The organism is Pseudomonas sp. PDM26 (genome assembly GCF_019219185.1).
Classification (GTDB): domain Bacteria; phylum Pseudomonadota; class Gammaproteobacteria; order Pseudomonadales; family Pseudomonadaceae; genus Aquipseudomonas.
Map to the genome: position 1 here is coordinate 115,344 of NZ_JAHUWC010000009.1, position 196,816 is coordinate 312,159.

190 protein-coding genes, 5 tRNA genes, 6 pseudogenes and 2 riboswitches (1 of these 203 running past the window's edge) are annotated in these 196,816 nt (G+C 58.7%); of the genes and pseudogenes, 85 read left to right on the forward strand and 116 right to left on the reverse strand.

What is annotated here, in order from left to right; translation table 11 throughout:
* From KW849_RS18410 to KW849_RS18420, 3 genes are all read left to right on the forward strand, one after another.
* Nucleotides 1-330 carry the 3' end of a LysR family transcriptional regulator gene (locus tag KW849_RS18410; protein ID WP_218430715.1) on the forward strand. Its footprint begins 543 nt before the window's first position, so 330 of the gene's 873 nt are visible here — the last part of the coding sequence; its start codon lies off the left edge, out of view; the stop codon is at nucleotides 328-330.
* 112 nt (nucleotides 331-442) lie between these two features.
* The gene (locus KW849_RS18415; protein ID WP_218430716.1) at nucleotides 443-1,975 is read left to right on the forward strand and encodes an EAL domain-containing protein; all 1,533 of its coding nucleotides are present in this window, start codon (nucleotides 443-445) and stop codon (nucleotides 1,973-1,975) included.
* A gap of 233 nt (nucleotides 1,976-2,208) precedes the next feature.
* On the forward strand, nucleotides 2,209-2,574 hold the full coding sequence (locus KW849_RS18420; protein WP_218430717.1) for a histone-like nucleoid-structuring protein, MvaT/MvaU family: 366 nt from the start codon (nucleotides 2,209-2,211) through the stop codon (nucleotides 2,572-2,574).
* Nucleotides 2,575-2,737: 163 nt separating this feature from the next.
* Here KW849_RS18420 and KW849_RS18425 read toward each other — a convergent pair whose 3' ends face one another.
* Nucleotides 2,738-3,256 carry a DUF4946 domain-containing protein gene (locus tag KW849_RS18425; protein WP_218430718.1) on the reverse strand — a complete coding sequence of 173 codons (519 nt, stop codon included), beginning with the start codon at nucleotides 3,254-3,256 and terminating at the stop codon, nucleotides 2,738-2,740.
* A 144-nt stretch (nucleotides 3,257-3,400) separates the two neighbouring features.
* Between KW849_RS18425 and gloA the strand changes: the two genes are divergently transcribed.
* Entirely contained in the window at nucleotides 3,401-3,922 is a 522-nt protein-coding gene (gloA, locus tag KW849_RS18430) for a lactoylglutathione lyase (RefSeq protein ID WP_218430719.1), read from the forward strand.
* 162 nt (nucleotides 3,923-4,084) lie between these two features.
* On the opposite strand, the gene ahpF is transcribed toward gloA, so the two are convergent.
* From ahpF to KW849_RS18445, 3 genes are all read right to left on the reverse strand, one after another.
* The gene (gene ahpF / locus KW849_RS18435) at nucleotides 4,085-5,647 is read right to left on the reverse strand and encodes an alkyl hydroperoxide reductase subunit F (RefSeq protein WP_218430720.1); all 1,563 of its coding nucleotides are present in this window, start codon (nucleotides 5,645-5,647) and stop codon (nucleotides 4,085-4,087) included.
* A 140-nt stretch (nucleotides 5,648-5,787) separates the two neighbouring features.
* Complete coding sequence (gene ahpC, locus KW849_RS18440; protein WP_007975937.1) at nucleotides 5,788-6,351, reverse strand: alkyl hydroperoxide reductase subunit C; 564 nt, start codon at nucleotides 6,349-6,351, stop codon at nucleotides 5,788-5,790.
* Nucleotides 6,352-6,490: 139 nt separating this feature from the next.
* Nucleotides 6,491-7,429, reverse strand: a complete 939-nt coding sequence (locus KW849_RS18445) for a site-specific integrase (protein WP_218430721.1) — start codon at nucleotides 7,427-7,429, stop codon at nucleotides 6,491-6,493.
* 47 nt (nucleotides 7,430-7,476) lie between these two features.
* On the opposite strand from KW849_RS18445, the pseudogene KW849_RS31395 reads away from it, so the two are divergent.
* Together KW849_RS31395 and KW849_RS18450 are read left to right on the forward strand one after the other, a co-directional pair.
* Nucleotides 7,477-7,560 (forward strand): annotated as a pseudogene (locus tag KW849_RS31395) (outer membrane lipoprotein carrier protein LolA); the annotation flags it as partial.
* Nucleotides 7,561-7,720: 160 nt separating this feature from the next.
* Nucleotides 7,721-8,731 (forward strand): DNA-binding protein, encoded by a 1,011-nt coding sequence (locus KW849_RS18450; RefSeq protein ID WP_218430722.1) that lies wholly within the window; start codon nucleotides 7,721-7,723, stop codon nucleotides 8,729-8,731.
* Here KW849_RS18450 and gorA read toward each other — a convergent pair.
* The 3 genes from gorA to galU form a co-directional block, all read right to left on the reverse strand.
* Complete coding sequence (gene gorA, locus KW849_RS18455) at nucleotides 8,728-10,086, reverse strand: glutathione-disulfide reductase (RefSeq protein WP_218430723.1); 1,359 nt, start codon at nucleotides 10,084-10,086, stop codon at nucleotides 8,728-8,730. The genes KW849_RS18450 and gorA overlap by 4 nt on opposite strands.
* 107 nt (nucleotides 10,087-10,193) lie before the next feature.
* Nucleotides 10,194-11,708, reverse strand: a complete 1,515-nt coding sequence (locus KW849_RS18460; RefSeq protein WP_218430724.1) for an MFS transporter — start codon at nucleotides 11,706-11,708, stop codon at nucleotides 10,194-10,196.
* Nucleotides 11,709-12,046: 338 nt separating this feature from the next.
* Nucleotides 12,047-12,886, reverse strand: a complete 840-nt coding sequence (gene galU, locus KW849_RS18465; RefSeq protein WP_093220174.1) for a UTP--glucose-1-phosphate uridylyltransferase GalU — start codon at nucleotides 12,884-12,886, stop codon at nucleotides 12,047-12,049.
* Nucleotides 12,887-13,158: 272 nt separating this feature from the next.
* Here galU and KW849_RS18470 point away from each other — a divergent pair, with 272 nt between their 5' ends.
* Nucleotides 13,159-13,347 carry a hypothetical protein gene (locus tag KW849_RS18470; RefSeq protein ID WP_218430725.1) on the forward strand — a complete coding sequence of 63 codons (189 nt, stop codon included), beginning with the start codon at nucleotides 13,159-13,161 and terminating at the stop codon, nucleotides 13,345-13,347.
* A 137-nt stretch (nucleotides 13,348-13,484) separates the two neighbouring features.
* Nucleotides 13,485-13,766: a hypothetical protein gene (locus tag KW849_RS18475; protein WP_218430726.1), complete on the forward strand. Its 282-nt coding sequence runs from the start codon at nucleotides 13,485-13,487 to the stop codon at nucleotides 13,764-13,766.
* An 11-nt stretch (nucleotides 13,767-13,777) separates the two neighbouring features.
* Here the strand turns inward: KW849_RS18475 and KW849_RS18480 are convergent, their stop codons facing one another.
* Together KW849_RS18480 and KW849_RS18485 are read right to left on the reverse strand one after the other, a co-directional pair.
* A complete protein-coding gene (locus KW849_RS18480) occupies nucleotides 13,778-14,008 on the reverse strand; it encodes a hypothetical protein (RefSeq protein ID WP_108217429.1) in 231 nt (76 codons plus the stop codon).
* Nucleotides 14,009-14,080: 72 nt separating this feature from the next.
* Entirely contained in the window at nucleotides 14,081-14,437 is a 357-nt protein-coding gene (locus KW849_RS18485; protein ID WP_218430727.1) for a hypothetical protein, read from the reverse strand.
* A gap of 201 nt (nucleotides 14,438-14,638) precedes the next feature.
* On the opposite strand from KW849_RS18485, the gene KW849_RS18490 reads away from it, so the two are divergent.
* From KW849_RS18490 to ada, 5 genes are all read left to right on the forward strand, one after another.
* The gene (locus KW849_RS18490; protein WP_108217427.1) at nucleotides 14,639-14,941 is read left to right on the forward strand and encodes a DUF1883 domain-containing protein; all 303 of its coding nucleotides are present in this window, start codon (nucleotides 14,639-14,641) and stop codon (nucleotides 14,939-14,941) included.
* 37 nt (nucleotides 14,942-14,978) lie between these two features.
* Complete coding sequence (locus KW849_RS18495) at nucleotides 14,979-15,146, forward strand: hypothetical protein (RefSeq protein ID WP_191624874.1); 168 nt, start codon at nucleotides 14,979-14,981, stop codon at nucleotides 15,144-15,146.
* Between the two features lie 117 nt (nucleotides 15,147-15,263).
* Complete coding sequence (locus KW849_RS18500) at nucleotides 15,264-15,968, forward strand: 2OG-Fe(II) oxygenase (protein WP_218430728.1); 705 nt, start codon at nucleotides 15,264-15,266, stop codon at nucleotides 15,966-15,968.
* Nucleotides 15,958-16,638: a DNA oxidative demethylase AlkB gene (gene alkB / locus KW849_RS18505; RefSeq protein WP_218430729.1), complete on the forward strand. Its 681-nt coding sequence runs from the start codon at nucleotides 15,958-15,960 to the stop codon at nucleotides 16,636-16,638. Before KW849_RS18500 ends, alkB begins: the two co-directional genes overlap by 11 nt.
* A gap of 87 nt (nucleotides 16,639-16,725) precedes the next feature.
* Nucleotides 16,726-17,790 carry a bifunctional DNA-binding transcriptional regulator/O6-methylguanine-DNA methyltransferase Ada gene (gene ada, locus KW849_RS18510; RefSeq protein WP_218430730.1) on the forward strand — a complete coding sequence of 355 codons (1,065 nt, stop codon included), beginning with the start codon at nucleotides 16,726-16,728 and terminating at the stop codon, nucleotides 17,788-17,790.
* On the opposite strand, the gene KW849_RS18515 is transcribed toward ada, so the two are convergent.
* Nucleotides 17,791-18,774 (reverse strand): MDR family oxidoreductase, encoded by a 984-nt coding sequence (locus tag KW849_RS18515; protein WP_218430731.1) that lies wholly within the window; start codon nucleotides 18,772-18,774, stop codon nucleotides 17,791-17,793.
* A 268-nt stretch (nucleotides 18,775-19,042) separates the two neighbouring features.
* On the opposite strand from KW849_RS18515, the gene KW849_RS18520 reads away from it, so the two are divergent.
* The 6 genes from KW849_RS18520 (at nucleotide 19,043) to KW849_RS18545 (ending at nucleotide 23,641) form a co-directional block, all read left to right on the forward strand.
* Nucleotides 19,043-20,110 (forward strand): nitronate monooxygenase family protein, encoded by a 1,068-nt coding sequence (locus KW849_RS18520; RefSeq protein WP_218430732.1) that lies wholly within the window; start codon nucleotides 19,043-19,045, stop codon nucleotides 20,108-20,110.
* A gap of 122 nt (nucleotides 20,111-20,232) precedes the next feature.
* The gene (gene modA / locus KW849_RS18525) at nucleotides 20,233-21,000 is read left to right on the forward strand and encodes a molybdate ABC transporter substrate-binding protein (RefSeq protein WP_256357277.1); all 768 of its coding nucleotides are present in this window, start codon (nucleotides 20,233-20,235) and stop codon (nucleotides 20,998-21,000) included.
* A complete protein-coding gene (gene modB, locus KW849_RS18530) occupies nucleotides 21,001-21,681 on the forward strand; it encodes a molybdate ABC transporter permease subunit (RefSeq protein ID WP_108217419.1) in 681 nt (226 codons plus the stop codon).
* Nucleotides 21,682-21,684: 3 nt separating this feature from the next.
* Complete coding sequence (modC, locus tag KW849_RS18535) at nucleotides 21,685-22,764, forward strand: molybdenum ABC transporter ATP-binding protein (RefSeq protein ID WP_218430733.1); 1,080 nt, start codon at nucleotides 21,685-21,687, stop codon at nucleotides 22,762-22,764.
* 101 nt (nucleotides 22,765-22,865) lie between these two features.
* Entirely contained in the window at nucleotides 22,866-23,087 is a 222-nt protein-coding gene (locus KW849_RS18540; RefSeq protein WP_218430734.1) for a hypothetical protein, read from the forward strand.
* 323 nt (nucleotides 23,088-23,410) lie between these two features.
* The gene (locus KW849_RS18545; RefSeq protein WP_056724476.1) at nucleotides 23,411-23,641 is read left to right on the forward strand and encodes a hypothetical protein; all 231 of its coding nucleotides are present in this window, start codon (nucleotides 23,411-23,413) and stop codon (nucleotides 23,639-23,641) included.
* 164 nt (nucleotides 23,642-23,805) lie between these two features.
* On the opposite strand, the gene KW849_RS18550 is transcribed toward KW849_RS18545, so the two are convergent.
* Nucleotides 23,806-24,456 carry a TetR/AcrR family transcriptional regulator gene (locus KW849_RS18550; RefSeq protein WP_218430735.1) on the reverse strand — a complete coding sequence of 217 codons (651 nt, stop codon included), beginning with the start codon at nucleotides 24,454-24,456 and terminating at the stop codon, nucleotides 23,806-23,808.
* A 177-nt stretch (nucleotides 24,457-24,633) separates the two neighbouring features.
* Between KW849_RS18550 and KW849_RS18555 the strand changes: the two genes are divergently transcribed.
* Both KW849_RS18555 and KW849_RS18560 read left to right on the forward strand, forming a co-directional pair.
* Nucleotides 24,634-25,476, forward strand: coding sequence for an NAD(P)H-binding protein (locus KW849_RS18555; protein WP_218430736.1), 843 nt, complete (start codon nucleotides 24,634-24,636; stop codon nucleotides 25,474-25,476).
* Nucleotides 25,477-25,568: 92 nt separating this feature from the next.
* Complete coding sequence (locus KW849_RS18560) at nucleotides 25,569-25,763, forward strand: hypothetical protein (RefSeq protein WP_218430737.1); 195 nt, start codon at nucleotides 25,569-25,571, stop codon at nucleotides 25,761-25,763.
* Nucleotides 25,764-25,891: 128 nt separating this feature from the next.
* Here KW849_RS18560 and KW849_RS18565 read toward each other — a convergent pair whose 3' ends face one another.
* On the reverse strand, nucleotides 25,892-26,497 hold the full coding sequence (locus KW849_RS18565; RefSeq protein ID WP_218430738.1) for a hypothetical protein: 606 nt from the start codon (nucleotides 26,495-26,497) through the stop codon (nucleotides 25,892-25,894).
* An 858-nt stretch (nucleotides 26,498-27,355) separates the two neighbouring features.
* Here KW849_RS18565 and KW849_RS18570 point away from each other — a divergent pair.
* The 3 genes from KW849_RS18570 to KW849_RS31405 all read left to right on the forward strand — a co-directional run bounded on the left by KW849_RS18570 (nucleotide 27,356) and on the right by KW849_RS31405 (nucleotide 29,055).
* Nucleotides 27,356-28,576, forward strand: coding sequence for a PAS domain-containing sensor histidine kinase (locus KW849_RS18570; RefSeq protein WP_108217368.1), 1,221 nt, complete (start codon nucleotides 27,356-27,358; stop codon nucleotides 28,574-28,576).
* Between the two features lie 86 nt (nucleotides 28,577-28,662).
* A complete protein-coding gene (locus KW849_RS31400; protein ID WP_256357279.1) occupies nucleotides 28,663-28,881 on the forward strand; it encodes a hypothetical protein in 219 nt (72 codons plus the stop codon).
* A gap of 6 nt (nucleotides 28,882-28,887) precedes the next feature.
* Entirely contained in the window at nucleotides 28,888-29,055 is a 168-nt protein-coding gene (locus KW849_RS31405; RefSeq protein WP_371319154.1) for a response regulator transcription factor, read from the forward strand.
* Between the two features lie 31 nt (nucleotides 29,056-29,086).
* On the opposite strand, the gene KW849_RS18580 is transcribed toward KW849_RS31405, so the two are convergent.
* Nucleotides 29,087-29,254, reverse strand: coding sequence for a hypothetical protein (locus KW849_RS18580; RefSeq protein ID WP_158273943.1), 168 nt, complete (start codon nucleotides 29,252-29,254; stop codon nucleotides 29,087-29,089).
* 162 nt (nucleotides 29,255-29,416) lie between these two features.
* Between KW849_RS18580 and KW849_RS18585 the strand changes: the two genes are divergently transcribed.
* Together KW849_RS18585 and KW849_RS18590 are read left to right on the forward strand one after the other, a co-directional pair.
* Complete coding sequence (locus tag KW849_RS18585) at nucleotides 29,417-29,983, forward strand: response regulator (protein ID WP_218430739.1); 567 nt, start codon at nucleotides 29,417-29,419, stop codon at nucleotides 29,981-29,983.
* A 399-nt stretch (nucleotides 29,984-30,382) separates the two neighbouring features.
* Nucleotides 30,383-30,682, forward strand: a complete 300-nt coding sequence (locus KW849_RS18590) for a hypothetical protein (RefSeq protein WP_108217366.1) — start codon at nucleotides 30,383-30,385, stop codon at nucleotides 30,680-30,682.
* 151 nt (nucleotides 30,683-30,833) lie between these two features.
* On the opposite strand, the pseudogene KW849_RS18595 reads toward KW849_RS18590, so the two are convergent.
* The 5 genes and pseudogenes from KW849_RS18595 to KW849_RS18615 all read right to left on the reverse strand — a co-directional run.
* Nucleotides 30,834-31,097 (reverse strand): annotated as a pseudogene (locus KW849_RS18595) (terminase large subunit domain-containing protein); the annotation flags it as partial.
* Between the two features lie 194 nt (nucleotides 31,098-31,291).
* A tRNA-Leu gene (locus KW849_RS18600) sits at nucleotides 31,292-31,414 on the reverse strand.
* Between the two features lie 445 nt (nucleotides 31,415-31,859).
* On the reverse strand, nucleotides 31,860-33,089 hold the full coding sequence (locus KW849_RS18605) for an abortive infection family protein (RefSeq protein WP_218430740.1): 1,230 nt from the start codon (nucleotides 33,087-33,089) through the stop codon (nucleotides 31,860-31,862).
* A gap of 122 nt (nucleotides 33,090-33,211) precedes the next feature.
* Nucleotides 33,212-33,409, reverse strand: a complete 198-nt coding sequence (locus KW849_RS18610; RefSeq protein WP_218430741.1) for a hypothetical protein — start codon at nucleotides 33,407-33,409, stop codon at nucleotides 33,212-33,214.
* A gap of 34 nt (nucleotides 33,410-33,443) precedes the next feature.
* Nucleotides 33,444-33,899 carry a GNAT family N-acetyltransferase gene (locus KW849_RS18615; protein ID WP_218430742.1) on the reverse strand — a complete coding sequence of 152 codons (456 nt, stop codon included), beginning with the start codon at nucleotides 33,897-33,899 and terminating at the stop codon, nucleotides 33,444-33,446.
* 520 nt (nucleotides 33,900-34,419) lie between these two features.
* On the opposite strand from KW849_RS18615, the gene KW849_RS18620 reads away from it, so the two are divergent.
* Complete coding sequence (locus KW849_RS18620) at nucleotides 34,420-35,532, forward strand: hypothetical protein (RefSeq protein ID WP_218430743.1); 1,113 nt, start codon at nucleotides 34,420-34,422, stop codon at nucleotides 35,530-35,532.
* Nucleotides 35,533-35,665: 133 nt separating this feature from the next.
* Here the strand turns inward: KW849_RS18620 and KW849_RS31410 are convergent, their stop codons facing one another.
* The gene (locus tag KW849_RS31410) at nucleotides 35,666-35,791 is read right to left on the reverse strand and encodes a hypothetical protein (RefSeq protein ID WP_256357280.1); all 126 of its coding nucleotides are present in this window, start codon (nucleotides 35,789-35,791) and stop codon (nucleotides 35,666-35,668) included.
* 405 nt (nucleotides 35,792-36,196) lie between these two features.
* On the opposite strand from KW849_RS31410, the gene KW849_RS18625 reads away from it, so the two are divergent.
* Nucleotides 36,197-36,406 carry a hypothetical protein gene (locus KW849_RS18625; RefSeq protein ID WP_218430744.1) on the forward strand — a complete coding sequence of 70 codons (210 nt, stop codon included), beginning with the start codon at nucleotides 36,197-36,199 and terminating at the stop codon, nucleotides 36,404-36,406.
* 536 nt (nucleotides 36,407-36,942) lie between these two features.
* Here the strand turns inward: KW849_RS18625 and KW849_RS18630 are convergent.
* The 30 genes and pseudogenes from KW849_RS18630 to KW849_RS18775 all read right to left on the reverse strand — a co-directional run bounded on the left by KW849_RS18630 (nucleotide 36,943) and on the right by KW849_RS18775 (nucleotide 64,951).
* Nucleotides 36,943-38,439, reverse strand: a complete 1,497-nt coding sequence (locus KW849_RS18630) for a hypothetical protein (protein WP_218430745.1) — start codon at nucleotides 38,437-38,439, stop codon at nucleotides 36,943-36,945.
* Nucleotides 38,436-40,664: a KGGVGR-motif variant AAA ATPase gene (locus KW849_RS18635; protein ID WP_218430746.1), complete on the reverse strand. Its 2,229-nt coding sequence runs from the start codon at nucleotides 40,662-40,664 to the stop codon at nucleotides 38,436-38,438. Before KW849_RS18635 ends, KW849_RS18630 begins: the two co-directional genes overlap by 4 nt.
* On the reverse strand, nucleotides 40,661-41,296 hold the full coding sequence (locus tag KW849_RS18640; RefSeq protein WP_218430747.1) for a helix-turn-helix domain-containing protein: 636 nt from the start codon (nucleotides 41,294-41,296) through the stop codon (nucleotides 40,661-40,663). Before KW849_RS18640 ends, KW849_RS18635 begins: the two co-directional genes overlap by 4 nt.
* A gap of 394 nt (nucleotides 41,297-41,690) precedes the next feature.
* Nucleotides 41,691-42,159, reverse strand: a pseudogene (locus KW849_RS18645) (DNA adenine methylase).
* Between the two features lie 202 nt (nucleotides 42,160-42,361).
* On the reverse strand, nucleotides 42,362-43,396 hold the full coding sequence (locus tag KW849_RS18650; protein WP_218430748.1) for a phage late control D family protein: 1,035 nt from the start codon (nucleotides 43,394-43,396) through the stop codon (nucleotides 42,362-42,364).
* Nucleotides 43,397-43,448: 52 nt separating this feature from the next.
* The gene (locus tag KW849_RS18655) at nucleotides 43,449-43,655 is read right to left on the reverse strand and encodes a tail protein X (RefSeq protein WP_218430749.1); all 207 of its coding nucleotides are present in this window, start codon (nucleotides 43,653-43,655) and stop codon (nucleotides 43,449-43,451) included.
* Nucleotides 43,630-44,487, reverse strand: coding sequence for a phage tail protein (locus KW849_RS18660; RefSeq protein ID WP_218430750.1), 858 nt, complete (start codon nucleotides 44,485-44,487; stop codon nucleotides 43,630-43,632). Before KW849_RS18660 ends, KW849_RS18655 begins: the two co-directional genes overlap by 26 nt.
* Nucleotides 44,488-44,496: 9 nt before the next feature.
* Nucleotides 44,497-46,839 (reverse strand): phage tail tape measure protein, encoded by a 2,343-nt coding sequence (locus KW849_RS18665; RefSeq protein WP_218430751.1) that lies wholly within the window; start codon nucleotides 46,837-46,839, stop codon nucleotides 44,497-44,499.
* Nucleotides 46,840-46,982: 143 nt separating this feature from the next.
* On the reverse strand, nucleotides 46,983-47,291 hold the full coding sequence (locus KW849_RS18670) for a phage tail assembly protein (protein ID WP_008020753.1): 309 nt from the start codon (nucleotides 47,289-47,291) through the stop codon (nucleotides 46,983-46,985).
* A gap of 11 nt (nucleotides 47,292-47,302) precedes the next feature.
* Nucleotides 47,303-47,806, reverse strand: a complete 504-nt coding sequence (locus KW849_RS18675; RefSeq protein WP_218430752.1) for a phage major tail tube protein — start codon at nucleotides 47,804-47,806, stop codon at nucleotides 47,303-47,305.
* A gap of 12 nt (nucleotides 47,807-47,818) precedes the next feature.
* Entirely contained in the window at nucleotides 47,819-48,982 is a 1,164-nt protein-coding gene (locus tag KW849_RS18680; protein ID WP_218430753.1) for a phage tail sheath family protein, read from the reverse strand.
* A gap of 102 nt (nucleotides 48,983-49,084) precedes the next feature.
* On the reverse strand, nucleotides 49,085-49,672 hold the full coding sequence (locus KW849_RS18685) for a hypothetical protein (RefSeq protein WP_218430754.1): 588 nt from the start codon (nucleotides 49,670-49,672) through the stop codon (nucleotides 49,085-49,087).
* A complete protein-coding gene (locus KW849_RS31880; RefSeq protein WP_218430755.1) occupies nucleotides 49,672-52,314 on the reverse strand; it encodes a phage tail protein in 2,643 nt (880 codons plus the stop codon). The genes KW849_RS18685 and KW849_RS31880 overlap by 1 nt, the downstream gene beginning before the upstream one ends.
* A complete protein-coding gene (locus KW849_RS18695) occupies nucleotides 52,307-52,918 on the reverse strand; it encodes a phage tail protein I (protein WP_218430756.1) in 612 nt (203 codons plus the stop codon). The genes KW849_RS31880 and KW849_RS18695 overlap by 8 nt, the downstream gene beginning before the upstream one ends.
* 1 nt (nucleotide 52,919) lies before the next feature.
* Nucleotides 52,920-53,798 (reverse strand): baseplate J/gp47 family protein, encoded by an 879-nt coding sequence (locus tag KW849_RS18700; protein WP_218430757.1) that lies wholly within the window; start codon nucleotides 53,796-53,798, stop codon nucleotides 52,920-52,922.
* A complete protein-coding gene (locus tag KW849_RS18705; RefSeq protein ID WP_043302559.1) occupies nucleotides 53,795-54,121 on the reverse strand; it encodes a GPW/gp25 family protein in 327 nt (108 codons plus the stop codon). The genes KW849_RS18700 and KW849_RS18705 overlap by 4 nt, the downstream gene beginning before the upstream one ends.
* A 13-nt stretch (nucleotides 54,122-54,134) precedes the next feature.
* Nucleotides 54,135-54,356, reverse strand: coding sequence for a hypothetical protein (locus KW849_RS18710; RefSeq protein ID WP_218430871.1), 222 nt, complete (start codon nucleotides 54,354-54,356; stop codon nucleotides 54,135-54,137).
* Between the two features lie 57 nt (nucleotides 54,357-54,413).
* A complete protein-coding gene (locus tag KW849_RS18715; RefSeq protein WP_218430758.1) occupies nucleotides 54,414-54,974 on the reverse strand; it encodes a phage baseplate assembly protein V in 561 nt (186 codons plus the stop codon).
* The gene (locus tag KW849_RS18720; protein ID WP_218430759.1) at nucleotides 54,941-55,504 is read right to left on the reverse strand and encodes a hypothetical protein; all 564 of its coding nucleotides are present in this window, start codon (nucleotides 55,502-55,504) and stop codon (nucleotides 54,941-54,943) included. The genes KW849_RS18715 and KW849_RS18720 overlap by 34 nt, the downstream gene beginning before the upstream one ends.
* Nucleotides 55,497-56,132 (reverse strand): hypothetical protein, encoded by a 636-nt coding sequence (locus KW849_RS18725; protein ID WP_218430760.1) that lies wholly within the window; start codon nucleotides 56,130-56,132, stop codon nucleotides 55,497-55,499. Before KW849_RS18725 ends, KW849_RS18720 begins: the two co-directional genes overlap by 8 nt.
* On the reverse strand, nucleotides 56,129-56,443 hold the full coding sequence (locus KW849_RS18730) for a hypothetical protein (protein WP_218430761.1): 315 nt from the start codon (nucleotides 56,441-56,443) through the stop codon (nucleotides 56,129-56,131). The genes KW849_RS18725 and KW849_RS18730 overlap by 4 nt, the downstream gene beginning before the upstream one ends.
* A gap of 2 nt (nucleotides 56,444-56,445) precedes the next feature.
* Nucleotides 56,446-57,441 carry a major capsid protein gene (locus KW849_RS18735; protein WP_218430762.1) on the reverse strand — a complete coding sequence of 332 codons (996 nt, stop codon included), beginning with the start codon at nucleotides 57,439-57,441 and terminating at the stop codon, nucleotides 56,446-56,448.
* Nucleotides 57,442-57,504: 63 nt separating this feature from the next.
* Nucleotides 57,505-57,849: a head decoration protein gene (locus tag KW849_RS18740; protein ID WP_218430763.1), complete on the reverse strand. Its 345-nt coding sequence runs from the start codon at nucleotides 57,847-57,849 to the stop codon at nucleotides 57,505-57,507.
* Complete coding sequence (locus KW849_RS18745; RefSeq protein ID WP_108217338.1) at nucleotides 57,846-59,000, reverse strand: head maturation protease, ClpP-related; 1,155 nt, start codon at nucleotides 58,998-59,000, stop codon at nucleotides 57,846-57,848. Before KW849_RS18745 ends, KW849_RS18740 begins: the two co-directional genes overlap by 4 nt.
* On the reverse strand, nucleotides 58,997-60,481 hold the full coding sequence (locus KW849_RS18750; protein WP_108217337.1) for a phage portal protein: 1,485 nt from the start codon (nucleotides 60,479-60,481) through the stop codon (nucleotides 58,997-58,999). Before KW849_RS18750 ends, KW849_RS18745 begins: the two co-directional genes overlap by 4 nt.
* Nucleotides 60,481-60,687, reverse strand: a complete 207-nt coding sequence (locus tag KW849_RS18755) for a phage head-tail joining protein (RefSeq protein WP_027923826.1) — start codon at nucleotides 60,685-60,687, stop codon at nucleotides 60,481-60,483. The genes KW849_RS18750 and KW849_RS18755 overlap by 1 nt, the downstream gene beginning before the upstream one ends.
* Nucleotides 60,688-60,733: 46 nt before the next feature.
* The gene (locus KW849_RS18760) at nucleotides 60,734-62,734 is read right to left on the reverse strand and encodes a phage terminase large subunit family protein (RefSeq protein ID WP_218430764.1); all 2,001 of its coding nucleotides are present in this window, start codon (nucleotides 62,732-62,734) and stop codon (nucleotides 60,734-60,736) included.
* Between the two features lie 3 nt (nucleotides 62,735-62,737).
* Nucleotides 62,738-63,337: a terminase small subunit gene (locus tag KW849_RS18765; RefSeq protein ID WP_218430765.1), complete on the reverse strand. Its 600-nt coding sequence runs from the start codon at nucleotides 63,335-63,337 to the stop codon at nucleotides 62,738-62,740.
* 592 nt (nucleotides 63,338-63,929) lie between these two features.
* The gene (locus tag KW849_RS18770) at nucleotides 63,930-64,376 is read right to left on the reverse strand and encodes a DUF1737 domain-containing protein (protein ID WP_218430766.1); all 447 of its coding nucleotides are present in this window, start codon (nucleotides 64,374-64,376) and stop codon (nucleotides 63,930-63,932) included.
* 128 nt (nucleotides 64,377-64,504) lie between these two features.
* Entirely contained in the window at nucleotides 64,505-64,951 is a 447-nt protein-coding gene (locus tag KW849_RS18775) for a phage holin, lambda family (RefSeq protein ID WP_371319155.1), read from the reverse strand.
* A gap of 611 nt (nucleotides 64,952-65,562) precedes the next feature.
* Here KW849_RS18775 and KW849_RS18780 point away from each other — a divergent pair.
* The 3 genes from KW849_RS18780 to KW849_RS18790 all read left to right on the forward strand — a co-directional run bounded on the left by KW849_RS18780 (nucleotide 65,563) and on the right by KW849_RS18790 (nucleotide 70,851).
* Nucleotides 65,563-68,793, forward strand: coding sequence for a hypothetical protein (locus tag KW849_RS18780; RefSeq protein ID WP_218430767.1), 3,231 nt, complete (start codon nucleotides 65,563-65,565; stop codon nucleotides 68,791-68,793).
* The gene (locus KW849_RS18785; RefSeq protein WP_218430768.1) at nucleotides 68,790-69,824 is read left to right on the forward strand and encodes a hypothetical protein; all 1,035 of its coding nucleotides are present in this window, start codon (nucleotides 68,790-68,792) and stop codon (nucleotides 69,822-69,824) included. Before KW849_RS18780 ends, KW849_RS18785 begins: the two co-directional genes overlap by 4 nt.
* Before the next feature lie 307 nt (nucleotides 69,825-70,131).
* A complete protein-coding gene (locus KW849_RS18790) occupies nucleotides 70,132-70,851 on the forward strand; it encodes a DUF1353 domain-containing protein (RefSeq protein WP_218430769.1) in 720 nt (239 codons plus the stop codon).
* A gap of 462 nt (nucleotides 70,852-71,313) precedes the next feature.
* Here KW849_RS18790 and KW849_RS18795 read toward each other — a convergent pair.
* The 9 genes and pseudogenes from KW849_RS18795 to KW849_RS31430 all read right to left on the reverse strand — a co-directional run.
* Nucleotides 71,314-71,688: pseudogene (locus tag KW849_RS18795) on the reverse strand (antiterminator Q family protein); the annotation flags it as partial.
* 12 nt (nucleotides 71,689-71,700) lie between these two features.
* Nucleotides 71,701-72,021, reverse strand: coding sequence for a hypothetical protein (locus KW849_RS18800; RefSeq protein WP_218430770.1), 321 nt, complete (start codon nucleotides 72,019-72,021; stop codon nucleotides 71,701-71,703).
* The gene (locus tag KW849_RS18805) at nucleotides 71,990-73,321 is read right to left on the reverse strand and encodes a site-specific integrase (protein ID WP_218430771.1); all 1,332 of its coding nucleotides are present in this window, start codon (nucleotides 73,319-73,321) and stop codon (nucleotides 71,990-71,992) included. Before KW849_RS18805 ends, KW849_RS18800 begins: the two co-directional genes overlap by 32 nt.
* Nucleotides 73,318-73,527 carry a hypothetical protein gene (locus KW849_RS18810; RefSeq protein WP_218430772.1) on the reverse strand — a complete coding sequence of 70 codons (210 nt, stop codon included), beginning with the start codon at nucleotides 73,525-73,527 and terminating at the stop codon, nucleotides 73,318-73,320. Before KW849_RS18810 ends, KW849_RS18805 begins: the two co-directional genes overlap by 4 nt.
* 30 nt (nucleotides 73,528-73,557) lie before the next feature.
* Nucleotides 73,558-74,058: a hypothetical protein gene (locus tag KW849_RS18815; protein WP_218430773.1), complete on the reverse strand. Its 501-nt coding sequence runs from the start codon at nucleotides 74,056-74,058 to the stop codon at nucleotides 73,558-73,560.
* Nucleotides 74,058-74,840, reverse strand: a complete 783-nt coding sequence (locus KW849_RS18820) for an ATP-binding protein (protein WP_218430774.1) — start codon at nucleotides 74,838-74,840, stop codon at nucleotides 74,058-74,060. The genes KW849_RS18815 and KW849_RS18820 overlap by 1 nt, the downstream gene beginning before the upstream one ends.
* The gene (locus KW849_RS31425) at nucleotides 74,821-75,675 is read right to left on the reverse strand and encodes a hypothetical protein (RefSeq protein ID WP_256357281.1); all 855 of its coding nucleotides are present in this window, start codon (nucleotides 75,673-75,675) and stop codon (nucleotides 74,821-74,823) included. Before KW849_RS31425 ends, KW849_RS18820 begins: the two co-directional genes overlap by 20 nt.
* Nucleotide 75,676: 1 nt before the next feature.
* On the reverse strand, nucleotides 75,677-76,174 hold the full coding sequence (locus KW849_RS18830) for a YmfL family putative regulatory protein (RefSeq protein WP_218430775.1): 498 nt from the start codon (nucleotides 76,172-76,174) through the stop codon (nucleotides 75,677-75,679).
* Between the two features lie 63 nt (nucleotides 76,175-76,237).
* Complete coding sequence (locus KW849_RS31430) at nucleotides 76,238-76,453, reverse strand: YdaS family helix-turn-helix protein (protein ID WP_371319156.1); 216 nt, start codon at nucleotides 76,451-76,453, stop codon at nucleotides 76,238-76,240.
* Between the two features lie 27 nt (nucleotides 76,454-76,480).
* On the opposite strand from KW849_RS31430, the gene KW849_RS18835 reads away from it, so the two are divergent.
* From KW849_RS18835 to KW849_RS18870, 9 genes are all read left to right on the forward strand, one after another.
* On the forward strand, nucleotides 76,481-77,194 hold the full coding sequence (locus KW849_RS18835) for a LexA family protein (protein WP_371319161.1): 714 nt from the start codon (nucleotides 76,481-76,483) through the stop codon (nucleotides 77,192-77,194).
* 161 nt (nucleotides 77,195-77,355) lie between these two features.
* Complete coding sequence (locus tag KW849_RS18840; RefSeq protein ID WP_218430777.1) at nucleotides 77,356-77,601, forward strand: DUF1654 domain-containing protein; 246 nt, start codon at nucleotides 77,356-77,358, stop codon at nucleotides 77,599-77,601.
* Between the two features lie 233 nt (nucleotides 77,602-77,834).
* A complete protein-coding gene (locus tag KW849_RS18845) occupies nucleotides 77,835-78,434 on the forward strand; it encodes a tellurite resistance TerB family protein (RefSeq protein WP_371319157.1) in 600 nt (199 codons plus the stop codon).
* Entirely contained in the window at nucleotides 78,431-78,634 is a 204-nt protein-coding gene (locus KW849_RS18850) for a hypothetical protein (RefSeq protein ID WP_218430872.1), read from the forward strand. The genes KW849_RS18845 and KW849_RS18850 overlap by 4 nt, the downstream gene beginning before the upstream one ends.
* A gap of 65 nt (nucleotides 78,635-78,699) precedes the next feature.
* Nucleotides 78,700-78,879: a carbon storage regulator CsrA gene (csrA, locus tag KW849_RS18855; RefSeq protein ID WP_218430778.1), complete on the forward strand. Its 180-nt coding sequence runs from the start codon at nucleotides 78,700-78,702 to the stop codon at nucleotides 78,877-78,879.
* Between the two features lie 276 nt (nucleotides 78,880-79,155).
* Nucleotides 79,156-79,434, forward strand: coding sequence for a hypothetical protein (locus KW849_RS18860; RefSeq protein WP_218430779.1), 279 nt, complete (start codon nucleotides 79,156-79,158; stop codon nucleotides 79,432-79,434).
* Between the two features lie 2 nt (nucleotides 79,435-79,436).
* Nucleotides 79,437-79,562, forward strand: a complete 126-nt coding sequence (locus KW849_RS31435) for a hypothetical protein (protein ID WP_256357283.1) — start codon at nucleotides 79,437-79,439, stop codon at nucleotides 79,560-79,562.
* Nucleotides 79,559-80,020, forward strand: coding sequence for a hypothetical protein (locus KW849_RS18865; RefSeq protein WP_218430780.1), 462 nt, complete (start codon nucleotides 79,559-79,561; stop codon nucleotides 80,018-80,020). The genes KW849_RS31435 and KW849_RS18865 overlap by 4 nt, the downstream gene beginning before the upstream one ends.
* Nucleotides 80,021-80,155: 135 nt before the next feature.
* Nucleotides 80,156-80,422 carry a hypothetical protein gene (locus KW849_RS18870; protein WP_256357284.1) on the forward strand — a complete coding sequence of 89 codons (267 nt, stop codon included), beginning with the start codon at nucleotides 80,156-80,158 and terminating at the stop codon, nucleotides 80,420-80,422.
* A 49-nt stretch (nucleotides 80,423-80,471) separates the two neighbouring features.
* Here the strand turns inward: KW849_RS18870 and KW849_RS18875 are convergent, their stop codons facing one another.
* Nucleotides 80,472-81,125, reverse strand: a complete 654-nt coding sequence (locus KW849_RS18875) for a hypothetical protein (RefSeq protein ID WP_218430781.1) — start codon at nucleotides 81,123-81,125, stop codon at nucleotides 80,472-80,474.
* A 27-nt stretch (nucleotides 81,126-81,152) separates the two neighbouring features.
* Between KW849_RS18875 and KW849_RS18880 the strand changes: the two are divergent.
* The 3 genes and pseudogenes from KW849_RS18880 to xerC all read left to right on the forward strand — a co-directional run.
* A pseudogene (locus KW849_RS18880) lies at nucleotides 81,153-81,362 on the forward strand (hypothetical protein); the annotation flags it as partial.
* 47 nt (nucleotides 81,363-81,409) lie between these two features.
* Nucleotides 81,410-81,616: a DUF4224 domain-containing protein gene (locus KW849_RS18885; RefSeq protein ID WP_218430782.1), complete on the forward strand. Its 207-nt coding sequence runs from the start codon at nucleotides 81,410-81,412 to the stop codon at nucleotides 81,614-81,616.
* 1 nt (nucleotide 81,617) lies between these two features.
* Complete coding sequence (gene xerC / locus KW849_RS18890) at nucleotides 81,618-82,649, forward strand: tyrosine recombinase XerC (protein WP_218430783.1); 1,032 nt, start codon at nucleotides 81,618-81,620, stop codon at nucleotides 82,647-82,649.
* Nucleotides 82,650-82,729: 80 nt separating this feature from the next.
* Here xerC and KW849_RS18895 read toward each other — a convergent pair.
* The 7 genes from KW849_RS18895 to KW849_RS18925 form a co-directional block, all read right to left on the reverse strand.
* A tRNA-Leu gene (locus KW849_RS18895) sits at nucleotides 82,730-82,816 on the reverse strand.
* 195 nt (nucleotides 82,817-83,011) lie between these two features.
* Nucleotides 83,012-83,085, reverse strand: a tRNA-Cys gene (locus KW849_RS18900).
* A 47-nt stretch (nucleotides 83,086-83,132) separates the two neighbouring features.
* Nucleotides 83,133-83,208, reverse strand: a tRNA-Gly gene (locus KW849_RS18905).
* A 63-nt stretch (nucleotides 83,209-83,271) separates the two neighbouring features.
* Nucleotides 83,272-83,832, reverse strand: a complete 561-nt coding sequence (pgsA, locus tag KW849_RS18910) for a CDP-diacylglycerol--glycerol-3-phosphate 3-phosphatidyltransferase (protein WP_115947862.1) — start codon at nucleotides 83,830-83,832, stop codon at nucleotides 83,272-83,274.
* 32 nt (nucleotides 83,833-83,864) lie between these two features.
* Entirely contained in the window at nucleotides 83,865-85,688 is a 1,824-nt protein-coding gene (gene uvrC, locus KW849_RS18915; protein WP_218430784.1) for an excinuclease ABC subunit UvrC, read from the reverse strand.
* Nucleotides 85,689-85,690: 2 nt separating this feature from the next.
* On the reverse strand, nucleotides 85,691-86,332 hold the full coding sequence (gene uvrY / locus KW849_RS18920) for a UvrY/SirA/GacA family response regulator transcription factor (protein WP_008015884.1): 642 nt from the start codon (nucleotides 86,330-86,332) through the stop codon (nucleotides 85,691-85,693).
* Between the two features lie 97 nt (nucleotides 86,333-86,429).
* Entirely contained in the window at nucleotides 86,430-86,903 is a 474-nt protein-coding gene (locus KW849_RS18925; RefSeq protein WP_218430866.1) for an N-acetyltransferase, read from the reverse strand.
* A gap of 214 nt (nucleotides 86,904-87,117) precedes the next feature.
* Between KW849_RS18925 and KW849_RS31440 the strand changes: the two genes are divergently transcribed.
* Both KW849_RS31440 and KW849_RS18930 read left to right on the forward strand, forming a co-directional pair.
* Nucleotides 87,118-87,246: a hypothetical protein gene (locus tag KW849_RS31440; RefSeq protein WP_256357285.1), complete on the forward strand. Its 129-nt coding sequence runs from the start codon at nucleotides 87,118-87,120 to the stop codon at nucleotides 87,244-87,246.
* Between the two features lie 337 nt (nucleotides 87,247-87,583).
* Nucleotides 87,584-88,663, forward strand: a complete 1,080-nt coding sequence (locus KW849_RS18930) for a 3-deoxy-7-phosphoheptulonate synthase (RefSeq protein ID WP_218430785.1) — start codon at nucleotides 87,584-87,586, stop codon at nucleotides 88,661-88,663.
* A gap of 57 nt (nucleotides 88,664-88,720) precedes the next feature.
* Here KW849_RS18930 and KW849_RS18935 read toward each other — a convergent pair whose 3' ends face one another.
* Nucleotides 88,721-89,785, reverse strand: a complete 1,065-nt coding sequence (locus KW849_RS18935) for a hypothetical protein (protein WP_218430786.1) — start codon at nucleotides 89,783-89,785, stop codon at nucleotides 88,721-88,723.
* Between the two features lie 338 nt (nucleotides 89,786-90,123).
* On the opposite strand from KW849_RS18935, the gene KW849_RS18940 reads away from it, so the two are divergent.
* The 12 genes from KW849_RS18940 to KW849_RS18995 all read left to right on the forward strand — a co-directional run bounded on the left by KW849_RS18940 (nucleotide 90,124) and on the right by KW849_RS18995 (nucleotide 106,424).
* The gene (locus KW849_RS18940; RefSeq protein ID WP_218430787.1) at nucleotides 90,124-91,005 is read left to right on the forward strand and encodes a triacylglycerol lipase; all 882 of its coding nucleotides are present in this window, start codon (nucleotides 90,124-90,126) and stop codon (nucleotides 91,003-91,005) included.
* Between the two features lie 107 nt (nucleotides 91,006-91,112).
* The gene (locus tag KW849_RS18945; RefSeq protein ID WP_218430788.1) at nucleotides 91,113-91,394 is read left to right on the forward strand and encodes a peptidylprolyl isomerase; all 282 of its coding nucleotides are present in this window, start codon (nucleotides 91,113-91,115) and stop codon (nucleotides 91,392-91,394) included.
* 135 nt (nucleotides 91,395-91,529) lie between these two features.
* Nucleotides 91,530-93,398, forward strand: a complete 1,869-nt coding sequence (locus KW849_RS18950; protein WP_218430789.1) for an extracellular solute-binding protein — start codon at nucleotides 91,530-91,532, stop codon at nucleotides 93,396-93,398.
* Nucleotides 93,398-94,459 (forward strand): microcin C ABC transporter permease YejB, encoded by a 1,062-nt coding sequence (locus KW849_RS18955; RefSeq protein ID WP_218430790.1) that lies wholly within the window; start codon nucleotides 93,398-93,400, stop codon nucleotides 94,457-94,459. The genes KW849_RS18950 and KW849_RS18955 overlap by 1 nt, the downstream gene beginning before the upstream one ends.
* Complete coding sequence (locus KW849_RS18960) at nucleotides 94,459-95,481, forward strand: ABC transporter permease (RefSeq protein WP_218430791.1); 1,023 nt, start codon at nucleotides 94,459-94,461, stop codon at nucleotides 95,479-95,481. Before KW849_RS18955 ends, KW849_RS18960 begins: the two co-directional genes overlap by 1 nt.
* 39 nt (nucleotides 95,482-95,520) lie before the next feature.
* The gene (locus KW849_RS18965) at nucleotides 95,521-97,098 is read left to right on the forward strand and encodes an ABC transporter ATP-binding protein (protein WP_218430792.1); all 1,578 of its coding nucleotides are present in this window, start codon (nucleotides 95,521-95,523) and stop codon (nucleotides 97,096-97,098) included.
* A gap of 159 nt (nucleotides 97,099-97,257) precedes the next feature.
* Nucleotides 97,258-98,664, forward strand: coding sequence for a sigma-54-dependent Fis family transcriptional regulator (locus KW849_RS18970; RefSeq protein ID WP_218430793.1), 1,407 nt, complete (start codon nucleotides 97,258-97,260; stop codon nucleotides 98,662-98,664).
* Nucleotides 98,665-98,956: 292 nt separating this feature from the next.
* A complete protein-coding gene (locus KW849_RS18975; RefSeq protein WP_218430794.1) occupies nucleotides 98,957-100,348 on the forward strand; it encodes a GntP family permease in 1,392 nt (463 codons plus the stop codon).
* 7 nt (nucleotides 100,349-100,355) lie between these two features.
* Nucleotides 100,356-101,129: a 3-hydroxybutyrate dehydrogenase gene (locus KW849_RS18980; RefSeq protein WP_218430795.1), complete on the forward strand. Its 774-nt coding sequence runs from the start codon at nucleotides 100,356-100,358 to the stop codon at nucleotides 101,127-101,129.
* Between the two features lie 234 nt (nucleotides 101,130-101,363).
* The gene (locus KW849_RS18985; RefSeq protein WP_218430796.1) at nucleotides 101,364-103,319 is read left to right on the forward strand and encodes an acetoacetate--CoA ligase; all 1,956 of its coding nucleotides are present in this window, start codon (nucleotides 101,364-101,366) and stop codon (nucleotides 103,317-103,319) included.
* 214 nt (nucleotides 103,320-103,533) lie between these two features.
* On the forward strand, nucleotides 103,534-106,071 hold the full coding sequence (locus KW849_RS18990) for a PAS domain S-box protein (protein ID WP_218430797.1): 2,538 nt from the start codon (nucleotides 103,534-103,536) through the stop codon (nucleotides 106,069-106,071).
* A gap of 77 nt (nucleotides 106,072-106,148) precedes the next feature.
* Complete coding sequence (locus KW849_RS18995; protein WP_007898282.1) at nucleotides 106,149-106,424, forward strand: peptidylprolyl isomerase; 276 nt, start codon at nucleotides 106,149-106,151, stop codon at nucleotides 106,422-106,424.
* Between the two features lie 164 nt (nucleotides 106,425-106,588).
* Here KW849_RS18995 and KW849_RS19000 read toward each other — a convergent pair whose 3' ends face one another.
* From KW849_RS19000 to cobW, 13 genes are all read right to left on the reverse strand, one after another.
* The gene (locus tag KW849_RS19000; RefSeq protein WP_218430798.1) at nucleotides 106,589-107,524 is read right to left on the reverse strand and encodes a sugar kinase; all 936 of its coding nucleotides are present in this window, start codon (nucleotides 107,522-107,524) and stop codon (nucleotides 106,589-106,591) included.
* A gap of 131 nt (nucleotides 107,525-107,655) precedes the next feature.
* On the reverse strand, nucleotides 107,656-108,873 hold the full coding sequence (locus KW849_RS19005; protein ID WP_218430799.1) for an amino acid deaminase: 1,218 nt from the start codon (nucleotides 108,871-108,873) through the stop codon (nucleotides 107,656-107,658).
* A 39-nt stretch (nucleotides 108,874-108,912) separates the two neighbouring features.
* The gene (locus KW849_RS19010; RefSeq protein WP_218430867.1) at nucleotides 108,913-109,677 is read right to left on the reverse strand and encodes an IclR family transcriptional regulator; all 765 of its coding nucleotides are present in this window, start codon (nucleotides 109,675-109,677) and stop codon (nucleotides 108,913-108,915) included.
* Between the two features lie 132 nt (nucleotides 109,678-109,809).
* Nucleotides 109,810-110,199, reverse strand: a complete 390-nt coding sequence (locus KW849_RS19015; RefSeq protein WP_057714589.1) for a RidA family protein — start codon at nucleotides 110,197-110,199, stop codon at nucleotides 109,810-109,812.
* 28 nt (nucleotides 110,200-110,227) lie between these two features.
* Nucleotides 110,228-111,022, reverse strand: a complete 795-nt coding sequence (locus KW849_RS19020; RefSeq protein WP_218430800.1) for an amino acid ABC transporter ATP-binding protein — start codon at nucleotides 111,020-111,022, stop codon at nucleotides 110,228-110,230.
* Nucleotides 111,019-111,681: an amino acid ABC transporter permease gene (locus KW849_RS19025; protein ID WP_218430801.1), complete on the reverse strand. Its 663-nt coding sequence runs from the start codon at nucleotides 111,679-111,681 to the stop codon at nucleotides 111,019-111,021. The genes KW849_RS19020 and KW849_RS19025 overlap by 4 nt, the downstream gene beginning before the upstream one ends.
* An 8-nt stretch (nucleotides 111,682-111,689) precedes the next feature.
* Nucleotides 111,690-112,352: an amino acid ABC transporter permease gene (locus KW849_RS19030; RefSeq protein WP_108217292.1), complete on the reverse strand. Its 663-nt coding sequence runs from the start codon at nucleotides 112,350-112,352 to the stop codon at nucleotides 111,690-111,692.
* Between the two features lie 51 nt (nucleotides 112,353-112,403).
* Nucleotides 112,404-113,252 carry a transporter substrate-binding domain-containing protein gene (locus KW849_RS19035; protein WP_218430802.1) on the reverse strand — a complete coding sequence of 283 codons (849 nt, stop codon included), beginning with the start codon at nucleotides 113,250-113,252 and terminating at the stop codon, nucleotides 112,404-112,406.
* A gap of 350 nt (nucleotides 113,253-113,602) precedes the next feature.
* Entirely contained in the window at nucleotides 113,603-115,249 is a 1,647-nt protein-coding gene (locus KW849_RS19040) for a phospholipase D-like domain-containing protein (RefSeq protein WP_218430803.1), read from the reverse strand.
* 140 nt (nucleotides 115,250-115,389) lie between these two features.
* Nucleotides 115,390-115,926, reverse strand: coding sequence for a VWA domain-containing protein (locus tag KW849_RS19045; protein ID WP_218430804.1), 537 nt, complete (start codon nucleotides 115,924-115,926; stop codon nucleotides 115,390-115,392).
* 119 nt (nucleotides 115,927-116,045) lie between these two features.
* Nucleotides 116,046-117,053 (reverse strand): ATP-binding protein, encoded by a 1,008-nt coding sequence (locus KW849_RS19050; RefSeq protein ID WP_218430805.1) that lies wholly within the window; start codon nucleotides 117,051-117,053, stop codon nucleotides 116,046-116,048.
* A gap of 150 nt (nucleotides 117,054-117,203) precedes the next feature.
* The gene (cobN, locus tag KW849_RS19055; RefSeq protein ID WP_218430806.1) at nucleotides 117,204-121,109 is read right to left on the reverse strand and encodes a cobaltochelatase subunit CobN; all 3,906 of its coding nucleotides are present in this window, start codon (nucleotides 121,107-121,109) and stop codon (nucleotides 117,204-117,206) included.
* A 3-nt stretch (nucleotides 121,110-121,112) separates the two neighbouring features.
* Nucleotides 121,113-122,183: a cobalamin biosynthesis protein CobW gene (gene cobW, locus KW849_RS19060; RefSeq protein WP_218430807.1), complete on the reverse strand. Its 1,071-nt coding sequence runs from the start codon at nucleotides 122,181-122,183 to the stop codon at nucleotides 121,113-121,115.
* A gap of 102 nt (nucleotides 122,184-122,285) precedes the next feature.
* Nucleotides 122,286-122,499: riboswitch (cobalamin riboswitch) on the reverse strand.
* Between the two features lie 211 nt (nucleotides 122,500-122,710).
* A riboswitch (cobalamin riboswitch) is annotated at nucleotides 122,711-122,937 on the forward strand.
* A gap of 119 nt (nucleotides 122,938-123,056) precedes the next feature.
* Here cobW and KW849_RS19065 point away from each other — a divergent pair.
* From KW849_RS19065 to cobM, 4 genes are all read left to right on the forward strand, one after another.
* The gene (locus tag KW849_RS19065; protein WP_218430808.1) at nucleotides 123,057-123,248 is read left to right on the forward strand and encodes a CbtB-domain containing protein; all 192 of its coding nucleotides are present in this window, start codon (nucleotides 123,057-123,059) and stop codon (nucleotides 123,246-123,248) included.
* An 11-nt stretch (nucleotides 123,249-123,259) separates the two neighbouring features.
* Entirely contained in the window at nucleotides 123,260-123,967 is a 708-nt protein-coding gene (locus KW849_RS19070; RefSeq protein WP_218430809.1) for a CbtA family protein, read from the forward strand.
* The gene (locus KW849_RS19075; protein ID WP_102671349.1) at nucleotides 123,964-124,377 is read left to right on the forward strand and encodes a cobalamin biosynthesis protein; all 414 of its coding nucleotides are present in this window, start codon (nucleotides 123,964-123,966) and stop codon (nucleotides 124,375-124,377) included. Before KW849_RS19070 ends, KW849_RS19075 begins: the two co-directional genes overlap by 4 nt.
* Nucleotides 124,378-124,463: 86 nt before the next feature.
* Nucleotides 124,464-125,210 carry a precorrin-4 C(11)-methyltransferase gene (cobM, locus tag KW849_RS19080; RefSeq protein ID WP_218430810.1) on the forward strand — a complete coding sequence of 249 codons (747 nt, stop codon included), beginning with the start codon at nucleotides 124,464-124,466 and terminating at the stop codon, nucleotides 125,208-125,210.
* 192 nt (nucleotides 125,211-125,402) lie between these two features.
* On the opposite strand, the gene nfuA is transcribed toward cobM, so the two are convergent.
* Entirely contained in the window at nucleotides 125,403-125,987 is a 585-nt protein-coding gene (gene nfuA, locus KW849_RS19085; protein WP_007912592.1) for a Fe-S biogenesis protein NfuA, read from the reverse strand.
* A gap of 230 nt (nucleotides 125,988-126,217) precedes the next feature.
* A complete protein-coding gene (locus tag KW849_RS19090) occupies nucleotides 126,218-128,515 on the reverse strand; it encodes a fatty acid cis/trans isomerase (RefSeq protein ID WP_218430811.1) in 2,298 nt (765 codons plus the stop codon).
* Nucleotides 128,516-128,671: 156 nt separating this feature from the next.
* On the opposite strand from KW849_RS19090, the gene metH reads away from it, so the two are divergent.
* Both metH and KW849_RS19100 read left to right on the forward strand, forming a co-directional pair.
* Nucleotides 128,672-132,382 carry a methionine synthase gene (gene metH / locus KW849_RS19095; protein WP_218430812.1) on the forward strand — a complete coding sequence of 1,237 codons (3,711 nt, stop codon included), beginning with the start codon at nucleotides 128,672-128,674 and terminating at the stop codon, nucleotides 132,380-132,382.
* A 126-nt stretch (nucleotides 132,383-132,508) separates the two neighbouring features.
* Nucleotides 132,509-132,730, forward strand: a complete 222-nt coding sequence (locus tag KW849_RS19100; protein ID WP_108217276.1) for a DUF2970 domain-containing protein — start codon at nucleotides 132,509-132,511, stop codon at nucleotides 132,728-132,730.
* A 6-nt stretch (nucleotides 132,731-132,736) separates the two neighbouring features.
* Here KW849_RS19100 and KW849_RS19105 read toward each other — a convergent pair whose 3' ends face one another.
* Nucleotides 132,737-133,822, reverse strand: coding sequence for an ABC transporter substrate-binding protein (locus tag KW849_RS19105; RefSeq protein ID WP_218430813.1), 1,086 nt, complete (start codon nucleotides 133,820-133,822; stop codon nucleotides 132,737-132,739).
* A 523-nt stretch (nucleotides 133,823-134,345) separates the two neighbouring features.
* On the opposite strand from KW849_RS19105, the gene KW849_RS19110 reads away from it, so the two are divergent.
* Nucleotides 134,346-136,004, forward strand: a complete 1,659-nt coding sequence (locus KW849_RS19110; RefSeq protein WP_218430814.1) for a nitrite/sulfite reductase — start codon at nucleotides 134,346-134,348, stop codon at nucleotides 136,002-136,004.
* Nucleotides 135,988-136,482, forward strand: a complete 495-nt coding sequence (locus tag KW849_RS19115) for a DUF934 domain-containing protein (RefSeq protein ID WP_218430815.1) — start codon at nucleotides 135,988-135,990, stop codon at nucleotides 136,480-136,482. The genes KW849_RS19110 and KW849_RS19115 overlap by 17 nt, the downstream gene beginning before the upstream one ends.
* Before the next feature lie 41 nt (nucleotides 136,483-136,523).
* Here KW849_RS19115 and KW849_RS19120 read toward each other — a convergent pair whose 3' ends face one another.
* Nucleotides 136,524-140,495 carry a dermonecrotic toxin domain-containing protein gene (locus KW849_RS19120; RefSeq protein ID WP_218430816.1) on the reverse strand — a complete coding sequence of 1,324 codons (3,972 nt, stop codon included), beginning with the start codon at nucleotides 140,493-140,495 and terminating at the stop codon, nucleotides 136,524-136,526.
* A gap of 192 nt (nucleotides 140,496-140,687) precedes the next feature.
* Nucleotides 140,688-141,710: a protease SohB gene (gene sohB / locus KW849_RS19125; RefSeq protein WP_218430817.1), complete on the reverse strand. Its 1,023-nt coding sequence runs from the start codon at nucleotides 141,708-141,710 to the stop codon at nucleotides 140,688-140,690.
* Nucleotides 141,711-141,911: 201 nt separating this feature from the next.
* Between sohB and KW849_RS19130 the strand changes: the two genes are divergently transcribed.
* From KW849_RS19130 to KW849_RS19150, 5 genes are all read left to right on the forward strand, one after another.
* Complete coding sequence (locus KW849_RS19130) at nucleotides 141,912-142,622, forward strand: histidine phosphatase family protein (protein ID WP_218430818.1); 711 nt, start codon at nucleotides 141,912-141,914, stop codon at nucleotides 142,620-142,622.
* Nucleotides 142,623-142,686: 64 nt separating this feature from the next.
* Nucleotides 142,687-143,001: an SCP2 sterol-binding domain-containing protein gene (locus KW849_RS19135; RefSeq protein ID WP_008015934.1), complete on the forward strand. Its 315-nt coding sequence runs from the start codon at nucleotides 142,687-142,689 to the stop codon at nucleotides 142,999-143,001.
* Nucleotides 143,002-143,256: 255 nt separating this feature from the next.
* Nucleotides 143,257-144,120, forward strand: coding sequence for a LysR family transcriptional regulator (locus KW849_RS19140; RefSeq protein ID WP_108217268.1), 864 nt, complete (start codon nucleotides 143,257-143,259; stop codon nucleotides 144,118-144,120).
* A 107-nt stretch (nucleotides 144,121-144,227) separates the two neighbouring features.
* Complete coding sequence (locus KW849_RS19145; RefSeq protein ID WP_218430819.1) at nucleotides 144,228-145,373, forward strand: SRPBCC family protein; 1,146 nt, start codon at nucleotides 144,228-144,230, stop codon at nucleotides 145,371-145,373.
* Nucleotides 145,370-146,449, forward strand: a complete 1,080-nt coding sequence (locus tag KW849_RS19150) for an SMP-30/gluconolactonase/LRE family protein (RefSeq protein WP_218430820.1) — start codon at nucleotides 145,370-145,372, stop codon at nucleotides 146,447-146,449. Before KW849_RS19145 ends, KW849_RS19150 begins: the two co-directional genes overlap by 4 nt.
* Before the next feature lie 154 nt (nucleotides 146,450-146,603).
* On the opposite strand, the gene KW849_RS31445 is transcribed toward KW849_RS19150, so the two are convergent.
* From KW849_RS31445 to lexA, 8 genes are all read right to left on the reverse strand, one after another.
* The gene (locus KW849_RS31445; RefSeq protein ID WP_256357299.1) at nucleotides 146,604-146,729 is read right to left on the reverse strand and encodes a hypothetical protein; all 126 of its coding nucleotides are present in this window, start codon (nucleotides 146,727-146,729) and stop codon (nucleotides 146,604-146,606) included.
* Between the two features lie 106 nt (nucleotides 146,730-146,835).
* Entirely contained in the window at nucleotides 146,836-147,069 is a 234-nt protein-coding gene (locus tag KW849_RS19155) for a DUF465 domain-containing protein (protein ID WP_218430821.1), read from the reverse strand.
* Nucleotides 147,070-147,242: 173 nt separating this feature from the next.
* Entirely contained in the window at nucleotides 147,243-149,354 is a 2,112-nt protein-coding gene (locus KW849_RS19160; protein WP_218430822.1) for a PAS domain-containing sensor histidine kinase, read from the reverse strand.
* 197 nt (nucleotides 149,355-149,551) lie between these two features.
* Nucleotides 149,552-150,157, reverse strand: coding sequence for a GntR family transcriptional regulator (locus KW849_RS19165; protein ID WP_371319162.1), 606 nt, complete (start codon nucleotides 150,155-150,157; stop codon nucleotides 149,552-149,554).
* An 18-nt stretch (nucleotides 150,158-150,175) separates the two neighbouring features.
* Nucleotides 150,176-153,274 (reverse strand): error-prone DNA polymerase, encoded by a 3,099-nt coding sequence (locus tag KW849_RS19170; RefSeq protein ID WP_218430823.1) that lies wholly within the window; start codon nucleotides 153,272-153,274, stop codon nucleotides 150,176-150,178.
* Nucleotides 153,250-154,665, reverse strand: coding sequence for a DNA polymerase Y family protein (locus KW849_RS19175; protein WP_218430824.1), 1,416 nt, complete (start codon nucleotides 154,663-154,665; stop codon nucleotides 153,250-153,252). The genes KW849_RS19170 and KW849_RS19175 overlap by 25 nt, the downstream gene beginning before the upstream one ends.
* Before the next feature lie 7 nt (nucleotides 154,666-154,672).
* Entirely contained in the window at nucleotides 154,673-155,290 is a 618-nt protein-coding gene (gene imuA, locus KW849_RS19180; RefSeq protein ID WP_218430825.1) for a translesion DNA synthesis-associated protein ImuA, read from the reverse strand.
* Entirely contained in the window at nucleotides 155,290-155,907 is a 618-nt protein-coding gene (lexA, locus tag KW849_RS19185) for a transcriptional repressor LexA (protein WP_108217259.1), read from the reverse strand. Before lexA ends, imuA begins: the two co-directional genes overlap by 1 nt.
* A gap of 1,368 nt (nucleotides 155,908-157,275) precedes the next feature.
* Here lexA and KW849_RS19190 point away from each other — a divergent pair.
* Nucleotides 157,276-157,995, forward strand: a complete 720-nt coding sequence (locus KW849_RS19190; protein ID WP_218430826.1) for an ATP-binding cassette domain-containing protein — start codon at nucleotides 157,276-157,278, stop codon at nucleotides 157,993-157,995.
* Nucleotides 157,996-158,097: 102 nt separating this feature from the next.
* Here KW849_RS19190 and KW849_RS19195 read toward each other — a convergent pair whose 3' ends face one another.
* From KW849_RS19195 to KW849_RS19240, 10 genes and pseudogenes are all read right to left on the reverse strand, one after another.
* Nucleotides 158,098-158,373 (reverse strand): DUF971 domain-containing protein, encoded by a 276-nt coding sequence (locus tag KW849_RS19195; protein ID WP_218430827.1) that lies wholly within the window; start codon nucleotides 158,371-158,373, stop codon nucleotides 158,098-158,100.
* Nucleotides 158,370-159,332 (reverse strand): HEAT repeat domain-containing protein, encoded by a 963-nt coding sequence (locus tag KW849_RS19200; protein ID WP_218430828.1) that lies wholly within the window; start codon nucleotides 159,330-159,332, stop codon nucleotides 158,370-158,372. Before KW849_RS19200 ends, KW849_RS19195 begins: the two co-directional genes overlap by 4 nt.
* Nucleotides 159,329-160,177 (reverse strand): ABC transporter ATP-binding protein, encoded by an 849-nt coding sequence (locus tag KW849_RS19205; protein WP_218430829.1) that lies wholly within the window; start codon nucleotides 160,175-160,177, stop codon nucleotides 159,329-159,331. The genes KW849_RS19200 and KW849_RS19205 overlap by 4 nt, the downstream gene beginning before the upstream one ends.
* The gene (locus tag KW849_RS19210) at nucleotides 160,177-160,959 is read right to left on the reverse strand and encodes an ABC transporter permease (protein ID WP_218430830.1); all 783 of its coding nucleotides are present in this window, start codon (nucleotides 160,957-160,959) and stop codon (nucleotides 160,177-160,179) included. The genes KW849_RS19205 and KW849_RS19210 overlap by 1 nt, the downstream gene beginning before the upstream one ends.
* Before the next feature lie 137 nt (nucleotides 160,960-161,096).
* Entirely contained in the window at nucleotides 161,097-162,503 is a 1,407-nt protein-coding gene (locus KW849_RS19215; RefSeq protein ID WP_218430831.1) for an ABC transporter substrate-binding protein, read from the reverse strand.
* Between the two features lie 231 nt (nucleotides 162,504-162,734).
* The gene (locus KW849_RS19220; RefSeq protein ID WP_003180418.1) at nucleotides 162,735-162,980 is read right to left on the reverse strand and encodes a ferredoxin family protein; all 246 of its coding nucleotides are present in this window, start codon (nucleotides 162,978-162,980) and stop codon (nucleotides 162,735-162,737) included.
* 26 nt (nucleotides 162,981-163,006) lie between these two features.
* Complete coding sequence (locus tag KW849_RS19225) at nucleotides 163,007-164,737, reverse strand: fumarate reductase/succinate dehydrogenase flavoprotein subunit (protein WP_218430832.1); 1,731 nt, start codon at nucleotides 164,735-164,737, stop codon at nucleotides 163,007-163,009.
* Complete coding sequence (locus KW849_RS19230; RefSeq protein WP_218430833.1) at nucleotides 164,734-165,486, reverse strand: GntR family transcriptional regulator; 753 nt, start codon at nucleotides 165,484-165,486, stop codon at nucleotides 164,734-164,736. Before KW849_RS19230 ends, KW849_RS19225 begins: the two co-directional genes overlap by 4 nt.
* A gap of 216 nt (nucleotides 165,487-165,702) precedes the next feature.
* Nucleotides 165,703-165,834: pseudogene (locus tag KW849_RS19235) on the reverse strand (gfo/Idh/MocA family oxidoreductase); the annotation flags it as partial.
* A 4-nt stretch (nucleotides 165,835-165,838) separates the two neighbouring features.
* Nucleotides 165,839-166,726, reverse strand: a complete 888-nt coding sequence (locus KW849_RS19240; RefSeq protein WP_218430834.1) for a Dyp-type peroxidase — start codon at nucleotides 166,724-166,726, stop codon at nucleotides 165,839-165,841.
* A 547-nt stretch (nucleotides 166,727-167,273) separates the two neighbouring features.
* On the opposite strand from KW849_RS19240, the gene KW849_RS19245 reads away from it, so the two are divergent.
* Nucleotides 167,274-168,899 (forward strand): NADP-dependent glyceraldehyde-3-phosphate dehydrogenase, encoded by a 1,626-nt coding sequence (locus KW849_RS19245; protein WP_218430835.1) that lies wholly within the window; start codon nucleotides 167,274-167,276, stop codon nucleotides 168,897-168,899.
* Nucleotides 168,900-168,943: 44 nt separating this feature from the next.
* Nucleotides 168,944-169,984: an FUSC family protein gene (locus KW849_RS19250; RefSeq protein WP_218430869.1), complete on the forward strand. Its 1,041-nt coding sequence runs from the start codon at nucleotides 168,944-168,946 to the stop codon at nucleotides 169,982-169,984.
* A gap of 15 nt (nucleotides 169,985-169,999) precedes the next feature.
* On the opposite strand, the gene KW849_RS19255 is transcribed toward KW849_RS19250, so the two are convergent.
* Nucleotides 170,000-170,893, reverse strand: coding sequence for a DMT family transporter (locus KW849_RS19255; RefSeq protein WP_218430836.1), 894 nt, complete (start codon nucleotides 170,891-170,893; stop codon nucleotides 170,000-170,002).
* A 136-nt stretch (nucleotides 170,894-171,029) separates the two neighbouring features.
* Here KW849_RS19255 and KW849_RS19260 point away from each other — a divergent pair, with 136 nt between their 5' ends.
* Nucleotides 171,030-171,467 carry an Lrp/AsnC family transcriptional regulator gene (locus tag KW849_RS19260; RefSeq protein ID WP_057396958.1) on the forward strand — a complete coding sequence of 146 codons (438 nt, stop codon included), beginning with the start codon at nucleotides 171,030-171,032 and terminating at the stop codon, nucleotides 171,465-171,467.
* 56 nt (nucleotides 171,468-171,523) lie between these two features.
* Nucleotides 171,524-171,853 (forward strand): YceK/YidQ family lipoprotein, encoded by a 330-nt coding sequence (locus KW849_RS19265; RefSeq protein ID WP_218430837.1) that lies wholly within the window; start codon nucleotides 171,524-171,526, stop codon nucleotides 171,851-171,853.
* Nucleotides 171,854-171,913: 60 nt separating this feature from the next.
* Here KW849_RS19265 and KW849_RS19270 read toward each other — a convergent pair whose 3' ends face one another.
* On the reverse strand, nucleotides 171,914-172,585 hold the full coding sequence (locus tag KW849_RS19270) for a Bax inhibitor-1/YccA family protein (protein WP_108219910.1): 672 nt from the start codon (nucleotides 172,583-172,585) through the stop codon (nucleotides 171,914-171,916).
* Between the two features lie 123 nt (nucleotides 172,586-172,708).
* On the opposite strand from KW849_RS19270, the gene KW849_RS19275 reads away from it, so the two are divergent.
* Nucleotides 172,709-172,796 (forward strand) — tRNA-Ser (locus KW849_RS19275).
* Between the two features lie 285 nt (nucleotides 172,797-173,081).
* On the opposite strand, the gene KW849_RS19280 is transcribed toward KW849_RS19275, so the two are convergent.
* From KW849_RS19280 to KW849_RS19300, 5 genes are all read right to left on the reverse strand, one after another.
* Nucleotides 173,082-173,930, reverse strand: a complete 849-nt coding sequence (locus KW849_RS19280) for an ureidoglycolate lyase (protein ID WP_218430838.1) — start codon at nucleotides 173,928-173,930, stop codon at nucleotides 173,082-173,084.
* Nucleotides 173,931-173,967: 37 nt separating this feature from the next.
* Nucleotides 173,968-174,708, reverse strand: a complete 741-nt coding sequence (locus tag KW849_RS19285) for an SDR family oxidoreductase (RefSeq protein ID WP_218430839.1) — start codon at nucleotides 174,706-174,708, stop codon at nucleotides 173,968-173,970.
* Nucleotides 174,705-176,087: an MFS transporter gene (locus KW849_RS19290; RefSeq protein WP_218430840.1), complete on the reverse strand. Its 1,383-nt coding sequence runs from the start codon at nucleotides 176,085-176,087 to the stop codon at nucleotides 174,705-174,707. The genes KW849_RS19285 and KW849_RS19290 overlap by 4 nt, the downstream gene beginning before the upstream one ends.
* Nucleotides 176,088-176,178: 91 nt before the next feature.
* The gene (locus tag KW849_RS19295) at nucleotides 176,179-177,759 is read right to left on the reverse strand and encodes an aldehyde dehydrogenase (NADP(+)) (RefSeq protein ID WP_218430841.1); all 1,581 of its coding nucleotides are present in this window, start codon (nucleotides 177,757-177,759) and stop codon (nucleotides 176,179-176,181) included.
* Nucleotides 177,760-177,886: 127 nt separating this feature from the next.
* The gene (locus KW849_RS19300; RefSeq protein WP_218430842.1) at nucleotides 177,887-178,837 is read right to left on the reverse strand and encodes a LysR family transcriptional regulator; all 951 of its coding nucleotides are present in this window, start codon (nucleotides 178,835-178,837) and stop codon (nucleotides 177,887-177,889) included.
* Between the two features lie 114 nt (nucleotides 178,838-178,951).
* Here KW849_RS19300 and KW849_RS19305 point away from each other — a divergent pair, with 114 nt between their 5' ends.
* The 6 genes from KW849_RS19305 (at nucleotide 178,952) to KW849_RS19330 (ending at nucleotide 186,580) form a co-directional block, all read left to right on the forward strand.
* On the forward strand, nucleotides 178,952-180,133 hold the full coding sequence (locus KW849_RS19305; RefSeq protein WP_218430843.1) for a fumarylacetoacetate hydrolase family protein: 1,182 nt from the start codon (nucleotides 178,952-178,954) through the stop codon (nucleotides 180,131-180,133).
* 48 nt (nucleotides 180,134-180,181) lie between these two features.
* Nucleotides 180,182-181,966, forward strand: coding sequence for an IlvD/Edd family dehydratase (locus KW849_RS19310; protein WP_218430844.1), 1,785 nt, complete (start codon nucleotides 180,182-180,184; stop codon nucleotides 181,964-181,966).
* Between the two features lie 247 nt (nucleotides 181,967-182,213).
* Nucleotides 182,214-182,774, forward strand: coding sequence for a YSC84-related protein (locus KW849_RS19315; RefSeq protein ID WP_218430845.1), 561 nt, complete (start codon nucleotides 182,214-182,216; stop codon nucleotides 182,772-182,774).
* A gap of 225 nt (nucleotides 182,775-182,999) precedes the next feature.
* Entirely contained in the window at nucleotides 183,000-184,214 is a 1,215-nt protein-coding gene (gltS, locus tag KW849_RS19320; protein ID WP_218430846.1) for a sodium/glutamate symporter, read from the forward strand.
* A gap of 167 nt (nucleotides 184,215-184,381) precedes the next feature.
* Complete coding sequence (locus KW849_RS19325) at nucleotides 184,382-184,681, forward strand: hypothetical protein (RefSeq protein ID WP_218430847.1); 300 nt, start codon at nucleotides 184,382-184,384, stop codon at nucleotides 184,679-184,681.
* A gap of 159 nt (nucleotides 184,682-184,840) precedes the next feature.
* Entirely contained in the window at nucleotides 184,841-186,580 is a 1,740-nt protein-coding gene (locus KW849_RS19330) for a dipeptidase (protein ID WP_218430848.1), read from the forward strand.
* A gap of 168 nt (nucleotides 186,581-186,748) precedes the next feature.
* Here KW849_RS19330 and KW849_RS19335 read toward each other — a convergent pair whose 3' ends face one another.
* Entirely contained in the window at nucleotides 186,749-187,093 is a 345-nt protein-coding gene (locus KW849_RS19335) for a DUF6124 family protein (protein WP_218430849.1), read from the reverse strand.
* A 389-nt stretch (nucleotides 187,094-187,482) separates the two neighbouring features.
* Between KW849_RS19335 and KW849_RS19340 the strand changes: the two genes are divergently transcribed.
* Nucleotides 187,483-187,968, forward strand: coding sequence for a helix-turn-helix transcriptional regulator (locus tag KW849_RS19340; RefSeq protein ID WP_256357287.1), 486 nt, complete (start codon nucleotides 187,483-187,485; stop codon nucleotides 187,966-187,968).
* Nucleotides 187,969-188,018: 50 nt separating this feature from the next.
* Here KW849_RS19340 and KW849_RS19345 read toward each other — a convergent pair whose 3' ends face one another.
* From KW849_RS19345 to KW849_RS19360, 4 genes are all read right to left on the reverse strand, one after another.
* Nucleotides 188,019-188,471: a VOC family protein gene (locus tag KW849_RS19345; RefSeq protein ID WP_218430850.1), complete on the reverse strand. Its 453-nt coding sequence runs from the start codon at nucleotides 188,469-188,471 to the stop codon at nucleotides 188,019-188,021.
* A 121-nt stretch (nucleotides 188,472-188,592) separates the two neighbouring features.
* Nucleotides 188,593-190,476, reverse strand: a complete 1,884-nt coding sequence (locus KW849_RS19350; RefSeq protein ID WP_218430851.1) for a feruloyl-CoA synthase — start codon at nucleotides 190,474-190,476, stop codon at nucleotides 188,593-188,595.
* A gap of 89 nt (nucleotides 190,477-190,565) precedes the next feature.
* Nucleotides 190,566-192,014, reverse strand: coding sequence for an aldehyde dehydrogenase (locus KW849_RS19355; RefSeq protein WP_218430852.1), 1,449 nt, complete (start codon nucleotides 192,012-192,014; stop codon nucleotides 190,566-190,568).
* 83 nt (nucleotides 192,015-192,097) lie between these two features.
* Entirely contained in the window at nucleotides 192,098-192,928 is an 831-nt protein-coding gene (locus KW849_RS19360) for a p-hydroxycinnamoyl CoA hydratase/lyase (protein WP_218430853.1), read from the reverse strand.
* Nucleotides 192,929-193,141: 213 nt separating this feature from the next.
* Here KW849_RS19360 and KW849_RS19365 point away from each other — a divergent pair, with 213 nt between their 5' ends.
* Nucleotides 193,142-193,630, forward strand: a complete 489-nt coding sequence (locus KW849_RS19365; protein WP_218430854.1) for a MarR family winged helix-turn-helix transcriptional regulator — start codon at nucleotides 193,142-193,144, stop codon at nucleotides 193,628-193,630.
* A 38-nt stretch (nucleotides 193,631-193,668) separates the two neighbouring features.
* Here KW849_RS19365 and KW849_RS19370 read toward each other — a convergent pair whose 3' ends face one another.
* Entirely contained in the window at nucleotides 193,669-194,976 is a 1,308-nt protein-coding gene (locus tag KW849_RS19370) for an OprD family porin (RefSeq protein WP_256357298.1), read from the reverse strand.
* 342 nt (nucleotides 194,977-195,318) lie between these two features.
* On the opposite strand from KW849_RS19370, the gene mhpT reads away from it, so the two are divergent.
* Complete coding sequence (gene mhpT, locus KW849_RS19375; protein WP_218430856.1) at nucleotides 195,319-196,536, forward strand: 3-(3-hydroxy-phenyl)propionate transporter MhpT; 1,218 nt, start codon at nucleotides 195,319-195,321, stop codon at nucleotides 196,534-196,536.
* Nucleotides 196,537-196,816 lie beyond the last annotated feature (280 nt).

A 196,816-nucleotide genomic window follows, 5' to 3' on the forward strand; every position in this document is an offset into this window, starting at 1 on the left:
CTGAAGGACCTGTGCGATTTCCCGTTTGTGCTGACCGAGGCCGGTTCTTCGGAGCTGGTTTCACGCCTGTTCACGGCGGCCCGACTGACGCCCAACATCCGTTATCGCTGCTCGCAGTTGCTGAGTACCCTGGATGTCGTCGCTCGTGGCGACGGGGTGACGGTAGTTGCCGAATGTTCATTGCCCAATCAAATTGACGGCCGCTGTGTGAAAAAACCGCTGTCGCCGGCAGTGTTGCGCCAGGTTGGCCTGGCGGTGCTCGATCGACGCCAGGCATCACCCGCGACGCTGGCCTTCATCAAGCTGGCCGAAGGCCTTGACCTGCGTTGAGCGGCATAACCGCCAAGGGCCAACTATCATGGCCCATACCCGAACTCTTCATGGGAGGTGTTTTACCGCCCCAGCGTTTGAGAGCCTTACTTCTTCGTGACAGGATTCGCGAATGCCGCTGAAAGCCAAAACCCGCAGTCGCAGCACAAGAATGGCTGTCACCCTGATCAGTGGATTGCTCCCGGTGCTGCTGGGGGCCGTCATTCTTTACATGCAAGCAGGGCGTGCGCTCAAACAAAACGCGGAACAAACCGCCGAAGAAGCGATTCGCCAGTTCGACTTGATGCTCGACAACACCGCCCAGGCCGCTCGTGAACTGCTGCCACTGGCGGGCCAAAGTTGCGCTGACGTCAGTCTCGCCCTGCGCGAACAGGTCACTCGCCGCCCATTCGTGAGTTCAACCAATCTGGTGTGGGACAACGACCTCTATTGCAGCTCTCTGTTCGGCGACTACCAGGAGAAGGTCAACTCCGGTGACTTCACCCGGGGCGCCTTATGGCTCATGAACGGCAATCCGGTAACGCCCGACACCGCCTTGCTGGTATACCGCCTGAGCGAAGGAAAAAAAGGTGCGCTGACGACCCTCTATGGTCATCACTTGAGTCATATTCTGCGTTTGATCGGCCGCAAGACCTTGCTCTTGCTGCAGGTAGGCCCGGACTGGATAGCCGCCGACGGCAAGGTTCACAGGGGCGCCGCGCCGGACCTGCCCGTTGCGCAAAGTCGATTGGCCTCCCGGCACTATGCGTTTGCCGTGGAAGCCGGCTTTCCCGAAGGCGAAACCTGGCGATACATGCGAAACGAATACCCACCATTGTTCAGCTTGCTGATTTTCTTCGGTGTGATTGCCGGGTCAATCGGTCACTTCCTGCAAAAACGCTCATCGGCACCCACCCAGGAAATGCAACGGGCACTGGAAGCTCAAGAATTCATTCCGTATTTCCAGCCCGTGGTGCATGGCGACAGCAAAAACTGGTCCGGCGCGGAAGTGCTGATGCGCTGGAAACATCCGAAGGAAGGTCTGGTGCGTCCGGACCTGTTCATCCCGTTTGCCGAGCACTCCGGGCTGATCGTACCAATGACCCGCTCGCTGATGCGACAAACCGCCGCCCTGCTCGCGCCGCAATCCGCCGGATTCAACAAACCATTCCACATCGGCATCAACATCACCGCCAGCCATTGTCAGGACCTGGAGCTGATCAAGGATTGTCGCGAGTTTCTCGATGCGTTCGAACCTGGCTCGATCCATCTGGTACTGGAGCTGACCGAGCGCGAACTGATCGAGCCCACGGCCATCACCCTGCAACTGTTCGAACAACTTCGTGAACTGGGCGTGAAAATCGCCATCGACGACTTCGGCACGGGCCACTCGAGCCTTGGCTACCTACGGCAATTTAATGTCGATTTTCTGAAAATCGACCAGACTTTTGTCGCCATGATCGGCATCGACACACTCTCCAGCCACATCCTCGACAGCATCATCGAACTGGCGGTCAAGCTCGACCTTGCCCTGGTGGCCGAAGGTGTCGAAACCCGTGAACAGAGTGATTACCTGAGCGCTCATCAGGTCAACTTCCTGCAAGGTTATCTTTTCGGCAAACCCATGCCCGGCGCGGAATTCATTAGTGCATTAAGCAACCGTTAACTCGCGAAATTAACCGACAAAACAACGATGACACGCACCAATTTGAATCAAAACACTACTGTCGTTACATGAAAAAAAAGACAGGATTTACTCTTGGCCAATTAACTACTACAATTTTACATGCCTGCGCTAAATTGACAGGTGAGCCACTATCACCGAGTCGCTACAAGGCTCTTGGCTTATAGCTTTGTTTGCGGTTGGTATCAGCCAAACACACTATTGGAGTAAAGATATTGTCCAGACTCGCTGAATTTCGTGCAGCCGAAAAGGCCCTTCAAGAACAGCTCAAGCAGCTGGAATCCCTGAAGAACGATGCCGGGCTCAAGAAAGAAATCGAATTCGAAGAGAAGCTCCAGGGCTTGATGAAAACCTATGGCAAGAGCCTGCGCGACATCATCGCCATTCTCGATCCCAACCCGGCAAAATCCGGCCTGCTGCACGCCGCAACACCTAAAACCCGCCGCGCCCGTGTGGTCAAGGTTTATCAGAACCCGCACACCGGCGAGCTGATTGAAACCAAGGGCGGCAACCACCGCGGCCTGAAGGCCTGGAAAGAACAGTACGGTGCAGCCACCGTTGATTCCTGGTTGCGCGGCTAACTCTCGCGGCGACAAAAAAGCCCTGCTTATGCAGGGCTTTTTCATGAGCCATCTAAATGCCCGGGGCGGATGCCAGACAATTACCTGACTGCCAACAACTTTGTGCTTAATCCATTTGGATATCTAAAATTTTCTTCATGCATCGAAAAGGCACTGTCGCTCACTAAAGTTTCAAGCTGTTACGGGCAACGTCTATTTCATCCTGGCTCGCCTTATAAGCCTCGGCCTGCCCGGCGTAGGAAAGAACATAGGCCTTATCGACATCCACTGCGGCCACCAATGTTTGAGAAAGCACATGCCTGCCGTTTTGCGTGACGGTACAGGTTGTTTCCAGCGCAGCCAATCGACTCAACGTAGTCGCATGAATTCGCGTGCAGACACTTTGATACCCGCCCTGAAAGAAGTCTTTTTGTACTGACTTGCGCATCTCCAGCAGTACACCTTCAAGGTTGACCTGATGATCGCTTTGCACCGGGCTCATGGTCACCTCCATCACCATGAGCGGCGATCCATTCTGATCATTTTTGACCGCCCGCTGGCGACTCACCCCCGACGCCGATTCAGGCACGACTTCGACCTGCCAACCTTCCGGCCAGGTCACGACTGGCGCATCGGCACGCGCAGCGCCAGCCACCGAAAGCACGCTTAACAGAATGAACAGCAGTTTATGGAATCTAATCATTGCACTGGGCACTCACGGATCAAGCCGTAAAGTCTGGGCCCAGGCCGGCCGTCAGGCAATAGCCGACTGTTCGGGTTTGGTGATGTCCGAGCCCTTGCGTATCATTGACGCCATTCGTTAGCCCACATATTTCCCGGAGGGCCCATGAGCCTGCACGAATTGAACACCTTCCCCGGCGTCACCGCCCAACCGGACGCCGCCACGCAGAAGTTTGTCTTCAACCACACCATGCTGCGGGTCAAGGACATCGCCAAGTCCCTGGATTTCTACACACGCATTCTGGGTTTTACGCTGGTGGAAAAACGCGACTTCCCGGAAGCCGAGTTCAGCCTGTATTTCCTGGCGCTGGTCGACAAAAACCAGATCCCGGCCGATGCTGCCGCGCGCACCGAGTGGATGAAATCGATCCCCGGCATTCTGGAGCTGACTCACAACCACGGCACCGAGAACGATCCGGATTTCGCCTACCACAATGGCAACACCGACCCCCGCGGTTTCGGCCACATCTGCATCTCGGTACCGGACATTGTCGCCGCGTGCGAGCGCTTTGAAGCACTGGGCTGCGATTTCCAGAAACGCTTGAGCGATGGTCGCATGAAGAGCCTGGCATTCATCAAGGACCCGGACGCTTACTGGGTCGAGATCATTCAGCCAGCACCACTGTAGGAGCGAGCTTGCTCGCGATAAACCTGAGAACACCGCGGGGCACCTGCCCACCAGCGTTATCGTTGACGACCATCGCGAGCGAGCTCGCTCCTACATAAGTAACGTGCAAGACAAAAAAACCCCATGATCATTCATGGGGTTTTGTGTTTTCAGCGCCGGGGTTTATGCCGGGGCAGAAGTGCGGATCAAGTGATCGAAGGCACTCAGGGAAGCCTTGGCGCCCTCGCCCACTGCGATCACGATTTGCTTGTATGGCACGGTGGTCACGTCGCCGGCGGCGAACACACCCGGCACCGACGTTTCACCGCGGGCATCGACGATGATCTCGCCACGGGGTGACAACTCAATGGTGCCTTTGAGCCAATCGGTGTTGGGCAGCAGACCGATCTGCACAAAGATTCCTTCCAGTTCCACACTGCGCAATTCGTCGCTCTGACGATCCTTGTAGCGCAGGCCGTTGACCTTCTGACCGTCGCCGGTGACTTCAGTGGTTTGAGCACTGGTGATCACGGTGACGTTCGGCAGGCTGTGCAACTTGCGTTGCAACACCGCATCGGCGCGCAACTGCACATCGAACTCCAGCAGCGTGACATGGGACACGATACCGGCCAGGTCGATGGCCGCTTCGACGCCGGAGTTACCACCGCCAATCACCGCCACACGCTTGCCCTTGAACAGCGGACCGTCGCAGTGCGGGCAGTACGCCACGCCTTTGTTGCGGTATTGCTGCTCACCCGGCACGTTCATTTCACGCCACCGTGCACCGGTCGCCAGAATCACGGCTTTGGCTTTTAACGATGCGCCACTGGCGAAGTGGACTTCATGCAGTTCGCCGTTTTTGCCAGGAATCAGCTGGTCGGCGCGCTGCAGGTTCATGATGTCGACGTCGTACTGCTTGACGTGTTCTTCCAGGGCCACGGCCAGTTTCGGCCCTTCGGTTTCCTGCACCGAGATGAAGTTTTCGATGGCCATGGTGTCCAGCACCTGCCCACCAAAACGTTCGGCCGCGACACCGGTGCGGATGCCTTTGCGGGCCGCATAGATTGCCGCCGAGGCACCGGCCGGGCCACCACCGACCACCAGCACATCAAAGGCTTGCCTGGCGCTGATTTTCTCGGCCTGGCGTTCGATGCCGCTGGTGTCGATTTTGGCGAGGATTTCTTCCAGGCCCATGCGGCCCTGGCCGAAGTTCACGCCGTTGAGGTAGATGCTTGGCACGGCCATGATCTGGCGCTCATCGACTTCGGCCTGGAACAGCGCGCCGTCGATCGCGACGTGGCGAATGTTCGGGTTCAGTACTGCCATCAGGTTCAGCGCCTGGACCACGTCCGGGCAGTTCTGGCAGGACAGCGAGAAGTAGGTCTCGAAGCTGAATTCGCCTTTGAGCGAGCGGATCTGTTCGATCACTTCGGCACTGGCTTTCGACGGGTGACCGCCGACTTGCAGCAAGGCCAGTACCAAGGAGGTGAATTCATGGCCCATCGGGATGCCGGCGAAACGCAGGCTGATATCGGCCCCGGGGCGATTGATCGAGAACGATGGTTTGCGTGCATCATCGCCGTTGTCGAGCAAGGTAATCCGGGTGGAAAGACTGGCAACGTCTTTCAGCAGTTCGAGCATTTCCTGGGATTTCGCACCGTCGTCGAGGGATGCAACGATCTCGATCGGCTGAGTGACCCGTTCCAGGTACGATTTCAACTGGGCTTTAAGATTGGCGTCCAACATACGGGCGATTTCCTTTTTGCTGTTTCATATAGAGCAGGCATAAAAAAACGCCCGAGCGAATCTCGCCCGGGCGTTTTTATTGGGCGGTGCAGCTTGCTTAGAAGGTGCGGAAGTCCGCCCTGATGAAGCGCATCACAGACTTAGATCTTGCCGACCAGGTCCAGGGACGGCGCCAGAGTGGCCTCGCCTTCTTTCCACTTGGCTGGGCAAACCTGACCTGGGTGAGCAGCGACGTACTGGGCAGCCTTGATCTTGCGCAGCAGCTCGGAAGCGTCACGACCTACACCGCCATCGTTGAGTTCAACGATCTTGATCTGGCCTTCCGGGTTGATCACGAAGGTGCCACGGTCAGCCAGACCTGCTTCTTCGATCAGCACGTCGAAGTTGCGGGAGATAGCGTGGGTCGGGTCGCCGATCATGGTGTACTGGATCTTGCCGATGGCTGGCGAAGTGTTGTGCCAGGCAGCGTGGGCAAAGTGGGTATCGGTGGAAACGCTGTAGATCTCGACGCCCAGCTTCTGGAATGCGTCGTAGTTATCAGCCAGGTCTTCCAGCTCGGTCGGGCAGACGAAGGTGAAGTCGGCCGGGTAGAAGAACACTACAGACCACTTGCCTTTCAGGTCAGCGTCCGAGACTTTTACGAAGTCGCCATTTTTGAATGCGTCAGCTTTGAACGGTTTAACTTGGCTGTTGATGATAGGCATCGTTGACTCTCCGTCAGGGGGTTAAGAAGTTGATGGAGAGAACTTTACCCACTCGACGAACGGAAGGCTCATTGGCAAACCTGATGCTGCTGATTGGCTTTCGCTATTAGTCGACTGTATTAATAGAAGAAAACGGTATCTAGGGTGACACGGGTTTTTCTGTGATGCGCGCCATGCCGAGGAACGGACTGGCTTCGATGTAACGCATGGCCGACTTCATGTCCTTCCAGCCCACGTAACTCATGAGCGACTTCAAATCCCAGCCACTCTGATGCGCCCAGGTCGCAAAGCCACGGCGCAAGGAGTGACTAGTGTAAAGCTCGCCGGCGATACCCGCCCGCGCCAATGCCTGGCGCAATAACGGAATCACGCTATTGGCGTGCAATCCCTCCTCGCCCAAATGCCCCCAACGGTCGATGCCGCGGAACACCGGCCCACGCACCAGTGCCGCCTCGGTTATCCAGTCGATATAAGCCTGCACCGGACACAAACGCTGCAAGGCCGGCGTCTGATAGGTCTTGCCGAGGTTGTCGCGATCGCTCTTGCTGCGCGGCAAATAGAGGCTGATACCGGAACCGGCGCTGGCCTGAACGTGTTCAACCTGGAGCCGGCACAACTCATCGCTACGAAAACCGCGCCAGAAGCCCAGCAGGATCAACGCCATGTCGCGCCTGGCCCGCAGCAAACCCGGTCGATCGCCTTCGGCCCTGGCGGTTTGCACTTCTAGCTCCAGACAACTGACCACCTGCTCCAGATGCCGAAGCTGCAAGGGTTCGGCTTGTTTTTCCTGCGCCGGGTGGAGCGCGCGAATGCCCTTGAACACCTTGCGCACCACCGGTGCCTTGGTGGGATCGGCAAAGCCCTGGCTGTTGTGCCACTGCGCCAATGCCGACAAACGCAGTTTCAGCGTGTTGATCGACAACACACCGGCATGGGCCACCAGATAGCGCGCCACGCTGTCGCCGGTGGCCGGCAGAAAACCACCCCATGTCACCTCAAAGTGTTCGATGGCCGCGCGATAGCTGCGACGGGTGTTGTCACGTGTCGCAGCCTGCAGATAGCGATCCAGATCGCTCATAGGAAATGAACCTGTTTTGACCGACTGTAGGAGCGAGCTCGCTCGCGATGATCGTTAACGATGACGCTGGATGCCTGTATGCACGCAGCGCTCTAAGGTTTTTCGCGAGCAAGCTCGCTCCTACAGGGTTTGTGTACGGAATTAGCGCGAGGAATACCTTGAAACTTCGCTCACACGGGGTAATACCAGTATATCCCGTGTTAATAGTATTCAGTATTTAACTTTATCCATTGAATGGTACAATGTGTATTTACGTGGTACGTACCACATCATCAAAACCCGGGAGAACTCATGGCACGCGGCGGTGTAAATAAAGCGGTGGTGCAAGCCGCTCGGTTGGCGATCCTCGCCCGCGGCGAAAACCCCAGCATCGATGCCGTACGCATCGAGATGGGCAATACCGGCTCGAAAACCACGATCCATCGCTATCTCAAGGAGCTCGATGACAGGTTTGAACCTGTCGAAGCGCCGACGGAACCGATCGACGACGAACTGATGGCGCTGGTGACGCGGCTCGCACTACGGCTCAAGGAGCAAGCGCAAGAACCTATCGATCAGGCGCGCACGCAGTACGAAGAACAACGCAAGGCGCTGGAACACCAACTCGGCGAAGCGCAAAAGGCCAACAGCGAACTGCACCAGCAATACGAATTTCAGAGCCTGGCGCTGACCCAGGAATCCGAAGCCCTGCACGAAACCCGCGCCATGCTGCAAACGGAGCAAACCCGCAACGCCGGGCTGAACCAGGCGCTGGCCGATTTCGAATTGCGCTTGAAGGACAAGGACGAGCAGATCCGCTCCCTTGAAGAAAAACACCTCCACACTCGCGACGCACTGGAGCACTACCGCAATGCGGTCAAGGAACAGCGCGAACAGGAAATGAGTCGCCACGAAGGTCAGGTGCAACAGATACAGATGGAACTGCGCCAGGCCCAACAAAGCGCGCTGGTACGCCAGGATGAAATCACCCAGCTGCACCGCGACAATGAACGCTTGCTGACTGAAAACCGCGGCACATTGCGAGAGCTGAGCCTGCTGCAAGAACAGCTCAAGCAAAGCAATAGCCGTCAGGATCAGTTGCTGGAACAGGCCACTCGCGTCGACGGCGAACGCACCCTCCTCCAGGAACGCCTGCGCGTCGCCCTGCTGGAAAGCCAGGCACTCAAACAGAACGTCGATGAGCAGTCGCAGCTCAACAGGTCACTGGAAATGGATCTGGCCAAGACCCGCACGGATCTTGAAGAACGCGTACGTCTGTCCGCGACCCTTGCGGCAGCGGCAGACGCAGCGAAGGACGATTAACCGGCGAGCGGCGTACGCATGGTGACGAACTCTTCGGCGGCCGTCGGGTGCACGCCGATGGTTTCGTCGAAGTGGCGCTTGGTGGCGCCGGCCTTCAAGGCAATCGCCAGGCCCTGGACGATTTCACCGGCGTCCGGGCCGACCATGTGGCAACCCAAGACCTTGTCGGTACTGGCGTCCACCACCAGCTTCATCAGCGTGCGCTCCTGGCATTCGGTCAGGGTCAGCTTCATCGGCCGGAAGCGGCTTTCGAAGACCTGCACCTCGTGGCCAGCTTCGCGAGCCTCTTCTTCGGTCAAACCGACGGTGCCGATGTTTGGCAGGCTGAACACCGCCGTCGGGATCATCTTGTAATCCACCGGACGATACTGCTCGGGCTTGAACAAGCGTCGCGCCACCGCCATGCCTTCAGCCAGGGCCACCGGTGTCAGCTGAACGCGGCCGATCACATCGCCCAGCGCCAGGATCGACGGCTCGGCGGTCTGATACTGCTCATCGACCTCGACAAAGCCTTTCCTGTCGAGTTTGACCCCGGTGTTTTCCAGCCCGAGATTGTCCAGCATCGGACGACGCCCCGTGGCGTAGAACACGCAATCGGCTTCCAGTTGGCGACCATCCTTGAGCGTGACTTTCAGACTGCCGTCAACCTGCTTGTCGATGCGCTCGATGTCCGCGTTGAATTGCAGATTCATGCCGCGCTTGGTCAACTCTTCCTGCAAATGCTTGCGCACGGAACCATCGAAGCCGCGCAGGAACAATTCGCCGCGATACAACAGCGTGGTCTGTGCACCCAAACCGTGGAAGATCCCGGCAAACTCGACCGCAATATAGCCACCACCCACCACCAACACGCGCTTGGGCAGCGCTTTTAGGAAGAATGCCTGGTTGGAACTGATGGCATGCTCGTGCCCCGGGATCTCCGGAATCTGAGGCCAGCCGCCGGTAGCGATCAGGATATTTTTGGCGGTAAAGCGCTCGCCATTGATCTCGACCTGATGCGGATCGACGATCTTCGCGTGACCTTCATGCAAGGTCACGCCACTGTTGACCAGCAGGTTGCGATAAATGCCATTGAGGCGATTGATCTCGCGGTCCTTGTTGGCGATCAATGTCGGCCAGTCGAACTGCGCTTCATCCAGGCTCCAGCCAAAACCGGATGCCTGCTCGAAGTCTTCGGCAAAGTGTGCACCGTAGACCAGCAATTTTTTCGGCACGCAGCCGACGTTTACACAGGTGCCGCCCAGGTAGCGGCTCTCGGCCACGGCCACTTTTGCGCCGAACCCGGCAGCAAACCGCGCCGCCCGCACACCGCCAGAACCGGCGCCAATCACATAAAGGTCAAAATCGTAGGCCATTTTCAATCTCCTCGGCAGGCCAACAGCATACCTGCGGACGGCCGCTGAGCAAGCATTGTGCTGAAATGCTCGGGCCGTGCGATGCGCGGCCCAATCTTCGTTTTCGATCAATGCCCCTCTGCAGATTGCGTTTTCGGTGTCCGCAGAGTGCGCCAAGCAATCAAAATCGCCATGAGGGCCAAGCCGAACGTCACCCATGAAACCAAACCGATTCCACCTTCGAATGCCCTTCCCGCCTGCGCCATCAATTCCCTTGCTTGATCACCCGACAAGCCGGCCGCCACATGATAGGCGCCTGACAGCGTCTCACTCGCCAGCATCATCTGCACTTCGCTCAGGAATCCCGGAAGCTGCAATGTACCGCGATAGTAGGCGGTGACGACTCCGCCGAGCACTGTCGTCCCCAAAACTACGCCCACTTCATAGGCCGTTTCGCTAATGGCCGACGCGGCGCCCGCCTTTGCCGGTGGTGCGGCTGATAAAATCACATCATTGGACACCGTCGCGATCGCGCCCACGCCAATGTTCAGCAAGGCAAAAGCCACCACTAGAACGGTCAGGCTACCGCCCATGCTGGCGACCAGCAAAAACGCCGCTCCAGCAAACGCCATCAAAATCGGTATCAGCACATGCACCTGTAATCGCCGTGCGACAGGCACGACCGCCATTCCCACTACAATCGCCATGACCTGACCAGGAATCAACGCGAGGCTAGCACTCAAGGGCGACATCTGAAGAACGATCTGCAGGAACTGAGTGGTAAAGAATACGAAGCCGACGAGAAACGCGAGACTCATCAAATTGATCGCGACAGAGCCGCTAAAGGTGCCACTGCGGAACAGACTCAGGTCCATCAGCGGCACTGGCAGACGTAACTGTCGACGCACAAACATCCAGCCCGCAACTGCGCCTACTGCAAATGCTGTCAGCGCCATCCAGTCGATACCATTACTGGCGCTGTGTTTAATGCCATAAACGATGGCACCAAGGGCAAGCATCGATTGCAAGATGCTAATTGGATCAAGCGGTCCTGAAGCATCTCGCTCGGATTCGGGCAACAACATTGGCCCCAATATCAGCAGCGGCACCAACACGGGCACCGCCAACAGGAAAATCGCCCCCCAACTGAAGAACTCCAGCAATACACCGCCCACCAATGGACCCAGTGCCGAACCTACAGTCAATGTCGTTGCCCAGATCGCGACTGCCAACCTGCGCTCCTCTCGATCTTCGAACACCGAACGTATCAACGCCAATGTCGAAGGCATCAGCATTGCACCGAAAATACCCATACAGGCTCGCCCGGCAATCAGTTGCACGGCGGTATAGGAATACGCGGTTAGCACCGACACAATCGCAAAACCCAAGGACCCGACCAGCAACAACTTACGATGACCGACTCGATCTCCCAGACTACCCATCGACACCAGCAACCCCGCCAATACCAGCGAATAAGCATCGATCATCCACAACTGCTGGCTAGCGCTTGGACGCAGGGCCTCGGCAATTTTTGGTAATGCGAATCCAAGCACCGTATTGTCAATTGTTACCAGCAGTACAGGTAGCATCAGGACGCTTAGAGCCAACCACCGTTTTAGAGTCACGCTTCCTGTTATCGCCATTCACGAAACTCCATTTCCTCATAAAACCCCAGCGACTTTAAGCGTGTCCTTGACGTGACATTAGTCACGCCAAGCAACACGGCTCTGGTATGTCCCATTTAATACAGAGGTTTTTAGCCGCAACAATCATCGTTTGCGCCAGCAATCAACAAATCAGAATTTTTCTTTCGCAACGCCTACCGATAGATGTCAGGCGATACCTACATACTCGTTCCCCTGCGTACCTGAGCCCGCACAAAAGCAAACGCCCCGAACGAAGTCGGGGCGTTTGCTTGATTCCTCACCTGTGTTTTTTACACAGAGCGAAGTTCGATTTCCAACACGAGCAACTCAGGCTATCAGTACGCCTTGCCCGTCTTGTAGAAGTTCTCGAAGCAGAAGTTGGTTGCGTCGATGTAGCCTTCGGCGCCACCGCAGTCGAAACGCTTGCCCTTGAACTTGTAGGCAATCACGCAACCATCCTGCGCCTGTTTCATCAGGGCGTCAGTGATCTGGATCTCGCCACCTTTGCCTGGGTCGGTTTGTTCGATCAGGCTGAAGATGTCCGGCGTCATGATGTAGCGACCGATGATCGCCAGGTTCGACGGAGCATCTTCCGGCTTTGGCTTCTCGACCATGTTGCGCACGCGGTACAGGTCGTCACCAATCAGGTCGCCGGCAATCACACCGTACTTGCTGGTTTCTTGCGGGTCGACTTCCATGATCGCGACGATGGTGCAGCGATACTGCTTGTACAGCTTGACCATCTGCTTGAGTACGCCGTCACCTTCCAGGTTCACGCACAGGTCGTCCGCCAGTACCACGGCGAACGGCTCGTCACCGATCAGTGGACGACCGGTCAGGATCGCATGGCCCAAACCTTTCATTTCAGTCTGGCGAGTGTAGGAGAACGAGCACTCATCCAACAGGCGGCGGATGCCAACCAGGTATTTTTCCTTGTCGGTGCCCTTGATCTGGTTTTCCAGCTCGTAGCTGATGTCGAAGTGGTCTTCCAGGGCGCGCTTGCCGCGACCGGTGACGATGGAGATTTCGTTCAAGCCAGCGTCCAGTGCTTCTTCAACGCCGTACTGGATCAGTGGCTTGTTCACCACCGGCAGCATTTCTTTGGGCATGGCTTTAGTCGCTGGCAGGAAGCGAGTGCCGTAGCCGGCTGCTGGGAACAAGCATTTCTTGATCATATAAGTCCTTGTAAGGGCTGTGCGTGTACGAGTTTCGGCGCAGTCTAATCAGGCGGCGTGCACCTTACAATGCCCCCGCGCTGGCCAACCGATGCCAACATAGAGAAATAATCTTGCCGATAGTTCCCTGCGCAAGCCCTTATGCATAGCACAGACTTGCACAATTGCACGGTATTCAACTGCCCGCAACGAAGCACCATACGCCCATCGGCACCCGTTGAGTGCGTTTGGCGGTATCATGGCGCGATTGAACCAGACAACGAGGCAAATTGATGTCGGAAGCAAAAAGCGTCAACGGATTCCTGATCAATCAGGTGAAAGACGGCCAATGGTGGGTAGCCAGTGTCGCCGGTGAAAATATCGCCGGACCTTTCCCTTCCGAAGCCCTGGCAACCGAAGTGGCCTCGGTGCTGGAGCTTGAGCACCCGGAGCCCAAGCGACGCAGCAAGGACAAGAACTGATCGACGTCCGATGCAAAAAGCCCTGCCACTGCGCAGGGCTTTTTTATGAATGCATGCAATAACGTGGCCTTTGGCTATAACCTTTTGCCTTTGACGCTGTCTCAGCCTTAGCCCACCACCCTGATGATGATCAAGCCATGAACAAAATTTTGCCTTTGCTAGCGGTATTGGCCCTGAGCGGCTGCGCAACGTCGAAAGAAACCTACCTGGGCAACGGAGAAAAAGGCCTGTCGATTGATTGCTCAGGGGAAGTCAATTCCTGGGCTGCGTGCTACGAAAAGGCCGATGCGTCCTGTGCCGGCACCGGCTACAAGATTGTCGGAACCGATGGCACGCCCTCGCTCGAAGAGAGCGACAAGACCCTCGGCGCCGACATCGGCAACTACAAGAGCCGCAACGTTGTGGTGATCTGCAAGTAAGGCGCCGCGCCCTACAGATGAATTTCAGCGAATTTGATGCCAAGCCCGCGCAGGGTATCGATCAGATCATCAAGGCGGCTGAAAGACTCGACCTCATCATTGTCATCCACCAGGAAATAGCTGCGCCCGGCGCTTTTCTTGAAAAACACGATCCATTCCCCCAGCTCAGCCGGATTCTGAATCACATGGGTGGCAGAGATTAAACCCTCTGCATGGCGCTCCCGGACCTGCTCTCGCTTCATGTTCGACTCCATAAATGACGATGCCGCCAAAGCATCGCTTTGGCGGCATCGGTGCTGATCGTCGACAGTCTATCAGCCGGAAATGCACTCGTTGGCAGCATTCTGTACGTCCATTGGACGCACCGGGACATTGGACATGCTCTCGTGCAGCTTGATGCTGCTGCCGCCCGAACGCTCTTCAATGTCGAATACGGCAGACGGGCCCGAGGAATACTTGAGTGGCACGATGACACGCAACCCATCCTTGTGCGGCTCGATTTGCAAGGCGCCACGACTGTCGGCCAGTTTTTCGCTCAGGCATTGCGCATATTCATGGGGTTTCTTGCCAGAAATCACGTTCATGGTCGGCAGCGACTCGTTGATTTCCGAGACGTTCGCACAACCACTCACCAATACCGCCAGCGAAAGAACCAAAAAACCCCACTTCATACAAAACCTCCGATAAAGAGGGTCGGACAGCGCAGATGCGCTTTTTCTCCGAGACAAACTGCTTTATCGCTCATCAAACGTGAAATTAGCGTTTTTAATTGTCAAAGTGGCCGGATAATAAGGCCTTCGGGCTGATAAACTGCGCCAATCGCCCATGCTATCGTTTTGATTTTGTAGAAAAAGCCCTTCTGGAGGCGCCTCATGAAATATATCCATCAGCGCGAGCACCTCAATGAAGACGACATCGTCGTCATTCAATGCTCCCAAATGTGCAACATCCGCTTGATGAACGACGCCAACTTCCGCAGCTTCAAGAATGGTGGCCGTCACACCTATCACGGCGGCGCATTCGACACGTTTCCGGCCCGCATCACCGCTCCTAGCACCGGTTTCTGGAACATCACGATCGACACCGTCAACCGCCGCGCCATCAGCGTGACGCGCAAACCCACCCTGACCCACTCGATCAAAATCATTCGCCGTTCCAGCACGAAACTGAGCTGATCAGCGAACCCGAAACACCAGACAGGCAGAGACAACCGTGGCCCAAACGACCAAGTACGTCATCAAATACAAACTCAACGGTGAGCGCCGCTTCGAGTTTGCCCAGCTTGAAAACGGCACCCCGGAAGAAGCCAAGGCGGCGCTGGATGCCATTCATGGACAAGACGACGTCATCAGCGAAATCAGCGTCAGCAAAGCGCTGTAATGCGATCCGGAGCGACAATGGACGTCAGCTCCCACTCGCAATTCGACCGCAAGCAGCGGAGTGCCAGCTTTATTTTTGCCTTGCAGACTGGCGACCTCAACAACAAGAGGCCCGGCAATGAGCGAGCAATATCTGGACAGGCTGGACTGGCCCCGGCTGGAACAGCAACTTGATCAGGACGGTTGCGCCGTCGTCCCGTCACTGTTGAGCCACAAGGCTTGTGATCAGGTCAGCGCCTTGTACCCTCGAACCGAGCCTTTTCGCTCGCACGTGGTGATGGCTCGCCACGGTTTCGGCCGAGGCGAATACAAGTATTTCAGCTACCCGCTGCCGGAACTTGTGGCCCGTTTGCGCAGTGCGCTCTACCCGCGCCTGGTGCCCATCGCCAATCGCTGGCAGGAACAAATGGGTTTGCCCGACCGTTTTCCCCAAACCCTTCAAGCCTTCCTCGAACGCTGTCATGCCGCTGGTCAGAACCGTCCGACACCGTTATTGCTGCAATATGGTCCGCAGGACTACAACTGTTTGCATCAGGATTTATACGGTGAGCATGTTTTCCCACTGCAAGTAGCGATTCTGCTGTCGGAACCCGAAGAAGACTTCACCGGTGGCGAGTTTGTCCTGACCGAACAGCGCCCGCGAATGCAGTCACGCCCGATGGTCATCAGCCTGAAGAAAGGCGACGGGCTGATCTTTGCCGTCAACCAGCGGCCGGTCAAAGGCGTTCGCGGTTACTATCGCGTGACCCTACGCCACGGCGTGAGTCGCCTGCACAGTGGCAAACGGCATACCCTTGGAATCATCTTTCACGATGCGTCATGAGCCCATGAATCCGCTGACTTTCGATCTGTTTGCCAATGCAGAGCCCGAGCAACAACCCAGGCGCGAGCAGATCGGTGAACAGTCCTACGTACTGAGAGGTTTCGCCCTGCCCTGGCTGGAACGCTTGCTGCCCGCCCTGGAGTCGGTGCTGGTAGCCGCGCCGTTTCGGCAGATGGTCACGCCCGGCGGCTTTACCATGTCGGTCGCCCTGAGCAGTTGTGGCCAATTCGGCTGGACCACTGACCGCAATGGTTATCGGTACACCCGCGATGATCCACAGACCGGCCGGCCCTGGCCAATGATGCCCGAGGTGTTTGTGCAACTGGCGCAAGGGGCGGCACTGGCAGCGGGTTTCGCCGATTTTGCACCGGATTCCTGCCTGATCAACCGCTACGTCCCCGGGGCAAAAATGTCATTGCATCAAGATAAGGACGAACACTCCTACGCAGCCCCCATCGTTTCAGTATCCCTGGGCTTACCGGCGATGTTCCTGTTCGGTGGCTTTGCACGCGGCGACAAAAGCCAGCGCATCCCCCTGCTACATGGCGACATCGTGGTCTGGGGTGGCGTGGATCGCCTGCGTTATCACGGCGTGTTGCCGATCAAGGACGGCCATCACCCGAGACTGGGCGAGCAACGCATCAACTTCACCTTTCGCACTGCCGGATAAAGGCTGCGAATTTGACCGCAAGCGCCGGAGTGTGTGGGAATTGCCCCATGGTTAATGTGCAGGCAACTCCTCAAAGGACGTGACGCCATGACTACCCAATCGACCAAGATCTCCACCGAAAACGATCCGCGCTGGGCCGCCGTGGTTGCGCGCGATCCCAAGGCTGACGGACAGTTTGTCTATGCCGTGAAGACCACAGGCATCTATTGCAACCCCAGCAGCCTCGCGCGCTTGCCCAAGCCGCAGAACGTCGAATTCTTCGATAGCGCCGAACAAGCCCGGGCCGCGGGTTATCGTCCGAGCAAACGCGCAACAAAGGATCAGAGCGAACTCGCCGCGCAACATGCCGCCACCGTGGCCGCCGCCTGCCGCCAGATCGAGGCCGCCGAAACGCTACCTGCGCTAGGCGAATTGGCCGATGCGGCAGGGTTGAGCAGTTTCCATTTCCATCGTGTGTTCAAAGCCGTCACCGGCCTGACGCCCAAGGGTTACGCCGATGCCCATCGCTCACGCAAGGTGCGTGAACGCCTGGCGGACGGCGGCTCCGTGACCGATGCCCTGTATGACGCTGGCTTCAACTCCAACAGCCGGTTTTATGAAGCGGCAGACCAACTGCTGGGAATGAAACCCGGGGACTACCGCGCCGCCGGTCAAAACAACGACATTCGTTTTGCCGTTGGCCAGTGTTCGCTAGGCGCGATTCTGGTGGCGCAAAGTGAGCGCGGGGTCTGCGCGATCCTGCTGGGCGATGATCCGCACCAACTGGTCTGTGATCTGCAAGACAAGTTCCGGCGCGCCAACCTGATTGGCGCCGATCATGAATTCGAGCAATTGATTGCCAGGGTCGTCGGCTTTATCGAGGCGCCGGCCATTGGCCTTGATTTGCCTCTGGACGTACGCGGCACGGCGTTTCAGGAGCGTGTCTGGCAAGCGCTGCGAGAGATTCCCGTTGGCAGCACTGCCAGCTACGCCGATGTCGCTCAACGCATCGGCTCGCCGAAAGCCGTTCGCGCCGTGGCCCAGGCCTGCGGGGCGAACAGCCTGGCCGTGGCGATCCCGTGCCATCGCGTGGTGCGCAGCGACGGCAATCTGTCGGGCTATCGCTGGGGTGTCGAGCGCAAACGCCAGTTGCTGGAGCGCGAGTCGCCGTGATCAGCGATTCACATCCACCACCACGCGCCCGCGCAACTGCCCGGCCAGCAAGCGCGGCGCGGCGTCGATGGCTTCGCTCAAGCCGATTTCGTGACTGATCAGCGGCAACAGGTTGAAATCCAGATCCCTGGCCAGGCGACTCCAGGCTTCCACCCGTTTGGCTTTGGGCTGGGTCACGCTGTTGATACCGGCCAGGGTCACACCGCGCAAAATGAACGGTGCAACGGATGCCGGAAAGTCCATGCCTTGCGCCAGACCGCAGGCCGCGACCGTGCCATTGGCTTTGGTGCTGGCGCAAGCGTTGGCCAGGGTGTGGCTGCCGACCGAGTCGATGACTGCCGCCCAACGCTCCTTGGCCAACGGCTTGCCTGGCTCGGACAGCGTGGCCCGGTCGATGATTTCGCCAGCACCCAGTTGCTTCAGGTAATCATGCTCCGACGTCCGTCCGGTAGACGCGACCACCCGGTAGCCGAGCCTGCTCAGCAACGCGATGGCGAAACTGCCGACGCCACCGTTGGCACCAGTAACCAGGATTTCACCCTGTTCAGGCGTCACGCCATTATGCTCAAGGGCCAGGATACACAGCATGGCCGTGTAGCCCGCCGTACCGATGGCCATCGCCTGGGCAGCGGTGAATGCCTTGGGCAGCGGAATCAGCCAGTCACCATTAAGGCGAGCCTTCTGCGCCAGTCCACCCCAATGCCCTTCACCCACGCCCCAGCCATTGAGCAGGACCTGGTCGCCGACCTTGTAGTCCGGATGCCCGCTGACTTCAACGACACCGGCCAGGTCGATGCCCGGCACCATCGGGAATTTACGCACCACCGGGCTGCTGCCGGTGATCGCCAGGCCATCCTTGAAGTTCAGCGTGCTGTAGGCAACACGCACCGTGACATCGCCTTCGGGTAACTGATCGTCCTGGATCTCTTGCAGCGTGGCCCGGTAACCGCTGTCGTCTTTGTCGATCAAAATACCTTTGAACATTACGGCCTCTCAATGGATTCAGTCTGGTGGTGATGCAATTGAAATAACACATGGCAGCAGATTGGCGTACACGACTTTAAGCCAATCTGCCAATTCCATAACTCCTCCCAAGTGATGAATCACTCCTTCGGTGGTGGGGGCTGGAGGCTTGCACCGACGCTGAAAAAAGCCTCACCTGCAGAAATGGCGACTGGCCTTGCGCCAGTCGTTGCGTTACAAATCCTGTTCTACCGTCCCTGCCCTGCTTCAACGTCGGAGAACACAGCACATGAACCAATGGCCAGATACCCGCATTCTTGATCTGCTCGGGATCGAACTGCCGATCATTCAGGGGCCAATGGCCGGTGCCACGAACTCGTCCATGGTGATTGCAGCCTGCAACGCCGGCGGCCTGGGTTCGATGCCGGCAGCGATGCTCAGCACGGATCAACTGCGCGAAGAACTGAAAACCATCCGCCAACACACCCAGCGCCCGATCAACGTCAATTTCTTCTGTCATCAGCCTCCAGCCCCTGATGAACAGCGCGAGCAGGACTGGAAAAACCTGCTGCAACCCTACTACCAGGAACTCGGCGCCGATTTCGATGCGCCAACCCCGGTGTCCAACCGGGCACCGTTCGATAACGCGGCCTGCGAAGTGGTCGAAGCGTTTCGCCCTGAAGTGGTGAGCTTTCACTTTGGCCTGCCGGAAAAATCCCTGCTCGACCGGGTGAAAGCCACCGGTGCGAAAGTGCTGTCCTCGGCCACCACCGTCGCAGAAGCCGTGTGGCTGGAGCAGCATGGTTGCGATGCAATCATTGCCATGGGCTACGAGGCCGGAGGCCATCGCGGGATGTTTCTCAGCGATGACCTGAGCAGTCAGGTGGGGACTTTCGCCCTGGTGCCGCAAGTCGTCGATGCGGTGAAGGTGCCGGTGATTGCCGCTGGCGGCATCGCTGACGCACGAGGCGTCGCCGCCGCCTTCATGCTGGGCGCTTCGGCAGTGCAGGTGGGGACGGCATACCTGTTCACGCCAGAGGCCAAGGTCAGCCCGTCCCATCACAAAGCTTTGCGCACCGCCAAAGAAAGCGAGACGGCCGTCACCAACGTGTTCACCGGTCGTCCGGCCCGGGGCATCCTCAATCGGGTGATGCGTGAACTGGGGCCCATGAGCGCCAAGGCCCCGGCCTTCCCCCTTGCCGGTGGCGCGCTGATGCCTCTGCGGGCCAAAGGTGAAGCGGACTTCAGCAACCTCTGGGCCGGCCAGGCCTTTACCCTCGGGGTCGATTTGACCAGCGCGGCACTGACTCGACAACTGGCTGAAGAAGGATTAGCGAGACTGCTACGTCACTCTTGAGCAGCACTTGCGTTAAAACTGTATACAGTTTTGTGATGGCACATTCCGTTTTAAGGTAATTCGCTATATATTTTTGTACATAACGACTAACCTGCTGCAATTGCCTTTAACGGAGCCGTTTCATGGCCATTCGCGTTTCACGCTCTACCCCTGCCTGCCTCGCGAGCCTTCTCGCCATATTCGCCTTCGGCTCAGCCCAGGCGGACGAAGTCCAGGTGGCCGTCGCCGCCAACTTCACCGCGCCCATCCAGGCCATCGCCGCTGACTTCGAAAAAGACACCGGGCATAAACTGGTCGCATCCTTTGGCGCCACCGGCCAGTTCTACACCCAGATCAAAAACGGCGCGCCGTTCGAAGTGTTCCTCTCGGCAGACGACAGCACCCCGCAAAAACTTGAAACCGAAGGCGACACTGTCAAGGGGTCGCGCTTCACTTACGCGGTCGGCACGCTGGCACTGTGGTCGGCCAAGGAGGGCTACGTCGATGCCAAGGGCGATGTGCTCAAAAAGAACGAGTACCGGCACCTGTCCATCGCCAACCCGAAAGCTGCACCGTATGGCCTGGCGGCGACCCAGGTGTTGGCCAGGGAAGGTCTGACTGACAAGGTCAAAGCGAAGATCGTTGAAGGCCAGAACATCACCCAGGCCTATCAGTTCGTCTCCACCGGCAATGCCGAGTTGGGTTTTGTCGCCCTGTCGCAGATCTACAAGGACGGCAAGATCACCAGCGGTTCGGCCTGGATCGTTCCGGCCAGCCTTCACGACCCGATCAAACAGGACGCTGTGATTCTCAACAAGGGCAAGGACAACCCGGCCGCCAAGGCGTTGGTTGACTACCTCAAGGGGCCGAAAGCGGCAGCTGTCATCAACGCCTACGGTTACGAAATCTAAATGTCGCTATCGAGTGCCGATTATTCCGCCATTTGGCTGACCCTGAAACTCGCGTCCCTGACGACTGTCATCTTGCTGATTGTCGGCACTCCGATTGCGTTATGGCTCTCGCGCACCCGCTCCTGGTTGCGCGGCCCGGTCGGGGCGATTGTTGCCCTGCCCCTGGTGCTGCCGCCGACAGTGATTGGTTTTTATCTGTTGTTGGCGCTCGGCCCTCACGGGTACATCGGCCAGCTCAGCCAATCACTCGGCCTTGGCACCCTCACCTTCAGTTTTGCGGGGCTGGTCATCGGTTCTGTACTGTATTCGATGCCGTTCGTGGTCCAGCCGCTGCAAAACGCATTTTCCGCAATCGGCACGCGTCCACTCGAAGTGGCCGCGACGCTGCGGGCCAATCCCTGGGACACCTTTTTCAGCGTAACGCTGCCCCTGGCCCGCCCCGGTTTCATTACCGCGGCCATTCTCGGCTTCGCCCACACCGTCGGCGAGTTCGGCGTAGTGCTGATGATCGGCGGCAACATTCCCGAGAAGACCCGCGTGGTCTCGGTGCAGATCTACGATCACGTCGAAGCCATGGAATATGCCCAGGCCCATTGGCTGGCCGGGGTGATGCTGGTGTTCTCGTTTGTCGTCTTGCTGGCGCTGTATTCCAGCCGAAAAACCAAAGCGGGCTGGAGCTGATCGATGATTCAAATGCGCCTGAAACTACGCTACCCGGGCTTCGTCCTGGACGTCGACCTGCAACTGCCGGGGCGTGGCGTCACTGCGCTTTACGGTCACTCAGGCTCCGGCAAGACCACTTGCCTGCGCTGCATCGCCGGCCTGGAACGGGCCGATCAAGGCTTTATCCAGGTCAACGATGAAGTCTGGCAAGACAGCGAAAACAAGCTCTTCGTCGCGCCGCACAAACGCGCGCTCGGCTACGTGTTCCAGGAAGCCAGCCTGTTTCCTCATCTGTCGGTGCTGGCCAACCTGGAGTTCGGCCTCAAGCGCATTCCCAAGTCGCAACGTCGGGTCGACATGGCCCACGCCACCGAGTTGCTGGGCATCAGCCATCTGCTGGACCGGCGCCCACAACACCTTTCGGGTGGTGAGCGACAGCGCGTCGGCATGGCCCGCGCGCTGCTCACCAGCCCGAGATTGCTGTTGATGGACGAGCCGCTGGCCGCGCTGGATGCCCAGCGCAAAAGTGAAATCCTGCCGTATTTACAACGCCTGCACGACGAACTCGACATCCCGGTGCTGTACGTCAGCCACTCCCAGGATGAAGTCGCGCGGCTGGCCGACCATATCGTGTTGCTTAACAACGGCAAGGCACTGGCCAGCGGCCCGATCGGCCAGACCCTGGCGCGCCTCGACTTGCCGCTGGCGATGGGGGACGACGCTGGTGTGGTAATCGTAGGTCGCGTGAGCGCCTACGACGCCGACTATCAACTGCTCAGCCTGCAATTGCCCGACACCACTCTCAACATTCGTGTGCCTCACACACCGATGGATACGGGTCAGACACTGCGCTGCAAGGTCCAGGCGCGGGATGTGAGCCTGAGCCTGCACAGTGCCGAGCAAAGCAGCATTCTCAATCGCCTGCCGGTTACTGTGGTCAGTGAAATGAATGCCGACAACGCCGCCCATGTGCTGATTCGCCTGGACGCCGCAGGCTCGCCGCTGCTTGCACGGATCACGCGTTATTCCCGCGACCAATTGAACGTCCATTCTGGTCAGCAACTCTGGGCACAAATCAAAGCGGTCGCGGTGCTGGCGTAAATCCGGCGGCACCTGAGCCGACGAATTAACCTGCCTATTTTTTGCACGATCACCAATGGCTTCTATAGTTGATCTGTACACGAATCAGCTGCGGAGACGCCATGGAAGACATTTTCGTCGTGAAGCGTTGCAACAGGATCATCATCCATGGCCGCCGTGAGGGTGAATATGACCACCTGCCACCGGATGCCGCAGTCTGGTACCGCATCGCCGATACCCGAACCCAAGGCTTCATCGGAGACGGCTACGATGTTGAAGAAGACGCCCAGCGCATTTGCCGTCAGTTGAACGCCAAATCACAAGTGACAGCCCGACAAAGTTGACGGTCTGTTACCATTTTTTAACGGGTCTATACTGAATGGGTTGAAGGATCAGCGACCCCCAATGGCAGAAAACTCGATCCAGGCGTAATGCTGTTCAGTTAAGGAAATTGCAGGAGCGAGCTTGCTCCGGGCGGCGTTCCGACGATGGACTCAAGAGCGCCGCGTTTAGCCAGTAAATACGCGTTATCGTTAACGACCATCGCGAGCAATCGAGCGTCGACCGGCTGCTCCTACAGAGAGCACATTCGCTTAACTGAACAGCATTACGCTCCAGGCGGGCTTTTTGCTGCCACACCCAGGTTTCTTGAACGGAGGTGTCACCCATGTCCGAAAAAGAGTCCATCACCACCCTGCTCACCTTGCTGGACTCCCGTCAGGCCCGCTTGGCTGCGGCCTGCAAGGAAATTGCCGACTGGGTCGATCATCAAGGCGGGCACCCCACCGCCCTCAGAATTCGTGATCGCCTGAACGACATCGAGAAGGACACGCCGCTGATTCGGCACACGCTGTCGTCACTCAAACCTGTCGATCCGCCTCTGCCTCGGTTCAGATGATCCGTCACGGATTTGCGGTGCGAGGACAGGCCTGACTGGCCGCACGAACGGTGACGTTGACGTCGCCGTGTGTCTGGCTGCCTGATTGACTTTCATCCGCTTCCACGACCCGGCCTGGTGCCGGGATTTTTTGTTGCCCAAAACCAATCGACTCGCACGAGGGCTCAATCGGGCACGGGCTCCATAATCTCGCGCAGGGACATACGCTTGAACGCCTCGACCAGTGCTCGCCCTTCCTCTGGTGCACAAGTGACCGCAAGGCGAATGGTCGCCTCACCCAGGTGCCAGATCAAAAACGCCGATTCCTGAACCTGTTGTTCATCGATATCGGGATATACGCGAAGCATGGCCTGGGCCAGCAGTGCTCCGGCCACCCGGCTCTCCTCCAGTTCCAGTCGCAACAACTGCTTGTCGGCCTGCATGCCGGACCAGATGTCACGCATCACCGGTGTCGCCATCACGATCTCGTAATACAGATCGAGCAACTGCGAATAGGCAGCCTGCAAGCCTTGGGCATCCTCGACAGCCTCCATCGCCTGCGTAATACAACGACGACTTTCAGCGTTGTAGCGTTCGGCCAGCGTGCGGATGACGGTACTTTTGTCGGGGAAATACTGATAAAGGGAACCGATCGAGATCCCGGAACGCTCGGCAATTTCACTCATCTTGAGTTGGTCGCAACCCTTGTCCGCAATCAATTGAGTCGCCACGGTCAGAATCAGCTCCTGACGCTCGCGGCTGCGTTGTTGCGTGGGATTGCGTCGAACCGCTTGCGCAGCAGGCTGTTCGAGGGTTTCAGAGGGCTTTTTGCGCACGAGCGAATTCCCGATCAATAACGTGACATGTACTCACCTTAGCATCGCCGCTCGCCGCGCCCAATAACGGATGCCACACGTCGGGGACTTCGAACCGCTGGGTTGACGACAAAACATGAGCATCTATCATCTTTTAAACGTGAGCATCACTCACATTAACCGATGGAGATGAACGCGATGAAAACCGATCAACCAATCACACTGGTCCTTGGCGCCACGGGCAAAACCGGGCGGCGAATCACACAACGACTCGAGGCGGCCGGCCTGCCCGTTCGCCGAGGCTCCCGTGACGCGAATCCCCCTTTCGACTGGGAAGATCGATCAACCTGGGACGCGGTGATAGATGGCGTTCATGCGGCCTACATTTCCTTCCAGCCTGATCTCGCCGTTCCAGGCGCCCTTGAAACCATTCAGGCGTTCACCGACCTGGCAGTGAAAAGCGGAGTCCGCAAACTGGTTTTGTTATCCGGGCGCGGTGAGATCGAAGCGGAACAGGCTGAACGTGTCGTACAAAACAGCGGGATTGACTGGACGATTCTGCGGGCCAGTTGGTTCTGCCAGAATTTCAGCGAGGCGCACTTTCTTGAACCCATTCTGCAAGGCGAACTCGCACTCCCCGTCGGCAATATCGCCGAACCCTTTGTCGATGCAGAAGACATTGCCGAATGTGCCGTCGCCGCACTGACCCAACCCGGACACACCAACCAGCTCTATGAATTGACCGGCCCTCGGGCGCTGACCTTTGCCGAAGCCGTGACCGAGATCGCCCGTTCCACCCGTCGCAACATCGAATTCGTGGCCGTACCAGCGGATGCCTATCGACAAGCATTGGAACAGGAACAATTTCCCGCGGAGTTGATCGATCTGGTGCTGTATCTGTTCACGACTGTGCTCGATGGCCGCAACACGCCCGTGACCGATGGCGTACAACGGGCACTGGGTCGGCCGGCACGCGACTTTAGCGACTACGTACAGCGCACTGGCGCTACGGGCATCTGGGGAAATGGAAGTCCGACGTAAAGCAGTGGCGAGAACCCGCTTCGTCGACTAGGGTTTTTTGCGTATCGAACTGCGACGCCTTTATTGGCAGGAGCCTGATCAAGGAGAAACCCATGTCACTCAATCGTAGTGCCGAACAAACCTACCGCCAGTGGTCCACCCCGATTCTGCTGGAACTCAAGGAGCGAGAACATCAAATGAACCCGTCAGAGCGTCAGGCTTTGGAAAACGTACTGCTGGAAAGAAGGCTGATCGATACCGGCAACCCGACCGGCAGCGATCGCCGCAAGGCAGACCCAGCGTCCTGAAAAGCATCAGGCAATCACGATCAAGACCGATGTAATGAAGCAGAAACAAACAAGGGTTTGCACAGCATTCGCTCGCAAACCCTTGGTTTCAGATAATGCCGGGCAACGGAATCGATGGCTTTACCGCGCTAAAACCACCCACTGCGCTCGTCTTCCAACTCCTGGCGGCACTGCTTGAGTTCGGCGCTGTAAATCTCTGACTGCTTTTGCACCTTCTGGGCAACCTGCATCAGCCACGGTTTACTGCGATAGGTATTGCGGCTATAGCCCCCACGCCCTTCGTGGTAGGCCAGGTACTGATTGTAGGTGTCCCATTTGGAGATCCCCAACTGACGCTGGGTGCCAGTGGTGTACCAACCGATAAACATGATCGCGTCGTCGAAGCTGTCACGCGAACCACCGTTGCCAGTATCGCCCTTGTACTCGCCCCACACCGGATCTTGAGCCTGCGCATAACCGTAAGCCGAGCTGACTCGCCCCCAAGGGATCACCCAAAGCAAATAGTCACGAGGCGGCAATGCGTCAGCCACGTAGCTGCTTTCCTGCTTCATGATCGCCATGGCCACATGCAGAGGCGTCCCATATTCACTCTGCATTTGCAGCGAGTCCTCGTACCAGTCGGGATACTCACGGTAAATACCGCAGAGATTGCTCTGATCTTTGGGTGGCGTAGTCGTGCAACCTGTCAAAAACATAAACAACAAAGCCAACAGCAAAATTTGTCTTTGTTTCATTCATCACCCTCAAGACTAAGGGCATAAAGTGCCCTCCGATTACTGCAAGGAGCCTGAGTCGGGCAGTTGCAGGCAAAAACTTCAGAAGACATCCATCTTGACCACGTCACCCTTATTGAGAGACTGCTTTGTAAGTCCCTATTGCAAAGCCAGGCCCTGCAAGGACTTCATGCCTGAGGTGATTCTTTTTGCGTGGGCATGACCGGGTAGTCCGTTCGGATGCGTAACGTAATGAACTGGAGCAGAGGCTGGTTTTTGCAGAGTAAAAAAAAAGAGCCTGCATGAGGTATCTCACGCAAGCCCTTGATATTCATGGTGCCGAAGCCGGAATCGAAGCGGTACGCCCTTACGAGCGGGGGATTTTAAGTCCAGGAATAATTATTTATAAATCAGCTGGTTAGATAAACACCCTCACCTCAAAATCACCTTACTGCTTGTCTTGCAGCCCAATAAATACTTGAGTTAAAAAAACTTTGCGGCAAGAAATTCTCCCGCTGTTTTCCTAAATAACATCCCTTCGGCGAGAAGCCGCTACCGGCCGATTCTGTTGAAAAAGTCAGCCATGGTTTGCGCATCGGAAAAGTACGCGTCCGAGATTGAAATTTTTACATTTGGCAGAGGCATCCAGACTCGGATTTCACGTAGCAGCGTGCAAAAAAGGCGTTTTGACCAGTCAATGATCAGGCAGTTTGGGCAGAGCGACTTTTTCAACAGAATCGGCCATAAACGGTCATTCACAGCTGGTGTCCCCCCCGAATGTCGAGGCCAATCACTGCGAAAGGGGTAAATCCTGAGGGTCCTTGCGCGAGTCGCGTCTATAATTTTCCAGATATCGGCCCCATTGGTCAGTGAATGCAAATGCCCTCAGATGACGAGTCGCAGCCCGGTTCTGACGTTCTCTCCGACGAAGCTGACGGTGGCTTACTGCTGACCGCAGAAAATGGCGAGATCGCACAGGTCAACCTCACGTTCTGCCGCTGGTTAGGCTACCGGCGAAAAGAGCTGCTCGGTCGTCACATCCAGGACTTGATGAAACACGAGGGAAGGACGTTCCACAAGATGTACTGGGCGCCCCTCATGCAGATACAGGGCGTCGTGGCTGATGTGAAGTTCGACCTCGTTCACTACAACGGACATTCCATTCCAATGATGCTCAGCGCCATCAGCTGTGAGCATTCTGCTGGCATATTTCATGAAATGACCCTGTTCAAAGCCGCGGATAGCCAAAGGTACGAGCGCGAACTGCTCAATGCTCGAATGCTCGCCGAAAGGCATTTGGCGAAACACCTCAAGGACCAACGCGTACTGGATATGACCCAAGACAAGTTGCGTATCACGTACGCTGCGGCTGAAGACAGAGCCCTGTTCGCCGAGCAGCTTATCGGGATTGTCAGTCATGACCTGCGCAACCCATTGTCGGCGATAAAGATGGCGGCGGAACTGCTGGGCCGCAGGGAGATGGATGCTAAACAAGCACAAATACTTGGCCACATCACCCACTCGGTAGAGCGCGCACAGCGTCTGGTGGCCGATCTGCTGGATTTCACCTTGACGCAAGTCGGGCGAGGTATCTCGGTCCTGCCCAAACCCGTTGATCTACACGAACTGGTGGCCGATTGCCTGGACGAGTTGAGCCTGGCTTTTCCCGGGCATAAGTTGACCCATCTGCGGTATGGGCAAGGTGATTTTTCTGCAGACAGTGATCGGCTCTATCAGCTCATCGGCAACCTGGTCGCCAATGCAGTCGCCTACGGCGCCGCCGATAGAGAAGTCACCGTTTCTACACACGTTGAAGATCAAGCGGTCATTATTACTGTGCACAATTTTGGCACCCCAATACCTGAGGTGTTGCTTGGGGATTTGTTCGAACCGATGATCCGTGGCAGTCATGACAATGCCGAACTCAGAAGTGTCGGGTTGGGTCTGTTCATCGTTCGGGAGATTGTAAGGGCGCACTACGGCGAAGTGGCTGTAACGTCTACTCTCACCACCGGTACAACATTCACTGCAACCTTTCCTCGCACCTTAAATCAGCTTGGATTGCCCCCTCACTCAGCCCCATCGCCCGTCCATTACTAGCCGACGATAGCCTGGCGTGACTGGCCGCTGTAGTTCGGTTGCTGCCTGTTGCGAAGGGCAGCAACCGACCCAGGCTCGCCGTTCTGATGTTGAGCATGCATTCGGTCGAGGCCAATGCGTTACGCGCAATCAAGCACGGCGCAGCGGGATACCTCACCAAGGATATTTCCGCAGCCACCCCGGTTGCGGCAGTTCGCAAGGTGGCCTCAGGCGGCAAGCACGTCAGTCCTGAGCTGGCAGAAAAACTGGTCAACGCTATCGGCAGAGGCGACGGGGCACCCCACGAAGCGTTATCCGACCGGTAACTTGAAGTGCTAAAGCTCCTTGCTTCAGGCGAGAGAATTGTCCGCATCGCGCAGATATTGCACTTGAGCCCGAGTACCGTCACGACGTACCGGGCACGTATCCTGGAAAAAACCGGGATGGACAGCAACGCGAAACTGGCCCGCTATGCACTTGAAAACGGCCTGTTGACTTAGAACACCCTGCCATCCGACGCAGCCGAGTCACTCAATCGTTCTCGGCATCCTCCACGCTCTGCGGTAAACGCCCGGGCATCATTGAATCGTCCTGATTGAACGTCAGGTACGGTTTGACGAACTGTGCAGGAATGATGCGCAGCACATGCCCGGCTTCGCCGAAGCGTCGCCCGATCCAGCCTGCTTGTAGTGGAATCACTACAAGCGCTTGGCCGATATCGCCACAAAGAACTCCGGCTAACGCCGATGGTGGGGTCCGTTCCAATCAGGCACATTTACCTCTCGGAAAATTTCCGTCCGCTGAATGGAGTTGTCTTCGTCAGCGTCTTGTAACGCCATGTCAAAAAAGTCAGGTGAAATCATGCAGGTCACCCACACCGAACCATTGACTGCACTGATGCCAGCCAGAGATACAGGCCCGTTGCGCCTGTTTGTCGTTGAGGATTCGAACGTTGTGCCAGCGCTGCGGCGCACGGTGTCGCCGCAGATCGCGGGCCTGTCACTTGCCGGGGTGTTCCACCGCGCATCGACCGCCATCGCTGCCATCCGGCGTGAACCGCCCGATGTCGTCTTGCTGGACGTCAACCTCGGCGACGGTCAGGGCATGGAAGTATTGCGTGTGGTCGCAGCTGAGTATCCGCGGACAAAAGTCATAGTGGTCAGCAATTGTGCTGATCCGACAGATTGGAGGTACTTCACAAAAGCGGGAGCCTACGCCTTCTACGACAAGAACCATGAACTGGCCATCATGCGCCGCATGTTGGAGCGTTTAGCCCAGTCCTTGTTATCAGAAGATTTTTTCTGCTGGCAATCATTCCCAAATGGGAGCGGTACCCCATGGAACCAATCAGCAAAGAACACGACTTTCTCGCCGTGCTGCGGCACGTCATGTCGCATGGCGTCATCACCTTGCTGGCAGTGGCCATAGCGTTTGCCACGCCGGATGCCGCACGGTTCATTCTCTATGTATGGTGGCCTCGCGTGGAGTTGGACGCCAATCAGCTGCTTGCGACAGAAATCGTGCTGGCCTCAACCTTGATAGTTCTGTTCCATCTGTGCAAACGCGCATGGGACACCGCTGGGAGTATGACTTCGACGCCGCCGACCTGGTCCAGCGGGATGCGACCACTGGCAACGAGACCGGGCGTGCTCCGCTCGGACTCCCCGTCCATGGCAGCCGCTTGAACCTTCTCGTCTGCTTCAGGATATGGATATGCATGTGAGCAAATTGCACGAGTCAGAAAAGACTCTGGAATCGATATTCGTAAGTTGAGCGCGGAGTGCGCGCTGCATTCATGTTGAACCAATGTTCTAACTGGAGGACATTATGATGATAGGTTATTGGTTGTGTGCGTTGCTGTGGGGTGTGGTGTTGCTGGAGGAGATCCAACTCATGCCCCTTCAAGAATGGAAAGACGAGGGTCTGAAAAAGGTTCTGTTGCTGCGCCGGACTAGAACCCGGACCGGCTACTTTATTGCGTTGATCGCGGGCGCCATGTGCCTTTATAGCGAAATACTGGTGGGGCCGGTCGATCAGGGCATTTTCAATCCGGAGCTCATACTTGCCCTGTGTGGTGTTCTTTGGGGTGCTTATCTTTCCGTAGTCTGTATGAAGGGGAAGCGATAAATGCCTGGCTCCATGACGACTGCCGGCCAGTGATATTTCACTATCGTCGGCCGGCTGGGAAACTCCGCCGGTCAGGCGCTCAACTCAGCATTTGAACAGCCGCAGACACGTAGGCAGCCACAGCATCCTTCACCCACACGCTGTTCGGGTTGTCGTGGGACACGTCCAACGTGAGCCGTTGGGCCGCCAGTTTGCCCTTGTTGAAGCGCTCACCGGTCCAGAACGTGTAGGCCTCGTGGGCCATGCTCGACGGCGTCGAAAAATAGGTGCGCAGGTATTGCTTCTGCATCGCCATGCCGCTGGCAACTTTGTTCAGTTCGTTGAACTTGAACGTCCAGAAGAATTCGTCGAAGTAGAAATTGCCGTGGTAGCCCTCGGCGGTGCGAGCGTTTGTGCCCAGAAAGTGCAGCCCGGCGTTAACCGGCAACATTCGAGAGGCGATAGACCAACTAGATCACACCACCGTCGTGATGACCAAGCATTACATCCGTAATCGAAAAGGTAAGAAAGTGACGTCAACAAAGTAGGAATTGCGGCAAGATTCAAAAATTGCGGCAATAAAAAACTAAGGGCCTGCATGAGGTATCTCACGCAAGCCCTTGATATTCATGGTGCCCGAAGCCGGAATCGAACCGGCACGCCCTTACGAGCGGGGGATTTTAAGTCCCGAGGGAAAATCAATCAGACTGGGGCTTCCAATAGGTTTTCCGGACCGCAATCAAGCCTATTGGCTTGCCATACAGCCCAATGTTTCCGCATAACCTTAGAAGATTGCGGTCCAAAAAAACCATGATTCAAGCATCGAAAATGTGCACTCAGGCAGCGTGATAACCATCAGTGATATGCCGATCATGCATACTTCACGCGCTCTACTGGTGTCGTCTCGACCCCAAGCACCCCATGCTTGAAATGGGCATAAAGCCCAGCATTTGCTGAGTCTTCTACTGGCGCTCGCTGCAAACGGTGCCTTACAGAGCCAAACCGAAATTAGCGAATCCCCGAAAAAGTCCCCACACCTTTTTCGGTACTCCCGGGCGTCTGGCCGACCGTAGCCGGAAACGTTCGAGGCTCCCTGCAAATGATCGGCAAAAACGAAGAATTTAGTTGTGTTGCATCGACCGGTTGAATCCACAGCCAATAGTAGTCATTCAGATGCGTCTACGAAATTAGTGGCGATTCAGTTCAAGCCTTCTCTGTGGCGGAAGGTCTCCGACACAAAGTCGATAAAGGCAACCGCGGAAGCTACAGCAAGCCGAGCATGCCGCGGCTGAAGTCCGCGATGTTGGCCGTCTCTCCCATGTCCTGTGCCGTATAGTCCACGCAACTGAGCAAGATTGTTCGTGAGTTGGGTAAGATTCCGAAGAATCAAACGAATGTTATCCGCCCCCTTCGTAGCATCCGTTATGCCCTCTGGGACGAGCTGCAGCTCCTTCGCGACTTTCTTGGTGAGATCGCCGAGATCCTCGGATTTGGTAAATGGAATGGCCCGCTTTGTCAGAATGGATTTGCAGCATGTTTCAATGAGTTCTTTTGCTGTACCAATAGCCAAGGCAGGGTCACGATCAATAGAATTTTCCAGGCGCTCGATTTCCTTCGCCATCCAGCCTGCGTCGAGAGCCTCTGCGACTGTCTTAGCTCTAAGAACGGCTCGGGACGAGCTGCTGCGTTGGTGGAAGGAAAAGCGTGGTCGGCCAGCAATGCGCTCCTCTTCATAGACCTCCCAACCAGTAGATCGAAGCTGATCGTTGAAATGGAGCACTAACTTAAGTGCCTCATCGCGATCGGGACGGACAATTGGATGCACGATCTCACAGAGAAACCGTAGGAACTGCTCCACCGGACCGTCAATCAGCTGAAAGCGAGGATCTGTGTAGACCCAGTCATTTTCCCAGTCATCATTGTTATAGCGATGCTGCCAAATATCACCTGCAGCATCCTTGAACCTACTGTCTGTGGACGGAAGTTGCTGAAGGTCGAACAGACGACTCAAGAACTCGACGTCGTCGAGCTGACCATACCAGGCCACATTTTCCAAACGTAGGCCATCCAAGATGTTAACGCGGACTTGCCGCGGGAGATCTGATGAGTCAGATCTCCAGTCAGTACGTTGTTCTCTTGCCGGCACGATCTTGGCTGAATACCAATCCTGCGTTTCAGGCTCGATAGCAGTCCTCAGTCGAGCTGTAATTTGCTCTTCTAATTGGCTGCGTTTAGCTCCTAGCCGGGCGTAATCCTGAGCGGGCAGCTTGAACTGCACATCACAGATGTTTGTACCTCCATTCCAATTGTCGTAACCCGTCTGTTCAATATGCGCGGGATACTCGCGTACGATGGCAGCAGCTTCGCTCATACCCTCTGCACGCAGGAGCGCGTGGACTGTTGCAAGTATTTGTTCTGTCTGTTCCATCGCACCTGCTCCTATCCTTGCTGGTAATTGCGAAATCTATCTATCCAAGCATAGCGATGTCCTAGCTCTGCAATTAGCGGACATTCGCTCGTAGCCGCTTACGACCCATAGCGATCATCACCTCATCCGCCACTGATATGGATGAGCAAGGCTATGAGAGCCACGAAAGGTGCGAACAGCACCAAGCAGCCGATGGCGAGTGCCAAGCCCCAGGCAAAACCGCTTTCTCCCTTGAAACGACCGCCACTCAGCAGGCGTAGCACGTAAACGCCAATCCGATAAGCCAACAGGTTGATCAAGATGTCAAAGATGAAATCCATTTTCGATCCTGGTGCCTCCTAGGACGCTGTAGCGCTACAGTTCAAATGTCTTCGCCATGATGATCGTACGCTCCGATTCGTGAAACTCGTCTCGGATTTTTTTAAAGCCAAGCGAAGCATAAAAGCCCTCTGCGGTGATTGAAGAGGGAACGCATAGCAGGTTTAAACCTGCGTTTATGGCGATTGATTGAATCCTCTCCATCAGGTGTCTTCCGATACCCTTTCCTTGATAGCTCGGGTCGACAAACACGCTTCGGACAACGTCCTGATCAAGACTCGCTGTTGCGACGATATGACTGTCGACTGTAGCTACGAGTACCTGACGCTCAGTCAACAAATGAAGGATCGCTAAGGGAGAAAAGCTTTGAGCCACTTGATCAATGATTTCGGATGAGTAGTCCTGAGCATTGGACTCGCGGAGAGTGTTGATGATCGTTCGACTAATAGCCGGCGCATCTGCATTCATAGCGTTTCGAATCAGATAATCCATGAAGATAGCTCCTTCCGTGTCATTGCTTGATCGTAGAAGGATTTGGCCTCACAGACAAAAACGAAAAGCTAATGGCTGCTTTTGGCCGTTTCCTCCCCTTCGCGACAGGCAGCAATCGACCGATTCTGTTGAAAAAGTCGGCCATGGTTTCCGCAGCAGAAAAGTATGCGTCCGAGATTGAAATCTTTACTTTCGGCAGAGACTGCTGGACTCGGATTTCACGTAGCAGCGTGCAAAAAAGGCATTTTAACCAGTCAATGACCAGGCCGTTTGGGCTGATCGACTTTTTCAACAGAATCGACCCATAGCAGTCCTTCGCGTCGGGCGGTAGTCGGCCAGAAACAGTCGCCTTCTGCCAACATAGTCAGTCCCAGACATCCCTTGTCAGTGATCAATATCGTGGTCTGTCCCACGATTATTCAAGTCTCTGAGTTGGAGTGGTTTATTTTTTCTGGAGGTTGCTAATTTTCTAGGGCTTGGCCAGAATCGGCTTTGATGTGTAGTACAAGGACGACACTAAATGAGCTTGCTGACCACTTTTGGGCCTCTCCGAGATATTCCCCTAGACAACATCGAGCAGCTAAAGGAAATACTTGTCCGGTCTGACAAGAGCAGAATGCTTGAAGGATTGGTCATTGAGGCTGTGTTCAATGAGTACCTCGGCAAGCTGGTTGCTCAAGGAATCGATGTTTTGCCGGTTTCTCTCGTAAGGACTCTGACGGTAAAGGAAAAGCCACAAAAGAAATTCGTAAACTCTTGGTGGGTGTGGGACCACTCCGAGACCGGTCAAGCAGCAGCGGACCTGTGCCATCTTCTGGCCCCTTCGTCCGGTCAGGGTGAGTTCCTGTTTGATTGCTACTACGACGAGATGAGCCGTGATTTCTTCATTAAGAAATGGGGAGAGCAAACCAACATCCCTATTCAGTCTTTCATGCTGGAAAAGCGAAGGCATTCGGCTCCCCGGTTCAGGATTCCATCGAAGTCGGTAATTGACGAGAATCGATCTCAACAAGCCTTCTGGGCCGGTATTTTCAGCCACTATAGCGATGATCTCTTTAAGCATGTCGTCCTTCATCGGCTGTTTAAAAACTGTGCGATACAACCTTTTTTCGATGGTGTCTGGGACATTGACAGCTTGGCGCGATTGCCAGACAACTCTCTCATGCAGTTAGAGGTAAAGCACAAGTTCCCGCATATTGAGAGAAACTCCGGGAAACTCTCTTTTGGCATTAACAATGGTCAGTTGCAAGTAATGCAGGATTTAGCACGTCGAGGAATCAAGACGCTGCATATGATAATGGTGAAGCCAATCTGGAACAAAAATCTTGGGACGGGCTATCTCTTAAATAGAATTGGCGACCGGAAGAACGTATTGCTGTTGGCAAAGGTATTAGATGCAGGTACGTTGCGCCAGATTCGATCTAGGCAGTCATGGCAGACGGGAGCAGAGCAGTCCTTCACCGGCGAGGATGAACAGAAGGCCCGCTACGTTGGCGCGTCTGAGTTTCAACTCCTTGGAACGCTTGATGATCCAGTTGACGCTGTGGCAAGAAACATCGCCCTTGCCGCCACAGGCGCCCTCAACCAGCCTGTCACTGATCAGCTTTTGATTGATAACCGAATTCAGCGGTAAAAAATACTGGGGAAAGATCACGATATTGATGCTGGCGGGGGAATCCTAGGATGACTCTGATGGCAGCGAGTGACTGCTTCTGGCCGATTCTTCAGATTTCACGTAGCAGTGTGCAAAAAAGCGTTTTAACCAGTCAATGACCAGGCTGTTTGGGCGTACCGACTTTTTCAACAGAATCGGCCGATTGCTGCCCGTTGCCACAGGCAGAAAACGGCCAAAAGGAGACGGTCTTGAAAACCATCGACTGTAACAGGTCCATGAGTTCGACTCCCATCGCCTCCGCCATCTTTATACGACAAAGCCCTGATTATTCAGGGCTTTGTCGTTTCTGAGGTTGGGCAACCCGGTGTGCCGTCAGAGCGATCATTTCCGCATCTTTTCGGCTATTTCCGCAACTCCTCCGGAAACCTCCGGCAATAATCCGCCCTTTCCCCTTTCCCCTTTACTAATGCTCTTCTTCAGCATCCATTACGATGCAGTTCTGATTGGTTACTCTGAAGACACAAGTCAACAAATAGAGGGGCGGCAAACCTCACCAACCCCCTGATTTTCTCTCCATTGCCCCAAAAATTGGCCCAAACATCCGCAATTCTGGCGACCGAATACGCACCTTAAACACCAAGCTTTTCAGATGCTAGGCTTACCTCATTACGGAGGATCCACGATGCCAAACTCTGACTTGCTCCCTTCCCTGCTATTCAAGATCAACGAAAATCAGCTCGCGCTCGAAGCGGCCATCATGGAGCTGTCGAATTGGATAGAGCAGCGGGGCTCAGCTGATGTCGCAGATAACGTGCGCGGATGCATGGAAGCCATCGACAGAAATGAAGAGTTCATAAAAATGACCCTCGCGGTGTTGATGACACCAGATTGACTACTATCGGCCTAAATCTGCGATTCATTAAAAGCAGCGATGGTGAAGAACTGTCAACTAAATGCCTAGTCTTCATCAATACGACGTTCATCAGGATCTTCGAAGACACAATAAATTTAACGGAAGTTCTGATCTTAGGGTATTAACGCGTCCCTTTCCAGAGTAAAAATACAAACAATCTGTTGAATGCGCCCATCATAAAGCAGGTGATATTGAAAATTGCGAAAGGTGAATCTGGCTGTAACGTCTAATGCAATTCACCCCGCCCAGCCACAAACCATGAAACCATGAAACCATGAAACCATGAAACCATGAAACCATGAAACCATGAAACCGACAGAAATCACATTTTCTTTATCCAGTACTCAGTTAATTTGGCCGGAAAAACACCCCATTTCCCAAATTAGGCAAATCCAACTTTCGGCAAATAAATCGTATTACAATTGACATGGTGAGACTGGCTAACAGGCTCGCCACCCCTCACCAGACACATTGAAAGTTGTCAACCTCTGAAATTCACCAAAACTTGGCAACAATTATTTTAAATCGCTAGCACGCCAGCGAGGATCTTCGGAACCCCATTGAATAACTGACCAACCTGGAGTGTGACCGCTATCGCATTTAAGCAATGCGTAAGTTCGCTTGGGGGTATGCTTATCTTTCGGCTCTAACGGTCCTACCAGCATTGCACAATGACCTTCACCAGGGTCAGGCCAGTACTTACTTAACGAAAGGCTCGAAACTATTGCGAACTTGGCTTGAGATCTGTTCGAGAGTGAAAACGCTCGTTGATGGCCCCACCGCCCGACGCTCACCCCTGTATCGAGAATTGGCGTAAAAACCCAATCAGGCTGATAATGTACGACCACATCTTCAGCCATAGGCATCGCCTGGAGATCTTGGCAAATCAAAACCACGCACCGTCCGACACCATCCAGATCTACGATAAAAAGTGTAGATCCAGACTTATTATCTTCCTTGACTGTAGCTGATCCTGGATCGGCCATTCCGTATTTAGTTGCTGCTACACAACTGATTCCCGAGGGCCATAGTTTTCTTTGCCTCCATAACTCGATACCTAGCGAGTTGACTACCCTTGATTCATTCCAAGATTGGCCTTCTAACTGACTAACTGTGTTCCCCGAGCCTGCAACAAAAACATTCGGCGCGGCATCTACTTCGTGAAGTCTTGCACAAATTTCATTTGCATGCTCTTCATGAACTAGAAACTCAGAGGCGACTGCAACATCTATCCCCTTGCACTGATGCAGCACACCAATCACTGCTTCGACAACATCATAATTCGGCGAGGCAAAATAACGAGCCCGATTACTGCCAAAAGCAGTACGCTCTTCAAAACTGATATCTTCTTTATCTTCTCCAACGGGGATTGCTGCGAATTTTTCCAAGCCAAACTCTGAAACCACGCTTACCCCGGAGTCAACCCCCGGCTGCACTACTTTTATTTCAATCTGAAATGGGGTGTCATAGATTTTAACTGAACATGGAACAACCGAAAGAGCGGAAAATCGATCTAGTAAAGATTCCCCGGACGACTCGAACTCTCCTCGATTTTTTCGACACAATGGCCCTCTAGGTACTAAGTAAGATACATCATCCGACCAGTACTTCCCCTTCGTAAGTCTATCCTGCCTATACTTTATCAACCAAGTCGGCAGATTAACCGCCGCTCTTACTGCTGGAGAAAGCGTTAGCGATCTAGGATGAATACGGAGAAAAAATTGATCCAAAACTTTCATAGCATCTAAAATCACGCCACGAAGAAAAGGCCCATCCAATGGCTGACTCAGGTGAACTTTGAGCCTCTCAATAAAATCCGTCGCATCCTGCTCTAATGATGCAGAAAAATCCGCACATCGATCAAAATCATGTGCATCTGAATTTGTCAGATCAGATGGTAGCCATTTACAAGCTATCCGCCAACACGATACAAAAGCCCATGCGATATCATCAAAGCTAGAAAGCGCTTCGAAAAGCAAATTCGCTTCACCCTTCTGCGGACACTCAGTCATGCGAAAAAGCTCCTAGCCCTAATTAGATTAGGATAGCTAAATACATCCACACCTAATTTTTCCAAGGATTCTACAACCCTAAGAATTGGGCTTTGGATTTTTTCAACATCTTCATTTTTCAAAGTATCTCTTCGCCGTAGAAAGTTTCGACATATCGCATCGAGAGTTTCTGCGGCATCTCCAACAGCTTTTCCAACATCCATATTAGAGTCTAGACAAAACAACATATCCGTTATGCTTTCTAGAATCACCAATATCCCATGAGTAGAGCGACCGAAAGCATTTGCCAGCAGGGTTCTATCGCTCTGCGATAAAAGTGCCACAGTTAAAAATTCGTATGCAACCTCTGCTTTAGAGTGCCCTTCCAACTCAACAATAAGCCGTGAAATCCGGTTGAACTGGCTGACCCCTAGATACCCACTCGGCCAAATTTTAAACGCATTAAGTAAATAACGTGCAATATCTCGTTTATCTTCACTACCTAAAGTTTCGGCAACTCGTACATTGAGAGTAAAAATAAGAGATCGGGCATCACCACCAAGCACGCCATCAAACTCAATCAGTATTGAAAGCGCCTTACAAAACAACTCAACACGCTCTTCGTCAGAAATAGCACAGTGCGTCCCGCGCATAAACTCAACGTCCGCTCTTGACGTAGCGAGATATTCCAACTGATCAGCAGCTAAACTCTGGTAATTCTGCTCAATACTTTCAATCAAGTAAGATATTTCAGCAAGAATCTGTTCCACACCATCGGATTCACCATTTAACCTGGCAACAACTGGAACTGCTTTGCGTTTGTAGCTTATTCTCTTAATTGAACTCGCAACCGTCGGTGACTCGGCAAGAACGCCATCCAGCTCCTCCAGAAAACTTAACTGAAGATCAAAGGACTGCATAAACCAAAAGGTTTCAACCATCGACTCAAGTACTTGTTGAAACATGGCACGCCATTTTTGGTGATCCGCCGCGTATAGCACCCTAACCAGCTCTATACTGCGCGACCTAACAAGCATTGGAATTTCAGGTTCAGCAAAGTCGTTTACATTATCTACAGCTTCGACCAAAGCCTTGACATACTCAAACTCTATTTCGCCGACCTCATACTGTGTCTCTAGTGCGCCCTCAATAAGATTCCGCAATTCATCCAGAGCTCGCTCAGGTTCAAACCCTCCAAGTTTTCTAATATATTCCAGAGTAGCCTGCCTCGGCATAAGTCGGCGCCGAGCGAGTTCTATAAAGTCCGGACTGAAAGCTGGTATTTTGAGATCGACACCTAGTAGGCTGTTAGCCATTCGCAAATAGCTCACTGATAACGGATGTAGTGCCGGATCTTCCGTAACAAGCGGAGCAAGTGTTTCATAGAAAGGCATATTTTCATCGGAAACAATTTGCAATGCCTTGAAGTCATCCACAATTTCCAATGAAGAAAATTGCCCAATACGGGTAAGATCTGAAATTGCCCGCGCTCTAGCGTCGCTCTCTTCTGAAGTATCAATCCTAGCAACTCGCATAGGAATAGCTCGGATTTTCACTTTGTCTTTTAATTGCTCGCGTATAGATACTGAGACTCGCGCAACTCCATCAATATTTTGCCGATTCAAGACAAAGCATAGCGCTACAATATCCGGCAACTGCATCGTACAGATGCCTGAAACATCTGCAAATCCAGTCCTACTATCGATAAATATAAAATCATAATTCTCTCTGGCCCACTCTTTTAGCCGTTCAAGCAAATACCCGCCTGCTCTTTCATTAAAAAAGTCTTGCCAGGAAAATGCTGCCAACGCTTCTTCATAACTTCTTGATTCTGCCCCAACAATTGAGCGAGCACCGCTACCGATATAGTCTAGCTTTTTGATCATAGGCATCAGATCAGAATCTGCTAGAGAGCTGACACATCTCTCGAAGGGCTTGGAATTAAAAAACTTACCGATAAAGGAATCTACATCATCCTCATCAGACAAGGCGGCTACACTGCTACTCCATTCCCACAAGAAATCAAGTACGCCTGGGGCATCCTTCATTTCTCTAGCAGCAGTGCCATCTAGCAGACCCCGAAAATAGTACGCAAGACCGGGCGCTTCAAGATCCCAGTCCATTACAAGAACTCTATAACCATTGGTCGCAGCCAAAAATGCGGCATTCGCAAGAGCCATTGTACGACCTACGCCGCCTTTGTATGAGTAGAAAGTAATAATCTTCCCGCTACCATATACACTCACGCCATAGCCCTCGCGCCTAGAATAACTTGGATACGCATTTCAGGATTCAAATGGCTAGTCAAAGAGCTTATAGCCTTTTGAACTGATGAAACTCTACTCGACATATTGGAGCATCCAAGCACAGCCCGGGCCGCAGGAGTCAGGAAGTTTATCAGTACGGTACCCTCTCTACGATAATCGGCAATTCCCGCATCCCGAAGTCTTTTGAGATTACGACTTATAGTCTCCGGTGCCAAACGCAACTTTCCAGCAAGCTCGACACCAGAGCAATCCACCTCGACCAAAATATCTACATATTTTGAATAAGTGTTTAACAGCGTGAAAAACTGCTCACTCTCTCGCTTGTGCAAAACCTGCCCAGCGAACTTTGAGGCAAAACTCAACTGCCCCATTGAGTAAAGTATTCTTTGAGGCAATGGAGAACGATCAAATGACATTAATACTTCGCGCGCTTCCGGAGATTTTTTGAACATAAACTTATATAAACCATCAATCTGCTCCGACAAGTTTGCCAAATCACTTCTATTCCCAGAAGAGAATGCCACTTCCAACTTGTCTGCGATTACAGACACTGATGCGGCGCTTAGCGCACCGTCTGTGAGAGCCAATTCGTGCTTCAGATCCGTAGACATACCAGCCCCTCCTATGCTTTCACGAACTATAAGCTCATCTGCACCATTCATCAATGACGGATCAATGATGGGTACTTGATCGCCTGCCGATGCGCTCAGACACCCTTAACCAAGGTATTTGCAATACCCTTTCATCGTATTTTGGACCTTTCGCGATCAATGCCCGATTTTGGGCACTCCGCTAGTCAGGCTCTGGCCGAGTACGGCAAAAAATCGACCTACTGGGTTGAAATAAACGCCAAATATCCACCAAGCTTCAAAAAATTTAGCGCATGGATTACAAGCCCTGAGGTGAAAATCACCGATCATCTGCTTTAGATTCAAATTTTTCTCTGTGCTTAGATTAAAAGACCAGAGTTGTTCGGGAGCACAGCCGGGTTATTGCACCTCTTTGTCAAAACAAGCCACCTAACGCCACCGGTTGCCAGCTCATGATCACCAACTCTCCGCTGACTTCGGCCTTGCCCTGCCGTTGGTTGGTATTGCTGTACCTGATGTCCAGTGTCTCGAAGTGAAAGCCCTCGAACACTCGACGGATGTCCGGATGGTCGTTGATGCTGACCATCAGTGAGGGTTTCCGGGCGGGTCATCTTCTGCCACTCAAACACCTGGCGCGAGCTGAGCGCCCATTTGAACTGGCGCACGAACTCTTCAAGGTGGTTTTGCACCACGCGATACAACGTCACCAGGTCACCGTTGATGTTGTTGAGGACTTCGACCGGTGCAGCTTGGGGCCGCATAAAATACAGCGCGGCACCGCCGGCAAAGACTTCGACGTAGCATTCGTGGGGTGGAAACAGCGGAATGAGGCGATCGGCTAGACGGCGTTTGCCTCCCATCCAGGGGATGATGGGTGAAGACATGGATAGCAAGATCTTTACTGTATAAATAAACAGGTTCTAGGCTCGCTGTGCTTTGTGCACAGGGCAGGAGCCTTGGCGGGACTTGCAGGGACAATCTGCGGGGACGGTGGCCAGGCTGGATGTTGACGCATCCAGACTGGCCGCTCCTTTTACGTTGAGACTCAAACTTCTTTGACCGGGCACGACTCACGCACCCGGGCAATCAATCGACCACGTCGAGCACGACTTTCTGCGACTTGCCGGAAGCCTTGGCCTTGCCCTCCTTGCCGCCGTTGCACTCGACCGACACCGTCCACCCGGACGGGGTGAAGGTGTGATCCACCGACTCCACCAGGTATTCACCATCGAGTCCGCGCTTGAAGCCTTGCGCCTCAATCATGATTTCGGCAAACAGGTCAGTCCGACCGGGCAGGTCGAGGCGTACCGAGGCAGTCGAACGATTGAACGCCGCCAGACGCGCTTTCGCTGCTTCATCGGCCGCCGTGCGGTCCGGGTAGAGATGGCGATCGGTATGCACCGGCGGCAGGCCTTCGGGCACGTTGGGGTTGTCCAGGTGCGAGATCTGCAATTCACCGCTGGCCGGGTCCTGGTACTGGGTGCTGACCCCTTGATGGGCACTGCGGTCGCTCAAGCGAAACTGCCAGCGGGTCACGTCATTTCGTTGCAAGGTAATCACACCCAAGGCCCTGCCACTGGCGCTTTGCCCGCCCTGTCGCGGCAGGACCAGCAGCTTGCCGTCGGCCACCTTGGCGGTGCAGTCGTGTTTTTTGGCCACCCGGGTGATGAAATTGAAGTCCGACTCATTGAGCTGATCCATGCGCGGCACCCGGGTCTCGACCGAGCACGACGGCTGCCAGCCATTGCGCGCAGCCACGTCACCCACAATTTGCGCCAGGCTGACATCCTCCCAACTGCCGCTGCGCGTGGTCTTGCCGCTGCCGCGCATGTCGCTGGCCTTGCCACTGATCACCAGCGTGTCCGGCGGGCCGGAGACCGCGACTTCATCTACGGTGTAGCGACCCATGCGGGTCAGGTCGGCGCCGGCATAACCCAGGTAGACCTCGATACTGGCGCCACGCACGGGCAGCGACACCGCCCCGTCACGGTCATCGATGCGCAGTTCGAACGAATCCGAGGCCATGCCGGGCCGATCGGCCAGCTGCAGCGAGACCAGCCGATCATTGATCAAGGTGGTGATGTCGGCGCCGTCGGCGACGATACGAAACAGCGGTTGCATGTCGGTACTCCGGACAAGAAAAAGCCCGCACTGGGCAGGCTCGGTAACGGGATCAGTCCCACAACGAAATGACGCTGTCAGTCTCGATCACCAGGTCCGGCAGCCTGATCAGCACGCCGGCCCGGAACGGTTGTGGCTCATCGGCCAGGCCCTGATTGGCTGCCAGCACCGCTTCGACGCTGCGGTTCAGGTGGCCGTAATAGTGGTGACACAGGGTGTCGAGCAGATCCCCGTCAGCTGTTCTGCAGGTCATCGCCATAGCGGACAAACTCCAATGAAAAACCCTGCTTGCGCGGGATAGCTCCGGGCAGTAAGGCGCTTTGCTCTTCTTCAATATTGGTCAAACACCAGTTGCCCAACACCTCGCCATAACCGGTAGTCAGGTTCAGTGGCAGCAACTTGGCGCCGATGCTGCGCAGCGTATCCAACTGCTTTAGCCCGCCTTTGAAGCTCGGGTAGATCGCGCCCTTGATGGCGATTTTTTCCTCACCTTGGCCCACGGCTTGTTGCGCCGGCCGCCGTGTCAGGCGTTCCTGCGCAGCCCAGCGAAATGAGGTCTGTCGCCGTAGTTCATCGAACGCCGCGGTGTCCAGATTGAAGTAATACGGCCGCTCGTTGGGCTTGAGCGGGTAAATGATTAGAAGGTGCGGGAACGGCGTCACCGCCTCCAGGATCGGCGTCATGTCGCCCGCAAACCATTCCGTGGGCAGGATGTTGCCCAGCGCGGCATTGGCCTTGCCGGCCACCTTGTTGAACGCCGCGCCAAACCGGCCGATCTGTTCGGTCAGGGCGGAAAAGTGCTCTTCAAACTGCGCCAAGGCTCGCTGGGTCTGGTTGTAGTAGCTGGCCACCTTGCCGATCTTGGCCTGCGCCGAGTTGATCGCATCCTGCAGACGCCGGGTCTTGTCGCTCAGGTCCTCGCTGATAAAGGGCAGGCCTTCCAGCGCATCGGCCGCCCCGCTAATTTCATTCAGCGCGCCATTCATGGGTCCGGTCATCGACTCAATGTCCGTGCGGCCGGCTTCACCGGCGTCGACCATGTACTTCAGCCCGCCCTGCAGGTGCTGCAGGTAAGTTTTTTCATCCGCCATTTCACGTCCTCAACCCACGTGGGGTGCATCAAACAACTGCCGGGCACGGGCTTCCCGGGCGAAGTCTTCAAACTGACGGCGCAGGTACGGCATCAATTCTTGGACCAACTGTGCCGGGTCTTTCACATCGCCGTGCACCTGAAACACCGGGGCCGGTGCGAAGGTGAATTGCTGATCGACCTTCGGCCATTCGGGTGCCTTAGCTGCGGTGCTCGACATCAATGCCGCCACCGTGACCGGCGCGGTGGGGACGCTGTCCATCGAGCGCACGACCGCGCCAACCCCCTGACCGGCAGCCATGGGAAAGAGGCCGAGCGGTGCTTTGGGTACGATTGGCGTGTCCGGCCCGCCAAACAAGGCCTTACCCATGGTCGCGCCCACGTCACCACCGCCCCACGCGCCGAGCCAGGCACCGATCATTCCGCCCACCGCGGTACCGAGCAACGGAATGATCGAACCGATAGCCGCGCCGGCCGCTGCACCCGCCAAGCCACCGGCCAAGCTACCTGCCGCCTCGCCGTAGCCTTCGGCCTTTTCATCACGGGTAGTGGCGTTCTGGTAAGTGTCCAGCATCTGAACGCCGGCACCGACCACCGCCAGCGCCCCGCCCACTTTCATGCCACGGGACGGCCGACTTGCAGGGGCTTTTCCCTTTCGACCTGAATCGTGATCCAGCCCGTCGTCATCACCGTCATTCGCGTTGGTCACGAACACCCGCTGCACGATATTGGACCGGTCGCCGGCCGAACCGCGCGCGATGTTCAGCACCCCCCGACCGATCTTCAGTGCGGCCCAGGCCTTGCCCGCCAGCAACGCTCCGGCACTCAGCGCCGCCAGGCCCAGCACCACTTTAGGCGTTTCCTCGGACAAGGCGGTCAAACCCCGCGCCGCCCCGCCGATACCGGTGGCCAGCGCATCCGTCGCCGGACGCAGGGCATCACCGATGGCCCGCAGCGAATCGTTGAACGCCTGACCGGTTTCGGCCCAACGTTGCGACGAGCTTTCGCGCCGTTCGTTCAGGTTCTTGTCGAGAATGTCCTTGCGCGGGCCGTCGGGGTCCGAAGCGCCTTTTTTCAGCTCCGCGTAGAATTTTTTGTTCTGCGTGTACGCCATCAGGGCCGTCTTGACCTGCATGTCGGCAAACAGATCGCCGGTACGCAAAGTGGCGGCCAAGGCATCGGCCATCGCTTGCGCCTTGGCCGGGTCCGTCTCTTGGCTGATCTGGGTCAGCCCCTGACTCAGCTGCTTGGCCTTTGTCGGGTCGGTCTTTTCCACATACCGGCGAGCCAGTTCAAAACTGGCTTCAAAGGTTGACAGGCCCTTGGCAATGGCGGCGTTCATCGAGCCCTGATAGTCGATCCCGGCATCGGCATAACCTTTGACCGTTTCCCCTGAACCGATTTTCGCAATCCAGTTTTTCAGGTTGTTTGCCGCCTCATCGGCACTGCCGGCGCTCTTGATCTGCACCTGCAGCATGGCGCCGAGCTGGGTCACCGCGTCTTGACCGGTAATGCCGCTGCTGGCCATCTGCGCCAACAGCTCCGGAAACCACTTGGCCATGTCGGCCGCTTCGAAGCTGCCTTGCTGGCCCAATAGCGCGACCGACGCCAGTGCCTGTTCCATTTTTTTCGGGTCGGTGATCTTGGCGTTGTTCTGCATCGCCAGAATCATCTTTGCCGTGTCGGTGCCCGACGCGCCCTGCCCGACCGCAAACTTGGCGGCCACCGGGGCGTACTTCAGCGCCTCAGCCAACTCCAGGCCGCCACCGACCAGCTGGTTCACCAGGTCCGCCACTTGGGTGTTGGCCATGCCGGTGTCTTTTGAGGTCTGGACGATGTCCCGGGCGGTGTCCATTTCCTGCTGGGTGTTGGCGGTACCGGACTTGATTGCGATGTCACGAATGATCGCCTGAAAATCCGCGCTGACCTTGGTCGGTACCGCGGCCAACGTGGTACCGGCCACCGCCGTGCCAAATCCGCTGCGCAGGCTCTCCCGCCCCTCTTCGACCTGCCCCATGCCCTTGGCTTTGAACTCAGCACTGCGCACCACCTTGCCCAACGCCAGGTACTCCTGACGTAGGCGCCCGACTTCGACACCCTGCTTGCGCAAGCTGTTGGTGTTGGTTTCCAGTTTGCGCAGCAAGGCGTCGGCATTGGCCGCCCCGCTGTCGTGAGCTTTTTTCCATTCATCGCGCAGACGCATGGTCTCGCCGATGACTTTCTGCAAGCCCTTGGCGCGGGTGGTTTGCGCCTCGAGCTTTTTCATTTCGCCGCTGACATTCTTGAAGGCGGCGCCGAGTGAAGAATCGACCGCGCCGCCAATCACCAGCCCGAGCGAGAGTTTGTTCGCCATGCAGGGTACCTGTGTGCAGAGGGGGATGGGCTCAGTCCGTGAGCCACCAGACCATCTCGGAAAACGACAACTCCTGAATCTCGGTCGCCGAAAAATTCAACTCGACGGCCAAGCGTTTGGCCAGGGCCTTTTGCAGCCGGGGGTTAAACCCCGTCGTCTGCTCCCAGACGAAAATAGGCGGTCTGCAGACGACGGTAATCACGCATCAGCAGCCCCTCCAGATCCGCGCGGCCGATGCTCGCCAGGCTGCAGAACAGGACCATTTCCTGTTCTTCTTCGTTGCTTCCTCCCTGCAGGGTCGCGGCGCGCATCTCACGCACCGTCGGCTCGCGCAGGGTCAGCTTGTCGACCTTGATGCCATTGGCCTCGCTCGGTTTGGATAAGATGACGGTGGCGATGCCATCGCCCAGTTGCAGCCACTTGGGCAGAACATTGTCTTTTGCGTTGCTCATGGTGGTGCTCCTTACATGCCCAGGGCAGACCGCACAGCGGCCAATTGGTCAACGCCGTCGATGACGCGGATCGAGTTGAGGGGGTCGAGTTCAAACATCACGCTGCCGTCGATTTCCAGCTTGTAATAGGTCACCGCGATGGCGTACTTGAACTCGCCTTTTTCACCCGGTTTCCAGTCCCCCGGATCGACTTCCTTAAGGCTGCCCCGCAGGGTGGCGACCACCGACTTGATCGAACCTTTCTGGCCTTTGAAGGCGCCGCGGAACGAGGCGTTGAACGCGGTCAGATCGGCCTGCCCAAAAAACTTCAGCACCTCGCGGCGCACGCCATTGGTAATGAAGCTGGCTTCGAGCTTTTCGGTGCCCATGTCGATCTCCACCGGCGCGTCCATGCCGCCGGCGCGGTACTCGTCGGTCTTGAGGGTCAACTTGGGCAGGGTCAGGCTCGGCACATCGCCTTGCAGGCTGATACCGTCAACGAACAGGTTGGTGTTGTAGAGCACTTCCGGAATCATAAAGCGGCCTCCTTAGGCAGCGGTGTCCAGCACTTCAGTGATCCACTGATCGGTCACCTCCACGCGGAAGTTCGGGTTTTCGGCCGGCGGCACGTCGGTAAAACGAATGTTCCAGTACACCTTGCCGTCGCTGAGTTCGCTGGAAGTGTTCAGCTCTTCGTCGGCATAGACCTCGAAGTTGATGATCGCGCCCTGGTTCTTCAGGTCGCGCATAAACGCCTGCAGGCCCTCGGTCACGTCCTTGACGTAGGTCGCGGTGATCGAGCGGTCGACTGCCCATTTGTGCGCGTAGAGGATGGCGTCCATGACGATATCCAGCGTGCGCACGCGGGTGACGAACTTCCATTTCGGGTCGCTGGACAGTGTGCGGTTGCCCCACAGGCGATAGCCGTCGTCACGAATGATCGTGGTGATGTTGGCGTTATTCAGCAGGTTGGCCCGGCAGGACGCATCGCCGTCGAGAAACTCGATCGGCCGCGTGGTGCCGGTGATGCCGACAAACTCTTTGTTCGACGGCGAGGCCCAGAAACCATAGGTGGCATCGGTCCAGGCAAACAGGCCGGCGGTCCAGGCCGATGCCGGTGCATTGACCGTGGCACTGCTGCCGGTATCCCAGAACTGCACGCCCGGGTCGACCATGTAGGCGTGTTTGCTGCCGAAATTATCGGCATACGCAATCGCCGCTTCGTCGGTGGTGTTCGGCCCGTCGAGGATGGCCATCGCCCGCATCTTGTCACCCAGCGCCACCAGCTCGGTGGCCACCGCCAGCGTCGACGAGTACCCCGGAGTCACCAACAACCGTGGCTGGGCGTTGAACTTACTTTTGCCGTTGAGCAACGCCTGCATACCGGTACGCGTGCCGTCGGCCCAAACGCCACCGATGATCGCTGACAGCTGCTCGGCCGGGTCGTCCAGCAGCGGCACCCCAACGGCGACAATCACCGCCTTGGACCGCTTGAAAATGGCCTTGCAGTCCTGGGTGATCGCGGCGTCCGGGCCCCAGGCCGCGACCGCTTCGCTTTCGCGGGTGATCAGCAGCAGTTCGTTGGCAGCGGCAGTGGCCGGCGGCGCCACGGTGAAGGTGTTGCACAGGCCGATGATCGACGCGGACGGGGTGGCGATGTGCCGGGCCCCGGTATCCACCAGGGTCACGGTGACGCCGTGAAAAAAACTCATAGAGTGATGCTCCAGAAACGAAAAAGCCCCGCATAAGCGAGGCCGTGGGGATGTGCGGTGACTTGCAGCATGGAAAAGAAAACGCCCCGGCAATGCGGGGCGTCAGGACGCGGTGCGGGTCAGTCCGTCCGGCTTTAACGGCCGTTTATCACTGGCTGGAAAGTCTGACGAAAGAGGCCAGGCCCGCAGTTCATTGCGGTAGGCGCGCCAGGCGAGTTCGGTATTCAGCGCAGCCGGGTCAGCATCCAGATGCTTGTCGATCTCTCGGCCCGCCCAATGCAGTTCATTTTCGATCCATGACCGTTCTCGCTGGCTCTGTAGCACCAGATCGCGCGCGGTATCCAGTACCCAAACAAGACCATTCCAGACATAGGCCGCACTCGGTCGCGGCAAGGTCGTCAGCTCGGCCGGTAACTCGCCAGGCATCGAGTGCGTCACCTCGGCACCGTCAGTGGTGCGGAAAGCCACGCCCCGGAAGTCGGGCACGACACCCCATGCATCCTGTTGCCTAACGACCACCTGTTGTTCCGGAGCCTGTGGTGGTTCATCCAGCGTTGCGCCAGCCGGTAGACCGCAGCCACGGCTCACATAGATTTCGTTCTTTCCGAGGTATTCACCAGTGGTTTCACTGAACGTGTAAACGTCGATCCAACCGCTCTCATCAAAAAAACCATTCACTAAAGTAGTCATCAATACATCCTGCAGATGTAGTTGTACGCCACGTTACGCATACGGGTTTCCGTACTCACACGGGCGACGGCCGATGGATTGAAAGTTACAGACATGTAGCCCGTTGTACTGACTCGTGGTGCAGCAGGGATATCACTCGTCATGTAACCACCAGCCGTAAATACGCCGGTCGCGGTATTCACCAGCAACATCGAATCGTCATCTTGTAGCCTGAGTTCACCCGTCATATTTTGCAGCGTGTCGAGTTGAAGGCTCAACACGGGCCGCCCAGAGTCGGGGTCGATTCCGCGCCCGCCATCCAATCCACGAATCGACTCGGCGCGCATGTCTGGCAGGAAGCCGCTGGGATACACGGCTGCCAATGCCGGGTACCACTCGACATTGAACGGCTGCCCCCCCATCAAAACGCATTTGTTGGGTGGCGTAGCGGTTGGCCATGGAAACGGCACGCCAACAGGGACGGCAAATATGGAAGCAGGATCAAAATTGGTCTGGGTCCAAAGCGCCCCGAAATCCTGCGCATCAACCTGTACTTTTATTTGACCCGAGGCATTGTGATAGCCGATGCGGATTTTATTGGCGTCTTGACCCGCCCCCCCGCCTTGCTGCACGGGAGTGAAGCCCAACGCAGGTTGGTACGCAGCAGGGTCAAAGTTACTCGTGTCCCAGCCCGTTACCCACGCACTGAATACGTATCCCTCTGGGGTCTGAACACCGCCACGAGTAATAGTTGTACCGGTGTTATAGCCGATGATTTGTTGCCAGAGGGTGTCTTGACTGACCGTAACCAGCATGGGGGAGAATTGACCGCCCTCTGGAACGTTCGGGCCGGGGTTCACCCGGTAAATGCCCGCGGTGGTGATTGTGTCTAAATCGGTGCCTTCGGGAAGGACAATCCCCCCCTGGCCCCAGCCATATGCCCCCGCGAGCAATACACGGCCTGGTGCGTCATCTTGGGTAGAGGTTTGTTTAACCAGATTGCTGGAGTCCCACACGCTCTGCCAGTCGCTCCAGGCTCCGGTGGCAAAGTCCCCTGTTCGGTAACGGTAGGCGCTCGCGCTGTTCGCCACCCGCGCCTCTTGATAGGCTAGGTTGCCATACGATCGTTCGATGTGGACCATCAGCCCATGATCACCGCCGGAGATGTTCGGACGGTTCAGGGTGTCGGCCGTATAGGTATAGGTGCCACCGACCTGCGCGGCGTTGAAGTCATTGCCCGGTAAATTGGGGGCTACTCCTCCGACGCCAAATGCACCGTTGAGCAATACGCGCCCTGCGCCAGCATCGGTGGTGTTCGTTTGTTTAATCAACGAACCACTGTCCCACTGCGTTTTCCAGGCCGACCAGGTTGATCCGGAACCGCTGCCACCGCGTGTGAACAACACCCCGGTGTTGTATTGCACGACCAGTTGCAGCGTCACGTCCCGCCCATTGCCGACGATCAACGCGGAGTTGGTGCCGCCCGATGGCCCGTTTTCCGGCGTGCCTTCGAGGCGATAAAAACCGCTGGTTCGGATGGTGTTGAGGTCAGTACCTGCCGGCAGGCTGATGCCCGCCCCACCCAAGCCAAAGGCGCCCACCTTCATCAGCGCATCCACCGTGGCATCGTCCAGATCGGATTGCACGTCCGCCATCGCGGCGGTTCCCAACCCAAGGTTGTCGCGAGCCTCAGCCACATCCTCGATATCGGCGAGATTTTCACTCACTGCCAGGGCATCGGTGATGCCGTAGCCGTCCAGGGTGGTCGGGTTGGTACCGGCAACCACACGCCCGAGGGCATCGACGGTGACACTGCGAAACGTGCCCACACCGGCCCCACTGCCGCCCGCGATCATTTCAAACTGCAAACCGGTGGTGCCCAGAGTGATCGGCGCGTTGGTGATCAACTGCCAGAGGCTGTCGCCGTTGGTCGTGCCTTGCTCGACGTGAATAAACAACCCCGGTGTCACTTCCAGGCTGTTGTCGGCATCGGCGGCCCGCGTCCAGCCTTCGGCGCTGACGACATACAGGCCGTTGTCCTGGGCTTCTGTCTGGGCGGTCACCAGCACCCGGTCGCCAACGACCACAGCCACGTCATCGATGGTCTGCACATTGCTCAGGGCAATGGCGGCGGTGGCCGCCACCCGCGCTGACTGTTTGTGATCCAGTTTGGCCAGTTCCTCCTGAATCTTGAGGTCTACGTATTCACGCGTGGCCAACACCACGGCCGGGTCGATCTTCAGCACGATGTTCGCCGAGCTGCTGACGATGAAGTTCATGCGCACGACCTGGGTCTTGCCACTGCCCTGGTCCAGCAACGGTTTGTAGCTCGGCGCGCAGTTGGCCACCGCCACCAGGTCGCCGTCGACATCGTACAGGCCGATCTCGCGAATCCATTCACCGCCCACTTCGGGCGGAATGATCTGCTCGGTGATCACGGTGTTGGGGTTGGCCGGATCGACGCGGATCTGGTTGATCGGCGCCCGACGCCATTCGTGGATCAGCTGGGTCTGCAGACGATCGGGAATCGGGTCGGTGCCGTTGGCATCGCCCAGGCCCATCTCGGTAAACATCCAGTCCAGGCCCATGGCGATGGCATTGGCGTGTTTGGCTTCACCGATCGCCGTGAGAATGGCAAAAAACTGACTGGTCTTATCAATCATAGGGATAAACGTCCAAAGTATCGGTTTCATCGACGCAGAGCGCCGGGCCAAAGGTGCCGGTCACGTCGATGTCTTTCGGGGCCGGCGGGTACACGTCGATCTCTTCACCTTCTTGCACGCACACGGCAATGCCCAGCATGCCCACGGTCTGCAGACTGAGCGCCAGGTTGGTCATGTGCCGGCTGACCGGACGGGCGTCGTCGATCAACCACGCCAGTTCCTCGTACAGTTCCTCGGTGATGCCGGCGTCATTCAGCCCAACCTCCAGAGCGAAGGTACCGGGCACGCCTTCCGGCACGGTGTCGAACCATTCCACGACGTCGATCAGGTAACCCAAAGGCTCGACCACCCGCCGCAGCGCACCGATTGTGCCTTTGCGTGCATGCACGTCGTACGCGGAACGGATCGCCGTGCGCTTGGCTTCCGGTGTCCAGTTGTTGTTCCAGCGGTCCACTGACCAGGCCCAGGCGAGGTACGGCAACAAGTGCTCGGGGCAGGTGTCGGCGTTGTACAAACTGCGCAGCGGGATCAGCGTGTTTTCGTAGTTGGCCGCTTCCACGGCCAGCTCCAGTGGCGTGCAGTTGAGCGGTAACTGGCTGCTCATGTCAGGCCCCCAGCGTCACGCTGTAACCCGTGCAATACGCCGCCTCGGCCTTGCTCGGTTTGATGTCGGTCCAGCCCAGCAGCTCAACCCGGGCGATGCCGGGTACGTGCAATTGCGCATCGACCCCCGAGCGCGCCACTTCCATCCCCAGGCGGCGGCGCGGGTTGATCCACTCGCTCAGGCGTTTCTCACTTTCAGCCAGGTAGGCCTCGTTTTCCGGGCCGGAAGCCTGCGGATACAGCACCGCTGCAATGCGGTAGTCGATGACCACGGCGCTCTGCACCGTGAGCCGATCGGCCACCGGCCGCACGTCCTCGTCATTCAGGTGCAGGCGGACCTGCTCCAGTAGTTCCGGCGAGGCCGCGCCACTGCCGTCGAGACTGAGCACGGTGACCACCACCACGGCGGGCGACGGGCTTTCCGCCGTGGCATCGGCCACCAGGCCCGAGGCGTTACGCGCATGCAGGATGTAGCTGTTGCGCGGCCCCGCCGTGGTCAGTCCCTCATACGACAGCTGCACCCGCTCGCGCAGGGCATCGTCCTCTTCGAGCACCTGCGGCGTCGGCGGCACCGTGCTCGGATCCCCGGCCTGAATCACCAGGCGCTGCAGGTTGACGTTGGCGGCCAGGTGATCGAGGTCGGCCCGCTCGGCATGGGCCAACAGCAAGGCCTTGCCCGCGTCGTTGACCCGCGCCCGGTTCTGCAAGGCGCCGTACGCGGCCTGCTCGATCAGCTTGAGCACCGGGTCACTTTCCAGCTCCGCGCTCCAGTTGTCGCCCATGCTCAGGCGGAAGGCTTCCAGTTTCTCCTGGTAAACCTCCTCAAAGTCGAGGTCCTCCAGCACTTGCGGCGGCGGCAGGGCCGCCAGTTCCATGGTCATGCGGACACCTCCAAAGTCACGTCGCTGCCCAGGTACTGCCCAGTCAGCTCAAATGTGATACGCCCGTCGAGGATGGCCACCGCGCGCACTCGCCCCAGCTTCAGACGTGGCTCCCAACGGCCCAACGTGCTGGCCACTTCAGCCTGCACGGCACTCTTCCAGCCGTCATTGACCGGCAGGTCGACAAAGCGCCGCAGCTTACTGCCGTATTCCGGGCGCATGCGCCGGCTCCCCAGCGGCGTCGACAAAATGTCCTCGATGGACTGGCGCAGGTGATCGAGGCCGGAAATGAGCTGGCCGGTGCGGCGGTCCAGTCCGATCATCCCGATCATGGGATCAGTCCTCGACCGCGACAAAATCCTTGCGACCGCGCAAATACTCGAGCGCGACCGAGTCATCCGAGGCCACCGCAACCTGGCCCTTTTCGACTTTCAAGGTGCGCCCGGCTTCCAGCAGGACCAACACCCGCGAGCTGTACAGCGTGTCGCGAAAGAAGCTCAGCGTGGCCGGCGCGGGCGCTTCGGTGGCGGCCGAGGCTTCCTTGGTTTTACTCGTCATGGTTTTTCTCCAAGCATGAAAAAGCCCGCGCGCGGCGGGCTGAAGGTGAATGTTCACTCAATGCGAGTGGTTGCTGCTGTTACCCCCGGCATCCATGATCGTGCCGGCGCCGGTGATGTCGCCGGACACACTCAACGCACCGTCGATGCTCACCTCACCCGCTAGCGTGATCTTGCTGGCGGTCACCCGCACTTGATCAGGCGTCACGTCAAACTGCGAGCCACCGACCGTGATGGTCGCTCGGCTGCCATCGGGTAACGCGATGCTGTAGCTGCCGGCTTGCCAGTCGTAGACCAGCGAGCCGCCATCGTCGAAATACCAGGCCTCGACGTGATCACGGTTGTCCGGCGGCGCCCCTGCGTTGCCATACAGCCCCGGGATAAAGGTGCCCATGGCCGGATCACCGCTGGGGCTGAACAGCGCGCCCTGCTCATTCATGCTCGGCGCGCGCCAGTGGCGGGCTTTGCCAGCGGCCAGGCTATGCCAACGCACCCAGGCACTGACCCAAGCTCCGGCCTTGACCCGCACCCGACCGGACATCAGATCGACACCGACCACCACACAGGGCATCAGCATCGCCGCGATCATCCGGTCGTGTTCGGCGCTGGCGTATCCCATGCCAGATCCTCCGGTTGAAAGTAGTGATCTTCATTGCCGGTACCGATGCAGCCATCGACGTTCAGGTACAGGGAGCCCGGGGGCTCGACAGGCCAAAGCCACTCAACCTCACCGAGGTAGATCTGCTGGGTCCACTCCACCGTCCACACGGTGTAGCCATCCAGTTCGGGTTTGGTCCAGTCCTGACGCGAGGCGACGAACTGCGCCTGTTCGACGTTATCCAGCCCCCAGGTCTGCGCTCGCAATAGAACCGCAATTTGTGCCGCCAACTGCGCACCCAGTTGCTGATGGCGGGCCAACTCGGGCGCGACAATGACCCGCGCTTCAAAGCGCTGGATCAACACGGTTTCACCGGTGCCGATGTCGGGCCCGGGCTCAAACTCAACCGGCTCGAGAAATACCGCCGGCAACGCTATCCGGTCCTGAATGTCCGGACAGGTCGCCACAAACCGCACCGAGGGCAGTGCCTGGCGGATGTGGTCCTCGATGGCGGCGTACAACGCATCCAGCGAAAAGGCAGGATCAGACACGGGCACTCCCCTTCAGGTATTTGTGCAGTTCAAAGTTCATCTCTTGTTTGAACACGACCAGTAGACGCTCGTCGGCCTTGTTGGCCCAAGTGTAAAACGGACCTTCAACGTCTTCGAGCGAGACCTTGGCCTTGGCCAGTGGAAAGCGATTGTCGTTTTCCGCGATCCAGCCCGAACTTGTGCCTCCACCCGCGGACGCGCTGCTGCCGGGATAGTCATCCGGGTTGAAATGTTTGCTGGAGGTGCGGATCCAGATATCCGCCTTGTTGCCATACACACGCTTGTAAAAGGCTCCCTGGTAGCGCCGCCCCGCCACCGAGACACCAGCCTTGCCCTGCCGGGGATTGCCTACCCGGCTGGCCTCCATCGGGTTGGTGCCAAACCAGAGTTTGCCCAACTGGCCCTGGCCTTTGATGGGATAGCTGCGCAGACGCTGACGCACCGCCCGAACGGCGATTCGTTCCTGCTTGCTGACATCCCGCGCCATGTGCGTGGCCAGCCAGCCCAAGGTCTTGTTGATTGCCCGCCGTTGCGCCGCGGCGGCCGCCTTGGGCATCACCTTGGCCAACTGTTTAAAAGCCTGCATATCGTCTGCGGAAAACTGCAGCGAAACCGGCACGGTACTCATGCTTTTAACCTCAACGACAAGGCCACCAGACCATCACCCGCCGGCTCCAGGTGAATCAGGGTGTACTCGCCACCACCGTCCAGGACTGGTAAATCGATGTGCACCGCCTGCGTTTTTTCAACGCCCTGAGCATCGGCGACCCGAATGTGAAAGCACGGCTCGCGCAGACCGGTGTTCAAGCGTCCGATTTTGGGCTGCAACCAAGGCGCCGAGAACATGCCCAGCACGCGCCGACCTTCAATGAAGGCAACATCGGCCAGGGTGTCGAACACCACGCTGTCGATCTCCGCGACCAGGTCTCGAAAGGCCATGGTCAGAGTGTCAGCAGGATCTGAGCCCGTGGCCGCGTGCACAGGTGCAAGGGATTGGATTGGGCTTCACCGGCCATGCCCTTGTTGAACGGCAGTGGTTCCAGCTTGCTGTAATACGGAAGGCCTTGGGTGTTGGCCGTTTCCATGTAATCCGCCGGAGCAAAGCAGGAGATGTACAGCTCCGGCACGCCTTCGGGAATCAACAGGGCTGTATCGTCATGAATAAACGACACGCCAGCGATTCGCCCGCGGTAGCGCTCCCAGACGATGCCGCCCAGCTCGAAGCTGTCCCGCGCATCACCACGCAACTCGGCTGCCTGGATCGTATTAAGGTAGGTTTCCTCAACCGATTTGTGTGTGATCAGCTTGTTCCAGAAATTCTTGCCACAGAAGGCCCGCGCGCCCGAGCTGGTGACGCTACCCAGTTCATCGTCCTGCATGTCCAGCGCTTCGGCGCACTTGACCCGAATCTTGGTGGCCGAGTCATTCAGGCCCATGGACAAGCTTTGTTGCTCCACACCAAACGCCTGATAAATGTTCAGCAGGACCGTCGAGCCATCCGCGTCCAGCACCAGGCCGTTCAGCGCGCCCATGCGTTGAAATTCATGGGTGGCATCGAGCTGACGTTTGGCCTTGCTCAGGCGCGTGTTCACTACGCCCTGCACGGCCTGCAACTCGGTGGTCGTACCAAAGGCGCGAATGCCCTGGATCTCGTCGGCCTTGATGGTGAAACGCTGCGGCAGGTGCACGGTGTTGAACGGAATCATCTGACGTTTGCTTGCACCCACGACCAGACCCGAGGTGCCGCGCTCACCCGCCGGCACCAGGGTCAGGGTGTTGCCGTCCTTTTCGATCTGCACGGTCAGGGTGCTGATCCCTTCCTCGCGAAACAGGCCAAGGCTGCTAATGCGGCCCGGCAGGTATTCCTGCTCATTGATCGCCGCGGTCAGCGAAGACACGGAAAAAACATCGTCGGTAAAAATGCCAATGTCGGCCATAAAGGAACTCTCCGGAAAAGCAAAACCCCGCTCAAGGCGGGGTTTGGATGAAAGGGAAATGCCTTAGCGGGCAATCACAAACTGAACCGCCAAGGCACCCTCGGCCTCAGCATCAAAACCTGTCAAATGCACCTCGCTGACCTCGGCCAGCCGTACCACTGCACTGGCGCGACGCTCTTCGGTCGATTCGCCCAGTGGCCCGTAGAGGATGCAGGCCGCCACTTCGGTGCCGTCGGTGGCGGCGGGATCGTAGGGGGCAAACTCATTGGTCGCCGTGACCAGCCCCAGTACCTGGCCAGCATTCAGTGCGGCACCAGCGGCCACCAGAATGGATTCACGAGAGATCTTCCCGGCCCCTTCGGAGAGCAGAAACTCGCCGGCGTGTAGCGTTTCGTACTTTACGGTCATGCTCGTGCTCCTTTTGCACTGTTGGATTGCCCCGCATGGACGGCCTGACGGGCTGCCCAAATCGAAGACGGATTCGGTTGTTTCGCCTGCACCTTCGGTGCTGGGTCCTCGTCGAGGGGCACGCTGTTGTCGATTTCGAAACCGTTGCCGCTACTGACGATCTTGTCGAACAGCCGCGCGCGTACCGCCGGCTCATCCAGCCCCGCTGCCACGTATTCGGCGCCCAGTTCTGGCAGCCTTGCCGCGACACACAGGTCATGCACCGCCTTGGCCCGGGTCAGTCCCGCCAAGACAATCTCTTCGCTTTCAAGTTGGGTCGAACTGAGCAACGGCGCGACCAGGTTGCTGATCCCCGCCTCCGCGCAACGTTGAGTTATCAGTAGCGCCAGCTTGGCCGAGTCGACCACGGGTGCGGGTGGATCGTTTGGCGCCGGCTCCGACTCCGGATCTGGGTCAGGCAACTCATCGAGCTGGGCCAGCAATTCAGCCGGGGTGTGCTGGTAACGCTGCATCACCCCGCCCTGCCCCAGACACGCTTTGACCTGCACCCCATCGCCCACCTCATCGGCCAGCCCCAAGGCAACCGCCTCACTGGCGGTCAACCAGGTTTCGGCAGCCACCAAACCCCGTAACTCCACCTCATCAATGTTCGGTGCCTTGGCTTTGTAGGCCGCGATGATCGCCTCCATGGTTTGGTCGAGGACATCGGCCACTTTGCGAAAGCTATCGGCGTCGCCGGCCGCGTAGGTCCATGGGTTATGAATCATCAGCATGGCGTTGGACGCGATCACCACCTTGTGGGCACCACACACCGCGACACTGGCCGCGCTCGCGGCCAAGGCATCGATTCGTGCCGTGCAACGCTCGCCCAGCCGTGACAACGTGTTGTGCATGGCCAACCCGTCAAACAGGTCGCCGCCGATGCTGTTGAACGCCGCGATCACCGGCGACACGCCATCATCGACGGCGCGCAGATCCTGCATAAACTGACTGGCCGTAATGCCCCAGGTGCCGATCTCGCCGTACACAAAGACTTCAATCAGCCGCTCGGTGGCTTCACCGCTGGCATGCACGGCGTACCAGCTTTTGTCCTGCACCGGCACCCGCTGGCCGGCCTTGTTGTAAATGCGCGGCGGCGTTTTCTTGCTCATGTCTGCTCCTTGTCGTCGAACGCCTGGAGCAGTTCGACGAGCGTGCTGTAATTAAGACCTTTACCGCGAGCGCGCTCGGCATCGGCGGCGTTTTCTTCGTCCACCGTTTCGGCGTCATAACCGGTGCGCAGGACCATTTCGCTACGCGAGGCAAAGCCGGCGTTCACTTCCATCGTGCGTGACTGAACATCCTGAACCGGATGGATATACGCCCAGCCTTGTGGCACCCAGCGTGTACGCAGGTACTCACGGCGGCGTTTGGCGTAGTCCGGCAACAACACGGCGCCGCTGAGCACTGCCATGTCCATCCACGCGGCCCGCACCGGGCGACACAACTGGTGCACATACACACCAAATTGCAGCTGCTCCAGTCGACGCCGGAACTCAGTGAGCACCACCCGCAGCGCTCGGTCATTCACTTCGCGCATGTCGCCGGTGAGGATCTCGTACGGCATTCCGGCGCCGGCCGCCGCCGCCATCAATTGCTGACGCATGAAATCCGGGTAGTTGTTGCCGGCATCTGGCGGCGAGGAAAACTCGACCTCCTCGCCCGGCAGCAACTCCTGCATGGTCCCGGGTTCCAACGCCACCATGGGCGTGAAACCATCCGAAGCGAGGTTCAGCGGCGCACCGGTCACCGGGTCTACCGGGGTCTGGATGTCATCCGGTGAAGGTTTTTTAATAAAACCGGCGAACAGGTTGGCCACCTCCTGGCGGAACAACACCGCATCGTCATAGTTGTCCAGGCTGCGCAGGCGTTTGAGCACCGGTGATAAACGCGGCAAACCACGCAGCTGACCCGGTTCGACCGGCTCAAAAATGTGCAGCACTTGGCTGGCCGGTACGCGCACCAACTGGTTGTAGCCGCTGTTCAACGACGCGGCATCGCCGGGATGCGAGCGATACATCCAGTACGCCACCCGGCGACTGTCCGTGCTGAACTCAATGCCGGCGCGAATGACGTTGCCGTTACGGGCCATTTCGGATTTGTCGTGTGGCACAAACTCCGGTGCCAGCACCTGGAGTTGCAGCGGCACCACCAGCCCCTCATCGAGGCTGCGCGGGCGCAGGCGGACAAAACACTCACCGGCTGTTTCCACTGTCCGGGCAATCAGCGCCTGCTGTCCGTAGAAGTCGGTCAGGCCATCGGCGTCGGACTCTTCGGTCCAATCAGCCCAGAGTTCCTGCAGCAGATGCCGAAGCTCGTCATCCTGGGTTTTCGGTCGCGGCGTGATGCCGGTGCCGATCAGGTTGCTGACCCGCTTGTCGATGATGTTGAAGGCGTACGGGTCGTTGCGCACCGCCGCGCGGGAACGCGAGCGCAGGTTGCGCAGCGCCGGAATGGCAATGCTGTTGAAACCGGCGTCGGGAGCATCCCAGCTGGCAGAGCGGCGCCCTTCAGCAGCCCCTTCATAGCTGGCCTTGATGTTCGACGGGATCAAGAAACCGCTGCGGCCCAATGTTGGAAAGTGACGAGCCATTACAGTCCCTTGCCTCCATGGTAAAGCCGTACGATGCGCGAACGAGGTCCGGCCGCCGCGATCAACGAGCTACGAATTTCGTCGCGTGCCCTGAGCAATTCGTCGATGTCGCGGTACTCGACGTTGCGATCGGCGTAGCGCACGATTTTCTCGCCGCGCGCAATTGCCTTCTCGACCGCATCGAGTTGCTGTTGGGTAAAGGCCATGGGGAATCGCTCTCAAGAAGAAATACAAATGCAACAGTGCCTCCACTCAGCGCCGTTTTTTGAGGTAGCCGCTGCTGGAGCTTCGACGCTGTGCAGGCCGTGCAATGGGCAGCGGTACTGTTGCCGGCTTGGCCGGTGGCAATACGGGATCAGCCGATGGTGGCCCCGGAGCGCGGACGCGTTCGACTGCAACGGCTTTTTCACCCGGAGGCGCCGCCTGCAACAGGGCGTTTTTCACCCTTTCCCAGTCGTGCTCCTTGTAACGGTTCAGTCCCAAGTAATGCGCCATTGCCAGGCTGTACACCATCAAGTCGAGGGCTTCGTTGCGCTCCGCCTTGCCCTTGACCCATTCGATTTTTTTGTAGCCTTTGACGTAGCGAGTCACCTTGCGCTCGGCCACGCACTGGGCGAAAAAATCATCCGGCAGGTCGTTGGCAAAGTGCAGCGCACCGGGACCGTCTTCCACCGGATAGCGGTTGTAGATCCAGTCCTTGGCCGTGTCGGTGCCGACGAACCACAGCTCGACACCCTTGCGCTCGGTCAGGCCTTTCCAGGTAACATCCATCATCGATGGCCGCTGTGCAATCACCGGGCGACCCGGCTTGCTCGCGCCCTTGACCGCGAAGATATTGCGCCAGCGCCGCAGCCGGCAGAACTGGTACACCTCGTCGGTGTGATTGCCGCCGGAATCAATGCCGGCTGCCCGGATCGTCAGCTCCGCACCACACGGATGCGGATAACGTGCCTTGAGTTTGTCGTCGAGCACTGACCAGGTTCGATCGTCGGAGGGGTCGCCCCAGATCACTTGATAGTCGATGATCCAGCGCTCCATGCCGGCGCCCCAGCCCACCACCATGAACTCCAGCCGGTTGGCCTGAACGTCAACCGAGGCCGTGAGCATCAGCACGGCGGACGGCATTGCCCCCAGCCCGTATGTCTCCAAGCGTGCCCGAGCCATCAGCACATCAGCTTTGGTCTGCTCTTGGGCGCTGTCCCAGACCTTGGCCAGACGGGTGTTATAGAACACCTGCATTGGCTCAAGATCACCACGGGACATGGCTGTTTTGGCCTTCTCGAACTGCTTGGCCAGAGCGGCCCAACCTGTCCAGCCGGGTGGCGAGTACAACGCATTGAGGTTGAAGCCGACGGTTTCACCATCACCCAGGGCATGCGCCCGCCACTCGCCCTTGGCCAACATCTCACCCTTATGGTGTTCCTCGATCAGCACATCACAGTTCGGCCCGGCGCACTCGTAGTGTGCCAATTGGCAATCCGCCGAGTAATGCAGGCGTTCCCATTCCAGGACTTGCATGTGCCCGCAATTCGGGCACGGCACGTAGTAAAAACGCTGGTCGCTGGTCTCGAACAGATCGGCAATGCGCGAGGCGCCTCGGATCGTCGGCGAACTGGAAAAGTAGAACTTGGCGTTACGGCCAAACGTACTGCCCCGAGTTTCAGCCAGTTCAATCGGATCGCCCTCCTCGCCCACGTCCACCACCCAGCGATCCACCTCATCGCCGTAGATGTACCGGGCCGACAACTCCGAAAGGTTCGCCGCTGAGCCCGCGGTGGTGACATACAGCGAACCACCTTCAAACTCTTTGGTGTCCATGGTGTTGCGCGCATCCCGCGAACGGTTCGCGGCCACTCGTTCGCGCAGCACCGGGGTGGCCTTGATGGTCTTGCCGATGCGCGACGAGACTCGTTTGGCCAACCCCAGGCTGGGCAACAGCGTGAGAATGTTGGACGGTGCCATATGGATCAGGCCGCCGATCCAGTTCAAGGCGATCTGGGTTTTCATCAACTGCGAGGCCACCATGGTGACCACGCGCTTGCACGGATGGGCTGGTGACAAACAACGCATGGGCTCGCGGGCATACGGCGTACGCGCCGTGCGGTACTGTCCGGGTTCGGCGGCCCCGGCGTCCCGTGGGATGCGCATGAACTCGTCAGCCCACTGATCGATCCAGACATCCGGCTCTGGCCGTAGCCCGCGGAAATACGCCTCCCGGTACACCGCTGCACCGTCGGGCATTTCCGCTGACATGGATTAGCTCGCTGCAGTCAAAGAATGGATGAGGTCAGTCGAGGACATCCGCTCGGCATCGTCCAGCACGCGGCGCAGTGCGGCGGTGAGGTGCTTCTCGATTTGCCAGTGATCACTCATGGCGGCCAATTCGGAGGCCAACTGTGGCGGCATACCCAGCAACAGATCCCGCAACATCCGCCCGGTCGTGTACGCCGCCGTTTTAACGGCCTCCAACTCGACGTGGGCGCCACGATTCTTGTGAAACTCGCTCTCGGTCAGGCGTGACTCATAAAACTCGCGATAGGCGCGCGACTCCTGAAAGTCCGGGATGCCCTCGACGGACAATGGCGCCTGGTGCGAAAGAACGGCTGAAGGCTCGCATTCGATCTGGGGTGCCGGGGTAGTGCCTTCCGGCCTACGCTGTACTCGTTCGCGCTCATGCCGCGCCGCCACGTTGGCTTTGCTCGGATCCGCGGTGCTGAACAGCAATCGGTCCGTGGCCTCGACATCCACCATGCCGTCCGCCATCAGAACCAGACGACCGCTCTTGGCCAACTTCGACACATAGGGTTTCGACCAGCCTTGGCGAGCGGCGAACTCCGCTTTGGTGAGTGCTGTCATGTCCATGCCTTACGGTGAACCCGGCTGCGCCGAGAGTTAACCGAGTAAAATAGTCGGTTAACTCCTAGGTTAACCACCTCAAGACCACGGCCCGCTTGGCTTTCAGCCAAATCCGTAGCCTTTCAGTCATTTGCTTAGTTAACTCTTGGTTAACTGCCTTAGTTAACCAAGCTGAAAGCCACGGCCCGACTGACTTTCAGTCGACTCGACAGTTGGCTGAGTTAACCAGGTTAATTCGTTAGTTAACCGCCCTGTAAGCCATAGCCCATAAGGCTTTCAGCCCAGTTAACCAAGGGAGTTAACCAGTTAACTAACTTTGGAGGGGTGCCGCTAACGCGTTTGCGCGAGTCTTATGCCCCGTGTTCCTTGGAAGTTGCCAGGGTCCCCGATGGATTTTGAAACATCGACAATCCACATGGGCGGATGTCCCGTGGCGGTTGAAGACCGTTCACGATTGCCGCGGCGTACACCGCTGCCGTTGCAGTATGGACAGGTGGGTAAGCCTCCTGTGTCCGCACGTGATCGACGCGTTTAAAACGGACGCAGTCGTCATAGACCACCACTTCCCATGATGAGATCGCTTGTTTGTGGCTCATGCGGATAATGCTGCAATCTGACGGGCAATCTCGTCATGGATCAACTTGGCTGACCAGGTATGCGCGATGAGGTCGGTACCGGCCTCCAGCGTCGCGGCATCACCCTCAGCTGGAATGACTGGCTTGTCGCTCAGGTCATTGTAGCTACCCGAAAAGTCCGAAGTCCCACTACCTGTAGCAGCACGAGCAGCGGCGGCATCGACGCTCACCAGCACCGCCTTGCCGACATCCGAGGCGTCCGTGATGTTGTCCGACGTAATGTCGCCCGGTGTGCCGGCTGCGTTGCTCGATCCCTTCACCACAGCCTGAAGCACTTGAAAGCCTTCAGTGATGGAGACAGGACTACCGTAAGGCTGCCAGCCATCGGCCATGGCCTGTGCCAGTTTGGTACCCAGCTCCTCGGGGGTGTTTGCGACGACAGTGTCATATTGGGTGTAGGCCATTATCTAAACCTCACAATTGAATGATTGAGCGTTGAGTGGCTGACTTGCAGGAGGGTCACCACGATGGATATGGCCCGTGAAGGCATAGGAAAACAGGAGCACTAGAGGCAGCACGCAAGGACGACGCTTCACGGCGCCGAATCCGATTGGGGAAATTTGCTTTCAGCAATCCGATCAGCCCAATACGCGACCTTCTTCACTCCGAGGAAACCCACCCAAATGCCAACCGGCTGGGCCAGCGACGGCGACAAACCCATCAGCTCGAAACCCCAGATAATGCTCAAGGAGAGCAGGACACACATGGGGCCTTCGATAAGCGCATCCTTCCAGGTGCCGCCGGTGTAGAACACACGCAGCACGGTCATGCACAACGACAGAAATGCCGCAAAAATCGTCTGCGAGTGTTGACTCAGCCACGTAAAAACAATGGCCCATGTATCTGGTTTATCCGGCATGGACAACATCTCGGCACGTTCCCGACAAGGGAGTTGAGGTTTCAAAAGATGGCGTTCTCCGCTGATGGGAATCCCAAAAACAAAGAAGCCCCGCACAATGGCGAGGCTTTGAAGCAGCAAATAAAAAGCCCGACGCAAAGGTCGGGCGCTTCTATGGTGTCGCGCTGTACAGCTGAACACGTTGCTATAAAAGCAGAGCTATTCCATATGGACAACTGTTTTTATAGGTATTCGGAAAATCCTGTTTTGTTTGCGAAATCGACGCCACTTGACCAGTCATTTTCACCGGTGTGCATGAGACGCTCATAACGGCTGATAATGGCTAGGAGCGGACATTTGAAGTGCCAATAGCAGGAGAGCTCTCCCAAGGCCCGAACGCATTTCCACGAAAACCGGACGTGCCAAATCCGTTGTTTGTGCGCGACTCATTGCTCTACGAAGTTTTTCGTTCATCTGGATTCGCCGAGACCGGAGCTAGAGGATGATTATTCGCACAATCAACCGAATCTCGCTCAAGCCGGCCCTCTCGGGGTCAGCGAAGACATCTACTTCATCCAAAAATTCCGACAGCAGGGACGGCGTATCTAAAATTTTCTTCAGGATGTACTAAGGTACATTCGAGCGCAGGGGGATTGATCTCCCGTCACCTTTGTAACTTCTTCAGGCTGTCTCAGGGCGGTGCATAGGAGTGGCTTGCGCATCCGAACGATGGATTCACGGAGGATGCAACAATGGACGCAGGAGCAACGACTCTCGATGCTTTCCGCTTTCTGGACATCAGGAGCCCCAAGCCGGTTGGCAGCGACCCGCAGCCAGCCTATGTCGTGACACGAGATAAGCTGCGGTTTCCCCTCACCTTGCTCGAGGGGAAACTGTCCGAGCTAGTGCACGACAACAACTATGTTGATGCGCTGAAGAAGGCAGTTCTCACAGATGACGGTGCGGCTGGATGGACTGCGTCGGGTGGATATGTCGACCACCTGGCCGAGTACGAATTAAGACTTACGGACGACAGCTCCCCCCCGGAAGAGGTGCGCCAGGAAATCCATGATCTCTTCAAGAAGCTCTCCAAAGGCCTGTCGGTTGATGACTATCTCTCGACGCCGGCATCGCGGGACTGGGACTCGTTCCTTTCCAGTGTGATCGCGAAAACCATGGGCGACGCGGATGTCGCTCCCTCCCAGTTGAGCCTACTGGCTCGTTCGCTGCGGGTTGCGGCTGCCATCTACAGCGTCCTACCTGTAGATGGCACCGCTGTCGTCGAACCCGAGCCCGATATCCGCCCACTCATCGTCTCGTCGATTTACATCGGACGGGACCTGTTTGACCCGAAAGCGGTAAGAGACAAATGGAAGAAAGTGCCCCTCAAAGAAATCAGCTCTGCGTCACGCGAGATGCAGGACGAACTGGTGAAGGAAGTGGTCAAGCTCGACTTGGCGGCGAGCGAGCTCCGCACGACGCTCATGGGGCGTTTGGCGATCTTGCAGCTGTCCCCGGCGCCGGACCCAACAGCCGAAGCGATCGCTCCGGCGGCAGGTGATGTAGCTGCCGGACAATCAGCAGCCGACCTCGTGGTCAGTCTACCCAAGACGGGACTGAGCCAGACGACGATAGAAATGCTGCTGACGGAATACGGTGGGGCGGACAAAGGCACCAACATCGAAAATATTGACATAGTCTCTGTGCTCGGTCGCCTCGGAGCCGACTTGAGTTCGAAGGGTGGCCGGCTGTTTCGGGGAGGCAGTCAGGCGGCAATAGCGACATTCTGTAGCCAGCATCCGCTGCTCACTAGGAAAATGGCCGTCAGCGGCGATCTGCCCGAGGAGCTGCTTCGCGACCTTCCTCTTTTGATCCCTGCGCCGATTTTTGACCAGCCGGAGCAGAAGAAAAAGCCTTTGGGTGCCAGCGTCCGGCCGTTGGGCGTGGGGGACCTCAAGGTTGTGAAGCAGAACCTGCTTCGCTATGAGGCGGGCGAGGTGGCCCACGTGGAGAACGTTCTGCAAGGGCAGCAAAAGGAGCGGGTCCACTCCGTCAAGCAACGAACTGAGGAGACGTTTACGATCGAGCAGGAGCGATCAACATCGTCCGAGCGAGACCTTCAGAGCACGGACCGATTTGAAATGAAGGAGGAAAGCACTGCGGCATTGATGGAGAAGCGGCAGAACGAAACCGGCGTAACAATGACCGCATCGTATGGCGCGGTGTCCATTTCGGCCAATACGAAATTCTCCGACGTATCGACATCAGAGCAAAGCCAGAAACTCTCGCGGTCATTTGCACGCGAAGTAATCGACCGGTCGGTGTCCAAGGTTCAGCAGCGGGTGCGGGAGGAGCGCACCCGCAAGACGACCTTGGACATCGAGGAGACCAATCGCTACTCCCTTTCCGCGCAGAAGCAGAACGTTATCGGTGTCTATCGATGGGTGGACAAGGTCTACTGGGCCCAGGTCCACGTCTACGGAAAGCGGCTTATGCTGGAGTTCATGGTGCCCGAGCCTGCGACGCTCTATGTGCACGCTCAAGGGCGTGGCGTACCCGATCCTGCGGCGGTCCCTCCCCCCGAACCTCTACAGATTTCCGCCCATCATCTTCAGCGGCATAACTATGCGGCGATAGCCGCCAAGTATGGCGCTGAAGTGTCCTCACCTCCGCCTCTGGCACGCTCATTGAAGTTCATCGGCCGGACCGACAAGGATACCGCCGCTACAAACGTCGAAATCGAAGATGGATTCGTCGGAATCGCGGGCGGCGTGTCCTACGCCGGGTTCGGTCCCCAGGGGGCAGTGACGAGAATCCTACTTGGAACCAATCTCTGGAACTCCAAGGACGCCAACTGGTACGTGCAGTACTTCTCCACAGGAGTGGTGGGCCACATTCCTTTGCTGGTTTCCACGAACCTATCTTCATATAGCGCCTCCGCGCAAGTCGTGTGCGTGCCTAGCGACGCAGCGTTCGAAAAATGGCAGCTCGACACATACAAGGCGATCTCCGCGACTTTCCAAGTGAGGCAGTCGGAATACGAGGAATATCTTGCCTCACGAAGCAAAAAGGAGACAACGGTCCCCGTCGGCTCCGATGCGGTTAACAGGGACATCGAACGCCGCGAGCTGCAGCGGGCATGCATCGAGATGCTCAGTGAGCAGCACTTCAGCGCTCTCGGTGCCATCAAGAACAACCCGACAAGCGGTTGGCCTGAAATCGACCTGGCCAGTGCGACGCCACAGGGGGCCTACGCGGCGTTCTTTCAGCAGAGCTTCGAGTGGGACCAAATCACATACATGTTCTATCCCTACTACTGGTCGCGACAAAGCGAATGGGGCCGACAGATCAACGCAAACGGTGGAGACATACTTTTCTCCCGCTTCCTCAACGCGGGATATGCGCGTGTCATTGTGCCTGTGCGGCCCGCCCATGAAAGCGACATCCTCTATTTTCTGGAGACCGGGCAGATCTGGGGCGGTACGGAGCCTCCGGTACTGGGCGATGCCGATTTTGTCAGCGTCATCGACGAGATCAAGGAGTCGCTTGACGCCCCGGATTCAGGCACGCCCGAGGGACATCCCTGGCAGTTCCGGATTCCGACTTCACTGGTAATCCTCGACGCAGAAGGGAAACTTCCCGAATGGCCCGCCTCCCTGCCTATGCCGGAAGTGTTCATACCGTCAAAGGAGACCTGTGGAGGCATTCCCTACAATCTCAATCAGTGGAAGGATGGAAAGAGCAAGGCAGACGCCGTCCGGTTGCTGGGCTACGAGTTGAACTCTAAGGACGATCAGGACGCCGTTATCAAGTCCGCCAAAGGCGTTATTCGCTCGCTGCAGATGCGATTCAATGAATTAGGCGTGGCGGCACTTCTCGGGCGACAGTTGAAGGTCGACGGCATTCTTGGACCATGCACCTTGCGAGCCCTTACCTACTTCGTAGCGTTGCACAAAGCCGGTAAGTGGCCGGGAGCATTGTGAAAGTGATGCCTCGAGATAACTACATCATGCTCGTCGGGCATAACTATGACGAGCACAAACTCGATTTTTCGCTTTACGCAAAGGAGCGCGCGCGCCAAGCGATCAACAGGACAAAGAAAGGCAAGGACATCCACGTTCAGATAATGGATGTGAGCGCGGGGACTACATCTTCCATCAGCGTCGCCTGGCAGAGCGGCACGTCGACCACTAAGATCGGGACCCCAAAGACGCATGAGCCTGTAACAGCGAAGTCGTACGATCGGAACGGCGCGTTCAATCCGAACCAACCGCGAATAATGTCGATCACCGACCTTTACGCCGCGGTCCGAAAGATCGGCGAAACGGAGCCGGGTACGCTAGTCGAAGTCAGCATCTTGTCGCATGCCTATCTTGAAGGGCCAATCCTGGTGAACAGCGACGACAACCTGCCTGATGACCCGATAATGGGCACTCTGAGCATCCGCGACCCCAACGATAAGGACGGGCGCTCTGGCAAGGACTTCGATGTCATGCAAGCAAATGAGCTTGCGCTCTTTCGCAACGCGTTTTCCCCTCAAGGTCTTGTATGGATCTGGGGCTGCAACTCCAAGCCGGCAATGCACCAGCTCTTGTCAACTGTTCGGCGAAAGCAACCCAACAATTTCGCAGGTGGGATGATCGAATTGACCGGCCTTACTAGCGAACTGATCGACATTATTGTCAGGCTAAATGGCTACCTGAATGTGGATGTCACCGAACTACGACGCAAGTACCGGTGCAAGTTCGACGCGACAAAGCTCAGATCCGCTGTGGCGGCCATGGTCAAAGGGTCGTATCAGTACAAGGTATCGTCCGTAGCAAAAGTCCGCGCGGTCGGCGCTCTCCCCGCCACTTACGCGGTTAAGCGGTCGAAGACCGATCCGCTTCAACTGCTACACATAGAACCGGTGACGCGGAAGCATTCCGCCTACTACAGCAGCAATTTCGGCATTAAGTTCGATGATGAAAACCGTGGTTATGCAATCTTCGAACCTGGATTCGTGATTGACTAGTCCTTCCAAGCGACCACCCGCTTAACATCAGAGGGATTAAATCGATCTGCACTTCGCTGACCCGTTCGCAAGCCATATGCAATGAGCCGTCGCGAGCAGCGCTTTGAGCTTCTGCTTGGACCTTATGGACACTTGAAATGCAGCTTGCATCGAACTCTAGAGCGGTGCGTTCAGATCCTATGGCCGATCTGTGCTTCAACCGGGCTTAGAATGATCCAATGGCAGCTGCCATATCTATGAAACTCAACGTCGGCTGCCATCGTATCTCTTGTGTACCAAACTAAAATAAAACTAGCGGGGAAGATATATGTACAAAAATATTGTGTTGCTGATGTTTTTTTTAAGCGTGTGCGCACAAGTAAGTGCAGGCGGGTTCAGCGGAGAGCTGAGACTTGTTCCAAAGGGGTGCCAGAACACTAATTCAAGAGTATGTCGTCTCGACTCTATGTTAACGTTCAAATCGACTGATGGCTTGGTTTGGCAAACTGACGTTTGGACAGATGGAAATGGCCAGTCCGGCACTACAGACGGCGCTTCTATACCAAAGTGGGCGCAGTCGGTAATCGGCGATGCCTACGACGAATCATTCCTAAAGGCAGCAATAATTCACGACCACTACTGCTACGAGGAAAACCACGTACGCACTTGGCGACAGACCCATCGGATGTTCTACGATGCCCTGAACGAGCTCGGAATAGTCGGTGTGAAGGCAAAGACAATGTATTTTGCCGTATATGCGTTCGGACCTCATTGGGTGAAGCTGGTCCCTGGAGAGAAGTGCGGCGAGAACTGCATCAAGAGCATAGATATTTCTGGCGAGAAGATGGATACGGACCAATTTGATTGGCCTGTGGCGCAGGAAGAGATCGCAAAATTCAAGCAGATGGCAGAAAAGGATCAGGATTTGAGCTTAGCGGAAATTGAAAGTTACGCAAAGTTGATTAAGCCTGATGATTTTTATCAAAATCACGGAGATACCTATGTGCCAACAGGCAGCGACGATCCTAATTTTTTTTCAAGGTATTGAGAAGTAATGCAGAGGCTAAGGTCCTCCACTTGCTGTTGACGCTAAATTGAGCATTTAAAAAAACGCCTAGCAATTTTGCCAAGTGCAAAACGAACGTCCCATTGCTTTGGGTTCAGGCTGTGTGAATACGTTTTAGAGCAAGGTTGACGGTCAGAATCGGAGCAAGAATCGCGTTTTTACGTAAATTTTCGGTTTGCTGACCAACCAATAATCGGTAGATTTTACGTAGCAACGCAGACTTCAATACAGTGCATGCGTTTTCACACAGCCTGGGTTGAATGCGGCCGTTCGTCACTAGGACGTGGCCGCTCAAGCCCCCGCAAAAGATAGTCAATACAGATGCAATGCCTGGTCAGGTGGTATGCAATTGGGGGGCAAGTCGGAGCAATTACCAGCTGTGATTTCGACAGTCCCTAAGAGTGGGCTATCAGAATGCTTGCCCGTATATCTTGTCGAACCCCCATCCTTGATACTCTCGAGAACACAATCAATCCAAGCTACTCCGGCCTTCATTAGCTCCCGAGCTTTCCCCTCGCTCACGTGGTGATACCGACCGACCCGAACTGCCGACCATTTCGCCCCGAAGTACAGCCAGACAATATCCCCCATCTGCTGATCACGTTTACACAGGCGAGCCAACGCGGCGTCCACGATACAGGCAAGCTCGTCGGTGATGCAGTACGACTTTGCAGGCGATGGCATTGCATCGCGCATCAGTGCCAACATGGGCGAGGCATAGCTGGGGATTCCCCTTCCATCCATACGCCACCATCCCCATTGTTCTAGAAGGTATTCCGTATAGCCTAATGGGTGCAGCGCTGGTTTTCGAATCATCATGTGTAGTACCCCTCAATCCCCGGTGTAATTCGATCCGCCGGCACCGCGACGGTTGTTCTGTTGGTAGTAGGCGGCCGGGCCTGTTATCGATGGCCCACGCTTCAACACCTCAATTTCGCGCTGAGCCTGCTGCAATTTGAAGCTCAACTGGGTAACTAACTCATCCGAAGCAAGCACCATCCTGCTACCCGCCATTACCCAACCTGAGCCGTTGCAATCGATGCAAACCAGCTCATAGGAAACACCCTGCACCACGGCTTTACCCTTGCAGGTAGAGCAATGCTCTAGTTCGACCTGCGCCTTACGAAAGCCAGGAACGTGGGCTTTTTTCATGTTTTGAATCCTCGCCTATGGTTGATTCTTGAATGGCCTTGCAGCCCTTGTGTCCCGGGGCTTCCAGCGCATTACCGGAATCTCCGGATCTAACGCCGGTCAACGTATGAATCTGGTCAAAACCCTTCGTATCTAGATGCGTGTGCCACTGCTCCAGGGCATCACGCTTGCGCCCCATCACGTCCGACTGGATGTACACCTTCACGTTGTGGCCCATCGCGTGGTTGATCAGCAGCTCACCAATCAGGTGATCAATGCCTAGGTCGGCCCAGCCGGTACGTGCCAACTTGCGCAAGTCGTGACTGGTCCACTCGCCCTGCCCCAGCCGCACGAATACGGCACTCGCCTGCCCTTCACTGAGTGTCTTGCCGTTACGAGACGGGAACAGGAACTGGCCGTCATACCCTTTGGCCCGCTGAATCTCGCGATAGCTGATGAGCACCTTGCGCACCTGCTCAGTCAACGGCAGGCGATGCTCGACGCCGGTCTTGGTGTGCTCGGCCGGAATGAACCACTCACGCTCGGCCAGGCTGATGTGCGACCAGCGTGCCTGCCGGGTTTCTCCGATCCGCGTGCCGTGGCAGAGCATCAGCAGCGCCAACAGACCATCCCCTGGGTTGTTCGCCATCGCACCGAGCAAGCGCGCCATCAGGTCTTGCAGCTGGGTGCCGCGCAACCGAGACGGCTTGATCCCGACCTTTGCCTTGGAGAAGTCATTGAACTTGATGCCCGCCATTAGGTTGGACGAAATCAGGCCCAGCTTGAACGCCTGCCGAAAGGACAGGGCCAGCAACTGGAACACCGAACGTACGTAGTCGATGGAAATGCTTTCCTGCAAAGGCCACATGAGCTGACTATCGAGGGCTGCCTTGTCGATACCGGTCAACGGTAGATCGCCGAGACGCGGCATCAGATGGCATTTGATCATGGAGGCACCGGTTTTCTTACGCTTCCCGGACAGGTTGCGATCACGCGCCATGCGCTCGGCGTACCACTCAATCAGCTCACCGGTCATGACCCACTTGGAAACGGTCGAACCTTCTTCGGCAGCAACCCGCAGACGGACAGTCGGCAGCGCCGCAACCACTTGCTTGGTGCTTAGATCCGGAAAACCACCAATGCGATGCCAGGCGCGTTTGTTGAGCAAATACCAGGACCCGCGAGCGCGGTTTTTCGCGAAACGAAAGTGCAACGCCGGGTGACTGGCATCACGCAGATCACGGATATGCAGCTTCTTGGCGTTGCGTTCGATCTCAGTATCCGACAGTTTGACCGTCAGGGTTTTTACCAAGGCCGTCATGTTCGGGCACCGGTAGGATTTTCAAGGTCAACAACCTGGAACGTGGTCGGCCACATCCAAGCGCCGTAGCGCTCGGCCATTGCCTGATCCACGAACAGCGCCAATGCGTGATCAGGGGGACTGCCCAGGTCAATCTTGTACGAGCAGCAGAACACGGCAAACCGATAGTTAGCGGGGTCCGGAACAGCCAGGCGGCGATCAGACAACAGAAGATTGATCCCAAAACACTTGTGCACTTAGAAGCCCTTCAGCAGAGATTGCAATTGCTTGAACTTATCGAGCGCCTCGGCGTTGGCTTCGCGCTCCGTTTCAACGGAAAGAGCCACCTCCTCGATGCGGGTCGCCAGTTTTTTCATGCGTTGGGCAACTTCCTCGGAAAAGCTGATCACCTCACCGGACAGCACCGCCAATGTATCCAAAGCACTGATCTTGGGGTTCTTGATGGCAACGATGGCCGAGGTGGTTTCGTGCGACATGCTCTGCTCTCTCGGGGGCTTAATGGTGATGGCGGTACGCTGGTAGTGACCGTTAACGGGTTCGCGAATAAGACCCGCCTCCTTCAACTCGCCCAGGCCGCGACGGACGGCCGGGAACTGGGCGCCCGTGGCTTCGGCAGCGACCAACGAATTAAAAATATCGTGGGCGCTCCAGCGCTCCTGAATTGGTACAACCTGGAACACTTTGCGGGCGAGCGACGTTTGCCCGGCGAGCATGTTTTGTTGCTTGGCGGCGTTCATCAGAAGCTCTCCTTACCGCGTTGAGATTCCCACTCGAATGCCACGCCAATGCAGCCGTTTTCGCGGATGCGGTCGACACAGCGCGCACCAATGGCGTCGTTCAATTCGGCGGGAGACAGGTTGCTGACGATGATCGTCGGACGGCATTGTTCGTAGCGACCGTTGATGATGCTGAACAGGGTGGCCAGCTCGAACTCGCTCTGCTTGGTAGCGCCGACTTCATCGAGCACCAACAGGTCCGCGCCGATCACCTCACGCAAGATGTGCGCCTCGGACTCGCCTGAGCGCTCATTGAACGTCGCCCGGATCTCGCCGATGAGCGTGCCCACCGTGCGGTAGATCGCCTTGACCATGCATTCGTTGATCAGATGATTGGCCGAGGCAATGGCCAGGTGGGTCTTGCCGGTGCCGACCTTCCCCAGCAGCAGCATGCAGCGACCTTCCCGGCGATGCTTCGAAAAATTGTCGACGTAGTCGGTACATGCATCCAAAGCAATCTGCTGGGCCGGATTCGACACGACGAAATCGGCAAATGTCTTTTCCGCGAAACGCTTCGGTATCCGGGCGCTTGATTGCTGAACTATCCGAAACTGAGAGCGCTTGCGCGCAAGCTCTTGCATGTCGCGTTTGTTGCTCGCGCAGATGGGACAGCCAGACAGGTTGCCGCCCTTGAGGATGACCGCCTCGTATTCACCATGATCCAGGCAGCTCGCTGGCTGACGGCCGATGACGCCGAATTTGCGGTCCATGTAAGCGCCGAAGTTAGAGACGGAAGGTGCCATTGGCGTTCTCCTTGGTACCAGCCTTGTAATCGCGAGTTTCAAAGCCGGAATGGCGACTGGTCGGGAGTGGATGTGCGGGGATGACTGCTTTGTCGGGGAAGATCCCCGTCCATCCGTTGCTGATCGAAAGGGCCAGCACCGAATCGGGGGCTGGATGGTTCGCCAAGGCCTTGGCCTGTTGTTCACAGCTCTTGGCGGTGAGGGGTTTGTGGATTTCCTTGCGGTGCTGGCACCAGTCGGCCCAAACCTCGACGCCGACGTTTTCCGGCTTGGCGGTCAGCGGGTCGAACTTTGGCGATTTGCCTGGCGCGTTAGCGCCCTGCTTCTCCTGATTACTGGTTACCTGATTGGTACCCTGATTACTGGTACCCTGATTTGTCGGAGATTTTTCCGACCCTCCTCGGATATTTTTCCGACCCTGTTCGGATTTTTTTCCGACCTTGCTCGGAGTTTCTTCCGAGGTAGATCGGATTTTTTTCCGACCCTCAAACTCCTCAGAGGTCGGATATTTTTCCGACCCATCTAACTTGCGATTCCACTCTTTGGCCTTTTCGGTCAAACGGAATAACGAGACGTTTGCAGTGCTGGATAATTCCACCAGACCTGCCCTTTCGAGCCCTTTGAGAAGTCGATACGCGGTATCTGGCTTGTCGGTAAGCAGGGGTAATTCCTCAATGATCTTTGCCTTGGTCAAGACAAAGAAAATCCCGTTATCGGTCTTGATTGGTTTGGCCCAGCTAGGACATTCGTAGACAAAGGAAAACAGCAGCGCCTGTTGGGAGTTCAACCCCCACTCCAGCGCTTTCACTTGGTTGATCGCGATCGTGAACTGCATGTCAGCCCTTCCCGCTTGGCGTTCGGGCTGGGCGTTTCGACTTGTGCAACTCAATCAGTGCGGTCACCTCCTCGTGCCGGGCAGCCAAGTGTTTCGCGTGCAAGGCCAGAATCTCTGCGGCTTCCGCGGCAGTGATTTCTCCGTCCTCCAGCGCCAGGGCAAGAAACTGGTCAACGCGGCCGCGCTTCACTGAAGTACGTAAAGAGCGCTGGTGCATGTCTACGTTGTCCAGCTCACCAACCTCAGGCAAGCGAACAAATACGCCGCCGTACATCGCACAGATGTAGTCCGGCAAGAATGTGGTTCTCGCTTCAGTCTCAAGCGTGCAGACCTCGTCGTCGGTTAGAGGCTTGACCCCTGCCGACTCGTAAATCCGGTTCTTGAAGCGCTTGAGATTCTCTTCACCAAGAAAGTCAGAGGCGTGTGCAAGTCCGCCAGGGAATGCATTGGCAGACGCAATAACTGCTTTGCGACGGGTGTCTAGCACTGGCGATTTCATCGTCTAGTTTTCTCTCGGCGCCGTTGCGCTAAAAATGGCTTCAGTTAGTCGCTGTGATGTCTGTTAGGTACTCAGCTCGGCCCAAGGAAATGAAGGACAAAGGGTTTCTTTCTTGAATACACCGTTGGTCAAGGCTTCAGCCCGTTTGGCAACCACCGGAGACATCCCGTGCTTTTCACGAACCCAACCGGAAACGGTGCTTTGATCCACCTTGAGCTTCTCTGCGGTGGCCTCTTGCGTCCCGAAGAAAGCAACAAGGTCTTTAAAGATGATGTTCATATCGCCCCAGATTATGTGAATACCCATATCGTAGATCATAGGCATACCACTTTGCAACGATATGGGTTCGCCAGTAATAATCGGAAGATGGAATATAAAGAACGAATCAAGGCCGCTCGACGACACGCCGGATTTACTCAGGCCCAACTAGCGAAGCTTGTTGGCATCGATCAAGCGTCCATTTCTGACCTTGAGAGAGGCAGATCACAGCGCTCCTCCTATAACGCCTCCATTGCGAAAGCGTGCGGAGTTTCGGCCATATGGATTGAGAGTGGGTCTGGCCCTATGGTTTCAGAAACCACCGAACAGTCCAACGTAAAGGATGTTGTCCAGCCTCAGATGCTTTATCGATATCCAGTGATCAGCTGGGTATCAGCGGGTTCCTGGGAGGAAGCTGTTCAGCCTTACCCGGATGGTTTTTCTGACAGGTATGAAATATCTGACTACGACTCCAAAGGACCCGCGTTTTGGCTTGAGGTTAAAGGTGATTCGATGACCGCACCTGCAGGCGTAAGCGTCCCTGAAGGGATGATGATCCTGGTAGACACCGAGGCAGATGTGAAACCCGGCAAATTGGTTATTGCCAAACTGCCCGCGAGCAACGAGGCGACTTTTAAGAAGCTGGTGGAGGATGGCGGTGTACGTTATCTGAAGCCGCTGAACCCAGCTTATAAAATGGTCGAGTGTGATGAAAATTGCCGCATCATTGGCGTAGCAGTACGTATGACCGGAAAGCTTTAGAGCGACACTCATGCACCGCCAATCATGTGATAAACAAGCCCGCACTAAGCGGGCTTTTTTTTGCTTCGACTCAAAAGAATACAAGCGTGCTCTTTCCGGATTGTTGCTTTCCCTTCAACAAAATACTGTCTATCCACACAGAAAAAAACAAAGGAAGACAGATGAGCAATGGCAGCAACTCCCTCACGTTGAACACCTATGAACAAGTCGGCCGACGCATTCAACGCATGGTGTCCGATCCAAACGTGCAGAAGGTTCAGACAATTACGATCGCCAGGCGTGATGACGAGTCACCCGATGCATGGGAGCGCGTCATCCTAGAGTTTGAGGAGACAGGTGGGATAACTGTCGAGCGGTTAGAAGACGACAGCGTGAGAATTGGCTGGCAGGCATACGTCGACCTATAAGCGAAGCCCGCGATTTGCGGGCTTTTTATCGCCGACTATAAATTTTATGGGTTTACCCATTGACACAAATTATGTGTACACCTATATTTTATCCATATCGACACATAATCGACTCAGCAGCGAAAGCCGCGCCGCTCTTTAACAGTCAGCGCAACAAACAACAGTCCGCATTGCCTCTACCGGCGACCGGCGAGCAGACAGGCCTGAAAGTCTGCCAACGACAGGAACAACCTGTGCGGCTGCTCGATGGTGAAACGCCAGAACCGTGGAATGACCTGGCAAGGAATGTGCCTCGCTCCTCCGGCGGCAATAGGACGGACAGCATCACTGCTGCACCTTGGCGACAGGGTGCATCGGGATGTAATCCCACCAGAGGAAACACCATGTTCGGAATGAAAAAACTCTTCGGCAAACAAGTCGGCAACGCCCAGGCCGAAATGAAGAAGGTCGTTAACCGCGACTTGATGCAGGCCATTGTCGGTGGCGGCCTATTGGTCGCTGCGGCTGATGGTGAGATTGAAGCCAGCGAGGTTTCCAAGCTGGATGAGTTGATTCGCTCCAACCCGAATTTGACGCACTTCGGCAGCGAGATCACCGAAACCATCAATCGTTTTACAGGCCAGTTGAACGCCAACTTTCAAGTAGGTCGATTGGCGATCAAGCGGGAACTGGCCGACATCAAAAACGTTCCGGCCGACGCGGAGGAAGCCTTCGTCAACATTCTTGCCGTTGCCCAGGCTGATGGTCAGATCGAGCCAGCAGAGCTGGTGGTGCTGAAGGAAATAGGCATGCACTTCGGTCTGCGCCTGGCTGACTACGGTATCGAGGCGTGAAGTACGCGACAAAGGTTCTGCTGATCCTGCTGGCACTGATCGTCGGCTGCATGTTGCTGAGCAACGTAGCCTCTCGGGCCACTTGCTCCTACTACGGCTTCCAGACTGACCGAGAGACGCGCTACGCCGCCTTTGTTGGCTGCATGGTTCTGGTTGACGGCGCATGGTTTCCACGCAATGAAATCCGCGTAGTGGAGTGACGTTTCACTGATGCCGCTTCTTGCAAGGCGGCATTGGGAAACCCACTCACGCAAGGAAACGGACAATGCTGATTTTGACTCGTAAAGCAGGCGAAAGCATCAACATAGGTAATGACATCACGATCACCGTGCTGGGTGTGAGCGGCCAACAGGTACGCATCGGGACTAGCGCGCCCAAGGATATCGCAGTGCATCGAGAAGAAATCACGCAGCGCATTCAGGCGGGCTTGTCGAAACCGCAGTAACAAATCAACCAGCGCAACACGACAGCCTGTCGCTAACTGCCCGAGCACTTGGTCCCCCCCAGCACCAGGCCGCATCGGGAAGCGCTCTAGCGACTATCGCTATCACCGGCCGTAACAGTGGCAAGTCAGAGCGTTTCACCGATGCGGACGAGCACACACCGGTCCAGCACCGGCCCCCTGCATTCCCCCCACCGCACAGAGGATTGGCAGCCATGTAACCGACAGATGTCGAAGCCCACCCAATGGCGGCACCTGCGATCACGTAGGGAGGTCTTCGTGACGCAAACAAACGCCCGACTCCCATCGGACTTTTTTACGCCTGCCGGTATCCGTCAGCACTCTCCCCAGCGGCAAGCAGTAGTCGGCCCGAGAGCTGACGAATACCTGCAACTCAACATCGAGGATTTTCAATGCATCCATCATTCCAAGAGCGCTTCGATGAACTCGGTGTGCTACTGCAAAAAACTAACGCTGCGCAAGCCGGGCTGTTCGGGTGCACTGATCGGCAAGATCCACCCAAACCTGTGCGCTTCCAAGTCAACGGGAAAGGTGTAGGCATGTTCCAGGTCGTCGACCGAACCAGCGGCAAGACCAGCGCCTTTCGCGAGGCCTACAAGGCTGCTCACGACCTTGCCATGCAGTATGAAGCCAAGGCCAATCGCCAGATTACGGTGCCGCTATGAAAAAGCGAAAGCCCAACAACATGCGTACCCGGAGAGAGCGATCGTGCCGGGCGCTACTCAACACCAATCACGTCGCGGTGGTCCACATCGATCCCTGCGGTCGCCAGGGCATGATCAACTGGAAGAACTGCAAGAACATACCGCCAGGGCACCGCATGGCCGAAGCAGTCTGCGACTTCGCCCACCGCTGGACGATCTATGTCAGCGTCCAATGTCGCGATCAGCGCGGGCACCGCTACACCAAATCAGTAGAGGTTGCTCCCCAAGGCAACTATCTGGCCGCGCACCTCGAAGACGTGATCGAGGAAACCTACAAAGACTTGGTCGCCGAGAGCAATCCGAATCATCGGGTCGCTTCGGGCTGGATCGCCATACCCGCCGAGATAACGCTGACCGAAGAACAGGCTGCCCGGGTGTTCGATGCTGTGGGTGTCTGGAATCAGCAGAGGGTAGCATGAGACGAATCTGCAACCAGGCGCGCCAGCGCCGACGACAGACATGGCTGGATCTACCGGCCCACGGAATTGAAGAGGCAGGCCATAACCAAAGACAATGTCCAAATTCAACGAGACAAGCGCGCCAAGGAGAAAACTTTGCTGGACCGGATGGGCGCCGAGAAACGCACGTTGATTGTGTCGAAGGCGCTTGCTGATTCGCTGCAGGTGCTGAGCGAGCGCCACGATTTCGAGGAATGGCAGGAGACGGTATTGACGTCCTTGATCAACCTCGCTGCCGTGCCACCGCAAGGGTCGGTGCGCTTCGCCAGCATGTCGCGACCTGAAATTGTTGTTACCGAAAAGTGGTCGCGACAGCTTGACGAGTTTGCTAAACGTGAAACCATCCACCAAATAAATGAGTAACACTACAACCCGGATCTAGGGCGAAAACTCTATCAACAGCAGGCCAGTTTCATACCGCTGGGGTTTGAATTCCCAATGAAGCAACATAATTTTTCGCCTCTTCAATCGAATCAAAATCCTTGACGGCGAAAATGAGCGAAACCCTCAAAAGCTTTTCTAACTCCTTCTTATAGAGAGCCGATTTTTCTCCTATCGACGCAATAGAATCGAGTGCATGCCGCGTCTCCCCCAATGATCTAATAGTGTTAATCCTATTTAGAGAGTCAGATTGAGAATGTTGATAATACGCAATTCTTTGCTCAAAAACCCGTATAACTGAATTTTTGAAATCGGCGACCTTGGCACTCCTTAGTTCTGCGTTGGCAATTTCAAGTTGATCAGCTTGGGCTTGATATGCCTGGTTCTGCAGTGCTATTACTCGTTCAGAATCTTTTTTCTGCGACATCAATGTCTGATGCTGAAGTCTAAGCGTCTTCAGTAAGGCTATAAGAGTAACAGCTGAAATAATCGGACCAAACACCCCACCAAAAAAAGACCCCAACGCTGACCAGTCATTTGCATTACTTGATAACCCGCCATCAAATGTTTTCAGATACAACCCAACACTGATAACAAATCCAATAACCAGCAATAAAACCCCAACCTTCAAAGCACTATCGATCAACCGATTTGCTTCCTTTAAAGAAACTTCAAAGTTTTCCATGTTTAGTCCGAAGAGAAAATTGACATTATGAATCGCGACCATTTAAGAGTAACCGATTTCAAAACTCAATACGGACCCGGCTTCAGCACTCAGGATGATGAGATCGTTGTCGACTTCTTCTGCGGTAGTGGCGGTGCCTGCCTGGAGATGGGCTTGGGCCGCGCGGTGAATGTCGCGCAGAACCACAGTCCTCAGGCGATCAGCATGCACACCGTCAGGCACCCCGGCGCCGTGCACTAACCCCTTACCCACCTTCTGCCGCCACACGCGGCATAGAGCAACTCATGAGCATTCAATTTTTATCGTCCCAAGAGATTATCGAGCTCACCGGTGCGCGGACCAAGGCAGGCCAGATCGACAACCTGAAGAAAAACGGTGTTAGGCACAATATCAAGAAAACTGGCTGGCCAAGCGTAACTGTCTTTGCAGTTACCGCCGTCGGCATATTCGAGCCTGAAAAAACCGTATGGAAATCACGCAAGGCAAGCTGAAATGGGACGACGACCAAGTAAACCCGGCTCCATAGCTCGACTGCGAGAACGCAAGAAAGCCAGCGGGCGGGTTTTCTATTACTACGACACTGGCGGGAAAGACCGCAAAGAAATTCCGCTGGGCAGCGATTACGGTCTGGCGATCATGGAGTACGCGAAACTCGAACGGGATCGCACCGCCACCGAACTGGTGGCCAAGGTGATCACCTTCCGCTACGTGGCCGAGAAGTATTTGGTCGACGTGGTGCCATCAAAGAAACCTGCAACGCAAAAGGACAACGTCAGGGAGTTGAAAAACCTGATGTCATTCTTCGACGACCCGCCGGCCCCGCTCGAAACAATCCAGCCCCTGCACGTCCGCCAATACTTGACCTGGCGTAAGGCCGCGCCGGTGCGCGCCAATAGGGAGAAGGCCCTGCTCAGTGCAATCTGGAACTTCGCCCGGGATATCGGATATACCGCGCTCGCCAACCCTTGCGCAGGGATCAAGGGAAACAAGGAGACGGGGCGGGACATCTACATCGAGGACGCACTGTTTAAGCGCGTGCACGAGAAAGCGGACGTCGGCCTACAGGATGCGATGGATCTTGCCTATTTGACTGGCCAACGAGTGACCGACACTCGATTGATGGATGAGCGCGATGTACGAGAGGGTCAGATATGGGTGCTGCAGGGCAAGACAAACGCCAAGCGCCGAATCGAAATCACTGGGGAGCTAAAGAATTTGATTGATCGAATCATGTCCCGAAAGACAGAACATAAGGTCCGCTCAACGCGGCTGATCGTTACTGAGAATGGCACACCAATGTCGGTGGCAATGTTGCGGGGAAGGTTTGACTTGGCCAGGGAGGCAGCCGGGGTTGCTAAGTCCGAGTTTCAGATGCGTGATTTGCGCGCCAAAGCAGGCACGGACAAGGCAGAATCAAGCGGCGACATTTTGCAGGCCAGGGATCAACTTGGGCATACGACCGTCGTAATGACAGAGCAGTACATCCGCAACCGAAAGGGCAAAAAAGTCTCGCCAACTAAGTGAATTGCGGACCAGATCAATAATTGCGGACCAGAAACGAACAAGGGTTTGCTCAGCTTTCGCTCGCAAACCCTTGATTTATATGGTGCCCGAAGCCGGAATCGAACCGGCACGCCCTTACGAGCGGGGGATTTTAAGTCCCATGCGTCTACCAGTTTCGCCATTCGGGCGGTAGCGCGGTGAAGCGTCCAGGTTCTGTCAAATAACGATCTGGCAGTTCTGACGCTTGTGCAGCAGAGGTGGAAATATATACATCCCGCCCCGGTGAAGCAAGTTCGCAAATACCCTTTTCAAGACTAAATCTTGCAGGCTACTGCAAATAAAAAAGCTCCGTAAATCATAGATCTACGGAGCTCGTTTATTAGTGGAGGCCGAGGTCGGAATCGAACCGGCGTAGGCGGATTTGCAATCCGCTGCATAACCATTTTGCTACTCGGCCTCAAAACATTTGGTGTCTAGTAGCACAACATCAAATGCGTACAAACTTGGAGCGGGAAACGAGACTCGAACTCGCGACCCCGACCTTGGCAAGGTCGTGCTCTACCAACTGAGCTATTCCCGCGTCTTGGTGTGGCGCATTCTATAGATTCCAGAAGCCCCGTCAACCCTTTGATTCAAAAAAGTTTTATTTCTTTTCAACGTCGGTCTTCAGATGTGGCCAGGCAGCCCGCAAGTACTGGACCATCGACCACAAAGTCAGGCCAGCCGACACCATCAGCAGCGTATAACCCAGCAAGACCCAGAAACTGAATTCCTTGGAATTGGCCAGCAAGATCACCAGCGCCAGCATTTGCGCGGCGGTTTTCCATTTGCCCAGGTTCGATACGGCGACGTGGGCACGAGCACCCAGTTCGGCCATCCATTCGCGCAGCGCCGAGACGACAATCTCTCGACCGATGATCACGGCAGCAGGCAGCGTGAGCCACAGGTTTCCGTGTTCCTGCACCAACAGTACCAGTGCAACCGCAACCATCAGCTTGTCGGCAACCGGATCGAGGAAAGCCCCGAATGGTGTGCTTTGCTCCAGACGGCGGGCCAAGTACCCGTCCAGCCAGTCGGTGGCGGCAGCGAATGCGAAGACCGAGGCGGATGCCAGGTAGCTCCACTGGTAAGGCAGGTAGAACAGCAAAATGAAGATCGGTATGAGTAGAACGCGTAGAACGGTAATCAGATTAGGGATATTCATCGGCACAACTGGCTACGAGGTGAGGGGGCATTCTACTCGCTGTGCAGATTTGCATAAATCAACTCTGCGAGCTTTTTACTGATCCCGGGGGCTTTGGCAATTTCTTCGATGCTTGCACGAGACAGCTCCTGCAATCCACCAAAATGTTTCAACAAATCCCGCCGACGTGTAGGGCCGACGCCGGCGACGCCCTCCAGTGTAGACGTCCGACGGGTTTTTCCACGTCGGGCGCGGTGCCCGGTGATGGCAAATCGGTGGGCTTCGTCGCGAATCTGCTGGATCAGGTGCAACGCGGGAGAATCGCCGCGCAACGTGAACTCATGTGCTGCGTCGTTCAGGTACAGGGTTTCAAAACCGGCCTTGCGCGTCGCGCCTTTTGCCACGCCCAGCAGAATCAAATCAGGCACAGCCAATTCATCGAGCACGTCGCGGGCCATGGACAACTGACCTTTACCGCCATCGACCAACAGGATATCCGGCAGTTTGCCCTCCCCGTCCTTCAGCTTGCTGAAGCGTCGGGTCAACGCCTGGTGCATCGCCGCGTAGTCATCGCCGGCCGTAACGCCCTCGATGTTATACCGGCGGTAATCGGATTTGATCGGGCCTTCGGGGCCGAACACCACGCAGGACGCCACCGTCGCCTCGCCACTGGAATGACTGATGTCGTAGCACTCAAGTCGTTGAGGAGGCTCATCCAGCTTCAGCACCTCGGCCAGTGCATCGAAGCGCGCCGTAATGTGCTGACGATTCGCCAGCCGCGCACTCAGTGCCTGCTCGGCATTGGTCACCGCCAATTGCTGCCAGCGCGCCCGCGTACCCCGCACGCGATGGCTGATGGTCAGTTCGCGACCGCGCAACTCGTCAATGGCGGCGATCAGTGTTGGAAAGTCGTCGTGGACCACATTGACGATCAGTTCACTTGGCAAGTCGCGCTCAGGACTGCTGATAAAGTACTGGCCGAGAAATGCAGCCATGACTTCGCTAACGTCTTCTTCGATACCCACCTGAGGGAAGAAGTTCTTGCTTCCCAGTACCCGCCCGCCCCGCACACTGATCAAGTGAACACAGGCACCGCCCGGGTTGACGAAGGCGGCAATCACATCGACGTCCCCGGTCCCGCCTTCCATGCTCTGCTGATCCTGAACCCGGCGCAGTAACGCAATCTGGTCCCGCAACTCGGCTGCCCGTTCGAACTCGAGATTGATCGCCGCCTCTTCCATCCCGGCGGACAGCTCGTCTGTCAGAGCATTGCTGCGCCCCTCAAGAAACATCACCGAGTGGCGCACATCTTCGGCATACACCTGGGGCTCCACCAGCCCGACGCAGGGTGCCTTGCAGCGCTTGATCTGGTATTGCAGGCAAGGACGGGTGCGGTTCTTGTAAAAACTGTCTTCGCATTGCCGAACGAAAAAGGTCTTTTGCAGGAGGCTCAGGCTTTCGCGAATCGCGCCAGCACTCGGGTAAGGACCGAAATATTTACCCTTGGCCTTTTTCGCGCCGCGATGAATGCTCAGTCGCGGAAACTCTCCGTCGGAGAGAAAGACGTAGGGGTAGGATTTATCGTCGCGCAGCAGGATGTTGTAGGGCGGACGCCATTCCTTGATCAGCGTCTGCTCAAGCAGCAAGGCTTCGGTTTCGTTGGCCGTGATCGTCGTTTCGATCTGGGCGATACGCGCTACCAGTGCGGCGGTCTTGGGGGCGAGCCCGGTCTTGCGAAAGTAACTCGACAGGCGATTCTTGAGGTTTTTCGCCTTGCCGACGTAGAGCAACCGCGCTTCGCTGTCGAACATGCGGTATACGCCGGGGCGCCCGCTAACGGTCGACAGAAAGGCGCTCGGATCAAAGGTGTCGTTCATTTTCAGAGGCTGGCGTCGACCATACCGTGACGAACCGCCAACAGCGTCAACTCGACATCACTGCTGATCGAAAGCTTTTCGAAAATGCGGTAACGGTAGGTGTTCACGGTTTTCGGGGACAGGCACAACTTATCGGAAATGATCTGTACTTTCTGGCAGCCGACGATCATCAGCGCGATCTGGATTTCCCGCTCCGACAAGGCATCGAAAGGCGAATCGTTGGTGGGCTGGAAGGACTTGATCGCCAGCTGCTGGGCAATTTGCGGGCTGATGTAGCGTTGTCCGGCGAATACCAGGCGGATGGCCTGGACCATTTCCGGCAAACCTGCCCCTTTGGTCAGGTACCCTGCCGCCCCTGCTTGCAACAGCCGCGTAGGAAACGGGTCCTCTTCACACACGGTCACCGCGACGACTTTGATATCCGGATGACTGCGCAATAATTTGCGAGTGGCTTCAAGACCGCCGATACCCGGCATCTTGACGTCCATCAGCACCACATCGGGTTTCAGCTCACGCGCCTTGAGCAGGGATTCCTCTCCCGACTCGGCCTGGCCGACTACTTGCAGGCCATCGATGTCAGCCAGCATTCGTGTAATGCCTGTACGAACGAGATCATGGTCATCGACTACTAGCACCCTAATCAAGCAGACACCTCGCAATATGGTCTTATTGGAATGCCAGACACCTTAGCAAAAAGCATCTGGCAGACCTAGCGGAAAGCGTCAGATTAAAAGTTTCAATTCATCTTGAAAGGCTTGTTGCAAGCGTGTTGCAGCAATCCCGACCGGAGATATCCAGCTGCATCCTCAAGAAACATTCGTCCTTGCCCACCACCCTTAATCCCTTGCGCCTGTACAACGCTTGCGCCGGGTTGTTTTCGAAAACCGTCAGGCGCAACGCCGGACGCCGCTCCTTGCACGCCAGAGCCAGCACCTGATCGATCGCCCAGGTTCCAGTGCCCTGCCCACGAAACGCTTCGATAATATGCAATTCGCGGATGTACAACGCTCCGGCATCACGGCTCAGACTGACATAACCCAGAACATTTTCGCCGCATACGATCAACCGGTTGTCGCGCCCGGCCCAGGCCACGTCAAACGCCTCGTCCTGCCACAAAAGATCATGCTGAATATAGTAGCGCAGCATGCATCTACAGGTCAGTTCGCGGGCGAATTCGAGGTCATCCAGTGTTGCCGGACGCCATTGGCATTCCATCATTCCATCATTCCATCATTCCAGCCCCACTGCGAGGGACAGTACTGTCATGGTGCGTCCTTGTGACGATGCATTTTTTTGTTGAGACGCAGAGTGTGTCACAACCTTCGTGGCACTCAAGCGATAGAACGCACCGTCGTTAGCCGATAGCATTTTCTGATTGAATCTGCGTACCGGCCTCTAGTAAGCTCGGTCCATCCATCGGAGACAGACCATGTTCAACACCCTCTTGCAGCTTCGTACCGCCAGCGCCCCGCGCTCGGTTGCGGCTGCCCGGGTGAACGACGATTGTGCTCCGGTCAGCTTTTATTTTGGGTATTGGTTTAGCCACTGGCGCGCCTGATACCCACACGGCGCCCATTTTAAACGGGTCGCCACCAGAGAATTCTCAACCCCCGGTCGGCTTCCCGACCGGGGGTTTTGTTTTTTCAGCTCCAACACTTTTAGCGACACACCAGACATTTAGAGGATTCAGCACATGAACTACGCCACTTATTACCGTTACGACAGTTTTACTGCCTGGCGATTTACCACCCTCCGCTCGGGACAGCCTGCCGCCTCCGATCGGTCGCCCACAGGTGGCAAGCACACGCACGCAGCCAATCTGGCCAATTGTCGAACACCCCAGTAGGGCCGAGCGCGCGGGCACGAACCCGCCGCCAGCCCAGGAAGCCTTGAATATGAACTCGTCCGTCTCTGCACTGCCGCTGTCCACCTTGAGCCCTGCCAATGAAGCGCTGACCCTGCGTCTGCCCAGCTCATTGCAACTCAAACAGCAATTGCCCCTCAGCAACGCCCTGTCCCGGCAAGTCACCGCCCACCGCCAGGCGGTTCGCGCGATCCTCAACGGTGAAGACTCCCGTTTGCTGGTCATCGTCGGCCCCTGCTCGATACACGACCCGAAATCAGCCCTCGAATACGCCGGCAATCTTGCCCGCCTCGCCGCCGAAGTCAGCGACGAAATGCTGCTGGTGATGCGCGCCTACGTCGAAAAACCCCGCACCACGGTTGGCTGGAAAGGCCTGGCCTACGACCCGCACCTGGATGGCAGCGACGACATGGCCGGCGGCCTGATTCTGTCCCGCGAGTTGATGCGCGAAATGCTCCGCCTGGGCTTGCCCGTGGCCACCGAACTGCTGCAACCGATGGCTGCCGGTTACTTCGATGACCTGCTGAGTTGGGTGGCAATTGGCGCACGCACGACGGAGTCGCAGATCCATCGGGAAATGGCCAGCGGCCTGGGCATGCCAGTCGGTTTCAAGAACGGGACTGACGGTGGTGTCGGTGTCGCCAGCGACGCCATGCGTTCCGCCGCCCACCCCCATCGCCATTTCGGTGTCGATAGCCAGGGACATCCGGCGATCATTCAAACACCGGGCAATGCCGACACTCACCTGGTATTGCGCGGCGGCCATCGCGGGCCGAACTACGACAGCGCCAGCGTTGCCCAGGTGAACAGCGACCTGACCAGACTCAGGATTCCGGCTCGGATCATGGTCGATTGCAGTCACGCCAACAGCGGCAAAAACCCGTTGAACCAGCCAGCCGTGTTCAAGGATGTACTTGAACAACGCCTGCAAGGTGATCGTTCGCTGATCGGCATGATGATCGAGAGCCATTTGTTCGAGGGCTGCCAGCCGTTGAGTTCGTCATTGCAATACGGTGTGTCGGTGACTGATGGCTGTCTCGGCTGGGCCGGGACAGAACAACTGTTGCTTGAAGCGGCAGATCGGCTGCGAGTGTCAAACAACGCCCGATAATTGGCATCATCCATACTCCCTCCAGCCTTCATGCGAAGACTGGAGGGCAAACGGCAATCAATGCCCCATCAGGGACTGCACTTGAACCAGTGTCACTCCGGATTGCTGGCGGGTGCCGTCAAGGCGCTCGACTGAATAGGAAACCCGGATCGCGGAATCTCGATGCTCCCTCCAGAACCGGTAGGGAACGATGAACACCAATGGCTCGCCCGCAGTGTCTCTGGTTATTTCGCGCTCGTTACAGTGATTGAATTTCTCCCCGTCGCATCTCAGGTAAATCAGTTCACCTCTATCAGCCCTGGCGTTTTCGATGACGACGGTCACGCCATCCTGTGCATCATGCAGATCCACCCAACCTTCGTCGGCCTCCAGCACAATGGGCCCTGGCAGCGGTCGCTGTTCCAGGATGTCAACCATCAGTGCCGTGACTTCAGAGTAACGAGGCCCCTGACCTGCTTGCTTGACGCAATAATCGATGGAAACGGAGGAGCCCAGATTCGGCGCAATGCATTCTGGACTGACCCAAAACGACAGTTCCTCCCCCACAGCAAAGGACTCGACCTTGAGTGCATCACTAAAACTTCCTTCGACCGAGACGCCAGCCCAGGTCAGCAAAACCCAGTCGCCCGCTGCCATGCGTGCATAGGGTTTGATCGTAACGATCGCCCCTTCTTTCACCCGATCCGGATCAAGCGTTCTACCCACTGCGTCGTTCACTGTCGCAGGCAACAGGTCGGATTGCACATCACCCACACTCAGTTGCAAACGATGGGAGTGCACGGGCTCGGCAAAACGGGTGCTCGTGAGTGAGTAACTGATTTCGAGTGAACCACCGTCAAGCGTCGCAATATGTGCGCTAACCACGGCAAAAATCATATCCTCGCCGACCCGGTCCTCAGTGACAAAGCGCGCGACCTGATGGTTGCAGGCGACGCCATCAGCATCCAGACCCGCCCAACTCAATAGCAATTTGTCGCCGCAGGTCATGCCCGGATAAGGCTGGACCCTGATGACGGCTTTTCTGTCAGAGGGGTTCAGAACGCCGTTTTCCGCCTGTTCAAGTATTGGAGGTGGTAATGGTTGCTGCGCGAGATTCAAGGTATCGGGTTCATAAACAGTCATTCATTCGCTCCAGTCCTTGGAATAAACACCGAACAGGTGGCCGGCTTTGGATGCCGACTATTTAACCTCACGGCAAACAGCCGTGATGTCGGCCTCTCACCCCGGCTCGCTCGGAAAATCGATACATACGAAGTAGGTCTTTGATCAGCAGCAACCTGATTGCCGTGAAAAGTCATCAATTTATTCCGACTAAGGCCTCAGCCGCTCTTGAGCATTCGCACTTGTTCTATTCCGCTTTCCGCAAGTTTCGGCGGACATTTCATACATCGCGCCAACCTCGAGTGTTTTAGAGTGAAACGCCATGCCGTCCCAACGAACTTCTGTGCAAAGGTATGAACATGCAAAGGAATGCAAGCACTTGTTATCCAATACTGCTGGTCCACGGCCTTTTCGGCTTCGAAAGAATCGGCAAATTCGAACTCTTTCACGACATCAGGCAGGCATTGAGGAACGCCGGAGCAAGGGTGTTCGTCCCCTACTTGTCGGCCACCCATGACAACGAGGTACGCGGTGACCAATTGCTCTCGCAGATCGAGCGGGTACTGGAAGGAACCGGTGCACGCAAAGTCAACCTCATAGGCCATAGCCAAGGCGCACTGACCGCACGTTATGCCGCAGCGATTACGCCACACAGTGTGGCGTCGGTGACCTCCGTCAGCGGGCCGAACCATGGCTCGGAACTGGCCGATTTCCTGCGCAAGGCATTGATACCAGGCAGCCTGCCGGAACAGGTGGCCGAGACGGTGGTGACCCTGTTCGCCGACTTCCTCGCGACTTTAAGCGACAACCAGTACCGACCGCAGAACGCCATTGCGGCCCTCAATGCGCTGACCACCGAAGGCGTAGGCGCATTCAACGACAAATACCCGCAAGGGCTGCCCACCCTCTGGGGTGGCAAGGGGCGCGAACGGGTCAACGGTGTGCATTACTACTCGTGGAGCGGTGTGTTGCAGTCGAGTGTTCTCGAGGCAGGGCTCAATGCGTTCGATCCGCTCAACGCGTTCTGCCGGGCCCTTTCCGGTTATTTCGTCACGGAAAGCGAGCAGAACGACGGGTTGGTCGGCCGCTTCAGTTCCCATCTGGGTACGGTTATCCGCTCCGACTATGCGCTGGATCATCTGGACACCATTGGTCAACCGACCGGCCAGTTGCGCACAGGTGTCGACCCGATCGAACTGTATGTCCAGCATGCCGAACGCTTGAGAGACGCCGGCCTTTGAGCTGCCACCTGCCGTGGATCCCGCGTGGAACGGAACTTTGAGGAGAAATAGCTCACTGAATCCGGTAGGCTCAGCACTTTATCGAGTATTGAAAGGAGTATTTTCCCATGGCTAAAGCCACTGCCCGTCACATCCTTGTTGCCTCGCAAGCCAAGTGCGACGAACTCAAGGCCCAAATCGAGGCTGGCGCCGATTTCGCCGAAGTTGCCAAGGCAAACTCAACCTGCCCTTCCAGCCGTCAGGGCGGTGACCTGGGTTCGTTCGGCCCGGGCCAGATGGTCAAGGAGTTCGACACCGTGGTTTTCAGCGCACCCATCAACGTGGTCCAGGGCCCGGTCAAGACCCAGTTCGGTTACCACCTGCTGGAAGTGACCAGCCGTCAGGACTGATCGACGCTTGAGCTACGCTCACAACGGCCCGCCTTTTGGTGGGCCGTTGTGTTTCAGGTGCGTAATTCGGCTGGCGAGGGACGCGCCGCTAGCGTACAAATTGGCGTTAACGACCACCCGGCTCCAAGGCTGACAATGCGACTGGCTTTCCCTACCTTATTATTCACTGCCGTGGCCCTGCTGATAGGTGCCGCGGGTGTGAGTGCTGAACCGCAGCATGCGTTGACCGTTTATGGCGAGCCGGCGAAATACCCTGCCGGCTTCAGTCACTTCGCCTACACCAACCCGCAAGCCCCCAAAGGCGGTACCCTGCGTCGCTCCGCGATCGAAATCGGTCAATTCGACCATGTCTTGCCTTACATCGACAAAGGCATCGGCGTCACGCAGATCGATGGCCTGCTCTATTCACCACTGGCGCAGCGCTCGCTGGACGAACCGTACACCGTGTACGGCCTGGTGGCAGAAAAGATGGAGCGCGCCGAAGACGGACTGTCCCTGCGCTTTTACCTCAACCCCAAGGCGCGCTTTGCCGATGGCAAACCGATTACCGCCGAAGACGTGCGTTACACCTTCGACCTGCTGATGACTCAGGGCAGCCTGCGTTACCGCACTCAGTTCGCCGACGTCAAAGGCGTCGAAGTGGAATCGCCGCTGACTGTCCGCTTTGATTTCAAGAACAACGAAAATCGTACCCTGCCCCTGGATATCGCGACCTTGCCGGTGTTTCCCGAACACTGGTGGAAGAGCCGCGATTTCGCCAATGGCGGCGGCTATGAAGCGCCGCTGGGCAGCGGCCCCTATAAAGTCGGCAAGATCGACTCCGGACGCAGCATCACCTTCGAGCGCAATCCCGATTGGTGGGGCAAGGACCTGCCGGTCAGTCGTGGCCTGTACAACTTCGATCACTTCAGCATCGAATACTTCGGCGATACCGACGTAGCGCGCCAGGTGTTGCGCGGTGGCGCCTATGACTACAACCGGGAATTTTCCGCCACCGCTTACTCCATCGGCTACGAGAGCCCGGCCCTGAGCGATGGTCGCCTGCAAAAGGCCCACCTCGCCACCGAGGCGCCGCAGCCGGCCCAGGGTTTTGTGTTCAATCTGCAAAAGCCCATGTTCCAGGACCGTCGCGTGCGCCAGGCGCTGGCGATGCTGTGGGACTTCGAGTGGAGCAACCGGCAGATGATGCGCGACATGTACATCCGCCAGCAGAGCTTTTTCTCCAATACCGATCTTGCGGCCCGGAAATTGCCGGATGCGGGTGAGCTGGCGATTCTCGAACCGCTGCGCGGGCGGATTCCCGACGAAGTCTTCACCAAGGTGTTCGAAGCGCCGAAGACCGATGGCAGCGGCGTGATCCGCGACAAGCAACTGCAAGCCCTGGACTTGCTCGAACAGGCCGGCTGGAAACCCGATGGCGATCAACTGGTCAATGCCGACGGCGAGCCGTTGAGCTTCACGTTCCTGATCAGTCAGAACGGCATGGACCGTCTGCTGCTGCCCTATAAACGCACGTTGAAACAGATCGGCATCGACCTGAACATCCGCCGCATCGACTCGTCCCAGTACGTCAATCGTCTGATGAGCCGCGACTACGACATGATTGTCACCGGCTACCCGGTCACCACATCTCCGGGAAACGAACTGCTCAATTATTTCGGTTCGGCGGCAGCCACCGACCCAGGATCAAACAACTACATGGTGTTGAAGAACCCGGCAGTGGACACCCTGATCACCGGGCTGATCCGTGCCAATACCAAGGCCGACATGCTGCATTACGCTCATGCCCTGGATCGGGTGCTGCAATGGAATTACTACTGGATTCCCAATTATTACCCGCCGGGCACCTCGACGGTCTGGTGGAACCGCTTTGGCATCCCGAACGTGCAGGCGAGCAATGACGAAGCCATAGAGAGCTGGTGGGAGATGAGCACCACGCCATTGACCAACCAACAGATGACGGCCGAGCGTATCAGCCGTGGCAAACCCGGAGGGCCGCACTGATGTGGGCTTACATATTGCGGCGCCTGCTGCTGATCATTCCGACGCTGGTGATCATTCTTCTGGTCAACTTTGTCATCGTCCAGGCCGCGCCGGGCGGGCCGGTCGAACAGGCCATCGCACACCTGCAAGGCATTGGCGGCGCAGCAGTTGGCGGCGGTTCCGGCGAAGCCATGAACGGCAAGTCCCGGGCCAGTCGCGGGCTCGATCCGCAGCTGATCAAGGACATTGAAAAACAGTACGGCTTCGATAAACCGGCACACGAACGCCTCTGGCTGATGCTCACCAGCTACGCACGCCTGGACTTCGGCAAGAGCTTCTTCCGCGGCGCTACCGTCACCGACCTGATCCTCGAAAAAATGCCCGTGACCATTTCCCTCGGGCTCTGGGCGACTCTGATCACCTACCTGGTGTCGATTCCCCTGGGTATCCGCAAGGCCGTGCACCATGGCAGCCAGTTCGACATCTGGAGCAGTACCGCAATAATCATCGGCTATGCCATGCCGGCGTTCCTGTTTGCGATGTTCCTGATCGTGGTCTTTGCCGGTGGCACTTCACTGAACTGGTTCCCGGTTCGCGGACTGGTCTCGGACAACTTCGACTCGCTATCGACCCTGGGCAAAGTGGCTGACTACTTCTGGCATCTGGTGTTGCCGGTGACCGCGCTGGTGATCGGCGGCTTCGCCACGCTGACCATCCTCACCAAGAACTCATTCCTCAATGAAATCACCCGCCAGTACGTGGTCACCGCCAGGGCCAAGGGTTTGAGTGAACGGCGGGTACTGTATGGACACGTGTTCCGCAATGCCATGCTGTTGGTGGTGTCAGGCATTCCCCAAGCGTTCATCAGTGTATTTTTTGCCGGTTCCCTGCTGATCGAGGTGATCTTCTCCCTCGACGGCCTGGGCCGCATGAGTTACGAAGCGGCGGTATCCCGGGACTATCCGGTGGTGTTCGGCTCGCTGTTCATCTTCACCCTGTTCGGACTTCTGATAAAACTGGTCGGCGACCTCTGCTACACCCTGGTCGACCCGCGTATCGACTTTGCCGCGAGGAACGCCTGATGTTCAAGCTTTCACCGTTGGCGCGTCGCCGCTTCCAGCGTTTCAAGAAAAACCGGCGGGGTTGGTGGTCACTCTGGCTGTTTGTCGGCCTGTTCTTGATGACCCTGGGCGGCGAACTGATCGCCAACGACAAACCGCTGATGGTCAGCTATCAAGGCCAGTGGTACTTTCCGGTCTTCAAGCGCCACACCGAACAGGAATTCGGCGGGCAGCTGCCATTCCAGGCCGACTACCGCAGCGACTACGTGCAGAAGCTGATCGAGAAGGACGGTGGCTGGTTGCTGTTTCCACCGGTTCCGTTCAGTGACGACACACCCAACTATGACCTGAACCTACCCGCCCCCAGTCCGCCCTCCAGCGTCAATTGGCTGGGCACCGACGACCAGGCACGGGACGTTCTGGCCCGGGTGATCTTCGGTGCCCGGGTGTCGATCCTGTTTGCCTTGATGCTGACCTTTGTCAGTGCCCTGATCGGCATCGCGGCCGGGGCACTGCAGGGTTATTACGGCGGCTGGGTGGATTTGCTCGGCCAGCGCCTGCTGGAGGTGTGGTCCGGGTTGCCGGTGCTGTACCTGCTGATCATCCTGTCGGGTTTCGTCGAGCCGAATTTCTGGTGGCTGCTGGGCATCATGGCACTGTTTTCATGGCTGGCCCTGGTGGACGTGGTGCGTGCCGAGTTCCTGCGCGGGCGCAACCTGGAATACGTCAAGGCCGCGCGCGCGCTGGGCCTGACCGACCGCAAAGTTATCGTACGGCACATTCTGCCCAACGCCATGAACGCGACCTTGAGCTACTTGCCGTTCATTCTCACCGGGGCGATTTCCACCCTGACGGCGCTGGACTTCCTCGGCTTCGGCATGCCTGCAGGCAGCGCTTCCCTGGGCGAGCTGATCGGCCAGGGCAAGCAAAACCTGCAAGCACCGTGGCTGGGCCTGACGGCGTTCTTCACTTTGGCGCTGATTCTTTCTTTACTGGTGTTCATTGGCGAAGCGCTGCGCGACGCTTTTGATCCGCGATCTTGATCCTCGATCTTGATCCCCGCTCTTGATTCGGATGTTGACATGACCAACCTGATCGAAATCCGTGACCTCAGCGTGGCCTTCAGCGGCCAGGCCGTGGTGCGCAATCTGTGCCTGGACATCCGCCCTGGCGAATGCCTGGCGCTGGTGGGCGAATCGGGCTCGGGCAAGTCGGTGACGGCCCACTCGATCCTGCAACTGCTGCCGCAAACCGAGTCCGAGACGACGGGCAGCATCCGCTATCGCGGCCAGGAACTGGTAGGCGCCGATGTCGGCAAGTTGCGACAACTGCGCGGCAATCGCATCGCGATGATCTTCCAGGAGCCGATGACCTCCCTCAACCCGCTGCACAGCATTGAAAAGCAGATCGGCGAAACGCTGCTGGTGCACAAAGGCTTGGCGGGCAAGGCGGCGCAAGAGCGGATTCTCGAATTGCTGCACCTGGTGGGCATCCAGAAACCCGAGGAACGCCTCAAGGCCTATCCCCATCAATTGTCCGGCGGGCAGCGCCAGCGGGTGATGATCGCCATGGCCCTGGCCTGCGAACCGGAACTGCTGATCGCCGACGAACCGACCACTGCGCTGGATGTGACGGTGCAGCGCAAGATCCTGCTGCTGCTCAAATCCCTGCAACAACGGCTGGGCATGTCGCTGCTGCTGATCAGCCATGACCTTAACCTGGTGCGCAGTATCGCCCAGCGCGTGTGCGTGATGAAGGCCGGGGAAATCGTCGAGCAGGCGCCTTGCGAAATCCTGTTCACCGAACCCAAGCACCCTTACAGCTGCGTATTGCTGCACGCCGAACCCGAGGGCGAAGCCTTGCCCCGGGACGAGCGCGAAAACGTACTGGAGGTGGACAATCTACAGGTGCGGTTTCCCGTCGGTGGTGGCCTGTTTCAACGCAAAACCTGGCTGCGCGCCGTGGATGGTATCAGCCTGAATATTCAGCGCGGCAAAACCCTGGGCATCGTCGGTGAGTCCGGTTCCGGCAAGTCCACGCTCGGGCAGGCGATTCTGCGTTTGCTCGACTCCGAAGGCAGCATCCGCTTTCAGGGCCAGGCGCTGGACGACCTGACGCAAAAACAGCTACGACCGTGGCGCAAGAAGATGCAGGTGGTGTTCCAGGACCCTTACGGCAGCCTCAGCCCAAGGATGTCCGTGGCACAAATCATCAGCGAAGGCCTGGAAGTGCACAGCCAGTTGAGCCCTGAAGAATGCAATGCCGAAGTGATCCGGGCACTGAACGAAGTCGGCCTCGACCCGCAAAGTCGCCATCGCTATCCCCACGAGTTCTCCGGGGGGCAGCGCCAGCGCATCGCAATCGCCCGGGCGCTGGTGCTCAAGCCGGCGCTGATCCTGCTCGACGAACCGACCTCGGCGCTCGACCGCACGGTACAGAAACAAGTGGTCGCCCTGCTCCGCCAGCTTCAGGAAAAACACGGTTTGACCTATCTGTTCATCAGCCATGACCTGGCGGTGGTGCGCGCCCTGGCCCACGACATGATCGTGATCAAGGATGGCAAAGTGGTGGAACGCGGCGCCAGCCATGAGGTGTTTGATTCGCCGCAGCATCCGTACACCAAGGAGCTGTTGGCGGCTGCGTTGCTTGGGCAGGCATAATCGGTTGCATTCAGTTAGACCGCGGTGCAGCCATCGCGAGCAGGCTCGCTCCCACAGGAGATTTGTGAACGACGCAGATCAACTGTAGGAGCGGGCTTGCCCCGGGCGGCGCTCCGACGAAGAGGCCGGCACAGGCAATACACAATCAGGATCAAGCCCATGAACACCACCGAAAGCCTCAAGGACTACCAGCGCGTTCGCCTGCTGGCGATCCGCTCGTTGTTCGAGATCATCGAGCAGTCGAGCGAGGGCACGGTGATTGTCGACCGCGATGCCAACATCGTCTGGATGAATGAGCGCTATGCCCGGCGCTTCGGCCTGCAATCGGCGGAAGTTGCGATTGGCAAGCCCTGTGAAAGCGTGATCCCCGGCAGCCTGTTACGTGAAGTGGTGCGCAGCGGCCGGCCGATTTTGCTGGATATGCAAGACACCCCCAAAGAGCCGCTGGTGGTCATGCGCCTGCCGATTCACGATGACGCCGGCATGGTGATCGGTGCCATCGGTTTCGCCCTGTTCGACGAATTGCGCAGCCTGTCGCCGATGCTCAAGCGCTACATGAGCATGCAGGAAGAACTGGCTTCCACCCGCTCGCTGCTGCGGGCACGGCAGACCAAATACAACTTCGCCCATTTCATCGGCACCAGCGCCGCCAGCCTGGAAGTCAAACGCCGCGCCCGGCGCAGTGCGAGTACCGAATCGCCGGTGCTGCTGCTTGGTGAAACCGGTACCGGCAAGGAGTTGCTGGCTCAGGCGATCCACAATGCCTCGCCCCGTGCACACAAGGCGTTTGTCAGCGTCAACAGCGCGGCGATTCCCGAATCGCTGCTGGAGGCCGAATTCTTCGGCACCGCCCCCGGCGCGTTCACCGGTGCCGACCGCAAGGGCCGCGCCGGCAAATTGCAGATTGCCCAGGGCGGCACGCTGTTCCTCGATGAAATCGGCGACATGCCGCTGCCCCTGCAAAGCAAACTGTTGCGAGTGTTGCAGGAAAAGGAATTCGAGCCGGTGGGCTCCAACGAAGTGATCCAGAGCGATGTGCGGGTGATCGCCGCGACCTCTACGGACCTGGAAGCGGCGATCAAACGCGGCGAATTCCGCGCCGATTTGTACTACCGGCTCAACGTGTTGCCGATTCAGGTTCCGCCCTTGCGCGACCGTCTGGATGACGTGCCGGCGCTCAGTGAAGCCATTCTTGAGGAACTGCGCAGCCAGCATGAATTGCACCACGAGGCCCTGGAACTGTTGGGGCAACACGCCTGGCCGGGGAACATCCGGGAACTGCGCAATGTGCTGGAGCGGGCCGCGCTGCTCAGTGATGACTTGCGCCTGACGGCGGCGGACATCCGCGCGGCGATTGGTACGTTCACCCAGGTGGAGCGCGTGGCGCCTTTGACCATCGAGCCGCTTGCCCATGAAACGTTCAGTGCGGCGCGCGAGCGATTTGACCGGCAATTGATTGAAACCACCCTCGCGCAATGCGGGGGCAAGGTGGTGGAAGCGGCAGAGCGGCTGGGGCTTGGCCGGTCGACGCTGTACAAGAAGATGGTGGCGTTGGGGATTGTTTAGTCTTCTTAACGAGACATAAATCTCTATTTGTAGAAAACATTTTCAAGATCAAAAGATCGCAGCCTTCGGCAGCTCCTACAGGGTTTTTCGCGCTTCCCTATAGGAGCTGCCGAAGGCTGCGATCTTTTCAGGCACAAAAAAGTCTCAACAAATAGACAAACACGCCACAAACCCATCTTAAAATTAATTTATACCCTTATATTTCAACAACTTAACCATCTGGCACAAAACTAGCTATACGCCTCTCCTACCAGGCTTCACCCAACAAAAATAACAACCCAGGAGACACACCATGAGTGTGATCATTGCCTTGGCAGCCCTCGCGCTGCTGATGCTGGCTGCCTACCGTGGCTACAGCGTTATCCTTTTTGCCCCGATTGCCGCCCTCGGCGCTGTTCTGCTCACCGATCCTTCCGCTGTCGCCCCTGCTTTCACCGGGGTGTTCATGGAAAAAATGGTCGGTTTCATCAAACTGTATTTCCCGGTTTTCCTGCTCGGCGCGGTGTTCGGCAAGCTGATCGAACTGTCCGGTTTCTCGCGCTCCATCGTCGCGGCGGCGATTCGCCTGCTCGGCACCCGCCAGGCGATGCTGGTGATCGTGCTGGTCTGCGCCTTGCTGACCTACGGCGGCGTGTCGCTGTTTGTGGTGGTGTTCGCGGTCTATCCGTTTGCCGCCGAAATGTTCCGCCAGAGCAACATCCCCAAGCGCCTGATTCCGGCGACCATTGCCCTCGGTGCGTTCTCGTTCACCATGGACGCCCTGCCCGGCACCCCGCAGATCCAGAACATCATCCCCAGCACGTTCTTCAACACCACCGCGTGGGCGGCGCCGTGGCTGGGGTTGATCGGCACAATCTTCGTGTTCTGTGCCGGCATGCTGTTTCTCCAGCGTCAGCGCAACAAGGCCCAGCGTGCCGGTGAAGGCTATGGTTCTGACCTGCGCAACGAGCCGGAAACCGCCGCCGACCTCAAGCTGCCCAACCCGTGGCTGGCACTCTCGCCACTGCTGGCGGTGGGCATCATGAACCTGCTGTTCACCCACTGGATTCCGCAGGTGTATGGCAAGACCCACAGCCTCGCGCTGCCGGGCATGGCCGCGCCGGTGACCACGGACATCGCCAAGCTCACGGCGATCTGGGCGGTACAGGCAGCCTTGCTGGTCGGCATCCTCATGGTGCTGGCGTTCGGCTACAAGGCGATCAGCCGCAAGCTCGCCGAAGGCAGTAAAAGTGCGGTCAGCGGTGCCTTGCTGGCGGCGATGAACACCGCCTCGGAATACGGTTTCGGCGCGGTGATCGCGTCCTTGCCGGGTTTTCTGGTGCTGGCCGACTGGCTCAAGAGCATCCCCAACCCACTGGTCAACGAAGCGATTACCGTGACCCTGCTGGCCGGCATCACCGGTTCCGCCTCGGGCGGCATGAGCATCGCGCTGGCGGCGATGTCCGAGCAGTTCATCAGCGCCGCCCATGCGGCGAACATTCCGCTGGAAGTGCTGCACCGGGTCGCCGCCATGGCCAGCGGTGGCATGGACACCCTGCCGCACAACGGCGCCGTCATTACCCTGTTGGCGGTCACCGGGCTGACCCACCGCGAAGCTTACAAAGACATTTTCTGTATTACGCTGATCAAGACCCTGGCGGTTTTCGTAGTGATCGGCACCTTCTACGCCACTGGCATTGTGTGAGGTATTCATGACGACTCTTTCGGGCAAGACCGCACTGGTCACCGGTTCCACCAGCGGCATCGGCCTGGGGATAGCCCTCAGCCTGGCCAAGGCCGGGGCCAATCTGATCCTCAACGGCTTTGGCGATGCATCCAAGGTGATTGCCGAGGTCGAACAGTTCGGCGGCAAGGTCGGCCATCACCCGGCCGATGTCAGCGATCCGGCACAAATTGCCGACATGATCGCCTACGCCGAGCGCGAATTCGGCGGCGTCGACATCCTGGTCAACAACGCTGGCATTCAACACGTGGCAGCGGTGGATGAGTTTCCGGTAGAGCGCTGGGATTCGATCATCGCCATCAACCTGTCGTCGGTGTTCCACAGCACCCGTTTGAGCCTGCCAGGCATGCGCGCCAAGGGCTGGGGCCGGGTGATCAACATTGCTTCGGTGCATGGCCTGGTCGGCTCGGTGGGCAAGTCAGCCTATGTCGCCGCCAAGCACGGAGTGATCGGCTTGACCAAAGTGGTCGCGCTGGAAACCGCGACCACCCAGATCACCTGCAACGCGATTTGCCCAGGCTGGGTATTGACGCCGCTGGTGCAGAAGCAGATTGATGATCGTGCCGCCAGGGGGGTTGACCCGCAGCAGGCGCAGCATGATTTGCTCGCTGAAAAGCAGCCATCGCTGGAGTTCGTGACACCGCCGCAACTGGGTGAGCTGGTGCTATTTTTGTGTAGCGAAGCCGGCAGCCAGGTGCGTGGCGCGGCGTGGAATGTTGATGGTGGTTGGTTGGCGCAGTGATCAGCCGCTAAACCCCTGTGGCGAGGGGGCTTGCCCCCGTTCGGCTGCGAAGCAGTCGTAAATTCAATACTCGCGGTATATGAATTGAAATCGGGGGGAAGTTTTTGGGGCGGCTTCGCCACCCAACGGGGCGGTGCGGCGATCCGACAAGCCCCCTCGCCACACAAGCTCCCTCGCCACTAGAGCCTGCTCCACATCAGCCTGTGTGAAGGCATAAAAAAGAAGAGGCAAACCATGTCCGACATCCTCTGGCAACCTGACGCCAAACGCATTGGCAAGACCCGCATGGAGGCCTTCCGGCGTTTCATCAATCAGCGGCATCACCTAAAAATTGACGACTACCCTGCCCTGCACCAATGGTCCGTCGAGCAACGCCCGGACTTCTGGCAGGCCATCGTCGAATTCTTCGACATCCGCTTCCACGAGCAACCCGACGCGGTGCTGCTCGAAGGCCCGCAGATGCCGAGCGCCCAGTGGTTCCCCGGCGCAACGCTGAACTTTGCCGAACACCTGCTGCAGCGTCGCGATGATGCGATCGCCGTGATAGCCGTTGGCGAAAACGGTCTGCGTGAACATTTGACCTGGGCCGAGCTCGCGGAACATGTCGCCGGCTTTCAAAACGGGCTGATAGCGGCCGGTGTCAGGGTTGGCGACCGGGTCGCCGCCTGCATGCCCAACACCTGGCAGACACTGGTGGCCATGCTCGCCACCACCAGCCTTGGCGCAATCTGGTCCTGCTCTTCCCCGGACTTCGGCACCCAAGGGGTGGTTGACCGTTTCGGCCAGATCGAACCGAAAGTGCTGGTGACCTGCGCCGGCTATCGCTACGCCGGCAAGGAAATCGACCAGACCGCCAAGGTCAACGAAATCCTCGAGCGCCTGCCGTCGTTGCAGCAGTTGATCATCGTGCCCTATGCGCGGCCGCACACGCGGATCGAACACTTCCACACCCCGGCCAACGTGACGCTGTGGAACGATTTCTATGAACCTGGCGGCGAGCCGGATTTCGTCCCCGTGCCCTTCGCCCATCCGCTGTACATCCTCTACTCCAGCGGCACCACCGGCGTGCCCAAATGCATCATCCACAGCACCGGCGGCGTACTCCTGCAACACGTCAAGGAACATGGCCTGCACTGCGATCTCGGCCCCGGCGAGCGCCTGTTCTACTACACCACCTGCGGCTGGATGATGTGGAACTGGCTGGTGTCGGCATTGGCAGTCAGCAGTGCGGTGGTGCTGTATGACGGCTCGCCGTTCCACCCCGACCCGCAACGCTTGATCGACCTGATCGACGACGAGGGCATCAGTGTCTTTGGCACCAGCCCCAAATACCTCGCGACCCTGGAAAGCAGCGGTATCAAGCCCCGGGAAAGCCATGACCTGGGCAGCCTCAAGATGCTGCTATGCACCGGCTCGGCGCTGTCGCCGCACAGTTACGACTTCGTCTATCGCGACTTCAAGGCTGACGTGTGTCTGGCCTCGATGTCCGGTGGCACCGACATCGTCTCCTGCTTCGTCAACGGCAACCCTGTGTCGCCGGTCAGGCGCGGCGAAATCATGGGCAAGAGCCTGGGCATGGCCGTCGAAGTGTGGAACGACGCCGGCCAACCGGTGATCGGCGAAAAAGGCGAGCTGGTCTGTACCCGCCATTTCCCGGCAATGCCCGTGGGTCTGTGGCACGACCCCGATGGCGAAAAACTGCGCAAATCCTATTTCAGCCTGTTCCCCGGCGTCTGGGCCCAAGGTGATTACGCCGAACAACTGCCCCATGGCGCAATGATGATCCACGGTCGCTCCGATGCCGTGCTCAACCCCGGGGGCGTGCGCATCGGCACGGCGGAAATCTATCGTCAGGTGGAGAAAGTCCCGCAGGTGCTCGACAGCGTGGCCATCGGTCAGCAGTGGCAGGATGACGTGCGGGTGGTGCTATTCGTACAGTTGCGCGACGGGGTCGAACTGGACGAGGCGCTGCAACAGCAGATCCGCCAGACGATTCGCGACAACACCACGCCACGCCATGTGCCGGCGAAGATTGTCGCGGTCACCGACATTCCCCGGACCATCAGTGGCAAAGTCGTTGAGTTGGCGGTGCGCAATGTGGTGCACGGGCAGAAAGTGAAAAACACCGATGCCCTGGCCAATCCCGAAGCGCTGGAACAGTACCGAAACAGGCCCGAACTCCAGGATTGAAATAGGGTCACCTGTAGGAGCGAGCTTGCTCCGGGCGGCGATCCGACGATAAACCTGAGAGCGCCGCGGAGCACCTGCCAACCAGCGTTATCGTTTACGACCATCGCGAGCAAGCTCGCTCCTACAGTGCCCTGTGTCGCCTTCGAATCAACCTGTGTCTGCCACCTGTGCAAGAATAGACGCCTGCTATAGCGAATTGGCGCAGGACTCCCGGATGAACGCAACACCAACCGCCAGCGATGCCCAGGCCTTGATCGCCCGAATCGACTGGGCAAGCAGCCCGCTGGGCGCGGCCAGCACCTGGCCACAAAGCCTGCGAACCGCCGTGGACATCGTGATTCACTCACCGATGCCGATGTTGCTGCTATGGGGCCCGCAACTGACGCAGATCTACAACGACGGCTTCGCCCTGCTCAGCGGAAGCAAACATCCACACGCTTTCGGCCAACCGACACACCTGATCTGGCCAGAGTTGAAAGACTTTACCGACCCGATATACAGCGCCGTCCTGCAAGGTCAGGTGCGAACCTACAGCGAGCAGCGCTTCACCCTGCAACGTGAGGGCCGGGAGACTGACTTCTGGCTCGACCTGACCTACAGCCCGATCCGTGACGAAAGTGCCGAGGTGGCCGGGATCCTGGTCACCGCCATCGAAACCAACGAACGCCGGCGCATCGCCCTCGAACTCGAACAGCGCTCGGCGGCCAGCCTCAAGGCCCAGCGTGAAACCGAGGAGCGCCTGCAACTGGCCCTCGCTGCCAGCGATGCGGTCGGCACCTGGGACTGGGACATCAGCGAGGACCGTTTCATCGCCGATGCGAATTTTGCCCAACTGCACGGCATCGATCCGGCCATGGCCAGCCAGTTGCCGATCAGCGAGTACCTGCACGGCGTACACCCGCAAGACCGCGCCCTGATCGCCCGCAGCATCAAGCATTGCATCACCCACGGCACTGAGTACGCCGAGGAGTATCGCCTGCTGCAAACCGACGGCCAGATGCGCTGGGTGTTTGCCCGCGGTCGCTGCTACAAGGATCACCACGGCCGGCCGATGCGCTTCCTCGGCGCCGCCCTGGACCTGACCGAACGCAAACACACCGAACAGGCCCTGCGTCAGAGCCAGACCGAGCTGCAACTGATCATCAACGCCATGCCGGTCCTGATCAGCTACGTCGACCACGAAGAACGCTTTCGCCTGAACAATGCGGCGTACCTCGACTGGTACGGCCTGACGCCGCAAGAGCTTTACGGGCTTACCATTCTTGAAGTGCTCGGCGAAGAAGCCTATGCGCTATGCGTCCCGTACATCACTGAGGCACTGTCCGGCCGGCCCTGCAGTTTCAGCATCAGCACGCCACACCGCGACGGCAGCATCCGCCAGGCCTTGATGAATTACCTGCCACGCCACGGCGCAGACGGCGCGGTAAACGGTTTCTACATCTTCGTGATCGATGAAACCGAAAGCAAAAAGACCGAAGAAGCCCTGCGCAACCTGAACGAAACCCTTGAGGAACGGGTTGCCGCCCGCACCCGCCAACTGGCCGAGACCAACGAGCGCCTGCAGAATGAGATGTTCGAACGCGAGCGTGCCGAAGACACCTTGCGCCATGCCCAGAAAATGGATGCGGTCGGCCAGCTTACCGGCGGCATCGCCCATGACTTCAACAACATGCTCACCGGAATCATCGGCAGCCTCGACCTGATGCAGCGCTACATCGCCGACGGTCGTATCAGCGAGATCGGCCGATTCACCGAGGCGGCAGTGTCCTCGGCCAACCGTGCCGCCGCCCTCACCCATCGCTTGCTGGCGTTCTCCCGGCGGCAGTCGCTCAACCGCAAGCCGCTGAACCCCAACGAGTTGATTCACTCGCTCGAAGACCTGTTCCGTCGCACCAAGGGCGACCACATCGCACTCAAACTGCAACTGGCCGAAGACATCTGGCGGATCAGCACGGATGTCAGTCAGTTGGAAAACGCCTTGCTCAACCTGGTGATCAACGCCCGGGACGCCATGCCCGATGGCGGCGTGCTGCAGATCGAAACCGCCAATGTGTACCTCGACGGCAGCGACATCACGACCCTGGAACCGGTCAAGGCCGGCGATTACGTGATGATTACCGTCAGCGACAACGGCGCCGGCATGACGCCCTTGGTGCTGGCCAAGGCATTCGACCCGTTCTTCACCACCAAGCCCATTGGCCAGGGTACCGGCTTGGGCTTGTCGATGATTTACGGTTTCGCCCAACAATCGGGGGGCCACGTCAGTCTGTTCAGCCTGCCCGAACGGGGCACCAGCGTGCGTTTGTACCTGCCGCGCCTACATTCGGTCGAGCCGGAAAAAGCCCTGTCGCCCCCCATCGGTGAGGCACCGGCGGCAATTGCCGGCGAAACCGTGATGCTGGTCGAGGACGATGCGGCGGTGCGCATGCTGGTACTGGACCTGCTCAAGGAGCTCGGTTACCGCGCCCATGAAGCCGAAGATGCCAAGGGTGCCCTGCCGGTTCTGGAATCAGACCTGCGGGTGGACCTGCTGGTGACCGACGTCGGGTTGCCGGGCATGAACGGCCGGCAACTGGCAGAAATCGCCCGCCAGCACCGCCCCGAACTGAAAGTACTGTTCATGACCGGTTATGCGGAAATCGCCGCCGAGCGCCAGGGTTTCCTCGAAGAAGGCATGGACATGGTGGCCAAACCGTTTTCCATCGACCTGCTGGCCAATAAGATTCGCACGATGATCGGTCAACCGCACTGACTTGAGGCATAATCGCGCGCCCCCGCTGCCACCCATATAGCCGCCCACATAGCCACCACCGTTGCAAGGTACCGCCCATGAAAGCTCAAGCCCGCCATATTCTGGTGAAAACCTCGGAAGAAGCCGAGCAGCTCAAACAACGCATCGCCAAGGGTGAAGCGTTCGATGTCCTGGCCAAGAAGTACTCGACCTGCCCCTCGGGCAAGCGCGGCGGTGACCTCGGTGAAGTACGCCCGGGGCAGATGGTCGGCGTGATCGATGCGGTAATCTTCAAGAAACCGCTACGGGTGGTGCATGGGCCGATCAAGAGCAAGTTCGGCTATCACCTGGTACAGGTGTTTTACCGGGATTGAGGGTTTGGTCTCAGGGCCTTGTGGCGAGGGAGCTTGCTCCCGCTCGACTGCGCAGCAGTCGCAAATTCTGTGCATGCGGTGTGTCAGGCAGATCATACCCGGAAGGTATTGGGGCCGCTTCGCGGCCCAGCGGGAGCAAGCTCCCTCGCCACAGATAATGCATTTCAATCCCTGGGGATCAGCGCCCCCGGCACCTGAATCACCCGGCTCGCCAACCGATGCCCGGCCTCGGCGGCGTCCACCGGACTGCCGCCCGTGAGCCGCGAAGCCAGATACGCCGCACTGAACGAATCCCCCGCCGCCGTAGTGTCCACCACCCGCTCGACTTTCTGTGCTGGCACCTCGAATGACTCGCCATCACAACGAATCAGGCAAGCTTGGGCGCCGCGCTTGAGTACCACTTCCGGCGTACCGATCTGATCGTAAGCGGCAAACACCGCTTCGCAGTCGGCATAGCCAAACAACGCCTGTTCGTCATCCACCGTCAGCAACGCCAGGTCGATATACGGCAGCACACGGCGATACGCCGCCCGAGCCTCCTCGACCGACGCCCACAGCCGTGGCCGGTAGTTGTTGTCGAACACGATTCGCGCATCGCGCTGGCGGGCTTCGATCAGGGTGTTCAGCAACTTTTCCCGGCCTTGCATGCCGAGTACCGCCAGGGTGATGCCGCTGAAGTACAGCACGTCGTAATCCGGCAGCGCCGCAAGGATCGGCGCGGCGGCCGGGGTGGTGAAGCAATCGCGTACCGCCGCTTCATTGCGCCAGTACAGAAAGCGCCGCTCGCCGACCGCGTCGGTCTGGATGCAATACAAACCCGGCAGACGTCCCGGCAGGCGCTGAACCATACCGAGCCCGATATTTTCCGCCGCCCAACTCTGGCACATCGCGTCGCTGAAACTGTCATCGCCCAAGGCGGTGACGTAATCCACGGTGCCGCCCTCGCCCAGTTCCCGGGACAGGTACACCGCCGTGTTCAAGGTGTCGCCACCGAAGCTCTGTTGCAGGCTGCCGTCGGCGCGATGCTGCAACTCGATCATGCATTCGCCGATCAGGGCGATGCGTGGAGTGTTGGGGCCGAGGGTGTTGATGGTGTTCATTGTTGTGGGGGTCTCTGGTGTTTCGGTGTTGTCTGGTCGGGCCTCTTCGCAGGCAAGCCGGCTCCTACAGGGGAACGCATTCCAATGTAGGAGCCGGCTTGCCGGCGAAGGCAGCACCTCGGTCTCAAGTCTTAGAAACAGGTTTCCATGGTCTCGATGACGTTCAGTTGCTCATCCACCAGACACCCGACACGCCACTTGTCGAACGTCAGGCACGGGTGCGAAGTGCCGAACGAAATGATGTCGCCCACCCGCAGATCAACCCCTGGCGCAACGGTCATGAACGCATGCTGGTCCATCACCGCGGTCACCTTGCACGCACTCACATCATCGCCTTTGGCCGGCACCACCCCCGCTTTGTACCGCAACAACGGCACCGGCAAGCCCGCGTCGTAGGCCACGTCGCGCTTGCCCAGGGCAATCACCGCAAACCCCGGCTCCGGCAACGACTGCACGTGCGCCCACACTTCCAGCGCCGGGCGCAGGCCTTCGTGCAGATCGCTGCGACGGTCGAGCACGCAGCACTGCGCTTCCTTGTAGATGCCATGGTCGTGAGCCACGTAACTGCCGGGACGCAGCACGCTGAGGAAACGTCCACCGGCGTTCTGCGCTTCGAAGGATTCGGCAATCAGGTCATACCAGGCCGAGCCCGACGCGGTGATGATCGGCTTGGCAATGGCGAAGGCGCCGCTGTCCTGCAACTGCACCGCCAGGCGCACCAATGACGCGGCGAAATCGCGGATACCGGTCACGGCGTGATCACCATGGATCACGCCCTCGTAGCCTTCAATCCCGGTCAGGGCCAGGGCCGGTTGCGCGGCGATGGCCTTGGCCAAATCGAGCACTTGCTGCTCGCTGCGGCAACCGCAACGACCTCCGACTACGCCGTACTCGATCATCACGTTCAGGCGCACGCCACGGGAGGCGAAATAGGCGCCGAGGTCGGCGACGTTGTCCGGATGATCGACCATGCAATAGAAATCGAACGTCGGGTCGGCCAGCAGGTCGGCGATCAACGCCATGTTCGGCGCGCCGACCAACTGGTTGGCCATCAGCACACGACGCACGCCATGGGCGTAGGCGGCACGGGTTTGCGTCGCGCTGGCCAGGGTGATGCCCCAGGCACCGGCGTCCAGTTGGCGTCGGAACAGCGCCGGGGTCATGCTGGTTTTGCCATGGGGCGCCAGTTCCGCGCCGCTGTTGCTGACGAAGTCCTGCATCCAGCGAATGTTGTGTTCCAGTGCCTCGCGGTGCAGCACCAGCGCGGGCAGGCTGACGTCACGCACCAGGCTGGCACCGATCGGGGCAGCGCCTTTGTCCACGTTGGCAGTATGGGGGGAAGAAGGCATGGTCGAACTCCTCGTTCACGCGGCCGCTGGCAGCCGCTGTTATTCGTTGATGCGACGGGCCAGGCTGTTGGCGCTGTCGATCAGCACCCGGCGGTAGTCATTGTAGTTTTTCTTGGCATCGGCCCGTGGAGCGACGATGCACAGGGTCGCGATGGCCACGCCGCCAGGGTCTTTGACGGGTGCGGCGAAGCAATGGGTAAAGGTGTCGGCGACGCTATCGAAAGAAAAAAATCCATCGATCCCGGCCTGACGGATTTCCTTGAGAAACTGTTCCAGCGGCAAACGTTCGCCGTCGGGCAGGATGAAGTCGTCGTGGTCGATCAGGTCGACGATTTCCTCGTCACTCAGGTGCGCCAGCAACAGGCGCCCGGACGCCGTCCAGGGGATGGGCGCGTTCTCGCCGATATCCGAGGAAATGCGGAAGTGCCGCTCCCCCTCCTTCATCAGCGCAACGGTGTATTTGCGTCCGTTGAGCAGACACATCTGCGCCGTTTCATGGGTCTGGCTGACGATTTCCTGCAGGGCGTGATCGGCTTCACGGGTCAGGTCGAAATGGCGCAAGTGGGCCTGGCCGAGAAAGTACAATTGACGACCGAGGTAGACATGACCGTCCTTGCCCACCGGTTCCAGGATCCGCCGTTCCAGCAGCGAAGCCACCAGTTCGTAGACCGTGGATTTGGGGCTGCCGATGCCGTTGGCAATGTCGTTCGGGCGCAGGGGCTGGCCGATCTCCTTGAGGAAGTCGAGGATATCGAACGCCCGGTCCAGACCGCGTGCCCGGCGCTTGATGGTGTCTTCGGTCATTTCAGTGGTTTCCATTCAAAGTCGCCCGTAGGAGCTGCCGCAGGCTGCGATCTTTTGATCTTGCCTTGGCAGCCCCATAAAAAACGCCAGAAGATCGCAGCCTTCGGCAGCGCCTACAAGAGCAACCGCCGATCAAGCCTTTTTCTTGTACGCAATGCAGTCGATCTCCACCTTGCAGTCGACCATCATGTTCGCCTGCACGCAGGCCCGCGCCGGGGCATGTTCCGGTTTGAAGTATTCGGAGAACACCTTGTTGAAGCTCCAGAAATCCCGCGGGTCTTCCAGCCACACGCCGGTGCGTACCACGTCTTCGAGGCCATAACCGGCTTCCTCAAGGATGGCGATCAGGTTCTTCATGGTCTGATGAGTCTGCTCGACGATGCCTCCGACAATGATCTCGCCATCCAGCGCCGGCACCTGGCCGGACACGTGCAGCCAGCCATCGGCTTCGACAGCACGGGCAAAAGGACGGGGCTGACCGCCGCCGGCGGTGCTGCCGGTGCCGTAACGAGTAATGCTCATGGGGGGTTCTCCTGCTTTGAAAATGACATTAAAAGCGAGTGCTTTTGAGAAATTCCGCCAGTCGTGGCGATTGCGGGCGCTCGAACAGGTCCTTGGCCGGCCCCTGCTCTTCGATACGCCCCTGATTCATGAAAACGATCTTGTCTGAAACCTCGAAGGCGAAGCGCATTTCGTGGGTCACCAGCAGCATGGTCATGCCGTCTTCGGCCAGGCCCTTGATCACGCTCAGCACTTCGCCGACCAGTTCCGGGTCCAGGGCCGAGGTCACTTCGTCGAACAGCATCAGGCTCGGGTTCATGGCGATAGCGCGGGCAATCGCCACGCGCTGCTGCTGACCGCCAGACAACTGACCGGGAAAGTGATCGCGACGTTCCAGCAGGCCGACGCGCTCCAGCCATTTCTCGGCCAGGACCACGGCCTCGTCCTTGTGCAGTTTCTTGACCTTGAGCAGACCCAGGGTGACGTTCTGCAACGCAGTCAGGTGCGGAAACAGGTTGAACTGCTGGAACGCCATGCCGGTCATGGCACGATGACGGGCAATGACTTTTTCCGGGTGGCGAATGCGTTTGCCGTTGACCTCGTCATAACCAATGGATTCGCCGTCGAGCAGGATCTGCCCGCCCTGGAACTCTTCGAGCATGTTCACGCAGCGCAGCAGCGTGGTCTTGCCCGAGCCGCTGGAACCGATCAACGTCACCACATTGCCGCGCTGCATCGTCAGATCGACGCCCTTGAGCACTTCGAGCTGGTCGTAACGCTTGTGCAGGCCGCGAATATCCAGCAGCGGTTGGCCGTTTTGTGCATGGGTTTGAGTCTGAGTCATGGCAAAGCCACCCGCTTTTCAATGTGCCGGCCGAGTAACTCGATGCCGTAGTTGATGACGAAGAACAGGAATCCGGCGAACAGGTAAAACTCCAGGGTCATGAAGGTCCGGGCGATGATCTGCTGGGTGCTGAGCAGCAACTCGGCGACGCCGATCACCGACAACAGGGTCGAGGCCTTGACGATCTCGGTCGACGAATTGACCCAGGTCGGCAGAATCTGCCGCAGCGCCTGGGGCAACAGCACGTAGCCGAGGGCCTGGTAGAACGTCAGGCCGATGGCCTTGCTCGCCTCCATCTGCCCAAGCGGCAAGGCCTGCAAGGCCCCGCGCACGATCTCGGCAACATGGGAGCCGCAGAACAGCGTCAGCCCCAGCGCACCGGCCTGGAACGCACTGATCTGCCAGCCCAGCGCCGGCGCCATGTAAAAGCACGCCAGCACCAGCACGAACACGGGCGTGCCGCGAATCACATCGACATAAAAACGAAACGGTGCGCGCATCCAGAATTTGCCGTAGGTCAGCACCAGCCCGGCGACGACGCCAACCAGCGTGCCGAGCAAAATCGCCAGCACCGACACCTGCACGCTGGTCAGAAAGCCTTGCCACAGCACTTCCCGCGCCACCCACAACTCATGCAACCAACTGGGGGATTCGTACATGGGGCCTCCTATCGGCGAATCGCCAGACGCTGTTCGAGGTAACGCAGCATCATGGCAATCAGGTAACAGGCCGCCACATAAAGCGCCGTGGTCACCAGCCAGGTTTCAATCACCCGATAGCTCTCGACATTGATCTTGCGCGCGTAATAGGTCAGCTCCGGTACGGCAATCGCCGCCGCCAGCGAGGTGTCCTTGAACAGCGAAATGAAGTTGTTCGACAGGGCCGGCAACACATTGCGCAGCATCACCGGCACGGTGACGTAGGCCTTGACCTGCCACTCGCCCAGGCCAATGGCCAGCCCGGCTTCGCGCAGGCCCTTGGGAATGCTCAGCAAACCGCCGCGGAACACTTCGGTCAGGTAGGCCCCGGCGTACAGCGACAGGGTGATGATGAACGAGGGAATCTTGTCCAGGCGTATCCCCAGGCTCGGCAACGCAAAGTAGATCAACAGAATCAACACCAGGATCGGCGTGTTACGAATCACCGTGACATACACCGACGCCAGCACCCGCAATGCGCGATGCCTGGACAGCAAGGCAAACGCCATCATCAGGCCGATCACGCAGCCGATGGCGATCGACACCAGCGCCAGTTCAAGGCCCATACCGAGCCCCGCCAGCAAGGTGTCGAAATCGCGCCAGACGGCGGCAAAATTCAACTGATAGTTCATGGTCAGCAGTACCTTGAGCGGGGCGACTCAAATCGCCCCGCTCTCACGCAATCATTTGAATTCGACTGGAAAGCCAATCGCCGGCGTTGGCAGATCCACACCGAACCACTGTTTGAACGAAGCCGCGTAAGTCGGGAACTCAACGCCGGTCATGGCTTCATGCAGGGTGGTGTTGACGAAATTCAGCCAGTCCTGATCGCCGCGCTTGACCGCGCACGCATAGGTCTGCGGGCTCCAGGCATAGGCCGGGCTGCGATAACGGCCGGGGTTCTGCACCATCAGGTACTTCACCGAAGACTGATCAGTGGCCGCCGCGTCGGCGCGGCCGGAGTTCACGGCCTGGTACATCAAGTCCACGCTGTCGTACTGATCGACCTTGGCCTTGGGCAGCGCCTGGTGCACCAGTTCTTCGGCGTAGACATTTTGCAGCACCGCCACGGTGATGCCGTCACCCGCGGCTTTCATGTCGTCGATTTCCTTGTACTTGCTGTTGGCTGGCAGCAGCAGGCCGACGCCTTCTCGGTAGTACGGCAGAGTGAACGCCACTTGCTGGGCACGGCTGGCCGTCACGGTGATGAACTGGCAGCTCATGTCGACCTTGTCGGTCAGCAGGTTGGGGATACGCGCGTCGGACGACTGCACCACGAACTCGACCTTGCTCGGGTCGTTGAACAGCCCCTTGGCCACCATGCGCGCGATATCGATATCAAAGCCTTGCAACTTGCCGTCGGCGCCCTGGAAGTGCCACGGCGCGTTGGTGCTGCCGGTGCCTACAATCAGTTTGCCGCGGGCCAGGACGCTGTCGAGCTTGCTGTCCGCCGCTTGAGCGATACCCACGACAGAGGCCGAAGCCGCGAACAGAAAAACACACGCTTTAAATAAGGAAGGTCGGCGATGCATGGCAAGCACTCCAAGGCTAGTTTATTCCGCTATACCGGAACATATTGTGTAACAACGGAATAGACAGCAGAAAGTGTGCCACAGGATATGGGCGCAATCCTGGGGGAATTGAAAAGTGTTTTGAATCAGATGGATGCGCGTAAGCGCGAAGAAGGTGTTACGAAAGGGACAATTGAATGAACGCTACCGTTGGCCACAACGCACGGGTACTTGCACCACAGTTGAAGGTGTAACGATTTAAAATCTGGCGTTTGATCTACTCATGCGTCAGTACCGGTAGGCAATGAGCAATAACCAAAGATAAAACTTGTAGGAGCAAAGCTTGCTCCTACAGGGACCCGCCAGGCTGTTTATCGTCCGGCAAAGCGCAACCGCGACAACATGCGCAGATCGCCATCGAGGTAATAATCATCGGTCCAGCTGTCATCTAGAGCCAACGGCCGGACCTGCTTGAGCGAGAGTTTTTTTGCGAAGTAGCGGAACCGGTAATGCTCGTAAAAGCGCAGCAGTTCCAGCCCATAACGATCGGCCAGGTCGGTGTCGCCACGGATGATCAGGTAGTTCTCGTCATTGCCGTTACTGGCCGCTTCACTGAGGTTGTGGCTGCCGCTGATGATCGTCGGTGAGTCGCTGGTGAAATCGACGACGATGGCTTTGGTATGCACCAGCAGGTTGCCCTTCTGGCCTTTCATGTTTTCCTTGAGCCAGCCTTCCAGGCCGGTGTTGAGCAGCGCGGTGGCGGCAAATTGGGCGGTGCGGTCGGCGTGAAAACCGGTGATGCGGCTGACGGTGTTTTGCAGGCCGTAACGCAAAATGTCGTCGTTGGGCTGGCCGAGCAACGCATTGAGCACTTCGTCCGGCAAGGCAAAGGCGGTGACAAATAGCAGGTCTTTTTTGGCCGCGTCGATGATCTCGACGAACTCACGCAAGTCGCCCTGGCCCGAGCGCGGTGAGAAGCCGGCGAACAGCGCCTGGTCCGGCTGCATCGGATTGTTTTCCGTGAGCCATTGCCGTGTGGCACCGACGTCCGCCGGTGCGGCCCAGACCTGCTCGAAGGTTTGCAGATAGCTGGCGCCGACCTGAGCATCGTCCAACACATGCACCACGTTGGCCTGACGATAAACGCCGTTGGGGGTGAAATTGGTGCTGCCACAGAGTACCGCTTCGGGCTGATGCTGTCCCGCTGCGTCGAGCCGGCTCAGGACCATGAACTTATTGTGAAAAATGTTATGCGTGACTCGCCCGCGCTTGTTCGCCGCAGGGATTTTTTCCAGGCTGGCTTCGTTCATTGCCGTGGTGTCTTCGTCCGGTTGGGCGTGGTACAGAACCCGAAGCTTTACGCCGCGCTCAAAGGCGGCGTTCACCGCATCGACGATCACCTGCAACTGGTACTCATAGATCGCGATGTCCAGCGCCCACTGACCATCCTCGGCCCGTTCGATGAACCCCAGCAAGCGTGCGAGCAGACCGTTTTCCAGCCATTGTCGCGGGGCGTCGGGCCATTCTTCGATGGGCAGTTTCTTGTTGGCGCTGAGCAGCGCATCAACGTCGGCGAACTTGCGCTGGAATGCCTGACTGGCGGCCACAGCCCGGTTGAAGATGACGCTCTGGCCCGCTGGCAGGCCATTGTCCGTGGTGAGCGTCACTTCCAGAAATTCACCCAGCTGTGGCGCATCGGCGGTGCCATAGGCCAGATGAACCCGATAATGGATTGTCACACCCGGATTGACCGCGTAATCGGCCCAGCGAAATCTCTGCAACGGAGCGATATCGCTGGGCGTGGCGTGAAACTCGGGGAAGGTATGGTCCTTGTCCGGGAACGTCAGGCTATTGAACAGAAACATCCAGGGTTTGCTGCCCTGCTGTTTTTCAATGGCAAAACCCAACAGGCCAATGCGACGGGATTCGGCCAGGTCCATGGCCAACAGCACGCCGTTGGTGCCAGCGTAAGCCTTGACGCGAAAATCGCCCTGTTCATTGCGGGCCAGAACGCGCATGGGTCACTCCTGTGAAGATCAAAAGATCGCAGCCTTCGGCAGCTCCTACCCCGATTGTGGCACACCCATCATTCGCGGATGCACTCGCTATTCTGTAGGAGCTGCCGAAGGCTCGGGCCGCGTTCGGACGATCTTTTCGGCTACAAATCATCGATATGCTGATAATGCGTTTGCAGTTGATCCGCCAGCACTTTAGCCCGCCCGAGGCGAATCGGCCCGCGCTCGATGTCGATCAGCAGCCCCGGACAATCCAGCGCCGGCAACGTTGACCATTCCTTCATCCGTCCATCGGTCACCAACAATAGCCGTTGCTGTTCTGCCGGAAAGCGCTTTTGCCGTACCGCCAGCCAACGCCCCGCCTCACCCATCGCCGCCAGCATCGGCGTACCGCCGCCGGCACCGAGCCCTTCGAGCCAGTCGCGCAAACCCGCAGAGGCTTTCAACCCTTGCACCTGCCACTTCGGCATATGACCGTTGGCCGTCAGCAAAGCCAAGCGCGCACGCTGTCGATAGGCATCGTCGAACAGTTGCGCCAGCAGGCCCTTGGCATCGCTCAATGCCTGATGACGCCGGGTCGACGCCGAGGCGTCGACGATCACCAGCCATAATTCATGAGGGCTGCGGGTGCGCAGATGAAACCGCACATCGTCGCGCTGACGCGGTCGGCCATTGAGCAAGGTGCCGGGCCAATCGATCGATCCGCTCAGGGCTGCGTGACGCTTGCCCTGTTTACCGCTATCCAGCCGTCCTGCACGGGGTCTGGCATTCGCCCCCGCGTCTGATCGAGGGCGAATGCCTAGGGCTTTTTTGGCCAGCTCGGCACTTCACGTCGAGCGCCGACCGGCAGCGCTTGAGCGGGCATTTCGCCCCACTGGCCCTGACTTTCGCTCGGGTTGGGGTTCTGACTGGAAGGCGGCTGTGCTGCGGGTGATTGGTGCGGCATCGGTGGCGAATGTTCGCGACGACGATGGCGCAAGGCAAACTCGGCGACCGCGTCGATATCTTTTTCGCCAATGGCATTCGCTCCGCGCCAGGCCGCATGAGCCCGAGCTGCGCGTAGCCAGACCAGATCGGCCCGCAGACCATCGACGCCGGCAGCAAAGCAACGCTCGGTGATCTGCGCCAGCGCGGCATCGTCGAGGGGGATGCTCGCCAGTACCGAGCGCGCCTTTTGGCAACGCTCGCGCAGTGCGTGTTGCTGACTTTCCCACTCGGCACAGAACCCTTGTGGGTCGCTGTCGAAATCCAGGCGACGACGGATGATCTGACCGCGCTCGGCGGGTGCGGTATGGCCACTGAGGGCGACGTTCAGACCAAAGCGGTCGAGCAGTTGCGGACGTAGTTCGCCCTCTTCCGGATTCATGGTGCCGATCAGCACAAACTTCGCCGAATGCCGATGGGAAATCCCATCACGCTCGATCAGGTTGGTGCCGCTGGCGGCCACGTCGAGCAGCAGGTCAACGAGGTGATCGGGCAACAGATTGACCTCGTCGACATAGAGCACGCCACCATCGGCCTTGGCCAGTACGCCAGGGGAAAACTGTGCGCGCCCTTCGCCCAGCGCCGCATCGAGATCAAGGGTGCCGACCAGACGCTCCTCGGTGGCACCCAATGGCAATGTGACGAACTGACCGCTGGCCAGCAGGTCCGCCAGACCACGGGCCAGGGTCGACTTGGCCATGCCCCGCGGGCCTTCGATCAGCACGCCGCCGATTTTCGGGTCGATGGCGGTCAGGTACAGGGCCAGCTTCAAATCGTCGGCGCCGACCACGGCGGAGAGGGGAAAGTGCGGGGTGTCGGTCATTGTTCTATCTCAGTCATGGTCGGTGATCTCAGAGGCGCCCCAATCCCTGTAGGAGCGAGCTTGCTCGCGAAGAGGCAATTACATTCAACATAATCGTCGGCTGACAAATTGCCTTCGCGGGCAAGCCCGCTCCTACAGGATTTGCGGTGATTAGCCGTCTTCTTCTATGTCCAGCAACAAATTCTCCAGTGCCTCGCGGTACTCGCCTGGTTCCTTCCACATCCCCCGTTGTTGCGCCTCGAGCATGCGCTCGGTCATGTCGCGCAAGGCATGGGGATTGTGTTCGCGGACAAAATCCCGGGTGTCCGGATCGAGCAAATAGGCATCGGTCAGCAACGCGTACTGGTGATCGTCGATCAGCTGCGTGGTGGCGTCGAAGGCGAACAGGTTATCGACCGTCGCGGCCATTTCGAACGCACCTTTGTAGCCGTGACGCTTAACGCCTTCGAGCCACTTCGGATTGGCCGCCCGGGAACGGATCACTCGGTTCAGCTCTTCCTTCAAGGTGCGAATCTTCGGCAGGTCCGGCTGGCTGTGGTCGCCATGATAGCTGGCCGCGGCCTCGCCTTTCAGGCTTTCCACCGCCGCCAGCATGCCGCCCTGGAACTGGTAGTAATCGTTGGAGTCGAGCAGATCATGCTCGCGGTTATCCTGGTTTTGCAGCACCGCCTGTACCTGGCTCAGGCGCTGGGTGAACTGTTCACGAGCAGCGGTGCCCTCATCAGATCCACCGTAAGCGTAGCCGCCCCAGTTGAGGTAAACCTCGGCCAGGTCCTCGCGGGTCTGCCACAGCCGACCGTCGATGGCGCCCTGCACCCCTGCGCCGTAGGCACCGGGCTTGGCCCCGAAAATCCGCCAGCCGGCCTGACGTCGCGCCGCGTCTTCATCGAGCCCCGTCTGCAGCAAGGCTGCACGCTCGGCGCGCACTTTGGCCGCCAGCGGATTGAGGTCGTCCGGCTCATCGAGGTCGGCCACCGCTTGCACCGCCGCGTCGAACAAGCGAATCAGATTGGCAAAGGCATCGCGGAAGAACCCGGACACACGCAAGGTCACGTCCACCCGCGGACGGTCAAGCAAACTCAGCGGCAGAATCTCGAAATCATCGACCCGCTGGCTGCCGGTGGCCCAGACCGGACGCACGCCCATCAGCGCCATCGCCTGGGCGATGTCATCGCCGCCGGTGCGCATGGTCGCGGTACCCCACACCGACAGACCGAGCTGACGCAAATGATCGCCGTGGTCTTGCAGGTGCCGTTCGAGAATCAGGTTGGCCGACTGGAAACCGATGCGCCACGCCGTGGTGGTCGGCAGGTTGCGCACGTCCACCGAATAAAAGTTGCGCCCGGTGGGCAGCACGTCCAGACGCCCACGACTCGGCGCGCCGCTGGGACCGGCCGGAACGAAGCGACCGCTCAGGGCGTCGAGCAAGCCGCGCATTTCTGCGGGGCCGCAGGCGTCCAGGCGCGGGGCAATGACGTCACGCAAACCATCGATAATGGCTTGTACCTCAATCCAGTCCGCCTCCTGTAGGAGCGAGCCTTTGTGGCGAGGGGGCTTGCCCCCGTTGGACTGCGCAGCAGTCCCTTTTTTTGGGGTCGCTTCGCGACCCAACGGGGGCAAGCCCCCTCGCCACACAAGCCCGTTCCCAGAGGGGATTGGTGTGGTTTGAGCCTCTGTATTCAACGCGTCCGAAATCAACTGTGCGGCGAACAACTCCAGGCGTTCGCGGGTATCCCCCGCTGTGCGCCAAGTCTCGTCGCTGATAAGCAAAAGCAGTTCGGGACGCGGTCCGGTCCAGGGCTCGGCCAGCGCGCAATCCAGTGGGTCGAAGCCCAACGCGAAGGCCTTGGCCAACGCACGCAGCAGGCTCGACTGCGCACCACGGCCATCGCCCCGTGGAATGCGCAACAACGCCAGCAGGGTATCTATACGCAAACGACCGGTGGGCGACTCGCCAAACACATGCAGGCCATCGCGGATCTGCGACTCTTTCAAGTCGCACAGGTAAGTGTCGAGTCGCGGCAACCAGATCGCTGCATCGGCATCGCTGTCGAGCTGCTCGTCCAGCTGCAGTTCGCGGTCGATGTGCGTGTCACGCACCAATTGCAGGATGTCGCGCTGCAACTCGCGGGCGCGGCGCGGATCGAGCAACTGCGCTTCGTAATACTCGTCGGCCAACAGTTCGAGGTTGCGCAGCGGGCCGTAGGTTTCGGCGCGGGTCAGCGGGGGCATCAAGTGATCGATGATCACCGCCTGGGTGCGCCGCTTGGCCTGGGCGCCCTCGCCCGGATCGTTGACGATGAACGGATAGATGTTTGGCAGCGGCCCGAGCAAAGCATCTGGCCAGCAGTTTTCCGACAGCCCCACGCCTTTGCCCGGCAACCATTCGAGGTTGCCGTGCTTGCCGACGTGGATCACGCCGTGGGCGCCGTAGGTGTTGCGCAGCCAGAAGTAAAACGCCAGGTAACCGTGGGGCGGGACCAGGTCCGGGTCGTGATACACCGCGCTCGGGTCGACCTGGTAACCCCGTGCCGGTTGAATGCCGACGAAGGTCAGGCCAAATCGCAAGCCGGCGATCATCATCCGTCCGCTGCGGCACATGGGGTCGTTTTCCGGTGCGCCCCAACGTTCGAGCACCGCCGCGCGATTGGCTTCGGGCAGTGCGTTGAACATCGCCAGATATTCCTCCATCCCCAGGCTTTGCTGGCACGGACGCAGGTCGAGGGTCTCGAGATCGTTGCTGACGCCGCCCAGCAACTGCTGGATCAACGCGGTGCCGCTGTCCGGCAATTCGGCCGGCAACGGATAACCTTCGGCATGCAGCGCCCGCAGAATGTTCAGCGCTGCCGCCGGCGTGTCGAGGCCGACGCCATTACCGATGCGACCGTCGCGGGTCGGGTAATTGGCGAGAATCAAGGCAATGCGCTTCTGTGCATTGGGCACCCGCGCCAGATCGACCCAGCGCCGCGCCAGTTCGGCAACGAAGTCCATACGCGCAGGTGCAGGCCGGTAGCAGACCACATCCGACTGACTGCGCTCACTGCGCCACGCCAGGTCCTTGAAACTGATCGGGCGGCTGATGATGCGCCCGTCCAGTTCCGGCAAGGCAATGTGCATCGCCAGGTCACGAGGACCAAGCCCCTGTTCACTGGCACGCCAACCCGGTTCGTTGTCCTGGGCGCAAATCGCCTGGATCACCGGAATATTGCGACGGAACGGCCGCAGATGCGGCGCTTCGGGACTGGACTGGGCGAAGCCGGTGGTGTTCAGGATCACCGAGACGTTGGCCTCGTCCAGCCAGTCCTCGACCATGGAAAGGCAAGCTGGCTCTTTAAGACTGGCCAGCGCAATCGGCAATGGATTCAACCCCGCCGCCTGTAAACGCTGGCAAAAAACATCAATGAAAGCGGTGTTCGCCGCCTGCAAATGCGAGCGGTAAAACAGCACCGCCGCCACCGGTTGACCCGCGTGCCAGTCGGCTTGCCAGTCGCTCAGCGCGGCAGAATGTTGGTTCGGATGGTAAATCGTCGTACGTGGCAGGGTTTGTGGCTCGCCCCAGGTGTAATCACGGGCCAGCCAGCGGTTGGCCAGGCAGCGGAAGAAGTCCAGGGCGTTGCCCATGCCACCCTGACGCAAAAACTGCCAGAGCCGGTCACGATCCTCGGCGCCGACTGTACTCAGGTCGCTGAGCTCCGGGTCCGGACGATCATCGCCCGGCACCAGAATCACCTGCACACCGCGCTGCGACAGTTCAACCAGGCGTTCGATGCCGTAACGCCAATAGGCGATGCCGCCGTGCAGCGAAATCAGGATCACCCTGGCGTGACGCAGGACTTCGTCGACGTACAAATCGACCGAAGCATGGTTCTGCACCTGCATCGGGTTGGCCAGCCGCACGCTCGGGTAATCGTCGGGCAATTGCTGCGCCGCTTCGGCGAGCAGCGCCAGGCTGGAATCGCCGCTGCACAGGATCACCAGCTCGGCGGGGGTTTGTCCAAGGTCAGCAATGTTGTCATCCGACACGAAACCGCCGGGCTGGGTCCTGAGCAGGTGCATGGCTTACACGCTGAGCAGGGCGCGCAATTGCGCTTCGAGAACCGTGGCGTCCAGTTCCTGGCCGATCAGCACCAAACGGGTGACTCGCGCTTCTTCAGCACCCCACTGGCGGTCGAAGTGCTTGTCGAAACGCGTGCCCACGCCCTGGATCAGCAGGCGCATCGGTTTGTTCGGGACTGCCGCAAAACCCTTGACTCGCAAGATGCCGTGCTGGACCACCAGTTGGGTCAGCGCGTCCATCAGCAGGCTTTCGTCGGCTTGCGGCAATTGGATGGAGATCGAATCGAAGGCGTCGTGATCGTGGTCATCGTGATCGTCGTCGCCATCGTGATGATGGTCATGGTGACTATGACGGCTGTCGATGTGTTCTTCGGAGCCGGCACCCAAGCCGATCAGCACGTCCAGCGGCAGGCGACCGCTGCTGGCTTCGACGATTTTTACCGCTGGCGGCAACTCTTCGGCGACTTCCAGGCGCACACGGGCCAAGTCGGCCGGGTTGATCAGGTCGGTTTTGTTGAGGATCACCAGGTCAGCGCTGGCCAGTTGGTCGGCGAACAGTTCGTGCAGCGGCGACTCGTGGTCCAGGTTCGGGTCGAGCTTGCGCTGGGCGTCGACCTGATCCGGGAACGCGGCGAAGGTGCCGGCGGCCACGGCCGGGCTGTCGACCACGGTGATCACCGCATCCACCGTGCAGGCACTGCGGATTTCTGGCCACTGGAAAGCTTGCACCAGCGGCTTGGGCAGGGCCAGGCCGGACGTTTCGATGAGGATGTGGTCCAGATCGCCGCGACGGGCCACCAGTTCGCGCATCACCGGGAAGAATTCTTCCTGGACGGTGCAGCACAGGCAGCCGTTGGCCAGCTCATAGACACGGCCGTTGGCTTCTTCTTCGGTGCAACCGATTGAGCACTGCTTGAGGATTTCGCCATCAATACCCAACTCACCGAATTCGTTGACGATCACCGCGATGCGGCGACCCTGGGCGTTGTCGAGCATGTGCCTCAGCAGCGTGGTTTTACCCGAACCGAGAAAGCCGGTGACGATGGTGACAGGGAGTTTGGCCAGTGTTTTCATCGGATGCCCTATGGCTATGGTGGCGGGCATACGGGACGACAACCGACAACGCGGACGCGCGTGCCTGAAGAGTTCGCCACCGGATCACCCCGCCCGGTTGAAAGTGAGAATCTGTGACGAGGCAGGTCTCCTGGCTGACGGTGTGCCGGCCTTGAGCCTGGCATTCGCTGCGCCTTCCCGCCGGCCTCATGGATTGAGCCAGCAGTGGCGTGGCAACGAACATCACCGTTCACAGTTGCGGGGGCAGCCGCGGCATCGACCGCGTTCCCTTCTTAGCTTCGGCCAACGCCGAAGAACCTCGAAAGCGCAAGGCTACGCATGGTCTTGGGGCGGGTCAATCGCTGCGCACGCCCTCCCCCGTAGGAGCTGCCGAAGGCTGCGATCTTTTGATCTTGTTTTTAAAAAGCAAAATCAAAAGATCGTCCGAACGCGGCCCGAGCCTTTGGCAGCTCCTACAAAGAGCCGGGCATCACTCAGTTTCAAGTGAGAACCCTTGCCAATTGACGCCCAACCCCCGCCCATGCTCTCCTACGCATCTTGTTACGGGTGCCCTTCACAGGGTGAAACGGGAAACCGGTGAATCATGTGCTTTACTCTTAAGCCATGTCAGTCCGGTGCTGCCCCCGCAACGGTAAGCGAGCGAAGCGTCAGATCCACTGTGCCACTACGGCATGGGAAGGTGGCGCTTGCAGGATCAGGCAAACGCCTGCACCCCTCGTGAGCCCGGAGACCGGCCCGCAACACAAAGTGACCAGTACGATCACTGAACCAACAAACCCGCGGTGGGCGGGCGCTGTTTGAACCTCTGCGTGCTGGTCGCGTGGGGGTTTACATGCGCTCTTATTCCCCGCTGACAGACCAGAGGGAAACGCCATGTCGATCATCAGCAGCGCCGAACACACATCCGCGAGCACCACCTCAACCCTGACCCAACGTCTGGCCGCCGCCGTCTGCGCGTCGATCCTGGGCGCGTGCCTTGTGTATTTCGCCGGTTTCTCGCACATCGAAGCGGTGCACAATGCCGCCCACGATACCCGTCACAGCTCCGCATTCCCGTGCCATTGAGAGCTGTCTACATGATCAAGCGTATTGCGCAAACCGCAGGTTTCACCGGGCTGCTGGCCGCCCTGCTGCTGACCCTGTTGCAAAGCTTCTGGGTCGCTCCGCTGATTTTGCAGGCTGAGACTTACGAAAAAGCCGAACCGCCCGCTGTTGAAATGCATGAGCACGCCGACGGTGCGATGGCTGCCCACACTCACGATGCGCAAGCCTGGGAGCCGGAAGACGGCTGGCAGCGCGTGCTGTCGACCACCGGCGGCAATCTGGTGGTAGCGGTCGGTTTCGCCCTGATGCTCGCCGGCCTGTACACCTTGCGCGCGCCGACCAAAACCTCCCAGGGCCTGTTCTGGGGCCTGGCCGGTTATGCGACGTTCGTGCTCGCGCCGACGCTCGGCCTGCCACCTGAATTGCCCGGCACTGCCGCAGCCGATCTGGCACAACGGCAACTGTGGTGGATCGGCACCGCCGCCTCCACCGCCGTCGGTATCGCGCTGATCGTATTCAGCCGTCACTGGCTGATGAAAGTCCTCGGTGTGGCAATCCTTGCCGTTCCCCATGTGATTGGCGCACCGCAACCGCAAGTACATTCGATGCTCGCTCCAGAGGCACTGGAAACCCAGTTCAAAATCGCTTCGCAACTGACCAACGTGGCGTTCTGGCTGGCCTTGGGCCTGATCAGCGCCTGGTTGTTCCGTCGCAAAAGCGAAGGTCAATACCAGGCATGACTGACGTCAGCACAGCGCCGACCCTGGTGGTCGGCCTGGGCTGCCAACGGGGCTGCCCCGTCAGCACGTTGCTGGCGCTGCTCGATCAGGCACTGGAGGCGCACCAGATTGCTCGTCATGAAATCAAGGCCCTGGCCAGCATCGACTCCAAGCGCGACGAACCTGCGCTAATCGAACTGGCTCAGCAGCTTGGCCTGGAATTGATGTATTTCAGCAGTGAACAACTGGCCGCTTATGAACCGCAACTCAGTCATCAATCGCAAATAGCGTTTGAACGCACCGGCTGCTACGGCGTGGCGGAAAGCGCCGCCCTGGCCCTGGCGGAACAACTGGCCCAGGCCCCGGCAAAACTGCTGATTCCACGACAAAAATATGCTCAGGCGACCCTGGCGTTGGCCGGCGCGGCATAAAAACCCCGATAATCCCCACTGTTGATCATGAACACTCTTCATCTGAAGCCCTGTTCAGCCCCTTTTCCCCCCCACAGGAACCGACGATGACCGTCTACTTCATTGGCGCAGGTCCCGGCGACCCCGAACTGATTACCGTCAAGGGCCAGCGGCTGATTCGCAGCTGTCCGGTGATCATTTATGCCGGCTCTCTGGTGCCTGCCGCCGTACTGGAAGGTCATTGTGCCGAACAGGTGGTCAACAGCGCCGAACTGCATCTGGAACAGATCATCGACCTGATCAAAACCGCACACGCCAACGGTCAGGATGTTGCCCGGGTGCACTCCGGCGATCCGAGCCTTTATGGTGCAATTGGCGAGCAGATTCGCTATCTGCGTGAACTGAACATTGCGTTCGAAATCGTCCCTGGCGTGACGGCCACAGCCGCTTGCGCTGCGCTTTTGGGTGCGGAACTGACGCTGCCGGACGTTTCCCAGAGCGTGATCCTGACTCGCTACGCCGACAAGACCGCCATGCCTCCCGGAGAGGAGTTCTCCAGCCTCGCGCAACACGGCGCGACCATGGCGATCCACTTGGGGGTCAATCACCTGGCGAAGATCGTTGAGGAACTGCTGCCGCATTACGGAGCCGATTGCCCGATTGCGGTGGTGCACCGCGCGAGCTGGCCGGATCAGGATTGGGTGGTGGGCACGCTCGAGGATATTGCCGGGAAGGTTCAAGCCAAGGGTTTTCGCCGTACGGCGTTGATTCTGGTAGGTCGGGTGCTGGGCAGCGACCACTTCAGCGAGTCATCGTTGTATCGCGCGGGGCATGCGCATCTCTACAGGCCCTGATTCACCACCAACCCTGTGGCGAGGGGGCTTGCCCCCGTTCGGCGGCGTAGCCGTCGCAAAATCTGTGCACCCGTATAAAAGCTGGGGCCGCTTCGCAGCCCAACGGGGGCAAGCCCCCTCGCCACAGGTTTTCAATCACCCACAAAAAACGGCGCTCACGGGGCGCCGTTTTTTCAATCCGCAGCGAACACCTTAGTAGTAGGCGTTTTCTTTCTGCGTGTGGTCGGTCACGTCGCGCACGCCCTTGAGCTCGGGAATACGCTCGAGCAAGGTGCGCTCGATGCCTTCCTTCAGCGTCACGTCGGCCTGGCCGCAGCCCTGGCAACCACCGCCGAACTGCAGGACGGCGATGCCGTCTTCGACCACGTCGATCAGGCTGACCTGACCGCCGTGGCTGGCCAGCCCCGGGTTGATCTCGGTTTGCAGGTAGTAGTTGATGCGCTCGTTGACCGGGCTGTCGGCGTTGACCATCGGTACTTTGGCGTTCGGCGCCTTGATGGTCAGCTGGCCGCCCATGCGGTCGGTGGCGTAGTCGACAACCGCATCGTCCAGGAAGGCTTCGCTGAAGTGGTCGATGTACGCGGTGAAGCTTTTCAGCCCCAGCGCGGTGTCTTCGGGTTTTTCTTCGCCCGGCTTGCAGTAGGCAATGCAGGTTTCGGCGTACTGGGTGCCAGGCTGGGTGATGAAGACGCGAATGCCGATGCCCGGGGTGTTCTGCTTGGACAGCAGATCAGCCAGGTAATCGTGGGCGGCGTCAGTGATGGTAATAGCGGTCATGGAAACTCCTCGCAGGCTTGGACGCAGTTTACGCCAATCAACGCGCCGGACAAAGTCCTAGTATTTTTGTCGGGAAAGATTCCGATATCCCTCTGGTTTTCTGTAGGAGCGAGCTTGCTCGCGATGGTCGCCAACGATAACGCGCACTCCCGGGTTTGCGCGGCGCAGTTGAGAGCATCGTCGGAACGCCGCCCGGACCAAGCCCGCTCCTACAGGGGATCGGCGATTATTCAGAGGTTCTCGTAGCGGTTCATGTCCAGCACACCCTCTTCCACCGGATCGGTTTCGTGGATATAGCGGCTCAGGTCATGGAAATAAGCCCAGAATTGCGGATGACTGCGCCGTATTCCCCAACGTTCGACGATTTTCTCGAAGCTGTCGGTATCCTTGGCGCCTTCCATCGCATCCACAAACGCCGGCACTTGCCCGGCCGGGATGTTGAACATGAAGTTCGGATAGCTACTGAGCACACCCGGGAAAATCGTCAGGGTGTCGAGCCCCGGTTGGTAGCGCAGTGATTCACCGAGCAAAAACGCCACGTTGCTGTGGGCTCGGTTACGCAACAGGCTGTAGACCTCACGCTTGCCGCTGCTGGTTTCGATACGCAGCAGGGTCGCTTCCGGCATCTGATCAATTACTTTCAACCCGGCCGCCGGACGCGAAGTCAGCCGGCTTAGCGTCTGTTCGGCACTTTGCAGGTCAGGATCAATGTTCGGCCGCGAGCAGTAGGCACCGTCGCAGCGGTTGATGGGATCGGGCCTGGCATTGAGGTCGCCGTAGCGGGCCAGCAATTGCCGGGCGAAATCCCGCTTGGGATCCTGCGAGTCAAGGCTCAGTGCAGTCGGTTTGTCATCGTCGATGGACTCATAGTCCAGCCACATCTTGAATTTGCCACTGTTCTGATACCAGTCGTCGAGGTAGCCTTCCCGGGAATCGGCAGGCATCAGGCGCAGGAAATTCTGCTCGGCGCCGTTGCGGATCAGGTCGAAATACAGCCGCGTCTGGGCCTGGTGGGACACGTTGCCGAACACGTCGAAGTTCACTGCCAGTTGATAGTAGGTGCGCTCCAGCAGCGGATAGTCGAACAGCCAGATGGTTTGCGGTACGTCGCCGATCAGGCCTTTGGTCACCGAAGCACTGTCGAAATGGCGGAAGATGCTCAACAACGCATTGTCATTGCCCGCCCACAGGGTCGACCAGCTTGGCGCCGGCAGGTCGGCGTAGCTGTCCCGACGCAAGGCTTCGTATTCATTACGTTTGTCGCGGTAGTCGTGCCACAGGCTGAGGACGCTGCCGACGTCGTCGTTCTGCCCCGGCATCGCCAGCAACGGCGTGGCCTGCCCACGATAGTTAGGATCGGTGACATACAGGTCGTGCTCGGGCGCCTGGAACAGCGCCCAGAAATTATCGCGGATCACGTCGGTGGCGATCTGCCCGCGACACACCGGGCCGCGGATAAACGTGCGAACAAAGTACTCCGCATTATCGAGCATGAACTGATAGCGCGCCTGGGCCGGGATCGCTTCGAAGGTGGCGAACGGATTGGCCCGGCTCTGCGGCCCGTAGCCCGGCAATGCGTCGACCTGCCAGTTGCCGCTGTAGAACAGGCTCTTGACTCGCGCCAGCTTCGCCGCACTCAGCGCATAGGTGATGTGGGTCTTGTGCACGATCACACCCTGCACCGGCCACAAGCGATAGTAAAACTGCGTGCCCGGATCATCGTTCGGGCGGCGGGTGTTGATCAGGTCAATCGGCTGGCCGGTCGGGGTGCGCGAACGCACCCACTGGAAGAAATGCCCGGACTCGCCATCCTTGAAGTAGAGATGGGCGAGGAACCAGTGCTCATACAGCCAGCGCCCCACCAGGCTTTCCCGGGCGCCTGGGGAATTGAGCAGGTTTTCCCATTGCACCACCCCCAAGGCTTCCTTGGCGCTGGGCGCCAGCGCCTGCTGATCAATCGGCGCCCCTGCCGCCAGCCAGCGTTGCAGCGTCTGGTACTGCTGGTCGGTCAGGCCGGTCACTGCCAGCGGCATGCCCTCCTTCGGATGCTTGGCGGCGTAGCCGTCAAACTCCCCGGGCACGGCACACATGTTCTCACGGTTCAGGCCCAGGACGATGTCTTCCGGCAGCCTGGCGTTGGGTTGCAACGGAGTCTTGTGGCCAAGCTCCAGCATCCGCGCCATCAATGCGGCCTGGCTGCCCTGGGCATCGAGCACCGAATAGAAGCCCTTTTGCTGCCAGGCCTGTTTGCCGGAGACGTCATAGAACAGTCGGGTCGGCGCAACGGCCTGGCGGCGGTCCCCATCGTAGACCGGGACTTTCGTCGCGCCACGTGCCGCGCCCTCGCCGCTGCCCAGATTGAGCTGACAGGCGGCGTCGTTGCAGGCATGGCAGGCCACGCACTTTTCAGTGAAGATCGGTTGAATATCACGGCTGTAGGAAATGGCAGGGGAAATTGCCGGACTTTGCGCCACAGCGCCCCAGCTTGAAAACAACAGCAATGTGCCGATGACGAAGCGATACGACATGTCCCTGGTCCTGAATCCTGAAAAAACGCCGCGATTCTACCGGCCTGTCATCCTTAGCAACATGAACGATATTCATGCAAATGCCAGTCATGCTCTAAAAGCGCACAGGTTTGCTATCATCCCGGCCCTTCGTCATGGTCTTACCGAGTAGTCCAAATGTCCGATCGCAGCGTTCGCCTTCAAGCTCTCAAGCACGCCCTCAAAGAGCGCATCCTGATTCTCGATGGCGGTATGGGCACGATGATCCAGAGCTACAAGCTCGAAGAGCAGGATTACCGTGGCAAACGCTTCGCTGACTGGCCAAGCGATGTCAAAGGCAACAACGATCTGTTGGTACTGACTCGCCCGGACGTGATTGGCGGTATTGAAAAAGCCTACCTGGACGCCGGCGCCGACATTCTGGAAACCAACACCTTCAACGCCACCCAGATCTCCCTGGCTGACTATGGCATGCAAGGCCTAGCGTATGAGTTAAACGTAGAAGGCGCACGCCTGGCGCGCAAGGTCGCCGACGCCAAGACCCTGGAAACCCCGGACAAGCCGCGCTTCGTCGCCGGTGTGCTCGGCCCTACAAGTCGCACCTGCTCGTTGTCCCCGGACGTGAACAACCCCGGCTACCGCAACGTGACCTTCGATGAGCTGGTGGAAAACTACACCGAATCCACCAAAGGCCTGATCGAAGGCGGCGCCGACCTGATCCTGATCGAAACCATTTTCGACACCCTGAACGCCAAGGCTGCGATCTTCGCCGTGCAGGGCGTGTTCGAGGAATTGGGCATTGAGTTGCCGATCATGATTTCCGGCACCATCACCGACGCCTCGGGCCGCACGCTGTCGGGCCAGACCACCGAAGCCTTCTGGAACTCCGTGGCCCACGCCAAGCCGATTTCCGTCGGCCTGAACTGCGCCCTCGGCGCCAGTGAACTGCGCCCGTACCTGGAAGAACTGTCGAACAAGGCCAGCACCTACGTGTCGGCGCACCCGAACGCCGGCCTGCCGAACGAATTCGGTGAGTACGACGAATTGCCGTCGGAAACCGCCAAGGTCATCGAAGAGTTCGCCCAAAGCGGCTTCCTGAACATCGTCGGCGGTTGCTGCGGCACCACGCCGGGCCACATCGAAGCCATCGCCAAAGCGGTGGCCGGTTATGCGCCGCGCGAGATTCCGGACATTCCCAAGGCCTGCCGCCTCTCGGGCCTTGAGCCGTTCACCATCGATCGCAGCTCGCTGTTCGTCAACGTCGGCGAGCGCACCAACATCACCGGTTCCGCCAAGTTTGCCCGCCTGATCCGTGAAGACAACTACACCGAAGCCCTGGAAGTCGCCCTGCAGCAGGTCGAAGCCGGCGCCCAGGTGATCGACATCAACATGGACGAAGGGATGCTCGATTCGAAGAAGGCCATGGTGACCTTCCTCAATCTGATTGCCGGCGAACCGGACATCTCCCGCGTCCCGATCATGATCGACTCCTCGAAGTGGGAAGTGATCGAAGCCGGCCTCAAGTGCATCCAGGGCAAGGGCATCGTCAATTCGATCAGCATGAAAGAAGGCGTCGAGCAGTTCATTCACCACGCCAAACTGTGCAAGCGTTATGGCGCCGCGGTGGTGGTGATGGCCTTCGACGAAGCCGGCCAGGCCGACACCGAAGCGCGCAAGAAAGAAATCTGCAAACGCTCCTACGACATTCTGGTCAACGAAGTCGGCTTCCCGCCGGAAGACATCATCTTCGACCCGAACATCTTCGCCGTGGCCACCGGTATCGAAGAACACAACAACTATGCTGTGGACTTCATCAACGCCTGTGCCTACATCCGCGACGAACTGCCATATGCCCTGACCTCCGGCGGCGTGTCCAACGTGTCGTTCTCGTTCCGTGGCAACAACCCGGTGCGCGAGGCGATTCACTCGGTGTTCCTGCTGTATGCGATCCGTAACGGCCTGACCATGGGCATCGTCAACGCCGGCCAACTGGAGATCTACGACCAGATCCCGGTGGAGCTGCGCGACGCCGTGGAAGACGTGATCCTCAACCGCACCCCGGAAGGCACCGACGCCCTCCTCGCCATCGCCGACAAGTACAAGGGCGACGGCAGCGTCAAGGAAGCCGAGACCGAGGAGTGGCGCAACTGGGACGTCAACAAGCGTCTGGAGCATGCGCTGGTCAAGGGCATCACCACTCACATCGTGGAAGACACCGAAGAGTCGCGCCTGTCCTTCGCTCGCCCGATCGAAGTGATCGAAGGCCCGCTGATGTCCGGCATGAACATCGTCGGCGACCTGTTCGGCGCCGGTAAAATGTTCCTGCCACAGGTGGTGAAATCTGCCCGCGTGATGAAGCAGGCCGTTGCCCACTTGATCCCGTTCATCGAACTGGAAAAAGGCGACAAGCCGCAGGCCAAGGGCAAGATCCTCATGGCGACCGTGAAAGGCGACGTGCATGACATCGGCAAGAACATCGTCGGCGTGGTGCTGGGCTGTAACGGCTATGACATCGTCGACCTCGGCGTGATGGTGCCGGCGGAAAAAATCCTGCAAGTGGCCAAGGAACAGAAGTGCGACATCATCGGCCTGTCCGGCCTGATCACCCCGTCGCTGGATGAGATGGTCCACGTTGCCCGCGAAATGCAGCGTCAGGACTTCCACCTGCCGTTGATGATCGGTGGCGCGACCACCTCCAAGGCGCACACGGCGGTGAAGATCGAACCCAAGTACAGCAATGACGCGGTGATCTACGTCACCGACGCCTCCCGCGCCGTGGGCGTGGCGACGCAGTTGCTGTCCAAGGAACTCAAGGCCGGTTTCGTCGAGAAAACCCGCCAGGACTACATCGAGGTTCGCGAGCGCACTGCCAACCGCAGCGCCCGCACCGAACGCCTGAGCTACGGCGCGGCCGTCGCCAAGAAGCCGCAATTCGACTGGGCGAGCTATACGCCGGTCAAACCGACTTTCACCGGCACGCGGGTGCTGGACAACATCGACCTCAACGTTCTGGCTGAATACATCGACTGGACGCCGTTTTTCATATCCTGGGACCTGGCCGGCAAGTTCCCGCGCATCCTCCAGGACGAAGTGGTCGGTGAAGCCGCCACCTCGCTGTACAAAGATGCCCGGGAAATGCTCACCAAACTGATCGACGAGAAACTGATCAGCGCCCGCGCGGTGTTTGGCTTCTGGCCGGCCAACCAGGTGCATGACGACGACATCGAGCTCTATGGCGATGACGGCAAGCCAATGGCCAAGCTGCACCACTTGCGTCAACAGATCATCAAGACCGACGGCAAGCCGAACTTCTCCCTGGCCGACTTCGTTGCGCCCAAAGACAGTGAAGTGACCGACTACGTGGGTGGTTTCATCACCACCGCCGGGATCGGTGCCGAAGAAGTGGCCAAGGCCTATCAGGATGCGGGCGACGACTACAACTCGATCATGGTCAAGGCCTTGGCCGACCGCTTGGCCGAGGCCTGTGCCGAGTGGTTGCACCAGCAGGTGCGTAAAGACTACTGGGGTTACGCCAAGGACGAGACGCTGGACAACGAGGCGCTGATCAAAGAGCAATACACCGGCATCCGCCCGGCTCCAGGCTACCCGGCCTGCCCGGATCACACCGAGAAAGCCACGCTGTTCAAGCTGCTGGACCCGGAAGCGGAAGAACTCAAGGCCGGCCGCAGCGGCGTGTTCCTCACCGAGCACTACGCCATGTTCCCGGCGGCAGCGGTCAGCGGCTGGTACTTCGCTCACCCGCAGGCGCAGTATTTCGCCGTGGGCAAGATCGACAAGGATCAGGTGCAGAGTTACACCTCGCGTAAAGGCCAGGAGTTGAGCGTGACCGAGCGTTGGTTGGCGCCGAACCTGGGTTACGACAACTAAGATCAAAAGATCGCAGCCTGCGGCAGCTCCTACAGGGTTTTGTGTACACCTGTAGGAGCTGCCGCAGGCTGCGATCTTTTTTGTATTGTCTATGCTTACCTCTTACACATAAGTGACGGGGGATTTATGGACGATCCAGTCGACAACAACAAACCGCCGACCTTCTGGCAGATGCTGCACAGCGTGCTGGCTGCCGCGTTCGGGGTACAGAGCGGGAAGAACCGGGCGCGCGACTTCACTCACGGTAAGCCGAGTCATTTCGTGATTCTGGGGATTCTGTTCACCGCAGTGTTCGCGTTGACACTGTTTGGCATCGTCAAACTGGTGTTGCACCTGGCGGGTATCTGAACCGATTCAGTGCATCAGGGCTTGCAGGCTGAACGGGTAGCGCCAGGACGTCGGCCGCCCCTTGGCCGAGAGTTTCCGGAAATCCACACCGTAATCCTGAGTGGTGCTCAACGCCAGCAATCGCTTGGCTTGTGCGTGATCGATCAGCTGCAACAACGGAATCTGCCGGTCGCGCCCACCGTACTGGCTGACATCCACCCCCTGGTCGTAGTCATGCAGCTGCACCAGCGCCCAACCACCCAGAGTGAAGTGGCCGCCCAACAGCACACTCAACCGCCCATCCAACAGCGCCTGTAACGCGGCCGGTGAATTGTTGATGGCGCTGAACAGCACGTCCTTGCCGGGCTGGCCTCCGGTTTCGGCATAAGCCTGCATGGCGCCAAAGGCCATTTCATCGTTGGCCGACCAGACCAGCGACGTTTGCGGATAACGCTTGAACAATAACCTGGCCTGTTCATAGGCGCGCTCGCGGGTCCAGCTACCATAGACCAACTGGCGCAACCGCACTTCAGGGTGTTCGGCCAATGCCCGCATCATGCCCTTCTCACGCTGTTGCGCGGCTGGCGTGATCTTCAGGCCGGAAAAGGCCACCAGATCAATGACCTGACCGGGCGCGACCGGGCGATGCAGGCGAATCAGCTGCTTGAGCATCAAGTAGCCGCCCTCCTCATTGTTGGGCACCAGGCTGCCTAGCCAGTCGGAATACTTGTCCGGTTGGGCGCCGAGCAAGCGCACCTGGTCTGCGGTCAGGCCGTTGTTGACCAAAAACAGCTTCACACCGCTGCCTTGAGCCAGACGCAGGATTTCGGGCGCAACGTACAGTTCGTTGACGAACACCAGATAGTCCGGTCGATTCGGCCCTTGCAGGGCTTCGCGGGCCTGCTTGAGTGTGGTTTCAGCGTTTCGCTCGGAATACTGGATGCGCAAATCCATGCCAAGATTCTTGGCCGCAGCCTGCATGAATTGCGAGTAACTGACCCAGAACGTCTCCTGGGTGGTCCCTGGATTGAGGAACAATACGGACGCCGCCTGGACACACGGTCCCCAGACGGTAGCCAGCGCCAGCACTGCACCACAGAAGAACTTCAACATTGATCGTCCGAGCCCCCGGAAATTCGCCGCGCATTATAGCTAGCGAACCTCCGTAAAACGGCGATTTTTCCGGTTTTTGTCCGACAATCCTCGGAACCGGGCCCGGACGGGGTCGTTTACTGATGGCTGACCCAGAAAACCGCCGTCCCCACGACCAGAATGATCAGGAATAAAATTGCCCAGGCATCAACGGTGCTATCGCTTTTCCGTGCTTTGGTTGGGTTGCTCATTGCATCGCCTCTTGTCGGTTTTATCGGTGATTGCATAAAGACTCGAGCACAGTAAAGACGACGATTGCCCGCACCACAAACAGGGGCTTTGCAACAACGATCCTCATTAGGCGATTTGGTTCTTTACATATGCTCAAACATCACTTTTACGCATAACTGCAAACTGTTATCTTGCCCCGGCTCCTAATGGAGTGCGCGGCCGTGCGCGCAGAATTGCCGAGGTTTCATCGGACGCCAGCAAGCCAAAAAACGCCGCTGTTTCCGACCGGCCCAAGCCTGAGAACAGGACTTATATGTACGTATACGACGAATACGATCAGCGGATCATCGAGGACCGCGTCAAGCAGTTCCGTGATCAGACCCGACGCTATCTGGCAGGCGAGCTGAGCGAAGAAGAATTCCGCCCCCTGCGCCTGCAAAATGGCCTTTATATCCAGCGCTTCGCACCGATGTTGCGAGTCGCCGTGCCTTACGGCCAACTGACTTCGCGCCAAGTGCGAATGATGGCCAAAATTGCCCGCGACTACGACAAGGGCTACGCCCACATCAGTACCCGGCAGAACGTGCAGTTCAACTGGCCGGCCGTGGAAGACATTCCGGACATCCTGGCAGAACTGGCGACCGTGCAGATGCATGCGATCCAGACCAGTGGCAATTGCCTGCGCAACGTCACCACCGACCAGTTCGCCGGTGTCGCCTTCGATGAGCTGATCGACCCGCGCCCATGGTGCGAGATCGTGCGCCAGTGGACCACGTTCCACCCGGAATTCGCCTACCTGCCGCGCAAATTCAAGATTGCCGTCAACGGTTCGACTTCCGACCGTGCCGCCATCGAAGTCCATGACATCGGTCTTGAGCCGGTGCACAACGCCGCCGGCGAACTGGGTTTCCGCGTGCTGGTCGGTGGTGGCCTGGGCCGTACGCCGGTCGTGGGCGCGTTCATCAATGAATTTCTGCCGTGGCAAGACCTGTTGAGCTACCTCGACGCCATCCTGCGGGTCTACAACCGCTATGGCCGTCGCGACAACAAGTACAAGGCGCGGATCAAGATTCTGGTGAAAGCGCTGACGCCTGAAGTCTTCGCGCAAAAAGTCGATGCGGAAATGGAACACCTGCGCGGTGGCCAGACCACATTGACCGAAGCCGAAGTGCAACGCGTCGCCAAACACTTCGTCGACCCGGACTACAAGGCGCTGGACAACCAGTCCGCCGCCCTGGCCGAGCTCGACCAGCAGCACCCGGGCTTTGCCCGTTGGCGCGTGCGCAATACCCTGGCCCACAAGAAGCCGGGCTACGTGGCCGTGACCTTGTCCCTCAAGCCGACCGGCGTTGCACCGGGCGACATCACCGACAAACAGCTCGACGCCGTGGCCGACCTGGCCGACCGCTACAGCTTCGGTCAACTGCGCACCTCCCACGAGCAGAACATCATCCTGGCCGATGTCGAGCAGGACAAGCTGTTCGCCCTGTGGGGCGAGCTGCGCGAGCAAGGTTTCGCCACGCCGAACATCGGCCTGCTGACCGACATCATCTGCTGCCCGGGCGGCGATTTCTGCTCCCTGGCCAACGCCAAGTCGATCCCGATCGCCGAATCGATCCAGCGCCGTTTCGACGACCTGGACTACCTGTTCGACATCGGCGAGCTGGACCTGAATATCTCCGGATGCATGAACGCCTGTGGTCACCACCACGTCGGCCACATCGGGATTCTCGGGGTGGACAAGAAAGGCGAGGAGTTCTACCAGGTGTCCCTGGGTGGCAGCGCCAGTCGCGATGCGAGCCTGGGCAAGATCCTCGGCCCGTCCTTTGCCCAGGAAGCCATGCCTGACGTGATCGAAAAGCTGATCGACGTGTACATCGAACAACGTACCGAAGACGAACGCTTCATCGACACCTATCAGCGTATTGGCATCGACCTCTTCAAGGAGCGTGTCTATGCAGCGAATCATTAAGAACAACGAGGTCGTCGACGAAACCTGGCACCTGCTGCCCAAGGATTTCAACATCGACGAGATCAGCAACTGTGACGACCTCATCGTGCCGTTGCAGTTGTGGCGCGAACACAGCCGTATGCTCAAGGCCCGTGACGGCGGCCTGGGCGTGTGGCTGGATGCCGATGAAGAAGCCGAGGAAGTCGGTGAAGACGTGGATCAGTTCCAGGTCATCGCCCTGAACTTCCCGGCATTCACCGATGGCCGCAACTACTCCAACGCCCGCCTGCTGCGTGACCGTTACGGTTTCAAGGGCGAGTTGCGGGCCATTGGCGACGTACTGCGTGACCAGTTGTTCTACATGCATCGCTGTGGTTTCGACGCGTTTGCCATTCGCGCCGACAAAGACCCGCACGAAGCCCTTGAAGGTCTCAAGGATTTCTCGGTGACCTACCAGGCCGCCACCGACGAACCGCTGCCGCTGTTCCGTCGCCGTTGATGTCCAGGCCTTGAACTCTTTGCGGGGTTCAAGGCCATCCTCTAGGCCTGTTCGGTGATCACCGGAAACGGCCGCCCCATCGTTACCCAATCGCGGTAAAGCCTGGCCCGATCTTCCAGCGCGGTGAATATTCCCAGCGGATTTTCGACATCGATCGCTGTGCCTTCGACAAACCGGTTCAGCCAGCCCCACAACTCATCCGACGCCTGCGCCTCGCTCAACAGTCGCCAGACCCTCGCTTGCAATTCCAGATAATCGACCTGAAAGTCCGCCGTCAGACTGAGCCCGTCGATGACCCTCAGGAAACGACCGCCTGACGGTTTGACCGCCAATTGCTGCCAAATCGTTCGCCTGGCTAGCCGCAGTGCTTCGTCACCCTCGCGCAACCACGCAACCGGATTGCCATAGTCGGCTCCTGGCGTACTCAACCACAGGTTGATCCCGGTGCGTTGCCGATGATCGATCAAGCGCCGCAACGTGTCCTCGTCCGTCAGCGGGTTGCCCCAGAGTCTCACCCGGTCCCGTGCGACGGCCTGGCTCAGCACTGCCGGCGGAACCCGGGTGATTCGGTTATCGCCCAGGTCCAGCAGCATCAGGTAGGACTCGTCCCGAATTCCGATCGGGCATGTGCCGATCCCTGTGCGCCTCAAGTTCACCTGGCGCAGTTCGTTCAACCCTAGCAACACCGGCGAAACACCCAAGGGGTTTCCACTTAAATCCAGTGATTGCAGGTTGATCAAGTCACACAGTTGCGACGCTGTGTTCTCCCTGAATTGCAGAAACGTGGCTTTCAGATTCAGGGTCGTGAGATGGCGCATTCGCGCAATCGCCGGCGGCAGACCACCACCCTCCAGCCCCCCTGTTGCATCAGGCAGCCGCAGATCGACTCCTTCCAGATTCAAGACGCGCAGATTGGGGAAAGACTCAAGGAAGCCGTTCAAGCTCTCACGTTCAATCAGATGGAATCTGCGCATCGACAATTCGATCACCTCGTTGAACCTGACGCTCATGACCGGCAAGCGGTGGTAGTCCTCGAAGTCCAGATTCAGTTTGTATCCCGTTAACGTCTCCCCGGAATAAAGGCGATTGGCCTGCGGCGGGCACTTTCGCCAGATTGACACCAACTCGTCAGCCAGTTCCATCCGGGTCTCGCGCTCGTACTCCATCGTGTGCTGCAGCAGCGCGACGTTATGCGCCGCGATTTGTACATGATTCATGTCCGCGGCGTCCTCGTCGTCAGCGGCCAGAAAGTCGATGTCCATGTCATCGAGATCCTGCAGGGCCTGGTCGATCCAACCCGTCAAATCCGTACTCAATTGCTCAAATTGTTGCTTCAATCCATCGAGCTGCGACTGAACGCTCTCTCCGGCCTGTTGCAGCCATTCATCGGCCTGCGCGTTGCCGAAGTCAGGATAGAGGTCCCTGACTTGCAGCCTCAGCATTTCGTGGGTCAGCGCTGCGGCCTGCGGGGTGGTCGGGAAGCCGCCGCCCCTCAAGCCTTGCATTTCGAAGGGCAGCCCTCCGTCCATTCTGCCCAGGCCCAGGCTGAACTCGGGGCGTGATAGCGCACGGTCACGGAGATTGAGCTTCAGTTCGTTGGCCGGGTTCAGCGACTGCAACTGCAGCGCCGCACGCTCGTCCTCGGACAATGCACCGATGACAGCCCCGTAAAAATCTGTATGCAAGAGGGTTTGGGTGGGTATGTCGAAGTATTGATAATGGTTGCCGATTTTGATCAAGCGTCGACAAAAAGCGGCATCGAGGGGACCGCAACGATCCAGCACCCGGCCTTGCGACGAGCCATCGAGCATCTCGACTCGCAGGTTTTTCGGCCATCCGGGCAGGTTCCTCAGTGAGTGCAAAGCCAGCGTGTCCGAATCGGAATGGGCCACCGACCGCAGATAAAGGCCTTCGTAAGCACGGGTGAGGCGCACATGCTGCTGGTACTGGCGGGCTTTGCTATCCAATTGCCTGAATAGTTCCCTGGCCTGGATCTCATCCGGCGTCGCCGTCAGTTCTACTCCATAGCGATCGAGCATCTGCTCTACCGCACTTTTCGGCAGGCCGGGATATTGCTGTTGAAACAATCGGATCCATTCATGCTCCGAATACTGAAGTGCCTGATAACGACTGTCGAACAACTCCACTCGCCGGGCCTGCAATGCCTCGTGCAAATCACTGCCTTCGACCGCAGGTGCCGCGCCAGCCTGGGTTTTATCGATGACTTCCACGACTTCCTGATCGATCCTGAACCGACTGATGATGTCGGCCAACACTGGAGTGGGTCGACGACCGGCCTGGATCATCCGCAGCATGTCGTCATCGACGGCGCAGACCTTGCCGATCTGCATCAGGACCTCATCGCTGAAAGCGTCCACCGGGGCGCCTATCCCTCGCAGCAGGCTCAGACGACTCGGTATCCGCGTGATCGGTTCCGGGGCAGCGATATGAGCGGACGGATCGCCAGCCGGTCTGCGGCCGGGTTGCACATCGGGCTCGCCAGTCTCGTGCCCGGTCCTGGTCAGCACGGCGACCTCGGCGCCTTCGCGTTCCAACGAGGCGACAGCCCCGACCAGCGGCAAGGCATTGAGCAAGCCAAACACAGTTCGCGTCGCGCCTTCGGAACGCTCACTGGCTGTTTGCCCCTCGACTACCTCATCCAGACCGTAACCGGCATCAACAAGCCCGGCCAGCACCAACAATCCCTCACCTCCAGGCACAAACAACGCCAGTGGCCCGAACCGGTTGATCCATTGCACGATCGGCTTGACGAAAGCACTCAGATTGTCACGGTTGACCTGAGCATCGTCGCGGATGGTCTTGACGCTGTCCTGGGCGACTTGCTTCATGGATTTCACCAACTGCGCAAAAGGGTCTGTTGCGCCGGGGGAACGATCAAACTCGATGTAGTCGCCCGGATCCCAATAGCCATCATCGTTGAAGAACCCTGCATTCTTCGTCAGCCTGTGTATTTTTGGATAAATCGCCATGCCCTCCAGCGCGGTCAGTACACCCGCATGAAAGGTGCCGTCCTCGCGATCCTCTTCAGTGAAGTGAGCCGCCAATGCATGTTTCGTATCGGCGCCCCTGCCCTGAGCCACGATCCATTGGCGCAACTGCCGACTGTCGGTGAATTCGTGCAATGGCGAAGAATTGCCGGGGATGTACAGCAACACCCTGGACCCTGATCGCTCTTGGAAGCACCAGATATCCGTCGCTGTATAACGGTACAGCTTCAACCGACTCGCCTCGACACCCGGGGGCATTTTTGTCGGCGCTTGCAGTTGCTGGATCGTCAGTGCTTCCCAGGTCTGCGCGGCGGGCAACCCGGCGGCTTGCATGGCAAGTTCCAGCCCCTTTCGGGACAGGCACCGTTCTTGATATTGCAGCCGGGCCGCCATGACGAAAGCGGCCTTGACCGATGTCCTCAGCGCATAAGGACCGGGCGCAGTGATGACCGCATCCGACGGCCAGGCCTGATCGAGATAAGCCTGGTATCGATCAGAAAGAAACACCCCCCAGACCCACTGCTTGAAATCGGCAGGCCGTAGATTGATTTGCGTGTGCGGGCCATAGGATTGCGGAACCGTTGCGCGGTAGATGCCTTCATAAGTGTCGTGGTTGCCGCTGCCCACATAAGCAAACTCATCGGCCTTCTCGACAATGCGCACCGACGGGCCGATGTCGGGCGGTGTATACAGACCAAACACCGTTTCGCCGAAGCGCCCGTCGCCCACCGTCTGATAATTGCCAAGCAGGGCCTGGATCAGGGTGCGGGAACTCCCCACCCGCCCCTGATGGATACCGTTCTCTGGAGGATGCCCATGGTAGTTGTAGTCGAGCGTTACCAGCAGGGCTGTCTGCGGATCAATGTCGGCTCCCCACTTTTCCTTGATCAAGCGCCCGCCAAACTGAGCGGGAGTTTGCGGTAGTGCGTTCTCCACCGCGGCCTTCAGCTCGTTGCGCATCAGGACATTGGGTGTTGGGGCATCGCCATGGGCGTGATCATTCATGTGCATTCCATTGCAAACTATTGGGAATCACCAGAGTAACCAGCGGCGACTCAAGCGTAAGTCGGAAGGGTCGGCTGATCAGTTAGGACGTTTCGCGGCGGCCACGGGAAAATGACAAATCTGAAATTCCGGGCGAAAAAAAACCGCGGAAAATCCGCGGTTTGATTTTTTTTGCAGACGCCCGCTAAAGGCTTACCAGAAGCGTTGCTCGGTCAAGCGGCTCCACCAGCTCAGCAGCATGCGATCGACCGAGCCGCTGGCGGCCATGCCAATGCGCTCTGGCAGGCTTTTGCGTTCGGTGTAATGCAAGTGATAGAGCTCGGACTGCCTGGCGCGCTCGGCGAGGTATTCATCGCTGGTCTTGAGTTCGTCGACCAGGTGCTTTTCCAGCGCTGCGACGCCGAGCCAGATTTCGCCGGTGGCCACTTCATCGATTGCCAGCTGCGGGCGATAGCGCGACACGAAGTTCTTGAACAGTTGATGGGTAATGTCCAGATCCTGCTGGAACTTTTCCCGCCCCTTCTCGGTGTTTTCGCCAAACACGGTCAGGGTGCGCTTGTATTCACCGGCGGTCAGCACTTCGAAATCGATGTCGTGCTTTTTCAGCAGGCGATTGACGTTAGGCAACTGCGCCACCACGCCAATCGAGCCGAGGATCGCGAAGGGTGCGCTGATGATCTTCTGGCCGATGCACGCCATCATGTAGCCGCCACTGGCCGCGACCTTGTCGATGCACACGGTCAAGGGCACGCCGGCTTCGCGGATGCGCGCCAGTTGCGAAGAAGCCAGGCCGTAGCTGTGAACCATGCCGCCGCCGCTTTCCAGGCGCAGCACCACTTCGTCTTTGGGTGTGGCAAGGGTCAGCAAGGCGGTGATTTCGTGGCGCAGGCTTTCGGTGGCCGAAGCCTTGATATCGCCGTTGAAATCCAGCACGAACACCCGGGGTTTGGCCTCGGTTTTTTTCTTCTGTTTCTTGTCGTTTTTAGCCTGCGTCTTGCGCAGGGCCTTGAGCTGGTCCTTGTCGAGCAAGGTTTGCTCCAGGCGCTCACGCAGCCCTTTGTAGAAATCATTGAGCTTGCTGACCTGCAACTGGCCGGCGGATTTGCGTCGACCTTTGCTGCGCAAGGCCGCAAAGCTGGCCAGGACCACCAGAATGGCGATCACCAGGGTCACGGTCTTGGCCAGGAAAACGGCGTACTCGGAAAAAAACTCCACAGGGACTCCTTAAACGTTGCGCGGCATGCAAGCGCGCGGGATACCACCAGCATACCCATGCGCCGCCCTTGCGACCAGTCGTGAAACCTCTGGCAACAGGCCTGTAACGGGCATTTCAAACAAGCGTATGTTTTTTCATTGACAGTACACTGCCATCCTCATAACCTCGCCAAACCTTCAACGCACCGGGATGACGCGGACGTGGGCAGCATCTATCTGATTCGACATGGCCAGGCCTCTTTTGGTGCGGACGACTACGACGTTCTGTCGCCGACTGGCATCCGGCAGGCTGAAATCCTTGGCCGGCACCTGGCCGAACTCGGCATCAGCTTCGACCGTTGCCTGGCGGGCGACCTGCGCCGCCAGCAGCACACGGCCAACAGCGCGCTGGAACAATTCGCCGCGGTAGGCCTGCCGGTGCCGCTCCTGGAAACCGACTGTGCCTTCAACGAGTTCGATGCCGATGCGGTGATCCGCGCGCTGTTGCCGGCCATGCTGCCGGACGAACCCGAAGCCCTGAACATCCTGCGTAACGCCGCGCAAAACCGTGGTGAGTTCCAGCGTATCTTCGCCCTGATCATCGAACGCTGGCTGGCCGGCACCTACGATACACCGGGCCTGGAAAGCTGGCTGGGCTTTGTCGAGCGGGTGCAGGCCGGCCTGCACCGCATCCTCGACCAGGCCGACAACACCCAGAAAATCGCCGTGTTCACGTCCGGCGGCACCATCACCGCCCTGCTCCACCTGATTACCCAAATGCCTGCCCGGCAGGCCTTTGAATTGAACTGGCAAATCGTCAACACCTCGCTCAACCAGCTTAAGTTTCGCGGTCGCGAGGTGGCCCTGGCTTCCTTCAACGGTCATGCGCACCTGCAACTGTTGAAGGCCCCGGAACTCATCACGTTTCGCTGAGTCCGGACTATTGTGACCCTGGCTGTAATCACCCAGCTCTTATTACCCAAGAAAGGATCGAACCATGACCTCCGTAGCAGACGCCGTACAAGCAATGAAAGCCAAGTTCAACCCAGCGGCTGCTGCCGGTCTGGACCTGGTCTTCGGTTTCCGCATCGACGACACCAAGAACTTCTCGCTGATCGTCAAGGACAGCACTTGCGAGCTGCAGGAAGGCGAGAACCCGGACGCCCAGGTGACCCTGGTGATGGACGGCGAAACCCTGGAAGGCATCGTCGACGGTTCGACTGACGGCATGCAGGCGTTCATGGGGGGCAAACTGCGCGCTGAAGGCGACATGATGCTGGCGATGAAACTGTCCGAGCTGTTCCCGTCGTAAGCACCTGGCTCCCGGGTTTCGGGAGCGTGCAAGGTCGCAAACGAATCCCGCCCTTAGTGGCGGGATTCGTCGTTTTTGCCTGCCATGTGGCGAGGGGGCTTGCCCCCGTTGGGGCGCGAAGCGGCCCTTGACGTCCTTCCGATAAGTCGAAATCTCTGGTTGTGCGACTGCTTCGCAGCCGAACGGGGGCAAGCCCCCTCGCCACAGGTTCGACGGTGCTCTTACAATGTCGGCACTTCCCACACCGGCCGCCCCATGGACATCGACCTCGCCCGCACCTTCCTCGAAATCGTTCGCCACGGCAGCCTGGCCGCGGCTGCCGAGAAGCTCCATGTCACCCAGACCGCGATCACCGCGCGGGTGCAGAAACTCGAAAGCCAACTGGGCAGCACCCTGTTCGTGCGCAACCGCGCCGGAGCCCGCCTGACACCCAACGGTGAAGCCTTCGTGGTGTATGCCAATCAACTGGTGCAAACCTGGGAAGCCGCGCGGCGTGATCTGCCATTGCCCGAGGGTTATCGCGATGTGCTGCACATCGGTGGCGAGGTGAGTCTGTGTAACCCGCTGATGCTCGGTTGGGCCGGCGAAATCCGTAACAACATCCCCAGCCACGCCTTGCGCATGGAAATCCGTGACGGTGAAAACCTGCTGCGTCAACTGGAGTTGGGCGTTCTGGATGCCGCATTGGTGTATCAGCCCGAGTATTGGCCGCGTTTGCAGGTCGAGCAGATTCTCGAAGAAAAGCTGATTCTCGTGCGCCTGGCCGGCAAGCCAGATCCTTATGTGTACATCGATTGGGGCGCTGACTTCCGACGCCAGCACGACGCCGCCCTGCCGGAAAAAGCCAAGGCTGCGTTGAGTTTCAATCTTGGCCCGCTGGGCCTGCAGTACCTTCTCGAAAATGGCGGCAGCGGCTACTTCCGCACCCGCGTCGTGCAGAGTTATCTGGATAGCGGCGCCCTGGAACGGGTGCCCAAGGCGCCGGAATTCAACTACCCGACCTATCTGGTCTATTCGCGCGATCGTGACTCGCCGACACTGCAACGCGCCTTCGACCTGCTGCGCAAGGTTATCGATTCCGACGAAGACTGGTCGCAACGCTGGGACCCGCTGACTTGAGACCGGTTTGCACCGGATCATGGCCGTTGTGGCCTCAAGGTTCGGCCCGTCAAATCACCGGGACCGGCTAATCTGAAAAGATCTAGCAATAACGACAGGTGATTGCAGTGAGGCAGACCACCGAAGGATTCCGCAGCCGTTACCGCGCCGACATTCATCCGCTCTACAATCCCTGGCTGCACGGCGCGTTTGTCCTGGTGTTCGGGGCACTGGCGATCAGCGTCTTCTGGAGTAACGTACATCAGGTACGGCCAGCGGAATGGCTGGCGGTGCCCGTCACGCTGCTGTTGTTCAACCTCGGTGTGTACAGGGTGCATCGCCACCTGGGGCATCATAAAAAGACCTTCGCCCGGCTGTTTTATGCCCGTCACGCCGTCGACCATCACAGCTTTTTCACCCCCGGTCACATGACCTACGACAACGCCCGCGACTGGCGGGTGATCCTGTTTCCGGCGTGGCTGATCGTGCTGCACACCTTCGCCGTCGCCCTGCCCCTCTGGTGGCTGCTCAAGCACATCAATACCAACGTCGCCGGATTGGTCGGCGGCCTTCTTGTCCTCGGTTACCTGGCTTATGAAGTGTTTCATGCCTGCGAGCACCTGCCGTCGCGCAACCCGGTCACACGACTGCCGTGGATCCGCCAGATGCGCCGGCTGCACGAGCTGCATCACCGCCGCGAACTGATGCAGGAGCGTAATTTCAACATCGTTTTCCCGCTGATGGACTACCTGTTCGGCACCCTCTATTGGGAGCCGGAACCTACGCCGTTAAACACGACGAGAACGCCCATGACCCGCATGCAGCATCAGATTGTCATTGCCGGAAACCCGATCGATGTACTGGCCTACGCCAGCACCGTGACCCTTTGGCCGCAATGGCATCCGTCGTCGCTGCATATCGATGGGCCGAAAGGCCCGTTGCATGCCGGCGCACGTTTCGAAGAGGACATCCGCGCTGGTGGCCGCGACGGGCACTTGCGCTGGGAGGTGGCGGAGTACCTGCCCGGACGGCGCTGGAGTGCGTGCGCACAGGGGGATCATGGCCTGTCGCTGGTGGTGACCTATGAATGCGATGCCGAGGGCAACGACACACGTTTCGTCCGCACTCTGGAGTATCAATTCAGTGGTCTGGCGATGCGGATTGCCAACCGGTTGTTGCTCAAGCGGCGCATCGATCGGGAATCGGCGGCGTCGATGCGGGCATTGCGCGACATGGCGCCGAAATACCTGACGGCGACAGGGGTCAGCGCGTGAGCAGAGCCTTCAAATGCCTGTTGCTGATCATCTTCGTCATCGGCGCCTTCCTGCTGCTGATGCCGACCAAGGTGCGACCGGTAGCCTGGGCTCCACAACTTGCGCCATCCCTCTCCAGCGGAATTTACGCGGACAATCAGCGGCTCAAGGGGATGGAACGCGTCGGTGCCGCCGATATCGACGGGCCGGAAGCCTTGTTGCTGGAAAACGACACACTCATTACCGGTCTGCACGACGGTCGTCTGATCCTCACGAGCCTGGACGGCAAGACCACCAAAGTCCTGGCCGATACCGGAGGCCGGCCATTGGGTCTGGCCCGTCATCCCAATGGTCTGCTGGTGATCGCCGATGCCGTCAAAGGCTTGTTGTCCCTCGACGCCCAGGGGCGCCTGGTGGCCTTGAGCACAGAGGCCGACGGCGTTCCCTTCGGCTTTACCGACGATGTGACCATCGACAAACCCGGTCACTACGCCTATTTCAGCGATGCTTCGAGCCGCTTTGGCTATGGCCACGACGGTGAGGCCGTAATCGAACATGGTGGTGACGGTCGCCTGCTGCGTTACGACTTCCAGACCGGCAAAACGTCGGTTGTGCTGGATAAGCTGGAGTTTGCCAACGGCGTGACCCTGGGGCCGGACGATGCTTATGTACTGGTCAATGAAACCGGCGCTTACCGCATCAGCCGTTACTGGCTCAGCGGCCCCAAGGCCGGCACCCATGACCTGTTCATCGACAACCTGCCGGGGCTGCCGGACAACCTGTCGTTCAATGGCCACGACCGGTTCTGGGTGGCACTGTATGCCCCCCGCAATGCCTTGCTCGATGGCACGGCGGCCCATCCGTTCGTGCGCAAGATGATCGTACGAGCCATGACCGTATTGCCCAGGCCCGTGGAAAAACGCGGGTTTGCCCTGGGCCTGGACCTTGAAGGCAAGGTGATCGCCAACCTGCAGGACGGCAGCAGCGACAACTACTCGCCCATCACCACGGTGCGCGAGTATGGAGACTGGCTGTATTTCGGTTCGCTTAAAGCGCAGAACATGGTGCGGTTGCCTTTGAGCAAGGCATTGCAATAAGCAGCCTCTTTTTCTGAACTCACTGAAGAACTACTGTGGGAGCGAGCCTGCTCGCGAAGACGTCAGCACATTCAACATCGACATTGACTGTCAGGCTCGCTCCTACAGGGGACGGTGTTCATTCTGAATCGACGTCGACACCTTCATCTCCCGGTCACTCATCAATACCAGGCTCTTCCTCGGGATTGACCGTGGTGTGTTCTGGGCTCAGCGGTTCGGGATGAGTGGGTATAGGGTCGTAGCCACCCGGTTGTTCTCCGGGGTATTCGGGCTGGGTCATGAGGCACCTCGTCGAGAGCCATGACATTGGTCTGCGAGCATTCGAGGTGCCGGTTCTGGTTGCCGTTCCAACGGTTCAGCCACCGGTCATTGGTGGCACTGGTGGGTCAGGACGACGAGCCCAATTGCCTGACGATCTTGTCCTTGACCTGAAGACGTACCTCCTTGAGTTTCTTTACGGTGTCATCGTTGGACTTGGCCTCCTCTGCTTTCACCACTTCGGCATCCGCCTGGGAATACTTGTTAAGCAGTGAATCCAGTAACGGATCCTTGGTGCGTTTCTGCTGGATTTCTTCCTTTGAGCGTTTCAGATCCTGATAAAGGTCATGGGGCACCGGCATGGAACACCTCCGTTTGTTGATCGGCAGCGAGACGCGATCAATTGCGTTCACCAACTATCAGAATGGCCTCGGTTAGCCTGTTCTGTCGACCACCTGTCAGACCAGCGGTGTCCGTTCGTCGTCCTGTCGCAAGCGCGATAAAACCTTTGCCTGCACCCGCGCCGTCACCGGTTTCAGCCGTTAAGCACCGTGCGAACCATTTGCCTGAGTGCTTCGGGACTGTAGGGTTTGCTCAGCAGGTGGGTGTCGGGGCTGAGCTGGTGATTGCGCGAGATGATGTCGCGGGTATGCCCCGAGGTGAACAGCACGGCCACCGGTGGTTCCTGCACTTTCGCCCAGGCCGCCAGGTCCGAACTCTTGATCAGGCCGGGCATGATCACGTCGGTGAATATCAAGTCCACCGCCAACCCTTCCAGCAACATTTGCATGGCGACGTCACCATTGGTGGCCGTGAGGATCTGATAGCCCTCTTCGCGCAACAACTCCACCACCGACACCCGCACGGCCTCATTGTCTTCGACCACCAGGATGCGTTCGTGCCCGCCCCGTTGCGGCACATCAGGGCTCAGCGTTTCACTGGGTGGCACGCGCAGGGTGCGCGGGAAATACAACTGCACCCGAGTCCCCTGCCCCAGGCTGCTGGCGATTTCGATATGACCGCCACTCTGTTTGACGAATCCAAACACCATGCTCAAGCCCAATCCGGTGCCCTGACCGTCGGCCTTGGTGGTGAAGAAGGGCTCGAACGCCTGGGCCAGCACCTGCGGCGGCATGCCGACGCCGGTATCCGCTACGGACACCCGCACATAGTCCCCGGCGGCAATGCCTTTTCCCGCGCAAAATTCGCGATCAAGGACGATGTTTTCTGCACAAATGTCAATCCTGCCCTCGCCTTGAAGGGCGTCACGGGCATTGATTGCCAGATTGAGAATGGCGTTTTCCAACTGATTGCGATCGACAAACACACTCCACGAATCTTCGGGCGCCGACATGTGAACCTGGAGCGTTTCACCCAAGGCGCGCAGCAACAGTTCCGCCAGGCCATCGAAAATCTGCCGCAACGTGAAGACCGCGGGCGACAAAGGTTGGCGCCGGGAGAATGCAAGCAATTGCGAGGACAGCTTGGCACCGCGCTCGACCGCGGCAATCGACGCCGATACCCGGCGCTGCACATTGGCGTTTTTCGGCTCATGGCGTGCCAACAGGTGCAGGTTGCCGGCGATCACTTGCAACAGGTTGTTGAAGTCGTGGGCCACACCGCCGGTGAGGCCACCGATGGCTTCGAGTTTCTGTGACTGGCGCAGTTGTTCTTCCGCCACCAACCGCGCCTCGACCTCATCAGCCACCCGCTGCTCCAGGTTGCGGGTGAACTTGAGCAGGGATTCTTCGGCGGTCTTGCGTTCGTGAATATCGATCAGCACGCCGGGGAAACGAAATGCCTCCCCTTGCTCATCGAATTCGCAACAACCGCTGGCGAGCACCCAGAAGTAACTGCCGTCGGGACGCTGGATCCGGTACTCGACGTTGTAGGGTTCGCCCGTCTCGACCGACAGTTTGACTCGTTCCTGGACCCAGCTGCGGTCGTCCGGATGGATCCGCCCTTTGGCGATTTCCTGTGACAGGTGGCTCAGGTCATGCCCGGGTGGATAAGAGAGCGTGCGAGCGAATCGCTCATCACCCGACAACACGTTGGTCTTGATGTCCCAGACAAAGGAACCGAGCAAGGCACCGGCGTTCAATGCCAGGCGCACCCGCTCGTTATCCGCACGATAAGCGTCTTCAGCCACTTGTCGCCGGCGTTCGGATATCACCCGCTCCGTGGTTTCCACAACCATGGACATGACCCCGGCCGGACGTCCGTCATCGTCAGCCACCGGGCTGTAGTAGAGGTCCATCCAGACATCTTCCGGAACCCCGTCACGCAGCAGCACCATTTCTTTGTTGCGATAGGACAAGGTGCCGCCCGCCAGGCAGGTATCCACCACGTGGCGATTGAAATCGGCGACTTCGGGCCAGCCCAGCTCCACCGTGGAACCCAGCAGATAGGGATGACGCCCACCGGCGAATTTCGAGTAGGCGTCATTGTAAATCATGTACCCGGACTGGCCCCAGAGCATCACCATCGGCAGCGGCGACGCAAGCATCAGCTGCACCGCACTGCTCAGGCTCTTGGACCATGAGTCGAGTGGGCCAAGTTCGGTCTGGCTCCAGTCGAACGCACGAATGCGCCCGGCCATTTCGCCGTTCCACCCGGCACACCCGTGGCTATCCGCTAGAAACTGCATCGGCTGGCTCTATCCCGGTAAATTGCGCCCGTTTGTTTCGAGCATTCTGGACGCTATTCGTTTCATAGAGGTATAGCTGATTCTCGCGGGCCTCAGTATGTGCCTCTTTGAAAGAGAATCTGTGGGTGCCAAAGATCCTGTGGGAGCGAGCAAGCCCGCTCCCACTTTTTGATCTTCAGTGGCCAGGAAACTGCAACCTACACCTCAATCAAGTGCTTTAGCGGGTTGTAACTGCTTTTCAGGGTTGCCGCGACATCCAGGATCGCCTTCTCGATCCCATTCAAATGCATGCAGGTCAGCTCGATGGCCGCGCTCTGGTTGCCCGCTTCGATGTACTCGATCAGCCGCAGGTGTTCGTCGTCGCGGCAGACCTCGTGGCTGTCGTCATCCAGTGCGGCGGCATACAGCGACGCCCGGGAAATCAGCTTCTGGAACCAGTCGAGCAACACCGGGTTGTTCAGGCTGCGGGCCAGCTTGATGTGGAACTCGCCGAGCAGGTGAATCAGCCGTTCGTGATCACCACTCTGATGCGCTTCATCTTCCAGCAGCAAATGATCGCGCAGGTCCTGGGTCACCGCCGTATCGCGACGACGGCACAGTTCGCTGACGATACCGATCTCGATCAGACGCCGGGTTTCGAACAACGAGCGGATCTCTTCGTCACTCGGCAACGACACCGACGCACCTTTATTGGGCTCGGTGGTGACCAGTCCATCGGCTTCCAATTGCTTGAGCGCGGCCCGAACGGACTGATCGGTTTGGGGGCTGCTCCGCAGCCCAACGGGGGCAAGCCCCCTCGCCACAAAAGCTTTCACCGTGGATCAATGAAAATCCCGGCTGCGCACAGTGATCCCATCGAGCAACGCACTCAGATCACTCAAGCGCCCGGCAATCAGATGCCGCACCTCGCCCTCCTTCTCCCAGCGGCCATCGACCTTGAGCAGCTGCGAGCCGACCAACACCTGGCGCTGCCGCTCGGCCAAGTCGCGCCACACCACCACATTGATGTTGCCGAACTCGTCCTCAAGGGTGACGAAGGTCACGCCGCTGGCGGTGGCCGGACGTTGTCGGCCCGTGACCAGCCCGGCAACGCTGACCGGCCGCCCGTGCTCGACGTCCAGCAACTCCTTCGAACTGCGGCAGCGCCGCGCCTTCAACTCACCGCGCAACAGGGCCAACGGATGCGGCCCGAGGGTGGTGCCGACACTGGCGTAATCGGCTTGCAGGTCCTCGCCCACGGTGGGCTTGGGCAACGCCACCGCGTCCTCCTCCTGGCTCGGCAGGCCGGCAAACAAACCCAGCTGCTTTTGTACCCCGGCCACTTCCCAGCGCGCCCGATGCCGGTCGCCGGCCAGGCCACGCAACGCGCCGGCATCGGCCAGTTGCTCCTGGGCGCGGACATCGAGTCGCGCCCGTTCGCCCAGGTCGGCGATGTCGGCAAACGCGCCTTGGGAGCGGGCCGCTTCGATGCGTCGGGCATCGTCCTCGCGAAAGCCCTTGATCATGCGCAGGCCCAGGCGAATCGCCGGTTGCGCACCGGCGATCGGCTCCAGGCTGCAATCCCAGTCACTGGCGCGCACGTCCACCGGGCGAACCTGCAAATGATGACGCCGAACATCCTGCAGAATCTGGTCCGGGCTGTAGAACCCCATCGGCCAGCTGTTGATCAGCGCACAGGCGAAGGCCGCCGGCTCGTGGCATTTCAACCAGCAACTGGCGTAGGTCAGCAAGGCAAAACTGGCCGCGTGGGACTCGGGAAAACCGTAGCTGCCAAAGCCCTTGATCTGCTCGAAGATCTGCGCGGCGAACTCGGCGGTGTAGCCGTTTTTCTTCATCCCGGCGGCCAGCCTTTCCTTGTGCGGTTCGAGCCCGCCGTGGCGCTTCCAGGCGGCCATGGAGCGACGTAGCTGGTCGGCCTCGCCGGGGCTGTAGTCGGCGGCGACGATGGCGATCTGCATGACCTGTTCCTGAAACAGCGGCACACCGAGGGTGCGCTTGAGCACCACTTCCAGTTCCGGCGACGGATAGGCCTCCGGTTCTTCCTTGTTCCGTCGCCGCAGGTACGGGTGCACCATGCCGCCCTGGATCGGCCCCGGCCGAACGATGGCGACCTCGATCACCAGATCGTAAAACGTCTTCGGCCTGAGCCTCGGCAGCATCGACATCTGCGCCCGGGATTCGATCTGGAACACGCCGATGGTGTCGGCCCGACCGATCATTTCGTAGGTGGCCGCGTCTTCGGACGGGATGGTCGCCAGGCTCAGGTCCAGCCCCCGGTGCCGGCGCAGCAGATCGAAACATCGGCGAATCGCGCTGAGCATGCCCAGCGCCAGGATATCGACCTTGAGCAAACCGACCGCATCGAGGTCATCCTTGTCCCACTGGATGATGGTGCGCTCGGCCATGGCGGCATTTTCCACCGGCACCAGACTGTCCAGCGGCTGCTCGGAAATCACGAAACCGCCGGGGTGCTGGGAAAGGTGCCGAGGGAAGCCGATCAGTTGCCCTGTCAGGCTCAACACCCGGTGCAGCACCGGGCTCTCCGGGTCAAAACCACCTTCACGCAGACGCTCCACGGGCGGTGTCTCATCGCTCCAGTGACCGCAGCAATCGGCTAGGGCGTTGATCTGGTCCGGCGGCAAGCCCAATGCCTTGGCCACATCCCGTACCGCACCGGCGGCGTGGTAAGTGCTGACTACCGCCGTCAACGCGGCGCGGGCCCGGCCATAGCGCTGGAACACGTACTGCAAGACTTCCTCGCGGCGTTCATGCTCGAAATCGACGTCGATGTCCGGTGGTTCGTTGCGTTCTTTGGACAGAAAGCGCTCGAACAGCAACGTGGTGCGATCCGGGTCGATTTCGGTGATGCCCAGGGCAAAACACACCGCCGAGTTGGCGGCAGAACCACGACCCTGACAAAGAATCCGTTGCTGGCGGGCAAAGCGGACGATGTCGTGGACCGTCAGGAAATAGCTTTCATAGCCCAGCTCCGCGATCAGTTGCAGCTCCTTGTCGATCTGCACCAGCACTTCGCTTTTCGGCCCTTTTGGCCAGCGCCACTCGATGCCTTCCTCGGTCAAATGACGCAGCCACGAGGTGCCCGAGTGCCCTTGCGGCACCAGTTCGCGGGGGTACTGGTAACGCAACTGACCAAGATCAAAGGTGCAGCGCCGGGCGATGTTCAGCGTTTCTGCCAGCAAGGCTGGCGGGTACAGCGCCTGCAGCACATCAAGGCTGCGCAGATGGCGTTCGCCGTTGGGGTGCAGGCGCAACCCGGCATCGGCCACCGGCAGGTGATGACGGATCGCGGTCATGGTGTCCTGCAAGGCGCGCCGGCCGCGAGCGTGCATGTGCACATCGCCACTGGCCACGGCCGCAATGCGCAACTCCCTGGCCAGGCTCAGCAGATCGTCCAGGCGCCGGGCATCGTCCTGGCCGCGATGCAACTGCACGGCCAGCCACAGGCGCTCGGCGAAGACCTGCTTGAGCCAGCGGCCCTGTGCAAAGGCATCGACAGCGTCCGGCACCCACAACGCCAACAGCCCCGGCAAGGGTTCACTGAAGTCTTCGCGCAACACCTGATACTGGCCTTTCTGCGTGCGACGCCGGGCGCGGGTGATCAATCGGCACAGCGCCTGATAGCCCTCGAGGCTCTCCACCAGCAGCACCAGTTTCGGGCCGTTCTCGATGCGTATTTCACTGCCGATGATCAGCGGCAACTCCACGGATTTCGCCGCTTGCCAGGCGCGAACGATGCCCGCCAAGGTGCATTCGTCGGTGATCGCCAGGGCTTGATAACCCTGTTTTTTCGCGCGCTGAAACAGCTCGAGGGCACTGGAGGCACCGCGCTGGAAGCTGAAGTTCGACAGGCAGTGCAATTCGGCATAGTCGATGCTCATGCGAACCAGCCCTGCAACCACAAGGGGCCGTCCTCACCGACCGCCCGGTAGGCCCAGCCCTGTTGGCCGGCACGGGTTTCGATCAGGTAATAGTCGCGGCGTACGTCGTCGCCGTCCCACCAGCCGGACTCGATACGTTCCGGCCCCATGAGGATGCGCGCCGTGCCCTGATGCACGGCCAGCGGTTCAGCCAGTAGCCAGCCCGGCCGTTTCACCGCCGCCGGCACTGCGCAGGGCTGGCTGTCGGCACTGGCCTGCCACGCACACTCGGGGCGGTGATCGGCCTGGAAGCGCAGGCCATGCACCGCGTCATCCCCCAGCCGTGCACGCAGGCGTTCACGCAGTTGCTCCCAGGGCAAGGACTGCTGCGGGCGATCGTCGAACAGCTCCTGATGCTGGGGCACGAAGGTCGGCAAATTCTCGGCGCGCAGACGAAAACCGCGCACCGGCGCCTCGACCTGGACTTGCTCCAGCCGCCCCCGGGCCAGTTCGAAGAGCATCGCCGCATCCCGCTCGGCACTGAGCAGGCCAACCTTGATGAGCGTATCCGGCAACCCGGCGTGCTCCAGATGCAGGTCGAAACGCTGTACGCCGCTGTCGCGACCGCAGAGGAACGCCGACAGGTCGCCGGTCAACCGGCGCAACGGAAACAGCAAGGCTTGATGGGACTGCACATCGAAATTGAGCTCGATGCGCACATCGAAGCGGTCCGGCGGCAGGTAAAACGCCAGTGCCAACCGCCGCAAACCCAAGAGGGCATCCAGATGCTTGAGCACCTGGGCCTCGAAACGCCGGGCCAGGCTATGCCGGGGCAGCGCCTGCACCTGGCTCAAGGTGCGCAGGCCCATGCGCGACAAGGCCGTGGCGACCGGTGCTTCGAGGCCGATCCGGTCGACGGGCATTTGCCCCAGGTGATGCTGCAAGGCTTGATCGTCCGGGACCACCAGACCGTCATAGGCGTTGGCCAGCACCCGCGCCGCCACCGGGTTGGGCGCGGCCACGATGCGGTGCCGAAACCCCAATTCGCCGAGCTCACGGCGCAAAAGCGCTTCGAATTGCGGCCAGGCGCCGAACAGGCCGAGGCTGGATTCGATCTCGAACACCAGGGCCCGGGGGTAATGCACGCTGACCTGGGAACTGAAGCGATAGGCCCAGGCGGCGAGAAACTGTTGCCAGTGTTCGATTTCAGCAGCGTCGTATTCGGCCGTGACAAAGCCTTTGCTCAAGGCCTGTGCCGCGCTCATGGACTGGCCGGGGCGCAAACCCAGCGCCCGCGCCGCACCGTTGACGGCCTGCAGCACCCGGCGCTGGGCCGGGCCGGTCAGCAACGCCAGGGGTTCATCGGGATCGGCGCGCTGACGCAGTACCGCGTCCAGCGCCAATTGCGGGAAAACAATGCAGACCCAGCGCATGGCAACCTCAATGCCCCACGGCGAAGGCAATCGGCGCCGAACGGGCCAGGCCGCCTCGGCACTTGAGCACGCGCAGTTGTGCCGGCCGGGCATCGATGGCAATGCGCAGGGCCGCTGGCGAAGGGTTGATCGCTTCACCGAGGGGACGATAGGCGAAGGCCAGGGTCTGGCCGGTTTCCGCCGCCACCTGCAAGCGGCGCAAGGCGCGGTCATCGGCCTTGTGTGGCCAGCACAGCACTGCGCCGCAACTGCCCGAGCGCAGGCATTGTTCCGCGGCCCACAGCGCATCGCGCTCGCTGGCCTGGATGATCGACAACTGACGCAGATCGACCCCGGCGCCCTGCCACGCCTGGGGATACGGCACACAAGGTGGCGCCACCAGCACGATGCGCTCGCCCGCCGCCGACAGCCGTGCCAGCGTCGGCCACACCAGTTGCAACTCGCCCACGCCCTGCCCGGCCAACAGGATTTCCGTCAGCGCCGCCTCCGGCCAGCCACCGCTGGGCAACGCGGCGTCCAACGCAGCATGCCCGGTGGGTTGCGGGCTGGCAGCCGGTGGCGCAGGCCGGCCCTTCCAGACCTGGCCGCCATTGAACAGCATATCCAGCGCAACGACGGCACCCATCAGCCTTGCCTCACCAGGCCACAGAACACGCCTTCGATAGCCAGGTCCCGGTCGGCTTCGACAATGATCGGCTGGTAGGCCGGATTGCGCGGCAGCAGGCGAACCACATCGCCGACCCGCTCGAAGCGCTTGATGGTGACTTCGCCGTCGAGCCGCGCCACGACGATCTGGCCGTTGAGCGCCTCGGGGCTGCGGTGCACGCCCACCAGGTCGCCGTCGAGGATGCCGTCCTCGATCATCGAATCACCCCGCACCCGCAACATGTAGTCCGGCACCCGCGAGAAGATCGACGGATCAAGCAGCAAGCGGCTGTGCACCTCGGCATCGGCACCGATCGGCGCACCGGCCGCCACCCGGCCGAGCACCGGGATGTCCAGCAACTCGGGACGCGGCGGCTGCCCGAGCAGGCGAATACCCCGGGCCTGATTCGGGTTGACCTCGATAAACCCGGCTTCGGTCAGTGCCAGCACATGCTTGCGCGCCACGCTGCGGGAGGCGAAACCGAACGCCTCGCTGATCTCGGCGAGGCTCGGAGGCTGACCGTGCTCGGCGATGCGATCGCGGATAAAGGTCAGGATGGCGGTACGGCGGGGAGTCAGAGTCGTCATGGAGTACATTTGTACTCTTTTGGCTTTTTCCTGGCAAGGGCCGTGTAGGAGCTGTCGAGTGAAACGAGGCTGCGATCTCTTGAGACCAGAGCGAAAAGATCGCAGCCTGCAGCAGCTCCTACAGGTGGCCGGTTCAAACGTAACGTCCAGCGCTCCTTATTCGAACAAAACGAGCGATCAAAAAACAAGGTCTACCGTTCGTCGCATTTCTAAAAAAATTAGCATCTAAAGAAAATAAAAATTCATAAAAAATTACGAAACGCACATTTATTCCTACAGAAATATTCTACTTAACATAGCAAGATCATTTCTGCTTACCAAAAACTAAAACACAGTTTCAAAAAGGAATTTCACAGTTCCACGCCAGAAACCAGCCACACTAGAAGCGAACCAAATCACTCAGGTTCCTAACATCACGTAGGGCGCATCTTAAAACCCTACAGGAAAAGTCTTACAACACAAAAAACCCTCGATTGCATCCAACACTAAAATCAACTAATCCTTGCAACACCTCCTAATATCAAGCGGCAAACCACACGAGCAAAAGCAAAATGAAAAACAACAAACCTGGAAAACGCCATTCAATTAACGAAAGAAAAGAAGCAACGACCCCACCCCCACAGAGAAACCAATCATGCCTAAAAATATTTGGCCCAGAGTTTTTTCCCTGACATCCATATTCATAAAAGAACAATTAAAAGAACCCATTGCCTTTTTCTGGATCATGATATCACCTTGCGCGATGTTCTATTTTTTTGCAACAACCAGGCAGGATCCGAACTACTTTTCCAGCAATTACATTACGATTTCAGCATGGTTTTATGCCTACATCTCTTCAAGTGTCGCATTATTCGGATTCGCCTTTTATATAATAGGAAGAAGGGAAAGCGGATTCACCCGATCATTTATTTACTCAAGGGAATCGAAACTGATTTTTCTTCTATCGCACTTCATTGCCTACTCGTTAATATCGATATCTTATTGCACAAGCTTTTACTTAACAACCAAATTCCCACTCGGAAACTACGACATCAATGAACTACTGAATATCGCAATAAGCTTTTACATCTGCTTTATCATGTTTTGCACTTTTGGGGCTGCATTCTCATTGCTGCCGATCAACTTTCAGAACTCGAATACTTTGCTTTCCATTTTTTCGTTCTGCATGTTGATCCTCGGAGTTATGAGTGCCAGCAGATCAAATCCCATCACCGACGCTTTGAACCTCGCAAACCCACTGACACTTGCAAGCCAAATAATGGAACAAGGCCTTGAATCCAAAAAACTCATCACGACAGCAATAATTCTTTTATTTATTTCAGTACTGCACAAAACCTTCAAACACCTAAGAATCAATCCCGTATGGAGCCGATACTGATGAAAAAATTCACGGCGCAGAGCATTGACTTCTCCTATACAGACAAGCCCCTCTTGACCCAAGCATCTCTTGAGGTTGCTCAAGGCGACATTGTCGGCATTCTGGGGCCCAATGGATCTGGAAAAACAACTTTTTTCGATATCGTCTGTGACCTTAAAGAAGCAAAGTCCGGTGTCATAAAAAACGACTTCGGTCATTTTTTATACCTTTCTCAAATCATCTCCACTCCCCCACCATTGCGCATGCGTGACATTTTTAAAATGGTGACAGCGCTGTCATCAAACGAACCCATGACACAAGATAAAACCTTAAAAAAACTAAGCGCGTGGAGCCCCGCGATAGTTGACCGATACCAAGACATTTGGAACAAAAAATCATCGCTATGCAGCTACGGAGAGACACGCTGGTTCTTTACTCTCTCTCTTCTTTCAATTTCTGCAGACTTCGTGATTCTCGACGAACCTACTGCCGGCGTAGATCCGGAGTTTCGTAGCTATATTTGGCAATGCCTTCACGGCGCCGCCAGGGAGGGCACCGCTATTCTGGTTTCCTCGCATAATGTTGATGAGGTCATTAACCATTGTGATTATTTTTACATGATTAGCCAGAAACGCTTCAATCGCTTTGCCAATGGTAGTGAGTTCATGCATCGGTATGGCGTAAAGACTATGGACGATGCGTTTATCCGAGCCGTGACTGAACCTGTATTCACAGCATAAAGCCGGTCGACTGCTGGCGAAAACCGTCCAGGCGCACCGATTCCTCCAGCTGCATCGCTTTATCGTTCACGTCCATCGCGAGCAAGCTCGCTCCTACAGGGATCAGGTCAGACCAGAAAGGTATGCCCACGGATAGATCCCGCGCTCATGCCCATCGCTAAAGACCAGTTGCAACCCATACCCCTGCGGGTTCAATTCGATCACCCGAACCCGCTCATCCACCATCGGCGCCATCCCCCGCAATCGAAACGCCCGGCACTGCGAACACGGGCACTGCCGACGCAGTTCGGCATGTTCGAACACCTGCTCGCGACCATCCGGCCAGTTCAGGCGCAACTGCCGTTTGCTACGGGAATTGCCAATCGCCACCGGGTTCATTGCAGTTGGCTCAAGGCAATGCGCACGGCCTTGCGCACTTCAGGGTCACCGTCGTCTTGAGCGCCCTGCAATGCTGCAATGGCCCGTGGGTCGTTCAATTCGCCGAGGGCCAACGCGGCTTCCTTGCGCAGGTTGCTGATGCGGTGGCCGAGGGTGTCGATCAGTGCTTCGAGCGCCGGTACAAAACGCAAGCGACCGAGGCTGCGGGTGGCGCGCAGGCGCACTTGCCAGTAATCGTCGTCCAGGGCGTCGATCAGGGCCGGGCCGGCGTCGGGGTGGCCGACCTTGCCCAGGGTGGTGGCGGCTTCTTCGCGGACTTGCCAGGCAGCGTCCCGCAAGGCCTGGCGCAGGGCCGGCAGCACCTGTGCGTCAGACGCCAGGCCCAAGGCCCCGGTGGCGGCACGCCGAACTTCAGTGTCCGGGTCAGCGCTGGCCAGCCGCGCCAGTGCCGGCAAGGCATCGAGCTGCTTGAGCCAGCCGAGCACGCCCACCGCCTCGCGGCGCACGCTGGCGCTTTCATCAATCAGTGCCCGGGCCGCCGCATCGACGGCATCGGGGCAACGCAACTCGCGCAACGCCCGGAACGCGGCGATGCGTACGCCGCTGTCGGCGTGCCCGGTCCACGGCAGGATGACCCGGCCCGCCGCTTCACTCTTGAGCAGGCTGAGGCTTTGCGCAGCGGCCACCTGCACCGCCGGGGATGGATCCGTCAGGGCCTGGCACAGCGCTTCGACCACCGGTTCATCTTCCCAGGCTTCCAGCAATCGCGCGGCTTCGGCGCGAACCTCTGCAATCGGGTCTTCGGCCAGTCGATTGATCAACCACTGCAGGCCTTCCGGCTCCTCGAGATCGGCCAGTTCGATCAGTGCGATCCGGCGTACACCGGGGTCGTCATCGGTCAGACGCGGTTGCAGGGCCAGAATGTCGTCGTTATCGGTTACATCGAATAGTGAGGTCATAGGGCAAATCGCGGCAGTTTGTTTTCAGGGGGAAGTCCGAGCGGGTTCAGGCGCGGCAGTTGTCGACCGTCTTCGTGCCGCAGGAGTTCGAGGCAATGACGCTTGAGGTGTGAGAATTCAGGGCGGGTCACCAGATCGGTGCTGCGCGGCCGGGGGAAATCCAGGCGCAGGTCTTCGATGATTCGCCCGGGGCGCGAGCTCATGACCAGCAGGCGATCGGCGAGGAACAGCGCTTCGTCGATGTCATGGGTGACAAACACCACGGTGGTGCGGATGCGCGTCCAGATGTCCAGCAGCAGTTCTTGCATGTTCAATCGGGTCAGGGCATCGAGGGCACCGAAGGGTTCGTCCATCAGCAACAGGCGCGGATGGTTGACCAGCACCCGGGCAATTTCCACCCGTTGCTGCATGCCGCCGGAGAGCTGATCGGGCCAGCGCTCGGCAAAGCCTTCGAGGCCCACCAGGGCGAGGATTTCATCGGCGGCCCGGTGCCGCTCGGCTTTGCCGAAGCCGCGCATTTTCAAGCCGAATGCCACGTTGTCACGCACCGTGCGCCACGGAAACAGCGTGTGCTGCTGGAACACCATGCCGCGCTGGGGCGATGGGCCCGACACCGCTGCGCCATCGACATTCAGCGTGCCGGTGCGTGGTTGCAGGTGGCCAGCCAGGGCGCCGAGCAAGGTGGACTTGCCGCAACCGGACGGCCCGAGAATGCACACGAACTGCCCCGGCTCGATCTGGCAGTCGAGGCCCTGCACCGCTTCGAAGGCCGTGTCGCCCTCACCCAGGCTGATCGACAGCCCGCGAATATCGATACGCCCTTGCAGGTGTTGAAAAACGCTCATCAGGCTTTTCCTCGTGGTCGATGCCAGGGCGTGAACAGCCCGCCCAGACGCTTGATCAACAGGCTGCTGCCCATGCCGAGCACGCCGATCAGCAACATGCCGACCACGATGTCGGCGTAGTTCTGGATGGTGTAGGACTCCCAGGTGTAATAGCCGATGCCGAATTGGCCGGAGATCATTTCCGCCGTCACCAGGCAGAACCACGAGGTGCCCATGCCAATGGCCAGACCTGTGATGATGCTCGGCGCAGCGCCCGGAAGAATGACCTCCAGCAGGATTGCCCGGCGCCCTGCCCCGAGGCTTTTCGCCGAGGCGATCAGCCGTGGGTCGACGCCTTCGACGCCGTGCACGGTGTTGAGCAGGATCGGGAATAGGGCGCCGGTGAAGGTGATGAACACCATCGACAGCTCTGACGAGGGAAACATCAGGATCGCCAGGGGAATCCATGCCACCGCCGGGATCGGCCGCAGCACTTCCAGGGGTGGCAGCAACAGATCTTCGGCCCATGTCGAGCGGCCGATGGCCAGGCCCAGGGCCACGCCAATGATCAGCGCCGCGAGGTAACCGGCGAACACCCGGCCGAAGCTGCTGCCCAGGTGCTGCGCGAGCTTGCCCGAGTCGCCGAGGCCGAGGGCGGCTTCAATGACCGCCAAGGGTGTCGGGACGTTGGCGAAGGTCACCAGGCCAAGGTTCCAGTGGTGGCTGGCGGCGAGTTGCCAGAATACGAGGCAGAGCAGCAGTGAAGCGACTCTGGGGATCCAGCGTGAATATGATCGGGACATACATAAATTCCAATGACAATCACACCCTTGTAGGAGCTGCCGAAGGCTGCGATCTTTTGATCTTGCTCTTCGGCATTCTTGGAACCACCAAAAGATCGCAGCCTTCGGCAGCTCCTACAGGGCTCGGGGTTTGACGGTTAGCGAACAGCCACGGCCTGCGCAGTGGCATCAATGAAGTCCAAGACCTTGCCGCCCTGGGCCGTGGCGAACTGCTGGGCCTGGCCTTTGAGCAGGAACGCACTCAGCCGCCCTTCCCCATCGGTGGCAAACCAAGCCTGGTCCGCCAGCAACTTGATCCCGCTGTCGCTGGCCTGGGCGTACACCGCGCGGATGTTCTTGCCTTCCTGCTTCAGGGCTGCCAGCGCGGCAAATGCCGCTTGCGCCGAGGCGTACTGGCGGACTTTCGGCTCGCCGCGCACCCAGATTTCCGCCACGTGGCTGAAGTCGGTGATGGCTTGGCCGCTGGCGGCATCGACGGCCTTGAGCGGCGCCTGCTGGTAATTCGCAAGCTGCGCGCTGTAGTCCAGGTTCGAGGCCTTGAAAGCGGCGCGGATGTACTGGTCGTCGATGAAGGTGTCGAGATCCAGACCGCGATCGGCCTTCTTCAACAACTTGAGGGTATCGATGGCGGTGCCCACGGCCTGACGGTATTCCGGCTTCCAGCTCAGGTCGCGGGTCTGCACACCGAGGGGGCCATGGAACAGGTAATTGACCTCGGCATCGACCCCGGTGACCTTGGCGATCAACTCGCTGTATTTCTCCGGTTCAGCCGCCAGCAGCTGGTTGGCTTCGATACTCGCCCGCAGGTAAGCGACGACGACTTCCGGGTATTTTTTCGCATAGGCCTGATCGACCAGCGCACCGTGGAAAGTCGGCGCGTTGGCCTGGGAACCGTCATAGATCTTGCGGGCGAAACCCCGGCTGGGGAACAGTTCGGCGAAGGGCACGAAGTCAGCGTGAGCATCGATCTTGCCGGCCTGCAATGCGGAGCCGGCGACTTCCGGCGGCTGGGCGACGATGTTCACGTCCTTGAGCGGGTCCCAACCCTGGGCCGCGACAGCGCGCAGCAGCATGCCGTGGGCGGTGGAAGCAAACGGCACGGAAATGGTCTTGCCTTTCAGCTCTGCCAGCGACTGCACGCCCGATGCGCTTGGCACCACGATACCGTTGCCGCTGCCCTTGATGCTGCCCGACAGCACGCTGATGAACAGGCTGTGCTTGCCCGCCGCTTCGAACGCCACGCCGTTGAACGCGCCGGGAAAGTCGGCCATGGCGCCGAAGTCGAGTTTGCCGGCCACCATCTCGTTGGTCAGGGGAGCGCCGCTGGTGAAGTTTTTCCACTGCACCTCGTATTGGGCGTCTTTGTAGGGGCCGTCGTGGGGCAGGTATTTGTCCAGTAGGCCGAGTTCGCGAATCAACAGGCCGCCAGCGGCGCAGTTGATGGTGGTGTCCTGAGTGCCAATGGCAATGCGGATGGTTTCGGCCGAGGCCGACAGGGTGAATGAAGCCAGTACCAGACCGGCCAAAGCTGCACGCAACATCATGAGTGTTTCCCCTCGAATCATTTATTGGATGTTCGTCTCCGCCACGATCAGGGCGCGGTGGGAAACGAGGGGTGTTTTGAATCAGGCGTCCGGTGGTGGCCGGATGGCGTTTATGCAATTGTTTAAACACACGACCTGTAGGAGCCGGCTTGCCGGCGAAAGCGGTGTGTCGTTACAGAGAGGGTGAATTTGAAATCGTCTTCGCTGGCAAGCCAGCTCCTACAAAAGCAATTACCGCAGCAGGTACGGGATCTCGACTTTCACCGCCCCGGTCGGGCAGTCCTTTTCACAGGGCATGCAGTACCAGCATTCATCGAAGGCCATGTAGGCCTTTTGCGTGGCCGGGTTGATCGCCAGCAGGTCCATCGGGCAAACATCGACGCACACAGTACAACCTTTGTGGGCGATGCATTTGTCCTCATCGACCGTGACAGGTGCATTGGAGCGAAAGAAAATTTCCTGGGGTTGGTAAGCCATGTTCGGTCTCTCTTTTGTTGTCGGCATCAAGCCGCATCGGCACCGACCCGCAACCGGTCGTAGGCCTGCATCTCGTCGGCATCCAGCGGGATGATGTAAGGCTCGACGGCTTTCTTGAAACTGCTCATCAAACCGTTTTCGTCTTTCTTCAGGTGGCAATGGCAGAACCAGTCGCGGTCGTTGCGTTGCGGGTGATCGACGCGATGGTGGTACAGCCCCCAACGGCTTTCGGCGCGGAACAATGAAGCGCGGGCGGCCATTTCGGCGCAGTCGCGGATCATGCTGACTTCCATGGCGCGCATCAGCTCGTGGGCGTTGTGGGCCTTGAGCTGGTCGAGGTCGCGCTGGATGTCGCTGAAGCGTTGCAGGCCGATCTGCATTTTCTTCGTCACTTTCGGCGGCTGCAGGTAGTCGTTGACGAAGCGCCGCAGCTTGTATTCGACCTGGGCCGGTGGCAGACCGTGTTCGCGGTCCAGCGGCGCGTAGACCCGTTGTTTTTCGGTTTCGATCTGCGCGGCATCCAGCACAGAAAACTCACGCCCGGCGACAAAATCCGCTGCGTTGTTGCCGGCGAACCAGCCATAGGTAAACGCACCCAGCATGTAGTTGTGCGGTACCGCAGCCATGTCCCCTGCCGAGTACAAGCCCTTGACCGAGGTCTCGGCCTTCTCGTTGACCCACACCCCCGACGCCGAATGCCCGCTGCAAAAGCCGATTTCCGAAATGTGCATCTCGACCATCTGCGTGCGGTAGTCGGTACCGCGATTGGCGTGGAACTGGCCGCGACTCGGACGCTCGTTGCTGTGCAGGATCTCTTCGATGTTCTGGATGGTTTCCTCGGCCAGGTGATCGAGCTTGAGGAACACCGGGCCATTGCCGCTTTCCAGCTCCTGGTGGAATTCCCACATCATCTGCCCGCTCCAGTAGTCGCACTCGATGAAGCGTTCGCCCCTGTTGTTGGCGGTGTAGCCGCCCAAGGGGCCGGTGACGTAGGCGCAGGCCGGGCCGTTGTAGTCCTTGATCAGCGGGTTGATCTGGAAGCATTCCAGGTTCGCCAGCTCGGCCCCGGCGTGGTAGGCCATTGAGTAACCGTCGCCGGCATTGGTCGGGTTTTCGTAGGTGCCCATCAGGTAGCCGGAGGACGGCAACCCCAGGCGTCCGGCGGCACCGCAGGCGAGGATCACCGCCTTGGCCTTGATCACATGGAAGTCCGCCGTGCGGCAGTCGAAGCCCATCACGCCGTTGACCGCGCCATCTTCGTCTTTGAGCAAACGCGTGCACACCAGACGATTGGTGATGCTCACCCGCGCGCGCTTCAACTGCCGATAGAGGACTTTCTTGATGTCGTGCCCTTCCGGCATCGGCAACACATAAGCGCCCATGTGGTGGACCTTCTTCACCGCATAGTCGCCGGTTTCGTCCTTCTCGAATTTCACGCCCCAGCGGTCCAGTTGCTCGATCGTCTCGAAGCTGTGGGTGGCATAGGCGTACACCGCGGCCTGATTGACGATGCCGTCGTTGGCGATGGTGATTTCCTTGGTGTATTGCTCAGGGGTCGAGTGGCCGGGAATGATCGCGTTGTTCAGGCCGTCCATGCCCATGCTGATCGCGCCGCTGCGCTTGACGTTGGCCTTGTCGATCAATAACACCCGCAGGTCGCGGTTGCGTTCCTTGGCCTTGATCGCCGCCATGGGGCCGGCAGTGCCGCCGCCGATCACAACGATGTCGTATTCCTGCTCCAGCGTGCTGCGCGTCATGCCTGCTCCCCTTTTTGCCGGTCGATCCGCAGGCGGTACTGGAAGGCATCGCCACGGTAGTAAAGGTGTTCGAAGTCCAGCGGCCAACCGTCGACATCGTGGGTCAGGCGCTCAATGCGCATGATTGGTGAACCAGGTTCGACGTTCAGCGCCCGGGTCAGGTCGCTGTCAGCCAGTACTGCATCGATGGCCAGGTCGGCGTGCCCCAGAACCAGGCCGCAGTCGTTTTCCAGGATCTGGAAAATGTCGCGGGTGACCAGGTCGGCTTTTTCCAGGCGCTCACCAATGGCCTTGGGCAGGTAAGTGATCTCCAGGGAAATCGGCTTGCGGTTGATCAGGCGCAACCGTTTGACCTGCGCCACAACCTCGCCTTCGGCGACCTGTAAACGCTCGGCGACGAGCTTGTTGGCGGCAATGAATTTGAAGCTGCGCAGGCGGTTGATCACCTCGTAGCCGCGACCGCTCATGGACTCGGCCAGGCCTTGCAGGGTGCTGACGTTCTGGAAGGTTTTCGGCTTGGCGACGAAGGTGCCTTTGCCGTGGATCTTGAAGATCAGCCCTTCTTTTTGCAGGTCACCCAAGGCCTGGCGCACGGTGATGCGGCTGACCTTGAACAACGTGCCAAGCTCGCTTTCGGAAGGCATCTGGCTGTCTTGCGGGTATTTGCCGTCGAGGATGCGGGTACGCAGCACGTCTCGCAGCTGGGTATGCAACGGGACGCTGCTCAGGGATAGAACGTTATCGGTCATGGCAGATCACTTGTTATAACGAGTTATGACGTGATCTTAGAGAGGTTATTACACGCTTGAGAAATACCGAATGCGCATAAGGTTAGATGCGCGATGCAACCCAAAACTGTAGGAGCTGCCGAAGGCTGCGATCTGTTGATTTTGTTTTTTAAAGCCAGGATCAAAAGATCGCAGCCTCCGGCAACTCCTACAGGAGATTGTGTGTGGTCTGAGGGATCAGTGGCGCTTGAGGATCTGGTCCATCACCCAATCGGTTTTCAGCGCTTCCCCGGCCACGGCCGGGTGCTGCGCCTCACCACGAATATGCGCATTCATGCCCATTACGTGGTGCCACTGAATGTGTGCGTGCTGCTCAGCCGACGCGCAATGCGCGCAGGTCCAGTCGACCGTCCTTGAGCGGAGGGCACCAGTAGTAGCCACCGGTAATCGGACGGCTGATGCGGTACAGACCGTCGGTGATGCCGTCTTCCAGGCCACTCATGCGGCGCAGTTGGGCTTCGAAGGCGTCTAGGGAAAAACCGAAGGCCAGGAACATCAGGCCGGCGCGGTCGCCTTCGATCCACGGCATCGAACGACGCACCACGAAGGCCTCCGGCGCAAAGCTTTCCTGGGCGGTGCGTTTGACGTGGGCGGAAACCGGCGCGTCGTCGATCTCTTCGTTATCGCTCAAGCGCCGACCCATGATGTTGTCTTTTTCATCCGCCGACAGCCCATGGAAACCTTTCAAGTCATGCTGCCACTGCTGGATCGCAGCAAAGCTGCCACCCACCGTGCCATCCACGCCCTCACCCACCAGGGCGGCGGTCACGGCGGCTGCGTCGTGGGGGTTCTCGGTGCCATCTTCGAAGCCGGTCAGGTCATGGCCGGTCATGTGGCGGAAGGTTTCGTTCATCTGCACCAGACGCAACGCCGGGGCCAGCGCGGCGGCGATGACGTTGCTGCGGTTGAGCAACTCACCACGGTCTTCACCGTGCAGCCAGCACCAGAGCGCGTGCTGGGTCGACGGGTTTTCGACGCCCACACCGGTCAACGCCGGAAAGGTTCGCAGGCCATCGATCTGAACGTGCAGCGCATTGACCAGCGATTCACCGAAGCCGACGACAGCCGATTTCCCGTCCACCAGTTGCATCAAGTTGTCGAGCGCGACCGGCAATGCCTCGACGGATTCGAGGGCGAAGAACATATGGCGGGCTTGAGACGGAACGGGGGTGGCGAGAATGCCCGGCTGGTAATAGCTCATATGAACTCCTTGAAAAAGAGCATGGAGTTTAACCGCAGTACGAGGGTTTGTGTGCCGTCAGAGGTCAGGAACCTGTGGCAAAAGGGGCTTCTGTGGCGAGGGGGCTTGCCCCCGTTGGAGCGCGTAGCGCTCCCCTACATTGTCAGTCATACCGAGTCGGTAGGTTTTGGGGCTGCTTCGCAACCCAACGGGGCGATGCGGCGATCCGACAAGCCCCTCGCCACAGAAGCCGCTCGCCACAAAAGGTCAGACCGTGCTGGAGTTTTCGCTGCGGGTCGACGGGGTTTTCGGCTCTTCGCCGCACCCCGCCAGCAACGCCGCCAAGACGCACCCCACCAAGGCCAAACAAAGGCTAGGCTTATCAGTTGATCGGGTTGAGGGCAATGGGGGCCAACAGGGGGCGCCTCTGAGGCCATGACCGTAGGGGTCGATGAATCCGCGATCCTTCACGCTGTGCGGCAAAACGCTGAAATGAGTCATGACAAGGGTTGCTGAGGTCTGCTAAAACGATTCATCAGTGCATTATCCAATCCAGAGGGGTAGCGACATGACCACAGCCAATAGTCTCGAAAACCTGTTCCCGAGCCCCGCCGACATCCCGGAAAAGTACCGCCTTGACGGCCAGACCGAGCAGCGTGAGTACCTGGTCGATGGCGTACTGAAAACCTGGAACGGGCCACTGGCCCAGGTCCGTAGCCCGGTGTACCTGACCGGCGCCAATGGCGACGAGCAAGTGATCCTCGGCAGCACGCCGCTGCTCGATGCCGAGACCGCATTGACCGCCCTCGACGCTGCCGTCCGTGCTTATGACCGGGGCCAGGGATTGTGGCCGACCATGCGCGTGGCCGAGCGCATCCAGCACGTCGAAACCTTCCTGGGGCGCATGCGCGAGCAGCGCGACGCCGTGGTCAAGCTGCTGATGTGGGAAATCGGCAAGAACCTCAAGGATTCGGAAAAGGAGTTCGACCGCACCTGCGACTACATCGTCGACACCATCAACGCGCTCAAAGAACTCGACCGCCGCTCCAGCCGTTTCGAACTGGAACAGGACACCCTCGGTCAGATCCGTCGCGTGCCGATGGGCGTCGCCCTGTGCATGGGGCCTTACAACTATCCATTGAACGAAACCTTCACCACGCTGATCCCGGCGCTGATCATGGGCAACACCGTAGTGTTCAAACCCGCCAAGCTCGGCGTGCTGCTGATTCGCCCGCTGCTGGAAGCCTTCCGCGACAGCTTCCCGGCCGGGGTGATCAACGTCATCTACGGCAGTGGCCGCGAGACAGTCAGTGCGCTGATGGCCAGTGGCAAGATCGACATCTTTGCGTTCATTGGCACCAACAAGGCCGCCAGTGACCTGAAAAAACTCCATCCGAGACCCCACCGCTTGCGCGCGGCGCTGGGCCTGGATGCGAAAAACCCAGGCATCGTCCTGCCGGAAGTGGATCTGGACAACGCGGTCAGTGAGGCGGTGACCGGTTCGCTGTCATTCAATGGCCAGCGCTGCACCGCGTTGAAGATCCTGTTTGTTCACGAAGACGTGGTCGAGTCCTTCATCGACAAATTCAATGCCAGGCTCGCCAACCTCAAACCCGGCATGCCCTGGGAAAGTGGCGTATCCCTGACGCCACTGCCGGAATCGGGCAAGGTCGACTATCTGCACTCTCTGGTGGCGGATGCCGAAAGCAAAGGCGCCAAAGTGGTCAATCCCAACGGTGGTGAAGCTCGTGCGTCGTTCTTCTACCCGGCGGTGCTGTACCCGGTCACGCCGCAGATGCGCGTTTATCAGGAAGAACAGTTCGGCCCGGTCATCCCCATCGTGCCGTACCGTCATCTGGATACCGTGATCGACTACGTGCTGGAGTCGGACTTCGGCCAACAGTTGAGCATCTTCGGCACCAACCCGGTGGCGGTCGGCCGGCTGGTGGACACCTTCGCCAATCAGGTCGGACGCATCAACCTCAACGCCCAATGCCAGCGCGGCCCGGACACCTATCCCTTCAATGGTCGCAAGAACTCCGCCGAAGGCACCTTGTCGGTCCATGACGCACTGCGGGTGTTTTCGATCCGCACCCTGGTGGCCACCAAGTTCCAGGAGACCAACAAGGACCTGATCAGCGAGATCATCAGCGGCCGCAGTTCGAGCTTCCTGACCACCGACTACATCTTCTGAGGAGAGCCAGCCTGAGTACATCCAGAGCCCATCGGTTGCCACCGCTGCTGCGCCGACTACTGCGTCCATTGCTGGACCCGTACCGGCGCTACCGCCATGCCCGGGTGATCCATGCGGTGCGGGTGTCGCTCGGGTTGCTGGCGACCATCCTGCTGACCACCGGCATCCATCTGCCCCACGGTGAGTGGGCGTCGGTGACGATGCTGGTGGTGATCGGCGGCTTGCAGCATCACGGCAACATCGGCAAGAAAGCCGCCGAGCGTGCCATCGGCACCTTGATCGGCGCCGGCGTCGGCCTGGCGTTAGTGGCACAACAGGCCTGGCTCGGGATACCCTGGCTGACCTATTTCGCGATGTCGGTGGTCTGTGGGTTTTTCTCTTATCACGCCATCGGCAAGGGAGGTTACACCGCGCTGCTGTCGGCGATTACCGTGTTCATCGTTGCCGGGCACGGCGACAACCCGGTCACCGATGGCTTGTGGCGCGGGGTGGATATCCTGATCGGCATTGCCCTGGCCCTGGCGTTTTCCTTCGCCCTGCCGCTGTACGCGGTGTATTCCTGGCGCTACAACCTGGCCGATGCGCTGCGTGATTGCGCGAAAATCTACGGGCGCATCATCGATGGCCAGGCCATCACTGCCGACGAACACCTCAAGCTCATGACCCGCCTGAACGCGGTGATGGTGCAACTTCGCTCACTGATGCCGTCGGTGTCCAAGGAAGTGAAGATTTCCATGACCGAGCTGGATGCCATCCAGCGTAATCTGCGCATGTGCGTCAGCACCCTGGAAATCCTCGGCAATACCCGACCGGATGCCAATGACCCCGAAGCAATGAAACTCCTGCAAACGGCATTGAAAGCCGAGCATCGACAGATTCGCGTGCAATTGATCGGCATGGCCCGGGCGCTGAAATCAGGCGCCGCCCAACGGCTCAATCGCCCTATGGACTTGCCGCTGGTCAGCCTCGATGCGCCGGTCTACAACACGCTGGACGGCTATCGCCTGCTGACTCAACAACTGGCCGCCAACATCGGCGAGATGCGCCAGCGACTGGCCAGCAATGCGCCGCGCTGGAACATCTGACGCCTGGCTAGCGGGTTACGGCGTCACCGTGCGCCGAAACTTCAACGACCAGCCTTGTTGCATGCCGGCAGCGGCCAGCAGGATCGCCGCGACCCCGATCCATTGCAGCGGCTCCAGGCGATGGCCGAAGGCAAACCAGTCGACGAAAATCGCCGCAATCGGGTAGATGAAGGACAGCGCCCCCGTCAGCGCAGTCGGCAGCTTTTGAATCGCACCGTACAGCAACACGTACATCACACCGGTGTGCACCATGCCCAACGTCACCAGGCTGGCCCACGCACTCGGTGCCTGCGGCAATACCGAAAGATTCGCGAATGGTGCGAGCAACAACACACCCGTGCTGACCTGGATCAGCGCGATCAAATGCGGCGGGGTTCCGGTCAAACGCTTGATGATCAACGCGGCAATCGCGTAGAGAAACGCCGCACCCAACGCCAAGGCAATGCCCGTCAGATAATCGCCGCCGCTCTCGCCCTGGCTGCCATGGGCACTGACAATCGCCAGCATCCCGAGAAACGAAACACCCAGCCAGACCAGCTTCTGCGCGGTGATCTTTTCGTTGAGGAACAACGCCGCCAGCCCGACCAGCATGAACGGCTGGACGTTATAGACGGCGGTGCCGATGGCAATCGACGCCCGGGAATAGGACGCGAACAACAACACCCAGTTGCCGACAATCGCCACACCGCTGAGCACGGCGAGCAAGAACGTGGTGCGGGTCAGAATGCCGGGGCGCAGAAAGCCGAAGGCTGCGCAAATCAGCAGCAAGGTGCCGGCACCGAACAGGCAGCGCCAGAACACCACATCCAGCACCGGTTGCCCGGACACCAGCACGAACCAGCCGATGGTGCCGGAGATCAGCATGGCGGCCGTCATTTCGAACGAGCCGCGGCGTAGGGATTTGTCCATCATCAGACTCCTGTGTTTGTGGCCAAAGTATGCCAATGCACCCAGGCCCTACTCCATAGTAAAAAGCAGGCTAAACTCGAGATCTGCCTTTTTTATAAAGGCCGTTTCGAATAAATGCCTAACAGAGGATTTCGCCATGACCGATGACATCGACCAGGTGCTGATCACGGCGCTGATGGAAGACTCGCGACGCTCGCTCAAGGCCCTGGCGCAAATCAGCGGCCTGTCCTCCCCCAGCGTCGCCGAGCGTCTGCGCCGCCTGGAAGAACGCGGCGTGCTCAAGGGCTACACCGTTGAAATCGACCCGAAATGCTTTGGCTATCAGCTCCAGGCCATCGTGCGTATTCGCCCGTTGCCGGGTCAATTGCAGGAAGTGGAACGGCAAATCATGGCCATTCCCGAATTCACCGAGTGCGACAAGGTCACCGGCGACGACTGCTTCATCGCGCGCCTGCATGTGCGCTCGATGGAACAACTGGACACCCTGCTCGACCGCCTCAACACCCTCGCGGAAACCAATACGGCGATCGTCAAGAAAACCCCGGTCAAGCGCCGGTTGCCGCCTATGGCGTGAGTGATATTTGTTTCAGACTTGAGTAGATTGGCGGTTTCCGGCGAAGGATTGACGGTATGAAAATTCAGGCGATGCTGCTCGTGGCAATGATGCTTGCGGGTTGCGGCACGATTCAAACGGTTGTGCGCAGTGACGAAGCGGCCGCAAAAAGCCTCAAGGACCACAAGAGTTATTGCGGCGCAGTGCCACGAATCTACAGCGGCGTGACCTACGACTTCTGCTACCTGAACGCGGCCCTCGAAGACGGCCGGGATGCGCAGGTACATGGTCCCGCCCCCGCTATAGTGCTGATCGACGTGGTCATCTCTGGCGCGCTCGACACCTTGTTGCTGCCCTACACCATCTACCGCCAGCAAGCCGACGGCAGCATCGTCATTGTGGAGTGACCCTGAATTCCAGGTGATAAAAAACCCGCCTGAGCGGGTTTTTTAGTTCAAGGCCGACGATCAATCATCGCGGCCCATGATGCCGAACAGCTGCAACAGGCTGACGAACAGGTTGTAGATCGATACATACAGGCTGATGGTGGCCATGATGTAGTTACGCTCGCCGCCATGAATGATGGCGCTGGTCTGGAACAGAATGCAGACCGAGGAGAACAGCACGAAACCTGCGCTGATCGCCAGTTGCAAACCGCTGATCTGGAAGAACATGCCCGCCAGCGTCGCACCCAGCAGCACGAAGAAGCCTGCCGTGATGAAACCGCCGAGGAAGCTCATGTCCTTGCGGGTGATCAGCACATAGGCCGACAGACCGCCGAACACCAGCGCCGTCATCGCGAACGCCGAGCTGACCACTTCAGCGCCGCCCTGCATTCCCAGGTAACGGTTGAGGATCGGGCCCAGCAGGAAACCCATGAAGCCGGTCAGGGCAAATGCCGACACCAGGCCCCAGGCCGAATCACGGAGTTTGTTGGTGAGGAAGAAAAGACCGTAGAAGCCGATCAGCACCACGAAAATGTTCGGGTAGCCAACATGCATCTGCTGGGCAACGTAGGCTGTCACACCGCTGAATGCCAGGGTCAGGGCGAGCAAGCCGTATGTGTTGCGCAGGACGCGGCTAACCTCTAGCTGCTCAGCCTGCACGCTGTTATTAACTGCGTAATCCTGTTCGCGCATGGCGACACTCCTGTTGGTTTGAAACGTTCAGTCGCAAAGATCATAACAGACCCCCTGTAACAAGCTATGCAGAGAGTTTGACAGTGTGTTTCATTCAGGTATTATGGCGCCCGCAACGCAAACGGAGGTGTGGCCGAGTGGTTTAAGGCAACGGTCTTGAAAACCGTCGACTGTAACAGGTCCATGAGTTCGAATCCCATCGCCTCCGCCATCTTTATACGACAAAGCCCTGATTATTCAGGGCTTTGTCGTTTCTGGCTTTTGGAAAAACCTGCCAGCCCATACTTCAGCCCACACCCTGTGTAGGAGCGAGCTTGCTCGCGATGTTCGTTAACGATAACGCGTATTTACTGGCTAAACGCGGCGCTCTTGAGTCCATCGTCGGAACGCCGCCCGGAGCAAGCTCGCTCCTACAGAGACCACATTCGCTTAACTGAACAGCATTGCGCTCAGTGAGCGGCGTTTTTGTGTTTTTTGAGTGGGAACAGAGACAGGATCAGTCTGCTTGCACCGTGACCTGATGCTGCTCACCCAGTCCAGCAATCCCCAGACGCATGGTCTGGCCCGGACGCAGGAATACCGGATTGGGTTTGATGCCCAGGCCCACGCCGGGCGGCGTTCCAGTCGAAATGACATCGCCGGGTTGCAAGCTCATGCAACGGCTGAGGTAGGCGATCAATTGCGGCACATTGAAGATCAGTGTCCGCGTATTGCCTTGCTGATAACGGTGACCGTCGACTTCCAGCCACAGATCCAGCGAATGCGGATCGGCAATTTCATCGCACGTGACCAGCCACGGACCGAGGGGGCCGAAGGTATCGAAGCCTTTGCCTTTGTCCCACGTGCCGCCGCGCTCCAGTTGCCATTCGCGCTCAGACACATCGTTGATGACGCAATAGCCGGCGACATGCTGCATGGCATTGGTTTCATCGATGTTGCGCCCGCCTCTGCCAATGACGACACCCAGTTCGACTTCCCAGTCGGTCTTGAGCGAACTGCGCGGGATCTGAATATTGTCGTTCGGCCCGCAGATGGCGCTGGTCCATTTGCTGAAGATGATCGGCTCTTTCGGCACGTCCATATTCGACTCGGCCGCATGGTCGGCGTAGTTCAGACCGATGCAGATAAATTTGCCGACCTGACCGACACAGGCACCAATCCGTGGCTGACCCGCAACGATCGGCAGGCTGCTCGGGTCGATAGCGGCAAGCGCTGCCAGGCTTTCGGGACTCAGGACTTGCCCTGCGATATCCGGCACATGGTCCGACAAGTCGCGGATCTGATTATCGGCATCCAGCAGGCCCGGTTTTTCCGAACCTTTTTCGCCATAGCGCAACAGTTTCATGAAGTTCTCCTGCTCAAACTGAAAGTGAAAACCGGGCTCAGATACTCATGCCGCCATCGATGACATGCACACCACCGGTGGTGTAGGCGGATGCATCGCTGCCCAGATACAAGGCCAACTGCGCGATCTCCTCGGTGCTGCCGATACGCCCCATGGGTTGGCGTTCGAGAAATTCCCGGTGGATCTGTACTTCGTCGACACCCTGTTGCGCGGCCTGGGCGGCGATGCGCTGGCGCAGCGACGGAGACTCCACGGTACCTGGGCATATCGCGTTGCAGCGGATGCCCTGAGCGATGAAATCGATAGCGACGGACTTCGTCAGGCCCACCACCGCCGCTTTGCTGGCCGCATAGGCGAAGCGGTTGGGTACGCCTTTGACACTGGAGACCACCGACGACATATTGATGATCGAACCGCCGCCACGCGCCAGCATGCCCGGCAGAAACGCGCGGATCATCCGGTACATGGACGCGACGTTGATGTCCATGGAGCGTGCCCAGGCCGCCTCATCACACTGTAGAATGTTGCCGCTGTGCACGTAACCGGCGCAGTTGAACAGCACGTCCAGCGCACCGATGCGTTCACAGGCATCGGCAATCGCACTCACTGAAGTCACGTCCAACGCGATGGCGTTGATACCCGGGGTCCCCTCCAGCCCGCTGACATCGATGTCACTGGCAAACACCTCGGCACCGGCCCGGGAAAAGGCAATGGCGCTGGCCATCCCTATGCCCTGCCCAGCTGCTGTAATTAACACCCGCTTGTTCTGCATGTTCATGCCGTTTCCAACGTCGCTGTGGTGGCTGCGGTTTTTGGCGTTCTGCCGAGCATCGATGCGGGAATGGCCAGGATCAGTCCACCGCTGACGAACAGACACAGGGCCAACACGTAGGTGCCGTTGTTGATGTTGCCGGTGAGATTTTCAGCCACGGCGGTGATCATCGAACCGGTGAAGCCCGACAGGTTGCCGATGGCGTTGATCATGCCAATGCCGGCTGCGGCAGCTACGCCCGACAACACGGTCCCCGGCAGGGTCCAGAAAATCGGCATCAGGCTGAGAATCCCCGAAGCGGCGACGCTGAGGAAGAGCACGGACAGCACCAGGTTGTCGGCGAAGAAGGCACTGAGGATCAGGCCGACGCCACCGATGAACGCGGGAATGGCCGCGTGCAGGCGTCGCTCGCCGGTGCGGTTGGAATGCCGTGCATTAAGCAGCATCGCCACCGTGGCCACCGCGTAGGGAATGGCGGTCAGAAAGCCAATGTGCAAACTGTTGGTGATACCGGTGCTCTTGATGATCGAGGGCATCCAGAACGCCAGGCCGTAGAAGCCGGTGTTGAAGGTCAGCAGAATCAGCACCAGCAACCATACTCTCGGGTTGAAAAACACTTCGCTCAAGCGTGTCGCCTTGCCCAGGTTGTCGGTTTGCAGATTGGCCTTGAGCAGGGCTTTTTCCGCGGCTGAAAGCCATTTGGCCTTGTCGATGTTGTCGACCAGGCAAACGATCACCACGAAGGCCATGATGATCGAAGGGATACCCTCGATGATCAGCATCCACTGCCAGCCCGACAGGCCGTGCATGCCCTGCATGCTGTTCATCAGCCAGCCGGACAGTATCCCGCCCAGTGTCAGGCTGATCGGCATGGCCATCAGGAATCCGGACATCACGCGGCTTTGCCGATGAGTCGGAAACCAATAGTTGAGGTACAGAATCACACCGGGGAAGAAGCCGGCTTCACAGATACCCAGGAGGAAACGCAACACATAGAACATGGTGTTTGACTGGAGACCGAAGAACCCCGCCAGTGGCACGGTGTAGGCCACAGCCATGGAAATCACCGCCCAACTGAGCATGATCCGGGCGATCCAGAACCGTGCCCCGAAGCGATGCAGCAGCAGGTTGCTGGGGACTTCAAAGAGGAAATAACCCCAGAAAAACATACTGGCGCCCAAGGCATAAATCGTGTTGCTGAACTGCAGCTCATTGAGCATGTCCAGCTTGGCGAAGCCAATGTTGACCCGGTCCAGGTAGGCGGCCATGTAACACAAGAGCAGGACGGGAAGGATGCGCCAGATGACCTTGCGGTAGGTCCGGTCTTCAAAGTCGAGTTCGCGGGCTTGCGCCTGCGCGGGCAAATGCTCGGATATGGTTTGCATGAAGGTAACCCCTGGGCATGTGGACATGCCTGATTGTTTTTATCGAATGGGTCACGCCGAATGAGCAATTCACCCGACGGTGGAGCAATGATTACAGTGACCGGGCGGTTTGTTCTCCGTTGACCAGGCGCATCAGCCCCAATGGATTGCTGTTCTTCAAGGCATCGGGGAGCAAGGCATCGGGGAAGTTCTGGTAGCACACCGGGCGCAGGAAACGATCGATGGCCAAGGTACCGACCGACGTGCCGCGGGCATCGGACGTCGCCGGCCAAGGCCCGCCATGGACCATGGCATCACAGACTTCTACACCGGTCGGGTAGCCGTTGATCAGCACGCGACCGACTTTTTGCTCAAGCACGGCCACCAGGTCGGCGTACTGCTCCAGTTCCCTCAGCTCACCAATCAGGGTGGCTGTCAGTTGACCGCGCAAACCTTGCAGAGCCGCCAACAGTTGAGCCCGATCAGCCACTTCCACCACAACCGTGGCCGGGCCGAAGATTTCTTCCTGCAGCAACGCGTTGCCCGTCAGCAGCAGGTCAACATCGGCCTGGAACAATTGCGCCCGGGCCTGGTTACCCTGCTGTACCTGCCCCGCCAAGTGGGTGATCTGCGGATGCGCCAGCAAGGCTTCACAACCCTGAACATAGCTGCGCAGGCCACTGGCATTGAGCATGGTTTGCCCCGGTTGATCGGCCAGCAACGCACTTAGCGTTTGCACGAAGCGGCTGAATGTCACTGAGCGAATGCCAATGACCAAACCAGGATTGGTGCAGAATTGCCCTGCGCCCATGACCACCGACGCAGCCAATTCCGTAGCGACACGCTCGCCACGAATCTGCAACGCCTCTGGCAATACCAGCACTGGATTGATACTGCTCATCTCGGCAAACACCGGGATCGGTTGCGGACGTGCAGCGGCCATGTCGCACAGCGCTCTGCCGCCCTTGAGTGAACCGGTGAAGCCGACCGCCTGAATCAACGGATGCTTGACCAGTGCTTCACCCACGCCGGCACCGAAAATCATATTGAACACCCCCTTGGGCATGCCGGTCTGCTCGGCAGCCCGGATGATGGCTTCCGCCACCCGTTCAGCGGTCGCCATGTGCCCGCTGTGGGCCTTGAACACCACCGGGCAGCCAGCAGCGAGCGCGGCCGCGGTATCGCCTCCCGCGGTGGAAAATGCCAAAGGAAAGTTACTGGCGCCGAACACCGCTACCGGGCCGAGACCCAAGCGGCACTGGCGCAGGTCGCCCCGGGGCAAAGGCTGGCGGGCAGGCAGCGGCAAGTCGATACGCGCCCCGTAAAAGCCGCCGCGACGCAGGGTCTGGGCAAACAGGCGCATCTGGCTACTGGTGCGGGATCGTTCACCCTGAATTCGTGCCGCTGGCAAGGCAGTTTCCTGACAGACAAGGGCCACGAAGTCGTCGCCCAGGGCATCCAGTTCACTGGCGATGGCCTCAAGAAATTGCGCTCGGCGCACGGCCGGCAGATTGCGAAAAACTGGATAGGCCGCGGCAGCAGCCGTGGCAGCGGCATTCACTTCCTCGACCGTGGCCTGGACGAAGCCTGTGGGCAATGGTTGCCCGGTAGTGGCGTCAACGCTGTGCAGCGACACCGACCCGGCCGCGCTACGGCCACCGGCGATGAAATTGTGTCCGGACAGTTCGGGCATGACAGTCTCCTGACCCAGATGGGAATCTGGTCGGTACTCTACTGCCGCGAATCGATTCTTTCCCAATGGCATTTGTTGATTATCCGATAACGATCCGTTATCGGAATAATCGTCAGTTCTCTCTGACTCAATAGACCTCATCGCTGGCCAGACGGGCGTTTTCCTTGAGTATTTCAGCGAACTCCAGCGCCGCCCCTACCAGTTGCTCGCCTTTTCGCGTGAGGATGCCGTAATCCTGTGGCACCAAGTGCAGCGGTGTATGGAGAATCTTCAGCTGGCCGCTTTCGAGCAGCGGGTTGACCATGGCGTTGGGCAGCATCCCGATCATTGGCCCACGCTGCAGGACCTGGAGGAAGGTCTGCATGGAAATGGTGTCAACGGTATTGCGCGGCATCCCTACCCCGGCTTCGGCGAAGGCCTGTTCCATGCGTCCACGAATCGGTGTGCCGACCGGATAGAGAATCCACGGTAAATCCACCAATTGTTGCAACGAGAGGGGGCCGGCGTCCGCGAGCGGGTGACGACTGTTGACCACGATGCAAAACGGTTCAGGGGCCAAGGGCTCGAAGTCATAACGTTGCTGCTGGCTTTGATCGGTAAAACGGGCCACCGCCAGGTCGAGCTTCTTCTCTTCGAGCATCTCCATCAGATGGTTACTGGTCTGTTCCACGACCTCAATCGAGAGCAACGGCCAGCGCTGCTTGATCTGCAGGATCGCTTCGGGCAAGGCCACCGCCGTTGCGGCAAAAATCCCGCCGACCTTGAGATAGCCGTGGCCGCCCTCACGCAGGCTGCTGATTTGCTCGACGAACGACCGTGCGTCATTCAAGGCGATCTGCGCATAACGCAGCACATGCTCACCCAGGGGCGTTGGCGGCATGTTCCGAGGCAACCGCTCGAACAAGGCGAAGCCGAGCAGGCTTTCGATTTCCTTGAGCATCTTGCTGATGGCCGGCTGGCTGAGGTTCATCTGCTGCGCCGCCAAGTGCATGTTGCGTGTGCGCCCCAAGGTGTCGATCAGCACCAGGTGGCGGAATTTGAGCCAGCCGCAGAAGCTGGAGAAGGACAGATCTGACATGGGTATCCCTTGAGCCAGCAATAACCTGACGTTATCAAATACTGAATATATCTCATTGGAGTTTATCGACTCGCGGCCCTAGCGTGAAGGCTTTACGAACCAGGAAGATTCGCCATGTCGCTGACGCTTACTCCCGAAAACACCCTGCCGGTCGATGGTGTGACCGGTACCTTGATCGGCCGCGCCTGGGTGCCAGGCCAGGTCGCAGGCCCCTCGCCAATAGTGCTGCGCAGCGATGGTGTGTTCGATCTGTCGGATCGTTTTGCGACCTTGAGCGATTTGCTGGAAACAGAATCTCCACTGGCCGCCGTGAGGCAGACGCCTGGCACCTTCATCGCCAGTGTCGAAGCGCTGCTGGCCAACACTGGCCCCGCCCCCGATCCGTCCAGTCCCTACCTGCTGCCGCCCTTGGATTTGCAAGTGATCAAGGCCGCCGGGGTAACTTTCGCCGCCAGCATGATCGAGCGTGTGATCGAGGAGCAGGCCGGTGGTGATGCGGCAAAAGCCGAAGCCGTACGCGCCACCGTGCACAGCGTCATCGGCGACAATTTGCGCTCGATCGTTCCCGGCTCAGAGCAAGCCATGCGCCTGAAAGCTTTGCTCATCGAACAGGGCATGTGGTCGCAATACCTGGAGGTCGGCATCGGCCCGGATGCGGAAATCTTCACCAAGGCACCGGTTCTCGCCGCCGTGGGAAGCGGCAGCCACATCGGTATTCATCCCGACTCGCAATGGAACAACCCGGAACCCGAAGTGGTGCTGGCCGTGAACAGCCGTGGCCAGATCCACGGCGCCACCTTGGGCAACGACGTCAATCTGCGGGATTTCGAAGGCCGCAGCGCGCTATTGCTGAGCAAGGCCAAGGACAACAATGCGTCCTGCGCCATTGGACCGTTTATTCGCCTGTTTGACGAGCACTTCAGCCTGGATGATGTGCGGGCCTGCGTGGTCGATCTGCAGGTACAAGGCGAAGACGGTTACCGGATGCATGGATCGAGCTCCATGAGCCAGATCAGCCGCGACCCGCAGGACCTGGCGGGCCAGACGCTCAACGCCAATCACCAATACCCGGATGGTTTTCTGCTGTTTCTCGGTACTCTGTTCGCCCCCACCGAAGACCGCGATCATGCCGGCAGCGGTTTCACCCACAAACCGGGTGACCGGGTCCGGATCAGCAGCCCGTTGCTCGGTAGCCTGCATAACCAGGTGACCCACAGCTCTGACGCCACACCCTGGACCTTTGGCGTGAGCGCCTTGCTGCGTAACCTGGCCGCCCGAGGCCTGCTCGCCCGCTGAAGCCACAACGGATTGTCGATTCATCCAATTACAAGAGAGAAATGAATCATGAGTGACACGCCAAAACGTCGCCTGCGCAGCGAGCAATGGTTCAATGACCCTGCCCACGCGGACATGACTGCCCTGTACGTCGAACGCTACATGAACTACGGGATGACCCGCGAAGAGCTGCAGTCGGGCCGCCCGATCATCGGCATTGCCCAGACCGGCAGCGACCTGACCCCCTGCAACCGTCACCATCTGGAGCTCGCGCAGCGGGTCAAGGCCGGTATTCGTGATGCCGGGGGCATTCCCATGGAATTCCCGGTACATCCGATCGCCGAGCAGTCGCGTCGGCCCACCGCTGCACTGGACCGTAACCTGGCTTACCTGGGGTTGGTGGAGATCCTCCACGGTTACCCGTTGGACGGCGTGGTGCTCACCACCGGTTGCGACAAAACCACCCCCGCCTGCCTGATGGCCGCCGCAACTACCGACCTGCCCTCCATTGTCCTGTCCGGCGGCCCGATGCTCGACGGTCACCACAAGGGGGAATTGATCGGCTCCGGCACCGTGCTCTGGCATGCGCGCAATCTGATGGCCGCCGGCGAGATCGATTACGAAGGCTTCATGGAGATGACCACGGCGGCATCGCCGTCCGTGGGCCACTGCAACACCATGGGCACCGCCCTGTCGATGAACGCGCTGGCCGAAGCCCTGGGCATGTCGTTGCCCGGTTGTGCGAGCATTCCGGCGCCCTATCGTGAGCGCGGGCAAATGGCTTATGCCACCGGCAAGCGCATCTGCGAACTGGTACTGCAAGACGTACGCCCGTCGCAGATCATGACCCGCGAAGCATTCGAGAACGCGATCGCGGTCGCCTCGGCACTGGGCGCATCGAGCAATTGCCCTCCGCATCTGATTGCGATTGCCCGGCACATGGGTGTCGAACTGAGTCTGGATGACTGGCAACGGATTGGCGAAGACGTGCCACTGCTGGTCAATTGCATGCCAGCGGGCAAGTACCTGGGCGAAGGTTTCCACCGCGCTGGCGGCGTGCCGGCCGTGATGCATGAACTGCAAAAGGCCAGGCGCCTCCATGAAGACTGTGCCACGGTCAGCGGCAAGACTATCGGCGAAATCGTCAGCAGTTCCCTGACCAGCAACACCGACGTGATCTATCCCTTTGAAACCCCGCTCAAGCACCGCGCCGGCTTCATCGTGCTCAGCGGCAACTTCTTCGACAGCGCGATCATGAAGATGTCGGTGGTTGGCGAGGCGTTTCGCAAGACCTACCTGTCCGAACCCGGCGCAGAGAACAGCTTCGAAGCGCGGGCCATCGTGTTCGAAGGGCCAGAGGATTATCACGCCCGGATCGACGACCCGGCGCTGGATATCGACGAGCGCTGCATCCTGGTGATTCGCGGCGTTGGCACGGTGGGCTACCCCGGCAGTGCCGAGGTGGTGAACATGGCCCCTCCGGCTGCGCTGATCAAACAAGGCATCGACTCCCTGCCCTGCCTGGGCGATGGGCGCCAGAGCGGCACATCGGCGAGCCCGTCGATTCTCAACATGTCTCCAGAAGCGGCGGTAGGTGGTGGCCTGGCGCTGCTGAAAACCAACGACCGGCTGCGGGTGGACCTGAACACGCGGACAGTGAACCTGCTGATAGACGAGGCCGAGATGACCCAGCGCCGACTCGAGTGGACGCCGAACATCCCGCCATCGCAAACGCCCTGGCAGGAACTGTACCGGCAACTGGTGGGACAGCTTTCTACAGGTGGCTGCCTGGAGCCTGCCACTCTGCATCTCAGGGTGATCGCCCGCAGCGGTGAGCCGCGCCATTCCCACTAACCGGGAGCCGCACCAAAGTGTGGGTCGGCCACTATCGGAAATGACAACGAACCCGGCCATTACGCAGTGGTCATAACAGCTGAAGGCATCGCAAATGATCAGAGGCCCCGAGCCAACTTCATTCAAGAGCGATGCCTGCAATTCACACACTTCAGGGTGCGCCGGATAACCTCAGCGGATTCGGTTCCTGCCTGACGCAGGCGCTTGCCGCTGTTCTCATCCAATGCTCCCTCCGCGGAGTAGGCAAATGACTCGATCAATGCGGTTCTTCCTGTCGATTTTCCTCGCGACGGCATCATTGGCATCGGCCGGTCTCCTGAACACTGCAGGAGCGGCCACCGCCGAGGATCTGAATGCCGACTCTCGACAAGCGTTGCAAACGCTCTACAAGACCAATCCTTTTTCCGAAACCATCTCGCACAAAGCCAAAGCGGCGCTTGTTTTCCCGAACATCATCAAGGCCGGTCTTGTATTCGGCGGCAGCTATGGCGAAGGCGTACTGATGAAAGGCTCGAAAGTCGAGAGTTACTACAACTCCGTCAGCGGTTCATGGGGGCTGCAGGCCGGCGCCCAGTCGTATGGCTATGTGGTTTTCCTGATGACCGATAATGCCGTGAAGTATCTGGCAGACACCAAGGGCTGGGAAATCGGTGTAGGGCCAACGGTTGTTTTGGTGAATGCAGGGGTTGCGAAGAACCTGTCCAGCTCGACGCTCAAAGACGACGCCTACGCGTTCATCTTCGACCAGCAAGGATTGATGGCGGGGGTCAGCATCGAGGGAACGAAGATTTCTCTGATCAAGCGCTAGCGTCAGCCGTTTGATCGACCATCGGGAGTGTGATGGCGGCCTATGCCAACCCGGATGGGTTTTCCCGTTTAGGCCAGGCTGTCCTCACGCTTGGCGCACAGGCGCACCTCATGATTAGGAAACCATCTGGACGAGCAAGGCTGTATCGAGCGTTCATTGATACAGGTCTAAACATTGAATCACCGTATCCTGATAATGATTTTTCAGTATTCAGGTAGGCCTTAAATGACTTCACAGCTCTTCCAGGTTCACGGACTCGTGAGTTTTACACTCGCCATTCTCCTGCTTTTCCTCGGCAAAACCCTCGTCCAGCACAACGCCTTTCTCCGCCACTACTGTATCCCCGAATCGGTCGTCGGCGGCTTCATCTGTGCGGCGGTGACGTCCTTGCTTTACTTCGGTTTGAATATCCATATCGAATTCGATCTGCAAGTTCGCGACACCCTGCTGCTCTATTTCTTTGCCGGCATTGGCTTGAAATCGGACATGCGCCAACTGCTCAGGGGTGGGCGCCCGCTGCTGATCCTGCTGTTACTCGCCGCTGTGTTCATTCTTCTGCAGAACTCGCTGGGCATGGCTGTGGCCGAGGTTTTTGGACTTGATCCCAAAGCCGGCTTGATGGTGGGCTCCATTTCCCTCACGGGTGGGGTGGGCACCACCCTGGCCTGGGCACCGCTGTTCGTCGAAAAACTGGGAATCGGTAACGCGCACGAACTGGGCATCGCCAGTAACACCGTCGGCCTGATTGCCGCGTGCGTCATCGGCGGCCCTATCGCCAACCAACTGATACGTCGCTATCGACTGACGCCGTCCAGGGATGCAGAGCTGGAAGTCGGCATTCTCGAACAACAACCGAGCAAGCCACTGGACTACTACGACGTGCTCTGGGCCTGGATGTGGCTCAACCTGACCCTGATGCTCGGCTATGGGCTCAATCTGCTGCTGGTCGATGTCGGCATCACCCTGCCCAAATTTGTCAGTTGCCTGTTCGCGGGCATCGTCATTCATCACCTCGTTCTGGCCTTTGTGGGTGATCAACGACTGAAAACCTGGAGCGGTGCCAGCCTGGGCCTGTCGCTGATCTCCGATATCTGTCTGGGCATGTTTTTGACCATGGCCCTGATGGGGCTTCAGCTATGGCAACTCGACGGCGCGTTGATGTTCATTCTGTGCGCATTGACCCTGCAGATTCTGCTGACGGTCGCCTATACGTATTTCGTGGTCTTCCGCTGTATGGGGCGCGATTACGAAGCCAGTGTGATTGCTTCCGGATTCGGCGGGATTGCCCTCGGCTCCACGGCGACGGCCATCGTCAACATGTCGACCGTGACGCAAAGGTACGGCGCGGCGCACCAGGCCTTCCTGATCGTGCCGCTGGTGTGCGGCTTTTTCATTGACCTGGTCAATGCCGTGATCATCAGCCTGTTCAGTGGTCTGTAGCGACCCCACCTCGACTCTCGGACGACCGGACACACTGAAGAAAGGAAAGCAGACGAAAGGAGCAGCAGGATCGGTGCCGCAAGGATAGGCTCAAAGAAAGAGTGTGCCCCTGCCCTGATCTGGCCAGGTACGATCTCGAATACGCCTCTTGCTACAGGGGAACCGGGATGACGGGAAAAACTGCGCGTCAATGCTCGTCATGGATCCTGTTTTCCCTGCTCGCCATCGACCTGGCACTGACAGCGGGATGTTCAGGCAAAGCCACCACGGCTCGCTATTCAGCCCCAAACACGGGTTCAACCTGCTATGCAAAAGCCCTTCCCACTGTCGGCGAAGGCGGCCTCGCCTGGGCGGACACCCTGGACATGGCTCGCCAGAAATCCCTGGATAATTGCATCCGTTATGCGGGCCGATCCGGCGGCACGCCGAATACCTGCCACGTGGTGATGTCGGAATGTAAGCATTGATAGAGCGGTTTTTCATTTCTGCGCCGCTTTTGCATTTCTGTGCGACAGATCCCACTTCAGGGCTCCCGTTTCACACGCTCGTGGTGGTAGTTTGCAGATGTTTCTGATCAACCGATCAGATATTTCTTACAAACCGCCTGCAAAGGAATGCCCCCCGCAATGGATTTTTCACTCAAGCACCTGGCTGCGACCAGCCTCATGCTCGCCAGCCTTTCGTCGTTCACCACCGCTGCCCACGCCAACAACACGCAACAACAGAGCGCGATCATCCTCAAGACCTTCAGTGATGCATCGGTCAAGGATTTCAGACAGTTCCTGCGCGACTTGTCCAAGAGCGATATCGCCAAGACCGACAACCTCGGCCCGGCCATCCGTGCATTCCAGGGCAACAAGACGCTTAGCGCCGGGCAACAAAACGAAATTCATCGCCTGCTTGGCCTCTATGCCCGGGTGAAATATGGCAGCGCGGCCACCGAAACCCTGAAGGAGCTGGTGGCGATTCCGACCGTGCGCGTGGACGGTGTTGACCAGCACGACAACCCCGAATTCATCAAGATTGCCGAGAAGATCAAGGGTCTGGCCCAGGCGTTCAACCTGAACTTTCGCAACATCGACAACCGCGTCTACGAGATCTCCCTGGAAGGCGCTGGCGATGAAGTCGTGGGCATTCACGCCCATGCCGATGTGGTGCCGGTGACGCCGGAGAACTGGGTGCTGCAGGACGGCACCCGCCTCGATCCGTTCAAGGTCACCCTGATCGGTGATCGCATGTATGGCCGCGGCACCGAGGATGACAAGAACGGCATCGTGGTGGCGCTCTACGCCATGAAGATCATCAAGGAAGAGCAGCTGCCGCTGGCCCGGAACTTCAAGCTGCTGGTCGACACCACCGAAGAGACCACGGGTGACGCCATTCCCTACTACTTCGAACGCAACCCGACCCCCAACTACAATCTGGCGCTGGATGGCGGCTATCCGGTGGTGATCGCCGAAAAAGGCTACGGCACCGTCATGGCCAGCTTCGCCAAGCGTGCCGCGCAAGGCAAGGGCGCAGAAATCACCTCGATGACCGGCGGCCTGGCCACCAACCAGATTCCGTCGACATCGGTCGCGACCCTGGTGACCGACAAGCCCGCCGAACTGGCCGCCAGCCTGCAAAAGGCCGGCACCGACTATGCCAAGCGCAACGGTGGCAACTTCGAGGTCGCCGCCAAGGTCGACGGCAAGGACGTCAAACTGACGGTCACCGGTGTGTCCGCGCACTCCTCCGAGCCCGAGTCCGGCGTCAACCCGGTGGCGAGGATGCTCGACTTCATCAATAGCCTCAATGGCAAGGTCGCGCTCAAGCACAACCAGATCACTGACGCCGCCCGATACGCCGCCGACAACTGGGGGCTGGACTACTTGGGTGGCAAGTTGGGGGTCGGTTTTGCCGATGAGTTCATGGGCCCGCTGACCACTTCCCTGACTTATGTCGGGATGGACGACAAAGCCTTCAAACTCGCGGTCAACCTGCGCGTGCCGAAGGGCAAGACGCCGGAGGTGCTCAAGTCCGAAATCGCCGGAAAACTGGACGCCTGGAGCAAGAAGACCAGCATCGCACCGACCTTCGACCTGTCGATTGCCGAACCGATGTACCGCAACCCCGAGGGTGAATGGGTCAAGGCCCTGCTCGCGGTGGCCAGCGAAAACCTCGGCCTGGAACACAAGTTCGGCACCTCCGCGGGCGCCACCTCCGTGCATGAACTGCCTAACGGCGTGCAGTTCGGCCTGGCCATGCCGGACGTCAAATACACCGGTCACAACGACAACGAATTCAAGACCACCGAGCAGTTCCTGCTGGACCTGCAGATCGTGACCGAGATGATGGGCCGCATCGGGCAATTGCCGAAACTCTGATCCCCCTTCGGACCCGCCGCCCTGGCGGGTCCATTGCTTTCACTCCCACTCCCAAATCACATGCCGGCCCCCTTGTAGGAGCGAGCTTGCTCGCGAAAAACCAGAGGACGCCGCGGTAAGTCTGGTTTCCCGCGTCATCGTTACCCTCCATCGCGAGCAAGCTCGCTCCTACGGGTCGATTTGATCCAGCACCCGGTTCGCCGTGATCTCCGCCAGCATCACGCTGTTGGAGATGCCCAGCAGCGCATTGCGCGACCCACCGTCCAGGTGATCCACCAACTGATGGACCATTACATCGACCGACGCGAGGGTTTCGACCAGATAAACCATCAAGGTTTCGGAACTCGCCTGCGGGTCCACGGTGAACAAGGTGCAGGGTGTGCGCGGTGTGGCTTTGATATCGGCAATCGAGGGGATGTGACAATCGAGGGTGGCTTCGTTGAGCCTGGTTGAGTCGGGTTCATTTAGGGAGACCGGATCGGCGTCCGGCGGGTTTGGCGTTACCTTGATCATATTTCTGTCTCCAAAAAATGGAGCCATCACCGACTTGCGACTAAACAAGGGGGGTGGCAGCTGTACGCAGGTTAGTCGACCGGGGAGACACGAAACCGGCGCGCCCGAAGGCGCCCTGCGCACAGCTACCATGAAGTGCAGGCATGAAATGACCTGACTGTCTGAATGCAAATACGCTTCGTGAAACCACCGGGCGACTAAACCCGATCACTGATGAGCAGTGACACGAATCAAGTTACCGATGGCCCCCAAGGCGCACAAGCCGGCGGATTCTGGCGTAACCGTAGGCAACGGCGCAAGGTCTTGTAGCTTGCATGAAGTAACCTTAAACACCTTTAAACAAACGCTCTCCGGCGATGTTGAGTGACAGGGCGCACCTGCCCGGATTGATGAACAAACCTCATGAACCCTTGCCGATTTACCCCTCCAGTCCTGTTTTTGCACCTGAAGTCACAGCAGTTCAGGTTCCAGTCCAGCCTGCCGGCAATGCCTCGGTGCATGGCGCGCTGTTGCCCGGCGAGCCCTCTTACAGCGAGCACTTCTATTCGATCTGCCCGTTCCTCGACTGGTCCGCGGACCAGGTGGCCAGTGCCGACCAGGTGCTTGGCACAGAGGCCTGGCTGGCCCATGACTTCCACCGCAACTACCTGCAGCCCCTGGACCTGCTGCATAGCCTGTTCCAACTGATCCGCACGGAAACCGAAGTAGTCATGCTGGTCATGGACGGCCAGACCCTCGACGAGACGGCCGAGGCGCTCGGGGTTTCGCGCAACACGGTGCGCGCCCACTTGCACGGTGTGTTCGCCATGACTGGCGCCACGCGCCAGGCGCAACCGGTCAAGACCTTGCTCAATAGCGTGGCGTCTTTGGGCTAGCCATCTGCTGCTGATGTTTCAGGCACAGAGGCGACCCTCCAGCGCTGAGCTCATCGAGAAGCGTGCGGCCCCAGCTCCTGGGCCAGCCCGATGAGAATGCCTTCGGGCCCCCGTATGTAGCAGAGCCGATACGTGTCTTCGTACCGGACCACTTTGCCGACGAGCTGCGCGCCGCGCTTGTGGAGCCTGGCGAGCGTGTCGTCGATGTCTTCCACTGTGAACATGACGCGCAGGTAACCGAGGGCGTTCACCGGGGCGCTGCGGTGATCGGCGACCACAGGTGGTGCGAGGAATCGGGATAACTCGAGCCGGCTGTGACCGTCCGGTGTACGCATCATGGCAATCTCGACGCGCATGTCGCGCAATCCAGTGACACCATCTGCCCAGTCGCCTTCGATTGGGGCGCGCCCCTCGAGTTCGAGGCCTAGTTCGGTGAAGAACTCAATGGCAGCGTCGATGTCGTCTACAACGATGCCGACGTTGTCCATACGCTTGACCGTCATGATGTCTCCTTGCCGTCTAACGTAACAATGCACTCACTGTACAACACAGGCTGTCCGTCAGCCGAGTAAGCCTCAGGCACGCCAGGCCGGGTTCTCGATCAATAACGCCGCTCGCCTGCACTCACGACTTCACCCCGGCACGCAGGATCGCCGGATCGAGCCCCCGATACAGTGCCTCGACCTGCTCCGCGCGCCACTGCAATACCGCACGCTGATTGATCGAGCCCTTGTCGGTGATTTCACCCCGGTCGATGGACGCCGGCTCGTCGAGCAAGGCGATCCACTCCAGGCGACTGGCATTACCGGAGGCGTCGCGATTGAGTCGCTGCAACCAGCCGGCGAACCACTCCCGCACCGGCGCGCTGGCCAACACCTCGGTATCGCTGGCACTGGCCGCCAACCCTGACAGCCGTCGACATTCAAACATCCGTGGAAATACCAGCGCGCCCAGGCATTCACGATCCGGTGCGGTCACCACCAGGTCCTGGACATAGGGCGAGCCTTCGAGCACCGCCCGACTGCGCAAAGGCCCGACGCTGACGAACACCCCGGATGACAACTTGAAATCTTCGGCGATGCGCCCGTCGAACATCAGCCCCAATTGCGGATCACGCAGGTCGGCGAGTTTGAGTGCATCGCCGGAGCAGTAATAGCCCTGCGGGTCGAACGCATCAAGCGTCTGCTGCGGTAACCGCCAGTAGCCGGGCATGATGTGCGGCCCACGAAAGCGCCCTTCCAGTTTGCCGTCCACCGGCACCAGGCGCACCTCGCAACCGGGCGCCGGCAGGCCGACATAACCGGCCATGGACAACGGCCCGGTGGTGAAGGTGCAAGACGGCGAAGCCTCGGTCATGCCGAGCCCGGCCATCATGCGGATACGCTCGCCGCAGTGCTGTTCGGCGACGCGGTCGAGCCGGTCCCAGACACTTTGCGACAGACCGGCAGCGGCAAAGAAGAACAGACTGATGTGTTTGAAAAAAACCTCCCGCAGTTCCGCGTCCTGCTCCAGTGCCGAAGCCAGCTCTTCCCAGCCCTTGGGCACGGTCAGGTAGGCGGTGGGCGACACTTCCTTGAGGTTACGCAGGGTCTGCGCGAAACCCTGCGCCGTCGGCTTGCCGTCGTCCAGGTAAAAGCTGCCACCGTTGTAGAGCACGATGCCAACGTTATGGCTACCACCGAAGGTGTGGTTCCACGGCAGCCAGTCCACCAGCACCGGCGGTTCTTCGCCGAACACCGGAAACGTCTGCAACAGCATCTGTTGGTTGGCGCACAGCATGCGTTGGGTGGTGATCACTGCCTTGGGCAATTTGGTCGAGCCGGAGGTGAACAGGAACTTGGCGATGCTGTCCGGCCCCGTGCCGGCAAATGCGGCTTCGGCCTCGGCCCCGCCCGGTTGCTCAAGCAGGCTGGCGAAGCTGACCTGGTGGCGCCCCGCGACCTGACCGTGCACGGTGATCAAAGGCGTCTGGGTCGGCAGCACGGCATCGATGGCACGCAGGTAGGCCGCGGCATCACTGACAAATACCAGGCCGGGTTGCAGCAGGTCGCAGACGTGACGCAGCTTGGCGAAATCCTGGGACAGCAACGAATAGGCCGGCGACACCGGGCAGTAGGGGATGCCCGCGTACAGGGCGCCGAAGGCGATTTGCAAATGCTCGATGTCGTTGCCCGAGAGCAGGACCAAGGGTTTGTCTGCCGACAGGCCGTAGCTCAACAGGCTTTGGGCGATGGCCCGGACACTGTCGAGCATCTGGGCGTAACTGACCCGGCGCCAGTTACCGTCGGCCTGGCGGGCGGCGATGAAAGTCTGCTCGGGACGCACCCGTGCCCAATGCACCAGACGGTCAAGCAGGCGCGGCGGATACTCGGCCAATGGCTCCAGGGAACGCATGTGCAATGCGCCCTGCTCTTCTGTCACCTCGACCGCTGCGCGACCGATGGACACGTGACGGTAGCGCGGCGCGCCGGCCTCGGTGTGGGGTTGCGATCTGAATTCGGAACTCACGTGCTTGTTCTCCATCAAGGCACGCTACCACCAGGCCGCTCGAATGGGCATGGTGGTGGCTGCCGCCTTTTTATTGTTATTTCTGCGGTTCAGATCGGGTAATGCCGCGGTCCATGCTGCAAGGTGACCCAGCGCAACTGAGTGAAATGCTCGATGGACGCCTTGCCGCCAAAGCTGCCGTAGCCGCTGGACTTGACCCCGCCGAAGGGCATTTGCGCTTCGTCGTGCACGGTCGGGCCATTGATATGGCAGATGCCCGACTCGACTCGTTGGGCCAGCGCCAGGGCGCGCCCGGTGTCACGACTGAAGATCGCCGCCGACAGCCCGAACTCGGAATCGTTGGCCAGACGCAACAACGCTTCATCACCCTCAGCGCGCAACAACACCGCCACCGGGCCGAAAGACTCTTCGCGATACAGACGCATGCTCTCGTTGACGCCATCGAGCAGGGTCGGCTGCAAAATGCTGCCGTCCAACTGTCCGCCGACTACCAGCCGCGCGCCCTTGGCCAGGGCATCGTCGATCAACCCCTTGATGCGCGTTCCGGCACTGGCATCCACCAGCGAACCGAGCACCGAATCCGCCAGCGCGGGATCACCGGCGCGCAGTGTCTCGACCTTGGCCGCCAGCTTGGTGACAAAAGCATCGGCGACCTTCGCATCGACGATCAGCCGTTCCGTGGACATGCAGATCTGCCCCTGATTGAAGTACGCGCCGAAAGCGGCTGCCTCCACCGCCGCATCCAGGTCAGCATCATCGAGCACCAGCAACGGCGCCTTGCCGCCCAGCTCCAGCAAGGCCGGTTTGAGGTGGCGCGCCGAGAGCTCGCCGACGATGCGCCCGACATGGGTTGAACCTGTGAAGTTGACCCGTCGCACCGCCGGGTTGGCGATCAGCCGCTCGACAATCGCCGGGGCATCCGCCGGGGCATTGCTGATGACATTGACCACGCCATCCCCCAAGCCGGCATCCTGCAAGACCTGGCCGATCAGGCGGTGCACCGCCGGGCTCAGTTCGGAGGCCTTGAGCACCACGGTGTTGCCGCACGCCAGCGGCATGGCGATGGCGCGGGTGGCGAGAATCACCGGAGCATTCCACGGGGCGATCCCCAGTACCACACCGCAGGGTTGACGCAGGGCCATGGCAAAGCTGCCCGGCACATCCGAGGGGATGACTTCGCCATTGATCTGGGTGGTCATCGACGCCGCTTCACGCAGCATGTTCGCTGCCAGTCGCACGTTGAATCCGTACCAGTTGGCCATGGCCCCGGTCTCGCCAGCGGCGGCGATGAATTGCGCGCTGCGCGCCTGCAATTGCTCGGCGGCCTTGAGCAAACGGCTGCGACGTTCATTGGGCGCCAGGGCGGCCCAGGCGGGAAACGCTGCCTGCGCCGCAGCCACCGCGGCATCGGCATCTTCCAGGGTGGCGGCGGCAACCCGCGATACCAATTCACCGGTCACCGGGTTGCGGCGTTCGAAGGTCCGACCGTCGCGAGCCGGGAGCGACTGGCCGCCAATCAGCAGGGGCACGTCGAGCATGGTGATTCCTCTTTATTGTCTTTATCGGGAATGCATTCGAGCGATGTGAAGCGCCGGGGCGGACATGCACCCGGCTATCAGTCTCAGCGTTTGTAGGCCTGCAGACCGGGCTTGATGCTCTTGTCGTCGAGGAATTGCTTCATGCCCTGCTCGCGGCCACCTTCGGTGTCGAGCAGGCGCGACTGGTCAAGCTTGGCGTACAGGTAGTCCTCGTTCTGCTCCCAGGTCAGCTCGCGGCAGCGCTTGAAGCCATGCTTGGCCGCACGCAACACCACCGGGTTTTTCTCCAGCAGGTTGCGCGCCAGATCCACGGTGACTTCACGCAGTTGCGCCAGCGGCACGCTTTCGTTGACCAGGCCCATCTCGGCGGCTTTCTGCCCTCCGAAGGTCTTGCCGGTCATGATGTAGTACAGCGACTGACGATGGCCCACGGTGTCGGCCATGGCCTTGCTCACCAGGTTGCCCGGCGGGATGCCCCAGTTGATTTCCGAGAGACCGAAGGTCGCTTCGTCGGCGCAGATCGCCAGGTCACAGGCCACCAGCGGGCTGAAGCCGCCACCGAAACACCAGCCGTTGACCATGGCGATGGTTGGCTTGGCGTACATGCGCAGCAGTTTCCATTGCCATTGCGACGCTTCGCGGCGGATTTTTTCCTGGAGGATCTCCGGGCCCGCGTCCACTTCGCGGAAATACTCCTTGAGGTCCATGCCCGCGGTCCAGGCATCGCCGGCACCGGTCAGCACCAGCACGCCGGCCGCCGGATCCTGCTCCAGGGTTTCCAGTACATCGATCATTTCCCGGTTGAGTGTCGGGCTCATGGCGTTGCGTTTTTCCGGGCGATTGAGAATGACCCAGGCGATGCCTCCTTCGATCTCGACCTTGACGGTTGTCCAGCGACCTTCGTAGTTGCTCATGGCGATGCTCTCTTGTTCTTGGCTTGAAGATGACTGGAAATTAAAGGACCCATATAGTTATGTCAATTAACTATTAATCAAATTAACCATTTTTTATCCGCCCTGAAATATCCTCCGAACCCATCGCCATGAACGACGGGCATAGCTATCAGCGGCCAACCCCGGCAAACTGGATACGTTTGTTAACCTCCACCTGTTCAGGATTCACCCGCAATGGCCAAGCCTTCTCCCCTCGCCGATCAGAGCGAGTCCCCATCCGCCACCGCCGAGATGCAGGCACCGCTGGATTCGGCGCTGGATGACCTGATCGGCTACGCGATGCGGCGCGCCCAACTCAAACTGTTCCAGAACCTGATCGGTCGCCTGTCAGCCCACGACCTGCGCCCCGCGCAGTTCTCGGCCCTGGCGATCATCGAGCAGAATCCGGGGCTGATGCAGGCCGACCTGGCCCGGGCCCTGGCCATCGAGCCGCCGCAGGTGGTGCCGCTGCTCAATAAACTGGAAAACCGCGCGCTGGCGGTGCGGGTGCGCTGCAAGCCGGACAAACGCTCCTACGGAATCTTCCTGAGCAAGACCGGCGAAACCTTGCTCAAGGAGCTCAAGCAGATCGCCGCGCAAAGCGATTTCGACTCCACTTCAACGCTGACCGGCGAAGAGCGCGAGGAGTTGCTGCGCTTGCTGAGAAAGGTTTACCAGGACTGAACACAGTCTGCCGGCGGGGAACATCGAAGGGCTTTGGCTTACCAGATCGGCAAGGTATAGAGCACCAGGAAGCGGGTCTGGTTTTCATCACGAAACGCCGTACCGCTCGGGAAGTCATTGCGGTAGATCGCCTTGCGCGCCAACAGCCCGACGTTTTTCAGCGGGCCGCTCTGAATCACATAACCCAGTTCCATCTGGAATTCGCGCTCCTTGCGGTCCTCGGCGTTGAAGGCGGCCAGCTCGATATTGTCGCCGCGCACGTAACGCAACCTTCCCTTCAAACCGGGCACCCCGGATGCGACGAAGTCGTAGTCATAGATCGCTTGCCAGGTGCGCTCCTTGGCGTTGAGAAAATCCGAAGCCATGGTCTGTTCGCTCATGCCCATCAGCTCGGTGCCGGAGATGTAGGGCGTCGCCGTGTCGCCGCTGGAGTACATGAAGCCGAGGCTCACCCGGTGCCCGCCGAGGCGGTAGCCGAACAATGCCGAGAGGTTGCGGTTGTCCACCCTGCCCGCCTTGGCGCTGCCATCCTCGCGGCTGAAAAAACTGCGCAAGTCACTGGTGAACACGCTTTCGCCGAGCGGCAGGTTGTGCAGCAATGCCAGGGTGTCCTGTTGGTACAGGTCGGCCACCTCGGCATGGTAGGCACGCAGGCTCAGATCCTTGTTGACCTGGTAATCGCCTCCCAGATAGGCCAGGTGTGAGGTGGTGGCAGCGCCGTTGAAACGCCGGTTCGGCGAGGCGATGGTCATGGCCTGATAGTCCGTGGAGTCGCGCTTGTTGATGCGATCGATGTAACCGGTGTTCAAGGTCAGGCCATCGATGTCCCTGGAACTGAGCGTGGTGCCGCGAAAGGTCTGTGGCAGCAGTCGCGACGGGCTGGCAAAGGCAAACGGCAGGAAGATCGAGACATCGCCGCTCTTGATCGTAGTCTGGGCAAACCGCAGCTTGGCCGTCGGCGCCAGCCGCGAATAGTCATCCGCCGCGCGCTTGTCGCTTGCCGACACCGGCAGCAGTTCGGTGCCGCTGCGATCGGGAGCGGAGTCGAGCTTGACCCCCAGCAGCCCCCGCACGTCCAGACCAAAGCCCACAGTTCCTTCGGTAAACCCCGACTCCATGCCCATGATGAAACCCTGAGCCCATTCCCGCGCGGCAGTCTTGGCGCCGCCGTCCTGGTATTCACGGTCCAGGTAGTAATTGCGCAGGGTCAAGTTTGCGTGACTGTCCTCGATAAATCCTTCGGCCCGCAACTGAGAGGGTAGAACGCTGACACCAAGCAGCGCCACGACCCATCCGGGATGGAAACTGGAGACGCAGGAGAGCGACGCTACTGAACCGGTATTCATGGGGCGTTTTGGCATGTTCGATGTCCACTTTTTATTGTTTTTCTGGTGCCGGATCCGCACGGGACTGCCGGCTTCACGATCGGAGAATGGAAACAGCCCAGGGGCGTCGTCAATCGTGAATGACCGATAATCGAACATTAATATTATTATCTATTTTCCAACAATATCTCTAATGCATCCATAACAAACTGTTTTTTATTGCTTTATTCGTGGTTTACGCGATTTTTAAGACACCATTCTTTTTTTAGTTATCTTTGTTATCTTAATCGCCAGCGGTCATTGACGGCGCTCCCAACGCACGGAGGGCTCGACTGCATAAAAAAACAACAATGAGGTTCACCCATGGACAGTCCATCGCGTCGCTCGACGCTGACAATCGCTTTGTGCTTTATCGTTGCGCTGATCGAGGGGTTCGATCTGCAGGCTGCCGGCACCGCTGCCGCAGGATTGCGCCAGAGCTTTGCCCTGGACCCGAAGATGATGGGCTGGGTGTTCAGCGCCGGGATCATTGGCCTGTTGCCTGGCGCGTTTTTTGGCGGCTGGGTGGCCGATCGTATCGGCCGCAAGAAAATCCTCGTCGGCGCCGTGCTGCTGTTCGGCGTTTTCTCCCTCTGCACCGCCTATGTCGAGAGCTATAGCGGCCTGCTGCTGGTGCGCTTCATGACCGGTCTGGGCCTTGGGGCCGCCCTGCCCAACCTGATTGCCCTGTGTGCCGAGGCCGTGAACGAGCGCCATCGCGGCACCGCCATAAGCGTCATGTATTGTGGCGTGCCCCTGGGTGGCGCGCTGGCTGCGGTGGTGGCGATGTTTTCCAGTGAGCACTGGCAAACCACCTTCATCATCGGTGGCCTGACGCCTCTACTGGTGGTGCCACTGATGGCCCTGCTGCTGCCCGAATCCACTGCGTTCCGCCAGCAACACGCCGCGACCGCCAGTCAACGCTCGTCTACCGCCCAGGCGCTGTTCGGCGAAGGGCGCGCACGCAGCACGCTGGCCTTGTGGTTGAGCTACTTCTTCACCCTGACTGTGATGTACATGCTGCTCAACTGGCTGCCCTCGCTGTTGCTGGAACAGGGTTTCACCAAGCCTCATGCAGGCATGGTGCAGATGCTGTTCAACCTGGGCGGCGCCATTGGTTCGCTGCTCGGCGGGTTGATGCTGGACCGCTGCAACGGCCTGAAAGTGGTCCTGTTCGTGTACGCAGGAGTGTTGGCGGCACTGGCCGGGGTCGGCCTGTCAGTGGGTATCGTGCCGATGGCAATCGCCGGGTTTGCCGTCGGGCTGTTCGTCATGGCCGCACAGCTTGTACTTTATGCACTGGCGCCCCCTTCCTACCCGACTTCGGTGCGTGCCACCGGTGTCGGCGCGGCCGTGGCCATCGGCCGGCTCGGTTCGGTGGCAGGTCCCCTGGCCGCCGGCCAGATCCTCGCCGCCGGTGCCGGCACCACTGGCGTGCTGCTGGCAACTTCACCGGGGTTGGTGATCGCCGCACTGTCGATCCTGACCGTGATCGCCCGCACCGGAGTGATCGCCGAGTCTCGACCGGAAACTGCAAACTGAGCCCCACTACCAAGAATTGCAGGAGCGAGCTCGCTCGCGAAGAATGCCAGGACACCGCGTGGCCCCAGGCAGTTAGCGTCAGCGTTGACGACCTTCGTCGGAACGCCGCCCGGAGCTTGCTCCCACAGGGAACAGCGTTTGAGGTGTACGGAGGCCAAAAACAAAACCCCTACCTGCGTACGCAGATAGGGGTTTCGGAATTTAATCTTGACGATGACCTACTCTCACATGGGGAAACCCCACACTACCATCGGCGATGCATCGTTTCACTGCTGAGTTC

Coding starts and splice junctions, on each gene's coding strand:
- KW849_RS18415 (WP_218430716.1), top strand. CDS start 443: ATGCCGCTGAAAGCCAAAACCCGCAGTCGCAGCACAAGAATGGCTGTC.
- KW849_RS18425 (WP_218430718.1), bottom strand. CDS start 3,256: ATGATTAGATTCCATAAACTGCTGTTCATTCTGTTAAGCGTGCTTTCG.
- gloA (WP_218430719.1), top strand. CDS start 3,401: ATGAGCCTGCACGAATTGAACACCTTCCCCGGCGTCACCGCCCAACCG.
- ahpF (WP_218430720.1), bottom strand. CDS start 5,647: ATGTTGGACGCCAATCTTAAAGCCCAGTTGAAATCGTACCTGGAACGG.
- ahpC (WP_007975937.1), bottom strand. CDS start 6,351: ATGCCTATCATCAACAGCCAAGTTAAACCGTTCAAAGCTGACGCATTC.
- KW849_RS18445 (WP_218430721.1), bottom strand. CDS start 7,429: ATGAGCGATCTGGATCGCTATCTGCAGGCTGCGACACGTGACAACACC.
- KW849_RS18450 (WP_218430722.1), top strand. CDS start 7,721: ATGGCACGCGGCGGTGTAAATAAAGCGGTGGTGCAAGCCGCTCGGTTG.
- gorA (WP_218430723.1), bottom strand. CDS start 10,086: ATGGCCTACGATTTTGACCTTTATGTGATTGGCGCCGGTTCTGGCGGT.
- KW849_RS18460 (WP_218430724.1), bottom strand. CDS start 11,708: ATGGCGATAACAGGAAGCGTGACTCTAAAACGGTGGTTGGCTCTAAGC.
- galU (WP_093220174.1), bottom strand. CDS start 12,886: ATGATCAAGAAATGCTTGTTCCCAGCAGCCGGCTACGGCACTCGCTTC.
- KW849_RS18470 (WP_218430725.1), top strand. CDS start 13,159: ATGTCGGAAGCAAAAAGCGTCAACGGATTCCTGATCAATCAGGTGAAA.
- KW849_RS18475 (WP_218430726.1), top strand. CDS start 13,485: ATGAACAAAATTTTGCCTTTGCTAGCGGTATTGGCCCTGAGCGGCTGC.
- KW849_RS18480 (WP_108217429.1), bottom strand. CDS start 14,008: ATGAAGCGAGAGCAGGTCCGGGAGCGCCATGCAGAGGGTTTAATCTCT.
- KW849_RS18485 (WP_218430727.1), bottom strand. CDS start 14,437: ATGAAGTGGGGTTTTTTGGTTCTTTCGCTGGCGGTATTGGTGAGTGGT.
- KW849_RS18490 (WP_108217427.1), top strand. CDS start 14,639: ATGAAATATATCCATCAGCGCGAGCACCTCAATGAAGACGACATCGTC.
- KW849_RS18500 (WP_218430728.1), top strand. CDS start 15,264: ATGAGCGAGCAATATCTGGACAGGCTGGACTGGCCCCGGCTGGAACAG.
- alkB (WP_218430729.1), top strand. CDS start 15,958: ATGCGTCATGAGCCCATGAATCCGCTGACTTTCGATCTGTTTGCCAAT.
- ada (WP_218430730.1), top strand. CDS start 16,726: ATGACTACCCAATCGACCAAGATCTCCACCGAAAACGATCCGCGCTGG.
- KW849_RS18515 (WP_218430731.1), bottom strand. CDS start 18,774: ATGTTCAAAGGTATTTTGATCGACAAAGACGACAGCGGTTACCGGGCC.
- KW849_RS18520 (WP_218430732.1), top strand. CDS start 19,043: ATGAACCAATGGCCAGATACCCGCATTCTTGATCTGCTCGGGATCGAA.
- modA (WP_256357277.1), top strand. CDS start 20,233: ATGGCCATTCGCGTTTCACGCTCTACCCCTGCCTGCCTCGCGAGCCTT.
- modB (WP_108217419.1), top strand. CDS start 21,001: ATGTCGCTATCGAGTGCCGATTATTCCGCCATTTGGCTGACCCTGAAA.
- modC (WP_218430733.1), top strand. CDS start 21,685: ATGATTCAAATGCGCCTGAAACTACGCTACCCGGGCTTCGTCCTGGAC.
- KW849_RS18540 (WP_218430734.1), top strand. CDS start 22,866: ATGGAAGACATTTTCGTCGTGAAGCGTTGCAACAGGATCATCATCCAT.
- KW849_RS18545 (WP_056724476.1), top strand. CDS start 23,411: ATGTCCGAAAAAGAGTCCATCACCACCCTGCTCACCTTGCTGGACTCC.
- KW849_RS18555 (WP_218430736.1), top strand. CDS start 24,634: ATGAAAACCGATCAACCAATCACACTGGTCCTTGGCGCCACGGGCAAA.
- KW849_RS18560 (WP_218430737.1), top strand. CDS start 25,569: ATGTCACTCAATCGTAGTGCCGAACAAACCTACCGCCAGTGGTCCACC.
- KW849_RS18565 (WP_218430738.1), bottom strand. CDS start 26,497: ATGAAACAAAGACAAATTTTGCTGTTGGCTTTGTTGTTTATGTTTTTG.
- KW849_RS18570 (WP_108217368.1), top strand. CDS start 27,356: ATGCCCTCAGATGACGAGTCGCAGCCCGGTTCTGACGTTCTCTCCGAC.
- KW849_RS31400 (WP_256357279.1), top strand. CDS start 28,663: ATGTTGAGCATGCATTCGGTCGAGGCCAATGCGTTACGCGCAATCAAG.
- KW849_RS18585 (WP_218430739.1), top strand. CDS start 29,417: ATGCAGGTCACCCACACCGAACCATTGACTGCACTGATGCCAGCCAGA.
- KW849_RS18590 (WP_108217366.1), top strand. CDS start 30,383: ATGATGATAGGTTATTGGTTGTGTGCGTTGCTGTGGGGTGTGGTGTTG.
- KW849_RS18605 (WP_218430740.1), bottom strand. CDS start 33,089: ATGGAACAGACAGAACAAATACTTGCAACAGTCCACGCGCTCCTGCGT.
- KW849_RS18610 (WP_218430741.1), bottom strand. CDS start 33,409: ATGGATTTCATCTTTGACATCTTGATCAACCTGTTGGCTTATCGGATT.
- KW849_RS18615 (WP_218430742.1), bottom strand. CDS start 33,899: ATGGATTATCTGATTCGAAACGCTATGAATGCAGATGCGCCGGCTATT.
- KW849_RS18620 (WP_218430743.1), top strand. CDS start 34,420: ATGAGCTTGCTGACCACTTTTGGGCCTCTCCGAGATATTCCCCTAGAC.
- KW849_RS31410 (WP_256357280.1), bottom strand. CDS start 35,791: ATGGACCTGTTACAGTCGATGGTTTTCAAGACCGTCTCCTTTTGGCCG.
- KW849_RS18625 (WP_218430744.1), top strand. CDS start 36,197: ATGCCAAACTCTGACTTGCTCCCTTCCCTGCTATTCAAGATCAACGAA.
- KW849_RS18630 (WP_218430745.1), bottom strand. CDS start 38,439: ATGACTGAGTGTCCGCAGAAGGGTGAAGCGAATTTGCTTTTCGAAGCG.
- KW849_RS18640 (WP_218430747.1), bottom strand. CDS start 41,296: ATGTCTACGGATCTGAAGCACGAATTGGCTCTCACAGACGGTGCGCTA.
- KW849_RS18650 (WP_218430748.1), bottom strand. CDS start 43,396: ATGCAACCGCTGTTTCGTATCGTCGCCGACGGCGCCGACATCACCACC.
- KW849_RS18655 (WP_218430749.1), bottom strand. CDS start 43,655: ATGGCGATGACCTGCAGAACAGCTGACGGGGATCTGCTCGACACCCTG.
- KW849_RS18660 (WP_218430750.1), bottom strand. CDS start 44,487: ATGGCGGATGAAAAAACTTACCTGCAGCACCTGCAGGGCGGGCTGAAG.
- KW849_RS18665 (WP_218430751.1), bottom strand. CDS start 46,839: ATGGCGAACAAACTCTCGCTCGGGCTGGTGATTGGCGGCGCGGTCGAT.
- KW849_RS18670 (WP_008020753.1), bottom strand. CDS start 47,291: ATGAGCAACGCAAAAGACAATGTTCTGCCCAAGTGGCTGCAACTGGGC.
- KW849_RS18675 (WP_218430752.1), bottom strand. CDS start 47,806: ATGATTCCGGAAGTGCTCTACAACACCAACCTGTTCGTTGACGGTATC.
- KW849_RS18680 (WP_218430753.1), bottom strand. CDS start 48,982: ATGAGTTTTTTTCACGGCGTCACCGTGACCCTGGTGGATACCGGGGCC.
- KW849_RS18685 (WP_218430754.1), bottom strand. CDS start 49,672: ATGACTACTTTAGTGAATGGTTTTTTTGATGAGAGCGGTTGGATCGAC.
- KW849_RS31880 (WP_218430755.1), bottom strand. CDS start 52,314: ATGATTGATAAGACCAGTCAGTTTTTTGCCATTCTCACGGCGATCGGT.
- KW849_RS18695 (WP_218430756.1), bottom strand. CDS start 52,918: ATGAGCAGCCAGTTACCGCTCAACTGCACGCCACTGGAGCTGGCCGTG.
- KW849_RS18700 (WP_218430757.1), bottom strand. CDS start 53,798: ATGACCATGGAACTGGCGGCCCTGCCGCCGCCGCAAGTGCTGGAGGAC.
- KW849_RS18705 (WP_043302559.1), bottom strand. CDS start 54,121: ATGATCGGACTGGACCGCCGCACCGGCCAGCTCATTTCCGGCCTCGAT.
- KW849_RS18710 (WP_218430871.1), bottom strand. CDS start 54,356: ATGACGAGTAAAACCAAGGAAGCCTCGGCCGCCACCGAAGCGCCCGCG.
- KW849_RS18715 (WP_218430758.1), bottom strand. CDS start 54,974: ATGGGATACGCCAGCGCCGAACACGACCGGATGATCGCGGCGATGCTG.
- KW849_RS18725 (WP_218430760.1), bottom strand. CDS start 56,132: ATGAGTACCGTGCCGGTTTCGCTGCAGTTTTCCGCAGACGATATGCAG.
- KW849_RS18730 (WP_218430761.1), bottom strand. CDS start 56,443: ATGGCCTTTCGAGACCTGGTCGCGGAGATCGACAGCGTGGTGTTCGAC.
- KW849_RS18735 (WP_218430762.1), bottom strand. CDS start 57,441: ATGGCCGACATTGGCATTTTTACCGACGATGTTTTTTCCGTGTCTTCG.
- KW849_RS18740 (WP_218430763.1), bottom strand. CDS start 57,849: ATGACCGTAAAGTACGAAACGCTACACGCCGGCGAGTTTCTGCTCTCC.
- KW849_RS18745 (WP_108217338.1), bottom strand. CDS start 59,000: ATGAGCAAGAAAACGCCGCCGCGCATTTACAACAAGGCCGGCCAGCGG.
- KW849_RS18750 (WP_108217337.1), bottom strand. CDS start 60,481: ATGGCTCGTCACTTTCCAACATTGGGCCGCAGCGGTTTCTTGATCCCG.
- KW849_RS18755 (WP_027923826.1), bottom strand. CDS start 60,687: ATGGCCTTTACCCAACAGCAACTCGATGCGGTCGAGAAGGCAATTGCG.
- KW849_RS18760 (WP_218430764.1), bottom strand. CDS start 62,734: ATGTCAGCGGAAATGCCCGACGGTGCAGCGGTGTACCGGGAGGCGTAT.
- KW849_RS18765 (WP_218430765.1), bottom strand. CDS start 63,337: ATGACAGCACTCACCAAAGCGGAGTTCGCCGCTCGCCAAGGCTGGTCG.
- KW849_RS18770 (WP_218430766.1), bottom strand. CDS start 64,376: ATGGCCTACACCCAATATGACACTGTCGTCGCAAACACCCCCGAGGAG.
- KW849_RS18780 (WP_218430767.1), top strand. CDS start 65,563: ATGGACGCAGGAGCAACGACTCTCGATGCTTTCCGCTTTCTGGACATC.
- KW849_RS18790 (WP_218430769.1), top strand. CDS start 70,132: ATGTACAAAAATATTGTGTTGCTGATGTTTTTTTTAAGCGTGTGCGCA.
- KW849_RS18800 (WP_218430770.1), bottom strand. CDS start 72,021: ATGAAAAAAGCCCACGTTCCTGGCTTTCGTAAGGCGCAGGTCGAACTA.
- KW849_RS18805 (WP_218430771.1), bottom strand. CDS start 73,321: ATGACGGCCTTGGTAAAAACCCTGACGGTCAAACTGTCGGATACTGAG.
- KW849_RS18815 (WP_218430773.1), bottom strand. CDS start 74,058: ATGAACGCCGCCAAGCAACAAAACATGCTCGCCGGGCAAACGTCGCTC.
- KW849_RS18820 (WP_218430774.1), bottom strand. CDS start 74,840: ATGGCACCTTCCGTCTCTAACTTCGGCGCTTACATGGACCGCAAATTC.
- KW849_RS31425 (WP_256357281.1), bottom strand. CDS start 75,675: ATGCAGTTCACGATCGCGATCAACCAAGTGAAAGCGCTGGAGTGGGGG.
- KW849_RS18830 (WP_218430775.1), bottom strand. CDS start 76,174: ATGAAATCGCCAGTGCTAGACACCCGTCGCAAAGCAGTTATTGCGTCT.
- KW849_RS31430 (WP_371319156.1), bottom strand. CDS start 76,453: ATGAACATCATCTTTAAAGACCTTGTTGCTTTCTTCGGGACGCAAGAG.
- KW849_RS18840 (WP_218430777.1), top strand. CDS start 77,356: ATGAGCAATGGCAGCAACTCCCTCACGTTGAACACCTATGAACAAGTC.
- csrA (WP_218430778.1), top strand. CDS start 78,700: ATGCTGATTTTGACTCGTAAAGCAGGCGAAAGCATCAACATAGGTAAT.
- KW849_RS31435 (WP_256357283.1), top strand. CDS start 79,437: ATGTTCCAGGTCGTCGACCGAACCAGCGGCAAGACCAGCGCCTTTCGC.
- KW849_RS18865 (WP_218430780.1), top strand. CDS start 79,559: ATGAAAAAGCGAAAGCCCAACAACATGCGTACCCGGAGAGAGCGATCG.
- KW849_RS18875 (WP_218430781.1), bottom strand. CDS start 81,125: ATGGAAAACTTTGAAGTTTCTTTAAAGGAAGCAAATCGGTTGATCGAT.
- KW849_RS18885 (WP_218430782.1), top strand. CDS start 81,410: ATGAGCATTCAATTTTTATCGTCCCAAGAGATTATCGAGCTCACCGGT.
- xerC (WP_218430783.1), top strand. CDS start 81,618: ATGGGACGACGACCAAGTAAACCCGGCTCCATAGCTCGACTGCGAGAA.
- pgsA (WP_115947862.1), bottom strand. CDS start 83,832: ATGAATATCCCTAATCTGATTACCGTTCTACGCGTTCTACTCATACCG.
- uvrC (WP_218430784.1), bottom strand. CDS start 85,688: ATGAACGACACCTTTGATCCGAGCGCCTTTCTGTCGACCGTTAGCGGG.
- KW849_RS18925 (WP_218430866.1), bottom strand. CDS start 86,903: ATGGAATGCCAATGGCGTCCGGCAACACTGGATGACCTCGAATTCGCC.
- KW849_RS31440 (WP_256357285.1), top strand. CDS start 87,118: ATGTTCAACACCCTCTTGCAGCTTCGTACCGCCAGCGCCCCGCGCTCG.
- KW849_RS18930 (WP_218430785.1), top strand. CDS start 87,584: ATGAACTCGTCCGTCTCTGCACTGCCGCTGTCCACCTTGAGCCCTGCC.
- KW849_RS18935 (WP_218430786.1), bottom strand. CDS start 89,785: ATGACTGTTTATGAACCCGATACCTTGAATCTCGCGCAGCAACCATTA.
- KW849_RS18940 (WP_218430787.1), top strand. CDS start 90,124: ATGCAAAGGAATGCAAGCACTTGTTATCCAATACTGCTGGTCCACGGC.
- KW849_RS18945 (WP_218430788.1), top strand. CDS start 91,113: ATGGCTAAAGCCACTGCCCGTCACATCCTTGTTGCCTCGCAAGCCAAG.
- KW849_RS18950 (WP_218430789.1), top strand. CDS start 91,530: ATGCGACTGGCTTTCCCTACCTTATTATTCACTGCCGTGGCCCTGCTG.
- KW849_RS18955 (WP_218430790.1), top strand. CDS start 93,398: ATGTGGGCTTACATATTGCGGCGCCTGCTGCTGATCATTCCGACGCTG.
- KW849_RS18960 (WP_218430791.1), top strand. CDS start 94,459: ATGTTCAAGCTTTCACCGTTGGCGCGTCGCCGCTTCCAGCGTTTCAAG.
- KW849_RS18965 (WP_218430792.1), top strand. CDS start 95,521: ATGACCAACCTGATCGAAATCCGTGACCTCAGCGTGGCCTTCAGCGGC.
- KW849_RS18970 (WP_218430793.1), top strand. CDS start 97,258: ATGAACACCACCGAAAGCCTCAAGGACTACCAGCGCGTTCGCCTGCTG.
- KW849_RS18975 (WP_218430794.1), top strand. CDS start 98,957: ATGAGTGTGATCATTGCCTTGGCAGCCCTCGCGCTGCTGATGCTGGCT.
- KW849_RS18980 (WP_218430795.1), top strand. CDS start 100,356: ATGACGACTCTTTCGGGCAAGACCGCACTGGTCACCGGTTCCACCAGC.
- KW849_RS18985 (WP_218430796.1), top strand. CDS start 101,364: ATGTCCGACATCCTCTGGCAACCTGACGCCAAACGCATTGGCAAGACC.
- KW849_RS18990 (WP_218430797.1), top strand. CDS start 103,534: ATGAACGCAACACCAACCGCCAGCGATGCCCAGGCCTTGATCGCCCGA.
- KW849_RS18995 (WP_007898282.1), top strand. CDS start 106,149: ATGAAAGCTCAAGCCCGCCATATTCTGGTGAAAACCTCGGAAGAAGCC.
- KW849_RS19000 (WP_218430798.1), bottom strand. CDS start 107,524: ATGAACACCATCAACACCCTCGGCCCCAACACTCCACGCATCGCCCTG.
- KW849_RS19005 (WP_218430799.1), bottom strand. CDS start 108,873: ATGCCTTCTTCCCCCCATACTGCCAACGTGGACAAAGGCGCTGCCCCG.
- KW849_RS19010 (WP_218430867.1), bottom strand. CDS start 109,677: ATGACCGAAGACACCATCAAGCGCCGGGCACGCGGTCTGGACCGGGCG.
- KW849_RS19015 (WP_057714589.1), bottom strand. CDS start 110,199: ATGAGCATTACTCGTTACGGCACCGGCAGCACCGCCGGCGGCGGTCAG.
- KW849_RS19020 (WP_218430800.1), bottom strand. CDS start 111,022: ATGACTCAGACTCAAACCCATGCACAAAACGGCCAACCGCTGCTGGAT.
- KW849_RS19025 (WP_218430801.1), bottom strand. CDS start 111,681: ATGTACGAATCCCCCAGTTGGTTGCATGAGTTGTGGGTGGCGCGGGAA.
- KW849_RS19030 (WP_108217292.1), bottom strand. CDS start 112,352: ATGAACTATCAGTTGAATTTTGCCGCCGTCTGGCGCGATTTCGACACC.
- KW849_RS19035 (WP_218430802.1), bottom strand. CDS start 113,252: ATGCATCGCCGACCTTCCTTATTTAAAGCGTGTGTTTTTCTGTTCGCG.
- KW849_RS19040 (WP_218430803.1), bottom strand. CDS start 115,249: ATGCGCGTTCTGGCCCGCAATGAACAGGGCGATTTTCGCGTCAAGGCT.
- KW849_RS19050 (WP_218430805.1), bottom strand. CDS start 117,053: ATGACCGACACCCCGCACTTTCCCCTCTCCGCCGTGGTCGGCGCCGAC.
- cobN (WP_218430806.1), bottom strand. CDS start 121,109: ATGCACCTGCTCAGGACCCAGCCCGGCGGTTTCGTGTCGGATGACAAC.
- cobW (WP_218430807.1), bottom strand. CDS start 122,183: ATGAAAACACTGGCCAAACTCCCTGTCACCATCGTCACCGGCTTTCTC.
- KW849_RS19065 (WP_218430808.1), top strand. CDS start 123,057: ATGTCGATCATCAGCAGCGCCGAACACACATCCGCGAGCACCACCTCA.
- KW849_RS19070 (WP_218430809.1), top strand. CDS start 123,260: ATGATCAAGCGTATTGCGCAAACCGCAGGTTTCACCGGGCTGCTGGCC.
- KW849_RS19075 (WP_102671349.1), top strand. CDS start 123,964: ATGACTGACGTCAGCACAGCGCCGACCCTGGTGGTCGGCCTGGGCTGC.
- cobM (WP_218430810.1), top strand. CDS start 124,464: ATGACCGTCTACTTCATTGGCGCAGGTCCCGGCGACCCCGAACTGATT.
- nfuA (WP_007912592.1), bottom strand. CDS start 125,987: ATGACCGCTATTACCATCACTGACGCCGCCCACGATTACCTGGCTGAT.
- KW849_RS19090 (WP_218430811.1), bottom strand. CDS start 128,515: ATGTCGTATCGCTTCGTCATCGGCACATTGCTGTTGTTTTCAAGCTGG.
- metH (WP_218430812.1), top strand. CDS start 128,672: ATGTCCGATCGCAGCGTTCGCCTTCAAGCTCTCAAGCACGCCCTCAAA.
- KW849_RS19100 (WP_108217276.1), top strand. CDS start 132,509: ATGGACGATCCAGTCGACAACAACAAACCGCCGACCTTCTGGCAGATG.
- KW849_RS19105 (WP_218430813.1), bottom strand. CDS start 133,822: ATGTTGAAGTTCTTCTGTGGTGCAGTGCTGGCGCTGGCTACCGTCTGG.
- KW849_RS19110 (WP_218430814.1), top strand. CDS start 134,346: ATGTACGTATACGACGAATACGATCAGCGGATCATCGAGGACCGCGTC.
- KW849_RS19115 (WP_218430815.1), top strand. CDS start 135,988: ATGCAGCGAATCATTAAGAACAACGAGGTCGTCGACGAAACCTGGCAC.
- KW849_RS19120 (WP_218430816.1), bottom strand. CDS start 140,495: ATGAATGATCACGCCCATGGCGATGCCCCAACACCCAATGTCCTGATG.
- KW849_RS19135 (WP_008015934.1), top strand. CDS start 142,687: ATGACCTCCGTAGCAGACGCCGTACAAGCAATGAAAGCCAAGTTCAAC.
- KW849_RS19140 (WP_108217268.1), top strand. CDS start 143,257: ATGGACATCGACCTCGCCCGCACCTTCCTCGAAATCGTTCGCCACGGC.
- KW849_RS31445 (WP_256357299.1), bottom strand. CDS start 146,729: ATGACCCAGCCCGAATACCCCGGAGAACAACCGGGTGGCTACGACCCT.
- KW849_RS19155 (WP_218430821.1), bottom strand. CDS start 147,069: ATGCCGGTGCCCCATGACCTTTATCAGGATCTGAAACGCTCAAAGGAA.
- KW849_RS19160 (WP_218430822.1), bottom strand. CDS start 149,354: ATGCAGTTTCTAGCGGATAGCCACGGGTGTGCCGGGTGGAACGGCGAA.
- KW849_RS19175 (WP_218430824.1), bottom strand. CDS start 154,665: ATGCGCTGGGTCTGCATTGTTTTCCCGCAATTGGCGCTGGACGCGGTA.
- imuA (WP_218430825.1), bottom strand. CDS start 155,290: ATGGGTGCCGTCGTTGCGCTGGATATGCTGTTCAATGGCGGCCAGGTC.
- lexA (WP_108217259.1), bottom strand. CDS start 155,907: ATGTACTCCATGACGACTCTGACTCCCCGCCGTACCGCCATCCTGACC.
- KW849_RS19190 (WP_218430826.1), top strand. CDS start 157,276: ATGAAAAAATTCACGGCGCAGAGCATTGACTTCTCCTATACAGACAAG.
- KW849_RS19195 (WP_218430827.1), bottom strand. CDS start 158,373: ATGAACCCGGTGGCGATTGGCAATTCCCGTAGCAAACGGCAGTTGCGC.
- KW849_RS19200 (WP_218430828.1), bottom strand. CDS start 159,332: ATGACCTCACTATTCGATGTAACCGATAACGACGACATTCTGGCCCTG.
- KW849_RS19205 (WP_218430829.1), bottom strand. CDS start 160,177: ATGAGCGTTTTTCAACACCTGCAAGGGCGTATCGATATTCGCGGGCTG.
- KW849_RS19210 (WP_218430830.1), bottom strand. CDS start 160,959: ATGTCCCGATCATATTCACGCTGGATCCCCAGAGTCGCTTCACTGCTG.
- KW849_RS19215 (WP_218430831.1), bottom strand. CDS start 162,503: ATGATGTTGCGTGCAGCTTTGGCCGGTCTGGTACTGGCTTCATTCACC.
- KW849_RS19220 (WP_003180418.1), bottom strand. CDS start 162,980: ATGGCTTACCAACCCCAGGAAATTTTCTTTCGCTCCAATGCACCTGTC.
- KW849_RS19225 (WP_218430832.1), bottom strand. CDS start 164,737: ATGACGCGCAGCACGCTGGAGCAGGAATACGACATCGTTGTGATCGGC.
- KW849_RS19230 (WP_218430833.1), bottom strand. CDS start 165,486: ATGACCGATAACGTTCTATCCCTGAGCAGCGTCCCGTTGCATACCCAG.
- KW849_RS19240 (WP_218430834.1), bottom strand. CDS start 166,726: ATGAGCTATTACCAGCCGGGCATTCTCGCCACCCCCGTTCCGTCTCAA.
- KW849_RS19245 (WP_218430835.1), top strand. CDS start 167,274: ATGACCACAGCCAATAGTCTCGAAAACCTGTTCCCGAGCCCCGCCGAC.
- KW849_RS19255 (WP_218430836.1), bottom strand. CDS start 170,893: ATGGACAAATCCCTACGCCGCGGCTCGTTCGAAATGACGGCCGCCATG.
- KW849_RS19260 (WP_057396958.1), top strand. CDS start 171,030: ATGACCGATGACATCGACCAGGTGCTGATCACGGCGCTGATGGAAGAC.
- KW849_RS19265 (WP_218430837.1), top strand. CDS start 171,524: ATGAAAATTCAGGCGATGCTGCTCGTGGCAATGATGCTTGCGGGTTGC.
- KW849_RS19270 (WP_108219910.1), bottom strand. CDS start 172,585: ATGCGCGAACAGGATTACGCAGTTAATAACAGCGTGCAGGCTGAGCAG.
- KW849_RS19280 (WP_218430838.1), bottom strand. CDS start 173,930: ATGAAACTGTTGCGCTATGGCGAAAAAGGTTCGGAAAAACCGGGCCTG.
- KW849_RS19285 (WP_218430839.1), bottom strand. CDS start 174,708: ATGAACATGCAGAACAAGCGGGTGTTAATTACAGCAGCTGGGCAGGGC.
- KW849_RS19290 (WP_218430840.1), bottom strand. CDS start 176,087: ATGCAAACCATATCCGAGCATTTGCCCGCGCAGGCGCAAGCCCGCGAA.
- KW849_RS19295 (WP_218430841.1), bottom strand. CDS start 177,759: ATGCCCGAACTGTCCGGACACAATTTCATCGCCGGTGGCCGTAGCGCG.
- KW849_RS19300 (WP_218430842.1), bottom strand. CDS start 178,837: ATGTCAGATCTGTCCTTCTCCAGCTTCTGCGGCTGGCTCAAATTCCGC.
- KW849_RS19305 (WP_218430843.1), top strand. CDS start 178,952: ATGTCGCTGACGCTTACTCCCGAAAACACCCTGCCGGTCGATGGTGTG.
- KW849_RS19310 (WP_218430844.1), top strand. CDS start 180,182: ATGAGTGACACGCCAAAACGTCGCCTGCGCAGCGAGCAATGGTTCAAT.
- KW849_RS19315 (WP_218430845.1), top strand. CDS start 182,214: ATGACTCGATCAATGCGGTTCTTCCTGTCGATTTTCCTCGCGACGGCA.
- gltS (WP_218430846.1), top strand. CDS start 183,000: ATGACTTCACAGCTCTTCCAGGTTCACGGACTCGTGAGTTTTACACTC.
- KW849_RS19325 (WP_218430847.1), top strand. CDS start 184,382: ATGACGGGAAAAACTGCGCGTCAATGCTCGTCATGGATCCTGTTTTCC.
- KW849_RS19330 (WP_218430848.1), top strand. CDS start 184,841: ATGGATTTTTCACTCAAGCACCTGGCTGCGACCAGCCTCATGCTCGCC.
- KW849_RS19335 (WP_218430849.1), bottom strand. CDS start 187,093: ATGATCAAGGTAACGCCAAACCCGCCGGACGCCGATCCGGTCTCCCTA.
- KW849_RS19340 (WP_256357287.1), top strand. CDS start 187,483: ATGAACAAACCTCATGAACCCTTGCCGATTTACCCCTCCAGTCCTGTT.
- KW849_RS19345 (WP_218430850.1), bottom strand. CDS start 188,471: ATGACGGTCAAGCGTATGGACAACGTCGGCATCGTTGTAGACGACATC.
- KW849_RS19355 (WP_218430852.1), bottom strand. CDS start 192,014: ATGCTCGACGTGCCCCTGCTGATTGGCGGCCAGTCGCTCCCGGCTCGC.
- KW849_RS19360 (WP_218430853.1), bottom strand. CDS start 192,928: ATGAGCAACTACGAAGGTCGCTGGACAACCGTCAAGGTCGAGATCGAA.
- KW849_RS19365 (WP_218430854.1), top strand. CDS start 193,142: ATGGCCAAGCCTTCTCCCCTCGCCGATCAGAGCGAGTCCCCATCCGCC.
- KW849_RS19370 (WP_256357298.1), bottom strand. CDS start 194,976: ATGAATACCGGTTCAGTAGCGTCGCTCTCCTGCGTCTCCAGTTTCCAT.
- mhpT (WP_218430856.1), top strand. CDS start 195,319: ATGGACAGTCCATCGCGTCGCTCGACGCTGACAATCGCTTTGTGCTTT.